The following is a 223545-nucleotide window of genomic DNA, read 5'->3' as shown; positions in this document are numbered from 1 at the left end:
CTCCGCCGAATTGAGCTACGAGGGAATGCACCAGAAACGAAAAACCGCCCGTATCCCCTGCTGGGACGGGCGGCCGGAGGCTCGAAAACGCCTACCCAGGCCACCGGCGCGCATGATTCACCGGCGCGTGCCGGTGATTGCTTGCCGGGTGGGTCGTCATTTCGGGCTCCTCAAGAATTCGCCGCCGTTCACGAATGACGATACGAGCCGCACCGCGCGGCCGGCAACGCATTTACGCCGAGCGGCCGGAATGCATCCCGGACAGCAGCAGGTTCGTCACGCGGGTGATGGCCGCGGGGGCCGAGGCCGGCGGCAGGGAGCGCAGGGAGGCGATCGCGAGCAGGCCGGCGCGAACGTCGAGGACCGTGAGGTCGGGGCGCACCGCGCCGGCCGAGCGGGCCCGGTCCACCAGCGCGGCCAGGGCGGCGGGGCAAACTGGCCATCGCGGTGTCGCCGCCGGCCGGCGGATGACGTGGGTACATTGTCGGAATGATCGTCGTCGACGCGGCGTCGGGGGTGCCGCCCTACGAGCAGCTGCGCGCGCACTTCGCGAGCCGGATCGCGGACCGCAGCATGGCCGTCGGCGAGCGGCTGCCGACCATCCGCAGCCTCGCCGCCGAGCTGGGGCTGGCGGTCAACACGGTCGCGCGGGCGTACCGCGAGCTGGAGGACGCCGGCCTCATCGAGACCCGGGGCCGGGCCGGCTCGTTCGTCTCCGCCGCCGGTGAGCAGGCGCGGGAGCGGGTGCGGCGGGCCGCCGAGGGCTACGCCGCGGTGGCGCTGGCGGCCGGGATCGACGCGGCCGAGGCGCTGCGCATCGTCGAGGCGGCGCTGCGGCCGGGGACCTCGTCGATCCCCGGCCGCTGAGCGGGTCGCGTCAGGCGGCGACCGCGATCGCCGGCAGCATGACCTTCACCTGCGTGGCGGCCGCGTCCGCCTCCATCGAGCTGAACATGAACGCCACGAGGGCCTCGTTGCCGACCCACGCGCAGACGGCGAACGAGACGCCGCTGCCGCCGTCGGTCTTCTGGCATTGGGCCTTGCCGCCGAGCTTGCCCGCGTCGACGTTCACCGGGCTGCCGCTGGCGCTGCCGAGGCCCGCGAGCGCGCTCTTGAAGAACGCGTCGAGCTGGGCCTGCTGGGTGCCGGCGCTGAAGATCGCGCCGGTGCCGCCCCAGACGGTCGCGGTGCGGTTGGTCTTGGCGCTGTCCTGATACTGCGCGGCGAACGGGTTCTTGATCCCGGAGTTCGCCATCTGGTCGCTCATCGTCTTGGCCTGGTCCTGGTTGGCCGCCTTCTTCCAGGTGCTGATCGTCGCCGGGGCGGTCAGCGTGACCTTCGGGCCGGCGTTGGAGCCCCCGCCCTTCGTCGACGTCGGGCCGGTCGTCTTCGTGGAGCCGCCGGTCGGGGAAGCCGCGGGCGTGTCGTCGGAGCTGTTGACGTACGCCGCGACGCCGATGCCGCCGCACAGCAGCAGCGCGAGCCCGCCGAGGACGAGGGTCACCACCAGGCCGGTGCGCTTCTTCGGCGGCGGCACGGGGACCGGTGCGCCCCAGCCGGCCTGGCCGGGGTAGTCCGGCTGCGGGGCGCCATAGGCCGGTTGCCCGTAGGCCGGGCCCGAGGTCGGCGGCCCGTAGCCGGGGCCGGACGTCGGCTGGCCGTACGCAGGGCCGGAAGTGGGCGCGCCGTACGCAGGGCCGGAGGTGGGCGGGCCGTAGCCCGGCTGCTGCCCGTAGCCGGGGTCCTGCCCGTACGAGGGCTGGCCGTAGCCCGGGTCCTGGCCGTAGGAGGGCTGGCCGTAACCCTGGTCCTGGCCGTACCCGTACCCGGGGTCGTTGCCGTAGGCCGGCTGCCCGTACTGCGGGGGTTGCTGCCCGTACTGCGGCTGCTGGCCATATTGCGGCTGCTGGCCGTATGGCGAGGGCTGCTGACCGTACTGCGGCGGCTGCTGGCCGTACGGGTCGTATGGAGGCTGTGCGTACGGGTCAGACATGAGAGCTCCTCGGCACGCGGAAGACCGGGGGAGCATAGTCCGTTTTCGACCGGAGTGGTGTCCGGTTCTGGGCGATCCGCGTCACTCGGGATTGCTCAACTTCGCTCCCTGCCCGCCGATCGGCGTTGGGTGTGGCGCCCGCCGATCCGGCCCCTGATCCACGCGCGCGACCGCGTGGCCGCGACGCGTGCGGTGGCCTACTTCCTGATGGCCGGCGGCACCGTGGTCGGCGCCTGCGGCCTGCTCGTCCCCGGCTTCGCGGGCGGCACGACGGCCGGGGTGCTGGCCACGACCGCGGCCGCCGGCGTGATGGTGCTCGCCGGCGCGCTGTGCCGGGTCGCGCCGGACCGCGTGCCCGAGCCGTTCTGGGTGATCGTGCCCTTCCTCGCCATCGTGCTGATCGGCGGCCTGAACCTGGTCACGCACGACGTCAGCGTGAGCGCGCACCTGTACTTCCTGTGGCCCCTCCTCTACGCCGCCACCTTCGTGCGCCGCGACCTCATGTACGCGCTGCTGGTCGCGGCGAGCGGCACCGACGCCGGCGTGACCCTGTCGCTGCAGCCCGACCGCGTGGCCGCCACCGACATCGCCGCGCTCGTCACCGTCTACACGGTGTCCACGATCGTCGTGTCCAAGCTGCGCGACCGCGCCGAGGCGCTGGTGGCCCGCCTGGAGGAGCAGGCCCTGACCGACCCGCTGACGTCGCTGCCGAACCGCCGCGCCTTCGACCTGGACCTGGCCCGGGCGCTGGCCACGGGCACCGAGCGCTGCCTGCTCATCGTCGACGTCGACCACTTCAAGACCATCAACGACACGTGGGGCCACGGTACCGGCGACGCGGTCCTGACCAGGGTCGGCGCGGCCCTGCGCGCGGCCGCCGGCCCCTCCGACACCCCAGCGCGCCTGGGCGGCGACGAGTTCGCGGTGCTGCTCGACGGCGGTGAGGGGCGGGCGCGGCGGGTGGCCGCCGAGATCCGCGCGCGGGTGGCCCGGACCTCGGACCTGCCGGACGGCCTGCCGACGCTGAGCATCGGCCTGGCCTCGACGCGCTCCGTCACGTCGGGTCCGCCGTCACCGGCGGTCTCCGAGGCGCTGCAGGCGGCGGCCGACCGGGCCCTCTACGACGCGAAGCTGCGCGGCCGGGACCGCGTCTCCGCCCGCGGCGCCGCGCCGCCGTCCAAGGCGACGGATTCCGCCTCCACCGCCTGAACCGGCCTAGACGGCAAACCCGATGTTTCACCGCGAAAATCGTAGTTTTCGGGCGAATGGGGTGAAGCGCGGGTGACCATGAGGGTGACTGCTGTCGAGAACAACGGGGGTTTCACCCAATGCCTGCCAGCAACAGCAAGCGGCTCCTGCCGATCGTCGTCGGGGCCGCTAGCTTCCTCGCCGTGCTGACCGCCGGCGTGCTGCAACAGACCGTCGCCGGGGCGCACTCCAGCGGGGGCGACCGGGTACGCACCGCCGCCGAGACGCCCGATCCGTTCGGGACCGCGCCCACCGCCGCGCCGAGCGACTCGCTCAGCGCGTCGGCGAGCGAGTCGCCGAGCGCCGCGCCGAGCGGCGGACCGTTCGACGTTCCGTGCGAGACGCCCGTCGCGCCCAGCGCCGGCGGGACGATCATCCTGCCGCCCACGCTGCCGTCGGTCGGCGGTTCGGTGATCATGCCGCCGCCGCTGAACGGCGAGCCGACCCAGGCGCCGATGCCCAGCGCCACGTCGTCGGCGGCGCCGCCGGCCGGGTCGCCGACGTCCACGCCGACGTTCGGCGGCGCGCCCATGCCGAGCGGCTCCTCGTCGGCCACGCCCGGGGCGCCGGCCCCGACCTGCAGCGCAACGCCGACCCCGTCGTCGGGCGGGCCGTTCGGCAACCCGCTGCCGACCGACACCAACCCGGTGCCGATGCCGACGGACACGTCCGGCAACCCGGTGCCCATGCCGACGGGCACGTCCGGCAACCCGGTGCCGATGCCGACCGACACCATGGGCAACCCGGTGCCGACCGACACGCTCGGTAACCCGATTCCCGCGCCGAGCGACACGGTCGTCGGGCCGATCGGGGGCCAGCCGGGCTGGCCGACGGGGCCCGCCCAGCACGTTCGGTGAGCACACGGGCGCGGACCGGGACTCCGGTCCGCGCCCTTCCGTGCCCGACACCGGGCACGAACGGCGGGCTCAAGGCGAGTACCGCTCGCTGATATGGTCACGCGATGTTGACGGGTACGGCCGACTCCGGCGATACGACTGCGCCCGCCACCCAGGGACGAATCGTCGCGCAGCGCCGCGGCGAGGACGACCCGGCGCAGACCGGTAAGGACAAGGGCAGCATCGCCGCGGACAGCGACAGCGCCACCGGCGGTCGCGCCGGGCGCCGGGCGGACCGGCTCGCGCTCGGCAGCTACCTGCTGGGCGGGCTGTGGATCATCGCACCGCTGCTGATCCACTACGGGCGCACGATGCCGAGCAAGCCCGGCGACCGCGCCCAGGCGGAGTGGTTCCTGGCCTGGGCCGCCCGGTTCGTCACGCACGGCGGCAACCCGTTCCACATCACGCAGCTCAACGCGCCGTCCGGCGTCAACGCGATGGCCAACACGTCCATCCTCGCGCTGGGCATCCCGATGTCGCCGATCACGCTGCTGTTCGGCGCGAACGTCAGCTTCGACATCCTGATCGTCCTCGGCGTCGCCGGCTCCGCCGCCGCCTGGTACTGGGTGCTCTCCCGCCACGTGGTCACCAACCGCACCGCCGCGTGGGTCGGCGGCCTGGTGGGCGGGTTCGCGCCGGCGGTCACCTCCCACGCGCAGTACCACCCGAACCTGGTCGCGCAGTATGTCGTACCGCTGCTGGTCTGGCGCTCGTTCAAGCTCCTGGAGCCGGGCCGTTCGGTGCGAAACGGCCTCATCCTGGCCGCCCTCGTCGTGTTCCAGGTGTTCATCAACGAGGAGACGCTGTTCCTGGCGGCCCTGGCGACCGCGCTGTTCCTGCTGCTCTACGCGCTGCAGCGCCGCGACCTGGTGCGCGCCGCGCTCAAGCCGCTCGCCGCCGGCCTCGGTGTCGCCGCCGGCGCCTCGCTCGTCGTGCTGGCCTACCCGCTGTACTACCAGTTCCTCGGCCCGGGCAGCTACCACGGCGGCGAGCCGTACATGACCACGTTCCGCATGGACGTCCTCGGCCTCACGACGTACGGCAGCAACAGCGTGGCCGAGCGCTTCCGGCAGTACGGCTCGATCCCGCTGCCCTTCGGCGCGGAGGAGCACGGCTACTTCGGCTGGTCCCTGATCCTGCTGCTGCTCGCCCTGATCGTCTGGCAGTGGCACGACATCTGGGTGCGCTGCCTCACCATCACGGGCGTGGTGTTCTCGGTGCTGGCGTGGGGCAACCCGCTGCTGGTCAAGGGCCACAGCACGCACATTCCCGGTCCGTTCGCGCTGCTGGAGCACCTGCCGCTGTTCGACACGCTGCTGCCGACCCGGCTCGGCGAGGTCACCAACTGGGCGGTGACGCCGCTCATCGCGATCTGCGCGCAGCGGCTCTTCGAGCTGCAGGGGCTGGCCGGGCGGACCCGCAAGATCCTGCTGGTCGGCGTGCTCGGCGCCGCGCTGGTTCCGGCCGCGCCCATGCCGATCAAGACGGTGGCCCGCCCGCCGGTACCGTCGTTCGTCTCCTCCGGCCAGTGGCGCGACTACGTCGGGCCGGGCCGGACCGTGCTCGTCGTGCCGCTGCCCCAGTGGGACTTCGAGGCCGGCATCTACTGGGCGGCCTCGACCGACGCCGCGCTGCCGCTCTCGCACGGGTACTTCCTCGGCCCCGCCGACGGCATCAAGGGCCACCACGCCTTCGTCGGCCCGGTCCCGCGCCCGACCGACAAGCTGTTCTCGACGGCGATGTGGCAGCGCGTGGTCCCGACGGTCACCGACGCCGACCGTGAGCAGGCGAAGGCTGACCTGCAGTACTGGCGGGTGTCCCTGATCCTGGTGCCCGACGGCGCGAAGTGGACCGCCTCGCGCCTCACGGTCGAGCAGCTCTTCGGCCCAGGCCGGGCCACCGGCGGCCTGACCATGTGGGACGTGCGCGACCTCTGAGCCGGGGAAGTGCTTTCATCGATGGATGAGGCGGCTGCTGGCGCTTCCGGCGGCGCGCATCTACCTGATCGGGCAGGTCGTGTCGCTGCTGGGCGACCTGACGCTGTGGCTGGCCACCGGGATCTGGGTCAAGTCGCTGACCGGCAGCAACGCCGCGGCCGGCCTGGTCTTCTTCTGCTTCACCGCGCCGGCGCTGCTCGGGCCGCTCGCCGGCGCGCTGGTCGACCGGTTCCGGCGGCGCCCGCTGCTCATCGCGGCCAACGCCGCGGCCGCCCTGGCCGTCCTGCCGCTGCTCGCCGTGGACGGCCCCGGACGCATCTGGCTGGTGTACGTCTCGATGCTGCTCAGCGGCGCGGTGTACACCCTGCTCGCCCCGGCCCAGTCGGCCCTGCTGGCCGCGATCGTCCCGGACGAGCTGCTGGCCGACGCCAACGGGCTGCTGCGCACCGCGCAGGAGACGCTGCGCCTCGTCGGGCCGCTGCTGGGCGCCGGGCTGTTCGTGCTCGCCGGCCCGCGGGCCGCCGTGGCGCTTGATGCCGCCACGTTTGCCGTACCAATTGCGTGCCTGATGCTGATGCGGCTGACCGAGGCGCGCCCGCGGCCCGTCCCCGGCGACGGCGGCGGGCTGCGGTTCATCGCGCGCACCCCGCGACTGCGCGCGGTCGTCGTCGGGGCCGCGGTGGCGCTGTGCGTGTTCGGGTTGAGCGAGACCACGATCTTCGCGGTCGCGTCGCTGGGCCTGCACCACTCCCCCGCGTTCGTCGGCGTGCTGGCCGCCGTCCAGGGCGCCGGCGCGCTGCTGGGCGGCCCGGTCGCGGCCACGCTGGCCCGCCGCGTCGGCGAGGCCCGGCTGATGGCCGCGGGCATGGTGGCCGGCGCCGCCGGGGCCCTGCTGCAGATGACGCCGTCCGCCGCGGGTGTACTGCCCGGGTCCGCCCTGTTCGGCGTGGCCCTGCCGTGGATCGCGGTCGGCTTCACCACGCGGCTGCAGCGCGCGACGCCCGACCGGCTGCGGGGCCGTGTGTTCGCCGTCGCCACCACCATCGTGACCGTGCCGCAGACCGCCTCGATCGCGCTCGGCGCCGCGCTGATCACGGTCGCCGGCTACCGGCTCCTGCTCGCCGCGATCGCGGCCGTGCTCGTGGCCGTCGCCGCCGCCCTGGCGCGTCAGCCCGACGACGAGGCCCGCTCGACCCTCGAGCGGATGCCGTCGATCACGACCTGAAGGCCGCGCTCGCGACCCGCACCAACTCGGACATGACGCAGGGCATCATCGACCGCTGACCGCTACCCCATGACCCGGGCGCCGTACATCGTGGCGACCGACAGCAGCGCCCGGGCCGTCCGCGCCCGCTTCAGGTCGGCCACGCTCAGCGCCCGCCAGTCCGTCGGCAGCCCGTGCAACTGGGCGACCGTCATCGGCAGCGCGGCCAGGCTCAGCCGGGTCAGGTCGGCGGCGTGCGCGGCCGCGACCCGCTGCGTCAGGCTGCGCACGAACCACATCCACCGCCAGACCCACTCGTCGCGCGACCACACGGCGGCGTCGGCGGCCCGGTCCAGCAGCCAGATCTCCAGCGCCGCCCACTCCGCCGCCCGCTGCGGCTCCCGGAACCGCAGCGCCGGCAGCGGATGCAGCAGCGACACCCACCACTCCGCGGCCTCCGCGCTGTCCGGCACCCGGTCGACCAGCCAGTCGGCCCGCTCGGTTCGCGTCAGCGGCAGCAGGTCCTCCAGGCTCGCGCACACGGCCCGCCACCGCGCCTCCGGCAGGGCCCGCAGCTCGGGCACGGGCCACACGGGCGCCGCGATCGCCACCGCGACCCCGCCCTCGGCGGTGAGCGTCGCCCCGCTGACGGGGGCCCGCAGCGTGACGTCCGGCGCCCCGGGCCGCCCGCCCGGCAGGGGTACCAGGCTCTGGCCCACCCGCCGCAGCTCCTCGTGCAGCTCCTCGAGGCGCACCTTCTCCACGAACCGGTCCGCGCGCACCACGAGGAACCGGCCCACCCACGGCTCGTCGGGCCCCAGCCGCTCGTAGTGCACCTCGACGGTGCCGAAGTCGCGGTACATCCCGTCGCCGCCCGCATGCTCGCCGTACTCCGCGCCGAGCGTCGCCATGAGCGCATGGATCGGCGCATCGGCGCTCAGCCCGCGCACCCGCCCGGTGGCCAGCGCCTCCACGCACATCTCGAGCGGCGACTCCCCGTTCATGGCGTCGCCACCCCGGCCGCTTCAGCGTCGATCCCGGCGCCGGCCAGCGTGTCGAACGCGGCGGCGATGTGGTCGGCGACCGCGTCCGGGCCCGGATCACCGTGTTCCCAGGCCCGCCCCCGGTGCAGCCAGACCGTGCGCAGCCCCGCGGCGCGCGCCCCGCCGACGTCGCGCGTCGGGCAGTCGCCGATCATCCAGGCCGAGGCGGTGAGCCGCTCCCCGCACCGCTGGGCCGCCGCCGCGAACATCCGCCGGTCGGGCTTGGCCGCCCCGACCTCCTCGGAGACGGCGACCGCGTCGACGTGGGCGTCCAGGCCGGTGCGGCGCAGCTTGGCCCACTGCTGCGCGGTCGCCCCGTTGGTGGCCACGGCGACCTTCCAGCCGGCGGTGCGCAGGGCTTCGAGCTTCCGTGGTACCGCCGGATCGACCTCGACCCGCTCCACCAGCTCGGCCCGCAGCCGCGCGACCGGCACCCGCACGCCGTAGCGCTCGAGGATGGCGGCCACCAGGCGCTCGCGCGGGGTGTACCCGTCGCCGTCGGCCCGTTCGAGCCAGTCGACCGCGTCCGGCCCCAGCTCGCGCGCGGCGGCGAAGCCCTCCGCCCACCGCCGGAAGGCCGCCGCCCGGTCGATGAGCGTGTTGTCGAGATCGAAGATCGCCAGCGCCACGCCGCCGATCGTACGCACCCGCGCAAAACCCCGCCCGGCGATCACGAACGCCGGTTCGCCGGGTGCGATCAGTCGATGTGGAAGCTCTCTACTACAGAATGTCGCGCAGGGCCGGGACGAGGTCCGGGTGCTCGAACTCGAAGCCCGCGTCCAGCAGCCGGCCCGGGATGCAGCGGCGGCCCGTCAGCGCCAGCGCCGGATCCGTACGCAGCAGCCAGGCGCCCATGCGAACCAGTGGCGCCGGCGGGGACACCAGCGCCGGCCGGTGCAGCACCTCGCGCAGCGCGGACATGAACTCGGCGTTGCGGACGGGATTGGGTCCGGTCAGGTGGACGACGCCGGCCAGCGAGGAGTCGTCCAGGGTCCGGCGCACCGCGGCCAGCACGTCATGGATGTGAATCCAGCTCACCCACTGGCGGCCCGTCCCGATCCGGCCGCCCAGGCCCCACCGCGCCAGTCCGGCCAGGCGCCGCAGCGCCGGCGAGCCGCGGTCCAGGACGATGCCCAGGCGCAGCACGACCTGGCGGGTGTCCTCGACGATCGCGCGCTGGAACGTGGCCGCATCGGCCAGCGACGCCGCCGCCTCCCAGGCGCGCGCCACCCCGGCCATCTGCGGCGGCCCGTCGGCGACCGGCGCCGACTCGTCGATCTCCGTCTCGCCGCCGTCGCCGTAGATGGCCAGGGTGCTGGCCTGCAGCCACACCCGCGGCGGCTCGCTCAGCACCGCGGCCGCCTCGACCAGCGCGTACGTCGGGCGGACCCGCGACAGGCGCAGCAGCTCGACGTTGGCGCGGGTCGGGCGGCGGTCGACGAGCTCGCCGGCCAGGTTGATGACGGCGGCGCCGGCGAGCTCGTCCGCCCAGTCCTCGACGGTGGCCCCGTCCCATTCGATCTGGCGGTACGGCAGATCGGCCCGGGCACGGCGGGTCAGGAGCACGATCTCGTGGTCGCGGCCGGCCAGATCGGCCGCGATCCGGCGCCCAAGTGAGCCACCACCCCCGGCCAGCACGATCTTCACGCCGATTTTCTACCAGTTCGCGAATCTCGTAAGACACGACCCGGCCGAAGGAGCAACCAAGCCGAAACACATTGGCCCGGCCCCGCACCGCCACGCCACGGCGCGCGGCTTGTGCTCTGATCAGTCGCCCGGCGGGGCATAAATCCGACAAGTCGTGGCGCGCAGCGCCCGACTTGTCGCAAAAGCCCAGCGACGCCACGAAGGTGTACGGACGGTGGCCGAGGCGCACGGCGTCAGCGCGGCCCAGGTCCGGATCGCGTGGACGCTGCACCAGGGCGGGCACGTGCTCGCGATCCCGGGCACCGGCGACCCGGCGCACCGCTGTACGCGTACGAGCCCGCAAAAGTCGCCAAGTAGCCTTGGCGCGGTGAACAGCGAGCGCCGGCGGCAGATCGACGCGATCGTCCGGGGCGCGGTGGCGTACGAGGACGGTCTCGACATGCTCGCCGTGGCCCCCGCCGCCGAGGTCGACCCGGCGATGTTCGCCGCCGTGACCGAGGCCGCCGCCCGGCTGTTCAAGGGCGGCTGGCAGCCGGCCGAGCTGCACCGGACCGTGGTCCGCCGCGGCGGCACCGACCGGCCCGTGCTGGGCCACGCTGTCGTCGACGCCGTCGCCGCCCACCTGCGGGACTTCAAGCGCCGGGAGGTCGACGAGCGCTGGCTGGCGCAGGCCGACGAGCTCGGCGCGGCGGCGTGGTGGAAGAGCGACGCGGCGTACGTGACGGAGCTCACCGCCCGCCGCCGCCTCGACCGGGTCTCCGCCCTCGACGACCTGCTCGGCCTGCTGGTCGTGCTCGCCGAGCTGCCGGCGATCGAGGTGATCGTCCCGCCGCCGGGCACGGCGCCGCGGCGGGTCACGGCGGCGGCCCGGGTGGACGAGCGGCTCCTGGACCGGGTGCGGGCGCTGCTGGCCAAGGCGGAGTCGACGGGGTACCCGGCCGAGGCCGAGACCTACACCGCCAAGGCGCAGGAGCTCATCGCCCGCCACTCGATCGACGAGGCGCTGCTCGCTGAGCTTTCCGACCGCGACGGGCCGCACGCGAAGGTTGTGCCGTTCGCCCGGCGGATCGGCGTGGACCACCCGTACGAGGGCGAGAAGGCGTCGCTGCTCAGCGCCGTCGCCGAGGCGAACCGGTGCCACACCGTGTGGTCGCCGGACTACGGGTTCACCACGGTGTTCGGGTTCGATGCGGACATCGACGCGGTCGACCTGCTGTACACCTCGCTGCTCGTGCAGGCGAACCGCGCGATGGCGCGGGACGAGCCGCCCGGGGGCAAGGCCGGGCGGGCGCGGCTGCGGGCGTTCCGCCAGTCGTTCCTCGTCGCCTACGCGGTGCGCATCGGCGAGCGGCTGGCCCGCGCCGCCGAGGCCGCCGTCGAGGCCGCCCCGCAGGCCGCGGACCTGCTGCCCGTGCTGCGCTCCCGCGACGAGCAGGTGCGCGAGACGATGCTGCGGGTGTTCCCGCGCACCGTGCGCGGGCGCGGGAGCCGGGTCGACAGCCGCGAGGGCTGGGAGTCCGGCCGCGAGGCGGCGGACCGCGCCACGCTGGCCTAGCGCCTGTTTCATTACTGAGGCGGGGCTGCGGCCGGCCCAGATTCCGCCTGGCGGCGTCCCGCGAAAGCCGGGTTACAACACCGGTAGCCAGGCTTCCGCGGGCCACCGCCAGACGAAATCTGGACTCGGCCTCGCTCCCACCCCAGTAATGAAACAGGCGCTAGACCCGCACGGCGATCGATGTCTGCCCGAATGACGGACGCTGTCCGGCCCCGTGGCGTTTTAGTGTGCTCCGTCATGCTTTTGTCGCACTACGGGGAGTAACCTCATGCGCCTCACTGTCCCGGCCGGTCAGGTCGCGGCCGGTCAGCTGCCGCAAATCTGCCCGCGCCACGGCGAGCAGCCGATCGAGATGAAGCGGGTGCGGCTGGTGTCGAAGCCGCCGCCGTGGTCCTACGCACTGATCCTCGGGGGCGGCATCCTGTTCGCCATCGTGGTGTCCGCCGTGCGCAAGCGGGTGGATGCGCCGGCCTGGCCGTGGTGCGCGCAGTGCAAGGCGGCCCGCCAGCGCAACGCCCTCATCGGCCTGGGCGTGCTCGCCCTCGGCATCCTGCTGTTCATCATCGGCGTCGGGATGGGCGACGACGGCGGGTTCCTGGCCCTGATCGGCTTCTTCGCGTTCATCGCCGGCCTGATCGTGGCGCTGCGCAGCAACCCGCAGGTCGTCACGACCGCGTCCGTGTCGCAGGACGGCAACTTCGTCGAGATCGTCAAGGGCGACGAGCGCTTCGCCCAGGCCCTGCAGCAGTTCGGCCAGCCGGCCGCGCCGGCGCAGCAGCCCGGCATGTGGGGCTACGGCACGGCGCCGCAGCAGCCGCTGCCGTACCAGCCGCAGCCGCAGGGCTACCCGCAGCAGGGCTACGCGCAGCCGCAGCCCCAGGGCTACCCGCAGCAGGGCTACGCCCAGCCGCAGCCGCAGGGCTACCCGCAGCAGCAACAGCAGCAGTACCCGCCGCGCTACTGAGCGATAGAGCGGGCCGCGCACTCCGCCATTTGGTGTGCGCGGCCCGCCTCCCCCGCCCTCAGGGGGTCTACGGGGTCGTCGTCCACACGAAGGTGGCGCTCGACCCGGTGCTGGCGGTGACGGTCACGGTGCTGGTGCCGGCCGCGGTGGCCGCGCCCGAGATGACGCCCGCCGAGCTGATGGACAGGCCGGCCGGGAGGCCGGTCGCCGTGTACGTCGCCCCGGCCGCGCCGAAGGCCCACGAGACCGCCTTGCCGACCGGGCTGCTCATCCCGTACGGGTTGGGCAGCAGGTTCGACGGGACGGTCGCCGCGGTCACGGCCAGGTTGCCGGACAGCGGCAGGTTGCGGGACGAATTCCCAACCATGATCTGGTACGTCCCGGCGGCGGTCGTCCACGCATTGCTGGACGTGTTCCAGTACGCGAGATCCTTCTGCGTCACCGTGAACGTGACCGTCGTCGACGCGCCCGGGTTCAGCGTGACGCGCTGGAAGCCCTTGAGCGAGCGCGGGGGCTCGCCCACGGCCGCCGGCGCCCCGACGTACAGCTGCACGACCTCGGTGCCGGCCCGGCTGCCGGTGTTGGTGACGGTCGCGGTGACCGTCGCCTTGCCGTTGTTCAGCGCCCCGACCTGCAGGTTGGAGAAGCCGAACGAGGTGTACGACAGACCGTAGCCGAACGGGTACAGCGGCGCGATGTTCTGGCTGTCGTACCAGCGGTAGCCGACCTTGAGCGCCTCGGAGTACTGCACCTGGTTGTTCGCGCCGGGCCACTGCGCCGCGGTGTGCGCCGGGACGTCGGCGAGGCTCTTCGGGAAGCTGACCGGCAGCTTGCCCGACGGGTTGGCGTCGCCGAAGAGCAGCGCCGCGGTCGCCGTGCCGACCTGCTGGCCGGCGTAGAAGCCCTCGAACACGCCCGCCACCTGGTCCAGCCACGGCATGGTGGTCGCGGAGTTGGTGTGCAGCACCACGATCGTGCGGGGGTTGGCCGCGGCGACCTGGCTGATCAGCGAGTTGTACGTGCCCGGCAGGTCGATCGTGGTCTGGTCGGAGCCCTCGTTGCCGTAGTTGTTGCTGGCGAACACGATCGCGACGTCGGACGAGCGGGCGAGGCTGACCGCGTTGGCGATGTTCGTCCCGTCGTTGTACGTCACCGTCGTCCCTGTCCCCTGCACACGGTTCTGGATCCCGGTCAGCGGCCAGACGGTGCCCGAGCTGGTGGCGGTCGCGCTGCCGCCGCCGACGCTCTGAACCCCGGCTCCCCCGTCGACGCCCAGCACGGCGATGGAGTGCGTCGTGGAGGTGGACAGCGGCAGGATGCCGTTGTTCTTCAGCAGGACGGTGCCCTCCTCGGCGCCGCGGCGGGCGACGTCGATGTGCGCGGCGGTGCTGACGTTCGCGCTCGGCGAGCCGGACCTGGGCTTGTCGAACAGGCCGAAGGCGAACATCGGGGTCAGCACGCGGGTCACCATGAGGTCCAGCTGCGCCGCGCTGACCTGGCCGTTGGCGACGGCCTGGCGCAGGAAGTCGGCGTAGAAGTACCCGCCGGGCATCTCCATCGTCATGCCGTTGTTCGCGGCCGGGACGGTGGAGTGCGCCGCGCCCCAGTCGGACGTGACGAACCCGCCGAAGCCGGCCTGCTGGTACAGCGCCGTGTTGAGCAGGTACGCGTGGTCGCAGTCGTAGACGCCGTTCACGGTCGAGTAGCCGCACATGATGCTGGCGGTCGCCCCCTGCGTGACCGCCGCCTGGAACCCGGGCAGATAGATCTCCTGCAGCGTGCGCGTGTCCACGATGGCGTTGTCGGCCGGCCCGTTGCGGTTGGTCTCCTGGTTGTACACCGCCGCGTGCTTGGCCTGGGCCATCACGCCCTGGCTCTGGATGCCGCGGATGTCCGCCGCCGTCATCTGGCTCGTCAGGTACGGGTCCTCGCTGAACGTCTCGAACGCCCGCCCCCAGCGCGGGTCGCGCACGATGTTGAGCGTCGGCCCGAGCGCGACGTTGGCCCCCTTGCCGGCGAACTCGGCGCCGATGGCCGCGCCGTACTCCTGCTCCAGCCCCGGGTCGAACGTCGCCGCCGACGTCACGGCCGAGGGCATCTGCGTGACGCCGCCCATGCCGTCGCCGACGCCGCCGGGCCCGTCCTGGAAGCCCATGTCGGGGATGCACAGCGACGGGATGCCGGTCAGGTTCCCGATGTACGGCGAGGAGGCGCCGTTGCCGTGCAGGATCGAGATCTTCTGGTCGGTCGTCATCCGGCTCAGCAGCTGGCTGACCCGCGTCGCGACGGGCGCCGTCGAGCCGACCCACGGGCAGCCCGCCGGTTGCGAGGTCGGCGGCGTGCTGGTCGTCGGCGGCGCGCCGATGACGTGCACCTCCATCTCCCACAGCGAGTACCCGTACTGCGTCGCCCGCGCCGTGCCGTTCATCCGCACGTACCGCGCGCTGCCGCTGACGTTGATCGTCTGCGTACCGCCGGTGCCGGTCGTCGTCGAGTACGCGTTCGTCCAGCTGGTGCCGTTCGTCGACAGCTGGATCTGGAACGCGGTGGCGTACGCCGCCTCCCACTGCAGCACCACCTGGCACACCTGGGCCGTCCCGCCCAGGTCGACCTGCAGCCACTGCGGGTCGGCGAACGCGCTCGACCAGCGCGTGCCGGCGTTGCCGTCCACCGCGCTCGCCGCCGGCGTGCCCGCGTTCTCCGACGAGGACGCCGTGGCCGTGCGGTTCAGAGCCGCGTTCGTGCTACCGCAGGTGCCGGCCCCCGTCTCGCCGTACACCTGGAACTCCCAGAGCGAGTAGCCGTATGCCGTGGCCCGGGCGGTCCCGTACATGCGCACGTAGCGCCCGGACCCGCTGACGTTGAGCGTCTGCGTGCCCCCGGTCCCGGTCGTCGTGCTGTAGATGTTGGTCCAGGCGGCGCCGTCGCCGGAGACCTGGATCTGGAACGCGGTCGCGTACGCCGCCTCCCACTGCAGCACGACCTGGCTGATCGTGGCCGTCGCACCGAGATCGACCTGGATCCACTGGGGGTCGGAGAACGCGCTCGACCAGCGCGTGCCGGCGTTGCCGTCGACCGCGCTCGCGGCGGGCGTCCCGGCGTTCTCGGTCGAGGAGGCGGTGGCGGTCTTGCCTTGCGAAAGCAGCTGCGTGGCGGCGGACGCGGTCAGGGCGGTGACCACGAGATAGCCCGCCACCAGCGCGGCAACGGTGAGCGGCACCAACGTCCGAACGCGGCGCCGCAGTTTCTGGGCAGCGAACATGAAGACCTCTTGGCGGAGAGGACAAGCGCCCTTCGGGTGAGAGAGCGCTCTCTGCAGAGTTCTCCTTTGCTAGGCCCACTGTCAAGGGAGCGAACAGAATCTATTCGGAGAGCGCTCTCCGAGCCGTTTCACCTCCGGTCAGGCCTGGGGACGGATATGTCGGGCGCTGGCGCGCCCGACATATCCGACATTTCGTATTTTTCTGGCTCGCGCGGCGATTGCGGTCTTCACTGCTTTCGTCAGTCTTGTCCCGGTGCTCATCAGCGGAGGGCCGGGACGCCCTCGGCGGTCAGCGCGCGCACACCACCGCATCGCCCGCTCAACCGCCGCCGGTGGATCGCGGCCGGGTTCAGCGGCGGCGGGCGATGGCGACGCCGGCGGCGAGTGCGGCCAGGCCGGCACCGGCCGCCGCGGCGATCAAGCCGTGGTGATGCGAGGCCCACAGCTGCGGCGCCCGGCGGGCCGATCGGTCGTCGAACACCCCGTGCGCACCGAAGTCAGCATCCTCGTCGGCCGGCTCCCACAGATTGCGCGGCTGCCGCGGGTCGCGCCGCTGCGGCGTCTGCTGCGAGTCGTACCCGGTCCGCGCGAGGTACCGGTCCAGCAGCCCCGGCATGAACTTGTCCGCGATCAGGGTCCCGACCGTCGAGGCGCCGACCCAGTACTCGCGGCGCCCCGGATGATCGGCCGCGTACACGACGGACCGCGCCGCGACCTCCGGCTGGTAGATCGGCGGCACCGGCTGCGCCCGCCGCCCGAGCCGCGACAGCACCCAGCTGAACTGCGGCGTGTTGACGGCCGGCATCTGCACCATCGTGACGTGCACGTTGCGCTTGTCGTGCAGCAGCTCGGTGCGCAACGACTCGTTGAAGCCCTGGATCGCGTGCTTGGCCCCGCAGTACGCGCTCTGCAGCGGAATCCCGCGGTACGCCAGCGCCGACCCGACCTGCACGACCACCCCACGGTCGCGCGGCAACATCCGCGTGAGCGCGGCGCGCGTGCCGTAGACGTAGCCGAGGTACGACACCTCGGTCACGCGCCGGAACTCGTCCGGCTCGATCTCCATGAACGGCGCGAACACCGACGTGAACGCGTTGTTGACCCACACGTCGATCGCCCCGAGCTCGTGCTCGACCCGGTCCGCCGCCGCGTCGACCGCCCGCTGGTCGGCCACGTCGACCTCGATCGGCAGCGCCGTACCGCCGAGCCGCTCCACCTCGTCGGCGGCCGCTTTCAGCCCGGCCTCCCCGCGCGCCAGCAGCCCGACGGCGGCCCCGCGCCGCGCGAACTCCCGCGCGACGGCCCGCCCGATCCCGCCGCTGGCCCCGGTGACGACAACGACCTGGCGCACGCCCTGATGCCTCATGCCGAAGGCATACCCGCCCCCGGACCACACCAACCACGCGCCGCAAAGGGACCGCTCATCGGACGATGCGAACGGGCTCGCAGAGCCGTCACTGACCGGACCCTATCGGTCGTTGCTCGGCGGCGGGCGGTCGGAGCGCGTCGCGGCCGGCAGGGCGGCGACCGGCCCGAAGAAGCGCGCGCGGGCCGCCCGCTGCGGGCTGGGGCCGGCCGCCGGCGTGGACGGTGACAGGTCGGAGAGAGACGATCCCGCCGGGAGCGGGGTGCGCGGCGCGATCGGGGTGTGGCCCGACCGCCGGCGGCGGCGCAGCGACAGCAGGGCGGCGAGCGCGATCAGGGCGACGCCGAACAGGGCCGCGGCCGTGGGCAGGTACGTCGGGATGCCCAGGTACACGGTGATGCCCAGGATCCGCGACAGCCCCCACGGCAGCAGCGCCATCTGGTCGTTCCACATCGTCAGGGCGCGCTCCAGGCCGATCGCGGCGACCAGGCCGCCGAGCAGCGCGAGCGGAACGCCCATCGCGGTGAGCAGCACGGCCGCGGTGCGGCGGCGGGGCAGGGAGTAGCGGTCGCGCAGGACGAGGCCCACGGCGACGAAGAGCCAGGCGAAGGCGGCGAAGGCCACGCAGATGTACGCCGAGCGCCGCACCGGGTCGGTCCAGAACGCGAACCAGTAGCCGCCGGGGCCGCGGGTGACCAGGGCGGCCAGCAGGATCACGGTGCGCAGCAGGGCCACGCCCCCGATCGCCGCCCACAGGTGGAACGCGTCACGGCGGCCGGCCAGCGCGCGGGCGGTGAGCGCGAACAGCAGCCAGCCACCGAGCGACACCACGAGGTGCGCGGGCGCTGCGAACCACGTGTAGACCAGCCGGGACAAGACGAGCGCGGCGGCGGGCACGGCGACGACGAGGATGCGGTCGAGGATGCCCGGCACCGGGGCGAGGTCGGCCAGGCGCCAGGGGCGGGTGGCGCCGACCCACAGCGCGCGCAGGCCGGTGGAGCGGCCGACCGCGCCGAGCAGCAGCAGGAACATGACCAGGCCGAGCAGGATGCGGGCGAACAGCGCCATCCGCGGGTCGCTGTCCGCGCGGACGGCGCCGATGTCGGCCGCCGTGAAGTTGTACGCCGGCAGGTCCACGTCGCCGCCGTAGCGCGAGAGGTGCGCGTCGCGGGCGGCACGGTACTGCGTCTCGGCATCCTTCCACGCCGTGCGCGCGGTCGCCGAGCCGGCGTCGAGCCACTGGGCGTGCCGCAGCACCATGGTCCGATAGGCGCCGAGGGTGCGGAACAGGTCGGTCTCGTAGGCCAGGGTGTCGACCAGCCGGGCCCGCAGCGTCGCGTCGCGCCACGTCGCCGGGTCGGTGGCGGCGATCGTCTCCTGCATCGAGGCGGCCAGGGCCACGGCCCGGTCGCCCTCGGCGATGGTCTCCTCGAGGCGGTCGCGGCTGACGGCGTAGATGCTGTCGAGCGCGGCGGAGTCGCCGGTGACGATGTCCCACTCGAAGATCCACATCATCGGCGGCGGCTCGAGGCCGAGCGCCTTGACCCTGTTGTCGGCGTACGGACCCAGGTAGAGGCCCTTCGTCACCGCCTCGCGGGACATCGCCATCATGCGGCAGATCGCGACGACGGTGGCGGGGTCGTCGGAGAAGGTCTGGCGCGCCCAGTCGGCGGTGATGCGCGCCGCCGGCGTCGACGGGTCCCAGGCGAGGCGGCCCAGGGCGTAGGAGTTGAGGTCGTACAGCTGCCAGAACCCGGAGCGCAGCAGCAGCGTCATCGGCCCGGCGCGCAGCGGCCCGCCGTCCTGGGTCCACGTCCACACGCCCTCGACGTGCGGGTTGGCGGCGAGGAAGCGCTGCAGGGCCTGCTGGTGCAGGCCGGTGAGGTCGTTGGGCAGCGAGCCGAACGCCTCGAACTCGCGCCGCGACTGGAACTCCACGATCCGCCGCTGGTCGCCGACCTCGAGCGTGCTGTTGAACGGCAGGTGGCTGTAGAAGTCGCCGAGCGAGTACTTCGTCGAGACGATCAGGTGCGGGTCGTCGAGGCCGCCGAGGACCTGCCGGTAGGCGTCCGGGTCGGTGTGCAGGTCGCCGACCGCGCCGACGCCGACGGTCCACGTGCGGAAGATGACGTCGCGGCCGGTGTCGCCGGCCGTCTTCAGCAGCGCCGTCAGCATCGCCCGCACGGCCGCCGGCGTGGTGACCGCGATCCGCGAGGAGTAGTCCCAGCCGGCCTGCTTGTAGATGTCGCCGCCCTCGCCGACGCGCACCATGAGGCCGCTGACGAACGGCAGGCTCTGGAACAGCTCGGCCAGGCCGGTGGAGTACACCTGCCAGAATTGCGGATCCTCGACCTTCAGGCCGCCGAAGGTCTGCTCGACGTACCGCTGCAGAGGCGGCGACACCGTGAGCATGTCGGTCAGCATGTAGACGCGCATGCCCATGTCGGCGGCGTAGCGGAACACGGGCCCAAAGGCCGCGGTGAGCGCCTCGGCGCGGGCGATGTGCGAGTCGCCGGCGGGGTAGATCGTGTGGCCGTCGCCGACGCCGGAGAACGTCACGTATTCGAGGAAGCCGGGCACGACCACGCCGTTGTACCCCTGGGCGAGCGCGTGGTCGACGAACTGGTGGAACTCGCGCGAGATGCGCTCGACGGCGATGGGATCGACCCAGGGCACCTGGGGCAGCAGCGCGCTGCCGACGACGTCGGTGTTGAGCGAGTAGTCGGTGCCGGCGGCGAACGCGGCCACGTCGGGCTCGCGGCCGACCGAGCCGGCATCGGTCAGGCGCAGGCCGAGGCGGGACGTGATGACCTCGCCGTTCAGCTCGCCGGGCAGCGGCGGCTCGCCGGAGCGGATCCGGTCGGCGAGCGCGTAGAGCCCGGCCGCGGCGCCGGCGTCGTCGCCGCCGGTGAGCGTGAGCGGGGCGTCCAGCCGGTACGACCCGGCGGGCACGGACGCGTCGATGCGCACCTGCAGGTCGGCCGGGGCCTCGGTGCCGATGAGCGGGCGCGGGGCGCCGCGGCCGACCGCCGCGTCGGAGAGGGCCGTCGCGGCCAGGTTGAGCCGGGGCGACGACGGCACCGCGATCGAGCCGAGCGTGAACGGCGCCGGCGGGCCGACGTCGGCGACCGTCGAGCGCTCGACGGGGATGGACGCGCGGTCGAAATGCAGGCCCAGCGCCCCGCCGACACCCACCGCCACGAGCGCGCCCAGCACCAGCAGCGCCACGAGGGTGGCGAGCGGGAGGCGTGCACGGCGTCGGGTCACGGGCGTCATCGTAGGACCGGGCACCGACAAATTCCGAGAGTGATCGCGGACCGTTCACTGTCTGCGGTCGATCGATCACCCTGCGCCGAAGCACACGAAACTGTCGGTGCTCGCCCGGTCGCGCAAATCGGCCTCGGCCTGCGCGTTCGCCAGTGCCGCGGCCGGAGCGAGACCCTTCGCGAGGTGCGCGTAGAAGGCGCGCATGAGGTGCCGCGTCGCGCCGTCGTCGACCGGCCCGGTGGAGGCGATCACGGTCGCGGTGCCCATGTTGAGCAGCGCCGCGACCAGCCCCATCAGCTCGTCGCCGGGGTGAACGGCGGACAGGCCGGTGTCGCAGCCGGAGAGCACGAGCAGGTGCGGCGGGCGGCGCAGCGCGGTGAGGTCGTACACCGTGAGCTGCCCGTCGGCGAGCATCAGGAACGAGAAGAGCGGGTTGTCGACGCGGAACTCCCCGTGCGAGGCGATGTGCCCGATCGCCGCGCCGTCGAGGGCCGCGAGCACGGGCGCGACGCGCGCCTGCTCGCCGGAGAGGACCACGGCACCGGGGCGGCTCTCGGCGATCTCGCGCACCTCGTCGGCGGCCTGCTCCGCCGACGGGGCCCCGACCAGCACGAGGTCGCCCTCCGTAGTCGCCTCATTGGCGCAGCGCAACCAAATCGTCGCGGACGGCGCAACGGTCAGCGAGCGACCGCGGAGTCGGGGTAGCATCCCCCACGGCAGCGCGTGCAGGGCACCGGTGGGCACAAGGACCAGCGGCCCGTCGCCGAGCAGGTCGGCGATCGGGCTGAGCAGAAGCCGGTCGAGCACCTCAGCGCGCCGCCCGAGTCGCTCGCCACCTGCGGCGTGGCCCAGCACCTGGTTGTGCAGGGCAAACCTCAGCGACTCCAGCTCTGCTCGCACCGCATTGATCTCGCCGATGATGCGATGCGTGACCCTGCGTCCGCGCACCACGAGGGCATGCAGGCGCCCGTCGATATCCAGCAGCTCGACGAGCACCCGCTCCCCCAGCGCCGACGCCAACACAGGGACCGAAAACTCCACAGCGTGAGGGGATGAGCCCGGCGCCCGCCAAGACCGGCGGCGAATCTCGGCCTCCAGCACGCGCTGCCGGCGCAGCAGCCGGCTGGTGCGCTGAGGACCGGTGGGCGCCGCGGCCAGTTCCCCGTTGATCCGCCGAAGCTCGGTCAGGTGCCGGGCCACGACCGGGTCGGTCGACGGATGCGTGGGCGGTAGCGTCAGGGCGGCGGCGCGGCACCGCTGGGCCGACACGAGCGCCGTCGCCGGGCCGCCGTGCTGGAGGGCGAGCCGCAACCGCAGACCGGCCAGGGCCACGGTCTCCGCGCTCCCCCGCACCCGCAGCTCGGTCGCGCCGAGGCTCGCGCGGTAGGCGTCGGCCTGGCGCAGCCCGGAGGTGGCGGCGCGGATCGACTCGGTGACCGCGCCTGAGGCCAGCTCCAGCCGGGCGCGGATGTGCCACCAGCGGACCCGCAGCGGCGCCGGGCCCAGCTTGGCCGCGGCGCCGGCCTCGGTGAGCAGTTCGCGGGCGGTGTAGAGCTCGCCGAGGTCGACGGCGAGCTGGGCGGCGTCGAGCAGGGCGTCCCAGCCCGGCTGCAACCAGCCCGCCTCCAGCAGATGGGCGGCGACGGTGCGCAGGTCGCGCAGGGTGCCGCGGTTGGCCTTGCCGAGCGCGACGACGGCGGCGAGCTCGGCCACCCGGGCACGGGCGCTCCACACGCTGCGCCCCTGCCGCTGGAAGACCCGGCGGGCGGCCGCCGCCGCCGTCTTCGACTCGGCCGGCGTCCCGGCCGCGAGACAGTGCCGGGCGAGCGTGAGGTGAGCCTGGCCGAGCACCGAATCGAGGTGGCCGTCGGTGCAGGCATCGATGGCGGCCCGGATGGCGGCGTCGGCCTCCGGCAGCAGCCGCACCGACAGCAGCAGGTCGGCCCGGTCCAGCAGGCTCACCGCGTCGACCCCGGTGCTCCACAGCCGGTCGTGGGCCCGGTCGTAGCGGGCCAGTGCGGTGGGCACGTCGCCGGCCTGGGCCGCCACGAAGCCGAGGTTGTGCTCCACCTGCGCCGCGGCGGTGGCCATGCCGAGCCGGTTGTAGAGCGTCTGCGCGGCGCGCAGGTCGATCTCGGCCTGCTTGAGGTTGCCGCGGAAGCCGTGCAGGACGCCCCGATTCGTCAGGGTTCGCGCCTCCCACACCTGGTCGCCGGACTCACGGAACGCGCGGAGCGCCCAGCGGTACAGCTCCATCGCCTGCCGGTCGAAACCGAGCCGCCACAGAATCAGCGCCCGCTGCATGATCGCCCGCGCCCGCCGGTGCCCGTGCAGCTCAGCGATCGCGCGGTCGATCTCCTTGAGTGCGGCTCTCGTCCGGCCGAGGTCCTCAAGGATCAGCGCGTGACTCATCCGCGCCTCGGCCTCGTGGACCTTGAGCCCGTGCCGGCGGGCGACGGTCATCGAGGCGCGCAGGTGCTGCGCGGCCCCGCCGGCGTCGTGACGGGCGCGGGCCACCAGACCGAGGGCGCGCAACGCCACCGCCTCCCGGCCGGGGTCGCCGTCGCGGCGGGCATCGCGCAAAGCCGACTCAGCCAGGTGTTTGGCCTTAACGGGGTCGGCCATGACAATCGGGAGCAGCCGCTGTGCCAAGTCCTCGTCGGCGGTGGGGAGCACGGATGCTGCCGTCATAGTTGCATCCTGTCAAAGGCTCGGATGTGTATCACGGAGTCCGGATCGCGACTCATGTCACCGGCCTCATAGTTGATCCTTCTTGGGGGAGCACTGATGTCCGTACCGATTGATCGTTACCGGCGGTGGGAGCAGGCCCGCAACGCCAGCCTGTCCAATCTGCCGTGGTTGCGCAGCGAAGTACAGTCCGGCCGCCCGGTGCGCTACGTCGCCGACGAGATCCTCGTCTCCGACGACGGCGCCGGGATCGCGCACCGCACCCTCAACGGCCTGGGGCACCGGGCCGCCGACATCACCGAGGACGAGCCGCACCGCGGGCTGCGGCGGATCAAGGCCCGCGGGCTCGATGTCGCGGCCGCCGTCCGCCAGCTGCGGGGGCAGCTGCCGAACGCCGTCGTGGGCCCGAACCACGTGTTCCTGTCGACCCCGCACACGCACGGCGGCCCCTACGGCCCGCCCGTGTCGGCGGCCGCGCCGCCGTCCAAGCTCGCCCCTTCGGCGGAGGGCCCGTCGTCCGTGCGGGTCGTTGTGATGGACACCGGGGTGTACGTCAACAGCCCGCTCCCGGCCGGCTGCTACTCGGCCACGGCCGAGAACATCGAGACCGTCCTCGACGGCGACAACAACGGCGAGCTCGACTCGGACGTCGGGCACGCGAATTTCATCGCCGGCGTCGTGGTGCAGGCGACCGACGCCGCGCAGATCCGCATCGTGAAGGTGCTCGACAGCTTCGGCGTGTGCACCGAGGCCGACCTGGCCGCCGCGATCAGCGGGCTCACCGACGTCGACGTGCTGAACCTGTCGCTGGGCGGGTTCTCGGTGGGCGACCAGCCGCCGGCGGTCCTGGCCGCGGCGCTGTCGACCTTCCTGTCCGGCACCGGGCGCGTCGTCGTCGCGGCGGCCGGCAACGACGGCATCCAGGACCGGCCGTTCTGGCCGGCGGCGTTCACGGCGAGCGGCTCGCCGTGGGCTGCGCAGGTCCTCGCGGTGGCCGCGCACGACGGCAACGCGGTCTGCGACTGGAGCAACCGCGGGCCGTGGGTGAGCCTGGTGGCACCGGGCGCGGACGTCGTCAGCACGTTCATCAACCACCCCAGCTTCGCGTCGGGCTGGGCGGCGTGGAGCGGCACCTCGTTCGCGACGCCCAGGGTCGTCGCGGCGCTGGTCGAGCGGGTCGCCGCGGCCGGTTCGGTGCAGGCGGCGGCCGAGCAGGTCCGCTCGGAGGCCGCGCAGCAGCCCATCGGCGGCTTCCCGTCGCTGCGCTGACCGGCGAGGCAGCGCATCGGGCGCTGCGGCGGCGGATCGCCGTCGCGGCGCCCGGCGCGACACAATAGAGCGGCTCATTGCACACGGGAGGCTGCTCTAAGCGCGCAGGAAGTCGTCGTGGCACTCGGTGCCGCGCTGTTGTTGTGCGGAATTCTCGCGAAGCGTCTCTGGGCTGGCGCCGCCGGTGCTGCTGCTGGCCGGGGGCACCCTGCTCGGGCTCGCGCCGGCGCTGTCCGGGGTGCGGTACTCCGGCAGCTGCAGAGCAAGCTCGACATCGACGAGGTTCGACTCGCGGGCACCTATACGGCAGAGTGAATCGTCCGTTTTACCGACCGCCGAACCCACCGCGGGCATGCTGGGATGTCCTTTTAACGGCAGTGGGCGGGGTCGGATCTTGAAGACGCTGGTGGACCGGTACCGGCTGGACTACGCGATCGGTGCGGGCGGCCTTGGCATCGTGTGGCGGGCCCGTGACCTGCAGCGACAGTGCACGGTCGCGATCAAGGAGGTGCGGCTGGCGGAGGCGCTCGCGCCGGCGGAGCGCGCCGCGCTGGCCGGCCGGGCGACCCGCGAGGCCGAGGCCGCCGCCAGGTTGCGGCACCCGGCGATCGTCACGGTCCATGAGGTGGTACTCCACGACGAGCTTCCCTGGATCGTCATGGACCTCGTCGAGGGTCGTTCGCTCGACGAGCGCGTGCGCGCCGACGGTCCGCTCCCGCCGGCGGAGGCCGCCGAGCTCGGCCTGACCCTGCTCGAGGCGCTCGGCGCCGCCCACGCCGCGGGGGTCGTGCACGGCGATGTGAAGCCCGCCAACGTGCTGATCGGGCCGGACGGGGCCGCGCTGCTCACGGATTTCACGCTGGCCGCCACGATCGGTGACGGCGTGCCGCTCGGCGATCCCGCGTACATCGCGCCCGAACGGCGGCGCAACGGCGAAGGCGGGCCCGGCTCGGACCTGTTCTCGCTCGGAGCGACGCTCGCGTTCGCCGCCACGGGGCGCGATCCCATGATGGGGGCGGAGGGCGACGGGCCGCTGGACGCCGCGGTCAGGGCGCTCATGAACGGCGACCCGAAAGCGCGGCCATCGGCCCGGGCCGCCCGCAACGCGCTGCTCGTGGCGGCAGGTCGCGAGCCGGAGGAGGACGACGCCCCGCCGCCGCCGGAGAAGGAAAGGGCGGCCGCCGCGGACCAATCCGACGCCGCGGACGAGACCAGCTCCGCCGCGGAAACGCGAGCCCCGGATGCGGACGGCGGGCCGGTTGTGGAAGCCGCGCTGCGCCCCGAGATACCGAGCGCGGACGCTCAGGTGGATGCGTACCCGCCGGCGAGCGAGGACGGCGAGCGGACCGGAGCGCTGCTCGCGGTGGCGATGCGGGAGATGCCGGTCAAGCGCAGGCGGCGACCGGGGATCAAGACCGCGGTCCTCGTGGGCGTGGTCATTCTCGCGCTGCTGATCGGGATCGGCACCCTCGGCCGCAACGGCGGCACCCCGTCCGAGGCCGCCCAGGGCGCGCCGGCCACCTCGCCGAGCACGGGCTCGGACTCGCCCCCGCCGACCCCGGCGGCCGCCGACGTCGCGCCGCCGAGCGCGTCCACCTCGGTTTCCACGAGCGCCTCGGCGACGAAGCCGGCGAGGACGAAGACCACGACCGCGGCGCCCAAGGCGGCCGTGCTGTCGGCGAAGATCGAGACGGATCCGGCGCGGTACACGGGGGCGTGCACGATCGCCGACCTCGAGATCCAGGTGACGATCACGATCACGGTGAACCAGCCGGGGACGAAGGTGACGTACACGGCGACGGGGCGCGGGACCCGGACGGTGACGACCACCGGCAGCACGTACACCACTACGTACAGTGTCCCGATCGACAACTCGCGGCGGCGGGAGGTCCCGTTCGGCCTGAGCGTGACCAGCCCGTCCACGGCGAGCGACGCGACGGTGGTCACCAACGACTGCGCCAGGTCCTAGAAAACCCTTCGTGTTCGTCTAGGATTCCTGCGTGCCGATCGACGGGCGAGCCCGACAGGACCGCGCCCGCCGCACGGTCGGCGCCATCACCCTGTGCACATCCTCCATCACGTACTTAGCCGTCGGCAAAGACACCACCCGAGCCGCGGCGGCACCGGCGAACGCGAACCACGGCGACAGGGGCGGCAACGGCGAGGTGCTGATGCTGGACATCGCCAAGCGCACGGTGGACATCCGGGTCGAGACGACCGAGCCGAGCCGGACCACGTCCCGCACAACGCGTTCACGATCGACTGCATGAGCGTCAAGGGGTGAGCATGGACGAGAACGACATCACGCGCGACGGTCTGCCCCGGTTCATCTACGGGGAGTACACCGGCGAGATGCCGCTGCCGCCGCGACCCGAGCCCGACGGGGACGACGACGCGCCGCCGGCCAAGATGGACCGGCAGACGATGATCCTGCTCGGCAGCGGCGGCCTCGCGCTGGTGCTCATCATCGGGCTCGTGGTGGCGGCGCTGGTCATCGGCGGCGGCGCGAACGAGAGCCCGGCGGCGGCCAACCAGGAGTCGGCGACGCCGTCCGCGACCGCGGCGCCGGTCGCGCCGGTGGAGGACTCGCCGGAGCCGACGAAGTCGTGGGCGCTGCAGACCGACATCGGGCACCAGGCCGAGCCGACGGCCACGAAGGCGACGCCCACCAACAAGCCGGGGGAAAACATCACGACGCGCCCGGGGCCGCCGAAGCCGACGCTGACCGTCAAGCCGCGGCCGAGCAGGCACGGGTGACGCTGGAGCCGTCCGGGTCACCCGGCGCGCCCGGACCCGACGAGCCGCCCTCGACTCCCGAACCGCCCCGCCGGCGTGGGCGGCACGCCCACCGAGAGCCGGACGAACCGTCGAGCCCGCCGGCCACCGACCCGATCGGCGAGCCGACGGTGCCGCCACCGCCGCCCACCGTGCCGCCACCGCCGGCCGTCCCGCTCGGCGGGGCCGCGTTCGGGGCGGCAGGCGCACCGGTGGGGGCCGGCGCATCGCCGGAGCGGGCGACCGACCTGCCCGGCGGGCTGAGGTTCGCGGACCCGAGCGACATCGCCGGCACCGGGCCCGGTACAGATGAGGAGCGCGGCGGTGGCGGGCTCGGGTTCGGCGGGGCGCCCGCGTTTCCGGAGCCGCCGTCCGAGGGCATCTCCCGCCGGTCGATCGCGCTGCTGGCCGCGGGCGGTCTTGCCATCATCGCGATCGCGGCGCTGCTGGTCGCCGCGCTCAGCACCGGCGACGCCGCGCCGCGGCGCAATGCGGCCGGGCCCGAGACGCCCGCGCCGGTCATCCCGGTGAGTACCGACTCGCCGACGATGGGGGCGCCGAGCGCGTCGCCGTCGAGCGCATCGCCGCGGCCCAGCGTGTCGAAGACGTCGGCGCGGCCGTCCCCGTCGCCGTCGGCCGATGGCGGGGCGCGGGTGCTGTCGGTCAGCGTGACCGCCGACCCGGCGCAGTTCGACTCCTGCCGCGGAACCCTGACGACGCGGCTCACGGTTCGGATGACGTTGAGCCAGCCGGGGCTGCCCGTGCGGTACACCATCAACGAGTCGATGACCGTCCGCAGAACGGCGAGCGGCACCTCGTTCAGCGAGACCACGAAGGTGTACGTCGCCGCGAGCCGAGGGGAGCACCAGGTCCGCATCGCCGTGTCGGCGCCGAGTGCGGCGACCGCGACGACCACCGTGGCCGTCGACTGCGGGAGATGAATGTTCGTGAATCGCGCACGATTGGTTACCATCGATGTACCAACCGTGACGGGATCGATCGGCCATGCTCACCGGACGTCGCCTGCTCGTGCACTGCTCGGCCAACCAGGCCCTGCGCTGCGCCCCGATCGCGCGGCGGGCGCACGGCGGGCTGGTGATCTCGCCGTACCGCCACGATGAGGCCGGGCTGCTCGCCACCGCCGCGTTCCTGGTGCGCCAGCAGGGGTTCGACGCGCCGCTGCTGCTCGACGCCGCGCGGTACGCCGGCGTCAACCGCCTGCCGGCCAGCGCCCCGTTCAACCCGAGGTGGCTGCGCCGCCAGCGGGAGCTCGGGCTGCCGGTGCTCACCGACTCCGGATACGTCGACAGCGGGGACGAGTCCGGGCTGGTCAGCATCCTGCACCGCGCGATGGCCGTGCCCGGCGCGATCGCCGTGCTGCCCCTGCACACCGCGTGGCTGCGCGACCGCCTGCACCTGACCACGCTGACCGGGCACGTCCGCGACGCCGGGGTGCCGATCGCGCTGGTGATCGAGGCGCACCGCGACCCGTTCGGCCTGCCCGGATGCGTTGCGGGGCTGCTGGAGGTGCTCGGCTGCGGCGTGCCGACGCTGCTGCTGCGCTCCGACCTGTCTGCGCTCGGCGCGCTCTGCCACGGCGCGGTCGCGGCCGCCGTCGGCACGGTGGGCGCGCTGCGGCACCTCGCGCCCCGCGAGGCCGTGGGTGGCCGGCCGCCGCCGGGGCCCCGCCCGCCGTCGACGATCTTCAAGCCCACGATGTCGTACCGCAGAATCAGCGCGATCCAGCGCGGAAGACGCGGACATCCGGATGCCCGGCTGTGGGCGTGCGACTGCCCGGTCTGCGACGGCCGGGAGCTCGACTGGATGGCCGGGCTGGGCGAGCGCGATCGCGAGGTACCGGCCTTCGAGCACGCCGCCGCGGTCCTGTTCGCGCTGCGGGACGAGCTGCTCGGCGACGACGTGCCCCTGCACCGCGCGGCCCGCAGCTGGACGGCCCGCTGCACCGACGCCGCGTACCGCGAACGCGAGCTGCGCTGGCCGGCCACCCCGATGCTGCGTCACTGGCGCGAGACCGCCCCGGCCCCGGCCGACCTGCCGCTGGCGGGATGACGTACCCCGATCGGGAAATTCGGTGCCGGGTGGGCCGGGCGAACGGATATGGTGACCGGTCCGAACCCGGCGCCGACTCGACGGAGCAGACCCGTGTACGCGACCCTGTTCGTCCTGGGCTTCCGCCGGTTCTCGGCGTACCGGACGGCGGCGATCGCGGGCGCCTTCACCAACTGCGTCTTCGGGCTCATCCGCTCGGCCATCCTCATGGCCGTCATCGGCACCGCCGGCGGGGCGCTCGCCGGGTACGACCGGGTCACCGCCGCCACCTACGTATGGCTGGGCCAGGCGCTCGTCGGGTCGGTCAACCTCTTCTACTGGAACGAGATCGCGCAGCGCATCCGCACCGGCGACATCGCCGTCGACCTGGCCCGCCCCGCCGACCCGATGCTGTCCTACCTCGCCGCCGACCTCGGGCGGGCCGCGTTCACGCTGCTGCTGCGCGGGCTGCCGCAGCTCGCCGTCGGGGCGGTGATCACCGGGCTGGCGCTGCCGCACACGCCGGTGCCGTACGCGCTGGGGCTGGCCAGCGTGGCGCTGGCGACCGCGCTGTCGTTCGCCTGCCGGTGGCTGGTGAACCTCTCCGCGTTCTGGCTGCTGGACCTGCGGGGGCCGATGACGCTGTACCTCGTGGTGTCCAGCGTCCTGTGCGGGCTGGTCGTGCCCGTGCACTGGTTCCCGCCCTGGCTGGCCACGGTGGCGGCCGCGACGCCGTTTCCGTCGATGCTGCAGGCCCCGATCGACGTGATCATGGGCCGGTCGGGCTGGGAGACCCTGGCGGTGCAGGCGCTCTGGTTCATCGGGCTGCTGGTCGCGGGCCGGGCCGTGTTCGCGCTCGGCGCGCGGAGGCTGGTGATCCAGGGTGGCTGAGCGACAAGCGGACCGGCTCAGCCCCGCCGGCCATGAGCAGGCGAACGCCGCCGGTCAGGGCGGACCGCGGGCCGGCGGGCCTGAGCGGCCGGGCCGCGGGCGGGTGGGCGGGCTGCGGCCGTACGCGGTCGTCGCGCGCATGCACGTCCGGGCGCAGACGGCGTACCGGGGGTCGTTCGCGATCGAGCTCGTCGCGAGCGTCGGGGTGACGATCAGCGGGATCTGCGAGCTGTACGTCGTGTTCGCCAACGTGTCGGCGCTGGGCGGGCTGACGCTTCGGGCGGCGCTGCTGGTGTTCGCGCTCGGGCACGTGTCGTTCAGCCTCGCCGACCTGTTCTTCGGGCATCTGGACACGCTGCCGACGTACCTGCGCTCGGGCGCCTTCGACGCGTTCCTGCTGCGCCCGCTGCCGGTGCTGCCCCAGCTCGTGAGCGCGGAGCTGTCGTTGCGGCGGTTAGGCCGTACCGCTGCCGGTTCGCTCGTCGCCGCGGCGGTCCTGGCCAGGATCGGGATCCGCTGGACCCCGGCGGGCGTGGGGCTGGTGGCGCTGACCGTCCTGTGTGGAGCGGCGATCTTCGCCGCGCTGTTCACGACCGCCGCCGCGGTGCAGTTCTGGCTGGTCGACGGGGCCGAGGTGACGGCGTCGTTCGTCTACGGTGGACAGTACGCGGCCCAGTTCCCGGCCAGCATCTACCCCGGGCCGCTGCGGGTGCTGTTCACGTTCGTCGTGCCGTCGGCGTTCGTGGCCTACCTGCCCGCGATGACGCTGCTGGGCCGGACGGCGCCCGGCGTTCCACAGTGGATCGGCTGGTGCACGCCGCTGGCCGCCGCCGGCGCGTGGGCGATCGCGCTGCTCGGCTGGCGCGCCGGCCTGCGCCACTACACAGGGACGGGCTCATGATCATCGAGGTGTCGGGGCTGCGGCGGCTCTTCAAGAAGGTCGTCGCCGTCGACGGGCTGACGTTCGCGGTCGAGCGGGGCACCGCCGTCGGGTACATCGGGGCGAACGGCGCCGGCAAGTCCACGACGATCAAGATGCTGACCGGGATCCTGCGCCCGAGCGCCGGCACGGTGCGCACGTGCGGCCTGGACCCGCTGCGCCAGCGCCGCCGGCTGGCCCGCCGCATCGGGGTGGTGTTCGGCCAGCGCAGCCAACTGTGGTGGGACCTGCCGCTGCGCGACTCGTACCGCGCGCTGGGCGCGATCCACGGCCTCGACCACCGCCCGCGCCTGGCGGAGCTCGGCGAGCGGCTCGACCTGACGTCCTTTCTGGACACTCCGGTACGTCAGCTGTCCCTCGGCCAGCGCATCCGAGGCGAGGTGGCGGCCGCCCTGCTGCACTCCCCCGAGCTGCTGGTCCTCGACGAGCCGACGATCGGCCTGGACGTGCTGAGCAAGGAGCGGCTGCGGGCGTTCCTGGTCGAGCAGCGGGCCGCCTTCGGTACGAGCCTCCTGCTGGCCACGCACGACATGGGCGACGTGCGCCGCCTCACCGAGCGCATCCTGCTCGTCGACCACGGCCGGCTGGCGTTCGACGGCACGCTCGGCGGCCTGGCCCGCCAGGTCGGCGCCGAGCGGATCCTGGTGCTGGACCTCGCCGAGCCCGCCCCGCCGCTGGACGCCGTCCCCGGCACGCGCCTCGTCGGCGTCGAGGCCGGCGGCCTGCGCCAGCGCCTGTCGTTCGCGCCGGGCACGACGACGGTCGCCGCGATCCTGGCCGCGGTCGCCGAGTCGGCGCAGTTGCACGACCTGACGATCGAGGAGCCGGACATCGAGGGCGTCATCCGGCAGCTGTACGCCGGGAGCCCGTCATCCTCGTAGCCCGGACCCTGTTAGCGTCAAGCCCGTGACGATGAACGGCACCGACGTCCGCGCGGCCGTGGCCCTGGCCCGCCGCGCCTTCGCCGACGTCCCCGACGACGGCTGGGACCGCCCGGCCGGCACGCTGTCGTGGTCCTGCTGGGAGACGATCGAGCACATGGCCGACGACCTGTTCGCGTACGCCGGCCAGATCGCCCCCGCCGATCCCCCGCAGGAGTCGTATCTCCCGTTCGCCTGGCACACGCAGCGGGAGGGCGGCCCGTCGAGCACGATCTTCGTCGAGCGCACGGCCGGCACCCTGGGCCTGCTGCGGACGCTGGAGGCCTGCGGCGCAATGCTGGCCGGCATCGTGGACGCGGCCCCGCCCACCCATCGCGGCTGGCACCCGTACGGCATCAGCGACCCCGACGGCTTCGCCGCGATGGGCGTGGTCGAGGTGCTGGTCCACGCCTGGGACATCGCCGACACCGTGGAGCGCCCGTGGGATCCGCCCCGCGACCTCTGCCAGGCCGTGCTGGATCGCCTGTTCACCGACCTGCCCGAGCACCCCGACCCGTGGGAGACCCTGCTGTGGGCCACGGGCCGCGCCGAGCTTCCCGGCCACCCGCCGCGCGCGTCGTGGAGCTGGGACGGCCGCCCGTTCGCGGAACGCGTCTGAAGCGGCGCCGTGCGCACCGCCGGCCCGGCGGTGCGCACGACCGCTCAACCGATGCGGCGCGGCCGATCCTCGATCTAGACACCGAAGCACTCGATCTTCCACCAGAGGCTCTGGGCCTGCCAGGTTTCGAAGTAGCCCTCTGCGCCCTATGGCTTTCTACCCAGAAGTAACAGGATTCGGTCGAGGGTCGAGGCGTCCGCGGGGACGGGCTGGGCGTGGGCGAATGCGGCGCCCTCGCGGTCGCGGTTCGGGCCGTCCGGGACGGACTCAGCGATCGGCAGGACGGCAGTGAGGACGTCTTCGGGGAGCGCGAACGGTACGCCGAGCGTGCGTGCCACGTCCCATCCGTGCACGACGTAGTCGATGGCGTGCGCGCCGATGCCGCGCCACGTCGGGATCGGGTCGGGGGCGATCTCGGGCAGGGGCATCGGGGCGTCCAGCGCGTCGACGGCGGCGAAGGCGTCGATGACCTCGTCGGAGGCGGCGGCGTACGCGGCGAAGGGGTCCGCCGGCAGCGGGCGCGGGGACCAGCGCTCCAGGGGCCACGCCTCGCCCCGGGCCGCGGCGGCGAAACCGCGGTGCTGGATGGTCATGTGGGCGAGCAGGTCGGCCAGCGTCCAGCCGGCGCACGGGGTGGGCAGGGCCGGGTCGAGCGGGCCGTCGAGCAGCTGAACGCTGTTGCGGACGGCGATCGCGTCCGCCGCGCGGAAGTCGGGAAAGGCCATGGTCCCATCATGGCGGTCCCCGGTGCCCGCGGCCGCCGCGAGGCACGAACGGCCTCAACGTAAACGATCCGGCAACACGACCGAAGACACGACCGTGTCAACGCAAACGCCCCGGCAAGGCGGTCGAAGGCGGGCGCGTGTCAAGGCAGGAGGCGGGGCGGCAGGCCCTGCAGGGCGACCGGGCGCAGGAACCGGCTCACCGATCCCGTGCCGACCGACGTGTGCAGGGCGTTCGACGTCGCGGGCCACGGGCCGCCGTGGTGCATTGCGTCGCAGACCGCGACGCCGGTCGGGACGCCGTTGAGCACCACCCGGCCGGCCGTGGCCATCAGGGGCGGCAGCAGGGCGTCCAGCGCCGGGTCGTCGGGGGCCGCCAGGACGGTGGCCGTGAGCGAGCCGGGCAGGGCCGCCGCCAGCGCGCCGAATGACGACGCCGGGGCGGCGCACACGACGACCGCGGGCCCGAAATGCTCCTCGAGCAGCGCGCCGCCGAGCGACGAGGCCTCGATGAAGAGCGCAAAGACCGAAGAGCCCGATTTGGTACCGCACGAAGCCGCCCGTCGCGACCACTCCGCGTGGGCCGCCTCGATCGACGGGGTGAGCAGGCGGCCGACCGGGCCGGCCGCGGCCACCTCGGCGCCCAACCGCTCGGCGAACGCCCGGCCCGCGGGCGAGTCGGGCACGAAGACCAGGCCGGGCTTGGTGCACAGCTGGCCGGACGAGCCCGTGACCGACGCGGCCAGCGCGGACGGCCACGACGGGTCGGGCAGCGCCGACGGGAGCACGAAGACGGGGTTGAGGGAGCCCATCTCGGCGTACACCGGAATCGGCTCGGGGCGGGCGGCCGCGGCGTCCATGAGGGCACGGCCGCCGGACGGCGAGCCCGTGAACGCCACCGCGCGCACGAGCGGGTCGCGGACGATCTCGAGCGAGACGTCGGGGCCGCCGTGGCGCAGGGTGAGAAGCTCGGCGGGGGCGCAGGCGGCCAGCAGCTCGGCGGTGCGCGGCTGGGCGGGGTGCGCCTTCACGACGACGGGGCACCCGGCGGCGAGGGCCGCCGCCGTGTCGGCGCCCAGCACGCCGAACGCGAGCGGGAAGTTGGAGGCGGCGAACACCGCGACCGGGCCGATCGGCACGCGGACCAGGACGACGTCGGCGCCGCCGGGCGCCGCCGACGGGGAGGTGACGGTCGGGCGGTCGCGGCCGGACGCGACGAAGTCGCCCAGGAGGCGCAGCTGGCCGGTGGTGCGGTCGAACTCGCCCTCGAGCCGCGCCGGCGCGAGGCCGGTCTCCTCGCCGGCGGTGGCCACGATCTCGGCCCGCCGGCCCTCCATGGCGGCGGCGATGCCGTGGACCAGATCACGGCGGCGGGCTCCGTCCCAGGTGGACAGTCCGGTCAGGGAGTGCACGGCGACTCCAGCAGCTCGACGGTGCGGCGCAGGGCCTCCAGGCGCGGGCCGAAGGCGAGGCCGTGGACCAGGTCACGGCGTCCGGTCAGGGGGTGCACGGCGACTCCAGCAGTTCGACGGTACGGCGCAGGGCCTCCAGGCGCGGGGCGGAGGCGAGGCCCAGGTGGTACAGGTTGATGCCGCTCGCGCCGGCCGCGACCAGGGCCGCGGCGTGCGCGGGCACCTCCTCGGCGCGGCAGGGCGGCAGGGCGGTGATGTAGGCGTGCGTGCGGTACCCGGCGGCGACGGCGGCCGCGACCGCGCGCGCCGACTCCTCGCCTACCGGCCAGGCCGGCACCAGCACGGCGTGCGCGTCGACCCGGTCGTCCGGAGGGAGGCCCGGCGACGGGCCGGTCGCCCACGGGTCGGGGTTGGCGTGCAGGATCACCGGCACGCCGGCGACGGCGGCGAGGACCTGGTCGCGCAGCAGGCGGGCCGCGTGCTGGCGGGCGTCCAGGAGTACCGCCGAGGAGTCCACTGTGGAATCGGCCCGGACGGCGGCGGCGAGGGAGGCGATCACGCGCGCCGGGTCGGCGCCGCGCTCCGACCACAGGGCGCGGCAGGCGGCGCAGCAGCAGACGGACAGCCAGCGCTGGGCCGGGCCGGGCCAGGCGTCGGCCGTGCGGTCGTGAGCGCCGGTGTGGGTCAGGCCCATCTGGCCGCACGACTCGAGCGACACCGCGTCGACGGGGGCGTCGCGGATCGCCTCGGCGGCGAGGGTGGCCGCGTAGTCGCGGACCTCGGGGTTAGCGGGGCAGAGCGCATGCGAGTACCGCTCGCCGAAGCAGTTCACGACGGCGAGGTCGGGAAAGGCCGCGCCCAGGCGGGAGCTGTGGGCGAGCACGATCCACGCGGTGACGGACAGGCCGGCGGCGCGCAGGGTCGTGGCGGCCTCGGCGAACGGGTCGGCGGACGGCATCCAGTCGGCAGCGGCGGGGCGGAGGCGGGCGTCGCGCCAGGCCGAAGGGCGGACCGGGCGGTACAGGGCGCCGTGGCGGGCGTCGACGATCTGGTGGCGCGGGTGGTGCGGCGTCGCGGCGCGCACCGAGTGGTAGGCGGCGGCCAGCGTGACCGAGGACAGGCCCAGGGCGGCGACGCGGTCCGGGAAGGCGGGGTCGCCGAGGACGTCCCAGCAGTACGCGTGGCCGGTGAGGGTCACCATCTCGGCCGGCGCTTGACGAAGTCGGGGCGCACGGTGCGCATGTAGGCGGTGTCGTCGCGGGATCGGATGCCGCAGCGGCGGTACTGCTCGTGCAGACGGGCCAGCGCGTCGCGGTCGAGCTCGACGCCGAGGCCGGGGGCGTCGGGGACGGCGACCGTGCCGTCCACGATGGGCAGCGGGGCGGTGACCACGTCCACGCCGGCCTGCCACGGGGTGTGGGTGTCCGCGGCGTACGTCAGCTCCGGCGTCGCCGCGCCCAGCTGGACCATCGCGGCGAGACTGATGCCCAGGTGGCTGTTGGAGTGCATGGAGACGCCGACGCCCCACGCGGCGCAGGTTCGGGCGAGGTCGGCGCACGCGCGCAGGCCGCCCCAGTAGTGGTGGTCGGCCAGCACGACGCCGACGGCGCCACGCTCGAAGGCGGGGCGCAGGTCGGCGGGCGAGACGACGCACATGTTGGTGGCCAGCGGCATCGGGGCGGCGGCGGCCACGTCGGCCATGCCGCCGATGCCGGGCGTGGGGTCCTCGAGGTACTCCAGCAGCTCTGCCGTCTCCGCCGCGACCTGCCGCGCCGTCGGCACGGTCCAGGCGCAGTTCGGGTCGATGCGCAGCGGGTGGGCGGGGAAGGCGCGGCGCAGCTCGCGGAGCGCGTCGATCTCCTCGACCGGCGGGAACACGCCGCCCTTGAGCTTGATCGAGCCGAACCCGAACCGCTCGACGAGCCCGCGGGCCTGCTCGACGATCCCGGCCGGGTCGAGGGCGGCGCCCCACTCGTCGGCGGGAAGGCCGGGGTGCTGGGCCCACTTGTAGAAGAGGTACGCCGAGAACGCCACCCGGTCCCGCACCCGCCCGCCGAGCAGCTGGTGCACCGGCCGGCCGATCGAGCGGGCCTGCAGGTCCAGCGCGGCGACCTCGAACGGGGCGAACACCTTCGGCTCGTGGTCGCCGGCGCCCAGCGAGCGGCGCACCGCGACGCGCAGCCCGGCCAGGTCCCACGGGTCGAGGCCGGTCACCCGCTCGGCGGCGCGGCGCACGGCGGCCAGGTGCGGCGCGTCGCCGTAGGTCTCGCCGAGCCCGACCAGGCCGTCGCCGCCGTCGAGCTCGAGGATCGTGCGCAGCGCCCACGGCTCGTGCACGCCGGCCGAGTTGAGCAGCGGCGGGTCGGGAAAGGCGACGGGGGTCACCCGTGCCGCGACGACCTTCACAGTGCCCGCCGCCCGTCGGCGATGATCGCGGCGAGCCGCGCGACGTGCGCCTCGGTCGCGTCGACCAGCGGCGGGCGGACCGGGCCGACGTCGAGGCCCGCGAGGCGGGCGCCGGCCTTGACCAGTGAGACCGCGTAGCCGGGGACCTCGTCGCGCAGGGCCACGAACGGCAGGTAGAACGCGGCGAGGAGGCGCTGCACGGTGGCGCCGTCGCCGGCGTTGACGGCGCGGTAGAAGGCGGTGGCGATGTCGGGGACGAAGCACAGCACGGCCGAGGAGTAGCTCTCGACGCCGATCGCGCGGTACGCCTGCACGGACAGCTCGGCCGTGGGCAGGCCGTTGAGGAAGCCGAACTCGGCGGCCCGCGGGTGGCCGCTCGTCCGGATCGCGGTGACGAGGCGCAGCATCGCGCTCACGTCGCCCTTGCCGTCCTTGATGCCCACGACGGTCGGCACGTCGAGCAGGGCGACCGCGGCGTCGGGGTCGAGCACCGCGTTGGCCCGCTGGTAAACGGCGATCGGCAGCGGGGTGGCCTCGGCGACGTACCGGACGTGCTCGACGAGCCCGGCCGGCGTGGAGTGCACGAGGTACGGGGGCAGGAGCAGCAGCCCGTCGGCCCCCGCCTCGAGCGCGGCGGCGGCGAAGTCGCGGGCCATCGCGGGACCGCCGCCGGCGCCGGCGAACACGGGTGCCCGGCCGGCGGCGACCTGCACGGCGGTGCCGACGACGTCGCGGTACTCCGGCAGCGACAGGCTCGTGAACTCGCCGGTGCCGCAGGCGACGAACAGTCCGGAGGGTCCGGCGGCCAGCTGCTGCTCGACGTGGTCGGCCAGGACGGCGAGGTTCACCTTGCCGTCGGTCGTGAACGGGGTCAGCGGGAACGACAGCAGGCCGTGCAGACGCATCATGTGCTCCTAATTCCAAGGTGGTGAAGGGTCAGCCTTTGACGGCGCCGGACGTGAGGCCGCGCATGAACTGCCGTTGCATCGCGACGAACGCGATGACCGACGGCAGCAGGGCGAGCAGCGACGCGGCCAGCAGCACGCCGATGCCGACCTGTTCGTCGCTGCGCAGCGTGCGCAGGGCCAGCGGCAGCGTGAAGTGCGCGGAGTCCTGGGCGACGAGCAGCGGCAGCATGTACTGGTCCCAGATCATCGTGAACCCGAAGATCCCGATCACGCCGAGCGCCGGCCGGCACAGCGGCAGCACGACGGACCAGAAGATGCGCAGGTCGCCGGCGCCGTCAAGGCGGGCGGCCTCCTCGAGCTCGACCGGGATGTCGCGCATGAACTCGGTCATGACGAGGATCGAGAACGCCCAGGCGCCGACCGGCACGATCATGCCGGCGAGCGTGCCGATGAGGTTGACGTGCACCAGGGGGACATCCGCCAGTACCAGGGAAAGCGGTATGGCCAGGATCTCCTCCGGCAGCATCATCGTCGACAGGATGAGCAGGAACACCAGCCGGAGCCCGGGAAAGCGCTTGCGGGCGAGGGCGTAGGCGGCCGAGACGCTCACCGCGATCTGCAGCAGCAGGCCGAAGCCCACGACCACGAACGAGTTGAGCAGGTAGTGCAGCACGTCGCGGCGCAGCGCGGCGCGGAAGTTGGCCAGCGTGAACGACCGCGGGATGAGCGTGAGGCTGGTCGGGTCCTGGGCCGGCGCGAACGCGCTGACCAGCAGGGCCAGCAAGGGACCGGCGAAGATCAGGACCAGGATGGTGTACACCAGGAATCGCGCGACCTTCGCGGGCCGCCCCCGCAGCGCGTCGAGCCCCAGCGCGGTCTCGTGTCTCATCGCGCCCTCCTCGCCCGGGCGGACTGCACCGCGATCGTCAGCTCAGTGCTTCCGTATCTCATCGCGCCCTCCTCGCCCGGGCGGACTGCACGGCGATCGTCAGCACGATTGTGGCCAGCAACAGGATCACGGACCCGGCGGCGGCGACGCCGAGCTCGTTGCGCTCCAGGCCGAGCTTGTAGATCAGCGTCATGAGCACCTCGGTCGAGCCGTCGGGGCCGCCGTTGGTGAGCAGGTAGATCTCGGTGAACACGCGCAGGCCGCGGATCGCGGCGAGCGTGAACAGGATCGCGAACACCGGCCGCAGCTGCGGGAACGTGACGTGCCACAGCCGGCGCCAGCGGTTGGCCCCGTCGACCTCGACGGCCTCGTAGAGGGTGCGGTCGACGCCGGCCAGCCCGGCCAGGAAGATCATCATGTCGTACGGCGCGCCGCGCCAGATGCCAACGCCCATCACCGACCACAGCGCCGAGCCGGGCGAGTTGAGGAACTGCGACGGGCCCATCCCGAGCCAGCCGAGGATGGTGTTGATCGCGCCGTCGGGCGCCGGGTAGTACAGGATGCGCCAGACCTCGGCGACGACGGCCATCGCGGCGACGGTCGGCAGGAAGACCGCGGTGCGCACGAACCACAGGCTCTTGGCCTGACCCTCCAGCAGCAGGGCGAGCACCAGGCCGATGAGCAGCGAGCCGGCGGTCTGGCCGACGGCCAGGAGCACGGTCTGCCACACCGCGCGGGTGAAGGCGTCGTCGCCGCCGATGGTGACGAAGTTGTCCGCGCCGACCCAGCGGTCGCCGAGGTACGGGCGGACCTCGTAGAGGCTCATGCTGATCGCGCGGGCCATCGGCACGAACTTGAACAGCGCGAAGAGGATCAGGGCCGGCGCGAGGAACGCCCACGGCAGCAGATCCGGGCGCCGGCGCCGCCGCCGGGCCGGCGGGGCCGGGGCGCGCGTCGCCCCGGCCCGCACCTGCGTCATGGTCATGTCGCGGCCACTCCCTGCTTGGCCAGCTCCGCCTGGAAGGTCTGGCTGAGCTTGGTCAGCTCGGCCTTCGTGTCGGAGCCGCAGTTGGCGACGATCGCGTTGATGGTGTCGGCGGACGTCTGGCGGAACGGCGTCCAGTCGGGCACGGCCGGGGTGTAGCGGCCGGACTGCTTGTAGATCTCGTCGAAGACCTGCCAGCGGGCGTCCTTGCGGACCGAGGACAGGGTGACGGTCGAGTTCACCGGCAGCCGCACGATGTTGCCGTCGGTGTCGCCGGCCATGCCGATCGTCTGGCCCTCGACGGAGATGGCGAACTCGGCGAACCTGTTCTGCCCGGCCTGGTTCTTGGAGCCGGCCATGAGGTAGGTGTTCTCGCCCTCGGCCAGCGAGATGGACTTGCCGGACGGGCCGGGCGGCGCGGCCACGGTCTCGTACTTGTCCTTGCCGAGGTTGCCGTCGAAGCGCGCCATGTTGTACGGCCCGGTGAAGTAGATGCCGGCCTTGCCGCTCTCGAACACGGGGTGGGCCTGCGTGGTCTCCATCGTCACGGCGCCCGGCGCGACCGTCTTGTCCTTGCAGAACTGGGCCTTGAACCACTCCACCGAGGCGACGGAGGCGTCGCTGGCGATGGCCGGGGTGAACTTGCCGTTCTGCTCGGTGAAGTAGTCGCCGCCGCCCGACCACAGGAAGCTGGTGAAGTACCAGGACATGTAGCCGCGCTTGGTGGAGCCGGGCACGTCGTAGCCGTACGTGTCGGGTTTGCCGTCGCCGTCGGGGTCCCTGGTGGTGAAGGCGACGGCGAGCGCGTCGAGGTCGGCCCAGGTCTTCGGCACCGGCAGGCCCAGCTTCTCGCGCCAGTCCTTGCGGATGAACAGGGCGAAGGACTGGGCGCTGTTGGGCACGCCGTAGTACTTGCCGTCGGGGCCCTTGGCGGCGTCCCAGGAGACCGGCGTGAGCTTGTCCGACCCGGGGATGTCGGCCCGCTTGACCTCGCGCACGATGCCCTGCTTGAGCATGGTGCCGAGCTGGGCGGTGTCGTTGATGACGATGTCCGGCAGGTGTTTCTGGGCGGCGGCCTGCTGGAGCTTGGTCTCGAAGTCGTCGAAGAGCGCGGTGACGTCGGCCTTGATGCCCGTCTTGGCGGTGAAGGCGGTGGCCAGCTGCTTCGTGGTCTTCTCGGCGGTACCGCCCGGGGGCTTGCGCACCCAGATCTGCAGCGGCGCGGATGCGTCCTGCGGGGTGTTGGGCGCGGATCCGCTGCCGCAGGCGCCGAGCACCAGCGCGGCGGCGACGAGGAACGTGGCGTGCTTGGCGAGCGGTCTGATCGTGGGGCGCCGTCCAGACACTGCCTTGCCTCCTGTCTACATATGTGGACGCCATCCTTGGATGTGACGTTGCGCAGACACAAGTTAGCGTCCGGTATGATGACCGTCAACACGTTCAGGAACACGGCGCACCGGAGGTTGGCGGCATGCCGCGCAGGAAGTCCGACGACGAGTCCGGCGAGGTCGCCGCGGCCGCCGAGGTGAACCCGGTCAAGTCGGCGCAGCGCACCGTGCGCATCCTGGAGACCCTGGCGGAGTCCCCGACCCGGCTGACGCTGGCCGAGCTGCAGGAGAAGATGGGGTACCCGCGCTCGAGCCTGCACGCGCTGATCCGCACGCTGCGCGAGATGAAGTGGGTCGAGGCCGACCCGACCGGCTCGGCGTTCGGCGTCGGGCCGCACGCGCTGCTGTCCGGCACGGCCTACCTGGACCGCGATGCCGCGCTGCCCTTCGCCTACGAGGCGCTGGAGGACCTGCGGGCCGAGCTCGGATACACGACGCACTACGCCCGCCGGGTCGACGCCGACGTGCTGTACCTGGCCAGCCGCGAGTCCCGCAGCGGCGTCGTGCCCCGGGTCGGGCGCCGGCTGCCCGCCCACGTGACCGCGCTCGGCCAGGTCCTGCTGTCCTGCCTCACCGACGACGAGGTGCTGGCGGTGCTGCCGGCCAAGCTCGCGTCGCTGACGCCCAACACGATCACGGACCACAAGGAGCTGCTGTCCGAGCTCGAGGACGTGCGCGGCCGGGGCTGGGCGCACGAGGAGCAGCAGGGCACGGAGGGCGTCGCGTGCGTCGCCGTGGCCGTGGACTACCGGATCCCGGCCACGGACGCGATCAGCTGCTCGATGCCGGCGAAGCAGGCGGGCGTCGACGAGGTGCTGCGGGTGGCGCACGCGCTCAAGGAGCACTCCGCAACCCTGGCCGCCACCCTGCGCCGCGAGGGCATTCGCTGATTCAGGACCGGCCGGCGGGCGGGACGCCGAGCGGGATTTCGCACCAGGCGCCGCCCATGCGGTACAACTCCGGGGTCCCCGGGAAATCCGGCTCGCCGAATGCGGCTATGCGCCGCGCGGCGAACGCCTCGGCGTCGTCGCGCGGGAAGTAGCCGATCGCCTCGCCCTCGGCGAGCGAGCAGATGCCGCGGGTGTTGCGGCTGACGCCCCACACGATGCGGAAGCCGGGCGCCGGCGCCGTCAGCGCCGCCTCGACCAGCCGCGCGCCGTCGTCGGGCGACAGCCACATCGACAGCCCGCGCAGGCCGGGCGGCTCGGCGACCCACATGCCGATGCGCAGGCACACGACGTCCATGCCGAAGCGATCCGCATAGAGCCGGCCGGCCGCCTCGGCCGCGACCTTGCTCCAGCCGTACATGGTGTCGGGGCGCGGCGGCGTGTCCGCCGGCACGCCGCCGGGTGGGGCCTCGCGCGCGTCGGTGAACCCGGCGGCGTGCGTCGAGGAGGCCAGCACGACCCGGGCGCCGGCCCGGCGCGCGCCCTCCAGGACGCACCAGCTCCCGTACGCGTTGATCCGCAACGCGTCCTGCGGCGCCGCCTCCTTCGCCAGGCCGCCGAGGTGCACGACGGCGTCGACGCCCTCGCACGCCCCGGCCACGGCGTCCGGGTCGTCGACGGAGCCGATCACGGACTCCTCACGGCCGCCGGCGCCGGGCAGCGGGGCCGGCTCACGCAGGTCGAAGAGGCGCAGCGTGCGGCCGGGGCGGGCCAGCCGCGGGCGCAGCAGCGCGGCCACCTTGCCGGCGCCCCCCGTGATCAGGATGCGGTTCAACGAGACCTCCGAAACTGTCCACATACGTGGACGTCAAACATGTCCACGAACGCGTATTGACGGGCTGGACGGCGTTCACTTTACTAGCTGATTACCAAGCCCCTATCATCGGAGGCGCTCGATGTTCCTGCGAGTATCCGTGCCCCGCGCCACCGCCATCGGCGTGCCGGCCGTCGCCCTCGCCACCGCCGTCGGATTCGCCACGGTCGCCCACGCCGCCGCACCCCAGCTCACCGCCGCCTTCGCCCAGACCTCGGTGTGGAGCACCGGGTACGGCGCGCAGTACACCATCCGCAACAACGGCGACGCCCCCTCGACGGGCTGGAGGGTCGAGTTCGACCTGCCGGCCGGCTCCACCGTGTCCAACTCGTGGAGCTCCGTCCGCACCGCCAGCGGGCAGCACTACACGTTCGTGAACGCCGGCTACAACGGTGCCATCGCACCGGGGGCGGCCGAGACGTTCGGGTTCAACGTCGCCGGCCTCGGCACGCCGCTCAACTGCACCATCGACGGCCACGCCTGCCCGGGCGGCGGGACGCCCTCGCCGACCACGGCGTCCCCGTCACCGTCGCGGTCCACATCCCCGTCACCGTCCACGTCTCCGTCTCCGTCACGGTCGCCGTCCACAACGCCGTCGACGCCCGGCGGCCCGATCGTCGACGTGTCGAGCGCCGCCCAGTTGCAGTCCGCGCTGGCGGCGGCCCGGCCGGGGCAGACGATCCGCCTGGCCGCCGGCACGTACCACGGCTCGTTCGTCACCACCGCCGCCGGCACGGCGTCGCAGCCGATCACGCTCACCGGGCCGGCCGGCGCCGTGCTCGTGAACGACGGGCCGTCGGGCGACGCGCCGAGCTGCCCGGCGCCGACCGCCGGCTGGGACTCGGGCTACGGCCTGTGGCTGTACAACGCGCCGTACTGGAACCTCACCGGCTTCACCGTCGCCGAGTCGAAGAAGGGCATCGTCGCCGACAACTCCCAGCATCTGACGGTCGACGGCGTGTACATCCACGACGTCGAGGAGGAGGCCCTGCACTTCCGCCGCTCCTCGGCCGACGGCATCGTGCGCAACTCGCGGATCGAGCGGACCGGGCTCGTACAGCCCGGCTACGGCGAGGGCGTCTACATCGGCTCGGCCGGCTCAAACTGGGGCTGCCACGGCAACACCGGCGGCGTCGACAAGAGCGACCGCGTGCAGGTCGTCGGCAACCACCTCGGCCCGAACATCGCGGCCGAGGCGATCGACGTGAAGGAGGGCACCACCGGCGGGCTGATCAGCGGCAACACGTTCGACGGGCAGGGTGTCAGCGGGCAGAACTCGGCCGACTCCTGGGTCGACGTCAAGGGGATGGACTACCGCATCGAGGACAACACCGGGTCGTTCCGCAGCCCGGGGACGTTCGCCAACGGGTACGAGACCCACAACCCGTCCACGACGCCGTCGTTCGACAACGGCTGCGGCAACGTGTGGCGCAACAACCGGTCGGACCTCGGGGGCGTCGGGCAGTACGCCATCAACGTCACCTCGCAGTCCAAGTGCTCGGCGCGGCCGAACGTGGTCTACGCGTCGAACACGGTGACGAACGCGACCAAGGGCCTGACCAACATCCCTGTCACGCCGTAGCTCCCTGCACACACGACGGCCCGGCGCGGAACGCTCGCGCCGGGCCGTCGTGCCTGCTCCGCCCGCTCCGGTCACGCGGCGCCGTGGCGGGCCAGCACCTCGGCGCGCGACGCGTCGTCCGCGGCCAGCACGCCGCCGTTGGCCACGTCGTGGCCGCCGATCTCGGTGAAGACGATCCGCACGTCCTGGCGGCGCGCGCCGAGGTGCTCCACGGCGTCGTCGGTCAGCGCCTCGACGAACCGGCGGCGCTGCTCGAGGCTGCGCCCCCGCAGCAATTCCACGGTGATGTTCGGCATCGGTCCTCCCGGGTTTCTTGGACAGTGCGCTCATACTAAGACGCCGTCCACATACTTGATAAGCCGCCAAGTCCGCCGATACGATCCAGCATCATGAACATTGAGGTGCGGCACGCCACGGATCCCGAGTCCGTCGAGACCGCGACGACGGCGCAGCTGCGCTCCCGGTATCTGATCGAGGACCTGTTCGCGCCCGGCGAGGTACGCGCCGTCTACACCCACGAGGACCGCATGGTCGTGGCCGGCGCGGTGCCCGACGGCGCCCCGCTCGCGCTGCCCGCCTGGGACGCCCTCGGCACCGCACACCCGCTCGAGCGCCGCGAGCTGGGCGTCATCAACCTCGGCGAGCCCGGCGACGTGCTCGTCGACGGCACCGCGCACAAGCTCGGCCCGCTCGACGGGCTCTACGCCGGCCGCGGCTCGACGGTCACGCTCTCCGGCGCGGGCGCGTGCTTCTACCTGGTCTCCGCGCCGGCCGACGCGACCCACCCGGCGGCCACGTTCAGCCGGGACACGATCGAGGCGGTGCGCATCGGCGACCCGGCGACGGCCAGCGCCCGGTCGCTGTACCGCTATGTATGGGGCGGCGGCCACCCCAGCTGCCGGCTGCAGTTCGGGGTCACGGTCGTGGACGCCGGCTCGGTGTGGAACACGATGCCGGCGCACCTGCACGATCGGCGCACCGAGGTGTACCTCTACACCGGCCTCCCCGCCGACGCCCGCGTCGTGCACCTGCTCGGCCGCCCCGGCGCGACCCGGCACCTCATCGTCCGCGACCGCCAGGCGGTGATCGCACCCGCGTGGTCGGTCCACTCGGGCGCCGGCACCGCGCCGTACGCCTTCGTCTGGGCGATGTCCGGCGAGAACACCGACTACGGCGACCTGCAGGGCGTTCCGATGGAGGCGCTGTGAGCAGCCTGTTCGACCTGACCGGGCGGACCGCCGCGGTCACCGGGGCCGGGCGCGGCATCGGGCGCGGACTGGCCCTCGCGCTGGCCGCGGCGGGCGCCGACCTCATCCTGGTCGGCCGCGCCGCCTCTCAGGCCGGCACCCGCGACGACATCGCCGACCTCGGCCGCAAGGCCGACATCGTCGAGGTGGACCTCGCCGACCGCGGGGCCACCCACGCGGCCGGCGCCGAATTGGCCGCGGCCGGCGGCGTCGACATCCTGGTCAACAACGCCGGGGTGATCGACCGCGCGAGCGTGCTCGACGTCACCACCGAGGCGTGGGACCGGGTGCTGGACGTCAACCTCAATGCCGTCTTCGAGCTGAGCCGGCTGCTCGCCGCCCCGATGGCGGCCCGCGGCGCCGGGAAGATCGTCAACGTGGCGAGCCTGCTGTCGTTCCAGGGCGGGCTGCGGGTGGCGTCGTACACCGCGGCCAAGCACGCCGTGGCCGGGCTGACCCGCGCGATGGCCAACGAGCTGGCGCCGCGCAACGTCCAGGTCAACGCGATCGCGCCGGGGTACATCGAGACCGACAACACGCAGGCGCTGCGCGAGGACCCGCAGCGGTACCGCGCGATCAGCGACCGCATCCCGGCCGGCCGCTGGGGCACCCCGGACGATCTGGCCGGGGCCGTGGTGTTCCTGAGCTCCCGCGCCGCGGACTACGTCAACGGCCACATTCTCGTGGTCGACGGCGGCTGGCTAGCCCGCTAAATCGTGATAAGTCCGAAAAATCCTGATCGCGTCAGCGATCGGGATTTTTCGTTTCAGGAGGAGCGAGCGCGATACGCCGAGGGCGCGGTCCGCAGGGCGTTTCAGGAGGAGCGAGCGCGAAACGCCAGGCGATACGCCGACGGGGAGGTGCGCATGGCGTTGGTGAAGTGGTGGCGGTACGTCACCGGGCTGTCGAAACCGACCGCCGACGCGATCTGCTCGACCGAGAAGTCCGTCGTCTCCAGCAGGGCGAGGCTCGCCTGGACCCGCTGGCGCAGCAGCCAGCGGATCGGGCTGGTGCCCGTCGCGCGGGTGAAGTGGCGCAGGTACGTGCGCGGCGACATGTGCGCCTGGCGGGCCAGGGCCGGCAGCGTGAGCGGCTCGGCCAGCCGGGCCAGCGCCCACGTCAGGCTCGCCGCGATCCGGTCGTCCTCCGCCGCCGCGGGCATCGGCGCCTCGATGAACTGGGCCTGTCCCCCGTCGCGGTGGGGCTGCACGACGAGGCGGCGCGCGACGGCGTTGGCGATCGCGGCACCGTGGTCGGTGCGGATGACGTGCAGGCACAGGTCCAGGCCGGCGGCGCTGCCCGCGCTGGTCCAGACGTCGCCCTCGGCGAGGTACAGGACGTCGGGGTCGAGGGCGACCTGCGCAAAGCGGGCCCGGAAGGCGCCGGCGTAGCGCCAATGCGTGGTGGCCCGGCGGCCGTCGAGCAGGCCCGCCGCCGCGAGCGCGAACGCGCCCGAGCAGATGGAGACGATCCGCGCGCCGCGGGCGTGGGCGCGGCGCAGCGCGTCGAGCACCTCGGGCCCGGGGCCGGCGTGCACGTCCGCGACGCCGGGGACGATGACCGTGTCCGCGGCCGCGAGCTCGGCCAGACCACCGTCGGCGTGCAGCGTCGCGCCGCCGATCACCGGCACCGCGTCGGCGGTCGGGGTGCAGATGCGCAGCCTGTACCACGGGATGTCGAACTCCGGCCGCGGCAGCCCGAAGACCTCGGTGACGATCCCCGTCTCGAACAGCGACATGCCCGGGAACGCGAGGACCGACACGGTGGGGCCGCCGACGTGGACGCGCATGGCGAAATGTTAGCGGACAGCGTCGTTTTCGCCACTGTCCCGCGGTACCGCCGCGGCATCATGCTTGACCGCATGACGGACGCCATCCAGCACTTCACCGCCCGCCTCACCTACGAGACCGATGTCAGCGACGTGCACGCGGCCATGACCGCGGGCGCCGTCCAACTGGTGGTCGTCGACTCGCGCGGCGCGCAGGCCTGGGCGCAGGGACACATCCCGGGCGCCGTCCACCTGCCCACGGCCGACATCGCCGTCCGCGCCGCCGCGACGATCCCGGCCGGTGCCGAGGTCGTCACGTACTGCTGGGGCCCCGGCTGCAACGGCGCCACCCGCGCGGCGCTGGAGTTCGCGAAGCTCGGCTACCGGGTGCGCGAGATGCTCGGCGGCTTCGAGTACTGGGTGCGCGAGGGCCTCGAGTTCGAGACGCCGGCCGGCCGGGAGCGCCGCCCGGCCGACGAGCTCACGGCGCCGCGCTGGGCCGTGTCCTGCGACTGCTGAACAACACGTCACGCGACCGACAGGACCGTCTTGCCGACGGCGGCGCGCCCCTCGATCGCCCGGTGCGCCGAGGCCGCGTCGTCCAGCGCGAACACCTGCCCGATGAGCGGCGCAAACCGCTTGGCCGCGAGCGCCGCCAGCGCGCTGAAGAGGTAGCCGCGGTACGTGTCCGGGCGCATCTGCACCTGCTGGATCCCGGTCAAGGTGATGTCCCGCGCCCGCACCTCGTCCGGATCCACCGGCGTGAACCCGCCGGCGGGCGTGCCGTGCGCGCAGAAGCGCCCGCCGGGCTTGACGAGACCGAGCGCGGCCCGGCCGTAGTCACCGCCGGCCGATCCACTGTGGATCGACGCCGCTGCCCACAGTGGACACCCGGCCGGCCACGCCGACGCCGGGGCGGTAGGGCAGCTCGACCGGGAAGAACGGCGCGCCGTTGCCGGAGCGCACCCGCGTCTCCAGCCACAGCGTGTCGGCGACGGCGACGTCGATGACGACCTGCCCGGGGCCGGCCGGCGGGTCGGGGGCGTCGATCGGGACAAGGACCTCCGGCCCGCCGAAGCGGGCCACCTCGATTGCACGCATGCAAACCACCCTGCAACCTCAAGCGCGGTTAAAGTCAACCGTCGGGGGCAGCAGACCCGGCGTGCGTGACACACGAACCACGAGCGACGTGACGCTGCAGGTCAACGGGCACGAGCGCGAGCTGCGCCTGGACAACCGGGCAACGCTGCTGGACGTGCTGCGCGAGCAGCTCGAGCTGACGGGCGCCAAGAAGGGCTGCGACCACGGCCAGTGCGGCGCCTGCACCGTCCTGGTGGACGGCCGCCGGGTCGTCAGCTGCCTCATCCTCGCGGTCAGCGCGGACGGCGCCGCGGTGACGACCGTCGAGGGGCTCAGCGCCGGGCAGGGGCTGCACCCGATCCAGGAGGCGTTCATCGAGTTCGACGCCCTGCAGTGCGGCTACTGCACGCCCGGGCAGATCTGCTCCGCGGTCGGGCTCACCCCGGAGGAGACCGGCTCCCTGGCCGACATCCGGGAGGCGATGAGCGGCAACCTGTGCCGCTGCGGGGCGTACGTGAACATCGCCGCCGCCGTCTACGAGGCGGCGTCCGCGTCATGAGGCCCTTCGTGTACGAACGACCGGACGATCCGGCGGAGGCCGTGGCCACGATGGTCCGGCCGGGCGCGGAGTACCTGGCCGGCGGCACGAACCTCGTGGACCTCATGAAGCTGGGGGTGAGTTCGCCGGACGTCGTCGTGGACGTGAACGGGCTGCCGTACCACGACGTCGAGGACGTCCCCGGCGGACTGCGCATCGGCGCGCTGGTGCCCAACAGCGACCTGGCCAGGCATCCCGCGGTGCGCGCCATGTACCCGGCGGTGGCCCAGGCGCTGCTCGCCGGCGCGTCCGGGCAGCTGCGCAACCGCGCCACGGTGGCCGGCAACCTCATGCAGCGCACCCGGTGCCGGTACTTCCAGGACGTCACGAAGGGCTGCAACAAGCGGGCGCCCGGCTCCGGCTGCGACGCCCGCGAGGGCGACCACCGGGAGCTGGCGATCCTCGGCGCTTCGCCGCAGTGCATCGCCACCAACCCGTCGGACCTCGCCGTCGCACTGTCCATCATGGACGCCCAGGTGCACTACATCGGGCCGCACGGCGCCGCCACGATCAGCGTGCACGACTTCTTCCGGCGCCCGGGCGACCGGCCGGACAAGGACAACTGCCTGCCGCGCGGCGCGCTCATCACCGCGGTGGTGCTGCCGGAGCTGCCGATGGCGGCGGCGTCGGTGTACCGCAAGGTGCGCGACCGCGCGTCGTTCGCCTTCGCCTCCGGCTCGGTCGCGGCCGCGCTGGACGTGCGCGACGGCGTCGTGCACGACGTGCGGCTCGCCTGGGGCGCGGTCGCGCACCTGCCGTGGCGGGCCTGGGCCGCCGAGCGGGCGCTGCGCGGCGCGCCGGCGACCGCCGAGAGCTTCGAGCGCGCCGCCGACGCCGAGCTGGCCGGGGCGCGGCCGCTGCGCGACAACGCCTGGAAGGTGCCGCTGCTGCGCAACCTGACCGTCGACGTGCTGCGGGAGATGACGCCATGACGATGCTGTACTCCGGGACCGGCATCGGCACCGCCGCCCCACGCCTAGAGGCCCGGGACAAGGTGACCGGGCAGGCGATGTACGCGGTCGACCGGCCCATGCCGGGCGCCGTGCACGCGTGGCCGGTCCAGGCGGCGTTCGCGCGGGGGCACGTCGCCGACGTGCGGACGGAGGCGGCGCTCGCCGTCGACGGGGTGCTCGCTGTGCTGTGGCACGGCAACGCGCCGCGACTGGAGCCCGTCGACGACCCGGACCTGCTCGTGCTGCAGTCGCCCGAGGTGTCGTACTACGGCCAGGTGGTCGCCCTCGTGGTGGCCACGACGCCGGAGAGTGCGCGGGAGGGCGCGGCGGCGGTGGTGGTCCACGCCGACGTGCAGCCCGCCGACGTCGTCCTGCGGGGCGACCACCCCGGGCTGTACGAGCCGGAGACGGTCAACGCCGGCTACCCGGGCCGGCTGGCCACCGGCGACTTCGAGGCCGGCTTCGCCGTCTCCGACGTGCGCGTCGACGCCACGTACCGCACGCCGACCGAGCACCACAACGCGATGGAGCCCCACGCCGCGACCGCGTTCTGGGAGCGGGGCGAGCTCGTCGTGCACGACGCGACGCAGGCCTCGACGACGATGCGCGACACGCTGGCCGCCCTCTTCGAGCTGTCGCCGCAGCTGGTCCGGGTGCACAACGAGCACGTCGGGGGCGGGTTCGGCGGCAAGGGCTTTCCGAAGATCACCCCGGTCCTCGCCGCCATGGCCGCCCGCCTGGTGGGCCGGCCGGTGAAGCTGGCGCTCGGCCGGTCGGCGGTGTTCGCGCTGGCGGGGTACCGCAGCCCGACCATCCAGCGCGTCCGGCTCGGCGCCGACAGCCACGGCCGCCTGACCGCCGTCGCGCATGAGGCCATCAGCCAGTCGTCGCGGCGGGTGGAGTACGCCGAACAGAGCGCCGTCGTCAGTCGCGTCCTGTACGGCACGCCCAACCACCTCAGCCGCCACCGCGTCGTCCGGCTCGACGTGCCGACGCCGACGGTGATGCGGGCGCCCGGCGAGTGCCCGGGCGCGTTCGCCCTTGAGTCGGCGATGGACGAGCTCGCCACCGCGGGCAACTGGGACCCGGTGCAGCTGCGCATCGACAACGACACCGACCGCGACGCCGAGGGCCGGCCCTTCAGCAGCCGGCACCTCGTCGAGTGCCTCAAACGCGGCGCCGAGCGCTTCGGTTGGCCCGGGCGCGACCCGCGGCCCGCGGCCCGCCGTGACGGGCGCTGGCTCCTCGGTACGGGCGTGGCCTCCTCGACGTTCCCGGCGATCACGTGGCCGTCGACCGCGACCGCGCGCGCCACCGCCGACGACCACTTCGAGGTCGCCGTCAACGCGGCCGACATCGGCACGGGCGCGCGCACGGTCATGCGCCAGATCGCCGCCGACGCGCTCGGCGTGCCGGCGCCGTGCGTCGAGGTCATCGTCGGCGACAGCGCGATCGGCCCGGCCCCGGTCGCCGGCGGCTCGATGGGCACGGCCTCGTGGGGCTGGGCGGTCACCAAGGCCTGCCTCGCGCTGCGCGAGCGCATCGAGCGCGAGCACGGCGGCCGCGTGCCGCCGGAGGGCGTGGCGGCCGGCGCGGACACCACCGCCGACGTCGCCGCCCGCGAGGACTACGCGCGGCACGCGTTCGGCGCCGAGTTCTGCGCGCTGCGGGCCGACCCGCGCACCGGCGAGGTCCGCATCGACCGGCTGCTCGGCGTCTTCGCGGCCGGCCGCGTCATCAACCCGACGACGGCCCGCTCGCAGCTGCTCGGCGCGATGACGATGGGCGTCGGGATGGCCCTGACGGAGCAGACGATCCTGGACCCGCGCACGGGCGACTTCGTGACGTCGGACCTGGCGTCGTACCACGTCCCCGTGAACGCCGACGTCCCGCGCATCGACGTGGAGCTCATCCCCGAGGACGACCCGCACCTGAACCCGATGGGCTCGAAGGGCATCGGCGAGCTCGGCATCGTCGGCACGGCGGCGGCCGTGGCCAACGCCGTGCACCACGCCACCGGCATCCGGGTCCGCTCGCTGCCGATAACGCCGGCGGCGCTGCTCTAGGTGTACGCCTGGAGCGCCGCGACGGGCGGGATGACGTAGTAGGCGCCGGTGAGCGGGTGGGTGTACCGCGTGACGGTCAGCGCCTCCAGCAGCTGCCGGAAGCTGGTTTCGGGGCGGCGGTCGAACTCGAGGTACGCGTGCTCGGCCAGGGCCGCGGCGAAGATGCCCGGCTGCGGAGTCGGTGCCATCGGGCGATCGTATCCGGCAGTACATTTGTCACCGCCCGATCGCGACGGACGCATCTGCGAGCGGCGCCGCGCAGTCCATAGCGTTGCGTGCATGAACGCCATCGAGCTTCAAAAACTGTCGTACCTGTATGGCAGTGTCCGGGCCGTGGAGGACATCACCCTGAGCGTCGAGGCCGGCGAGGTCGTCGCGATCCTCGGCCCCAACGGCGCGGGCAAGTCGACGACGCTGCTCATGCTGCTCGGGCTGCTGCCGCCGCGCTCCGGCACCGTCCGGCTCTTCGGCGGGACCCCGCAGGCGGCCGCCGCGGCGGGCCGGGTCGGCGCGATGCCGCAGGCGGGCGGGCTGCTGCCACGCTCGACCGTGGGTGATCTGCTGGCGTTTCTCCATGAGGTGTACTCGCAACCGATGCCCGTCGCCGAGGCGCTGGACCTCGCCGATCTCACCGGCCTGGCCGGGCGGACGGTCGAGCGGCTCTCCGGCGGCCAGGCGCAGCGGCTGCGCTTCGCGATGGCCGTCATCGGCCGCCCCGACCTGCTCATCCTCGACGAGCCGACGGCCGCGCTCGACGTCGAGGCCCGCCGGGCGTTCTGGATGGCGATCCGCGCCTACGCCGGGCAGGGCCGCACCGTGCTGTTCTCCACGCACTACCTGGAGGAGGCCGACGCCAACGCCGACCGCATCGTGGTGCTCGACCGCGGCCGCGTCCTGGCCGACGGCACCGCCGCCGACGTCAAGCGGCGCGTCGCCGTCCATACCGTGAGCGTGCGGCACCAGGACTTCGACTATTCCGTGCTTCCCGGCGTCGCCGCGTTCGCCGTGCGCAGCGGGCGCGCCGTGCTGACCAGCACCGACCCCGACGCCACCGTGGTCGCCCTCGCGCAGGCGGGCCTGCTGCGTGACATCGAGGTCGCCGGCGCCGGCCTCGAGGACGCCTATCTCGCGCTGACCCGGGCGGAGGTCTGATCATGAGGGCATACGTCCGTCTCGAGCTGCGCCGCCTCATGCGCATGCCCGGCCTGCTCATCTTCACGGTGCTCATGCCGCTGCTGAGCTATGTGCTGTTCACCAACATCAACACGATCACCGGCGAGGACAAGGCCACGGCGGCGACCTACACCATGGTGTCGATGGCCGGCTACGGCGCGATCGGCGCGCTGCTCAACTACGCCTCGGGCCTCGTCATCGACCGCTCCATCGGCTGGCTGCGCCAGCTGCGCATCTCCCCGCTGCCGCCGCTGAAGGTCGTGTTCGGCAAGGGCGTGGCGGCGATGGGCGCCGCGCTGCTGCCGGTGCTCATCCTGTGCGGCGCCGCGGTGCTCATCAATGGCGTGCGCCTGGGCGCCGGGCAGTGGCTGGCGATCCTGCCGCTGCTGTGGCTCGGCGCGCTGCCCTTCGCGCTGCTCGGCATCGGGCTGGGCTACCTCGCGACCAGTCAGACCGCGCAGCCGCTCAACTTCCTGGTGTACCTCGGGCTGTCCATCGTCGGCGGCCTGTGGCTGCCGCTGGACATCATGCCCGGCTGGGTGGCGGCGATCGGCCGGCTGCTGCCCACGCACACCTACGCCGACATGTCCTGGCGGGTCGCGTTCGGCGGCGCCCCGAGCCTCGCCGACGTGGCGACGCTCGCGGTGTGGCTGGCGCTCTTCGCCGGGCTCGCGGTGTTCGGCTACCGCCGCTCGGTGCGCAGCCTCGCGGCGCTGTGACGGGTCGTGACAAGGTGGACGACGTGAAGATCCGGCGATGGCCGACGATCCCGGGCCTGGTGTGGGTCGCCGTGTGGACGTTCGCGCTGATCGACCCGCTGAGCAAGGCCCACACGGTGCCCGCCGTCGCCGGTCTGATCGCGTTCGAGCTCGTCTACGTGTACACCGCGGCGGCCGGCTTCGACTTCGCCGGCTCGCCGCGGTCGCGCACCATCCTCTTCGCCGCGGTCGCCGTCCTCGGCACGGCGCTGGCCTTCGCCTACGGCGAGCACTGGATCGTGCTGCTGTTGTTCGTCGCCGCCGCCGGCATGGCCGTCTACGCCGACGCCCCGCGCCCGGTCGCCGCGATGACCGTCCTCGTCGGCGCCCTGACCGCCCAGATCCTCGTCGGCATCACCCGCCACGCCGACGTCTGGACGGTCGGCGCCACGGTCGTCGGCACGATCCTGTCCTCGCTGCTGGTCGCCGCGGTGCGCCGGATGGGCAGCGTCCTGCGCGAGCTGCAGCGCACCCGCGAGGCTCTCGCCGAGGCCGCGGTCACCGAGGAGCGCCTGCGCTTCGCCCGCGACCTGCACGACCTGCTCGGCCACACGCTGTCGGTCATCGTCGTCAAGGCCGAGGTCGTCCGCCGCCTGGCCGAGCGCGACCCCGCCGCGGCCGCGGCCCAGGCCGCCGACATCGAGCAGATCGGCCGCCGCGCCCTCGTCGAGATCCGCGAGGCCGTCACCGGCTACCGCGAATCGGGCCTGACCGCCGAGCTCACCCGCGCGAAGGGCGCCCTGTCCACCGCCGGCATCGCCGCCGACGTCCTGCGCACCGCCGACCCCCTGCCGGACGACGCCGACCGCCTGCTGGCCTGGGTCGTGCGCGAGGCCACGACCAACGTGGTCCGCCACAGCAACGCCGCACACTGCGAGATCTCGGTGACCACCGACGAGGCCGCCGCCCTGCTCACCGTCACCGACGACGGCGACTTCCCCGCCACGGCAACGCCCCCGACGCCCGGCAACGGCCTGCGCGGCCTGACGGAGCGCCTGCAGGCCGCGGGCGGCACGCTGCACGCCGCCGCCCGCCCGGGCGGCGGGTTCGTCCTGACCGCAAGGCTCCCGCTATGACACTCCCCCACCGCGCCTCTCTCCCCCGCCGCGCCCCTCTCCCCGCGCGGCCCCCGCTCCCCTCGCGCGCCCCTCTGCCGCTCCGCGCCCCTCTCTTCCTCCGCGCCCCTCTTTCTCTCCGCGCCCCTCTCTTCCTCCGCGCCCCTCTTTCTCTCCGCGCCCTTTTCTCCCTTTGCATCCACCACCGCACCATCTCGCTCGACGGTGACGGGGACGGGGAGCTCACCGGGTCGCACGGTGGCGAGTCGCGGGCCGCGCTCGGCGAGCTGTCCCGATCGTGGGCCCGGCAGGCCTTCACGCCCACGGCGACGGCCAACCTCCGCCCCCGCGCGCCATACTTCGTCGCCTGCGAGATCCGCCACCGCGGCCTTGACGCTCAGCTCCGCCGCCTCGGTCCCCGCTCCGACCGCACGCCGCACGCCAACCGCGCACCGCTTTCCCATCGCGGCTTCGCCGCCCACGGTGACCGGTTTCGCCGACGCGGCCCGCGGCTGGCGGGAGCGGCTCTGCCTGGGCGCCGGCGCGGATCGGTCGTGGGGTTGGATCTTCTCGACGTGGGACAGGGGGCGGGCGCGTGACCATTCGAGTCCTCCTGGCCGAGGACCAGGGCATGATGCGGGGCGCGTTGGCGCTGCTGCTCGACCTCGAGCCCGACCTCGAGGTGGTCGCCCAGGTGTCGACCGGCGACGCGGTGGTACCGACGGCGCTCGAGGTCCGCCCGGACATCGCCCTGCTGGACATCGAGATGCCCGGCGGCGACGGCATCAGCGCCACGGCCGAGCTGCGCCGCCGCCTGCCCGGCTGCCGCGTACTGATCCTGACGACGTTCGGCCGCCCGGGCTACCTCCGCCGCGCGATGGAGGCCGGCGCGAGCGGCTTCCTGGTCAAGGACGGCCCGGTGGAGTCCCTCGCCGCCGCGGTACGCCGCGTCCTGGCCGGCGAGCGCGTGGTCGACCCCGCCCTGGCCGCCGCGGCCCTGGCCGCCGGCCCGGATCCCCTGACCGACCGCGAACGCGACGTCCTGCGCGAGGCGGCCGACGGCTCCACGGTTGCCGACATCGCCGCGCGCCTGCACCTGTCGGAGAGCACCGTGCGCAACTACCTGTCCGCCGCGATCACCAAGACGGGCACGAGAAACCGCATCGAGGCCGTCGGCGTGGCGCACGCCAAGGGCTGGCTCTAACCCTCAGGCCCTCGCATCCGGTCCGACGCCGGACCCGACCGCCGGACCCCGCCCTGCCCCGGCCCGGACCCGGCTCCACCGGGCGGCGGGCCGCACCCCGCCGCGCCGCGCCCTGCCCCGGCCCGGACCCGGCTCCACCGGGCGGCGGGCCGCGCCCCGCCGCACCGACGGAGGGCCCCGTCGCCGGGTCCGGAGCCTTCGAGTCGCCCGCTCCGCATCGGCCGCGGCCAGGGGCGACGGGCTCGGGCTGGCACTTCTCCGCAAAGTTGAGTGGAGGTGACTCATGTCACGTTCCGGCGCGGAAGAGGCGGGGCAGAGTCCCGGTTGTAGAGATTGAGCGACACGGGCTCAACTTTGGGAGGGACTCACCAACATGCTGCTTCGTACTGCGCCGTTCCGGGGCTTTGACGCGTTCGACCAGTTCTTCAACACCGCCGGGGTGCGGGCCGGGGGCACGGCGCCGCTGGATGCGTACCGTGACGGCGACACGTTCTTCGTCGAGATCGACCTGCCGGGGGTTGACCCGGCCTCCATCGACGCCACCGTCGACGGCAACGTGCTGACCGTGAAGGCGGAGCGTAAGCGCGCCGAGCGGGAGGGCGTTCGCCGCATCGTCACCGAGCGGGCGACCGGCGCCGTCACCCGGCGGCTGATCCTCGGCGACGCGCTGGACACCGACCGGCTCGCGGCCAGCTACGACGCCGGCGTGCTCACGCTGAGCATTCCGGTGGCCGAGAAGGCCCGGCCGCGAAAGATCGAGATCGGGACCACCCAGCGCGAGCTGGCCAACGCCTGATCTCCCGGCCCGACTTCTGCGAGCCCAGGCCCGGAATTCTGGCGAATGACGGGTGTGCGCCCCGGCCGAGTTGCCATCGGCCGGGGCGCTGCCGTTTGCCCGCAACGCCGCCACCGGACCCGGCATCCGTCTGCGGACGCCGCCGCACGAACGGACGCCCACCCACCGCCGCACCGCAGAGGCGGCCAGCCGCTCGCGGCCCTGGTGCACGAGCAGAATCCTCCGGCAGCGCGCGCACGGGCCGGCATCCAGCCGCGCGTACGCCACACAGACGGCGACCCACAGTCCGGCCCCCGGCCGACATGCACAGGCGGGCCACGCCGCACGAGCTGGCATCCGCGCGCGGCCCTGGTGCACGAGCAGAATCCTCCGGCAGCGCGCGCAGGGGCGGCATCCAGCCGCGCGTACGCCACACAGACGGCCACCCACACTCCGGCCCCCGGCCGACATGCACAGGCGGGCCACGCCGCATGAGCTGGCATCCGCGCGCGGCGTCGACGTGCGAGCCGCAACCGGAGGAGCCGGAGCGGTCCGGCGTGACACGGGAACCATGGCGGACGCGCCGTCGAGGCGCAGGTGGCGCTGGCGGCCCGAAGGGGCGGCGAGGCGAACTCGGCATGTCCCGGGGACATGGGAGATGGTCGTTGCGTTTCGCGCGGGTGCATTCGGGATCGATCAGCGTCGCCACGCGGTGTCATTTTCAGTGCGCCGCGTGTGACCTTACGACGTGATTGGGGGCGTGGCGAAATGCCGAACGGTGGCGTGGCGGAAGGCCGGACGGCCGCGTCGCTAAGCGCGATGACGACCCGACCGCGGTCATGCCCGCGGCGGCCGCGCGCAAAGTCGGGGGCGAGGACGCAAAGGCGATGGCGGGCGTCCGGCAAAGTCGCCGAGGCGGCAACGCCAATGGCGAGCGCCGCGGGACGGCAATGGCGAGCGCCGCGGGACGGCAATGGCGAGCGCCGCGGGACGGCAATGGCGAGCACCGCGGGACGGCAATGGGGAGCGCCGCGGGCCGCCAATGGCGAGCGCCGCGGGCCGCCAATGGCGAGCGCCGCGGGACGGCAATGGCGAGCGCCGCGGGACGGCAATGGCGAGCGCCGCGGGACGGCAATGGCGAGCGCCGCGGGACGGCAATGGGGAGCGCCGCGGGGCGGCAATGGCGATCCGGGAGCGACCGGCAAACGTGAGCGACCGACCGGCAAACGCGAGCGGCACGGGCCCGGCAATGTGACGGGGAGCGAACCGTAAAGCCTACCGGTTTGATCGCCAAAGCGAACGCCCGGCGCCCCAAGCGGTCGAAGGGCGGATATTTACCCGGCGGCAAACACCGGGCGGTGGGCAACGCGGGAATCCGGTGGACATCGCGGCAGCAAATCGGGCGTGTGGCCTCAACAAATGCGACGGCTGGACGGGGCACATTGGGCGGACGACCGCCGGGCGCATTGCGTGGCCGACCGCGCGCAGGAGCGTGCTCGGTGCAGAAAGCACGTGCGGCTCCGAAAGCGGAGAAGACAAACAGCGAGAAGGCCGGGACGAGCGGGACCCCGCAGCGGGAACAGCGAGCCGGCAGCCCGGGCCGAGCAGAACCCGCAGTTGGAACGACGAGCCGGCAGCCGGGCCGAACAGGGGAAACGAGGCGGGCGCAAGCAGAGCCGGGCCCGGGGTCAGGCGGGCGGAGCCGGCGCCGGACGGCGGAAACCGAGGCGGCAGAGGGCGGAAACCTTGTGCGGCGAAAGCCGGAACGGGCGCGGAAAAGAAGCGGGCCGGGAGCACGAAACGAGTTCGTGCGCCCGGCCCGGCGGCTTTGCTCACGCGGCCGCGGTGCGACCCCTGGTCAGCGGCCGGCCTCGGCGTGGTAGCGGTCGACGATGTCCTGCTTGATGCGGCCGCGGTCGGAGACGTCGATGCCCTTGGCCTGCGCCCACTCGCGAATCGCGCGGTTCTGGTCGCGGTCGCCGCGGGTCACGCTGCGGCCCCGGACCTCGCGGCCGCGGGAGGTTGCGACCACACCACCTCGGCCGATCTTCGTCGCGGCGGCGACGAAGGGGGCAACCGCGTCGCGCAGCTTTGCGGCGTTGGACGCGGACAGGTCGATCTCGTACTGCACGCCGTCGAGCGCGAACACGATGCTCTCGGCGGCGGGCTTGCCGTCGATGTCATCGATCAGCTCGTGGATGACGCGTTTTGCCATGAGTGGCCTTTCCTCGGTGGTACCCAGGTGTACAGAACCGATGTGTACGGCAACCGATCCGGACCTCGGCACTGAGCGCACCGGCCGTATCTTTCGGACACAAACAAGTTACTTGGCGACATGCTACGCGGGGACTCGGGCGAGATTACCTCCACCGTAGCCCTTTCGCGCGCCCGGTACCGAAATCGGCACGTCACGAAACGCATACAACACGAAACGCACACGATCGGTAAAGCCGAGGGGCCGTTATTGGACGCGGCGGGCGCAGATCACGGGCCGCGCGGCGGGCAGGAGAGCCACCCCGGCCGGATGGGGAGAACTCACCCTGGAGATCCAGAAGATCGCAGATGTGGAGTCAGGCGACCATCGCGAGCGACACAGCCAACGCCCCACCGACCACCAGAAGCAGGCCGCCGACGGAGACTATCCGTACCAGCCACGAACCTTCCTTCACCAGGCGGGTCCAGCGCAGCAACTGCGCTCTCGTGAAGCGCAGCAATCGCTTCGCCCAACGGAACTCCATCGCCAGCAACGCGAGGCCCGCCAGGATGATCAGCCAGCCGGGGCCCGGCAACGGCAGCAGCACCACGCCGATCGCGATGATCAGCGTGCCAAGCACGGCGACGACGATCCTCACCCCGAGCCGGCCGAGCGGGGTCGTGTAGGCACGGGCCCGAATCCTCAACAGCGCATCCCGGACGCGACGCATCCGATCGCGCCAGCCGGCCAAAACGGACGAATAGCCAACAACTGGAGAAGAGGGGGAAGAAACCGGCGAATCACCCAGTTCAGCGGGGCCAGGCGGGGTCGCGGAGCCAGCAGCGACACGCCGGAAGTCACCCTCGCGGGCGGCAGAGCGTCCGGAATCAGGCGTAACGCCCGACCCATCCACCTCACTGCCGCGCAATTCTCGTTCCACTCACTCGATAACCCGTCACTCCCATGGACCACTGGACGTTACCGGAATGAATTGACGTACGGCCCACACGTCACGTCAAGGACCCCGACCGCGCCCAGAAAACTGGACATCGCACGCAGGATGTTCGGTTGACGGCAAATCGGGCCCAGAAACACTACAGAGTGAGATCGTAGAATCACTACGCGTAACACTGGGAATCGCCTCAACATAGGAGAGGCGGGGCACGGCATGCTCCGCAGCGGTGCCGGGGGGAGTACGACATGAGCGCTATCCGACCATCGACCGTCGAGGTCGAGACATCCCTACGACTCGTCGCGCCCGACGCGACCGCGCTGCCGGTGCGAGCCAGCCTGCGCTACGACCCGAACGACCCGTACGCGGTCCACGTGCTCTTCCACGCCGAGTCGGCCGGCGGCGAGCCGGTGAGCTGGTCGTTCGCGCGTGAGCTGCTGTTCACCGGGCTGGACGAGCCGGCGGGCATCGGCGACGTGCGGGTCTGGCCGTGGAACGGGCCGCGCGGTGACTTCGTCGCCCTGGCACTGAGCTCACCGGACGGCAACGCGCTGTTCGAGGTGCCACGCAGCGTGTTGGTGCGCTTCCTGCGCCGCACGTACAGCGTCGTACCCCGCGGGCACGAGACCGACCACCTCGACGTGGACAACGCCGTGAACCGGCTGCTCGCGGGGCGCTGACGGATCCTGATGCTCGCCGGGCGCTGACGGACCCCGCACCGCGACCCGAACAGCGCAGAGACGAACGAACGCGAGGCCGGCCCTCACCCGGCCTCGAGCATTGCGACCCAAGCGCGGCGCGGCACCACCCGCCGAAGCGCGGCGGCACCGCAGACAAAGACGGCGAAACCGGGCGTCACGCCCGGCCTACTCCCCCGGCCGACCGCCAGCCGCCGGGAACGGGCCGGACGTGGCGCCCGACGCGTCCGACGAACGGACGCCACCGCGGATGCTGCTGCGTCACGTCACCGGGCAGGACCCGACATCCGGCCACGTGCCCGGCGGCATCCAGACCTTCGCCGCCGCGCTGATCGCCGGGGAGATCCTCGACGCGCTCCAGCGCGAGGCCATGGCCGATGACAGCCGGCAGCCGCTGGGCCGGCACGGCGACTGTGGCGCGCCGCCGCGCTCATCTGAGTGCTGTGATGTCGACCATGCCCGGATCACGGGACGATGCGTGGCCGGCGCGCTACTGTTCAGGGAGTCGGTGTGCTGTGTGTCCCCGGGCCTCACCACACTGCCTTCACGGAATACCGTTCGGCTGGAGCCGTGTCGCGCCTATCGCCGCGAGGCGACCTGGCACACCGACCCTAAACTTCTTCCTCTTAGCAGGACCGCCGCTATTGCAGGACCGCGTAGACGACCAGGTTGTCGCGGTACGAGTGCCGGGCCTGGTCGAAGGTCCCGCCGCAGGTGATCAGCCGCAGCTCCGGCACCGGCGTCGGGCCGTAGACCTTCGCGCTGGGGAACTGCGCCTTCGCGTAGTGCTCGCTCGCCGTCACCCGGAAGGTGAGCCAGCCGTCGCCGCGCTGCACGTCCACCTCGTCGCCCGGCTTGAGCTCATGCAGCCGGTAGAACACCGCCGGGCCGGTCTTGGAGTCGACGTGGCCGGCCAGCACCGCCGGGCCCGGGTCGCCCGGGAACGTGCCGCCGGCAAACCAGCCCGCCTCGCCGTACACCTTCGGGCTCTCCACAACGCCGGCCGCGTCCTGGCGCAGGTCCTCCAGCGGCGAGTCGACGCCGAGCGAGGCGATGCGCAGCCGGGTCGGCGGCGCGTCGGGCGGGGCGTCGGGCGGCTCCAGGTCGATCTGGTGCGGCACCGTCCACGTGGCGTGGCCGGCGTCGATCTCGGCCCGGCGCCCGACGAGGATCGCGGCGCCCACGATCATCGGCGCGGCCAGCGCGAGCACGCACCCGATCAGCATCAGCGTCCGCCGCCGGGTGGCGGTCAGGTCCGGGCGCCTACCCAGCGCCCGGTGCCTGACCACCCTTCCCGCCTTGCCCATCGTGCGGACCCGAACGGTCAGGCCGCCGAAGCCCGCGGCCGCGAACGCCGCCAGAAGAACAGCGCGCCGGCCACGGCCACCACGAGCGCCGCGCCGCCGCCGATCGGCAGCAGCGGGCTCATCCCGGACTGCTCACCGGCCGTGCCGCCGCCGCCCGTGTCGACGCCGCCCGCGGGCACGCCGTTGCTCTCGGCGTCCACGCGCAGCTGCGCGGTCAGGCCGCCGCTGCCGTCGAGGACGATCAGCGAGTACACCGCGCCGCCCTTGAGCGACGCGGTCACCGTCGTCGCCGACTTCGCCGAGCTGGGCTGGGTCAGCCGCAGCGTCCAGCGGCCCGGGTCGACGGTCTGGTACGAGGTGGTCGTCGCGAACTGCACGCCGTCCGCGATCTTGGAGCCGTTGGCGACCGCCACGTCGAGGACCGGCTCCTTGACCGAGGCCTGAATCACGCGCACCTTCGCCTTGCCGTCCTGGGGCAGACCCAGGTCGTCGACGATGACGCGCAGGCCCAGGTCGGCGAACTTGCCGGTGCCGGCGACGGTGTACGCCTTGCCCTCCTCGACCGTCGCCTGGGTGCTGAGCACCGGGGCGGCGGAGGACGGGTCGCCCTTCTTGCGCATCGCCACCGCGTAGGTCCCGGGCGGCAGCGGCAGGTACTTGGACACCGTGCCGTAGCCGACCGCGTCGAACTTCTGCTGCGGGATCGACCCGGTCACGGAGCTGAGATAGACGTCGACCGCGGGCGTGTCGGGCGAGAGGTGCGCGAGGCGGACGTAGCCGACCCCGGCCGCCGCCGCCGGCGACGCCTCCACCATCGTCAGGCCCAGGCCCACCAGGGCCGCGGCGGCCAGCGCCGCGAGCCGCCGGCGCTGGGGAGCAGCGAACACGTTGGTACCCCCTGCTGTTGGAACACAGCCAAGCATTCAAGAGCGGGTTGTACGCACCCGCGGGGGCCAGAACATGAGTAATCCGCGCGGGCACCGTAAGCACTGATCGCGGTGAGTCTGGCACGTCGATGAGCAACGCGCTACCCGCCGTGGCCAGGGAGCATTGCGCCATGTGTACGGTGCCCAACGCTGCGCTGCGGCACAACCGCCGGACGGACGAGGCAAATTACCGCTCGGTACCGATCAATGTCTGCGCGCGGGTCACCGCGGGGTGCCGAAGTCCTGCGTCCAGTACGGCGTCTTCTGCCCGTTGCCCTTGACCTGGTACGCCAGGCCGATGCCGAGGTCCACGTAGGAGCAGTTCAGGATGTTGGCCTTGTGCCCGGGGCTGTTCATCCAGGCCTGCATCACGGCCTCCGGGGTGGGCTGACCGGCGGCGATGTTCTCGGCGGCGCCCGACCAGCGGTATCCCTCGTCCGAGATCCGGGCCGAGAACGAGACTCCCTCGGGGGTGTCGTGCGAGAAGTAGTTGCGCTTGGCCATGTCGGCCGAGTGCTTGTACGCCGCGTTGTGCAGCTTGTCGTTGTTGCGCAGGTCCGGGCAGTTCCGCTTCTTGCGCCGCTCCACGTTCACGAGGCTGAGGACCTGCGCCTCGAAGGACGCGTTGCCGGCCGTCGTGGTCTTCGGCTTCGGCGTGGTGGCCTTCGTGGTCGGCGCGGCACCGGTGGTCGGCGCCGCCGAGGCGGTGGCGTTCTCGGTCGGGTCGCCGGAGCCGAGCGGGTCACCGGGGGCGGCCGAGGTGTTGGCGTCGGTGGCCGCGGCGGTCTGCGGCTTGGGCGGCGAGGTGCGCGACATGAGCAGCGAGCCGGCGAACGCGACGGCGCCGACGACGATCAGGGCCAATGTGCCGATGAGCGCGACGAGCAGCATCCGGGAGCCGCGGCGGTGCTGCGGGGTGTGCTCCTCCACGCCGCCGAACCCGCCGTCGAAGCCGTAGGCCGGCGGTCGGTCGAAGCCGCCGGCGTAGGGATCACGGGGGGACCCGGCGTAGGGGTCGTACCGGTCCGGGTCGCCGTCGCCGAACGCTGACACCAGGGCCTCCATGATCACGTCTGTTCCCAGCCGTGACCGACACTAGAAGGCCCGGGACGCGAATCAGGGTCACGGACGCCGATTTAACGGCGGTCTAATGGAAACTTATGTCGGCGTTCCAGCGGACAGCAGCGCGGTCACCGTGCGGCGCATCACCGCCGTGGCGCCGGCCACGTCCAGGTGCAGCTCATCGCGCCACATCGACCAGCCGGCGAACGTCGCGGCGACGGTGAGCGCGTCGAGGATCTCGCGGCGGCCCGGGCCGGCCGCGGCGAGCTCCGGGGCGAACAGCGTCTCGATCTCCTCGCGGGCGATCTCGAGGTACCAGGCCCGGTTCTTGCGAAGCTGCGCGGAGAACGGCTCGCGGATGCGGGCGGCGCGGGCGGCCGGGGCGATGAGCTCGAGCAGGCGGGCGCGCTGGGCGCAGTACAACTCGACGCGCTCCGGCAGCGCGAGCCCCGTCGGCACCGGGCGGAACTCCGCGCGCTGACGCTGCATGAGCCGCTCGCCGGCCGCCGCGAACAGGCCCTCCATGTCCTTGAAGTTGGTCCACAGCGCGCGCAGGGAGACCCCGGCCCGCTCCGCGATGCGCTCCGCGGTCGGGCGCAGGTCCCCCTCCTCGAGCAGCGCGAAGTGCGCGTCCGTGATGGCCTGCCGGGTCCGCTCGGCCCGTAGGGTCCGCCCGTCCACCCGCTGCCGCACCCCAGCATCGTTCATGGATCAACAGCCTACGTGCCACCTCCGTGTCACGCGGTCGCCCGACCCTCTACGGTGAGGTACGTGGCAGTGCGCAGCGTGCACGACATCGATATCGAGCTACCCGCGTTCGACCCGGGCGAGCTCGAGCCGGTCAGCGCGCCCTGGGGCGGCAACCTCAACGAGGCCCACGTGGAGACCGGCCGCGCGATCCGCACCAACCTCATCGACGCCCGCCTGCGCCGCTCCCACCTGGAGAACCTCGACCTCAACGGGGTGATCTGGGAGGACGTGGCGATCACCGGCTGCCGCTTCGAGAAGGTCGACTTCACCGCGGCCCGCCTCACCGGACTGACCCTCGAACGGGTGCATTTCGTCAACTGCAAGCTGACGTGGGCCAACATCGCCGAGTCGCGCCTGTCGGACGTGCTGTTCGAGGGCTGCCGGCTCGACGGCGCCTCCCTCGACGACGTCAGCACCGCCGGGCCGACCGGCTTCGTGGGCTGCGTGCTGGTCAACACCAACCTGCGCGACTGCGTGCTGCCCTACGCGGCGATGCAGGGCTGCCGGCTGCGGCAGATGTCGTTCGAGAGCTGCGACCTGCGCGGCGCCGACCTGCGCGGCAACCAGCTGTCCGAGGTCAGCGGCATGAGTAGTCTGCGCGGCGTGACGATCGAGCCGGCCCAGCTGCCCGGGCTCACCGACGCGGTGATGCGGGACCTCGGCGTGATCGTGCGCGGCCCGAAGGGTTGACCCGCCAGCGCGGGCGCCCGTGGGGGAAGGTCCGCGCCGGCGGCTCGTCGACGCACTCCGCCGGCCGCTCGCGCGGCGCGGGCTCCCCCAGCAGGTCGTGCGGGTCGGCCTCCAGGGCCCCCTCGACGGTGGCGAACGTGGCGATGCCGCTCATGCCGGGCGCGACGGTGAACCAGGAGCGGATCGCCGGCGACGGCGCGGCCAGGCGCAGCTCGCCGCCGCGCTCACGGGCCCGCCCGGCGACGCTGACCAGCAGCGCCGCGCCGGTGGTGTCGCAGACCGTGACCTGCGAGACATCGAGCACCAGGCGGGGCTCGTCGGCGACCAGGAGCCCCTCGAGCACCGGCTCGATCGTCGCCACGGTCCCTTCAACCAGCAGCCCGTGCAGGGCCAGCACGACCGCACTCATCGTTGCTGACGGTACCGACCGCGCCGCCGCTGCGTCAGGGGCCGGGTGGCCGACCCCCACGGTGGCCGATCATGCTCTCCGAGTGGCGACGATGACCCCCGATCCGTGGTCCAGCTCCACGCTGACCAGGGCCGGGTCGGCGAACAGCGCCCGGCGGACCGCGTCCTGGCGCACCTTGAAGTCCTCGGGCCAGTCGTCGACCGGGCGCATGTCGTCCACCACGAGGGTGCCGCGCGGGTTGAGCCGCGCCAGCGTGTGCTCGAGGCCCTTCGCCTTGCCGCCGGCCGCATCGGCGAAGATGAGATCGAAGCCGCCCTCCGCCGCGGCCTGCGACAGGAACTCCAGCGCGTCGCCGACGCGCAGCTGCACGAATGCCGGCCACGCCGCCGCGGCGGCCAGCGCCGCGGTGTCCGGGTCGATCTCGACGGACACCAGGGAGACGTCGGTGCGCGGCAGCAGGCCGCTGACCAGCCAGGCGGTGCCGACGCCGACGCCGGTGCCGAGCTCCAGCACCCGGGCGCCCGGCGGCAGCGCGGCCGCGAGCGTGGCGAGGAGCCGGCCGACGGGCTCCTCCACGGACAGTTCGAAGCCGCTCTCGGCGGCCCGCGCGTACGCGGCATCGACAACGTTCACGGCGGCGACCCTACCGAAGGTCGTCGCGCTCCGCGTGCAAAGCTGTGCCCCGTGAAGTCACTGCCTCTGCGGGTCCTCACGCCCGCCGCCGTCGCCCTGCTCGCACTTGGCGCATGCGGTACGCCCAAGCCTGGGCCGGCCACGCCGGCCAAGGACGCCCCGGAGCAGACCGCCGCCAACTCGTTCGAGATCAAGGACGACGTCAGCGTCGTCGAGGTCGACAGCGAAGGGGGCGAGATCACGATCAAGGCCGGCGGCACCACCATCAAGGTGACCGAGACGATGCGGTACAAGAGCGAGAAGCCCGGCCGCAAGCAGAGCCTCGACGGCGGCGAGCTCATCCTCGGCTCGACCGGCTGCAAGGCCAACGACTGCTCGATCTCGTACGAGATCGAGATGCCCTCGACGCTCACCGCCCGGCTGGACAGCTCCGGCGGCCGGGTCTCGCTGACCGGGCTCACCGGCCTCATCGACGTGCAGTCCGACGGCGGCGCGCTGTCCGGCGAGGGCCTCGCCCCGCCCGAGGTCACCGCGCGCACCGGCGGCGGCCCGGTCGACCTGAAGATCACCCAGGCGCCGAACCGCATCGACATCGACAGCGAGGGCGGCAACGTCAACCTGCGGCTGACCTCGGACGGCTACGCGCTGGAGGCCGACCTCGGCGGCGGCAAGCAGAGCGGCACCCTGAAGAGCGACAAGGCGTCGGTGCACAAGGTCCACATCAACACCGGCGGGGGAAACCTGTCGTTCGTCTAGTCGGTCATCGCGGTGTAGATGAGCTGGCGCAGCTGGGGCCGGATCGGGTACGTGCTCGACGGCACCAGCTGCGTGTAGAACGCGACGGTGAGCCGCTCGACGGGGTCCACCCAGAACGCGGTGCTCGCCGCGCCGCCCCAGTAGTAGCTGCCGGGCGAGCTGAAGACCCGGGCCGGCACCGGGTCACGGACCACGGCGAAGCCCAGGCCGAAGCCGACGCCCTCGAACGTGGTCTCGGCGAAGCCGCCGGTCTGCAGGGTGTCGAGGTCCGCGCCGCCGGGCAGGTGGTTGCGGGTCATGAACGCGACCGTGCGCGAGGCGAGCAGGCGCTCGCCGCCCTCGACCGCGCCCCGGTTGAGCAGCATCGTCATGAACTTCTGGTAGTCGGCGGCGCAGGAGATCAGCCCGCCGCCGCCGGCCGGCGCCGTGGGCTCCTCGAACGCCAGATCGCCGAGCGCGTCGTAGCGCAGGCGGCGGCCGTCGGGGCCCGGGACGTACAGTGCGGCCAATCGCTTTTCGTCCCGCGGCACCGACCAGCTCGTGTCCCGCATGCCGAGCGGCTCGAGGATCCGGGTGCGGATGAACTCGGGCAGCGGCATACCGGCGACCACCTCGACGAGCCGGCCGAGCACGTCGGTGCTCACCCCGTAGCCCCAGGCGGTGCCCGGCTGGAACAGCAGCGGCAGGGCGGCGAAGTCGCGGCTGGCCTCGGCGAGGTCGGCGCCGGGCTTCATCGTCAGCTCGTAGCCGGCCTTGCGGTAGAGCGCGTCCACGACGGACGTGTGCAGGAAGCCGTACGTCAGGCCGGAGGTGTGGGTGAGCAGGTGCCACACGCGGATCGGCTCGGCGGCGGGCACGGTGTAGGGCTGGCTCGCCGAGCCCTTGTCGTACACCCGCATGGTGCTGAACTCGGGCAAATATTCGGCGATGGGGTCGGTGAGCTCGAAGCGGCCCTCCTCCCACAGCATCATGGCCGCGACCGAGGTGACCGGCTTCGTCATGGAGTACAGCCGCCAGAGGGTGTCCGGCTCGACCGGCAGCGCGTGCTCGGCGTCGCGGTGGCCGTGCACGCTGCTGTGCACGACCCGGCCGTCGCGGGCGATCGCCAGCTGCCAGCCGGCGAGGCGGCCGTCGTCCACGTACCGCGCGAAGTGGGCGTCCAGGCGGGCCAGCCGCCGCGCGTCGAAACCGGCCTGCTCGGGCGCCACTTCACGTTCGATGCTCACAACCGGGGACTGTAGATCGTTTCTTACGAGACGGCGAGCTGGTGAGCCCCCTCCACCACCCGATCCACGAAGCCGTACTCGAGCGCGTCGGACGCGGTGAACCAGCGGTCGCGGTCGGAGTCGGCCTCGATCTGCTCGTACGTCTGCCCGGTGTGCTCGGCGATGAGCCGCTGGATCGTCTTCTTCGTGAACAGCATCTGCTCGGCCTGGATGGCGATGTCCGCCGCCGTGCCGCCGATGCCGCCCGACGGCTGGTGCATCATGACCCGCGAGTGCGGCAGGGCGTAGCGCTTGCCGGGCGTGCCGGCGCTGAGCAGGAACTGCCCCATGGAGGCGGCCATGCCCATGACGACGGTCGACACGTCGTTCTGGATGAACTTCATCGTGTCGTAGATCGCCAGCCCGGCGTGCACGGCCCCGCCGGGCGAGTTGATCCAGAAGCTGATGTCCTTCTCGGGGTCCTCGGCCGCGAGCAGGATGAGCTGCCCGCAGATGCGGTTGGCGCTCTCGTCGTTGACCTCGGTGCCGAGCACGATGATGCGCTTGCTGAGCAGGCGGTCGAACACGGCGCTGTCGAAGGGGATCTCTAGGTCGGCCATGACTCGACCGTAAGGTGGTCCGGCCTTCCTGTGACCCCCCGTTCGCCGTGAGCGTGTTCGCTGTCAGCGTTGTTCTGTGAGGATGGGCCTCAGCTGGTCCAGTACGGCGGGGTCCTCGATGGTCGACGGGACGGGCTCCTCGCGGCCGTCGGCGATCCCCCGCATGGTCCGGCGCAGGATCTTGCCCGAGCGCGTCTTGGGCAGCGCCGCCACGACCTGCACCTTGCGCAGGCTCGCCACCGCGCCGATCCGGTCGCGCACCAGCTGCACCAGCTCCGCGGTCACGTCCTCGTGCTTCGCCGTCACGCCGGTCTTGAGCACCACGAACCCGCGCGGCACCTGCCCCTTGAGCTCGTCGTCGACCCCGATCACCGCGCACTCCGCCACGGCCGGGTGCCCGGCCAGGACCTCCTCCATCGCGCCGGTGGACAGCCGGTGGCCGGCGACGTTGATGACGTCGTCGGTGCGGCCCATCACGTACAGGTACCCGTCCTCGTCGAACCTGCCGCCGTCGCCGGTCAGGTAGCAGCCCGGGAACGCGCTGAGGTACGACGCGACGTACCGCTCGTCGTCGTTCCACAGCGTCGGCAGGCATCCGGGCGGCATCGGCAGCCGGATGACGATCGCCCCGTCGGTGCCGGCCGGCGCGTCCTGCCCGTCCGGCCCGACCACGCGCACGTCGAAGCCCGGCACCGGCACCGACGGCGACCCCGGCTTGGTCGGCAGGGCCTCCAGCCCGCGCGGGCTCGCCGCGATCGGCCACCCGGTCTCGGTCTGCCACCAGTTGTCGATCACGGGCACGCCGAGCCGCTCCCCCGCCCACTCGTACGTCTGCGGGTCCAGCCGCTCGCCGGCCATGAACAACGCGCGCAGCGACTTCATCCGCTCCCGGTCGATGCGCCGCCCCTCGGGGTCCTCCTTGCGGATCGCCCGCACCGCCGTCGGCGCCGCGAAGAGCACGTTGACGCCGTGGTCCTCGACCACCCGCCAGAACGCGCCCGCGTCCGGCGTGCCGACGGGCTTGCCCTCGTACAGCACCGTCGTCGCGCCGGCGAGCAGTGGGGCGTACACGATGTACGAGTGCCCGACGACCCATCCGACGTCGGAGGCGGCCCAGAACACGTCGCCGGTGCCGCAGTCGAAGATGTTCGCCATCGACCAGGTCAGCGCCACGGCGTGCCCGCCGTTGTCGCGCACGATCCCCTTCGGCCGCCCGGTCGTGCCGGAGGTGTAGAGGATGTACAGCGGATCGGTCGCCGCCACCGGCACGCACCCGACGGGCGCGGCGTCGCGCATGACGTCCGCCCACGCCACCTCCCCGTCGCGCAGCTCGGCCGGCGCCTGCTCCCGCTGCAGGATCACGCACGCGTCGGGCCGATGCCCGGCCTCCTCGAGCGCCGCGTCCAGCAGCGGCTTGTACGCCACCACCCGGCTCGGCTCGATCCCGCACGACGTCGCCACGATCACCTTCGGCTTGGCGTCGTCGATGCGGGCGGCGAGCTCCTTCGGCCCGAACCCGCCGAACACCACCGAGTGCACGGCCCCGAGCCGCGCGCACGCGAGCATGGCCACGACGGCCTCGGGCACCATGGCCATGTAGATGACGACGCGGTCGCCCTTCCCGACGCCGAGCCCGCGCAGCGCCCCCGCAAAGCGGGCGACCTCGTCGAGCAGTTGCCGGAAGGTGTACCGCCGGACGCTCCCGGTCACCGGACTGTCATAGACGAGGGCGAGCGTGTCGCCTCTCCGGTTCACGACATGCCGGTCCAGGGCGTTGTAGCAGGTGTTGAGCTCGGCGTCGGGGAACCATCGGTAGAACGGGGGGCGGTCGGCGTCCAGCACACGCATCGGCATCCGGTCCCAGTCGACCCCGGAGGCCGCGTCCCGCCAGAACCACTCGGGATCCTCGAGACTCTGCCGGTACGTATCGCGATAGACGCCCATCCCCCGATCCTGCTCCGCCTCCCCCTCCGACGGAAGGTCCACTTCCCGCCGCCCGCCACCGACCCGGACATTTACTTTTGAACGGATTTATCCGGCCGCTTCGCTAGGCCGGATAAATCCGACATATCATCGTATTGTCCTCGTCGGGCGACGAAATGGCGCGACCCCGCGCTGCGCTGCTTTTCTCGGACCCGGCGCCGTTTCGCCGGATCGGCGCCACTTAGGCGAACCGGCACCGCCCGCTGGACCGGCGCTGGTTCGCTGGACCAGCGCCGGGGGGTCGAACCGGCTTCGTTCGCCGGACCGGGACCGCCGCTGGACTGGCGCCACTTCCCGAAACCGGACCGGCATCGCTCGCCGGACCGGGACCGCCGCTGGACTGGCGCCACTTCCCGAAACCGGACCGGCGGCCGGCAAGGTTCTCAGGCGGCGGCGTTCGCGCTCGCCAGCCCCGCCGGCGCGTTGGCCAGCGCCCGCTGGATCGCCGCGACGAGGGCCAGCGCCGCCTCCTCGGTCAGCTCGACGGCCACCCGCGCGGCCGGCCCCTGCCCCGGGTTGGCGAAGTCGATGTTCAGCGTGTGCCCGAACGGCGCCCGCTGCGGATGATCGACGTAGACCGCCGCCTGCGTGAGGTCGAACCACCCCGCGGCCCCTTTGCCGGCGCCTTCGATCTCGACGGTCTCGGTGTCGTACGTGCACATGCGTCAGGCCCCCAGATGCTTCTCGAAGAACGCAAAGACGCGCTGCCACCCGTCGACGGCGGCCAGCGGCCGGTACGAGGGCCGGTCGACGGCGAAGAACCCGTGCCCCGCCCCTTCGTAGCTGTGGTGCTCGAAGCTCTTCCCGTGCTCGGCCAGCAGCTCGGCCAGCCGCGCCACCTCGTCCGGCGCCGGGTACTTGTCGTCGTCCCCGAACAGCCCGAGCACCGGGCACCGCACGTCGCCGAGCCGGTCCTTGATCGACACAGCGTTGAGCCGCGACCCGACGGGCGGCGCCTCCAGCGCGAACGCCCCGTAGCAGTCCACGGCCGCGTCGAGGTCGACGGCGGTGGAGACGAGCAGCGCCTGCCGGCCACCGGAGCAGTGCCCGATCACCCCGACCTTGCCATTGGCGTTGTCCAGCCCCCGAAGCGCCGCGGCGGCGGTGGCGACATCGCGAATGATCTGCTCATCAGCGATCCCGCCCTGCCCGCGCACGAACGCCGAGGCGTCATCGGGCGCCGCGTTGGGCGCCTCCCGCCAGAACAGGTTCGGACAAATCGCCGAGTACCCGTTCGCGGCGAACTTGCGGACCATCTCCTTCGTCGCCTGGTCGTACCCCGGCAGATGATGGATGACCACAACCCCGCCCACGGGCGTCGAGTCCACCGGCCGCGCCTGGTACGCCTGGATCTGCTCCTCACCGATGAACACCGTCTCGGCCCGGATCGCGTCTGACATCTCTTCTCCGTTGCCCTCGCCAGATTTTCCTTAGCCGAGCAAACAATATCCCCGCCGCGCGCAAACGGTTCACGCGGCGCCCGCCACCCACATCCCCGCCCTCGGCGACGATCGAAGACTCCGGCATAACCGAAAAATCCGATATGTCCGTCACGAAGTGGCGGACATATCGGATAATCACCACCGCCAGTAGAGCCCAGGCGCCGCCGCGCGCGACATCATCGGCACGCACCCGCTGGACTCGCCCGGATCGCCTGCCCGGGGGCCGAAGGGCCACACGGGCCGACGCGCCGCCTGACGGAGCAAGCCGCCACTCGAACAGCGACCACCAGAGAACGGCCGCCGCCCAGACCCGGGTCACCATCCTGGAGCGGGCCGCCGCGCGGGAGCAGGCGACCGCACGGAGCGCGCCGCCGACTCGAAGCAGGCGCCGCACGGAGCAGGCCGCCGACTCGAAGCGGGCGCCCGCGCGACGCCAACCGCCGAGAGGCGCCGCGCAGGAACGGGACGCCAACCGGCGGAGCGGGCGCCCCGCGGGAGCAGGGCGACAACCGGCGGAGCCGAGCCGAGCCGCGCGAAGCGGAGCCGAGCCGCGCGAAACGGAGCCGGAGCCGAGCCGCGCGAAACGGAGCCGAGAGGAGAGGCGGCGCGCGGAGCGGGCGGGGCGGGGTGTCGGGGGTTAGTGGCGGCCGGGCTCCGAGCGGCGCAAGGCGAGGCGGGCCAAGGCGATGAGCAGGACGATCTGGAACAGCAGGATCAGGACCGAGCGCCACCACGCGCCCGTGGTGTGCTCCCACAGGGAGTCCTTGAACGGGATCATCGACTGCAGGTCGACCGTCGAAGCGCCGGCGGCCAGGCCCCAGCGGGTTGGGAAGAGCCAGGAGATTTGCTCCAGGACCTTCTGGCCGCCCAGCTCGAAGAGGCCGCCGGACAGGACCAGCTGGGCCATCACCGCGACGACCAGGACCGGGGTGGTCTGCTCGGTGGTCTTCACCAGGGCGCTCACCAGCAGGCCGAAGGCCATCGCGGCCAGGGCGACCAGCGTCACCGGGATCGTGATCTCGACGAGCCAGTGCTTCGGGAAGATCAGGGGGTCCTTCGGGGGGTTTTTGCCGAGCAGCGCGAGCCAGGTGAACAGGGTCGTCTGGATGACGATGATCAAGGAGAAGACGAAGATCTTCGACGCCAGGTAGGCGCCGGCGGACAGGCCCACGGCGCGCTCGCGCTTGTAGATCGTGGACTCGTTCACCAGCTCGCGGATGGCGGCGGCCGTGCCCAGGAAGGAGGCGCCGACCGCCAGGACGACGAGCAGGCGCTGGGCCTCCAGGCTGTACTTCAGCACGCCCGGCGCCAGGCCGTTGTCGCCCGGCACGGTGCGGGTGAGCAGGGCCAGCGCCAGCGGCAGGCCGACCATGAAGACGCTCAGGCCGCGGTCGGCGCCGATCACCCAGAACATGCGCAGGCACAGGGTGAGGAACTGGCGGATCGGCGCCGCGGGGTGCAGCGCGCGGCTGCGCAGCGACGCCCCGCCCAGGCGGACCCGGGCCCGGCCGACCGCCGATCCGGGCTTCGCGGGCGACGAAGTCGGGGCGGACCCGGCGGCCGGCAGGTCGACCGTGGCCGGCGCGGGCCGCGCGGGCATCTCCTGCTCCGCCGTCGCCTCGCCCGGAGCGACGGGCGCGGCAGCCTGGCGCGGGACGACCGGGACGGACGCCGAGACGCGCTCGACCGCCTCCGGCTTCGGGGGCGGCGCCTCCGCGATCTGGTCGGTGACGTAGCGCGTGTAGTGCTCCGACGAGCGGTAACGCCGGACCCAGTGCTCCGCGTTGTTGGTGACCTCGCGGAAGACCTCCGCGTAGTCCTCGGCGCCGAAGAACTCCAGGACCTCGCCGGGCGGGCCGAAGTAGCCCATGCGGCCGCCGACCGTGAGGACCAGGACGCGGTCGGTGAGGTCGAGGTGCATCACGTTGTGGGTGACGACGGCGACCGTGCGGCCCTTGTCGGCGAGCTCGCGCAGCTCCTCCATGACCTCCTTGTCCAGGGCCGGGTCAAGGCCGGACGTGGGCTCGTCGAGGAAGAGCAGTGAGGGCTCGGTGAGCAGCTCCAGGGCGACCGAGACCCGTTTGCGCTGGCCGCCGGAGAGGCTGTCGATGCGCTGCTTGGCGCGCTCGGTGAGGTTGAGCGTCTTGAGGACGTCGGTGACGCGGGCGCGGCGCTCCTTGCGCGGGACGTCGTCGGCGAAGCGCAGGGCGGCGGCGAAGCGCAGGGCGCGGCGGACGGTGAGCTGGCGGTGCAGCACGTCGTCCTGCGGGACCATGCCGATGCGGTAGCGCAGCTCGGCGTAGTCGTGGTAGAGGTCGCGGCCGTCATAGCGGACCGTGCCCTGGGTGGCGGGGCGCAGGCCGGCGACGGCCTTGACGAGCGTGGACTTGCCGCAGCCGGACGGGCCGATGACGGCGAGCAGGCTGCCCTCGGCCAGGGCGAAGCTGACGTCGTCGAGCAGGACCGCGTCCTTGATCCGCACGGTGAGGTCGTCGGCGATGAGCGAGGACGGGCCAGCGTCCTCGAACTCGTGCAGCTTGGCGCCGTCGAAGATGAACTCGTGGCGGCCGATGGAGATGAGGTCGCCGGCCGCCATGTCCTGGCGGGTGACCTGCTTGCCGTTGTGGAACGTGCCGTTGCGGCTGCCCAGGTCGACGACCTCGAAGCCGCCGGTCGGGGTGCGGCGCAGCTCGGCGTGGTTGCGGGAGGCGCGCAGGTCGCCCAGGACGATGTCGTTGTCGTCGCCGCGGCCGAGGCGGATGCGGTCGGCGCCGACCTCGTGCTGGGTGGCCTCCCGCTGCTGCGGCGGCGAGGGCTGGACCGGGATCTGCTCGGTGATCGTGACGACCTTGAAGTGCACGGCCGGGCCCTCGACGCCGCCGAGGTGGACCTCGCCGCCGTCGGTCGCGGCGACGAACGCCGCCTTCTCCCCCGCGACGAACGTGCCGTTGCGGCTGTCGAGGTCGCGCAGGAACCAGCCGTCGTCGTTCCAGATCACCTCGGCGTGCCGCCGGGAGATCAGGTTGCCCTCGACCACCAGGTCGTTGGCGGCGTCGCGACCGATCGTCACCGTGTCGTCGGGCCGGACGATCGCCTTCTTGTCGCCGCTGGTCACCTCGAGCACGGTGAGCTCTCGGGTCACCGTCTGCTGATCGATGCTCGCCACGGCGCTCATCATGCCGTGGGGGTACGACAGAAAACAGCGGGGGTCATGTATCAGGAACGCGACTCGCCCCCTCCAGTACTACAGAACGCGTGAAGAGGAGGAGCACCCATGGCCCCGGACGCCCGCTCGGACGAGTGGCGCTCCCGCCGTGCCCGGCGCCTGGCCGGGCTGGCGTGGGTACGCCGCGAGGACCGGACGGACGGCACGCCGGTACGGTTCGTCGCCGACGAGCTGGTGGTGCTCGACGAGCACTTCGCCACGGCGCGCCAGGCGTTCGCGGAGCAGGGCTTCTCCGACCGGGACATCGAGGAGGAGGGGGATGTCCCGGCCGGGTTCCGGCGGGTCCGGCTGCCGGGCCTCGACGTCGCCCGCGCCGCTCGGCGCGTGCGGGTACAGGCGGAGGCGGCCGGCGATCCGCGGGTGGCCGCCGGGCCCAACCACGTGTTCGTGTCGACGCCGTTCGAGCACGCCGGCGCGTACGGGCCGCCACGCCCGGCGCCGCCCGGCACCCTGCCGGCGGCGGACGGATCCGGCGGCGTGGGCGTGCTGGTGCTCGACACCGGCATCTGGCTCAACGGCCCGCTGCCGAAGGACCGGTACGCCACCGAGGACTTCGAGCCGGACGTCGACGACGACGGGGTACGAGACGGCGAAGCGGGCCACGGGAACTTCGTCGCCGGGGTGATGCTGGGCCGGTCGCGGCGCGTACAGCCGAGAGTGGTGCGGGTCGTCGACCCGTTCGGGGTCTGCCGGGAGAGCGACCTGGTCGCGGCGCTCCGGCAGGCGGGGGACGAGCCGATCATCAGCCTCTCGCTGGGGGGATACACGCTCGACGACCGGCCTCCGGTCCTGCTCACGGCGGCCCTTACGGGGCTGTTCGGCAGCAGCGACCGGGTGGTCGTGGCGGCGGCCGGCAACGACGGGCAGCACGACCGGCCGTTCTGGCCGGCCGCGTACGCCGGGACGAGCGCGCCGTGGCGGCGGCGCATCGTCGCGGTCGCCGCCCACGACGGCCGGCGCATCTGCGACTGGAGCAACACCGGACCGTGGATCACGCTCGCGGCGCCGGGCGCGGATGTGCTGGGGCCGTACGTGTACCACGAGCAGTTCCCGGACGGCTGGGCACGCTGGAGCGGCACGTCCTTCGCCGCCCCGTTCGTGGCCGCGGCGATCGCCGACGCGCTGCCGGCGGTGGGGTCCGCCCGGCTCGCGGCGGAGGCGGTCGTCGGCGGGGCGACGCTGAAGTACGGCCGCTACGCGGGGGTGGCGTAGGCCATGCAACCCACCAGGGGGAGGGGGGTGACGGGGTGCGGCGCGCTGGTCGCCGCACCCCGGTGCCCGGGTGGCGCGATGCTAGTCTTCGGAGCCATGGCCGACCCCGAAAGTCCCGATGAGCACGCAAACGCGGCACTTCTGCGGGCGGCCGCGGCCGGCGACCAGCAGGCGTGGGAGTCCATTGTGGACAGGTACGCCAACCTCGTGTGGTCGGTGGCGCGCAGCTTCTCCCTCGGCCAGTCCGACGCCGCCGACGTGAGCCAGGCGACCTGGCTGCGCCTGGTCGAGCACGTCGACGACGTGCGCGACGCCGACAAGCTCGGCTCGTGGCTCGCCACGACCGCCCGGCGCGAGGCGATCGCGCTGCTGCGCAAGGGCGGGCGCGACGTCCCCGCGGGCTCGGCCGGCGACTTCGTCGGCCACCTCGGGGTGCAGATCGGCCTCGCCCCGGTCGAGGACGAGCCCGACGCGGGCATGCTGCGCGACGAGCGCGACGCCATGCTCTGGCAGGAGTTCCGCGCGCTGTCCGGCCAGTGCCAGCAGCTGCTGCGGGTGCTCATCGCCGATCCGCCGCCGAGCTACGCCGAGGTGTCGGCCGCGCTCGACGTGCCGATCGGCAGCATTGGACCGACGCGCAAGCGCTGCCTGGGCACGCTGCGCCGACGATTGGCGGCTTCGATATGACCCGCTGCTGCTGGGCAGGGCCGACCCGATGATCGGGGAGGAAGAGGTGCTGAGCTCATTGCGTGAGATCGCCGGTCGTCACGACCCGGTGCCGCCCAACGTCCTGGCCGCCGCCCGGGCGAGCCTGGCGTGGCGCGACCCGGACGCGGCGCTGGCCGAGCTGGTCCGCGACTCGCTGGACCGGCTCATCGCCGTGCGCGGCGGCACGCCCCGGGTGCTCACGTTCCTCGGCGGTGCGCTGACGATCGACGTCCAGGTGACCCCGCGGGCCGGCGCCGTCGACGTCGTCGGCGAGCTCGCGCCGGTGGTGCCGGCCAAGGTCGTGGTCGAGTCGCCGGGCGGGTCGCACGAGACGGCCGCCGACGACGAGGGGCGCTTCCGGGTCGATGGCGTGGCCGCCGGGCCGGTCCGGCTGCGCTGCGAACCCCTGGTCGAGGGGGCATTCGTGCCGCTGCGCACAGAATGGGTGCAATTGTAGGGATCGCCGTAGAACTCCTGGTCAGCCGCGGTACCGTGCGGAAAAGGTGCCGCGACGTTGCGAGGAGCCGGCCATGCCCATCGACCACGTGCAGATCGTGTCCATCCCCGTGACCGACCAGGACCGCGCCCGCGACTTCTACGTCAACGCGCTGGACTGGGTGCTGGTCAGCGACAACGACGAGGGCGACCGCCGCTGGGTCGAGGTCGCGCCCAAGCACGGCCAGACGTCCTTCACGCTCGTCACGTGGTTCGAGTCGATGCCCGCCGGCTCGCTGCGCGGCATCGTGCTGGACACCGACGACATTGAGAAGACCTACGCGGAGCTCGCCGAGCGCGGCATCATCTTCGACTCGCCGATCGAGGAGGGCCCGTTCTCGAGGATCACGAGCTTCTCCGACCCCGACGGCAACACGTTTGTGCTGCACCAGCTCTATCAGCCCCGGGTCCGGCCGGTAAGCTTCGCGCCGGCGAGGTCGTAGCGCAGAGGTCGTCGCGCCGGCGCATCAGGCTGGAGGACGTCGGTTCGATTCCGACCGGCCTCGTCGCGGTAGGCTGCGCGACCGGCGGGCCGTAGCGCAGAGGTCGTCGCGCGCGGACCCATACTCCGCGAGGACGCCGGTTCGATTCCGGCCGGTCCGCCCCTCTCGAGGCTGGTTACCATACTGCGGTGCCGCTGGACCCCGCCGACGTCGAGGCGTGCCTGCGCGTCCTCGCCGCCGTCGGCGACGCGGAGCCCGGCGACGAGCGGGCGCGGACGGTGCGGGCCGCGGTCGACCGGGCGTACAAACGGCAGAAAAAACAGCAGCGAACGGCCCGTCGCCGGGCGTCGAGCGAGCACGACCGACGCCTGCTGAGCGCGCCCGCGGCCGATGATCCGGATCTGGTACGCCAACGTCGCTGCTACGTCTGCAAGTCGCCCTATCGCGCGGTACCGCTGGACTACCCGCAGATGTGCGCGGGGTGCGCGGCCGGCAACGGCGCCCGGCGCACCGCCCGCTGCGACCTCACCGGCCGGCGGGCGCTCGTCACCGGCGGCCGCATCAAGATCGGCTTGCCGTTCCTGCTGACCGGGCGCCTGCGGCCGCTGCTGCGCGCCTCGCCGTTCCCCGACCGGTACGTCGTCAACGTCTCGGCGATGGAGGGCAGCTTCAGCCGCGAGCGCAAGACGCCCAACCACCCGCACACCAACATGGCCAAGGCCGGCCTGAACATGCTGACCCGGACCATCGCCGAGCAGTACGCGGCCGAGGGCATCCACGTGACCAGCGTCGACACCGGGTGGGTCACCGACGAGCGGCCGCAGCCGGCGCGCGACGGGCTGCGCGCGCGGGGCTTCCGGGTGCCCCTCGACGTCGTCGACGGCGCCGCGCGCGTCTACGACCCGATCGTGCGCGGCGTGCACGGCGACCGGGTGCACGGCGTCTTCCTCAAGGACTATCGGGTGGTGCATTGGTAGAGATCGCTTGTCCGGTGGTGGCGGCGCCCGCGGTACCGCCGGCGGATCTGACGCTCCTCGAGCCGCTGCTGGCGCGGCTGGACGACCCCGCGGGCGTGGCCGGCACCGAACGGTTCCCGCTGGGCACGCTGCAGCCCGACGGGCAGACCGGCCGGGCGGCGCTGCGGCGCCTCACGCTCGGCCCCGACGTGCCGCGGCGCGTCAGGCGGGCCCTCGCCGAGCTGCTGCCCGGCGGCGAGCCGCCCTTGGCCAGCGAGATCGTGAGTGTGTACCGGTGAGTGCCCTCGTCCCGCCGGCCGCCCTCGGGGCGTGGCGGCGGGTCCGGCGCCACGCCGTGCCGCCGGCCATGATCGCGGCGGCCACCGAGGCCCGCTTGGCCGGCGGCTGGCGGGCCGCCTGCGCCGAGGCCGGCGTGCGGATCGAGGCGAGCCCGGCGCAGCTGGCGCGGTTCGCCGACGATCTGCAGTTCCTGGCGCCCGACCTCGTGCGCTGGCACCTGCCCCGCAACGTGGCCCGCGGTGACACGACGCTCTCGCCCCGGCGCCGCGTCGTGCTGGTGCAGCGCGGTGACGCCGCCCTGGTGATGCAGACGCCGCGGGTCGGGCCGGGCCCGCAGCTGCTGACGCTGGTCGTGCTCGACTCGCTCGACGACGGGCGCTTCGCCGTCGAGGACTGGACCCACCGGCGGTACCTCTGGGACGCCCGGCGCACCGGCGAGCTCGCCGGCGCCGTGAGCGGGCCGCGCGCGCTGGAGATGCTGCGGCTGCAGGACGCCGGCCGGGTCCTGGAGGCGTGGGCCGCGGCGGGCGTGGAGATCCCGCCGCCGAGCGAGGAGGCCGGCGACCGGCACGCGTTGTTCCGCAACCGGCAGCTCCTCTTCTCCTTCGTCCGGCTGGACGCCGACCCGTCGTGCCTGCTGGCCGCCGCGCGGGAGCGGGGCGGGCCGACGGCGTCGTTCGACGTCTCCCACTACGGCGAGCTGCGGGTGCACGACCTGCAGACCGACCGGCCGTTCGGCGAGTGGACGAAGGCGATGGGCTACAACGGGTCGCGGCCGCCGGACCGGGTGCCGGTCGCGGAGTACCTGCGCCCGATCGACCTGCACCTGCTGCGCTTCGGCGTCCTCTCCCCCGCGCAGCTGCATCCGCTGGTCGGGCCGGTGCTGGCGCCGTTCTGGAGCGGATCGTCGTACGCCGGCGCGGACCCGTGGGACGGCCCGGTGCGGGTGCGGTGCCGCGGCGAGTGGCACGAGCTCGGCTGGTCCGGCGGCCGCCTGACCGTGCCCCACTCCGACGACGAGCGGCGGCGCGAGGAGACGCTGCTGGCGCTCGGCGGGCAGCTGCAGGGCTGCTTCGCCGCCGCGCAGGCCTGGCGGGACCGCTCGGCGCGGCTGCCCCGGCGCCTGGAGGAGCAGCGCCGCGACCTGATGCTGCGGGCCCAGCACGGCGACCTGGCCGGCGTACTGCGGCTGCTCGACGCCGGGGTCGACCCCCTGGCCCGGGATCCGCACGGGCGTACCCTGCTGCATTTCCTGCCGGAGCTGCTTTCCCGGCTGCTCGCGGCCGGCCTGGACGTCGACGCCCGCGACCGGCGGGGCCGCACCGCGCTCCACACCGCCATACACGGCAACGCTTCCGTGGCCCTGGTGCGGTCGCTGATCGATGCGGGCGCGCGCACCGACGTCGCGGACGACATCGGCGACACCCTGGTCGACGACTACCGCCGTCACCGCCCCGATCTGGCCTTGCTCGATCCGCTCAGGCCCTGACGTTTTTTGTCAGACCCCGCGGCTACTCTCGGCGGCATGACGGAGGCATTGACCTTGCTGGCCGCGGCCGACGAGCTGCTCGCGGCGACCCGCGCGACCCGGGTCGAGCGGCGCGACAACGTGCAGCTCGAGGCCCTCGCCCTGGCCGTGTCGGCCAACCTGCCGGTGCTGCTGTGGGGCGAGCCCGGCATCGGCAAGTCGGCGGCGCTGCAGCAGCTGGCCGACCGCCTCGAAGTGCCGATGGAGACCGTCATCGCGAGCATCCACGAGCCCTCCGACTTCGCCGGCCTGCCCGTCGTCGGCGACGACCCCGCCACCCAGGGCGTGCCGATGGCCCCGCCGGACTGGGCGATCCGCCTGACCCGCCAGGGCGTCGGCCTCATCTTCTTCGACGAGCTGTCCTCGGCCCCGCCCGCCGTGCAGGCGGCCCTGCTGCGGGTCGTGCTCGAGCGCCGCGTCGGCAGCCTCGAGCTTCCGCCCGGCGTCCGCGTCGTGGCCGCCGCCAACCCCCCGGCGAGCGCCGCCGACGGCTGGCACCTGAGCCCGCCCCTGGCCAACCGCTTCGTGCACCTGCACTGGACCCACGACCCGGCGGTGGTCGCCCGCGGCCTCGCCGGCACCTGGCCGACGGCGGACATCCCGCGCATCGACCCGCGCCGCGCCGGCTCCGCGCTCGCCCGCGCCCGCGGCACCCTGTCCGGCTTCCTCACGGCCCGCCCCGGCCTCACCCACCACCTCCCGTCCGACGCCGAGTCCCGCGGCGGCGCCTGGCCCTCCCCCCGCACCTGGGAGATGGCCCTGCGCCTGCTCACGTTCGCCCTGGCCAGCGACGCGTCCCGCGAGGCCCTGTCGACGGCCGTCATCGGCGCCATCGGCGACGGCGCCGGCCTGGAGCTCATCAACTACCTCGACGAGCTCGACCTGCCCGACCCCAACCGCGTGCTGGCCAACCCGGAGGCGTTCGCGCTGCCGGAGCGCGGGGACCGCCAGCTCGCCTTCCTCACGGCGGTGGTCTCGGCCGTGCAGTCGGACACGACCCGCCCTCGCTGGGAGGCCGCCTGGACCGTGCTCGCCAAGGCGGTCGAGGCGGGCGTGCCGGACGTGGCGGCGCGGGCGGCGGCCGACCTGGCGGCCATGCGGGAGAAGACCTGGCCGGTGCCGCCCACGGTCGACGCGTTCGTCGACATTCTCCGGCTGTCGGGCGCGATGCGATGACCGCGACCGACCGCCCGCCCGGACCGGCCCTCGCGCGGGGCCCGGCGGCTCGCGAGCTCGATCGGACCCGGCTGCTGGCGGCGCGCTACCGGGCGGCGACGGCGCGGCCCTACCTGGCCTCGGCGCTCTATGCGCTGTCCGTCGTGCCGTCCTGGCACCTCGGCAGCATGGGCGTCGACCGGCACTGGCGCCTCTACGTCAACCCGGACTTCGTTTCGGCGCACCCCGTCGAGGAGCTCGCCGGGGTCTGGATCCACGAGGTCGCGCACCTGCTGCGCGACCACCACGGCCGGGCCGACCGGCTGACGCACGCCGACCGCTCGGATCACTACCGGGTCAATCTCGCCCAGGACTGCGAGATCAACGACGACCTGGTCGCGGATCGGCTCACGCTGCCGGCCAGCCGGGTCGAGCCGAAGACGTTCGGGCTGCCGGCGGGGCGGTTGTTCGAGGAGTATCTGCAGGGCATTCCCCCCACGGCCGCGATGCACGTCCAGTGCGGCTCCGGCGCCCACGGGGTGCCGGTGCCGGGCGAGCTCGCGGGCGGCGGCGCACCGGAGGTGAGCCCGATCGAGGCGGACGCCATCCGGCGGTCGACGGCGGACGCGATCCGGGCGCACGCGCGCTCGCGCGGCGACGTGCCGGCCGGCTGGCAGCGCTGGGCGGACCAGATCGCCGAGCCGGTCGTCGACTGGCGCCGCCTGCTCACCGGCGCGCTGCGACAGGCGGTCGTGTGGGCCAGCGGTGCGGTCGACTACACCTACGCCCGCCCGGGCCGCCGCGGCGCCGCCCTCCCCCGCGTGGTGCTTCCGAGCCTGCGCCGTCCACTGCCGCGCGTCGCGATCGTCGTCGACACCTCGGGCTCGATGGGCACCGAGGAGCTGGGCGCCGCGCTGGCCGAGGTGACCGGCGTGCTGCGCGCGGTCGGCATCCGCGGCAACCGGGTGACGGTGCTGGCCTGCGACGCCGACGTGCACGCCGTCACCCGCGTCACGACCGCCGACCAGGTCCAGCTGAGCGGGGGCGGCGGCACCGACATGCGCGTCGGCATCGCGCGCGCCCGCGCGGCCGCCGAGCCGCCGAACATCATCGTCGTCCTCACCGACGGCCTGACCCCGTGGCCGGAAGAGCCGACCGGCTGCCGGCTGATCGCGGGGCTGGTGGGCGAGCGGCCGCCGCTTCCGCCGGCTTGGATCGAGGCCGTCCACATCACCGACACGCCCAACCCCACCAGCCGCGGCCGGTAGCGCCTGCCCTTCCGTTGAAGCCCGCCCCCGCCCGGTGCCGGCCGACGCACCGGCACCGCACCGTTGGCGCCGCGCGACAGGCACCGCCACGCCCGGTGCCGGCCGACGGGCCGGCACCGGCACGACCACGCCGTTCGCGCCGCGCGACAAGCACCGACCCGCCGTGCCGCAAGCACCGCCACGGCCGATGCCAGCCGACGCACCGGCACCGGCACGACCACGCCGTTCGCGCCGTTCGACAAGCACCGACCCGCCGAGCTGCAAGCGCCGCACCGCCCGGTGCCGGACAACGGGTCGCACCGGGACGACCGCGCCGTTCGCGCCGCGAGACAGGCACCGCCATGCCGCGCCATGCGACAAGCGCACCTGCCGCGCGGAGGGGGGCCCGGGTGGAGGGGAGCTCGCCGGCAGCACAGACGACTTTTGGCGACTGTCCGGGGCGCGGTGGGGTGCCTAGCGTGAGAGGCATGGCGGATCACGTGCTTGGGCTTTCGCGCTCCGATCGGGTGGTTGTCCTCGGCGGGTTTCCGCTCCTGGGCGGGCTGATCGGATGGGCGCTGCCGGCGGTCGCGCGGTGGGTGCTGCAGCTGCGGTGGGCGCCGTTCGGGGGGCCGCTTCGGTTGGTCGAGCGGCTCGACGGCGGCTGGGGGCTGGCGGGTGCGGTCGCGTGTGGGGCGTTGCTGGGGGCCGCGATCGGGTTCATCGCGGTGCACGAGGCCCTGCGGGTGATCGTCGGCGACGAAGGGCTGGTGGTGGAGAAGGGGGACTCCCGGCGTACCGTGGCGAAGAGCGATGTCGATGCCGTCTTCGTGGAAGGGCGGCAGCTCGTGGTGCTTGACCGGGAGTCACGGCAGGTGGTGCGGGATCGGCTCGAGAACGCCGAGCGGCCGCGGGTTCGCAAAGCTTTCGCGGCGCACGGGTATCCGTGGGTGGATGAGGATCCGTACGACGGGCTGTTTCGGCGGTGGGTGCCCGACCTGCCGGACCTGCCGGGGTCCGTCAATGCGCTGCTCGCGGCGCGGGCGAAGGCGCTGGAAGGGGGCGGCGGCGCCGACGCGGCGGAGCTGCGGGACGAGGTGCAGAAGCTCGGGTACACGGTGCGCGACGGCGACAAGGTGCAGTACTGGCGGCCGTTGGTGAAGCCGTGAGGCGGGTGCGCAACCTCGCCGTCGATGTTGCGGGCACGGTCATCAGCGTGCTCGTGGCGCTGATGGCGGCGGCCGCGGCGCTCGACAGCGGGATCATCTCCGACGAGCGGCTGCTCGTGTCGGTCGCCGTCGCCGTGCCGGCGTTCGTGTTGCTGTGGTGGCGGCGGAGGTACCCCGTCGCGGTGGCGCTGCTGATGCTGGTTCCGGTGGCGATCACCGACCTGGCGGGCGGGGCGGCGGCCATCGCCGTGTTCACCGTGGCCGTGCACCGGCCGCTGCGCACGGCGCTGTGGGTGGCGGCGGCGCACGTCGTGGTGCAGATTCCGTTCAGCGTGCGGTACCCCGATCCCGACCTGCAGGTCGTCGGGGCGACCGGGCTGGGGCTCGCGCTGATGGCGATCGTGGTGGGGTGGGGCAGCGCGGTGCGCGCGCGGCGGGAGCTCATCGCCTCGCTGCGGGAGCGGGCCGTGCGGGCCGAGGAGGATGGACGGCAGCGGGCCGAGGTGCTGCGCGGGCTCGAGCGGCAGCGGATCGCGCGGGAGATGCACGACGTGCTCGCGCACCGGATCTCGCTGATCAGCCTGCACGCGGGGGCGCTGGAGATCCGGGGTGACCTCAGCCGGGCGCAGGTGGCGGCGGCGGGCGCGACGATCCGGGCCAGCGCGCACCAGGCGATGGAGGAACTGCGGGAGATTCTGGGTGTACTGCGAACCAGCGCGGACGACGACCTGCGACCGCGGCAGGATCTCGCGGACCTCGGCGAGCTGGTGGACGAGGCGCGCGGGGCGGGGACGGCGGTGCGGCTGGACAACGGGGTCGAGGAGCCCGCGACGCTCGCGCCGGCGGTGAACCGGACGGCGTTCCGGCTGGTGCAGGAGGGGCTGACCAACGCGCGCAAGCACGCGCCGGGGCTGGAGGTGTCGGTGGTGATGCGGCGGTGCGAGGAGGAGCCGGACCGGCTGTACGTGCGGCTGAGCAATCCGCTGCCGTCGGGGCCGGTGGCGGCGGGGCTGCCGGGGTCGCGCTCGGGGCTCGTCGGGCTGGCCGAGCGCGTGGCGCTGGCCGGCGGGCGGATGCGGCACGGACCCCGGCGTACCGCTGAAGGAACACGCTTCACGCTGGAGGCCTGGCTGCCGTGGGAGCGGTGATCCGGGTCGTCGTCGCCGACGACGACGCGCTGGTGCGGGCCGGGCTGAGCATGGTGCTCGGCGGGGATCCCGACATCGAGATCGTGGGCGAGGCGGCCGACGGGGCCCAGGCGGTGCGCATGGTGCGGGCCGAGCGGCCCGACGTGGTACTGCTGGACATCCGCATGCCGCGCCTGGACGGACTCGCCGCGCTCGAGCGGCTGCAGGCCGACAACGCGCGGGTCATCGTGCTCACGACGTTCGACAGCGACGAGCACGTGCTGCGCGCGCTGCGGCTGGGGGCACACGGGTTCCTGCTCAAGGACACGCCGCCGCTGGCGATCCTGGATGCGGTACGCCGGGTGGCCACCGGCGAGCAGACCCTCTCCCCCTCGGTGGTCCGGCAGCTCATCGCGCACGTCGCCGGCGAGGACCGCGGCGAGGCGGCCCGGCGCACGCTCGCCGTGCTGACGCCGCGGGAGCGCGACGTCGCCGACGCCGTGGCCGAGGGGCGCTCCAACGCGGAGATCAGCGCGGCCGTACACATGAGCGTGGCGACCGTGAAGACGTACGTGTCGCGGATCCTGGGCAAGCTCGGGTGCACCAACCGGGTGCAGGTCGCGATCCTCGTGCACGAGTCGCGGCAGGCCTGAGCTACATCCAGCCGGCGATCCCGTCGAGGACCGCCTGGAGGCCGCGCTCGAACTGGGCCGCGACGCCGGCCGGGTCGGTGGGCGGGCCGGCGACGTCGGCGTCGCGCGGGTCGCGGCCGCCGAGCAGGTCCGCCGCGTTCGGGAACCGGCCGGTGGCGAGCTGCTGCATGCCGTACGCGATGAGGGCCTCGACGTCCGCGCGCTCGGTCTCGGCGCCGCCGCGCGCATCGGCCGCGCGCAGGGCGCTGCCGAACACGTAGGCGTCGACGGTGGCGAGGACGTCGAAGCGGGCGGCGACGCTCAGGCCGGTGCCGGAGAGCGCGGCCAGGCTCTGTTCGAAGTGGTACATCGCGTTCGGGCCGAGCGCCGGGCCCTGCCGCAGCGAGATGGCCCACGGATGGCGGGTCAGGACCGCCCACGTCCGCCGGGCGATCACCGCCGTCGCCTCGCGCCAGCCGGCGGGCAGCTCGCCGTCGGGGACCACGGCCTCGGCCATGAGGGCGTCGTCCATGAGGGCGAACAGCTCGTCCTTCGTCTCCACGTAGTTGTACAGCGTCATCGTCCCGGCGCCGAGCCGCGCGGCCACGTTGCGCATCGAGACGGCCTCGATCCCGTCGGCGTCGGCGATCTCGAGCGCCGCGGCGGCGATGCGCTCACGGCTGAAGCGGGGCGCCCGGGCGCTCGGCTCCGGGCGCGCCCAGATCGGCGGTCGGGGCGCGTCCGTCGGCATCTCCGTAGTCTGCCGCACTCGGCCGGCTACCGGTGATAGCGGTCCGCGATGAACCCGGGCGAGGGCGCGGGCGCCGAGGCGGGCTTGGGCAGCGCCGCGGCGGTGTGCGCGCCGAAGCCGCGGCCGAGCGTGCGGACCTGCTCCTCCATGAGTGGCACGCTGCGGCGGGCCTGCGAGGCCACCGCGGCCTGGGCCGGGCGGCTGTTGAGGAAGGTCCTCAGCCAGTACACCATCATGACGCTGCGGGGCACGAACACCTTGCGGCGGCGGCGCTCCAGCGCGTCGACGAACGCCGCGGCGCAGCGGTCGACGGAGGTCGTCGAGCCCAGCGGCGGCGGCAGGCGGTGCAGCGTGTCCTTGAACGCCGGCAGGTCGTCCTTGGCGTCGCGGACGAGGTCGGTGTCGATCCACGACGGGTGCGCGATGCCGACGTCGACGCCGTGGTGGGCGACCTCGAGGCGCAGGGCGTTGCCGAAGTGCTCGACGCCGGCCTTCGACGCGCAGTACGGCGCCATGCCCGGCAGCGCCGCGAAGGACGCGGCCGAGGCGACGATGAGCAGGTACCCGCGGGCGGTGATGAGGTGCGGCAGGCACGCGGCGGCGGTGCGCATGACCCCGATGAGGTTCACCTCGACGGTGCGGACCAGCGCCTCGACGTCGCCGGTGGCGATCGTCCCGCGGCTGGCGACGCCCGCGTTGGCCACGACGGCATCGATGCGGCCATAGGCCTCGAGCACGCCTTCAACCGCGGCCGCCATACTGGCCTGGTCGGTCACGTCGGCCGCGAACCGGACGGCCCCGATCTCGTCGGCGAGATCGCGCAGCCGCTCGGGCTCGAGGCCGACGAGGGCGAGCCTGGCACCGCGGGCGGCGGCGTGGCGGGCCGTGTGCTCGCCGATGCCGCGTGCGGCCCCCGTGATAAGCACCACCTGACCGGACAAGCTTCGCCTCATCGGGGCCTCCCATCGGCGGTACCGTTCAGTACCAGGCAAACTAACACCCGTAGACATTCTCGCGAAAGGTCGAGGCAGCCGCATGACGAGCACCAGGACCGCCGAGGAGCTGCGGCAGGACCTCACGGGCGGTCTGGCCGAGGCGATCGCCGGGAAGGGCTACGCGGCGACGACGATCGCCGACATCGTCATGCACGCGCGGGTGTCGAAGCGCACGTTCTACGAGCACTTCGCCGACAAGGAAGCCTGCCTCATGGCCCTGTACGAGCAGGGCTGCGAGCAGCTGCTGGCCGTGGTGCGCACCGCGGCCGGCGCGGGCGGCCAGACCGGAGAAGGCCGAGAAGGGTGGAAGGAACTGATCAACGGCGGCGTGACGGCGTACCTCACCGCGCTGGAGAGCATGCCCGCGGTGACCCGCACGCTGCTGGTCGAGATCCAGGCGGCCGGCCCGAAGGCGTTCCGGCTGCGCCAGCAGATGCAGCGCCGCTTCGCCGACGCGCTGGTCGAGGTGGTGGAGGAGGCGCGCGCGGCCGACCCGGCCATCCCGGCGCTGTCGCCGCTGCTCGCGATCGCCCTCGTCGGCGGCGTGCACGAGATGATGCTGCAGGTCTCGGACCCGTACACCGGCGCCGGCCCGTCGTTCACCTCGCTGACGCCGGCCGTGGACGAGCTGGTCTACGCGATCCTCACCAATCCCTGGGCGGCGTCGGGCGGAATCGGCCGGATGGAATGATCGGGCGTACCGAAGGGTTGCAGGACTAAACAGAGGGAAGGACTCGTCGCGGTGCTGAACCCCAGCGAACTTTACGAGCTCACGGACGACCTGCCGGCGCCGGCCCGGCCGGTGCTCGTGCACGCGCTGACGGGCTTCGTCGACGCCGGCAACGCCAGTCGTCTCGCCCGCGAGCACCTGCTGGCCGTCGGGTCGCCGCGCACGGTCGCCACGTTCGACATCGACCAGGTCTACGACTACCGCGGCCGCCGCCCGGCGATGCTGTTCGTCGAGGACCACTGGGAGCACTACGAGCAGCCCCAGCTGCTGCTGCGCGTGCTGCGTGACGCCAACGGCACCGAGTTCCTGCTGCTCGACGGCCCGGAGCCGGACCTGCAGTGGGAGCGGTTCACGGCCGCGGTCCTCGAGCTGATCGAGCGCTTCGACGTGCGCGCCACGGTCGGCCTCACCGCCATTCCGATGGCCGTCCCGCACACCCGCCCGACCGGCGTGACCGCCCACGGCACCAGCCGCGACCTCATCGCCGGCTTCGAGCCCTGGCTGCAGCGCGTCCAGGTTCCCGGCAGCGTCGCCAACCTCCTCGAGTACCGCATCGGCCAGCAGGATCGGGACGCGTTCGGCTTTGCGGTACACGTGCCGCATTACGTGGCGCAGGCGGAGTTCCCGGCGGCGGCCGAGAAGCTGCTCACCTGCCTGGCCGACGCCACCGGGCTGCGGGTCCCGCTGGAGGAGCTGCACGCGGCGGCGGACACGGTGCGCGCGGAGATCGACGTGCAGATCGCGCAGGCCGACGAGGCGGCCTCGCTGGTGCGGGCGCTCGAGGAGCAGTACGACGCCTTCACCCGCGGCCGGGCCGGCAACACCAACCTGCTGGCCGACTCGCCGGCGCCGCTGCCGACGGCGGACGAGATCGGGGCCGAGCTGGAGCGGTTCCTGGCCGAGCACACCCGCGGCGACGAGCCCCCGCTCGGCTGACTCGGCCGCGCGGCTCGTTTTTGCGCACCCGAACGGAGCGGTCGCGTTCGGGCTGCGCGCAAGCGACGGTTTCGCCCCTGGATCATGGATTTGCGCGGCCGGGACAAATCGGGCATTGCCATGATCCGGGAGCGTTAACCGCGCAGCCGCAGCGCCGCACCGCCGGCGTTCTTCCGCGCTTCGCGCGAGTCCGGGCGGGCACGCCCGGCCGACCTGCGCGCGAGTCCGGGCGGGCACGCCCGGCCGACCTGCGCGCGAGTCCGGGCAGGCACGCCCGGGCGACCTTATCGCTCCCGGATCATGGGATGTCCGATTTGTCGCGCGCGGTCTCGCATGATCCCGGAGGGAACCGTCGCCGACGCCCCGGCGCCGACGGACCGCAGGGCGCGGGTACCGGATTTGTCGCCCGGCAGGGGATAAATCCGACATGTCGTGGCGCGCCAGCGCCCGACATGTCGGACAGCCGGCGAGCGCCGCGCGAGGGCTACCAGGACGTGCCGGTCAGGCGCTCGTACACCTCGATGTAGCGGGCCCGCGTCAGGGCCACCACCTCGTCCGGGATCTGCGGGCCGGGAGCGGTCTTGTTCCAGCCGCTCGACAGCGACCAGTCGCGCACCTGCTGCTTGTCGAACGAGAACTGCGTGCGGCCCGGCTCCCACCGGTCCAGCGGCCAGAAGCGGGACGAATCCGGGGTCAGCACCTCGTCCCCCAGGACCAGCGTGCCGTCCGGGGTGCGGCCGAACTCCAGCTTCGTGTCGGCCACCACGATGCCGCGCTCGGCGGCCAGCGCCGCGCCGCGGGAGTACACGCGCAGGGTCAGGTCGCGCAGCTCGTCGGCCAGGTCCTTGCCGATCTGGTCGCGCACCTCGTCCAGCGTCACGAACTCGTCGTGCTCGCCGACGGCCGCCTTCGTCGTCGGGGTGAAGACCGGCTCCGGCAGGCGCGAGCCCTCCACGAGGCCGGCCGGGAGCGGCACCCCGGAAACCTCACCCCGGGAGTTGTACTCCGACAGGCCCAGACCCGCGAGGTAGCCGCGCGCGATGCACTCGACCGGCAGCATCTCCAGGCGGCGGCAGCGGATCGCGCGGCCGGCGAACTCCTCCGGGACGTCCGTCGCCGAGATGACGTGGTTCGGGACGATGTCGGCCAGCTGCTCGAACCACCACAGCGACAGGCGGGTGAGCACGGCGCCCTTGTCCGGGATCGGCGTCGGCAGGACCACGTCGTACACCGAGATGCGGTCGGAGGCGACCAGCACCAGGTCGTCGCCGTCGGCGTACACGTCACGGACCTTGCCCGAGTGCAGGAGTTCCACGCCGCTCAGCCTAGCTGGCGGGCGTAGGGTGATCGGCGTCACGACTCCAACGCCGGAGGAGGTCCCCATGAGCTTCGATCCCGCCAAGACCGCCGTCGTCCTCATCGAGTACCAGAACGACTTCGTCTCCGAAGGTGGCGCGTTCCACGGCGCCGTGCAGGGCGTCATGGAGAAGACCGACATGATGGCCAACACCCGCAAGGCCGTGGCCGCGGCGCGGGCCGCGGGGGCGACCATCGTGCACGCGCCGATCACCTTCGCGCCCGGGTACAACGAAATCACCTCCCACCCGTACGGGATCCTCAAGGGGGTCGTCGACGGCAACGCGTTCGTGAAGGGCGGATGGGGCGCCGAGATCGTCGACGATCTCGCGCCCCAGGCCGGTGACATCGTGGTGGAGGGCAAGCGCGGGCTGGACACGTTCGCCAGCACCAACCTGGACTTCATCCTGCGCAGCAAGGGCATCACCACGATCGCCCTGGGCGGGTTCCTCACCAACTGCTGCGTCGAGTCGACGATGCGCACCGGCTACGAGCACGGCTACCGGGTGATCACCCTGCAGGACTGCGTCGCGGCCACGTCGCAGGAGGAGCACGAGAACGCGTTGAAGTACGACTTCCCCATGTTCTCGACCCCGATGACCGCGGAGGAGTTCGCGGCGCAGTTCTAGGCCGGGCGGTAGTAGCGGACCGCCAGGCCGCCGGCGATCAGGAAGCTCGCGCCCAGCACCGCCAGGTGCAGCGGGTGCGGGGCCTCGCCGGCCCAGGCCGCCTGGACGGCCTGGCGGAACGCGCCCAACGGGGTGAAGTCCCCGATCCGCCGCAGCACCCGCGGCATGTACTCCACCGGGACGTACAACCCGGCGAAGAACGCCGACGGGAACCACATCGCCAGCGAGTACCCGGTCGCCGCCTTCGCGCTGCCGGCCACCGACGCCACCAGCAGGCCGATCGGGAACAGGCCCAGCAGGCCGAGCAGGAGCGTCGGGACGACCAGCGGCAGGTCGGGCAGGTGCATGTCCAGCGCGGCGACGCCGATGACCAGAGTGAGCAGCGTCGAGAACAGCACCACGCCGGCGTTCATGACCAGCTGGGCGCCGAGCATGGCGACCGGGCGCACCGGAGTGGTCGCGAACCGGCGCAGCACGCCGCGCTCGCGGTAGTTCGCCAGGACGACCGGCAGCATGAAGAACGCCGCCATGGCCATGGACAGCATCACGGACATGGACGGGATGACGGTGTCGATGCCGCGGTGCCCGCCGAGAGCCGGGTCAGGCTTGTGGACGCTGTCCGTCAGGCCGACCACGACCAGCAGGACGACCGGCAACAGGACCGTGAACATGGGTCCGCCCACCTCCCGGAGCATGAGCCGGGTCTCGACCACCACGAGCGAGGCCAGTGCGCGCATCTCAGGACTCCCTGCGGTCAGCGCGATCGCCGGTCAGTGCGATGAAGGCCGTCTCGAGGTCGGCCTGGACGATGTTGAGCGAGAGCGGGACCACGCCCCGGGCGGCGAGCGCGGCGGACACCTCGTGGGCGAGGTTGCCGGTGCCGGTCACGGTCCACAGGTGGTCCGCGGCGCGCACGGCGGCGACGCCGGGCACCGCGGCCAGGTCCTCGGCCTCGATCGGGGCCGACGGGCGGAACGTGACAGTCACGCCGCCGCAGACCTGGCGGATGAGCCCGGACGGGGTGTCGATCGCGACCGTGCGGCCCGCGTCGATGACGGCGATCCGGTCGCACAGCCGCTCGGCCTCGTCCATGAAGTGGGTGACGAGCAGGACGGTGACGCCGCGGTCCCGCACGGCCGAGATGAGCTGCCACGTGTCCCGGCGGGCCTGCGGGTCCAGGCCGGTGGTCAGCTCGTCGAGCACCGCGACCTCGGGCGATCCGACCAGCGACAGCGCGATGGACAGGCGCTGCTTCTGGCCGCCGGAGAGCTTCTTGTACTGCTGCCGCACGTGCCCGGCCAGCCCCACCCGCTCGAGCAGCTCGCCGGTGTCGGCCGGGCGCTCGTAGAACGAGGCGAAGAGCGCCATCGCCTCGCCGACCCGCAGCCGGTCCGGCAGCTGGGACTCCTGCAGCTGCACGCCGAGGCGCTGGCGTACCGCCGGATCCGCGGGATCGCGGCCGAGGACCCGCACGGTGCCGCCGTCGGCCCTGCGCAGCCCCTCGACGACCTCGACGGTGGTGGTCTTGCCGGCGCCGTTGCGCCCGATGATGCCGAAGATCTCGCCGCGCTCGACGGTGAAGGACACGTCCCGCACCGCCGCGCGGTCGCCGTAGCGCTTCTCCAGCCGCTGTACCTCGATGACTGTCATAGCGAAAACCCTGCCGAACCGCGGGATTCGGCAGAATGGCGCTGGGCGCCGGACCGGGGTGGGGCTAGCTACACCCCCGCCCGGTAGCCAGGGCCGATGTACGAGCGGACGGGGGAAATGAGGCTTGACGGCATGACGTACCTCCGGGGGCTGGCCCGCAGCGCGCAGCTGCTCGGCCTGGCCGTGCTCGTCTTCCTCGCCTTCCTGGGCTCGATCCTGCTGCTGTGCGCGATCCTCGTCGTCGGCCTGGAGCTGGCGCGGCGGCTGACGGGCTACTGCCGCCGGCTGTTCGGCGGCTGGCTCGGCCGCGAGATCCCCGAGTGGTACCGCCCCGCGCCCGCCCCGCCGGAGCCGGACGAGGAGGGGCTCTACCGGCACGAGAGCACGCTGTACCGCTCGCCGCGCTGGCCGGCGTACTTCGGCCGGATGCAGTGGATCGCCGACGACCCGGCCACCCACCGCGACCTGACCTGGCAGCTGCTGTTCCCGTTCGTCGTGCTGCTGCTGGTGCCGATCGGGCTGCCGGTGGCGCCGCTGACCGTGCGCGCCGTCGCCGCGTGGAGCGGCCGCCGGCTGCGACCGGCCACCAAGGCGGCCCGCCGGCCCCGGCGCAGCGATGCGGTACTGCTGGCCTGGGCCCGCTGCGCCCTGCTGTTCCTGAGCGCGCTCACGCAGCTGGCCCTGTTCGCGGTGACGCTGGTGTGCTTCGCGCTCGGCTTCGGCCTGGGCATCGTCTTCCTGATCCCGACGGGGCTCACGCACTACCGGTGGCTGGTCAACCTGCGCCGGCAGCTCGCCGGATGGGCCGGCGTGCGGATCGAGCGCCCCTACAAGCCGCGGCCGCGTCCGCAGCTGCGGCCGGACGGGATGTACCGCGTCGGCAACAGCCTCTTCAAGAGCGAGAGCATGGCGGAGTTCGGCGCCCGCTGGCAGTGGGTCTGGAACGACGCGGCGGCGTGGCGCGATCTGCTGTGGCTGCCGGCCGACGCGCTGCTGACCGGCGTGCTGGCCGGGCTGCCGACGCTGGCCGCGGTGTACGGCGTGTTCGGCCTCGCCCTGCCGTGGGTCTGGACGCAGGCCTTCGGCGCCGAATGGAGCGACTGGTACGGCGCGGTCGCCGGCCACCGCCTCGCCGGGCTCGTCACCGGCGTGCTGCTCACGGGGCTCGCCCTGGCGGTGCCGCCGGTGGTGCTGCGGCTGGTGTCGCGCTGGACGGCGGTACTGCTGCGGCCGACGGCGAAGGAGGAGCTGCGCCGGCGGGTCGAGCGGCTCACCCAGACCCGCGCCGACGCCGTGGACGCCCAGGCCGCCGAGGTGCGCCGCATCGAGCGCGACCTGCACGACGGCGCGCAGGCCCGGCTCATCTCGGTCGGGCTGACCCTCGGCGCGATCGAGCGGCTCATGGACACCGACCCCGACGCCGCCCGGCGGCTCCTGGCGCAGGCCCGGGAGACGTCGCAGACGGCCCTGACCGAGCTGCGCGACCTGGTCCGCGGCATCCACCCGCCGGTGCTGTCCGAGCGCGGCCTGCCCGACGCGGTGCGGGCGCTCGCCCTGGACACCGCGGCCGACGTCACCGTCATCGGGCGGCTGCCGGGGCGGCTGGCCGCACCGGTCGAGTCGGCGGCGTACTTCGCGGTCAGCGAGCTGCTCGCCAACGCCGTGCGCCACGGCCGAGCCGAGCACGTCACCGTCGACATCCGCCACCGCGACAGCCTGCTGCGCGTCACGGTCACCGACGACGGCGACGGCGGCGCCGACCCGTCGCGCGGCACGGGCCTGCGCGGCATCGAGCGCCGGTTGGGTACCTTCGACGGGACCCTGGCCCTGCACAGCCCCAACGGGGGGCCGACCGTCGCGACGCTGGAGCTGCCGTGCGCGTTGTCCTCGCCGAAGACCTCTACCTCCTGAGGGACGGGCTGGTCCTGCTGCTGCAGAGCCACGGCTTCGAGATCGTCGCCGCCGTCGACACCGGCCCGGCGCTGCTCGCCGCGCTGCTCGAGCACCGCCCCGACGTGGCCGTGGTCGACGTGCGGCTGCCGCCGAGCTTCACCGACGAGGGCCTGCAGGCCGCGCTCGCCGCCCGCCGCGAGGTGCCGGGCCTGCCCGTGCTGGTGCTCTCCCAGCACGTGGAGCAGCTGTACGCGCGGGAGCTGCTGGCCGACGGCACCGGCGCGGTCGGCTACCTGCTCAAGGACCGCGTGTTCAACGCCGACCAGTTCATCGATGCGGTACGCCAGGTCGCCTCCGGCGGCACCGTCATGGACCCCACGGTGATCGCGAGGCTGGTCGCCCGCCCGACCCCGTCCTCGGCCACCCTGACGCCGCGCGAGCGCGAGGTGCTCACGCTGATGGCCGAGGGCCGCTCCAACGCCGCCATCGGCAAGCAGCTGTACCTCAGCGAAAGCGCCGTCGGCAAGCACATCGCCAGCATCTTCGGCAAGCTGAACCTGCCCGTGTCCGACGACGACAACCGCCGGGTGCTGGCCGTGCTCGCCTACCTGCAGAACGGCGCCTGACCGACCGGCCCGGGGCCCGGGAGCACACCACAAATTCCGAAGATCAGCGCTACCGCGATGTCCGTCGTGGTCGCTGTCCGTGACTCCCGGGCCCGCCAGGTCCGCGCGTAGTCACCGCGAGCCGGCGCCGATCAGGCGACGCTCAGCACGATCTTTCCCCGCCCGTGGCCGGTCTCGATCTCGCGGTGGGCCGCGGCCGCGTCCGCGAGGGGGTAGACGCGGCGGACCAGCCACGAGGTGCGGCCCTCGGCGTACAGGGCGATGAGCTCGGCCAGGGCGTCGGCGCTGCGCCGGCCCTGGATGCTGCCCAGCCCCAGCTCCTCGATGCGGTCGTGGGCGACGAGCGTGATGATCCGCTTGCGGTCCTCGACCAGCTCGAGCGAGGTCGCCAGGGCGTCGCCGCCGGCGCCGTCGATCGCCGCGGTGACGCCCTGCGGGGCGAGGGCGCGGACGCGGTCGGTCAGGCCCTCGCCGTACACCACGGGAACCGCGCCGAGCGAGCGCACATAGTCCTGGTTGGCCTCGCTCGCCGTGCCGATGACGGTGGCCCCGGCCAGGCGCGCGAGCTGGACGCCGGCCGTGCCGGTCGCGCCCGCGGCGGCGTTGATGAGCACGGTGTCGCCGGGGCCGACGCCGATCGCCGACAGCGCCAGGCGGGCGGTCTGCCAGCCGGCGGTGAACCCGCCGGCGATCTCCCACGAGACCCCGGCCGGCTTCGGAGTGACCTGGTCGGCCGGGACGACGACGTACTCCGCGTAGGCGTTGAACACGCTGAAGCCGAGCACCTCGGTGCCGGCCGGGATCTCGTCGGTGCCCTGGTCGACCACGCCGGCGAACTCGTTGCCGGGGATCTGCGGCAGGGTGACGGTCGCGTACGGCGGCACCCACCCGCGCCGCAGGCCGGCATCGAAGGGCTGGACCCCGGCCGTCACCACCCGGACCCGGACCTGGCCGGGCCCGGCCTGCGGTTCGGGCAGGTCATGCAGGGTCAGGACGTCGGGCGGACCGGGTTCGGCGAACGCAGCAGCTCTCATGGGTACCGACTGTGCAATTTGAAGCCCGGTTGAGGTCAACGGGAAATGCGGTAGCGTGCATGCGCGCGGCATGTAAACAGGGAGTCGGACGATGGTGAACGCGAAGGACTGGGTCGTTGTCGGGCTCGACAATGGCGGCACCGCGAACAACGCCACGGTGCTCGATCACGAAGGCACGTTCCTGGTGGACGGGCTCGTGGAGGTGCCGAGCCGGGTGCTCGAGGGGCCCGAGGTGGCCGTCGAGGCGCTCGCCGGCGCGTTCGACAACATCCTGGCCGTGACCAAGGTCGAGCGCTCCCGGGTCGTCGCCGTCGGGCTGGACACGCCCGGCCCGGCCAGCGCCGACGGGGTGATCTCCTCCAAGGGCGCGACGAACTTCTCGCAGCCGGCCTGGTGGGGCTACGACTTCCGCGGCGCGCTGGAGACCCGGCTGGGGCTGCCCGTCGTTTACAACAACGACGGCAACGCGGCCGCCCTCTACGCCCACCACGTGTACTTCGGCGCCGAGTCGCACGAGCGGTCCTCGGTCTCGGCGATCGTCGGCACCGGCCTCGGCGGCGGCGTCATCGAGCAGGGCAAGGTGATCAAGGGCGCGGCCGGCATGGCCGGCGAGCTCGGTCACGTGCACATCCCGCTGCACGGCCTGCTCGAGGAGGGCCAGCCGCTGCCCAGCTGCGGGTGCGGCTTCCTCGGCGACGTGGAGAGCGTGTCGTCGCTGACCGGGATCGTGCGCAACCTGCTGCCGTACTGGCTGACCCGCTACCCCGACCACCCGCTGCACGGCGCCGAGTCGATCAAGATCGCGGCCAAGCAGGTCCGCTCCTACGCCGAGCAGGGCGACGAGCTGGCGCTGCGGATCTTCGAGCAGCAGGCGATGGGCCTGGGCCGCCTGTTCACGATCTCGGCCAACTTCACCGACCCCGACTGCTACTTCGTCGGCGGCGGCGTGGTCGAGGCGGTCCCGCACTTCCGCGACTGGTTCCTCGAGCGGGTCCGCGAGCACACGCTGCTGCGCGAGGAGCAGTCGAAGGTCGCGAAGTTCGCCCTCGTGCCCGAGCGGGACATGGCCGGCGCCCGGGGCGCGGCGATCGCCGCCGCCGGCACGGTCATCGCCTGAAACTTACGCCATTTCCACGGGGGCGGGCGCTCTCGCCACGTTCTCGGCGAGCTGGTTCAGCACGCCCTTGTCGTCGCGCTGCCACCGGCGCCCCCGCGCGTCGGTGAAGCGCAGCTCGACGTGCATGTCGGCGGACGGGGCGAGCCGGATCGTGCCGTCCTCGTTGATGCGCTCCCGCTCGACCGGGCCGTTGGTCTCCTCCTGGTCGAACCCGGCGTACACCTCGGGGGCCTCCCCCGGCGGCACGATCCGCACGCGCCGGATCGCGGTCCACGCCGCGGGAGGATCCCGGAAGACGATTTCCATGTCGTACACCGGGGCCTGCGACGCATTGCGCACCGCCGCCCCGACCACGCCCCGCGTGATGATCTTCTCGAACGTCTCACGCTCGCTGACGGCCCACGCGCACACGCGCTCCGCGTCGGAGCGGTCCTCGGCCAAGCGGTGGGCGGCGACCAGCTCGGCGGCGGCCACCGCGCCGCGCCGGACGGCCTGCAGCGCCTGCCAGGCCAGAAACGTCCCCGCCCCGGCGACAAGGAGGGCGAGGATCGCGGCGACAAGTCCCACCACATCGGACAAATTACCTCGGTGTGGGCGATGCGCGGGCGGCGCTGGAAGAATCGGTCCGGTGAGCATCCTGGAGGAGGGCCGCGACGTCCCTCTGGGCCGATACACGGTGGTCCGCCGCAGCCTGCCCAACAAGACCCGCCGGACGGTCGGGGCGTGGTGCTTCCTCGACCACTTCGGGCCCGAGGACGTGACCGGGAAGCCCGGCATGCGGGTCCCGCCGCATCCGCACATCGGCCTGCAGACGGTTTCGTGGCTGCTGTCGGGCGAGGTGCGCCACCGGGACAGCCTGGGCTCCGACCAGGTCATCTACCCGGGCCAGCTCAACATCATGACGTCGGGCCGGGGCATCTCCCACTCGGAGAACTCCCCCACGTCCAAGCCTCCCCTGCTGCACGGCCTGCAGCTGTGGGTCGCGTTGCCCTCCATCGCGCGGGACATTGACCCGGCCTTTCAGCATTTGCCCGATTTGCCGGAAATCTCGGACAAGTCGGCGCGGATTGTCGTCGCGGTCGGCGCGCTCGAAGGCGTCGCCTCTCCGGCGGTCGTCCACAGCGAACTGCTCGGCGCCGACATCACGCTGGACGGGACGGTCGAGCTGGCGGTGCGCGCGGACTTCGAGCACGCGGTCGTCGTCACCGAGGGCGTCGCGCGGGTCGACGGCGACGAGATCGGCCCGGGGTCCCTGCTGTATCTCGATCCGGGCCGGGACCGGCTGCGGGTCGAGGGGCCGGCGCGGCTCTTCCTGCTCGGCGGCGTGCCGTTCGAGGAGGAGCTCGTCATGTGGTGGAACTTCGTCGCGCGCTCCCACGAGGAGATCGTCGCCGCGCGCGAGGACTGGATGGCTCGGCCAAAAGGGGATGGCACCGACCGCTTCGGTGTGGTGCCGGGTGGCGAGGAGCCGTTGCCGGCTCCCCCGTTGCCCACCACCCGGCTGTTGCCGCGCCCGCGGTACCGCCGGAGCTAGAGCAGCCGCCACAGGTGGTCGGCGGTGCCGTTGTCGGTGAACTGCACGACCTGCGCGCTGTTGGCCGTCGACATGCCCGACACCCCGAGCACCTTCATGCTGTGCTGGACCTGGATGCGGTACCACCCGTCGCCGTTGTCGATGAGCCGCCACAGGTGGTCGGCGCTGCCGTTGTCGTCGTACTGCTGCACGAGCGCGCTGTCGGCCTGCGACATGTTCTGCACGGCGAGGACCTTGCCGCTGTTCTGGTTCTGGATCTTGTACCACCCAGAGCCCGCGTCGACCAGGCGCCAGTTGTGGTCGGCCGTGCCGTTGTCGTCGTACTGCACGACGTTGGCGCTGTTCGCCGTCGACATGCCGGACACGCCCAGGACCTTCAGGCTGTTCTTGTTCTGGATGCGCCGCCAGGAGATCGGCGCCGTGGTGCCCTCGACCTTCCACTCCAGGATGCCGCCGGAGAAGCCGGACTTCAGCTGGACGACCACGCGCAGGGCGCTGGTGGTCACCGAGTTGAACGTGACCCGGTTGAAGGTGTTGAGCGCGGTGCCGTACGCCGAGGCGCCGCTGACCGCGGTCCACTGGCCGGAGGCGTTGAGGTACTGCAGCTGCCACGACTGCGGAACGCGGCACTGCCCGGCACCGGTGTCGTCGAACCAGTACAGCGAAACCGCACCGGTGTTGATCGGCGTGGCGTAGCTCAGCTGGGCCCACTCGCTCGTCCCGAGGTGGTCCCACCAGGTCATCCGCGGGATGCTCTGGTCGCCGGAGCTGCCGGGCACCTTGCCGTCGTTGATGGCCCCGACGCTGTCGCCGCCCCAGCACCACGAGGCCGTCGGGGTCGCCGGGATCGACCACTCGACCGCGTCGGCGCCGTCGCTGATGCGCGGGAACGTGGTGATCCGGACCCGCTGGGCGCCCATCGGCAGCAGCGTGACCTGCTCGTTCGGCTGGGTGGAGCGGGCCGGGCTCTGCTGCAGCGTGCGCACGATGCCCTCGGCGTCGGCCTGCCAGTTGGGGATTTTCCGGCCGGTGACGGTGAGCGAGATCGGCGCGCCGTCGCGGGTGAACGGGTTCGCGGCGAGCGGGCCGGACCTGCGGGTGACGGTGGCGCTCGGGCTGTTCGGGTCGAGCAGCAGGCCGTAGTTCCAGGGCGAGTTGGCGTACACCTCGTTGCTCGGCCACGCGTCGGTGCCCCCGATGCGCGACCACCGCTCGGCGATCGACAGCGAGAAGGTCAGCGGCCCGTTGTCGACGCTGATCGCGTTGCCGTTCTTGGCCCACGTCCGCACGGTGGTGCGCATCGGCAGCGTGACGGTGACCTTGTCGCCGTTGTTGAACGTCTGGTCGAGGATGACGAACGAGCCGGACTGCAGCGTGCCGGTGACCAGCGTGCCGTTGACCCGCACCTGGGCGCCGTTGCTCCAGGCGGGGATCCGGAGGTACAGCGGGAAGGAAACGGCGCCCGGGGTCGTCAGCGTGAACGTGATCGTGTCGCTGAACGGGTAGTCGGTGTCCTCGGCGATGGTGACGGTGGTGCCGCTCGCCCCGACCTTGGCGGTCACCTGCGAGGCGCCGTACATCCCCGCGCACAGCCCGTTGTCCCACGTGCCGAACCACAGCTCCTGGGCGTAGTACGGCCAGCCCATGCCGTAGTTGTGCGGGCAGCAGCGGTAGTTGTGGATGCCCAGCATGTAGGCGAGCATCGGGAACCCGTTCTGGAACTGCCCCTGCGTGAGCGTGGCGTTGGTCAGCCCGATGCTGTTGGCGCAGGTGATGTAGTGGATGCCCTGCTGGGCCGGGTCGAGCGCGGCCGGCAGGGAGTTGAACGCGAGGTCCTCGCAGCGGTCGAGCCACTCCGAGTCGCCGGTCATGCGGGCGAGCATCTGGTGCGAGTGCATGAACTCGACGATGCCGCAGGTCTCGAACCCCTGGCGGGGGTCGGTGTAGCCGGTGCGGCAGTTCTCGTCGCCGGCGAACCCGCCGCCGGGGAAGTTGCCGTACAGCCCCATGACGGTGTTGTAGTCGTTGTACGTGGCCTGCGGGAACTTCGGGTCGGGGTCGAGCAGCCCGTACTGCGCCGGCTCCCGGAACCCCTGCGCAAGGTTGACGTTGTGCCAGTTGGGGATGCCGTTGGTGTAGTCGGCCGACCCGGCGTGGATCTTGCGCACCAGGTCGAGCAGCCAGCTCTCGCCGGTCCGGTTGTACAGCCAGTAGATGCTGTCGATGTTGTCGCCCCAGCGCAGGGCCGCCCAGCTACGGTTGAACACCGCGGCCGGCTGCGCGTTCTGGAACTGGAAGTACTTGCGCATGAACGGCACGACCCGCGCGTCCCCGCTGTACTCGGCGAACGAGCGCAGCGCGTCGAGCAGCGGCATGTGCGGCCAGAAGTCCGGCCCGTTCTCGAGGCTGGTACGCAGACTGTTGGGCCCGAAGAAGCCGTCGGAGGCCTGGTTGGCGATGATCCCGTCGATCCACTGCCGGGCGAGCGCGAGGATGCGCGTGTTGCCGGTGACGTACCCCAGGTCGCCGAATCCGCGCAGCCAGTACGGGAGCTCCTCCCAGGCGCCCTTGGTCTTGTCGACCCAGCCGCAGTTGGCGTACACGAGGTAGTCGGAGACGTCGGTCATGCGCCCGCAGAGCCCGTCGGCCTCGATGTTGAGCTGGTTGCGGATCCACCCCCGCGGCTGCACCGCCCCCGGCGGAAGCTTCAGAAACGGCGTGGCCTTGAGCGGCGCAAGGTTGGGCGAATATTGCCCCGTCCGCGCCCCCGCGGTAACGGTCTTGGCAGTACGCACGGCCGCGTTGGCGGCCCCGGCGACGGCAGTACTGAGCACGGCGGCGCCGCCGGTGACGACGGCCCCTCGCGCGACGAACGTCCTACGGTCCACGTCCGGACTCCTTTGCTCCTGGCGGGGAACATCGAAGCCCGATTATGCAGAAAAACGGTCGTTCGTGAAAGAACTCGTTTGTTCTTGTTTACTTCCCACTCTGCCTTTGTGCGTTCACGGTCGCTCCGCTCTTGCCTTTGGCGCGTCCCCGGCTCGTTTTCGCTCCGGTCCTGGTGTGTTCCCCGGCTCGGTTTCGCTCCGGTCTTCGCGCGTCCCCGGCTCGGTTTCGCTCCGGTCTTCGTGCGTCCCCGGCTCGGTTTCGCTCCGGTCTTCGCGCGTCCCCGGCTCGGTTTCGCTCCGGTCTTCGCGCGTCCCCGGCTCGGTTTCGCTCCGGTCTTCGCGCGTCCCCGGCTCGGTTTCGCTCCGGTCTTGGTGGGTCCCGGGTTCGGTTTCGCTCTGGTCTGGTGCGGTGCCGGTTACCTGATACCACCGGGCCCCGCCGGCCACGGTGAGCCCGATCCCGGCCGCGAGCGCCACGACCACGGCCCATCTCCCCCACCCGGGCCCGGCCAGCGTCCCGTACCTGAACACGGAGGAGTCCCCGACCCCCACCATGACGCCAAGGCAGGCCCCAAGGATCCCGAGCACGATGTCGACCCGCCGGACCAGCATGAGCACCCCCGCGCCCGCAACCCCCACCGCGGTCAGCAACGGCCACAACCGCGCCAGAACCTGAACCCCGACCCCATCGGCCGGCGAGGCGGCAAGAGCCGCGGACTGCACCACCCAGACACCGACCACCACTCCGGCCACAACGGCAACGCCCCCGAGGATTCGCCGCCACCGCCACAACAGCGCGACCCCCACCGCCCCGAGCACCCCTCCGGCCCACCACCACCCGGTGTCCGGCACCGGAGCTTTCGCGACGGTACCGCGCACAATCCCCGCTTCCCGCCCATCGACGAGCAGCGGAACGCTCCAGGCCCGGGCCGGCAGTTCCCGCGCCCGCTCGTCGTGCCACCGCACCCGCGCCTCGGTGGAAATCCGATGCCACTCGGGCGCCGCCGCGGCATCCCCGCCGCTCCCACTCCCACTGATCGACCGACTGGCGAACCAGGTGGGCGCCTTGCGATTCTCCTCAACCCCTCGCCCGGTGATACGAAGGAACTCTTCCCCTTGCAGCCCCAGCACGACGACGTCGCGCCCGGACCGGTTGGTGAGTTCCAGCCGAGCCCCGCCTTCGACCGCCTGCACAACAACCCCAGGCACGGAGACTGATTCCACCCGCACCACGTACCCAACCGCCACCGGCGCATCGGCCCCATGCGCCGAGGCCGGCGCGACGTACGACAGCGCCAGCACAACCCCGACCACGCACGCCCCGACGGCCCGCGCTACGCCGTTCGCCCGACTTCCCAAGCCCGCCACCCCTGGCCACTCTCAACTCTTGATGCCTCGGCTGCAGCGCCTCGTGCGCTCTTCACAGGCAGCCCTCCCGCACGGCAGATCCCCCACCGTCTCACATCGGCCACCGTTGCTCACAGCGCCGGGAAGGCACAGCTCATCCACCCCTGCTCAGCTCCGCAACGCGGCCCAGCTGCGCAACGCGGCCCAGCTACGCAACGCGGCTCGAGTAGCCGCGTCATCCGCCCCCGCCAGCTGCGCAATGCTGCTCAGCTACGCGATGCGGCCCGAGTAGCCCGCGTCATCCGCCCCGTCAGCTGCGCGATGCGGCCCGAGCAAGCGCGTCATCCGCCGACCAGGCACGCAGTCCGACCACGGCACCCCACGTCACCCGTCCCCGTCAGCCGCACAACCCAGCCGGAGCAGGCCCGTCACCCGACCCGGCCAGCCGCGCAGTCCGACCACGGCACCCCACGTCACCCGTCCCCGTCAGCCGCACAACCCAGCCGGAGCAGGCCCGTCACCCGACCCGGCCAGCCGCGCAGTCCGACCACGGCACTCCGCGCCACCCGGCCCTGTCAGCTGCCCAACCCAGCCAGGCAGCCCCGTCATCCGGCCCGGGCAGCCGCGATCGCCGCGACGAGGTCGGCCCGAGCCCGCGCGACCCGCGACCGAATCGTCCCAACCGGAACATCCTCGATCTCGGCCGCTTCCACGTACGACACCCCGAGCACCTGCGTCAGCACGAACGCCACCCGCCGCTCGGCCGGCAGCGCCGCAACCAGCGAGTACGTGGCGTGCAGCCCAGCGTGGTCGCCCTCGGCCAGCGTCGCCGGCTCGGCCACGACCCGCTCCTCCAGCCGTCGCGCCCGCACCGCAGCCCGAACCTGATCGGCACAGGCCCGCCGCGCGATGGCCAGCACCCACGTCCGCGCCGACGACCGCCCCGCGAACTCCGGCAGGGACCGGAAGGCCCGCAGGTAGGTGTCCTGCGTCACGTCGTCCGCATGCGCCACGCCGACCAGCGCCGCCACGAACCGCCAGACCTCCGCCTGCGTACCCCGCACGAAGGCCGCCGCAGCCCGCTCGTCACCGGCCCGCGCGCGCAGCAGCGCCGCGGTAGCCGCATCCACCTCGCCGTCGGCCTCACCAGTCACGGCAGCGAGCCTAGCGCCCCATCCTGACAATCCCCCCTCCGCCTCACTTACTGCCTCGTACCTTCGGCCAGCGCCGCACCCCAGAGCCGTCTCGCCAGGCCCGGCGCACACATCGCACCCGTCCACGCGGCGGACCTCTCACCCCGGGCCCACGCCCCGCAGCACGGCCGGCGCGTCTACGGCGCACGCGAAACCGCGGCGGGCGCACGCAAGGCAGCCACAGAACCCGCTGACGTCCGCGCCACAGGCGCTACTGTTCGGCCCGACCGGCCAGCAGCGCCATCGCCTGAGGCCGACCGCGGAGTGTGCGAATCAGGCGAACGCGAACACGAAGGCGAAGGCGAAGGCGGCACGCCAGCCGGCGGCGGCAGTGCACCAGCCGAAGGCGGAGACAGTGCAGAGGAGGCGGCGCGCCGTCGAGCGGCGCGAGCGTCCTGCTCCGCCCAGCGCGCGGTCACCTCAGCCGTCCGAGCCTCCCGATCCAGCCGCGCCAACCGCTCCGCCCGCCGCCGCTCAAGCCCCCGCCGCCGAGCCGCAGCAAAGTCGGCCCGAACCGCGGCACGCCCGCTCCGGCGGCGGCCATGCACGGCCACCATCGAGTCCAGTCGGTTGCGCCACTCCGCCGAATCGATCGCTGCCAGCACCTCATTCATACTGACAACTTAGAACAGGGGTACGACAAAAATCGGCGCCGCACACAACGGCGGCAGACTGCCGCCCCGGCGCCGCGGCAATCAGGCAGTCCGGCCGCGGCGACGGGCCAGCCCGGCGCCGGCCACCGCACCCACAACGGCCAGAACGCCCAGCATCACCCACAACGGCGTCAAACCGCCGCCCCGGCGCCGGAAGCCGCGCTCGCGGCAATCAGGCAGGCCGGCCGCGGCGACGGGCCAGCCCGGCGCCGGCCACCGCACCCACAACGGCCAGAACGCCCAGCGTCACCCACAACGGCGTCAGACTGCCGCCCGACGAATCGGCCGGCGCGGCGGCGCCGGAAGGCGCGGTGGCGGGGATCAGGCAGGCGACCTCGGTCGGCTGCGGCGTCGCGGTGCTGGCCGCCACCTGGATCAGCGCCTGGCAATGCCCGTTGACCGGCGCGCCCAGATCGATCGAGACGCGCCACGAGCCCGGGTCGAGGGTGCCCCCGTACGTCTGCGTCCCCCGCTCATCGCCCGTCTGGCGCAGCACAGCCGGCGCCGCCGAGGCGCCGCCGTCGCCGGAGGCCGTCATGGTGACCTGCATCGGCTCGCTGATGGCGTGGCCGTCCTGCCACTGGGCGGTGGTCCACACGGAGCCGCGGCCGTCGGAGTGGATGGTCACCGACGCGCCGCCGTGCGCCTGCGCGGGGGTGGCCACGAGCAGCAGGAGCACGACGGCCGCGATCACACTGCCGATGCGCGCCGCCACGCGAGGAACCCTACGGCATGGCGGGAATGGACTCCGGACGGTCGTCGCGGACATAGACGATCATGTCGCCGGTCTGGATGCTGGTGCCTTCGGGGTCGGCCAGGGAGAGCACCTTGCCGCGCCGGAACAGCGCGATGACCAGTTCCTTCAGCTCGCGCGGCGAGGAGCCGACCTCGTCGCGGCGGGCGGAGCGCATCGCCAGCGCCATGCCCTGGCCGGGCGTGAGCAGGTCCTCGACGACCTCGATGAGCGGCGGCGCGGTCGTGGACAGGCCGAGCAGCCGGCCGGCCGTCGCGGACGAGACGATGACGTGATGGGCGCCGGACTGGCGCAGCAGCGGAGCGTTCTCGGCCTCGCGGGCCGCGGCGATGATCGACACCTTGCCGGCGGTCAGCTGGCGGACGGTGAGGGTGACCAGCACCGACGCGTCATCGCTGTCGGTGGCGATGATGATGGCCTTGGCCTCCTGGACCCGCGCCTCCATCAGCACGCCCGACCGCGTGGCCGAGCCTTCGATGGCGACCAGGCCGTCCGACGTGGCCTGGCGCAGCGCCGTGCGGTCGCTCTCCACCACCACGACGTTGGTCTTGTCGAACCCGTTCTCCAGCAGCGTGCTGACTGCCGCGCGGCCCTTCGTGCCGTAGCCGCAGACGATGACGTGGTTCTTCACGCGCTTCCTCCACCGCTGCAACCTGAGGCTGGTGCGGTACTGGTCGGTCAGGACTTCGAGGGTGGTGCCGACCAGGATGATCAGGAACAGCACCCGAGCCGGAGTGATGATCACGATGTTGACGAGCCGGGCCGAGTCCGACACCGGCGTGATGTCGCCGTAGCCGGTCGTCGACAGGGTCACGACCGCGTAGTAGAAGCAGTCGAGCAGCGACAGGCCGTCCTCGTTGACGTCTCGGTACCCACCGCGGTCGATGAAGATGACGATCACGATCACGACGACCAAGGCCACGGCCAGGCCGAGACGGGAGCTGATGGCTCGCAACGGCCCCCGCCGTACAGCCGGAAGGTGGATCACGAAATCCACCATAAGGGTCGGGTGTGACAACTTCTCCCGTGGGTAGTCGGACGCGTCCGGCGATCGGGGAGGCGCGCGATGTCCGAACACGGCCCGAGGGTGGGCGTCCTCGGTTCCTACGGGGGGTACAACCTGGGCGATGAAGCGATCCTGGCCAGCATCCTGTCCGATCTGCGCGCGCGCCGCCCCGACGCCGAACTGCTGGTCCTGTCCCGTGACCCGGAACACACGGCCCGCGAGCACCCGAGCGTCACGGTCGCACCGTGGGAGGGCGTGAGCCGCGACCGTACCGCAGATGTGTTGTCCCGCCTGGACCTGCTCGTCCTCGGCGGTGGCGGCATCCTGTACGACACCGAGGCCCGCCGCTACCTGCGCGTGGTCCGCACGGCGCAGGAACGGCGCGTGCCCGTGTTCACCTACGCGATCGGCGCCGGCCCGCTCACCGAGGACCTCGACTGCGCGATGGTGCGCGACGTGCTGGGCGCGGCGGCGGAGGTCACCGTCCGCGACGACGAGTCGAAGGTCGCGCTCGAGGAGGCGGGCCTGACGGCGCACGTCACCGTCACCGCGGACCCGGCTCTGTTGCTGCCGCCGGAGGAGTTCGACGCCGGCGCGTTGCGCGACTCGCTGCCGCCCGGGCGCAGGGTGGTCGGCATGAGCGTACGCGAGCCGGGCCGCGCCGCGCAGCACCTCGCCGCCGACGAGTACCACCAGCTGCTCGCCCAGGTCGCGGACTTCATCGTCCACCGGCTCGACGCATCCGTGCTGTTCGTGCCGATGGAGCGCTCCGACATCCGCCATTCCCACGCCGTGCTCTCGCGCATGACGGCCGCGGAGCACTGCCGGGTGCTGCACGGGCAGTACCGGCCGGGACAGATCCTCGATCTGATGCGCCACCTGGACCTCGCGGTCGGTATGCGGCTGCACTTCCTGATTTTTGCGGCCCTTTCCGGTGTACCTCTACTCGCTCTGCCTTACGCGGGAAAGGTTTTCGACTTCGCGCAGCGCATCGGGGCGCCCGTGCCACTGGGTGTGGTCCGGGAGGCCGCCGGGCCGCTCATCGCGCAGGTCGACCGGCTGTGGGACGAGCGGCCGCAGCGCCAGGAGGAGGTCGCCGCGCGGGTGGCCGGGCTGCGCCAGCGTGCCACGGAAACGGGCCGCCGCCTGAGCGCCCAGCTCGATCGCATCGCCCCCGTGCTTGAGCGGGAGCCGGTGGCCAGCGTATGACCGCGCTCGACCGCCCCGGTGGTCTTGCGCCGGTACAGCTGCCGCCCCGCTCGGCCACGCACGGCGGCCGCACGGAGGTCCTGGTCGTCGGCGGCGGCCCGGCGGGCTTCGGTGCGGCGATGGGCGCGGCGGCCGCGGGCGCCGAGGTCGTGCTGGTCGAGCGCTACGGGTTCCTCGGCGGGAACGCCACGGCCGCGCTGGTAATGCCGCTGATGAGCTTCCACAACGAAATCAAGCAGGCCGTGGGCGGCGACGACAACCGATTGTTACCAACAGATCACGGGGAGGGCGAGCCGGTTGTGGCGGGTGTACTGTGGACCCTGCTCGATCGACTTGTCCGCGCCGGGGGCGCCATCCCGCCGGATCCGAGCACCGGGTACACAGTGCCCTTCGATCCCGAGCTCTTCAAGCTCGTCACCTACGACCTACTCGACGGCTGCGGTGTACGTCTCCTGCTGCACGCCTTCGCCTCGGACCTCATGCCGCTGCCCGACGGCGGTTCCCGCTGTGTGTTCGAAACCAAATCCGGCCCGGTCGTCCTGGACGCCGACGTCGTCGTCGACTGCACCGGCGACGGCGATCTCGCCGCGGCGGCCGGCGCATCCTACGAAATCGGTCGCCTCGGCGACGGCCTGACCCAGCCGATGACGCTGATGTTCCGCGTCGGCAACGTCGACCGTCAGGCATTCCTGGACTACGCACACGAGCATCCCGACCAATGGAGAGGAGTACACGGGCTGTGGGACCTGATTCGTCAGGCGCGCGATGCGGGCGAGCTGGACCTGCCGCGCGAGGACATCCTGTTCTTCGCGACACCCCACCCCGACGAGGTGTCGGTCAACTCGACGCGCGTCGGCGGGCTGGGCATCAGCGTGTGGGACCTGACCCGGGCCGAGCTGACGACGCACCGGCAGCTGGCGCAGATCGCGCGCTTCCTGCACGACCGCGTGCCAGGCTTCGCCGAGTCCTACGTGATCCAGAGCGGCGTCCAGGTCGGCGTCCGCGAGACGCGCCGGGTCCTCGGCGACTACCAGCTGACGGGCGACGACGTGCTGAGTGCGCGCTCGTTCGACGACGTGATCGCCCGCGGCGCCTATCCGGTGGACATCCACAACCCCAACGGCCCCGGCACGATCCTGCGCCGGCTGCCGCAGGGCCAGTCCTACGACATCCCGCTGCGCACCCTGATCCCCCGCGATGTCGACGGCCTGCTCGTCGCGGGCCGGTGCATCTCGGGCGACCACGTGGCCCACAGCTCGTACCGCATCATGCCCATCTCCGTTGCGACGGGCCAGGCGGCGGGCGTCTGCGCTGCGCTGGCGGCCCGCATCGGCAAGCCGCCCCGCGATATTCCGGCGGCCCAGGTGCAACGCGTCCTGCGCGCCCAGGGCGCAAGCCTCCCGACCTAGATTGGGCCTTTCCATCGGTACTGCACGTGCCGCACCCTGGGCCACGTGCTGGTACACCCGTGGGACGCCCCCATCGACGAGTCGGAATGGCGAAACTGGCTGAGCGGCCACGACTTCGGCCAGCTCGTCGCCCCCGGCCGGGGCCGCGACCTGCCGGTGGTGGTCCCCACCCACTTCTCCTTCGACGGCGACGCCCGCGTGTGGCTGCACCTGGCCCGCCCCAACCCGGTGTGGCCGGCCTTGCAGGAGCACCCCCGCGCCCTGTTCACGGTGGTCGGCGACTACGTCTTCGTACCGTCGGACTGGAACGCCAAGCCCGGCACCGACCCCCGCGCCGGCGTGCCGACCTCGTACTACGCCTCGGTCCAGCTCTCGTGCGACGTCCGCATCGTCGACGACCCGTCGGAGAAGGCCGAGATCCTGCGCCGCCAGCTCGCCCAGTTCCAGCCGGCCACGGACCGCGCCCCGATCGAGCCCGACGACCGCCAGCTGCCCGGCATCCGCGGCATCGAGCTGACGATCACCGCGGTGGCCGGCAAGTTCAAGTACGGCGGGAACCGCACGCCCGAGCACCGCCACGAACTCGCCGCCCATCTGGCGACCCGCAACGGCCCGATGGACGCCGAGGCCCGCGCCCTCCTGCTGCGCCGCCTCAACACCTGACCGCGCGCCCGACAGCAACCACTCGGCCGCGCCCGACAGCAACCACTCGGCCGCGCCCGAGCTGATGCCGCCGCCGCGCTGGCAATCGTGATCCACGGACGAACGCGGCCGCCGTCGTTTGCGGATCGGTCGTGCACACGTGGAGCAACTCGCGATGAGCCCTTAGCTTAGAACCGAACCTTCGCGGCGCGGGTCGTTCGGGATGTGGGCCGGTTCGACGGGGAGGCCAACGCCTGCGACCAGTGCAAAGGCGCCGGCCGACACGCGGGCGGGGGCTGGCTCGGGGTTTCTCGCGGAAGTTGGATGTGTTCGGCGGCCCGATGCGCCAGGATCGATGGATGGCGACCACCGTTGCGCAGAAGGCCGGCGTCCGCCGGTCGGTTTCGTCCGGGCGGCGTGACCTGGTGGTGGCCCTGGCCACCGTCTGGCTGGCCGGCGGGCTGTTCATGGACGGGTGGGCGCACACGCACGTGCCGTCGCTGGAGACGTTCTTCACGCCTTGGCACGGGGTGTTGTACAGCGGGTACGCCGCCCTCGCCGTCAGTCTCGTGCCGGGACGGCTCTGGCGCGGGCGACCCGCGGGCCCGATGCGGGACTGGGTGCCGGCCGGGTACGGGCTGGGCTTGCTCGGGGCGATCCTGTTTGCCGCCGGTGGGGCGTTCGACATGACGTGGCACATCGTGTTCGGCATCGAGGTCGACCTCGAGGCGTTGCTCAGCCCGCCGCACCTCATCCTGCTGACCGCCGGCGCGCTGATGATCGCCACACCAATCCGCGCCGCGGCGGCGAAACGGCCCCTTCGCGCGGGCCGCGGAACAAGCCCGACACCGGCTAGCGACCGAACCAGCCCCGCCTCGACGACCGACCGAACCAGCCCGGCGCTGACGAGCGACCGAACGAGCCCGACACCGGCTAGCGACCGAACCAGCCCGGCGCTGACGAGCGACCGAACCAGCCCGGCGCCGACGAGCAGCCGCATGAACCCAATGCCCGCCAGCGGCGGAACGAGCCCGACGCCGGCGAGCGGCGGGGCGAGGCTGACCCTGGCCGACGACGCGACGGACCTGGCCCCGACCGGCAACGAGATGAGCGTGGCGTCAACCGGCGATGCGACGAGCGTGGCACCAACCGGCGATGCGATGAGTGCGGCGCGGGCCGGTGTCGGGGGAAGCTGGACGCCGGCGGCCGACGTGCCGGTGCTCATCAGCGCGGCGACGGCCACGGCGGTGGCGGCGTTCTTCCTCGACTATCTTTCGCCGTTCACCGATGCGCCGGCCGCAATGGACGGCTATGGGAACGGGCCGGCGTTCGGGGCGGCGCAGTACTTGACGTATTCGGTGCTGATCCTCGGCGCCGTGTTCTTCGTCTGGTCGCGGCTCGGACGGGTGCCCGTCGGGCTGATCACGGTCGTCGTCGCGGCGGCGTCGGTGCCCAACGGGGTGTTCGACGACTTCGAGAACCTTGCTTCGCAGCTCTGGCCGCTTGCGGGGGCCGTGATCGCGGACCTCGCGGTGCGGGCGGTCGCGGTGCGGCGGCCGGACCTGGTACCGCTCGGCGCCGGGGTGCTGATCCCGCTGCTCATCTGGCCGACGCACCTCATCGGGGTCGAGACCTCGGTGGGGGTCGCGTGGTCGCTGGAGCTCTGGAGCGGCGTCGTCGTGCTCACGATGCTCGCGGGAGCGGTGCTCGGCGGGCTGTTCCTCCCGCGCACCCGTGCCACCGCCGACTACTGACCGGGGAACGAGCGAATAGCCGGGGAACGCGCGAACCGAGCAAGCAACGCGTCGACGAGCAAACCAAAGCCGGCGCAAGCAAGCCGAGCGACGCGAAGACGAGCAAGCGAAGCCGGAGCGACCGAGCCGACGCAAGCACGCCGAGCGAGGCGACGCGAAGACACGCAAGCAGCGCCCGAGCAGCGGAGCCGAACCGGCCGATGCGAAGGCGGGCGAGCCTGTGTGAGACGAGGACCCAAGCCCGAGCGAAAGCAGCATCGAGCGCGGCGATGCGACGACTGGCGACCGAGGCGCCACGAGAGGGTCGGCCGAAGGCGGAGCGACGGGCGAGTCCGAGGGACCCGGGGGCGGATACAGTCACTGGTGTGGATGACCTGTTGCCGGAGTGGGTGGCGGTCGAGGTTGCGGGGCACGACGACTACACCGCGGCGCTGCTGCCCGAGGAGGCCGCCGGGCTGAGCGAACGCGCCGTGGACAGCCGGCGGCGGGAGTTCACGGCCGGGCGGGCCTGTGCGCGGCGGGCGCTGGAGCGGCTCGGGGTGCGCGGGCGGGCCGTGCCGACCGGCGGGAACCGGGCGCCCGTCTGGCCCGACGGGATGACCGGGAGCATCACGCACACGGCGGGGTACTGCGCCGCGGCCGTCGGGCGGCGAAGCGACGTGTGGGCGCTGGGGATCGATGCGGAGCGGCGCACCGTGCTGCCGGCCAACCTGCACCGCATGATCTGCCGGCCGGAGGAGATCGCCTGGTGCGAGGGGCGCGGCGACGAGGACTGGTGGCCGGCCGTGCACTTCTCGGCCAAGGAGGTGGTCTACAAGCTGTGGTCGCCGCTCGTCGGGACCTGGCTGGACTTTCTCGACGCGCGGCTGACGATCGACCCCGTGGCCGGCGAGTTTGAGGCGCGGATCGACGGCAAGAAGCTGGCGGAGTCGCCGGGGGCGCCGGCCGTGCTACGCGGACGATTCCACGTGACGCCCGACCTCGTTCGCAGCGCGGGCTATGTCACAGCGAAGGACCTGCCGGGCTAAGGGCTCGGTGCCGAGCTGCGGGCCGTGCACGACATCGCCGTAGAGCTCTTCGACGGGGCCGAGAAATATGTGATCGACGTGCACGACATCGCGAAAGTCCCCCACAGAGCCGACGCAGAGAACATGATCTAGAACATCAGTTCTAACCATGGGGGATACGGTACCCCACGGTTACGACAAAAAGGCGCGCGGCTCGTAGCGGGTCAGCGGCTGCGTGTCGCGCAGCAGGGCGCGCATCGATGTCAGGTCGGGGGCGACGACGCCCAGCGCTCGCGCCTGGACCAGCACATTGCCCAGCGCGCCGGCCTCGACCGGGCCGGCCAGGACCGGCAGGCCGCAGGCGTCCGCGGTGAGCTGGCACAACAGCTGGTTCTGCACGCCGCCGCCGACCATGTGCACGACGTCGACGTCGACCCCGGCGAGGCGGCGTGCGTCGTCGACGGCCCGGCGGTACGCCAGCGCCAGGGAATCCAGGATGCACCGCGTCATCTCGGCGGGCGTGGAGGGAACCGGCTGGCCGGCAGCCGCGCACGCCGCGGCGATCCGCTTGGGCATGTCGCCCGGCGGCAGGAACGCGGGGTCGGTCGCGTCGACGACGCTGCGGCCGGGCGGCGCCGCGGCGGCCCCGGCCAGGAGCGACTCGAGCGGCAGGCCCCACTCGCGCTGGCACTCCTGCAGCAGCCACAGACCCATGACGTTGCGCAGGTACCGCACCGTGCCGTCGACGCCGATCTCGTTGGTGAACCCGGCCTCGTACGACGCGGTCGACACCACCGGCGCGGAGAGCTCGACGCCGACCAGGGACCAGGTGCCGCACGAGATGTAGGCGAAGTTCCCCTCGCCGGGGACGCCGGCGACCGCGGAGGCGGTGTCGTGGGAGGCGACGACGGTGACCGGCGTGCCGGCGGCCACGCCCACCGACGGGGAGATCACGCCGACCGGGGAGCCGGGGGCGCGCAGGGGCGGGAAGAGCGACTCCGGCACGCCGGCCAGCGCCAGCATGTCCGGGGACCAGTGCGTGCCGCCGGCCGCGAGCAGGCCGGTGGTCGAGGCGTTCGTGACCTCCGTCCCGGCGATGCCCGTCAGCCAGTACGACATCAAATCGGGAATCAGCAGGAGCGTCCGGGCGGCGGCGAGCTGTGCCGTGCCCGCCGCCGCGATCAGCTGGAACACGGTGTTGAAGGGTTGCAGCGCGATGCCGGAGGCCTCGTACACGGAGTATCCGCAGAAGCGGGCGGCGACGCCGTCGGTGCGCGAGTCGCGGTAGTGCACCGGGTTGCCGAGCAGCGCCCCGTCCGCGTCGAGCAGGCCGTAGTCGACGGCCCACGAGTCGATGCCGACCGAGTCGACGGGGCCGGCCGCCGCGAGGCCGTCCAGCACCCCGCGGTACAGCGCCAAAATGTCCCAGTGCAGCGTGCCGCCGATGCGGACGGGCTCGTTGGCGAAGCGAGCCACCTCGGAGAAGGCGATCGCGCCGGACGAGACGTCGGCGACGATCACCCTTCCGCTGGAGGCGCCCAGGTCGACGGCCGCGATCCTCATCGCAGGAACGCCGCCGCGACGCCGGCGTCGACCGGGATGTGCAGGCCGGTGGTGTGCGACAGGTCGCCGCCGGTGATGGCGAACACCGCGTTGGCGACGTGCTCCGGCAGTACCTCCCGTTTGAGCAGGGTGCGCTGGGCGTAGAACGCGCCGAGCTCGGACTCCGGCACGCCGTAGACGGCGGCGCGCTGGGCGCCCCAGCCCGACGCGAAGATGCCGGAGCCGCGGACCACGCCGTCGGGGTTGACGCCGTTGACGCGGATGCCGTGCTCGCCCAGCTCGGCGGCGAGCAGCCGCACCTGGTGGGCCTGGTCGGCCTTCGTGGCACCGTACGCCACGTTGTTCGGGCCGGCGAACACCGAGTTCTTGCTCGCGATGTACACGATGTCGCCCCCCATCCCCTGACGGATCATGACCCGGGCCGCCTCGCGGGCGACCAGGAACGAACCGCGGGCCATGACGTCGTGCTGGAGGTCCCAGTCGGCGACCGTCGTGTCCAGCAGCGGCTTCGACACCGACAGGCCGGCGTTGTTCACGACGAGGTCGACCCCGCCGAACGCGAGCGCGGCGGCGTCGATCGCGGCCTTCACGGCGTCCTCGTCGGTGACGTCGACCGTCACCGGTACCGCCACGTCGGCCCCGCCGATCTCGCCGGCCACGCGCGCGGCGGCGTCCGGGTCGCGGTCGGCCACGACGACGCACGCGCCCTCGGCCGCCAGCCGGTGCGCGATGGCCCGCCCGATGCCCGACCCGCCGCCGGTGACCAGCGCGATCCGCGTCGCAAGGGGCTTGGGCCGGGGCATGCGCCGGAGCTTGGCCTCCTCCAGTGCCCAGTACTCGATGCGGAACTTCTCCGCCTCGTCGATCGGCGCGTAGGTCGACACCGACTCGGCGCCACGCATCACGTTGATCGCGTTGACGTAGAACTCCCCCGCGACCCGGGCGGTCTGCTTGTTGGCGCCGAACGAGAACATGCCGACGCCCGGCACGAGCACGATCGCCGGGTCGGCGCCGCGCATCGGGGGCGAGTCCGCGGTCGCGTGCCGCTCGTAGTAGGCCGCGTAATCAGCCCGATACTGTGCGTGCAACTCACGGATGCGTTCCTCCGTCCCGCCGCCCGGGTCCAGTACCATGGGACGCACCTTGGTCCGCAGGAAATGATCCGGGCACGACGTGCCGAGAGCGGCCAGCCGAGGCATCTGCGTCGATCCGACAAAGTCGAGTACCACATCATCATCGCGGAAATGTCCGACTTGTCCGCGATCAGTGGACGCCAGCCCACGCAACAACGGCATCAGTGCGGCCGCGCGCTCCCGGCGGTCCGCAAGCGGTTCATGCAGCGACGGCCCGAACGGGTCCGGACGGCCACGCCCCGCGAGAAAGGCGGTTGCAGTGTTGATGATCTCCAGCGAGTTCGCCTCGCACTCGTCGGACGTCGAGCCCCAGGCGGTGATGCCGTGGCCGCCCAGGATGACGCCGATGGCCTGGGGGTTCTCCCGCTGTACGGCGGCGATGTCCAGGCCGAGCTGGAAGCCGGGGCGGCGCCAGGGCACCCACAGCACCCGGTCGCCGAAGCACTCCTTGGTCAGGGCCGGGCCGTCGGCCGCGGTGGCGAGGGCGATCCCGGCGTCGGGGTGCAGGTGGTCGACGTGAGCGGCCTCGACGAGCCCGTGCATGGCGGTGTCGATCGAGGGCGCCGCCCCGCCGCGGCCGTGCAGGCAGTAGTCGAACGCGGCGACCATCTCGTCCTCGCGGTCGACCCCGGGGTACACCTTGGTGAGCGAGCGCAGCCGGTCCAGCCGCAGCACCGCGAGGCCCGCCGGCGTGAGCGTGCCGAGGTCGCCGCCCGAGCCCTTGACCCAGACGAGGTCGACCGGGTCGCCGGTCACCGGGTCGACGTCGGTGCCCTTGGCCGAGGTGTTGCCGCCGGCGTAGTTGGTGTTGCGCGGGTCCGAACCGAGCCGGTTCGAGCGCGCGACGAGCTCCGCGGTCACGCGCCCCACCCCGCCTGCGTGCCGCCGACGCGCTCGGCGACGATCTTCTCGAGGTACCCCGACCGCTTGTACGCCCCGATCGGGTCCGGGTCCAGGCCCATGTCCTCGCGCACCGAGCGCAGCAGCGGCCGCACGTCGGAGTTGTACGCGTCCATGAGGACCTCGTTGGCGCCGAGCACGTCGCCGGCGTCCTGCGCGGCCTTGAGCGCGGCGTGGTCGACGAGCAGCGCCTTCGCCGTCGCCTCCTGCACGTTGAGCACGGACCGGATCACCGCCTGGATCTTGGGCTCGATGTTGTGGCACTGGTCCAACATGAACGCGATGCCGCGCGTCGACAGTGCATCGGCGAGCACGATCTCGTGCATGATGCGGAAGAGCTGGAACGGATCGGCGGCGCCGACCATGAGGTCGTCGTCGGCGTAGAAGCGCGAGTTGAAGTCGAAGCCGCCGAGCCTGCCGGCCCGCAGCAGCACCGCGACGATGAACTCGATGTTGGTGCCGGGCGCGTGGTGGCCGGTGTCGATGACCACCTGCGCGCGCTCGCCGAGCGCGATGCAGTGCGCGTATGCGGTACCCCAGTCCGGCACGTCGGTCATGTAGAACGCCGGCTCGAAGAGTTTGTACTCCAGGAGCATCCGCTGCTCGCCGGCCAGCCGGTCGTACACCTCCGCGAGGGCCGCGGCCAGGCGGTCCTGGCGGGTGCGCACGTCGTCCTGGCCGGGGTAGTTGGTGCCGTCGGAGAACCACAGCTTGAGGTCGCGTGACCCGGTGCGGTCCATGACGTCGACGCACTCCAGCAGGTGCCCGATCGCCTTGCGCCGCACGCCGGCGTCGGGGTTGGTGACGCTGCCGAGCTTGTAGTCGTTGTCCTGGAACACGTTGGAGTTGATGGTGCCGACCTGCACGCCCAGCTCGGTGGCGTGGCGGGCCAGGTCGGTGTAGTCCTCGACGAGGTCCCACGGGATGTGCAGGGCCACGGTCGGTGCCACGCCGGTGTAGCGGTGGACGACGGCGGCGTCGGCGAGCTTCTCGTACGGATCGCGCGGCACGCCCTCCTGCGCGAACACCTTGAACCGCGTGCCCGAGTTGCCGTACGCCCAGGACGCCGTCTCGATCCGCTGGTCGCGCAGCCGCGCCGCGACACGCGCCCGCGTCTCCGGGGCGAGCTCAGTCATTGCAATGCTCCAAGCTGGTGCTCCAGGTTGAACACCTCGTCGAGGACGGCCAGATGCCGCCCGTGGGTGAAGAACTCCGCCATCTGCGCCTCCCAGCGCGCCGACACCTCGGTGGCGTCCATGGCGTCCTGCGCGGCGGCGAGGTCCTCGCAGAGGAGGGTGCCGACGAGCAGGCCGTCGTCGCGAAGGAAGAGTTGGTACTCGTGCCAGCCGGCGTCGCGCAGGGCGACGAGCATCTCCGGCCAGACCTGCGCATGACGGCGCCGATACTCGTCCAGCCGCTCCGGCTTGACCTGCAGCGTGAACACGACTCGGCGCACGTCATACCTCCTTATCGCGATATGTCCGAAAAGTCGTGGCGCGCCAGCGCCCGACTTTTCGGGGTTCGGGCCCGGCTTCCCGAGGCCCGTCCGCCCGACGTCTTCGCGGTCACCGCGCCACCCGGCGGCCGGAGCCACCCGGCAACCCGCGCCGCCCAGCGGCCAGAGCCACCCGGCAACCCGCGCCACCAGCAACCCGCGCCGCCCAGCGGCCAGAGCCACCCGGCAACCCGCGCCACCAGCAACCCGCGCCGCCCAGCGGCCAGAACCACCCGGCAACCCGCGCCACCCGGCGGCCAGAGCCACCCGGCAACCCGCGCTGCCCGGCGGCCGGAGCCGCCCAGCAACACCGCGCCGCCCGGCGCGCCGGAGCCGCCTGGCGGGTCCGGCGTGGAGCGCCGGACCCGCCGGAGAGCACCGCCGCAAGACGACGAGAAGACGTCGTCGTAGAAGACGGCTAGAAGTTGAACTGATCGATGTTGTCGGCCTTGAAGGTGTACGGGTCGCCGAGCAGGATCGTGCCGTCCTTGCCGACCGTGAACTCGCCCAGCTTGCCGGCCGTGAACTTGTCGCCCTCCTTGCCCTTGATCAGGCCCGAGGCGAGCGCGGCGCCCGCGTAGGCGGCCAGGTAGCCCAGGTCGGCCGGGTTCCAGAGGGCGAAGGCCTTGACGGTGCCGTCCTTGACGTACGCCTTCATCTGGTTCGGCGTGCCCAGGCCCGTGAGCTGGACCTTGCCCTTGTAGGACGAGCCGGACAGGTAGCGGCCGGCCGCCGCGATGCCGACCGTGGTCGGCGAGATGATGCCCTTCAGGTTGGGGTGCTTGGCCATCAGGCCCTGCGCCTCCTGGAACGACTTCTGGTCGTCGTCGTCGCCGTAGACGGTGTCGACGAGCTTCAGCTTGCTGTAGTCCGGCTTCGCCAGCTCCGTCTTCATCTGCTCGATCCAGGCGTTCTGGTTCGTCGCGTTCGCCGTGGCCGAGAGGATCGCGATCTCGCCGCCGTCGGGGCCGATCGCGTCCGAAATGAGCTTGACCTGGATTTTCGCGATGCCCTCCGAGGTGGCCTGGTTGATGAACAGGTCGCGGCACTCGGGCTTGGTGTCGGAGTCGTAGGTGACGACCTTGGCGCCGGCCTGGCGGGCCTCGTTGAGCGCGCCGCAGATGGCGTCCTTGTCGTTGGCGGACACGGCGATGACGTTCGCGCCCTGCTGCGACAGCGTGTTGATGTAGCTGACCTGCGCCGACGGGCTCGCCTCGGAGGGGCCGGTCTCGCTGTACGTGCCCTTGAACTCCTCGACGGCGAGCTTGCCGCCCTTGTTGTCGGAGGTGTCGAAGTACGGGTTGTTGACCTGCTTGGGCAGGAAGGCGACCTTCAGGCCGCTCTTGATGGTGCCGCTGCCGCCGCCGGCGGCACCGCCCGTGGCGTCGGTGGAGGTGGAACCGGAGTCGTCGGCGCAGGCCGCCATGCCGAACGCGAGCACGGTGGCGACCGCGGCCGCGAGAACCTTGGCTCTCATCTCGGTTGAATCCTTTCAGTGGGGTGCACAAGGAGCGAGGGTGTTGGGGATGAGCGGTTAAGCGGGCCGCCGGCGGCGCAGACGTTCGCGCGCCATGCCGACGACGTTCGGTCCGACGACCGAGGCGATGAGCAGCGTTCCGGTGACGATGGTGAGGGTGTTCGGCGGCACCGAGGCCAGCTGCAGCGCGTTGCGCAGCGTGCTGAGCAGCACGACCGCGCCGACGACGCCGAGCAGGCCGCCGCGGCCGCCGAAGATCGAGACGCCGCCGAGGAGCACGGCCGCGACGACCGCCAGCTCCAGGCCGTTGGCGTTGTCCGCGCGGGCGCTGGCGAAGCGGAACGTCCAGAACACGCCGGCGAGCGAGGACATCACGCCGGTGACGACGAACAGCCAGAACTTGGTGGCGCTCACGGCAACGCCGGCGAAGCGGGCGGCCTCGGCGTTGTTGCCCATGGCGTACAGGCCGCGGCCGATCGGGGTGGCGTGCAGGACCACGGCGAAGAGCACCGCGAGCACGGCGACGACGATGATGAACCACGGGATGGTCAGGCCGGAGATCGGCTTGATGGCGTTGCTGGTCCACGAGACCGGGTAGTCCGCCACCGCCTTGTCGCCGAGCACGACGTAGGCCAGGCCGCGGTACAGCGCCAGGGTCCCGATCGTGACGGCGAGCGACGGCAGGCCGAAGACGGTGACGAACAGGCCGTTCACCGCGCCCAGCACGGCGCCGAGGGCCAGGCACAGCACGATCAGCAGCGGCAGCGAGGTCACCCCGTGCATCCACAGGGAGCCCATGACCGAGCACGTCAGGCCCATGACGCTGGCGACGGACAGGTCGATCTCGCCGGTGATGACGACCAGGGTCAGCGGCAGCGCCACGATGGCGATCGGGATGACCTCGAGCGTCACGAAGCGCCAGAACCGGGGGCTGCCGACGCCGTCGATGCTCGCCGAGCCGACGATGACGACCAGGGCGAGGGCGACGAGGACGACGACGTCCCAGGAGCCCAGTTTGCGCAGGATGTTCACTGGTGTACCCCTCGTTGCAGGCTCTTGGTGAGTCGCACCGACAGCGCGCGGTCCAGCCCGATCGCCGCCAGGATGAGCGCGCCCACGGCGGCGCGCTGCCAGAACGGGGTGACGCCGAGCACCGGCAGCGCGCTGCCGATCGTGGTCAGCAGCATCGCGCCCAGCGCCGCGCCGTACACCGAGCCGCTGCCGCCGAAGATGGCCACCCCGCCGACCACGACCGAGGCGACGACGTTGAGCTCGGAGCCGAGCCCGGCGTTGGCGTCCAGCGTGCCGAAGCGGGCGACGTAGAGCACGCCGGCCAGCCCGGCCAGCGCGCCGCAGACGACGAAGGCGAAGAAGACCCGGCGGCCGACCGCGATGCCGGACAGCCGGGCGGCGGCCGGGTCGGAGCCGATGGCGTAGAGCTCGCGGCCGCTGCGGTACGAGCGCAGGTAGAAGCCCGCGCACAGCACCACGGCCAGGGCGAAGAGCGTCAGCAGCGGTACACCCAGAATCGTGCCGGTCCCCATGTGCAGGAACGACACCGGGATGTCGGCGGCGTTGATCTGCTTGCCGGTGGCCCACTGGTAGTCGATGCCCCGGAAGACGTACAGCGTGCCGAGCGTGACGACGAGCGCCGGCACCCGGGCGGCGGCGATGAGGGCGCCGTTGACCGCGCCGCACACCGCGCCGAGCGCCGCGCCCGCCACCAGCACCACCGGGATCGGGATGCCGGGGTGGTCCAGGAACAGCGTGCCGGTCGCGAACGCCGACAGGCCGAGCACCGAGCCGACCGACAGGTCGACGTTGCGCGTGATGACGACGATCGCCTGGCCGGTGGCCAGGATCGCGAGGATCGTCGCGCCGAGCAGCAGGTCCTTGACGCTCTGGGCCGACAGGAACCGCGGGTTGGAGATCGCCGTCGCCCCGATGAGCAGCACGAGCGCGGCGACGATGCCGAGCTCGCGGACGAGGAAGACGCGGTGGGTCAGCCGCGTGCCGGCGCTCTGCTTGGGCTCGGCCGGGGCCGGCGGCGCGGTGGTCGTCGTCATCGGGCAGGCCCCTGCCCGGTCGCGGCCAGCATCACGGACTCCTCGTCGGCTCGGGTGCGGGGGATGTCGGCGGCGAGCCGCCCTTCGTGCATGACGAGCACCCGGTCGGCCATGCCGAGCACCTCGGGCAGCTCGCTGGAGACCATGAGCACCGCGACGCCCTCGCCGGCCAGCGAGCTCAGCAGCCGGTGCACCTCGGCCTTGGTGCCGACGTCGATGCCGCGGGTCGGCTCGTCGACGATGAGCACCCGCGGCGCGGTGGCCAGCCACTTGGCCAGCACGACCTTCTGCTGGTTGCCGCCGGACAGCGTGGAGACGGAGTCGCCGAGGCGGGCCGCCTTGACCTGCAGCCGCTGGGCCCACTCGCGGGCGGAGCGGCGCTCGGCCGCGCCGAACAGCAGGCCCAGGCTCGCCAGCGACCAGCGCCGCGGCAGGGTCGCGTTGCGCTCGACCGACAGCTCCATCACCAGGCCCTGCTGGCGGCGGTCCTCGGGCACGAGCGCGAGGCCGGCGCCGATCGCCGCCGATGCGCTGGCGCGCCGCAGCGGCCGGCCGTCGACCAGGACCTCGCCCGAGTCGTACCGGTCGACGCCGAACACGGCCCGGATGACCTCCGAGCGCCCGGCGCCGACGAGCCCGGCCAGGGCCACAATCTCTCCACTGTGGACGGTGAAGCTGACGTCGTGGAAGAAGCCCTCGCGGGTCAGGCCGCGCACCTCCAGGCGCGCCTGGCCGATCGCCGCCTCCTCTTTGGGGAAGAGGGTCGAGACCTCGCGCCCGACCATGCGGCGCACGACGTCGGCGACGGTGACGTCGGCGGCGGCGTCGGTGGAGACCCACTGCCCGTCGCGCATCACGGTGATGCGCTCGCACAGCGCGAAGACCTCGTCGAAGCGGTGGGAGATGAACAGCACCGCGGCCCCGGCGTCGCGCAGCGAGCGGGCGACGGCGAACAGCCGCTCGACCTCGACGCCGGACAGCGCCGCGGTCGGCTCGTCCATGACGAGCACCCGGGCGTCGAACGACAGCGCCTTGGCGATCTCGACGAGCTGCTGGTCGGCGATGGACAGGCCGCGGGCCGGCCGGTCGGGGTCGAGCGGCACGCCGAGGCGGTCGAAGAGCTCCGCGGCGCGGCGGTGCATCTCGGTGGCGTCGATGCGGCGCATGCCCTTGAGCGGCTGGCGGCCCATGAAGATGTTCTCGGCCACCGACAGGTCCGGGAAGAGCGTCGGCTCCTGGTAGATGACCGCGATGCCGGCCGCGCGGGCGGCGGCGGGGTTGTGCAGCGCCAGCGGCTCGCCGTCCATCGTGATCGTGCCGGCGTCCGGCGTGTGCGCCCCGGCCAGGATCTTCACCAGCGTGGACTTGCCGGCGCCGTTCTCGCCCACGAGGGCGTGCGCCTCGCCGGCGCGCAGCTCCAGGCGCACGTCGCGCAGCGCGGCGACGGCACCGAACGACTTGCTGACGCCCTCCAGAACGAGCACGCGCGACCCTCCTTGTGAAACGTTTCATGGCGCGGTTAGAGTGACGGTAGAAGGAAAGGCGAGAGTGCGTCAAGGGTTTCAATCGCGTTACCGATTTGATACACCGGTTGCGGCGCGGCGCCGCGCCTTCAGGCTTGTCACGTTTCAGGAGATCGATGTCTACGACCACCGGCATCAAGGAAGTTGCACGACGGGCCGGCGTGTCCATCGGTACCGTGAGCAACGTCCTCAACCGCCCCGAGCTCGTCGCCACCAGCACCCGCCAGCGCGTTCTCGACGCGATCGCCGAGCTCGGCTACGTGCGCAACGACTCGGCGCGGCAGCTGCGGGCCGGGCAGAGCCGGCAGATCGCGCTGGTCGTCCTCGACGTCACCAACCCCTTCTTCACCGACGTGGTCCGGGGCGCAGAGGCCGCCGCCGAGGACCACGGCGTGATGGTCGTGGTGTGCAACAGCGGCGAGGACGCCGGCCGCGAGCACCGCCACCTCGAACTGCTCGAGGAGCAGCGGGTGCGCGGGGTGCTCATCACGCCGGTCGACGAGGGTCCCAACTCCCGGCTGGAGCAGCTCATCCAGCGCGGCACGCCGGTGGTGCTGGTCGACCGCGGCTCGGGCCGGCACAGCCGCTGCTCGGTCGCCGTCGACGACGTGCTCGGCGGGCGGCTCGCCGGGGAGCACCTCGTCGAGCAGGGGCACCGGCACATCGCGTTCGTCGGCGGGCCGATGTCGATCGCCCAGGTCCACGACCGGCACGCCGGGATCGCCGGCGCGGTCGAGGGGCGGGCCGAGCTGTCGGCGGTGCCGACGCCCAACCTGACCGTCGCCTCCGGGCGGGCCGCCGCCACGCAGATCGCCGCAGCACCGCCCGAGGAGCGGCCGACCGCCGTGTTCTGCGCCAACGACCTGCTGGCATTGGGTGTACTGCAGGAGATGACACTGCGTGGCGTGCGGGTACCACAGGATGTGGCGATCGTGGGATATGACGACATCGAGTTCGCGGCGGCGGCCGCCGTACCGTTATCCTCCGTTCGTCAACCCCGCGAACAGCTTGGCCGCACGGCGGCAGCCCTGCTGCTCGAAGAGATCGAGGACGACGGCCGGCACGAACATCGGCACGTCGTCTTCCAACCCGAGCTGATCGTCCGCGAGTCCAGCGGCCGCCCCCGCGGCCGGCGGGCCGCCGGGCGGAAAGGGCGGTGACCGATGCGCGTCGCGCTGTTCGTCACGTGCCTGGCCGACGCGATGTTCCCCGACGTCGGCAAGGCGACCGTGACCCTGTTGGAGCGGCTGGGGCACGAGGTGGTGTTCCCCGAGGCCCAGACCTGTTGCGGGCAGATGCACGTCAACACGGGGTACCAGAGACAGGCCCTGAAACTCGTCGAGCACCACATGCGCACGTTCGAGCCGTTCGAGGCCATCGTCGCGCCGTCGGGCTCCTGCGTCGGCTCGGTGCGCCACCAGCACGCTGCCGTCGCCGAGCGCGCCGGCAAGGCCCAGCTCGCGGCGCGGGCCGGCGAGGTCGCCGCGCGCACCTACGAGCTGTCGGAGTTCCTGGTCGGCGTGCTCGGCGTGACCGACGTCGGCGCGCACTACCCGCACCGCGTCACCTACCACCCCACCTGTCACTCGCTGCGCATGCTGCGCGTCGGCGAGCGACCGCTGCAGCTGCTGCGCGCGGTGCGCGGCATCGACCTGGTCGAGCTGCCCGACGCCGAGCAGTGCTGCGGCTTCGGCGGCACGTTCGCGCTCAAGAACGCCGACACGTCGGCCGCGATGCTCGCCGACAAGCTGCGCAACGTGCTGTCGACGTCGGCCGACGCGGTCTGCGCCGGCGACTCGTCGTGCCTGATGCACATCGGCGGCGGGCTGTCGCGGCTGTCGGTGGACACGAAGCCCGTACACCTGGCGCAGATTTTGGCGGCACAATGACCAGCACCTTCCTGGGAATGCCGGCGGTGGCCCCGCGCGGGGTCGGGCAGCTGCGCGGCGACGAGAGCTTCCCCAAGGCGGCCCGCACCGCCCTGGCCGACGAGCAGCTGCGGCGCAACCTGGGCCACGCCACCCGCACGATCCGGGCCAAGCGGGCCGCGGTCGTCGGCGAGGTCCCCGACTGGGAGCAGCTGCGCCGCGCCGGCGAGGCGCTCAAGGCCTCGACCATGGCCCGCCTGCCCGAGCTGCTCGTCCAGCTCGAGGAGCAGGTCACGGCCCGCGGCGGCACCGTGCACTGGGCGCGCGATGCCAACGAGGCCAACCGGATCGTCGCGGACCTCGTCCGCGCGGCCGGCGCCGACGAGGTGGTCAAGGTCAAGTCGATGGCCACCCAGGAGATCGGGCTCAACGAGGCGCTCGAGGCCGAGGGCATCGCCGCCTGGGAGACCGACCTCGCCGAGCTCATCGTCCAGCTCGGCCACGACAAGCCGTCGCACATCCTGGTGCCGGCGATCCACCGCAACCGCACCGAGATCCGCGACATCTTCCTGCGCTCCATGCCGGACGCGCCGCCGGACCTCACCGACGAACCCCGCCAGCTGGCCATGGCGGCCCGGGCCCACCTGCGGCGCAAGTTCCTGTCGACGAAGGTGGCCGTCTCCGGCGCCAACTTCGCGGTGGCCGAGACCGGCACCCTCGCGGTGGTCGAGTCCGAGGGCAACGGGCGGATGTGCCTGACCCTGCCGCGGACGCTCATCACGGTCATGGGCATCGAGAAGGTCGTGCCGGAGTGGACCGACCTGGAGGTGTTCCTGCAGCTGCTGCCGCGCTCCTCGACCGGCGAGCGGATGAACCCGTACACGTCGCTGTGGACCGGCGTCACGCCCGGCGACGGGCCGCAGGACTTGCACCTCGTCCTGCTCGACAACGGCCGCACCGCCGTCCTCGCCGACGAGGCCGGCCGCTCGGCGCTGCACTGCATCCGGTGCAGCGCGTGCCTCAACGTGTGCCCGGTGTACGAGCGCACGGGCGGGCACGCCTACGGGTCCGTGTACCCGGGCCCGATCGGCGCGGTGCTCAGCCCGCAGCTGACCGGCGTGGAGGACAACGCCTCGCTCCCCTACGCCTCCAGCCTGTGCGGCGCGTGCTTCGACGCGTGCCCGGTGCGCATCGACATCCCCACGCTTCTCGTACACCTGCGGGCCAAGCACGTCGAGGAGCACAAGGGCCCGTCGCCCGAGGCGATCTCGATGGCCGCCATGTCGTGGGTCATGTCGCGCCCCGGCCGGTTCCGCGGCGGCGAGCGGCTGCTGGGCCTCGGCCGGCTGGTGAGCCGCCGCACCCGGCTGCTGCGCGGCTGGACGGCCAGCCGCGACCTGCCCCGCCCGCCGGCCCAGACGTTCCGCGATTGGTGGCGAAACCGCACATGAGCGCCCGTGACGACGTCCTTGCCCGCATCCGCTCCGCCCTGGGCTCCGCACCCCGGGTGCCCGAGGTCCCACGGGACTACCGCCGCGCCGACCCGGCGGCCGCGGGCGACCTGGACCGGCTGACCGACCGGCTCGAGGACTACAAGGCGACCGTCGTGCACACCACCGCCGGCGGCCTGGAGGCGGACCTGGCGAAGGTGCTCGACGGGGTCGGGCCGCTCATCGTGCCGCCCGGGCTGCCGTTCGCCGTGCCCGGCGCGACCGTGGACGACGGCACGCTCGACGCCCACGCCCTGGACGCCTTCGCCGGCGTGGTGACGTGCTGCGCCGCCGCGGTGGCCGAGACCGGCACGATCGCCCTGGACGGCTCCCCCGGCCAGGGCCGCCGGGCGATCACGCTAGTGCCCGACCGGCACTACTGCGTGGTGCGCGCCGACCAGGTCGTGCCGGGCGTGCCCGAGCTGCTCGCCCGGCTCGAGCCGACCCGCCCGCTCACGCTCGTCAGCGGCCCCTCGGCCACCAGCGACATCGAGCTCGACCGGGTCGAGGGCGTGCACGGCCCCCGCACGCTCGTGGTGCTGCTGGTCCGGTAGGCGCCGGCCCAGGTCGTGCAGCAGCGCGTCCAGGGTCTCGTCGTCGGCCCAGCCGTTGACCGACAGCACACCGTCCGCGCCGACGGTGACCTCGAGCCGGTCCGGGGTGCGCGCGGCCGCGGCGAGCAGCCCGGGGAAGCGCTCGCCGCGCTGGACGAACTCCTGGTTGGTCGAGCCGACCCAGGGCCGGTCGCGGTCGACGAGCCCGGCCACGTACGGCCCGGCGATGAGCAGGTCGGTCGCGTCCAGCAGCGCGGCGACGTCGGCCCGCCCGTCGTGCACGGCCCGGTTGAGCTGCGCCGTGGTGTACCCGGAGAAGGTCATCACCGACATACCGGCCTCGCCCGCGGCCCGGGCGACCGCGGCCAGCGGCGCCGCGTGGTCGAACGGCTCGCCGCCGAGCAGCGTCAGCCCCTCGGTGCCGGCGGCGAGGACGCGCGCGATCACCTCGGCGGTCGGCACGACCCGGCCGCCGCGGAACGCCCACAGGTGCGGGTTGAAGCAGCCCGCGCAGCGGATCGAACACCCCTGCACCCAGATCGCGGTCCGCTCCCCCGGCCCCTCGGCGACGGTCCGCTCGACGAACCGCCCGAGCCGCAGGGTCTGCGGGTCAGAAGTCGAGAACACGGCCGCCCCCGCCGTCCTGGGGCGCTCGCGGCCGCGGCGTGCAGGTCAGCAGCGGCCGCAGCCGCGCGAACTCGTGCGGCATCAGCCCGGCCGCCGCGGCGAACTCCTCCACGCTCTGGAACCCGCCGCGGCTCTCACGGTCGGCGACGACCCGCTGGGCCCGCGCCGGATCGAGATGCACGGCCAGCTGCTCGGCACTGGCCAGGTTGACATCGATCGCCTGCGCAACGACCGGCGGCGGCCCAGCCTGCGCCTGGAAGACCGGCGGCTGCTGGAAGACCGGCGGCGGGGCGAGCGCGACGGGCGCCCGCCGGGGACGGCTGGCGGCCAGCCAGCGCAGCCAGGCCGGGTTGATGATCAGCGCGTGGACGATGCTGGCGAACCACACGCCGTAGTAGGCCATGCCGACCGTTTCCAGGCCGGTCGAGCCGTGGGGGTAGTGGGCGATGCCGTAGACGCCGGCCCAGGTCAGGACGAAGTAGACGATGCCCGGAATCCACCAGGCCGGACGCTTCGCGCGGAGGCCGACGTAGAGGAAACCGGCGCCGCTCAGGCAGCCCACGCCGAACACCGTGATGAGCACCCACCAGCTGTTGAGCAGCTTCCAGCCGAAGCTCGGCTCGTCAGGCGCCATCGTGCTGCTCCTGCCTGGTCGTGACGGTGCCGGCGACGGCGGTGTAGTCGGCGGTGTACTCGCTGTGGACGGTCTGGGCCGCGAGCAGGTCCTCGAGCACGGCCACGTAGTGGAGGCACTTCGAGCCGGTGATGCCCTCGGTCTGTGCGGAAACGGTGCCGTCGGCGGCGACGGTGACCACGAGACGCTTCATCACGAACGCTCCACGGCGAAGACGAGGCGGACGGCCTGGTCGGGGGTGACCGACCGGGACTCCAGGCGCAGGCCGGCGGCCGGCGCGCGCTCGGTCAGCCGGGCCAGGACGGCCCGCTGGACCTGGCGGCCGTAGGCGGCGTCGACGGCGCGGACGATGTCCACCGCCCGTGCCTCGTCCACGTCGCCGGTGAAGTGCGCGGTCCAGATCTGCTGCTCGTCGCGGCTGAAGCGGGCCTGCACGCCCGCCCAGTCCGCGACGAGATCGGCGCCCTCGCGCGTGACCACGGCGCGGGACTCGCTCAGGGCGGCGGTGAGCAGACCGGCGTCGCGCATCCGGGTCTGTACCTGGCACACCGTGGTGTCCTTGTCCTTGCTCAGGCCCGCGTGGGCCGCCGCGGCGGCGATGGCCAGGGGTATCAGCAGCAGCGAGACGCTCATCGTCAGACCTCGATCGTACGGCCGTGGGAGCCGATCACCGGCATCGGCGCCGTCGGGGGGTCCTCGCCGGCGTCCCAGTCCTCGGCGGCGGTCGCGGCGACCGCGCGGGTCCGGGCCCAGTCGCGGACGGCCTCGAGCTTCTCGGCCTGCGTGACGCTCAGCGGGACCATCGCGGCGACCGCGCGCAGCAGGTCCTCGCGGCGCAGCGGGCGGCGCTCGGAGAACGCGTCGAACAGCGCGGCCACGACCGCCTGCTCGATCTCGGCGCCGGAGTAGCCCTCGGACATGGTGCACAGCTCGCGCAGGAGGGGCTCGTCGACCTGGAGCTGGCCCTGTACGGCGGGCCGCTCGAGCCGCCGCCGCACGTGCACGCCCCAGATCGAGGCCCGCTCGGCGCGGCTGGGCAGGTCGACGAAGAAGATCTCATCGAAGCGGCCCTTGCGCAGCAGCTCGGGCGGCAGGCGCTCGATGTCGTTGGCGGTGGCGATGACGAACACCGCGCCGGTCTTCTCCTGCATCCAGGTCAGGAAGGTGCCGAAGACCCGGTTCGTGGTACCCCCGTCGAGGCTCCCCGAGCTGGAGAAGCCCTTCTCGATCTCGTCGACCCACAGCACGCACGGGGCGTTGGCCTCGGCGGTGCGCAGCGCGGCGCGCATGTTCTGCTCGCTGGAGCCGATCAGCCCGGAGAAGACGCGCCCGATGTCCAGGCGCAGCAGGGGCAGCCGCCACGCCGCGGCGACGGCCTTGGCGGTCAGCGACTTGCCGCAGCCGGGCACGCCGGTGATGAGCACGCCCTTGGGCGCCGGCAGCCCGTACTCGGCGGCCGCGGCCAGCCACGAGTTGTCCCGCTTGGCGAGCCACCGCTTGAGGTTCTCCAGGCCGCCGACCTGGTCGAGGCTCACGTTGGACTCGACGTACTCGAGCACGCCCGACTTGCGCACCGACTGCCGCTTCTCCTCGTGCACGAGGCTGAGGTCGTGCAGGTCGAGCACGCCGTCGTTGACCATCGCCCGGGCGAACGCGTTCTCCGCCTCGCTGAGCGTGAGCCCGGCCGCGGCCTTGGCGAACTTCTCGCGGCCGACCGGGTCGAGCTCGATGCGGATCCGCCCGCCGGCGGCGTTGCCGGCGATCATCGACTCCAGCACGTTGCGGATCTCCGCCTCGCCCGGCAGCGGGAAGTCGACGATCGTCACGTCCTTCTCGAGGTCCGGCGGGATGCGCAGCACGGGCGCGACGATGACGAGGGTGCGCGGCGCGGCGCCGGCCTTGAACGCGGCGGCGATGTCGCGCAGCCGGCGCACCACGGTGGGCAGCACGGGCACGTCCCCGCCGAGGGAGTTGTGCAGGTCCCGGAAGACGAACAGGCCCGGCTGCTGGATGCGCAGCACGGTGTCCAGGGCGTTGTCGGGCTCGGTGGTGTACTGCTGGGGGACCCCGTCCGGCTGCAGCAGCCCGGTCGTGGCCGACCACGTCCACACCGGCCGCGGCGTGCGCACCATCGCCGCGTCGGAGGCGACCGCGGCGAGCTCCGAGAGCACCCGGGCCTCCTCGTAGGATTCCACGTACAGGACCGGGAACCTGGCCTTCAACAGCTGCGCCAGGGCGTGGCGGAAACCGGTCACTGCGATGTCCTCTCCTTACCGGCGGCGGGCCTCGCCAAGACCCTAACGGCGGCCCGGAGATCAGATGAGTCCGCTGGTTGCCGCCAGCCCTGTCAGAAATGCGCCACCGACGAGCACGGTCATCGTCCACGCCCGCCGGCGCAGGCCCCGCCGAAGCGCGGGCCGCTCGGCCGGCAGCGCGAAGACGCGGGCCGGCCAGTGCCTCCACGACACCTCGGCGAAGACGGTCGCGGCGACGATGTAGGGCGGCAGGAGGTACCACATCCGGGCCAGCGCCCCGGTGAGCAGCAGCGCGCCGATCAGCGGCACGACCTTCCACCGGTTGCCGTGGGCCATGACGAGCAGGAAGTCCTCGTACTGCTCGTCGCCGCGGTCCTTGAAGAAGCGCTCCGCCTTGGGCTGGACCACCAGCAGGCTGTAGCCCATCGCGCCCGACCATGCGGCGGCCAGGGCGAGATGGACGGTCACGAAGAGCGCGGTCACCCCCTCATTGTGTCGGGCGGTACGCCCAGTGCCAGGGCTCGCGGGGCGTCGTCTCCCGGAAGCCGAAGCGGGCGGCGTTGGCGCGCATCCACGCCTGGGCCTTGTCGTCGAGGTCGAGGTCGACGGCGAGGCCCCAGCCGTGGTCGCTCGTGCCGGGCCTGGCCGCGAGGCCGCCCTGCGAGTAGAGGCCCTTGCGCTTGGCCAGGTCGACCTGCTCGGCGTAGGAGCGGTAGGAGTCGGTGATGCCGATCGTCACGCCCTGCTCGCGGGCGGCGCGCATCAGCGCCTCCAGCGACGTCGCGGCCGGCGCCGCCAGCCGGTGGCCGGTGTTGCCCACCCGTTGCAGCGCGCTCTCGGGAATCCGGCCGTTGCCGTACTGCTTCAGGTCGGGCGCGCCCTGGGCCGTCTGTGCGGTGCCGAGCGCCTGCGCGGTGCCGAGCGCCTGCGCGAACGCGGTGCCGGCCGTCGCGGAGGTCGCGGGCGGGCGGAAGGCCGCGAGCTGGCCGCGGATCTCGGTCATCCGGCTGGCGATGGCGGCGACGCCCATGGGGTCCACGCCGCAACCTTAGCTTTCGGACTTATCCGATATGTGCGGATCCGAGCACGTTGCCGGCGTAGTCGGCGACCTGGATCGAGTCGACGTTGGCCAGCTGGATCGAGCTCGCGCCGGTCACCCGGGCCTGGGCGGTGGTGGTGCGGCCCCAGCAGGCGGCCTGCTCGGCCTGGCCGCCGCGGCCCAGCACCCGCATCACGAACGGGCCCTCGCCGGGCAGGCCGGCCAGCTCCAGCGCCACCGAGACGCCCCACTGCCGCGGGGTCAGCGTGGCCCGGCCCGACAGCGGGCTGCCCTCCGCGGCCACGAACTGCACGACCGTCCCGGCCGGCGCGGTCGCCGACGCCGATGCCTGGGCCTGCGGCTGGGCCGGCCCGGCCGGGCGGCCCGGGCGCAGCGCGAGCGCGCCGGCCAGGATCACCAGCGCGACGCACACGGCGGCCAGCGCGACGACCGGCAGCCGGCGCGGGCGGGCCCGGCGCAGGAACGCGTCGAGGCCGGCGCGCGAGGGCGGCTCGAGCGGCAGCGCGGCGGCGGGCCCGGACGGCAGGCGCTGCAGCAGCTCCGGTACGGCGGCGAGGCGCCCGGCCTCGGCGCGGCACTCGGCGCACCGGCTCAGGTGCGCGTCGACGGTGGACTGGTCGGCGTCGTCGAGCCCGCCCAGAACGTATGCCCCGAGCAGCCGGCGAACCGCGTCGTGCCCGGCGGTCACCGTAAGACTCCCATCTCCTCGAACACCGAACGCAGTGCGCGCACCGCGTAGTAGGCGCGCGACTTGACGGTACCCTCCGGTACCGAAAGCCGGCGCGCGGTGTCGGCGACCGTTCGCCCGTCGTAGTAGACGGCCCGGATGACCTCCCGGTGCTCGGCCGACAGCCGGTCGAGCGCGGCCCGGATGAGCCAGCCCTCGACGAGCTCGTCGACGTTGTCCGGGTCGGCGACGGCCGCCACCGCGTCGGGGTCGGAGACCAGCTTGGGCCGGCGCTGCTCGGCCCGCCAGGCGTTGCTGACGACGTTGCGGGCGATGGTGAGCAGGTACGCCCGGGTCGTGTCCCGGGTCACGTCGATGCGCTCGATGTGCCGCCACGCGCGCAGGAGCGTGTCCTGCACGAGGTCCTCGGCGCGGTGGCGGTCCCGCTCGTACCGCGAGACGAACGCGAGCAGCACACCGTAATGCTCGGTGTACAGCGCGGTCATGAGCTCCTCGTCGCGCGTCACGCACTGCCCCTCTCGACGGCCTCCCACCCCGGGTTTACACCATGAGACCGTTCAGGGTTCAACCACTCTGCCCGTTTCACAGCGACCCTCTAGGCCCTGTCCTGTCGATCATGTCGTGCCGAGACGAGGTCCAGATTTCGCCTGCGTGTGCCCCGCGGAAGTCAGGCTACCGGTGTTGTAACCGGACTTTCGCGGGGTGCGCGCAGGCGGAATCTGGGCCCGGCGCAGGCCGGCATGATCGGCAGGACAGGGCCTAAGCTGCGGTGCGTGAACCCGTACTTCGTCTGGGAACCGTACGAGGCCGGGGCCGGCTGGCGGCCGTTCGCGCAGCTGCTCGAGCCGGAGGTGGCGGCGGAGCGGGTCGCGGTGTCGCGGCAGGGGCTCGTGGCGATGTTCGGGCTCGACGAGGCCGCGGTGCCGGAGCGGGTCGTGGCGTCCGTACTGTTTCTCGGCTACGCGTCGCGGCTGCTCTCGCCGCCGCTGGCCGAGTCGCTGGCCGGTTCGGTGCGGGCGGCCGGGCCGGGCGACCTGTGGTGGAAGCCGGTGCCGGGCGGCCCGCTGCCGATGGCCGTGTCGCCGGTGGACCGGCGCCCGGCCGCGGACCTGTTCGACGTGGCCGTGCTCGGGCTGGTGGCGCCGCTGCTGGAGGTGTTCCGGGCCCGCTTCCGGCTCTCGCCGCAGGTGCTCTGGGGCAACGTCGCTTCGGCGCTCGGCGGCGCGGCCGGCCAGCTGCCGGAGGGCGCCTGGTCAGCGGTGGCCGAACTGGTGCGGCGCCCGCCGCTGGCCGGAATGGCCGTGGTCGGGCGCCGGTCGCTGCGCCGCCGCAACTGCTGCCTCTACTACCGGATTCCCGGCGGCGGCACCTGCGGCGACTGCGTGCTCGGTCAGTGACAGGGGAATCCCAGGAAGTGCCGGCCGTCGTGGACGAACTCGTGCACGTGGGCGTCGCTGCCGAAGATCGAGACGGCGCCCTGGTCGATGCCGATGAAGTAGTAGAGCAACACGGCCAGCAGGGCCGTGCCGCCGAGCCAGAACAGCGATCGGGAGATCGGCAGGACCAGCGGGGTGGTGGTCGTCTGGGGCGTCTCGGCGCCGGAAATGGTGCTCATGCGTCATGACAGTAGGAGCCCCCCACTCCTTACGTCAATCGGGCCGGCGCCCCGCGGGCACCGGCCCGGACTCATTCACGCATGTACACCCGGCGGGATCACGCCGTAAATCAGGGCCGTCGATCCCGACCCCTTGGCGTTGATGAAGCCGCCGCACAGCACCGAGGCGCCGGTCGTGGGCATCTGGGCCAGCCCGGCGAGGATCTCGAGGCTGATCCGGTGCCGCTGGTACACCAGCAGCGACGCCAGGAACTCGGGGTCCGTGCCGAGGTCGGGCCCGAACGTGTCGATGCCGGTACCGCCGTTGCGGCCGATCCGGCCGGTGTCGATGAACCACTGCACCGTCTCGGGCGCGAAGCCCGGCTGGTGCAGCACCCCGTCGGCGTCGAAGTTCGGGAAGGCCGGGGTCCCCCACTTGTACTCCCAGCCGGTCCACATGATGATCATGGACTCGTCGGGGATGCGGCCGTGCCGGCGCTCCCACTGCTTCACGTCGTCGACCGTGAGGGCGTAGTCGGCGTTGCGCGCGCACTTGTCCCGCACGTCGATCTTCACCGCGGGCAGGAAGAGGTCGTTCGGGTCGAGCTCGTCGGCCAGCGGCTCGCCGGCGTTGAAGTGCCCCGGCGCGCCCCAGTGCGTGCCGGTCGCCTCGCCCTCCCGGACGTACTGCAGGTAGTACCCCTCGTTCTCGATGGTGGCGATGGTCTCGAGCGTGAACTCGGGGTCGCCGGGATAGATGTTGGTCTTGGCCGGGTCGTTGACGTGGGAAAGGCTGATCAGGCGGGTCTTGCCGGGCCGCAGCGCGTCGCCGCCGCTGGGGGCGGCCACGGCCGGCCCGGCGAGCCCGGCGGCGCCGGCGACCGCTCCGCCGGCGGCCGCGAGCAGGTGTCGTCTCTGCATGTTCTCCGAATCGCCCCTTTGCATCCGTGCACGACGATGTTCCCGCCGACTCTAGGCCCAACGCCCGCACAGGTCCGGGACCTTCGCCCCGACTCCGGCGCGCCGCGCATCACCTACCATCTGACATCGGCGGGTGATCTTTTCTGAGATCCGGGAACCTCGTGTGCGTCCAGCGCGACAAATGGGGTACCGGCGAAAACCGTCCGACCCGAAGGGTGGCCGCGTGTCCAAACGGCAGCGCGATTCGCGTGAATACGCGCGAAGGATGAAACTGATCCGGGAGCGGGCGACGGCCCGGCGCGGGCGCATGCGCGTCGCGTACTCCGCCATCGGCGCGGTGCTCCTGGTCTTCGCCGTGATGATCGTGGTCAAGCTCGGCAGCGGCGGCGGTGAGGCGCCCAGCGCGCTGCCCACCGGTGCGGCCGCGGCGGAGATCATCCAGGGCGTCACGACGGTGCCGGCGGCCACGCTGGACACCGTGGGCAAGGGCGGCGCGCAGGTGCTGCCGACGGCGATCACCGGCCAGCCCCCGCTCACCGACGCCGGCAAGCCGCTGATCCTGTACGTCGGCGCCGAGTACTGCCCGTTCTGCGCCGCCCAGCGCTGGCCCGTGGTCATCGCGCTCTCGCGGTTCGGCACCTTCACCAACCTCGGGCTGACGACGTCCGCGGCCGACGACGCGTATCCGAACACGCCGACGCTGTCGTTCCACGGCACGACGTACAGCAGCCAGTACATCGCCTTCCAGGGCGTCGAGACGACCACGAACGTCCGCAAGAACGGCCAGTACGAGCCGCTGGACAAGCTCACCGACGCGCAGGCGCAGGTGGTGCAGAAGTACAACGCCCCGCCGTACGTCTCCAAGGACTCGGCCGGCTCGATCCCGTTCATGGACTTCGCCAACAAGGCGGTGCTCGCCGGCGCCACCTACAGCCCCGAGCTGCTCGCGGCGCACACCCACGCCGAGGTCGTCGCCGCGATCAAGGACCCCAACAGCCAGCTCGGCCGCGCCATCAACGGCAACGCCAACGCGCTCACGGCGCTGATCTGCAAGATCACCGGCGCGCAGCCGGCCGAAGTGTGTTCCAGCGCCGCCGTGAAGGCCTTCCAGGGGGAGTACGCCAATGTCAGCCAGTGAAGTCGAGCTCGACCGGAGCCTGGTCCAGCCCTGGGTGCCGCTGGCGTCGCTGGTGCTGGCGGTCGCCGGCCTGGCGGTTTCGGTGTACCTCACGATCGAGCACTTCACGTCCTCCTCCACGCTCGCCTGCCCCGAGACCGGCGCCCTGAACTGCCTGAAGGTGACCACCTCGGAGCAGTCGGCGGTGCTGGGCATCCCGGTGGTGGTGCTCGGCCTGGTGTACTTCGTGGTGATGCTCGTCGCCGCGCTGCCCCCGCTGTGGCGCAGCAAGAGCCCGCTCATCCGGTACGGCCGGCTCGCCTTCGCCGCGATCGGCGTGATCTTCGTCTTCTACCTGGTCTTCTCGGAACTGTTCACGCTGGGCGCCATCTGCCTGTGGTGCACGGCGGTCCACGTCCTGGCCGTCGCCCTCTTCGCCGTGACGGCCCTCGGCACCGCGTACGCCGACCCGAGCGACCTGTAGGAATTCGGGAACTTTGCGGGGATGTGTGGCGACTAACCGCGCGACACTTCCCCGGAAAGGAATCCCGAACTCATGCGCCTGACCCACGTGGTCCGCGCCGGTGTAGCCGCCGCCGCGGCCGTCACCGCGGCGCTGGTCTTCCCCGCCATGGCCTCCGCCCACGTCACCGTGAACCCGAACACGGCCGTGCAGGGCGGCTACACGAAGGTGACGTTCCGCGTCCCGACGGAGCGCGACGACGCCAGCACCACGAAGCTGGAGGTGGCGATCCCGACGGACAAGCCCATCGTGTCGGTCGGCTTGAAACCGGTCCAGGGCTGGACCGCGGCCACGGAAACCACGAAGCTGGCCACCCCCATCAAGTCCGGCGAGGGCGACGAGATCACGGAGGCCGTCTCCAAGATCACGTGGACCGCCACGGACCCGAACGCCGCGATCAAGCCCCACCAGTTCCAGGAGTTCGACGTCTCGCTCGGCCCGCTGCCCCAGACGGACCAGATCGTCTTCAAGGCCCTGCAGACGTACTCCAGCGGCGAAGTCGTCCGCTGGATCGACGAGCCGTCGGCCGGCGGGGAGGCCGAGCACCCGGCCCCGGTCCTGAAGCTGACGAAGAAGTCCGACACCGCGGCGAGCGCCCCGGCCACCGCCCCGACGGTCGCGGCCGGCTCGTCGAGCTCCTCCTCCTCCGGCAACGGCACCGCGATCGGCCTGTCCATCGCCGGCCTGGTCCTGGGCCTGGCGGGCCTGGTCGTCGGCTTCCTGGCCTACCGCCGGGCCGGAACCCCCGCCGCCTGACCGCCGCTGTTCGTCCCTCCCCGAGCTTCACCGCTTCGGCCGGGCGTCCCTCCCAGGGCCGCCCGGCCTTTCGCTTCCTCGCCGCGGCCCGCGCACTTCTCCGCCGTCCGCACGGCCATCGCCTGCACGTCGGCGTTCGCTCTCAGTGCGGCAAGTGACAAATCCGCCTTATCCGAAATTTCGGGGCCTGCGCGATGAGTATTCGCATCCGGTGGGTGCGATGGGGCGTGGGGAGTGCGGGCGTGTGGGCGGAAAGGGCGCCGAACTGGAATGATCCGGGCGTAGCTCGAACGGGGCTAGCGTCCGTGTGGCCACTTGGCTACATTGATGGAATGGCGCGGTACCACGAAGTGGCTGACGCGGTGCGGCAGCAGATCGTCTCCGGCGAGCTCGCCGCCAACGACCCGCTGCCCAGCGCCGACACGATCGCCCACCAGCATGGCGTCGGGCGGGACACCGCGCTCAAGGCACTCAAGGTCCTGCGCCGCGAAGGGCTGCTCGTGCTGGGGCGGGACAACACCATGCGGGTGGCGCCGGGGCCGCCGCGGCCGAGTGACGCGGAGGCGATGACCCTCGTCGACGTGCCGGCCCACGCGGTGGTGCGGGCGCGCATGCCGACGCCGTGGGAGCGGGACGAGCTCGGGCTGGCCGACGGGGTGCCCGTCCTCGTCGTGCGCATCGGGGAGGACGAAGAGGTGCATCCCGCCGCCGGTACCGCCATGCGCTGGCCCCTCGGCGGCGGCTGAACCTACGGCTGGTAGTCGACCACGACCACGGTCACGTTGTCGCGGCCGCCGGCCAGGACCGCGCGGCGGACCAGCTCCTCGGCCGCCTGCGACGGGTCCTCGCAGGTCGCGAGCACCGACGCGATCTCCGCGTCGGGGACCTCCAGCGGGAGGCCGTCGGAGCAGACCAGGTATCGCTCGCCCGCCTCGGCGGTGCGCACCCACAGGTCCGGGCGGGGGCCGGGGTCGGTGCCGAGGGCCCGGGTGATGACGCCCCGGCGCAGGGTGACGGCCTCGGGGGCCACGTGGTCGACCGTGAGCTGTTCGAGGGTGTCGGCGGCGTAGCGGTACACCCGGGAGTCCCCGACATTGAAGACCACGAAGCACTCGTCGCCGTCGACGATGCCCAGGCACAGGCCGGCGGCCGTGGTGCCCATGCCGCCCTGGGCGGCCGGGTCGGCGGCGGCCGCGGCGAGGATGTCGGCGTTGGCCTGCACGATCGCGTCGCGGACGTCGAGCGGGGCGACGCCGGACGGGCCCGAGGACTCGTCGAGGCGCTGCAGGGCCTCCACTGCGATGCGGCTGGCCACGTCGCCGGCGGCGTGGCCGCCCATGCCGTCGGCGACCGCGAAGACACCCGCGCCGGCCAGGACGCTGTCCTCGTTGCGCCGCCTGATCTTGCCGACGTCGGTCGCCGCCCCCGAGCGGATGTTTGCCATCAGTCCTCCACCGCCGTCAACCAGAAAACCATCGCCGTGAAGCCGTCCAAACCGGCGTCGGGCTCAACACGATCACGAAAGCACCCTGCACCGCCACCCGCAATCGCACGAACCGCCGCAGCGGCCGGGGCGACATCAGACGCCGACCGGCTGGGCGAGCAGCCGCAACAGCCGAGCGACGACGGCGTCCCGGGCGAGCGGGCGGCCCGGGTCCGGTCGTTCCAACGAGTCGGACATGAACCAGGCACCGGCCGCGCTGCGGGCCACGGCCACGCCGGCCTCCTCGCTCACCCCCGGCTGCGTGCGGACCAGCACCGTCGCCGCGCCCGGGCCGGAGGTGCACAGCTCGAGAAAGCGCAGCACGGGCGCGGACAGCGGCTCGGCCGCGTCGATGAGCTCGGCGGCGAACAGCCCGTAGGAGCCCGGGTAGACCGCGAGCCGGCCGCTCAGCCCGCTGAACAGGTGCACGACCACCGGGCGCTCCTCCATCCAGCCGGCCGCCTCGGTGCTCGTGTGCCGGGTGGCGAGCGCGTCGATCGCCGCCGCGACGAACCCGCCGGGCACGATCTCGCTGCCCTCGAGCCGGCACAGGTCGCGGGCCAGGAGCGAGGCCACGCCGGAGGCGACGACGATGCCGGTGGAGACGCCGGGCTGGAAGTTGAGCCGCCGGCGCACCCCGCCGACGTCGGCGCCCCGCTCGGCCGCGGAGCGCAGCACGAACTCCAGCTCCGCGAACGTCAGCGTCACGGGGCCGGCGGACACCCCGCCGGTCGACCGGTCCGCTCGATGGTCGGCCATCGCCGCAGCATGCTCCCTCAAACCGCTGAGATTACCGGTGGCGGCGCACCCCGCGCGACCCGAACGGGCCCGCCCCGACTCTCACATCGGGCAGATCGTCCGGGCGAGGGACAACTTGAGAGGAACCGCCCAAGCGGGACAGGGCTGTGTCACACCGGGCGGTACGAGCACTGCCGGCCGGTGTGCACGCTCTCCCGCAGGTGGCGCCCGAGCGCGGCGTCGGCCTCCTCGACCCGGGCGATCGCGCGCCGGATCGCCTTGCCGACCGCGACACGGGCCCGCTCGGCGTTGTCGACGAACCGCCGGCTGCGCCCGCCGATGCCGACGCTGCCGGCGAGCTCGGCCAGCAGCGCCTCCGACTCGCGCCGGGCCGCGGCGGCGCGCCGGGCGTCCGAGGTGGACTCCATCTCGCGTTGCAGGTCGGCGACGCGGGTGCGGTACCGCCGCATCGCCTCCTGGTCGAGGACGGCCTGCGGCGACGTGCGCTGCCCGGCCGCCTGCGCCAGTGCCGTGACGCCCATCGCCAGCTCGACGGCGGGGATCTCGGTGCCGGCGTTGGCCAGCAGTACCGCCAGATGGAGCATCCCGACGCTGTTCTCGACCAGCGCCCCGCGCTCGCCCCAGCCGAGGCGCCAGTGCTGGCGCTCCCGCACGCAGGTGGCGCGGCCGGGCTGCGCCGGCTCCAGGCGCTCCAGCGCGCGGCGCGACTCCTCGGCGGCCGGCCAGTGCCCGAGCGCCCGGTTGTGCTCGACGGCCCGGGCGAGGTGCTCGGCGGCGGCGTCACAACGGCCGGCCGTGGCCGCGGCGACGCCGAGCGCGTGGTGCACCGAGCCGAAGCACGCGACGCCGAGGCTGACCATGGACGGGCGCTCGGCGTGCGGGAGCAGCAGCTCGTAGGCCTCGTCGGCCAGGTCGGCGTCGCCGAGCAGCCGGGCCGCCTCGACGATGCCGTGCATGGTCACCAGCCAGCTGGCCGAGTGCGGCAGCTCCTTGAGCGACGGGCCACGCAGCCGGGCCAGGGCGCCGGCGGCGGTGCGCCGGTCGCCGGCCTCGGCCGCGGCGACGGCGTGGACGGCGAAGTACGCGTTGTCGACCGCCGACAGCGTCGGGGCGTGCACGAGCCGCTCGAGCATCGGGCGCAGGTCGCGCAGCCGCCCCTGGTACCAGCGGATGGCCACGAGGTGCGCGCCGTACCACCCCTCGGCGTCGGCGTCGCCCGCCCGCCGCCCCCGCTCGAAGCAGTCGCGGGCCCGCCGCTCGGCCTCGGCGAAGCGCCCGGCCCGGATCTCGCGCATGACGTCGATCGCGTCGGCGATGAAGCCGATCGCCAGATGGTCGCGCTCGGCGAGCAGTCCCCGCAGCTCGGCCAGGCGACGCTCGGCGTGCCGGTCTCCGTCGAGGAACAGGTCGACGGTCCACCACAGCAGGCCCATGAGCAGGTCGCCGCGGCGGCCGGTGCGCGCGCTCACGGCGAGCAGCTCGACGGCGATGTCCCGGCGCAGGAGCCGCTGCTCGGGGCCGAGCAGGCAGTGGTGCGCCAGGCTCAGCGCCTCGGCGTGCGCGACCGGGTCGCCGTTCGCGCGGGCCTCCTCGAGCGCCGCCAGCACGGCATCGGAGCGCCCCTCGCGATAGTCGCGCTCGGCGGCCAGCCGCGTCCGCACGCGCACGGCGAGCGCGCCGTCCGGGTCGGTCCGGCTCAGCAGGCCGAGCAGCCGGTTCAGCCGGCGCTCCAGCACGGCCGCGTCGGCACCCGTGCGGTGCTCGTGCACCCAGATGCCGCCGAAGCCCAGGGCGGCCTCGGCCATCGCGGGCACGTCCCCGCCGGCCTCGGCGCGCGCGTACGCGGCGTCGAAGCATCTTCGTGCGCTCGTCAGGTCGCCGTCGGCGTGCAGCGCGTGCACGCCCGCAGCGACCAGGTCGTTGTCACTTGTGTAGTCGGTCTCGGCGCACTTCGGAGCGCCGGAAACGGACGACATTGCCGTTCTCCAACCTCTGCCCGCGCCCATCATGGTTGATGGCCGCGGGTTCGGCCCGGTCGCCGACGGGTAGTCGACACATCCCCGCACATGGCGAACCAACCGGCGGCGCCCGGTGTACGGGCCGGGTACGCTGCGGCGGTGGAGCAACCGACGCCGGTCCTGCGGCCGGTCACCGCCGCGGATCTGTGGGTGCTCGAGCGGCAGGCCGACGAGCCCGACGCCGGCGGGGTGTTCAACTGGTCCGGCTTCCGCGACATCGCCGGGACGCGCCGCCGCTTCGAGGAGCACCGGCTCATCACCCCGGACGCGGGCTGCCTCGTCGTGCAGGTGCCCGAGGGCGTCGCCGGCGTCGTCACCTGGTGCCGGGTGAGCTACGGCGTGCCCGCCTGGAGCTGCTGGAACATCGGCATCCAGCTGCTGCCGGAGTTCCGCGGGCGGGGCCTGGGCGGGCCGGCCCAGCAGCGCCTGGTCGCGTACCTGTTCGACACCACGCCGGTGGAGCGCGTCGAGGCGTACACCGACGTGGAGAACGTCGCCGAGCAGCGTGCCCTGGAGCGGGCCGGGTTCACCCTCGAGGGCACCGTCCGCTCGGCCCAGTTCCGCGAGGGCCGATGGCGGACGGTCCACCTCTACTCGGTGCTGCGCGACGAGTTCAAGGCCGCCGACCCGCGCACGTAGACCGCCCGCACCCTCCCCAGCGCGCCGGCGTCGGCCAGCGGGTCGCCGTCGACGGCGAGCACGTCCGCGTCGTACCCGGCGGCCAGGCGCCCCTTGCGCCCGCCCAGCCCGATCGCCGCCGCGGCCCGCGACGTGATCGCGCGCAGCGCCTCGCCCGGGGTGAGCCCGATCTGGCGCAGGTGCGCGGGCGCATCGCGCACCACGTCGTGCGGCTTGATCGGGGCGATGCCGGCGTCGGAGCCGACCACGATCGTGGCCCCCGAGGCGGCCATCCGGGCCGCGTTGGCCATCAGCAGCGGCAGCCGCGCGAGCATCCCGGGCGGCATCGCGGCGCCCGGGACGGGCCGCGCGCCCAGGGTGAGGCTCAGGACGATCCCGCGCGCGGCGATCTCGTCGAGGAGCCCGTCCGGGATGTCGTCGACGGAGTCCTCGGTCATGAACGACGCGTGCTCGAGGCTGTCGACCCCGGCCTCCACCGCGTCGAGGACCGCCCGCGTGCCGTGGGCGTGCGCGGCGACCGGCAGGCCCAGCCCGTGAGCCTCCTCGACGAGGGTGCGAAGTTCCGCCAAGGTGTACTGCGAAAGCTCCGGCCGGCTGCCCGGCGTCATGTTGCCGCCGCTGGCCATCACCTTGATCACGTCGACGCCGCGCTCGTGGCGGGCGCGGACGGCGGCGCGCACGTCGGCGCCGCGGACGCCCTCGCCGAGGAAGTGGCAGTGCCCGCCCGGCGTGGTCACCGGCACGCCGGCCGCCACGATGTGCGGCAGCGTCGGGTCGGTGCGGGCCGCGTCGCGCACGCCGAGGGCCAGGTACCCGACGTCGCCGAGGTCCCGCACGGTGGTGACGCCGCCGAGCACCGCCCGCCGGCCCGCCGCGCACATGGCGGCGAACGTCTCGGCGGCGTCGCGGCCCGCGAGCGCCGCCACCGGGTCGTCGGAGGCGTCGAACGCCAGGTGTACGTGGGTGTCGACCAGGCCCGGCAGCAGCGTGGCGCCGGGCAGGTCGATCACCTCGGCGCCCGGCGGGACCGGGCCCCCGACGGCGGCGATCCGCTCGCCGTCGATGACGATCACGGGGTCGGCGATGACCTGCTCGCCGTCGAAGAGCCGAGCCGCTCTGAGTGCCTTCATGACCGCCAGCGTCGCGCCCGGCGCCCCGGCCGCGCTTCCGCGGAACTACGTATCCGCGGTACGTAAGCTCGTGTACCAGGTCGCCAGCTGGGTCCGGTTGGCCACGCCGAGCTTCGTCAGGATGTGCTGGACGTGGGTCTCCACGGTCCGCTCCGACAGGTGCAGCTCGCGGGCGATCGCGCGGCTGGTGAGGCCCCGGGCGACGAGCGCCGCGATCTGCTCCTCGCGGGCCGTCAGCGCGGTGCGGGGCCGGTCGCCGGCCAGCGCCGCGGCCGCGGCCCGCAGCGGGCCCATCCCGAGCGTCTCGGCGGCGCTCGCGGCCGCGCGGGCGAGACCGGCCGCCTCGGCGCCCCGGCCGCCGGCGGCGAGCAGCACCCGGGCGAGCTCGTGGCGGGCGATCGCGGCGGCACCGGGCATGCCGGCCCGCTCCGACTCGGCGATCGCGGCGCGCAGGTGGGCCTCGGCGTCGCCGTGGCGGCCGAGCGCGCCCGCGCCGATGCCGAGCGGCAGCTGCGTCGGGCCCTCGATGACGACGACGCCGGCGCCGCCGCAGACGAACCGGTCGGCGTGCGGGAGCATCGCGTCGTACAGCCGCTCGACCGTGACCAGTTCGCCGAACGCCGCCGCCATCTCGATCAGCCCGGCCGCGGCCGGGAGGCGCACGAAGGGCGGGACCTCGTGGATGTCGGGCAGGCCGGTGTACCAGTCGCGGGCCTCCTGCACCCGTCCGGCCGCGAGCATCCAGCGGGCCAGCATGCCGCGCAGGCCCCAGCTGGGGGCCTCGTGGAGGTACCGCAGCACGATCTTCTCCGGCTCCTGGGAGAAGTCGCCGATGGTGGCCCGCACGCCCATGAGGAACCCGACCGAGGGCAGCATCGACCCCTCGTGCCCGGAGCGACGGTTGAGCTCGACCGCCTCCTCCCCCAGCGCGACCGCCTCGGCGTAGCGGCCGCGGGCGTGCGCGATGGCGGCCCGGCAGCGCAGCACGTGCCACCGGGCGAGCAGGCTCGACGTCTGCTCGGCCAGCGCGGCGAGCGCGGCCGCCTCGCCGGCCACCGCGTGCAGGTCGCCGAGCTGCGCGAACGCGTCGAAGCGCCACAGCCGCCCCCACATCGCGGCGTCGTCCTCGCCGGGTTCGAGGGCGAGCAGCCGGCCGCCGAGGGCCAGCCGCTCCTCGGCGCCGTCGGGCCCGCTGCACGCGAACTGCCGGGCCCGCAGCGCCTCGATGATCGCGCGCCGGTCGCCGACCCGCTCGGCCATCCCGAGCGCCTCGAGGCTGCGCCCGTCGGCGTCGCCCGGCACCCGCCACACGTCCATGACGACCAGCCCGGCCAGCAGCCGCGCCCGCAGCCCGCTGTCGCCCTCGGGCAGCGCGGCCAGGGCGTCCAGCGTCAGCGAGCGCCCGATCGGGTCCCACAGGAAGTCCGACACGCCCTCCATGACGAGCACCGCCTCGGCGAGGGTCTCCCCGTCGCCGGCCGCCTTCGCCAGTTCGGCCGCGGCCAGCAGCGACGTGCGCGCGCCGTCGATGTCGTAGGCCCGCATCTGCGCGCGGGCGCGGGCCAGCAGCACGTGGGCGCGCTCGGGGGCGCCGGCGGCGACGGCCCGGCCGTACCACTGCGCGGCCTCCTCCCAGGCCCGCCGCTCCGCCGCCAGGTCCCCGGCCCGCCGGGCCCAGCCCGCCGCGGCCGCCGCGTCGCCGAGCGGCAGCGCCTCGCCGAGGTGATGGGCGATGCGGGCCGCGTCGCCGCTCGCCGTGAGGGCCGCCGCCGCGGCCGCGTGCAGCGCCAGCCTTTCCGGCGTCGGTACCTCGGCCGCCGCGGCCTCCCGGATCAGGTCGTGCGTGAAGCCTCGCCCGTCGAGGATGCGCGCGGCCCGCGCCTCGTCCACGGCGGCGAGCACGCCGGGCAGCCCGATGCCGGTGACGGCGGCCAGCAGCCCCGGCTCCGCGCCCGCGCCGAGCACGGCGGCCGCGTGCGCGACGGCGCGGGCGTCGGGCCCGAGCCGGTTGAGCCGGGCGCGCACGGCGTCGCGCACCCCGTCCGGCAGCCCCTGCTCGCCGACGACCTCCCGCCGGGCCAGCTGTGTCCCGAGCTCGCCGACGAAGAACGGGTTGCCGCGGGTGCGCCGGTGCACGGCCGCGGCCACGGGCGCCGGCACGGCGAACCCGGCGACGGCCGCGAGCTGCACGCCGACCTCGGCCTCGCTGAGCCCCTCCAGGGTGATCCGGTCCACGATCGGCTCCCGGGCGAGCGCGGCGAGGGCGTCGCGCAGCGCCGGCGCGGGCTCGCTGTCGCGGTACGTGGCCACGACCGCCACCGCCTCCCGCGCGAGGTTGCGGGCCAGGTGCACCAGCAGCCGCAGCGTGCCCGGGTCGGCCCACTGCACGTCGTCGAGGAGCACGAACAGCCCGCCGCGGGCGGCGCCGGCCGCCGCGATCGCCTCGAGGACGGCGGCGTTGCGCCGGTACGGGTCCTCGGGCCCGCGGCGCTCGCCGTCGATCTCCGGCCCGGCCCCGATCGCCAGCAGCACCTGCCGCACCGCGTGCAGCGGCGGGCTGCCGTCGTCGTCGGCGACCCGCCCGGCGGCGCAGAACATCCCGAGCCCTTCGGCGATCCCGGCCGCCTCCCGCGCGAGCCGCGTCTTGCCGACGCCCGGCTCGCCGCCGACGAGCACGACCCGCCCGGCCCCGTCACGGGCGTCCTGCAGCCGCGCGGCCAGCAGCGCCCGCTCCCGCTCCCGCCCGACGAACCCGGTCACGCGCCCATCGTAGGTGTCCGCCGCCTCAGCCCAGGTGCTCCCGGAGCCTCAGGGCGAGGGCGTCGCGGCCCGCCTCGCTGAGGGCGCGCTCGGGCGGCACGCCCAGCCGGCCGAAGATCCGGTAGCTGCGCAGCTCGTCGGGCTGATCGGGCATCCGCGGTACCACATGGAAATGCACGTGCTCGAAGCCCTCCTGCTCGGCGAACTGCACGACGTAGGTCTTCGCGCACCCGGTCACCGCCCGCAGCGCGCGGGAGAGGCGGACCTGCCACGAGCCGAGCGCCGCCGCCTCCTCGTCGGTCAGGTCGTGGATCGCCGTGACGTGCCGGCGCGGCACGAGGATCATCCACCCCGGCAGGTCGGTGTCGAAGGCGTGCGACGTGCGCCAGAGCGCGTCGGCGCCGACCAGCTCGCGCGGCGGCAGCTCGTCGATGCGCTCGTTGTTGGCGCAGGACAGGCAGGTCACGAGAAGTCCCACCGCTCCAGGTCGCGCAGCCAGGCGTTGGCGTTGCCGTCCGACGGGGCGCGCCAGTCGCCGCGCGGCGAGAGCGAGCCGCCGGCCGACACCTTCGGGCCGTTGGGCAGGGCCGAGCGCTTGAACTGCGCGAAGCCGAAGAAGCGCCGGCAGAACACCTCCAGCCAGTGCCGGATCTCGGGCAGGTCGTAGGCGATCCGCTTGGCCTCCGGGAAGTTCGCCGGCCACCGGCCCGCTTCGGCGTCGCGCCACGCGTGCCAGGCCATGAACGCGATCTTCGAGGGCAGCATGCCGTAGCGCAGCACGTGGAACAGCGTGAAGTCCTGCAGCGCGTAGGGCCCGACCTTCGACTCCGACGACTGCAGCTCCTCGCCGGGCACCAGCTCGGGGCTGATCTCCTGGTCGAGGATCGCGTAGAGGATCTTGCCGACCTCGTCGGAGAACTGGCCGGTGCCGGCGACCCAGCGGATCAGGTGCTGGATCAGCGTCTTCGGCACGCCGCCGTTGACGTTGTAGTGGCTCATGTGGTCGCCGACGCCGTACGTCGACCAGCCCAGCGCCAGTTCCGAGAGGTCCCCGGTGCCCAGCACGATGCCGCCGCGGTGGTTGGCGATGCGGAACAGGTAGTCGTAGCGCAGCCCGGCCTGGACGTTCTCGAACGTCACGTCGTAGACGGGCTCGCCCTTGGCGAACGGGTGGTCGAGCTCGGCCAGCATCAGCCGCGCGGTCGGGGTGATGTCGAGCTCGTGCACGCTGACGCCGAGCGCCTTCATCAGGGCATGGGCGTTGTCCTTGGTACCGCTGGACGTGGCGAACCCCGGCATCGTGTAGGCCAGGATGTCGGTGCGCGGCCGCCCGGCCCGGTCCATCGCGCGCGCGGCCACGATGAGCGCGTGGGTCGAGTCGAGGCCGCCGGAGACGCCGATGACCACCTTCGGCTCGCCGATCGCGGCCAGCCGCTGGCGCAGGCCGGCGACCTGGATGTTGTACGCCTCGTAGCAGTCGAGCTCGAGCCGCTGCACGTCGGCCGGCACGAACGGGAACCGCTCGATCGTGCGCCTGAGCCCGAGGTCGCCGTCCGGCGGCCGCAGCTCGAACGCGATCCGCCGGAAGCCGCCGGTCCGCTCGCCGTGCGTGCGGCGGTTGTCCTCGAACGTCCCCATCCGCTGCCGCTCCTGGCGCAGCAGGTCGAGGTCGACGTCGGCGACCGAGTGCCGCTCGGCGTCCGGGAACCGCTCGGTCTCGGCGAGCAGCACCCCGTTCTCGTAGATCATCGTCTGCCCGTCCCACGACAGGTCGGTCGTGGACTCGCCGACCCCGGCGGCGGCGTACACGTACGCGGCCAGGCAGCGCGACGAGGCCGAGCGGCACAGCAGCCGGCGGTCCTCCGCCCGGCCGACGGTGATCGGGCTGCCGGACAGGTTGGCCAGCACCGTCGCCCCGGCGAGGGCCGCCTCCGCGCTCGGCGGGACGGGCACCCACATGTCCTCGCAGATCTCGACGTGCAGCACGAACCCCGGCAGGTCCGCGGCCGCGAACAGCAGGTCGGTGCCGAACGGGACCTCTTCGCGGTTGACGGTCATCGTCTGGTTGCGCACGTCGTCGCCCGCGGTGAGCTGCCGGGCCTCGTAGAACTCCCGATAGTTCGGCAGGTACGACTTCGGCGCCACGCCGAGGATGCGGCCGCGGTGGATCACGACCGCGCAGTTGTACACCCGCCCGCGATGCCGCAGCGGCGCCCCCACGACGAGCACGGGCAGCAGGTCGGCCGACCCGGCCACGACGGTGCCCAGCGCGTCCTCGACGCCGTCGAGGACCGCGTCCTGCAGCAGGAGATCCTCGATGCTGTACCCGGTGAGGCCCAGCTCCGGGAAGACCGCCAACGCCACCCCGTCCGCCGAGCACTCGCGCGCCTGCGCAAGGATCGCGGCGGCGTTGGCGGGCGGGTCGGCGATGGCGGTGCGCCCCGTGCAGGACGCCACCCGGGCGAAACCGTGTGCGTAGATCGACCGGAAGTTCACCGGCCCAATTCTGCCGTCCCCGGCTTTACCGTGACACGGGTCCCCGCTCGATCGCGCAGGTGAGATGCCCCGCATACGCCGGGAGCTCCTCGGTCGGGTCGACCACGGCCCCGTTGGCGTCGATCGCCTTGCGCTTGATCGACACCCCGCCGGTCTGGTCCGGCAGCGACAGCGAGACCCGCTGCCCCGACTTGATCGCGATCAGCCCGTTGGCATCGGTCCCCGGCACCGGCTGCCAGCCCTGGTCGCCCTTGGTGCACCAGATCCGCAGCCCGTACGTCGTGAAGCCCGTGTCGTTGCAGAGGTTCAGCCAGGCCGGCCGCGGGTCGGCGACGCCGCCGTTGACCGGCGGGATCGTGAGCGAGGTGAAGCCCTCGAGCTGAATGTCGATCGGACCGAACGAAGCGCCCATCTCGTCCTCCTCCAATTCGTCGGCGGTGCCCGCGCCGATCGTCCGCCAGGGTTGCGTCCCGTCCGCCCGGGCATCGCCGACGACGGACAGATGCCCGTGCGTGAAGTGCTTGTCGCCGTTCTTGGGGTTGTACGGCCGCCACGCCCACGCGTCGAAGCCGCGCACCGCGTAGCTGGAGAACATCTGCCCGTTGGAGATGCCGTACTTGACGCGGTTGTCGCGCGAGCGCCGGATGTCGTCGAGCACCCGGTGCGCGTCCAGCCCGAGGTCGGGCCGGTTGGGGAAGTCGGCCGCGGTCACGATGTTGCTGCCCCAGCCCGGGAAGTTGTGCGGCGTGTGGTCGGACGTCGGGTCGTGGGCCGCGTCGCCGATGAGCCCCCACTCGTCCTCCCCGGTCGCCGGCGGCCGCGCCCGCGGCGCCCCGGCCTTGAGCTGTTGATGGAGGACGAGCAGCGAGCGTGCGGCTCTCCAGGCCATCGCCACCTCCTGTCGTCGGTAGGTATCGACGCCGACGCTAACCCTTCCGGGTGCCCCTGCGCCCGCGACCGGCCTCGGCCGGTCAGCCAGTCCCGGCTGGGGCGGACGGCCATGAAACTTTCACGCAGGCCGATGATCAACGCGCGCACCGCGTAGGCTGCGAATCGCCATGAACAAGCTTCCCGCCGCATTGTTGGCCATTCTTGCGACCGCCGCGTGCAGCGCCGGCGGCCCCGCCGAGCGATCCACGTGGACCGGGCCGAGCGGCCCGCCACTCGTCGCCCACGCCGGCGAAAAGCACTGCGACTGGGAAAGCGTGACGATCCTGCGCCTCGACGACGACCGCCAGTTCGTCCGCGACCCGGAAGGCGTCATCGACAAACAGTGGCTGGAGAGCGCATACGATCCGCACGCGACGCTACCGGCCGATGCGAAAGACACCGGATATCGCCACGACGGCCAGAGACTGTGGCTCGACGCAAACGGGTCCGCCGCCTACGTGGTCGACGGAAAAACCGTCGAACAGTGGCCGCGGACCCGTCGCGGATGGGGCTGTGACTAGTTCTTCGCGAGCGTTCCGAGTTCGCCGCGCGAAAGGCTGATGTCGTTCTCCGGCCGGCTCACGAGATCACCGGAGGAGCCGACCTCGAACTTCGCCTGGCTCGAGTTCAGCAGCGAGGCCGGCGCGTCCGGATACGTTTCCAGGAACAGCACATACGTCGTGCCGGCCCGCAGCGGCGGGGGCCCTTCGACCTCCCGGTAGGAAACCCCGTCGAGCGCCCCGCCGAGCTCCTTCACCTCGATTTCCTGCCCGACACCGGCGTGCCCCTTGTACACCTTCACCACCTGCACGGAATGCACGGTCACGACGACGGGCTGCGCTTTCGGCCCCTTCCCCGCGTTGCCCGGCGCCCCCGCGAGCGGGTTCTGCTTCGGATCGCGCGGATCGGCGGGCGCCATGGTCCCGACCTCCGCCGTGCGCGACTTCTCGGTGACGCGCCCCTCCAGGACGAGCGTGGCCCGCCCGAACAGGTCTTTCGCCGTGTCGAAGTGCTGGTACTCGGGGTAGTACAGGACCTCCTTGGGCTCGGAGCGCGCACACGACGCCGTGAACAGCAGCGCGGCCACCGCGGCCGCGACCATGCAGTAGGAACGCTTCACCGCACCCGTCCTCTAGTAGTAGGCATTGACGTCGTCGATGTCGTGCGGCTGCGGGGTGTACACCGTGTTGCGGTCCCGGCTGTGGTTCATGATGCTGAAGACGCTGTTGTGCGCCAGGTTCAGCGCATGGCCGTACTCGTGCACCGTGGTGCTGGTGGCGAAGTTCTGGAAGTTGTAGGCGTCGCGGCTGATCGTGCGGGCATTGAGCTTGATGTAGTAGCAGTTGTCCCCGCACCGCTGGTAAAGGCCGTACCACGTGTCGCTGTAGGACGCCGCGGTGACGCTGGACCCGGAGTACTGGTATTTCGAGATGTACGCCGGCGTCGGTGTGGCATTCCAGTACGAAAGCCCCCGGTCGATGGCGCTCTGCCACGTGCTGTTGTAGGAATAGGGATACACTTCCATCTGGGCGTAGAGCTGCCCGGCGCCGTCATAATGCGCGTGCGCGGGCGAGGCGAAGAGCAATCCGCCCCCGATCGCCGCCGCCACGACCGCCGCGGCCACTTTCCCTACTTTCACACGGAAACTCCATCCTGCTCGGGCCGAATGCTTTTTCCGGCCGGGTGGATGCACGTTCCGAGACTTCGGGGCAATGCGCGAAACTTTCCGTAAACCCCCGTCACGGATTGCGCGTGGCCCCAGACAATACGTACGACTCAATATGCCGTCAACGCTGATAAATGCGGCCCACGACGCCGCGCATCAGACGCGGCGTGGTGGTGTGCGATCGCAGAGCCGGGTCGCTCCGGCTCGGATAACTACGCCCGGTCGTGTGCGACCGATGGCGTCTGACGCCGCTGGATCATGCGCTCACCGGCGTCGCGGATGTGCTGCTGCGTCAGGTGCTCGTGGCCTGCTGCCGCGGCCGGCAACGCCGGCTTACAGCCGGAGCGCCGCGGGGCGGCTTCTGCGTCCGGCTGTCGCGCCGCGGCCGGCGGGGCGGGCGTCGCGCGGTAGCGTCTGCCGGTGCTCATCCTGCTGCCTCCGTCCGAGGGCAAAGCCGACGCGCCGCGGCGCGGCAATCCCGTCGAGCTCGACCGGCTCACGCTGCCGGGGCTGCGCGACGCGCGGCTGGCCGTCATCCGGGATCTCGTGAAGCTCAGCGCCGAGCCCGGGACGGCGCTGGACACGCTCGGGCTCACGCCGGGGCTGGCCGGGGAGCTCGAGCGCAACGCGCGGCTCGAGAGTGCGCCCGCGCTGCCGGCGGGAAAGCTGTACACGGGGGTGCTCTACGACGCCCTCGGCCTCGCCACGCTCGACACCGCGGCCAAGCGGCGCGCCGGGCGGCAGCTGCTGATCTTCTCCGGGCTGTGGGGCGTGGTCGGGATCGGGGACCGCATTCCGCCGTACCGCTGCTCGATCGGGGTTCGCCTCGAGTCGACCGGGCCGCTGGCCGGGCACTGGCGCAAGGCGCTCGACGGAACGCTCGACGAGCTCGCCGGGGACGAGCTGGTGCTCGACCTGCGCTCGTCGGCCTATGCCGGGATGTGGGCGCCGCGCAACGGGGTCACCGTGCGGGTGCTGCACGGCGGGAAGGTCGTCAGCCACTTCAACAAGGCGACGAAGGGGCGGATCGTGCGGGCGCTGCTCGACGCCGGGGCGCGGCCGCGCACGGCGGTGAAGCTCGCGCAAACGCTTCGTGAACTCGGATATCGCGTCGAGGAGACCCGATCGGGGCAGCTCGACATCCATGTGGTGCAGCTTTAGCGATTTCCCTGCGCCGCGCGGCGGTCATCCGGGAACGTCAGGGAATGTGGACCACACGCTGACCCGACGTACCGTTCTGGCCGCCGCGGGGGCCGCCATCACCGCCGGCGGGATGCCGGGATCCAACCGTGCGACCGAGGACTGGGGCGAAGCGACCGACGCCGCCGGGAAATCGCGGGCGATCAGCATGGCGATGCACATTCACGGGCCGTTCAGCGAGGGGCTCGCGAGCTTCTCCGCGCACTTCGAGCAGGCCCGCAAGCACAAGGTCGACGTCATCTGGTGGACCGATCACGACTTCCGCATCGCCGCGTTCGAGCACCGGCAGGCGGTGCATTTCGACGGGCCGGTCGAGCCGGAGCACGGGCTGGACTGGAAATGGGAGAAGAGCACCGAGGGCACGCTCGACGCGCCGGTGCTCGAGTTCGTCGCCTCACCGCACTCGCCGCAGGACGGCAGCGGAAAGGCGCTGCGGATGACCGCCAAGGGCAAGGGCATCCTGTGGTACCGCGGGAATGCCTGGAACAACACCGCGAACGCCTGCATCGCCGACACCGAATTGACGCTCGACATCCTGCCGGAAACGCTGCCCGCCGACGGGGCCCTGCTGCTGGAGCTGCAGCTGTCCAACCATCCCGGCAAGGGTGTGCTGACCATGCGGTACCAGATCGGGCTCTTCGACAAGCCCGCCTACTCGGCCACCGGTGCCACCGGAACCGTCAGCCTGCCGATCAAGCCTGCCCAGTGGCAGGAATTCACATTTGTACTCCGTGACGACATCGCCAAGCTCTGGCCCGACATCGCCGCGGGCGACAATGCGCTCACCGGCCTGCGGATCGGCGCGCGCGGCGCGGGCTTCGTCGTCGACCGGCTCACGTTCCACCGCGCCCGGCGGGCGGGCCAGGCCGGCGAGCAGCTGCGGGCCGAGGTCATCGCGGAGGCGGAGCAGCGGCACGGTTCCGGCATCACGCATTTCCGGGGCCTGGAGGTGTCACTGGTGCGGCACCTGAACTGGTTCGGCGGCGACCAGCTGTTCCCGCCGTTTCCGAGCCCGCCGATCCGCGACAACGACCCGGCGCTGACGGCGTCGATGGTGCAGTACCTCAAATCGCACGGCGGCCTCGTCTGCTGGAACCACCCGATGGACGTGGCGAAGAAGGACGAGCTCGCCAGGCTCATGCTGGAGCGCGACTTCCTCGGCGTCGACCTGGTCGAGATCGGCCGGAAACCATTCGCCGACCTTCTCTGGGTGTACGACGTGGCGGCCCGCAACGCGCTGTTCTTCACCGCCGTCGGCTCGAGCGACGACCACGACGCGACGGACTGGGCGAAGAACAACGGCGAGCACGACATCACGTACGTCTGGGCCGCCTCCACCAATCGCGACGATCTGCTCGCCGCCCTGCGAAAGGGGGCCGCGTGGTTCACGGATCTCGCACGCTACCGCGGCGCACTCGATCTGCGCATCGGCGGCGTTTCACAGCTCGGCTCGGTGCTGATGACACAGCAGCCGGCGAAGGTCGACGTCATCGCCACCGCAGTGCCGGCCGGCGCCAAGGTCGAAGTGATCGTCGGCGCGTGCGACGAGGCGGCCGCCGTACCGTCAACAAAGGTTCTGCAATCAAAGAGCGTGACCGTGCCGCCGGGCCACTATGTCCGCGCGCAGGTCCGCCTGGCCGGCGGCGACGTGGTCGGCGCGTCGAATCCCCTGTGGGTGTTGGGCAAGGCGCCGAAGCGGCCCATTCCCGCCGTACGACTGCGGCATTAGGGCACAGAAAGAGCGGACGACGGGATTCGAACCCGCGACCCTCACCTTGGCAAGGTGATGCGCTACCAGCTGCGCTACGTCCGCACTGAGAAAGAACTGTAGCGCATTGCCGGGCGGGTCCGCGCCGCGGGGGCCGTCACCCTTTGGCATGGTGGCGGTCGGCCGCCCCTCGCCGCCCCCGCCTCGTCGCCCGCCGCCGTGCCCGCGATCATGTCCAACCGCTACCTGCCCCCGCCCTCGAAGCGGAAAACCGCAGGTGAGACCCCCTCGACGCGCCGAAGGCGGATACCGGTTTGGCATGGGGGATGGCGGTCGGCTAAAGTTTGCATCCGTCGCCAGGTACGAGATGGCGGTGCGGACGTAGCGCAGCTGGTAGCGCATCACCTTGCCAAGGTGAGGGTCGCGGGTTCGAATCCCGTCGTCCGCTCGGGATAGTCACCACGGTGGGGTGGCCGAGAGGCGAGGCAACGGCCTGCAAAGCCGTGTACACGGGTTCAAATCCCGTTCCCACCTCGGATCGCCACCTGTAGCGTGGATGGCGACCAGCACGGGCGATTGGCGCAGTGGGAGCGCGCTTCCTTGACACGGAAGAGGTCACTGGTTCAAACCCAGTATCGCCCACCACCGAGGGGTGGAGCCTGCTCAAGCGGCTCCGCCCCTTTTCGCCGTTCGGTGGTGGATGTTCCTGCTCGCTTCGCTCGCGGCGGGGGGCTGCGCCACCCCGCGCCCCCCGATGCCGTGACTTCGCTTCGCTCGTCTCGGCACTGGCTTCGCTTCGCTCGCCTTGGCGCTACTTCGCTTCGCTCGTCTTGGCGCTACTTCGCTTCGCTCGCCCAAACCCGCGCGTACGCGTCCGGACACATCGAAGGTGGGAATATTCGGTATCGACCGGTGTGCGCCTGAAGCTAGGGTCGAGCGGTGATCGAGGTGCGCGACCTGGCCAAGCACTTTCGGGTGCATCGGCGACAACCAGGGCTGCGCGCGGCGTTCCGCGCCCTCGTCCGGCGCGAGCACGTCACCGTCCACGCGGTTGATCGGGTCAGCTTCACGATTCCCGCGGGCGAGATCGTCGGCTTCCTGGGCCCCAATGGCGCCGGCAAGACGACCACACTGAAGTGCCTGACCGGTCTGCTTCATCCCACCGCCGGCAACGTACGGGTGCTCGGGCACACCCCGCACCGTCGGGAACCTGCGTTCCTGCACCGGATCTCGCTGGTCATGGGCCAGCGTAACTCTCTGTTCTGGGACCTGCCCGCCGCCGACGCCTTCGCGGTCAATCGGGCGATCTACGGCCTCACCGAGGGGGCCTACCGTTCGGCCCTCGATGAACTGGTGGCCTTGCTGGACCTGGGGTCGCTCCTCAACAAGCAGGTCCGGGTGCTCAGCCTCGGCGAGCGGATGCGCTGCGAGCTCGCCGGAGCGCTGCTACACCGACCGGACGTGCTCTTCCTCGACGAGCCGACGCTCGGCCTGGACGTCAACGGCCAGGCGGCGGTGCGCACCTTCCTGCGCGACTACAACGCCCGGTTCGGCGCCACCATTCTGCTCACCAGCCACTACATGGGCGACGTGACCGCGCTGGCCCGCCGGGTGCTGGTCATCGACGGCGGCACCCTGCGCTTCGACGGCGACCTTGCCGCACTGGTCGAGGCACACTCGCCGCACCGCCTGATCCGGGTCACCCTGCGTGAGGCTGTACCGGCGCAGACCTGGGTGGGCTTCGGCGAGGTGTCCGCCGTCGACGGCGCGGTGGTCACCTTGGCGGTGTCGCGCGCCGAGACGGCCGCGATCGCCGCCCGGCTGCTGACCACCTTGCCGGTCGAGGACGTTGCGATCGAGGACCCGCCGGTGGAGGACATCATCCGGGCGGTCTTCTCCCATGCGTGAGGTGCTCGCCGCATACCCCCCACTGGTGCGTAGCGCGACGCTGGTGGCCGCCGCTTACCGGGGCCGGGTCGTGCTGTCGGTGCTCACCGGCTTCTTTCCGCTGCTGACGATGGCGGTGTGGCTCACCGTGGTCGCTGAGGGCGGCCCACCGGCGGGCTGGACCACTGGAGACTTCCTGTCGTACTACGGGGCGGCGACACTGCTGTGGAACCTCTCCGGCGATGGCGTCGTGTGGCAGTGGGACGCGGACATGCGCAGCGGAGATCTGTCCGTTCGGCTATTGCGCCCCATGCACCCCTTCCACCAGTACGCCGCCAGCGACCTCGGCCACCGGATCGTGTTCCTGACGGTGCTGGTGCCGGTCCTGGCGATCGCCGCGTTGCTGGTGCCAGGCTTGGACTACAAGTTCAGTCCCGCCCGGCTGGCCGCTGTCGCCGCCGCGCTGGTCCTGGCGTACGCGGTCAGCCTCCTCATGGCGTCATCGTTCGCGTTGATCGGGTTCTGGAGTACCCAGACGTCCAGCGCGTGGCTGCTGTGGTGGGGCCTCGGCTCGTTCACCTCGGGCTGGGTCGCCCCGTTGGCGCTGATGCCGGACTGGCTGCGCACGGTGGCCGTGGTGCTGCCGTTCCGCACCGCGATGGGCTTTCCTGTCGAGTTACTGATGGGCCGCCTCGATACGCGCCAGACTGCGTACGGCTTCGCCGTCGGGCTCGGCTGGCTCGTCGCGTTCGCCCTGGTGTACCGGATCGGCTGGCGGCGCGGCGTACGCCGCTACCAGGCGGTGGCCGGATGAACGGGTGGACGCGTTACACACGCATCCTGGGGATCTGCTGGCGAGCGGCGGTGGCCGGCGATGTGGAGTACCGGCTGAATTTCTTCTCCAACGTCGCGCTGAGCACGTTCTGGATGCTGTGGGCAACGGCTGGCGCATCGGTGTACTTCCGGTTCACCGGTGCCGTGGCCGGCTGGACCCACGCCGAGGTTCTCGTCGTTATCGGCCTGTTCTTCGCTCTCAACGGCCTGCGCCAGGTGTTGTTGCAACCCAACCTGGAGCGGATGACCGACTATGTGCGCGTCGGGACGCTCGACTTCCTGCTTACCAAGCCGTTTGACGCGCAGTTGCTGGTGAGCCTGCGCTACCTCAGGGTCGACAACCTGCTCGACCCGGTACTGGGTCTGGGCCTGGCCACCGCTGGGGTCGTGCTGTCCGGCCGCGGCATGTCGGTGGCCGCACTTGCCTCGTTCCTCCTGCTGCTGGCTTGTGCCGTGCTGCTGATGTACGCCATGACCGTGATGATGATGGCGCTCTCGGTGGTGCTGGTGGGCGCCGAGGAGCTCGGCCGGGTCACCTTCGCCTTCCTCGAGCTGTCTCGCTTTCCGGTGGACCTGTATCGCAACCCGGTGCAGGCCGTCCTCACGGTCGTGCCGATCGCATTCCTCACCACGTACCCGGCCGCGGCACTACTGGGCCGGCTCGACGCGTACCTACTCCTGCTTGCCCCAGCGGTGGCGGCCTGCGCGGTCGTCGTAGCGACGCTGGCCTGGCGGCGTTCCCTGCGCTCGTACAGCGGCGCGAGCGCCTAAACCCGGACTCGCCTCACTTCGCATCGGCGGCGGAGGATCTGCGGGCGTCCAGGCCGGGAGTAGGAGTGCGACATCTGCTCGTGGCGACGTCCCTGCTGTACGTCTGGTGTGGTGCGTCGCGGCGCGCCCTCATCCTGGGCATCCTCGCGGCCCTCACCACCGCGGCCAGCTGCGCGTGGCTGGCCGACTTCACCTGATTCGCGGCACCGCAGTCAGGGTCCGGTCGGTACGGCCGCTCGGCAGATGGCTCGCAGGCGGTCGCCGACCGGGCGCAGTCGCGGGTCGTTTATCTCATTCAGGATAGTCAATGCCTCGGCGCACGTCGCGCGGGCGCGCGTGTGGTCGCCCGCCGCTGCGAGCGCGTCCGCGAGTGCTGTCAAGGCGTGGCAGCGGCGGCGGGAGTCGGCCAGGTCGGCGCTCAGGGAGGTCGCCCGGTCGGCGTCGTGGATGGCCCCGTCCATCGAGCCCAGCCTGCGTCTGATGTCCGCCACGGTGATGAGCGCATCGCACAGGCCCGGATCGTCTCTGGCCTGGCTGTGGAAGTCCAACGCCCGCTCGCCGTGCGCGAGCGCGCGGACGAGTTCGCCGGTTTCGAGGTGCAGTGCGGCGAGGGCGGCGTGGACCGTTCCTTGGCCCCGCAACGATCCCATCCGTTCTCGGATGTCGAGCGCTGCGGTGTAGTGGGTTGTCGCGTCGCTGTACTGGCCCATGTGGCGAAGGTCGTCACCGAGCTTGTGTCGCGCGGATGCCTCGCCCATGGCGTTTCCGGCGGCGCGGCAGGCGGCGAGAACCGAGCCGTGCAGCCGTGCAGCCAAAGCGGCGTCACCGCTGCTGAGGTGGACCGACGCCAGGTTGTGCAGGCACATCGTCTCCTTCTCGACGTCGCCGAACCGGCGGGCCAGCTGGAGTGCCTTGTCGAGCGTTGCCACGGCGTTGGGGTAGTCGTGCAGCGCCAGGTACATGACGCCGAGGTTGTTCAGGGTACCGACCTGGGCGATCTTGCTGCCGTCACGTTCGGCGGCGGCGTACGCCGTTTCCAGCAGCGGCAGGGCCTCCTCCAGGTGACCGCGTCGTTGCAGGGTCTCCAGCAGCACCTGGGGCAGCTGCCAGGCGTGCCGGTCGAACCCATGGCGAGCCGCCCACAGGCTCGCTGCGCTGAGGTTCTCCCGCTCCGATTCGCACCATGCCATCGCCTCGCCGTCGGTGGCGAACGTCCGGGGCGTTACGCCGACGGGTGCCGGGAGGTCCGGGACGGCCTCGCGATCGGGCACCAGCATGGTCAGCGCGTTGGCGCCGGACAGCACCGACCAGTCCAGCAGCCGCCGCAGCGCGGCGGTGCGCGTGTCCTCCGAGTCCTCTTCGGCGGCCCGATCGGCCGCGAACCGGCGCAGCAGGTCGTGCAGCCGGTAGCGGCGAGCGGTGTCGTGGTTGATCAGGTACATCCTGGCCAGGCTGTTGAGCTGCTGTTCCGCATGTACGGCATCAGTACCGAGCAGTGCGGCCGCGGATTCCGGGCCGAGGGTCGGACCTGGCTGCAGCCCGAGGAGGCGGAAGAGCCGCGCGATGTCGGGGGCGAGGGCACGGTACGACCACGCGAACACGGTCTGCAGGCTGGCGGCCTCGTCGTCCTCCCCGCCGGTGCTGAACAGCTGGCTGGTGAGCTCGCCGGCAAGGTCGACGAGCGCCGCCCGCGGTCGCTCGGCAATGTGCTCGCCGATGATCCGCAGCGCCAGCGGCAGGCCGGCGGACAGTCGGGCGAGGGCGCCGACGGCGTCGGGCTCCGCCCGGGCCCGCGCGTCGCCGATCGTCCGAAGGAGCAGGGTCAGGCCGTCTGTCTCGGGCAACGGTTGGACGGTGATGCTCGGAATGCCGTCGCGGACGCTGAGACCGCGCAGTCGCGTCCGGCTGGTGATCAGCGTGACGCACCCGGCGGCGGTCGGGATGAGCGGACGGGCCTGGTTGGCGTCCCGGACGTCGTCGAGCAGAATGAGCATTCGCCGGTCGGCGAGGAGTTGGTTGTACCGGCTGCGGCGCTGTTCCAAGCCGGTGGGCATCCGGTCGGGCGGCACGTCGAGGGCGCTCAGGAAGCGGCCGAGAGCGTCCTCCGGGTCCACCGCCGCCGTTGGCCCGTATGCGTGGGCATTGAGATACAGGTTGCCGTCCGGGAACCGGTGACGTTGGCGATAGGCCCAATGTACGGCCAGGGTCGTCTTGCCGACGCCCGGCATACCGCTGATCGCCACCACGTTGGTCGTCGCGCTTTCCGGTGCGGTAAGCGTGCCGATTTCGGCGAGCAACTGCTCGTGCCCCACGAAATCGCCGATGTCCTTGGGAAGCTCCTGCGGTGGGGCGGTACATCCTGATTCCTCGACCTGGGCAGCCGGCGCACCCACTCGGTCCTTCGCCCGAACAGAGCGCGGCAACTCGACGGCCGGTTCGGCCCGCAGGTGCTGACGGAAGTGGCGCCGGAAGTTTCGCAGGAACGAGCGCGCCTCCTGCTCCCGGCCGGCACCGGACAGCGCGGTCACCCACAGCTGGGCGAGCGTTTCGTCGAGATCGTTGGCCCGCATGAGCGGCTCGATCTCGGCGAGCGCCCGATGGTGCTGGCCGAGCCGCAATCGATTGACGGCGAGGAGTTTTTGAGCATCGAGCAACGCGGTGTTCATGTGCCGGCGAAGGTCGTCCGCGCGCACGGTGCGCAGGTCAGCCAGCGGCTCGTCCCGCCAGAGGCGCATCGCATTACCCAGCGCCTCTACCGCGGCGTCGTACCGGTGGCGTTGCGCGGCGTCCCGACCTTGTACGACGAGCAACTGAAACCGATGGAAATCGACGAGGCCCGGATCGATATCGAGCCGGTACGCACCGGTGCCCGGCGTGCGGAGCAAGGTCTCACCGAGGCCGGCCCGGCCGAGCGCAGCACGGGTCCGACTGATCATCGAGTACAGACTTGCCCGGCGGGCCGCTCGATCCTGGCGGTTCCAAAGGTGTTCGACTATCGTATCGACCCGAACGGGTTCGCCGGCGTGATAGAGCAGCAGGGCGAGCATGCCCCGCTGCTTTGCGGCGCCGAGCGGAATCGATTGCCCATCGACGCGCAGCGCGGTCGGACCGAGTATGACGAAGTTCATCCGGCTCCTCCGCTCGTCCTCGAGTCGCGTCCTCAGTGTGTTCCCGATACGGGCTCCCGACCAGCCGGCGTGCACATAAGCTGAGATCCGACACGACCCTGTCCAGCCGGTGCCAAGCGGATTGCAAGGCGGTTCGCAATATCGCGGACAAGCGGCTCGGCGCACGCTGCCCACATCGCGAAGGTTCTCGCCAAGGGGGTGGTGTCGGTGGCCGCGAACGACTGGCCTCGAATGCCGATCGGTATTGACGCATCAAGATGGTTGAGCCGGCCGGGGTGTAGGAATGTCCTGATCGTCGCGCACACGGTCGTGAGCTGCATGAGAATCCTCGACACCATCGATCAAATGGAATCTGATTCACGGATTCAATTCGCTTTCACGGTCGCACCGGACGTGTTCAACCACACGGTCCCGCAGTTTCTGGCCGAGCTCGGCGCGTGTGTTCTGCCCTGGGAGCAGGCGACCCGCCACCGCTTCGACCTGGCGTTGGCGGCGGCCTACGGCGGGCTCGACGAGCTGCATGCGCCGCTTGTCCTCATGGCACACGGTGCCGGGTGGGGCAAGCTGGCCCACCCGCAACGGATCGGCGGCGGCCCGGTCCTCGCCGGCCCGGTGGTCTACGGGCTGGACAGTCCGCGGCTGACCCGCAACGGCCGCGTGCTGGCATCGGCGCTGATCCTCGCCCACGAGCGCGACCGCGAAACCCTGCGCCGCCAATGCCCGGAGGCCCTCGAAGTCGCGGTGCTGGCGGGCGACCCGTGCCTCGACCGGCTGGTCGCGAGCCTGCCGTTGCGGCCGCGCTACCGCGACTCGCTCGCCGTACCGGCCGGGCACCGGCTCGTCGTGGTCGCCTCGACGTGGGGCACCGACGGACTCTTCGGCGGCGAACCGGATCTGCTGCCTCGGCTGCTCAACCAGTTGCCGGCCGGCGAGTTCCGGGTCGCCGCGCTGCTGCATCCGGCGGTGTGGAGCGCGCATGGGCGGCGCCAGGTCCTGGCCTGGCTGCGCGACTGCCGCGACGCCGGGCTGATCGTGCTGGACCCGACGGCCGACTGGCGAAGTCTCGTCGTGGCCGCGGACTGCATCGTCGGTGACCACGGCTCCGTCACCGCGTACGCCGCCGCCGTCGGGCGGCCGATCCTGCAGGTCGGCGGTCCACGCCCGGCGACCGCTCCCGGTTCGGCGCAGGAGTTCGTCGCCGCCCGCGCGGAGCGGCTCGACCCGAACCGCCCGCTGCTGCCGCAACTGCGGCATGCGCGGCCGGTCGACCCGCCGGCCGTCACCGCCGCGCTGACCTCGCGCCCGGGGCAGGCGGGGCGGCTGATCCGCCGGGCGATGTACGAGATGCTGCAGCTGAGCGAGCCGGGTCGGCACAGGATGCCGGCTCCGGTCCCGGTGCCCCGGATCCTTGATGCCAGGGTCGGGGCGTGGGCGTCATGAGCTAGTGGACCAGTCGGAGCTCGGCGCGCACGGCGGACGCGCGGGGCGAGCCGGCGGCGGCGAACAGCTCCACCGCCGCAAGGTAGCGCCGCCGGGCCGCTCGAGCGTCGCCGCGCCGCCGCGCGATCCGGCCGAGCAGCGCCAGCGCCTCGGCCTGCTCGTGTACCGCGCCGAGGTCGCGCATGCTGTGCGCGGCCTCGACTGCGGCCCGCTCTGCCGCAGAGAAGTCGCCGAGAGACAGCAAAGCGCTGGCAAGCCCGAGCGTTGCGCGCACCCCGTTGTACGGATCGGTCTCGGTCAGGCCACTGAACACCGCTCGCGCCTCGCGCAGCAGCGCGACCGCCTCCGCCGTCCGGCCGAGCCTGGGCAACAGCGTGCCCAGGCTGATGAGGGTCAGGCCGATGCTCCTTGGCTCGCCGATCCGGCGGTTTCCGGCGAGCACGGCGAACAGGACGGCGGCCGCCCGCTGCTCGCGGCCCGAGTCGCGGTACACGCAGGCGAGTGATTCCTGCGCGTCGAGCCGCCCGCGGGCGTCTCCGGCCTCGCTGTACTTCTGTACTGCCGCAAGCGTGGACGACTCCGCAGCGTTGTGGTCGCCGAGCTTCCCCTGCACTCGGCCGAGCCGCCGCAGCATCACCGCCTCGGCCCAGGCGTCGCCCCACAGCCGCGCCGCTGCCACGCCACGGCCGTCGACCTCCAGCCGTTCCCGCAGCGGCGGCTTGGCGAACAGCAGCACCGGCCAGAGCACATCGCACAGCTGCCAGGCCAGCGCCGGGTGCCCGGACTCCAACGCGACCCGGCCGGCCGCCACGAGATTGCCCCACTCCCGCTCCAGCCAGCGCAGCGCGTCGCTGCGGTTGCCAAACCGGGGAAGACCCCCCGACTCGGTCGCCGGCGTGTAGGGCGGTCGCCTGCGGTACGGCGTCAGCACAGCGTCGGCGCGGCCGGCCGCCGCGAGGTACCACTCGGTCATGGTCATCAGCGCGGTGTTCCGGTCCGCGTCGGTGTCGTCCATCCGCGCCTTCATCCTGGCGTGCAGGCGAATCAGGTCGTGAAACCCGAATCGATCCTCGTCGCGCTCCTCCAGGAGGCTCGCCCGCAGCAGCACTTCGACCGGCGCCGGTTCGCCGGAGTGTCCGATCGCGACCGTGAGCGCGTCGACGATTCCCATCCCGAACTCGACGCCGGGGTGCAGGCTCAACCGGCGATACAACGTCGCTGCGTCAGGGCTGAGGTAACGGTATGACAGGTCGAATGTCGCACGCACCGACAGTCCTTCGGGCGCGGCAAGACCGTCGAGCCGGGTCGTTTCGTCGGCGAGCTCCGCGGCCACCCGCGCAAGCGACAGTTTGGGTCGCGCCGCAAGCCGCGCCGCGGCCACGTTCAGCGCGAGCGGCAGCCCGCCGCAAATCTCGGCGAGTTCCACGGCCCGATCACCTTCGCGGTTGATTCTGGCCGCTCCCACGGCGCGCGAGAGCAGCGTGACCGAGTCGCGGGCGCACAGCGGTGTCACGTCCATGATCCGGGCGCCGTCGGCGACGAGCTCGGCGAGGCGGCTGCGGCTGGTCACCAGGACCGCGTTCGTCGCCGAGGCGGGCAGGAGCGGCCGCACCTGCCCGGCGGAGCGCGCATTGTCGAGCACCACCAGCAGGGATCGGTCGGCGGTGATGGAGCGATACAGTGTCGACTGTTCGGCAATCGTCGCGGGAATGTGCTCGGGCGCGACCCCCAGGCCGCGCAGGAACGTGGTCAGTGCCGCACCGGGATCGACCGGCTCGTTGTCGCTGAAGCCATCGAGGTTGATGTACATCTGCCCGTCCGGAAATCGGTGCTGAACGCTGTGCGCCCAGTGCAGCGCCAATGCGCTCTTGCCGATTCCACCCGGCCCGGTGAGCACCGCGAACGTCATGTTGTCGCGGTCGAACACCGCGTCCAGTTGCGCCAGCTCCATGATCCGGCTGGTGAAGTACGGCGCCGGTGCTGGTAACTGGCGCGGCGCCGGGGATCGGGGCAACGCCTGGTGAAAATGCACGGCTCGAATCGATCCGGCCTGCACCATGGGCCCGACGACCGTCCCGGAAAGGTCGTTCAGCGTGTCCGCCGAAGGGCGGTCCACGGGCTCAGAGGGAGATATCGCCATGAACGTCTCTGGCCTGAACAACCTTGTGCGCCGTGCCGCTGACGTGATTGACGACCAGCCCGCGCTCGGGGGCTTCGCGGTCAGCGGGATGAGTGATCACCCGGTCAAGGGCGGTTGCCCGCCCACCGCCCGCCGCCCGGCGACGCCGAATCATGCCGATCAGGGCGGCGATGGCATTCCTGCCACCCTCGGCGACGGCCTCGGCGCCCTTCGTGGCCAGCGTCGTCGCGATAGCCAGCACAATGTCGGGCATCGAACCTCCAGGCCGTCGATCCCGCTCACACACGCCTCACTCTAAGAGTGACTGTAGCGCTTCACAGCGCAACATTGACCTCGGCGAATCAGTGTGTTTCCTGGTGTTGACCTGGTCATGTCGCAGTACGCGCTCGGAATGTGCCCCTTGGCGCCATCTTCATAAACCGAAAGTCCGGGCAGCTGTCATATAGCCACATGGTTGGTGGCCGACCGACCGTGATCGCGTGGCATCGTCCCACGCTGAACCCCTCGCAAGATCTCAAGGGGGCCCGTGACGACACCACGAAAGGACAGCCTACGTGCGTGCAAGTCGGTCCGGTTTCTCACGGTTTGCGATGTATCTCGTCAGCCATCCGGCCGCCTATTTTCCCCTGCTCATCATCGGCGTGGCCGCATGCTGGATCTGGACCTGACGAACACTCCGACCACCGCGGGGTCGTCCCGCAGGCGTCTGCGCCTGCGGGACGACACCCTTGACGTGCCGATACTGACCGCGCTCGTGCCGCCGTTGTACAGCTCGACGGTGTCGGCGCCGTCCGAGGTCACCTCGTTGATCCGCACCTTGCTCGCGGCCGGGGTCGTCGCCGGGCACCCGGAGCGTTCGCGGCGCCAAACGTCGTCGCGGTCGTCGTAGGTCAGGCACGGGCACCTCACCGGAGAGACTCGTGCCGCCAACGGCGGTAGGCGCGCGCCGTGCGGGCCGGACCCGACTGTCCGTACGGTCCGGGCTGTCCCTTCACCCGCCCCGTTCCGGCTGTCGCGCGGCCATGCACGCCGAACGATGCACGCGTCAGGCTCAGCGGCACATACGGCCGGGGATCGCCCTCAGTGCAGTGGGCTTGACCGGCGCGGACCGTGACCGGCCGCGAGAGGTGCAACCGTCAGCCGGGCCCTCGAAAGCACCATGACGAGATGAGGCGGTGTGGAGTTCGCGATCCTCGGGCCGCTCGCGGTGACCGACGGCGGGCGGCCGGTGCCGGTCGGCGGGCCGCGCGCGCAGCGGGCGCTCGCCGGGCTCATTCTGCACGCCGGGCAGGTGGTGAGCATCGAGGCGCTCGTCGGCTTCGTCTTGGGACGACCCGCCGCCGACGGCCCGCCAGCAGATCCACACCGTGGCCTACCGGCTGCGCCGGCCGCTCGGCGAGGTGCTGCACACCGACGGGGCCGCCCACCGGCTGGACCTGGCGGCGGTCCGGCTCGACGCCGCCGATTTCTCCGCGGCGGTACAGCGGGGCGCATGAGGCACTGGGTGTACTGCTGCGGCGCCTCGGACTGCGCCCGCCCGACGACCCGGACGAGCGGTCCGAGCTGTGGCAGGAGCATCTGCGCGGGCGCCGCGGCGTCATCGTGCTCGACAACGCCGGCGGCGCGGCCCAGGTCGAACCGCTCCTGCCGCACGGCAGCCCCAGCGTCGTGCTCGTGACCAGCCGGACCCGCCTGGCCCCGATCGACGACGCCACCTCCCGGTCGCTGGAGCCGCTCGGCGCGGCGGCCGGCGTGGAGCTGCGGCGGGCGACGACCGACGAGCGCGTCGACGCCGACCCGCCGGCCGCGCGGGCCGCCCGGGCCCGCGCGGAGGCGGAGTTCGCCGCGCTCGGCCTGCCCCCCGATGTCGTCCGGGGCATGCCGGCCGGCTGAGGCTTGCTCAGAGGTGCCGCCCGGTCTGCACGAACGGCATGCCGTGGTGGTTGGTCTGGGCCAGCCGGCTGTTGAGGTTGCCGGCGCTGGCGATCTTGTCGTGGTACGCCTCGCGCCGGCGGGCGACGCACCCGGTCGGCTTGTCGCTGGCCGAGACCAGGTCCGGGTCGAGGTGGGTGTTGAGCCCGTCGCGCAGCAGCATGAGCGCCTCGGCCCGCAGCTGCGACACGCGCGACTCGGTGACGCCGAGCTCGTGCGCGATCTCCATCATCGGGCGCTCCTGGAAGAAGTACCCCTTGACGACCTTCCCGAGCCGCTCCGGCAGCGCCTCGACGGCGTTGTGCAGGTACCCGATCCGCTCCCGGTGCAGGATCAGGTCCTCCGGTCCGGCGGCCCGCTCCGGCACCATGTCCTCGGCGCTGCCCGCGGCGAAGCCCTGCAGCGACAGCACGGCGGCCCGCTGCACGTCGTCGTCGATCGCCTGCAGCTCGTCGACGCTCACCCCGAGCGCCTCGGCGAGCTCGGAGTTCGTCGGGGTGCGCCCGAGCGCCGCGGTCAGCTCCTGTTGCATCGCGTCGACCTGCCGCGCCCGGGCCCGCACCGAGCGGCTCGCCCAGTCCAGTCCCCGCAGCTCGTCCAGGATCGCGCCCCGGATGCGGGTCGTGGCAAAGCTGCCGAACGGGATGCCCCGGCTCGGGTCGAACGCCTTGGCGGCGCCGGCCAGGGCCGCCATGCCGGCGGAGACCAGGTCCTCGCGGCTGACGTGGGCAGGCAGGCGGCCGAGCGTCTGGCGCACCAGATGCCCGACGAGCGGCAGGTGCTCGCGGATCAGGTCCTCGAGCTCGCGGCCTTCCAACTGGACCTTGAGCGTGGCACCCTCAAGGGTCGTTGTCATCGGTTCCCCCTCGTGTCCGGGTGGACCCCGTGCAGGCGGTCCACCTGCTGACACGAAGAACTTTCGACTACTTAGGGTGCCGAGGCCGTCACTTTCGGGTGCATCTTGGTTGCGAGACGGTGAGACTCCTCAAGGCGCGGCGTGTCGCTCAACGCGCCGAAGCGTTCGTACACCGGTACAGTCGCGCCCGATGAACCTTGTGCCTCTCGCGCCCCGCCTGCGCCGCGCCGCCCGCCACGAGTTCGGCTGGGAAGAGCTCCGCCCCGGGCAGCTTCCGCCGATGCGCGCCCTGCTCAAGAAGCGTGACGCCCTGGTGGTGTTACCCACCGGCGGCGGAAAATCCGCCATCTACCAGGTCCCGGCCACGCTGCTGCCGGGACCGACCATTGTCATCTCACCACTGCTGGCCCTCCAGCAGGACCAGATCGCCGGGCTCAACCGCCGCCGCGAGGGCCAGGCCGTGCGGATCAGCTCCGCGGAGACGCCCAACCAGCAGCGCAAGGCGCTGGAGGCGATCGCCGCCGGGACCGCGCGCTTCCTGTTCATCACGCCCGAGCAGCTGGGCAACCCGGAGCGCCTGGCCGAGGTGAAGGCGCTGCGGCCGGCGCTCGTGGCCGTGGACGAGGCGCACTGCGTGTCGGCCTGGGGGTACGACTTCCGGCCCGATTATCTGCAGCTGGGGCACCTCATCCGCGAGCTCGGCCGGCCGCCCGTGGTGGCGCTGACCGCGACCGCCTCGCCGCCGGTGCGCGCCGACATCACCGCGTCGCTCGGGCTGCGCGACCCGTTCACGCTCGTCGCCGGCCTGGACCGGGCCAACCTCGAGCTGGCCGCCGTGCACTGCACCAGCGACGAGCAGCGCTGGCAGCGCCTGGTCAACCAGATCCAGAAAGAGCCGAAACCCGGGATCGTGTACGCCCCGACGCGCGCGATCGCCGAACAGTTCGCCGAGCGCCTCGCCGAGCGCGGCGTCGAGGCCGTCGCCTTCCACGCCGGCCTGGCCGCGGGCGAGCGCAAGCGCCGCTACGAGGACTTCATGGCCGACCGCATCCCGGTCATGGTCGCCACCAGCGCGTTCGGCATGGGCGTGGACAAGCCCAACATCCGCTGGGTGCACCACGTGGCCCTGCCGGACTCCCCCGACAGCTACCTGCAGGAGATCGGCCGCGCCGGCCGGGACGGCGAGCCGGCCCGCACGATCCTGTACTTCCGGGCCGAGGACGTGGCCCTGCAGCGCTTCTTCGCCGCCGGCGCCCCGGACGCCAAGGAGCTCACGCAGCTCGCGGCCGCGCTGCGCGAGGGTCCCACCACCCGCACCGGCCTGGCCACCCGCAGCGGGCTGCCGTCGCGGAAGATCGCCTCGCTGCTGAGCCTGCTCGAGCAGGTGGGCGCCGTCGAGGTGGGCGCGGGCAACAAGCTCAGCGCGGGCCGCTACGCGCCGCCGCCGGCCGAGGCCGCGCGCCTCGCCCTGGCCCAGTTCGAGCGGCAGCAGACGCTGCGCCGCTCGCGGATCGACATGATGCGCCAGTACGCCGAGAGCGCCAACTGCCGCGGCAACGCCCTGCTGGCGTACTTCGGCGAGCAGGCCGAGCGCGCCTGCGGCCACTGCGACAACTGCGCTAACGGCACCGTCGTGGTGGACCCGGTGGTGCCGAAGCTGAAGTGGTACCAGAAGCTGTTCCGCTCGCGGAAGCCCACGCCGGGCGCGGCGACGGCGACCGTGCCGGCCCAGGAGATCCGGGCCGACCCCGAGCGGCCGTTCCCCGTCTCCAGCGAGGTGCGGCACAACGCCTGGGGCACCGGGACCGTCATGGCGTACGAGCAGGATCGCGTCGTCATCCTCTTCGAGGAGGTCGGCTACAAGACGCTCTCGGTGCCGATCGTGCAGAAGTCGAAGCTGCTGGAGCCGGCGTAGCCCGGCGCGCACAGGGCACGCGGCATAGAGTCGGCCCATGACCCAGGTGCCCGCCGATCTCAAGGCCGCCAACCGCAAGCTCATCGACGAGTTCCGCGCCGCCGGCCGCCGCCTCGACGGCCGGCCGCTGCTCCTGCTCACCACTAAGGGGCGGCGCACCGGCGAGCCCTACACGACGCCGATGATGTACGTCCGGCTCGACGACCGGCTGCTCGTGATCGCCTCCGCCGCCGGGGCGCCGAAGCACCCCGACTGGTACCGCAACCTCGAGGCCGACCCGGCCGTCACCGTGGAGGTCGACGGCGAGGAGTACGCGGCGACGGCGCACGCCACCGAGGGCGCCGACCGTGACGCGCTGTTCGCCCGGATCGTCGAGCAGTACCCGTTCTTCGCCGACCACCAGTCCGGCATCGACCGAACGATCCCGGTGGTGCAACTCCAACCGGCGACCAAAAATGGCTGATCAGCTGTCATCTCGGGGATAGTTCGGGCCGACCGCGGCGGGCTACGCTCGCCGCCAACAGCTTGAACAACGCGTCGACAGGCCGGTGGCACGTTTCCGGGATTTCCCGCCAGGGAGCCCCGCGTACGGTGATCAGCGTCAGGCCGGGCACCACATAGCCAGATCCCAGGGCCAATCACCGAGCAGCATCCCCGAGAGGAACCAACATGAGCGACTACGACACCGGCGACGCGGGCGACACCGGCACCGACTACGGCCACTACGAGGCCGGCGAGCAGCACGACGCCCTCGACCAGCTGCACCAGGCCCACGGTTCCGAGGCCGACGCCCAGTCGCAGTTCGGCGTGTACGAGAACGACCACCACGCCGACACCTCGACCGACTTCTCGCAGGGTCACCACACCGAGTTCGACCAGGGCCCGGCCGTGCACTACGAGTCGGACGACTACACCAACTACAGCCACAACGCCAGCGAGGACGACCACGTCTTCGCCGCCGAGGGCTCGGAGAGCTCGCACCAGGCCGAGTTCGCGGAGCTCGACGCCCTCGAGCAGCGCTTCGACGCCGCGTTCGCGCAGGGCACCGAGCTGCACCAGGGCGAGGGCGGCCAGGCCTCGCTCGGCCCGGCCAGCAGCTGAGCAACCGCTGCAACCGGAGGCCCGGTCGGCATCGCGCCGGCCGGGCCTCTCCGTGTTCACGCCATGCGCGGGCTCACGACCTGCGCGGGCTTCACGACCTGCGCGGGCCGAGCTTGCTCAGGACATCAGCGAGTTGAGCTCGCCGAAGTCGTAGGCGTCGGCCAGCGAACCGTAGGTGCCGGTCGTGTACGCCTCGCGGGCGGCCCGGCGGGCCAGGGCGTAGGCGGCCTCGGCGACCCACGAGCCCAGGCTCACCCGGGCCACGCCCAGCGCCGCGAGCTCGGCCACCGCCGGCGTGCCCGCCTGCGCCAGGACGTTCAGCGGGGCCGGGATCGCCTTGGCCAGCGCCGCGATCGTGTCGGCGTCGGCGACGCCGGGCACGAAGATGCCGGTCGCGCCGGCGGTCAGGTACGCCTCCGCGCGCGCCACCGTCTGCTCGGGCGCGCCGCGGAAGTACGTGTCGACGCGCGCGTTGATGTAGAGCTCCATGCCGGCGTCGTCGGCCGCGCCGCGCGCCGCCGCGATGCGCTCCTGCTGCTCGGCGACCGCCCGCAGGCCCGGCGTCGCGCCGCGCTCGGTGTCCTCGAGGTTGATGCCGACCGCGCCGGCCTCGAGCACGCCCCGGATGGTGACGGCGACCTCGGCCGGCGTCTCGCCGAAGCCGGACTCGATGTCGGCGGTCACCGGCAGCTCGGCCGGCACGGCGCGCACGATGCGCGCGAGGTGCTCCAGCGCCGCGTCGCGGGTCAGCGCGTCGCCGTCCGGCGAGCCGAGCGTCCACGCGACCCCGGCCGAGGTGGTCGCGATCGCCGGCGCGCCCGACGCGGCGATGACGCGGGCCGACGCGGCGTCCCAGGCGTTGACGAGCACGAGCGGTGCGGATGCGGAGTGCAGGGCCCGGAAGCGGGCGGCGCGGTTGGTCATGCCGGCCATTGTTCCGCCCAGCCGGCGTCCACACCCACCGGGCGGCTTGCCAGGCAGCCCTACTCTCATGGCACTCGTCCAGGCTTGCGTACACGGGGAGATACGCCATGGAGTCTGACCAGCACGTGCCGGCACCGCCCGACGACGAGGAGTTTGCTGCACCGCCTACGGCTGCCGGTCCGCCGCCGTTGGCGATGGTCGGCGTGATCAGCGCCGTCCTGGCGCCGATCGCCGCCGCGCTGACGCTGCTGATCTTCTTCCGGTTCGGCCGGGTCACCGAGCCCGCCACCGCGGATGTGCAGAGCGCCAACCGCCTGTTCACCGCGGCTCGAATCGTCGTGCCGACGCTCGCGCTGTTCGGCGCCGTGTACGTGTTCGTGGCCTGGCGCCGGGTGCGGTGGTCCGTGCTGCGCGGGCTGGGCGCGGCCCTGCTGTCGCTCAACCTGGTGGCGGCCGCCGGCTTCGGCCTGTTCGTGCGCCTCCGCACGGACATCTTCGACCACTCCGAGCACCGGACGTGCGGGTTGAGCAAAACCACGTCCGGTGTCGTTCTGCAGCTGCAGTGCACCCTCACGGCGACCAATGCGCCGACGTCCACGCTCACCCTGCACTGGACGGGCATCAGCGATCCACCGGGCGCCGTGTTCGAGCCCGCCTCCGGAACGCTGGCGCCGGGCGAGACCTCGCCGAGCATCTCGATCGACGCCGGCACCCGGTGCCCCATCGTGTTCATCCTGCGCGACGAGCGGCAGGGCAAGGAGATCCGCAGCCCCTTCGTCGGCTGCCGCTGACGCGCGGGCCGGTTGTTTACGGGCCCGGGCGGCGGGTAGCCGCCCGGGCCATGAACCTGGTCCTCGTCGCCACGGCCGGCGACGTCGGCGCCGACGTGCTGCGGCGGCTGCGCGCCGACGGGGTGCCCGCGCGCGGGCTGGTCCACCACGACAGCGAGCGCGCCGGCGCGCTGCGCCGCATCGGCGTGGAGGTCGTCGTCGGCGACCTCACCCGGCCCGACAGCGTGGACGCCGCGCTCGAGGGCGTCGACCGGATGCTGTTCGCGATGCCGGTCTCCCCCGACCACCTGCTGGCCGCCACGGTGGTGGCGACGGTCGCGAAGGCCCGGGGCGAACTGCGCGCGCTCGTCGGCCTGTCGCAGATGACGGTGTCGCAGATGACCGCCACGAGCACCGCGGAGTCGAACCAGCAGCGGCTGCACTGGCTGGCCGAGCAGGTGTTCAACTGGTCCGGCCTGCCCGTGGTACACCTGCGGCCCACGGCTTTTCTCGACAACCCGCTGTTCACGTCCCTCGCGGCCGCGTCGATCCGCCGGGACGGCGTGATCGAGCTGCCGTTCGGCTCCGGGCGCACGTCGCCGATCGCCGTGGACGACGTGGCGCGGGTGGCCGCCACGGTGCTGCGCGACCCCGACCCGCACATCGGGCGCGTCTACGAGCTGACCGGCCCGCGCCCGATCGACATGGAGGAGCTCGCCGCCGAGTTCTCCCGCGCGCTGGGCCGGTCGATCGCCTACGTGGACGTCCCGATCGATCGCTGGCGCGCCGATTTCCTCGCCAGGGCGGGGCTGCCCCCGCACACGGAGCAGCACGTGTACACCATGGCGCGCCTGCATCGCGAGAACCGCTACGACCGGGCCTCCGGCGACGTCGAGCGCGTGACCGGCGAGCCGGCGGAGACCGTCGAGGCGTTCGTGGCCTCGCGCAAGGACCTGTACCTAGGCTGAGGTCAGGTCGGTCGAGCGGCTGAGCTTCACCCAGGCGTCCAGCTCGGCGCCGATCCACGCCTGGTGTGCCCGGATCGCCTCGACCGCGTCGGAGCCCAGGGCGAGGCGCAGCGGCGCGTTCGGCGTGTCCAGCAGGGTCAGGATCGCCCGGGCGGCCAGCGCCGGGTCGCCGGGCTGGGTGCCGTCCATGGACTCGACGGCGGCCCGGGTCGCGGCGGTCGTCTTGGCGTACGCGGGCAGGGCTGGCGAGCGGTGCAGCCGCGTGCCGCCGAACGCCGTGCGGAACGCGCCGAGACGGTGGCCGCCTGGCGCACGCCCCACCCGGCGGCCGAGCGCCTCGTGGCGATCCTGGCCCGACGGGGCGCCGGCGAGGATCTCACCGCCGCGGGCTGAACGCATTAGGGCCTTCCGGATGGTGTCCTTCCGCCCTGGTCCGCGTCACAATGCACACCGTGACCCTGCCAGTCCCCTACAGCGGCGCTCCGGCGTACAACGGCCCCGACGTCCTGATCGGCGACGTGCGCGTGGACGGCGTGGCGATCTACACCCCGGTCGGCGTGTGGCCGATCCAGGGCAGCCGGTGGATGGTGCTCTCGCAGCCGATCCCGCTCACGACCACGGCCGGCTGGGGCATCGGGCTCGCCGTCACGTGCACCGTCCTGGGCGTCATCATGGCCCCGTTCACCTGCGGCCTGAGCCTGTTCCTGCTGTTCGGCCTGTTCTTCCTGACCGCGAAGACGCACACGATGTCGGGCCCGCTCATCGTGTCGATCCAGTCCGGGCCGTACCACTACATGGCCCAGGAGCTCGTGTACTCCCCGCTGCACGCGGCCGAGGCCCTGCAGCGGGTGAACTTCGCGCAGGCCCTCGCCAACCGCTGACGGCCTCAGCCCTCGCCGAAGGCGTCGTACCCGGCCAGCAGGTGCGCCCGGGTGCCGCTCAGGTGCGACTCGATGTCGCCGGCCCGGGCCAGGGCGATCCCGTCCGGCTCCAGCCCCGACACGCGCAGCAGCAGCCCCGGCACCTCGTCGAGGATCGCCAGCCAGCCGCGCCCGAGGGAGTCGCCGAGCGGCTCGTCCGGCCAACGGGAGAACTCCCGCGGTACGCCGTCCACGGCGATGGTGACCCGCTCCGGCGCCGGGCTGGACGCGGCCCGCAGCGCCCGTTCGGCGGCCCGCCGGTCGGCCGGCGCGCCGCCGGCGGCGGCCGCCACGCGCAGGTCGATGAGCAGCGGCATGGGCGGGCCGGCGGTGGTGATCACCTCGACCCAGCCGCTCCCGCCTCCGGCCGGTCGCTCCGGCGCACCGAACAGCAGGCCGGCGTGCATGAGCCGATCGTCCTCCCAGCCCCACACGCCGAGGCGGCAGGGGCCGCTCCAGCCGATCGGGCCGTAGAGCGGCAGGGTCGTGGCGCTCGCGCGGATGCGGTTCGCCTGCTGGTCGATCAGCGCGGTGAACTCGATCCGGTTGAGTCTGCCCCCGTATCGCATGGGACCGATCGTGCCGCATCGGGCACCCCCGGAGGGCCTCCCGCATCCCTAACCGGGACCCCCTTCATTTGCAAGTTGCGGTAAGGGGCCGGCGGCCTTCCAGGGGTCTTCGCCACGCACCGCATCGCGTCCGGCTACGGGCAGTACTGCCGTCCACGTTGCGGACGGAGCCGTCCGATAGATGGGAGGGTCAGACGACCTCTTCGATCTTCGCGGTGGCCACGTCGAAGATGAAGCCGCGCACGTCCTCGCGGTGCGGCAGCCACGGGCACTCGCGCACCGTGCGGATCGACGAGCGCATGGTGTCGTGCAGGTCGGTGAAGCCGGGCACGTCCCAGGTCGGGGTCACGCCGGTCTCGGCGAGGGTCGCGCGGAACTCCTCGTCGTCGAAGTTCTCCATGCCGCACTCGGTGTGGTGGATGAGCACCACCTCGCGGGTGCCGAGCCTGCGCTGGCTGAGCGCGAGCGAGCGCAGCACCTCCTCCGTCGGCAGGCCGCCGGCGTTGCGGATGAGGTGGGCGTCGCCGATCTCCAGACCCAGCGCGCCGAAGAGATCCAGCCGCGAGTCCATGCAGGCGATGACGGTGAGGCGCAACTTCGGCCGCAGCGGCCGGGGGCCGGGGAAGGTCTCGGCGTAACGCGCGTTCGCGTGAATGAGATGGTCGATCGCGGACATAACCGAAGTGAAGCATGTCCTTCACCCGAACGGCTGATGTGTTGGTCACACGAGGCCAATCTCACCCTCCTATTAAGGTCTACCGCGTGACTGAGTGGGACGTGGCGATCATCGGCGGCGGCCCGGCCGGGCTCTCGGCCGCGTACGAGTCGGCGCGCCGGGGGGCGAGGACGCTGGTCCTGGAGAAGGCCGTGCACCCGCGGTACAAAACCTGCGGTGGTGGCTTGATCGGCTTCACGCTGGGCGCGGTTGCGGACCGGATCACGGTCCCGGCCGACGACCGCGTCGAGCGCGCCGAGTTCACCCTCGACGGGCGGTCCCGCTTCACCCGCACCGCGCGCCGCGCCCCGCTGATCACCATGGTCCGCCGCCCCGCCTTCGACGACGCCCTGCGCCTGGCGGCCGAGAAGGCGGGCGCCACGGTCCGCCAGTCGACCGCCGCGCGCGCCTTGGAGCAGACCCCGTCCGGCGTGCGCATCGGCGTGTCCGACGGCTCATCCGTCGCCGCCCGGTCGGTGATCGGCGCCGACGGCTCGTCCGGTATCACGTCCCGCCACGTGGGCGTCGAGTACGACCAGGTCGACCTGGGCCTGGAGGTCGAGCTCCCGATCGACGCCGCCCTGGCTTCACGGTGGCGCGGCCGCCTGCTGATCGACTGGGGCCCACTCCCGGGCTCGTACGCGTGGGTGTTCCCGAAGGGCGACGTGCTCACCGTCGGCGTCATCGCCGCACGGGGCGAGGGCGCACGCACGAAGGCCTATCTGCGCGCCTTCGTCGACCGCCTCGGCCTGACGGGCATCGAGCCGCTGCACGACTCGGGGCATCTCACGAGGTGCCGTACCGACACCTCGCCCCTGCGCCGCGACAGCGTCATCGTCGCCGGCGACGCCGCCGGCCTGCTGGAGCCGTGGACGCGCGAGGGCATCAGCTACGCCGTCCGCTCGGGCGCCCTGGCCGGCGCCGCGGCCGCGGACGGCGACCTGCCGCGATACGAGCGCGAGGTCGCCTCGTCGCTGGCCCCGTCGATGCGCGCCGGCCGCCGCCTGCTGGCCACGTTCAGCCGCCGCCCCGCCCTGTTCCACCACATGCTGCGCACCCCGCCCGGCTGGCGCATGTTCGAGCGCTTCTGCCGCGGCGAGACGTCGTTCGAGCACTCGGTCGAGCGGCTCCCGGTACGGGCGGCGCTGCGCCTGCTCGGCTGACCGCATGCGCTGCACTGTTCCTGGGCGGCAAGCGCCAGTCGTCGCGGCGCTGACGTCTACTTCACGATGATCCCGAGGGCCGCAGCCAGCGCCGGCCCGAGCTCGATGAGCTGCCGCTCGTCCACGATCGCCCCTCTGAGCGAGTCGGCCCCGTCAGCGACGTCGAGCTCGCGCGCCCCACGGAAGTCCACCTTCTTGCACTTGACCTGCGACATGCGCGCGTTGCGAACGGCGGTCCCGGGAAACGTGACGTTGGTCAGCGCGGCGCCGGCGCAGTCGAGCTCGTTGATCTCACAGTCCTCGAAGCTCACGTCGACGAGCGTGGCGCCCCGCAGGTTCAGCGTGTCAATCTTGCAGCGCTGAAAGGTCACCCGCCGCATCCGCGAGCCGTAGGCCTGCACGCCCGCCAGCGAACTGTCCAACATGGACACATCGAGCCACTCGGCCTCGATCAGCCTGACACCCACCCATCGGTTGCGACTGAGCCAGACGTCGCTGAACCGTGCCCGCTCCAGCCCCACCTCGGCCAGCGTCACCTGGGTGAGGGCGGACTCGATGAACTTGGCGCTGGTGGCTTCACCGCCGTCGAGCTCAACCTGATCGAGGTGCACTTCGGTGTAGTTGCCGTCGTGCTCGAGCCTGTCGTCCTCGAACTTCTGCAGGTAGGCGGCGTACGGAAGCTCCCCCAACGACTGCACCACACCCATGCCGCTCATCCTATGGTCGCGCACGGCGGACCCGGAGACTCCGTCGACCATCAGAGGCTGAAGCGGTCGTCCGAGAACGGCACGTCCGGTAGCTCGCGGTCGGCGGCGACGTCGGAACCAAGCCGATCACCGCGATCGACACCGCGACGCCGGAGAGCATCCGCAACGGCGTCAAGGCCGTCGTCGCCGCGGCCGCCGGCTGAGCGGCCGCAGCTGCCTGGTCCACCTCGCGCAGACTCCCGCACGCGCCGACGCGGGTGGACCGGCCGATCCGTTCCGATGCGATCCGCGGCCGGACACGGAGCGGTCCGTTCCGCGCCGGCACTGGAGCCGGCCGCTAAAGGGAACGGAACAGACCGTTCCGAGCGTCGGTCGGTAGGGGACGGAGACGTCCGTTCCCGTCGACCCGGCCGAGCCATCCTCGCTGGTCGAGCCGCAGCCCGCCGTCCGCGCCGATAGAGCCGCGTACCGCCGTCCTCGCTGGTAGAGCCACTTCCGAGCCGCCCTCCGGAGCGTTCGGTAGGCGCACGGGCTCACCGACAACTTTTTTTGTCTTGACAGTCGAAGTTGTCGGTGGGTAGCGTTTGGGCATGTTCGAAGTGGGAGTCATCGAGGAGGCGGGGGCGGCCGAGGTCGCGCTCGATCCGGTTCGGGCGCGGTTGCTCGCCCTGCTGGCTGAGCCGCACTCCGCCACGAGCCTCGCGGCGATCGTGGGACTGCCGCGGCAGAAGGTGAACTACCACCTCAAGACGCTTGAGTCGCACGGGCTCGTCGAGCTGGTCGAGGAGCGGCGCAAGGGGAACGTGACCGAGCGGGTGCTGCGGGCCGCCGCCGCATCGTTCGTGATCTCGCCCACGGCGCTGGCCGCCGTGCAGCCCGATCCGGCGCGCTCGCCGGACCGGCTCTCCGCGCGGTGGCTGCTCGCCCTGGCGGCGCGGCTGGTCAAGGAGACCGGGCAGCTGATCACGGGGGCGGCCAAGGCCGGCAAGCCCGTGGCCACGTTCGCGCTCGACGGGACGGTGCGGTTCGCCTCGGCGGCCGACCGCGCGGCGTTCGCGCAGGAGCTCACCGCCGCCGTGGGCGCGCTGGTCAGCCGGTACCACGACGAGCACGCGCCCGGCGGGCGTGACCACCGGGTCATCGTCGCCATTCATCCGAGCATCAGGAACGCCGAATCCGGCGGTACCGAATCGAAGGGATCTTGAAATGTCTGACACGCACGAGTTCCAGCTGGTCCACGACCTCGACATCGCCGCGACGCCCGAGCAGGTGTGGACGGCCATCGCCACCGGGCCGGGCATGGATGCGTGGTTCATGGGGCGCAACGAGATCGAAGGCCGGGTCGGCGGGGCGACCACCATGGAGATGCCGGGGTTCGTCGCCGGCGGCACCGTGACCGCGTACGAGCCGAACCAGCGGTTCGCCTACCGCAGCCCCGAGGCGGAGGACGGCTCGTTCATGGCGTTCGAGTACCTCATCGAGGGCCGCGACGGCGGGTCGACCGCGCTGCGGATGGTGCACAGCGGCATCCTGGCCGGCGACTGGGAGGCCGAGTACGACGCGCTGAAGAAGGGCAACCCGCTGTACCTGCGCACCCTGGCGCAGTACCTCGAGCACTTCGCCGGGCGCACCGCCGTGCCGGTCACCGCGTTCGGGCCGCAGCAGAGCGACCAGGACGCGGTCTGGGCGGCGGTCACCGGCGCGCTGGGCCTGTCCAAGGACGTGGCCGAGGGCGACACGGTGCGCCTGACGATCGGCGGCCGGGAGGTGGGCGGCGTGGTCGACACCGTGCTGGAGCCGAGCTTCCTCGGCGTGCGCACCGACGACGCGCTGCTGCGCTTCGTGGGCCGGGGCGGCGTGATCCTGACCGGCCACCACATCTTCGCCGACGTCGACAAGGCCGAGCAGGAGCGGGCGTGGGGCGCCTGGCTCGCCGAGGTCTTCGCGTGAGCCGGCCGAGACCCGAGACCCGAGAGGGATGATCGTCATGCGCCGCAACCCCTGGGTCGGCCTGGCCGTGCTCGCCCTGCCGACCCTGCTGCTCTCGCTCGACGTGAGCGTGCTGTACCTGGCCCTGCCCAAGCTCAGCGCCGACCTGCACGCCGGCGCGACCGAGCAGCTGTGGATCCTCGACATCTACTCGTTCATGCTCGCCGGGTTCCTCGTCACGATGGGGGCGCTCGGCGACCGGATCGGCCGGCGGCGGCTGCTGCTGGTGGGCGCCGCGGCGTTCGGCGTCGCGTCCGTCGCCGCCGCGTACGCCACCAGCCCCGCCATGCTCATCGCGGCCCGCGCCGCGCTAGGCGTCGCGGGCGCCACCCTCATGCCGTCGACGATGGCCCTGATCCGCAACATGTTCCCCGACCCGAAGCAGATGGGGCTGGCCATCGGCGCCTGGTTCAGCTGCTTCATGGGCGGCATGACGCTCGGCCCGCTCGTCGGCGGCCTGCTGCTCGAGCACTTCTGGTGGGGCTCGGCGTTCCTGCTCGGCGTGCCGTTCATGGTCCTGCTGCTGCTCGCCGGCCCGAGGCTGCTGCCGGAGTACAAGCCGGAGCGCCCCGAGCACCGCATCGACCTGCCGAGCGTGGCGCTGTCGCTGGCCGCGATCCTGCCGGTCATCTACGGGCTGAAGGCGCTCGCCCGTGATGGGCTGCATGCGGTACCGCTGGCCGCCATCGCCGCCGGTGTCGTCTTCGGCGCCGTCTTCGTACGCCGCCAGCGCACCCTCCCCGACCCGCTGCTCGACCTGCGCCTGTTCGCCAGCCGGGTGTTCAGCACGGCGCTGGGCATCATGCTCCTCGGCGGCGTGGTCATGGCCGGCCTGTCGCTGCTGGCCAGCCTCTACCTGCAGAACGTCGCCGGCCTCGCGCCGCTGGCCACCGGCGTGCTGCTGATACCGCAGAACATCGCAATGGTCGCCGGCTCGATGGTCGCGCCGGCCCTGGCCCGGCGGCTGCCGGCGAGCACGGTGACCGCGCTCGGTCTGGCCGTCTCCGGCCTCGGCCTGACCGTGGTCACGCAGGTCGACCCGCACGGCACCGCGCTGCTGGTCGTGGGGCTGGTGCTGGCGTCGGCCGGGATCTCGTTCCCGATGGCCCTGACGATGAACCTCATGATGGCCTCGGCCCCGCCGGAGAAGGCCGGCTCGGCCGCCTCGATCTCGGAGACGAGTGGCGAGTTCGGGATCGCGGTCGGCATCGCGACGCTCGGCAGCCTCGGCACGCTGGTGTACCGCACGGTGCTCGACCTCCCACCCGGCGCCCCGGCGGCGGCGCGCGGCAGCCTGACGGCGGCCGTGCAGCTCGCCTCGGGCGTCCCCGGCCTGCTGGACGCGGCCCGGGCGGCGTTCACCACGGGCCTCAACGCGGTGGGCGTGGTCGGCGCGCTGATCTTCTTCGGCCTGGCGGTGACGGCCGCCCTGACGCTGCGCACGAGGCCGGCAGCGCCCGACCCGGCGGAGGCCGCCCCGAACTCGACGGTTTCGGACTTAAACCCCGTCGGGCGATAAATCCGATAAGTCGCGGCGCGAAGCGCCCGACTTATCGCTGGCAAGCGCGTTATCGCTGGCAAGCGCGGCGCGAAGCGCCCAACTAGCCGGCAAGCGCAGCGCGAACCGCCCGACTTATCGCCGGCAAGCGCGTTATCGCCGGCAAGCGCGGCGCGAAGCACCCAACTAGCTGGCAAGCGCGGCGCGAAGCGCCCAACTAGCTGGCAAGCGCGTTATCGCCGGCAAGCGCGGCGCGAAGCGCCTAACTAGCCGGCAAGCGCAGCGCGAACCGCCCGACTTATCGCCGGCAAGCGCGGCGTGAACCGCCCGCCTTTACCAGGCAAGCGCGGCGCGAAGCGCCCGACTAGATGATTGATGCCTTGAAGGCTCAATGGTCGTAGGCGATGAGGGACCGCTTGCTGGGGGCGCCGATGGTCCAGTTGTGCCAGATCGCGGCGGTCAGGGCGAGGAGTCGCTGCGCGACGCGGACGAAGACGCCGGCCAGGGTGCGGCCGCCGTGGGATTCCAGGTCGAGTTGGCCTTTGAGGGTGTCGAAGACGGCCTCGACCCATTGGCGGACCCGGGCGAGTTTGCCGAAGCGGGCCGGTTCGCCGCGGCGGTCGGGGCGCACGAAGTGCGCCCCGAGCTGCCCGGTAATGAACCGTTCGAAGTCCGCGCCGGCGAAGCCTTTGTCGCCGAGCAGGACCTGCCCGGCGTGGACGAGGTGATGGTCGGCTTCCAGCAGGGCGGCCATGACCTCGCGTTCGCCGAGTTTGGGGTTGGCCAGGCCCCAGATGACCGGCATGCCCTCCGGGGTGCAGACCAGGTACAGGCGGAACCCCCAGAAGTAGCGGGAGTGGGAGGCGCAGTAGCCGTAGCCGGCGTCGCCGGCCAGGTCAGAACGTTTGACGGTCTCCCGGGAGGCGCCGCAGGGCAGCGGGGTGGAGTCGATCAGGCGGAGCTGGTCGAACCAGGACGGCGTGCGGGTGGCCAGATGCCGCATCACCGTGGCCAGCAGCGGTCCGGCTTTGCGCATCCGTTTGTTGTAGCCGTCCTGGTCGGGCAGGTAGGGGAACATGCCGCGCAGATGCTTGTTGGCGTAGCGCAGCCAGTGCCGCTCGGACGGGTACCGCAGCAGCACCTGCATCACCGCCAGGCACAGCAGCTCGGCGTGGGACAGCAACGGCCTGCGGCCTCGGCCCCGGGGCCGCTCGATGAGGTCGTCGATCTCCACGTACAGTGCGGTCACGAGGGTGTCCAGATCAGCGTCCAACGACGGGCTCCAAGAGTTCGGCGGCTGGGTCAGCAACGCCGATCTTGGACACCCTCCCCACATCTACCCAGCAGCGACACACGCCCGAATCTTCAAGGCATCACTCATCTAGCTGGCAAGCTCCACCTGAGGTCGGATAAGTCCGGCGCTGACGCGCCTGACTTATCCGACATTTCAGCATTTAGCGCCCCTTTTACCCGTGGTTGTATCGTGCGCGCTGTGGTCGATGCCGCGCAGCACAGGTCCGCCGTCCGGCGCAGCGGAATGCGTGACGTAGCAAGGGCCGCCGGCGTCTCCATCAGCACCGTCGCCAACGTGCTGAACAACCCGGCGGTGGTCGCCGACGCCACCCGCCGGCGGGTCGAGGAGGCCATGGCGGCCGTCGGGTTCGTGCGCAGCGGGCCCGCCCGCCAGCTGCGCGGCCTGCCGAGCCGGCTCGTCGGGTCCGTCACGCTCGACCAGGCCAACCCGTTCTACGCCGAGCTCAACCGCGGCATCGAGGACCGCCTGGACGAGGCCGGCTGCCTGGTGCTGGCCTGCAGTACCGACCTGGAGCCGGACAAGGAGCGCCGCGTCCTGCGCCTGCTGGAGGAGCAGTCGCCGCGGGGCATCATCGTGACGCCGACCGGCGAGAACCTCGACGAGCTGCAGGCCATCGCCCGCCGGGGCACTCCGGTGGTACTGCTCGACGCCCCCCGCGGCGCCCTCGACCTCTGCGCCGTCACGGTCGATCACGTCACCGGCGGCCGGCTGGCCGGCGAGCACCTGCTCGCCCTGGGCCACCTGCGCATCGCGTTCGTCTCCGGGACCTGGGACGTGCCGCCGGTCCGCGAGCGGCTCGAGGGTCTGCGCCGGGCGATGGCCGAGCACGGCGCCGCCCCGCCGATCGAGGTGCGGATGGCGCCGGGGGATCTGTTCCGCGGTACCGAGGAGGCGGTTGTCGCTCTGCTGGCTCTTGAGGCGAGCGCCGTGGTCTGCCTCAACGACATCACCGCCGTCGCGGTGGTCCGCGCCCTGGAGCGCCGCGGCGTGCGCGTGCCCGCGGACGTGTCGGTGGTCGGCTACGACGACGTGCCGTTCGCGGCGCACGTGCGGCCGGCCCTGACGACGGTCCGCCGCCCGATCCGCGACCTGGGCCGCGCCGCCGCCGACCTGCTGCTGGCCGAGCTCATCCCGACGCACCGCCACGAGGAGCTGACCTTCGCCCCCGAGCTCGTCGCGCGCGCCACCACGTCCCGGCGGCCGATGCCGGGCACGTGACCGGGGTGGCAGGGCGATCGCGTCCGGCTCCCCAACGCCGTCGCGCCCGGCAGCACCCTGCGCCGCACGCTGCTGCTCACCGGGACGACGATCAACCGATCGGGCGCACGCCGCCCTCGGTGAGCAGGCGGGCGATCGGCAGGGTCGCGGCGCCCAGGGCGACCGCGTCGTCGCCCAGGCGGCCGAGCTCGATGCGGGCCTGGCCGAAGGGCTGGCGCAGCGCATGGCGGCGGGCCGACTCGCGGACCCGGGGCAGCAGGGCGGCCAGCGCCACCGCGGTCCAGCCGCCGAGCACCACCAGCTCCGGGTTGAACAGGTTGATGAGGTTGGCCACGCCGGCGCCGAGGTAGTCGGCCGTCTCGTCGAGCACCGCGCGGGCCACCGGCTCGCGGGCGGCCGCCGCCAGCAGCGCGCCGATCTGCGACTCCTCGTCGTCGCCGGGCGCCGGGCCGCCGCACGCCTCGCGGTAGCGCTCCAGCACCGCCTCCGCGCCGACGTACGCCTCCAGGCAGCCCCGCGCGCCGCAGCGGCAGGAGCGGCCGCCGTACACCAGCGTGGTGTGGCCCCACTCCCCCGCGCTGCTGGACGCCCCGCGGTAGGTGGACCCGTTCGTCACGACGGCGGCGCCGACCCCGGACCCGACGAGCGCGAACACGGCGTGCCGGCTGCCCCGCCCGGCGCCGAACCACATCTCGGCCTGGCCGAGGGTCTTCGCGCCGTTGTCGATGTGCAGCGGCAGCTCGGTGCCCCGCCTCAGGAGCGTTTCCAGCGGTACTGCATCCCAGCCCAGCGTCTGCGCGTGCACCACGGCGCCGTCGGGGCCCTGCTGCACGATCCCGGAGACGCCGACGCCCACGCCCAGCACCGCGGCCGGCTCGAGCCCGGCGGTGACCGAGCGCAGGCCCGCGTGGATGTGCCGGACCACGGTCCCGGGCTGCGCGCCGGCCGGGTCGATCGAGTGGTCGACGCAGGCGAGCCGGCTCAGGCCGAGGTCGAACAGCTCCACCCGGACCCGGGTCTCGCCGACGTCGACGCCCGCGACCACGCCGTAGCCGGGCGCGACCCGCAGCAGGATGCTCGGCCGGCCGCCCTCGGACTCCATCGCGCCGGCCTCCGACACGAGGCCGTCGTCGATGAGGTCGCTCACGACGTTGCTCACCGCGGGCTGGCTCAGCCCCGTGCTGCGGGACAGGTCCTGGCGGGTCAGCGGGCCGTCGAGGAACAGCCGGGTGAGCAGCGCGGAGCGGTTGCGCAACCGGATCCCACGGTTCGTCGCCCGCTCCACCCGCATCGCGTCACTGTAGTGGCCCGACCCTTGACGCATGAGGTACGCGCCACTTTAATGACGACATTAATTAAGTCTCGATAGAAAAGGGAAGTCCGCCAACCCCCAGCCTGTCGAGCGCGCGTCAGCACGCCGGTCGACACCCCCGCCAGAAGGGCCGAACTGGTGTCGATTCGCCATGCCATCGCGACGATCGCGGCCGGCATCCTGCTGACCGGGTCGCTCGTGGCGTGCGGCGACTCGGCGCAGGACGCCAAGACGCTCACCTACTGGGCCAGCAACCAGGGCGAGAGCCTCGAGTTCGACCAGAAGACGCTGCAGCCCGAGCTCGACAAGTTCGAGCAGGTGACCGGCATCCACGTCAAGCTCGAGGTCGTGCCGTGGTCGGACCTGCTCGACCGGCTCATGGCGGCGGCCAAGGACGGCAAAGGCCCGGACGTGGTCAACATCGGCAACACGTGGTCGGCCTCGCTGCAGGCCACCGGCGCGTTCGTCGCGTTCGACGGGCACATGCTCGACAAGGTCGGCGGCCGGGACCGGTTCGTCACGTCGGCGCTGGACGCCGCCGGCGCGCCCGGGACGCCGCGCTCGGCCGTGCCGCTGTACTCGCTGTCGTACGCCCTGTACTACAACAAGCGCATGTTCGCCGACGCGGGCATCGCGAGCCCGCCGACGACGTGGGACGAGCTGGTGGCGGACGCCAAGCGCCTCACGAAGCCGGCCAAGGGCCAGTGGGGGCTCGCGGTCGAGGGCGCGAACCCGGCGGAGAACGCGCATCACGCATTCACCTTCAGCCAGCAGTACCGCGGCCAATGGTTCGACGCGAAGGGCGACCCGACCTTCGACACCGACGCCAACGTGGCCGCGATCAAGCGCTACATCGGGCTGATGTCCGACGACCACGTCGTCAACCCGGCCGACGCCGCCTACGCCAAGAACGAGTCGCGGGCCGACTTCGCCAAGGGCAAGGCGGCGATGCTGCTGTGGCAGGCGGCCGGCACGTCGCTGCAGCAGCTCGGCATGCGGCCCGACGACTACGGCGTCGCCCCGGTGCCGTTCCTGGCCGACCCCATCCGGGGCGGCGGCGTGCGGGTCGACAGCATGGTCGCCGGCATCAACATGGCCGTGTACAAGCACACCCGCAACCTTGACGGCGCCCTGGACTTCGTGGAGTTCATGACGAGCGACAAGGAGCAGATCATCCTCAACAAGGTGTACGGCTCGCTGCCGTCGGTGCGCTCCGCGTACAGCGACGCCGCGTTCCGCACGCCCGAGCAGGACGTGCTGTTCCACGTGCTCAACTCCACGGCCGCGCCGCTGCCCCAGGTGCCGGCGGAAAGCCGGTTCGAGACGCTCGTCGGCGCGGCGATGGCGGAGCTGTTCGCCGACGCGGCCGCCGGCCGGCCGGTCACCGCGGACAGCATCAAGGCCAAGCTCAGCTCGGCGGAGGGGAAGATGTGAGTCCTCTCCCGCCCAGGTACGCAGCTGCCGAATCCCTTCAAGAGGAGATCCTTCCCGTGCTGGATCTGTCCGCACTACCCCCGGGCTTCATCTGGGGCGCCGCCACCGCGGCGTACCAGATCGAGGGCGCCGCCGCCGAAGACGGCCGGAAACCGTCGATCTGGGACACGTTCTCGCACACGCCGGGCGCCGTCGACAACGGCGACACCGGCGACGTGGCCTGCGACCACTACCACCGCTGGCCCGAGGACGTGGCGCTGATGCGCCGCCTCAACCTGGACGCGTACCGCTTCTCGATCGCCTGGCCGCGGGTGCTGCCCGACGGCGTGGGCCAGGTCAACCGGGCCGGCCTCGACTTCTACGACCGGCTCGTCGACGCGCTGCTCGCCGAGGGGATCCGCCCGTTCGCCACGCTGTACCACTGGGACCTCCCACAGGCCCTGCAGGACGCGGGCGGCTGGCCGAGCCGGTCCACGGCCGAGGCGTTCGCCGACTACGCGACCGTGGTGGCCGACCGGCTGGGCGACCGCGTCGCGGACTGGAACACCGTCAACGAGCCGCTGTGCGTGTCCTGGATCGGCCACCTCGACGGCCGGATGGCCCCGGGCGAGCGCGACCTCACCCGCGCGGTGCACACCTCGCACCACGTGCTGCTCGGCCACGGCCTGGTCAACCAGGCGCTGCGCGCCTCGGCCCGCCTCACGCCCAACGTCGGCATCGTGTTCAACCTGAGCCCCATCGAGCCCGGCTCGCAGCGGCCCGAGGACGTCGCCGCCGCGGTGCGCGCCGACGGCCACACCAACCGCTGGTGGCTCGACCCGGTCTTCGGCCGCGGCTACCCCGCCGACATGATCGAGTGCTACGGCGTGGAGCCGCCGGTGCGCGAGGGCGACCTGGCGCTCATCGCCTCGCCAACGGAGTTCCTCGGCATCAACTACTACTTCCGCCAGATCGTCGTGGACGACCCCACCGGGCCGGCGCCGTTCGCCCGGCAGATCCCGGTCCCCGGCTCGGTCGAGACCGCCATGCCCTGGGAGGTGTACGCCCGCGGCCTGGAGGACGTCCTGGTCTCCGTCGCGCAGACCTACGCCCCGCGCAGCATCCTGGTCACCGAGAACGGCTCGGCCTGGTACGACACGGTCGAGCCCAACGGCGACATCCAGGACAAGGAGCGCACCGACTACCTCGAGCAGCACCTGGACGCCGTGCGCAACGCCGTCCTGCGCGGCGCGCCGGTGGACGGCTACTTCGCGTGGTCGCTGCTGGACAACTTCGAGTGGGCGTACGGCTACGACAAGCGCTTCGGACTCGTCCGGGTGGACTACGAGACGCAGCAGCGCACGATCAAGGCCTCCGGCCACCGCTACGCCGACCTCATCACGGCACACAAGCGGTCGCGCCAATCGGTGATCTAGGCTCGGAACGGGCGCTGCCGGGGTATAGAGGACGGCAGCGCCACGTTCTGAACGCCTGTGAGGGGATGCCGACATGACGCAGCAGACCGACAGCTGGGACCCGGACCCGAACGACGAGGGCCAGCTGTCCGCGCAGGACACCCTGTCCGACCGCGGGCTCGACGACCCTCTCGACGAGGGGTACTCGCCGCCGGAGAAGCCGCGTGGCCTCAACGCCTTCGGTGTCACCCAGGCGGAGGCCGAGCAGGGTGAGTCGCTCGACGACCGGCTGCGGCAGGAGGAGCCGGACCCGTCGAGCCGGCCCGACCTGGACGACTTCGGCTCGACGACCGAGTCCGGCGAGTTCTTCGACTCCGACGAGGTCGGCGACCGGCGGGCGGGGCGGCTCGTCGCGCCCGACGAGGGTTACGGCGAGGACGACGAGAAGGACGAGATCGGCTCCGACGTCGGCATCGACGGCGGCGCCGCCTCGGCCGAGGAGGCCGCCGTGCACATCGTGGACGACCGCAACCTGTAGCGCCGCTCGACCAGCAGGGCGGCCGCCGCGACCACCGCGCTCCACAGCACGTACCAGCCGGTGAGCGCGAGCAGGCCGACCACGCTCACCAGCGCGAACGCGGCGGTCCGGCGGGCCCGTGAGCGGGCCGGCAGCAGCCGGACCGCCGCCGCGGTGCCCAGCACGTACACCACGACGAACGAGCCCGACGTGGCCAGCATGAGCGGGCGCGCGCTGATGCCGGTCGCCGCGGCCAGCGCGAGCGTCGCCGACGACAGGCCGGCCACGACGAGCAGGCTGCGCCGGGGCACCTGACCGGCGTCCGCGCCGCGGGCGAACCACGGCGGCAGGGCACCGTCGCGGCCGAGCGCCGCGCCGAGGCGGGCCGCGCCGGCGAAGTACGCGTTCATCGCCCCGGCGGTGAGCAGCAGCGCCACGACCGCGGTCAGCGAGCGGGCGCCCGGGCCGAGGCCGATCGCGAGCAGGTCGGCCAGCGGCGCCTCCGACGGCACCGGGAGCACCAGCTGGCTGGTGGCGGCGACGGCGAGGTACAGCAGGCCGACCACGACGACCGCGATCCAGGTGGCGCGGGGCACGTCGCGGCGCGGGTCGCGGTAGTCCGCGGCCAGCGAGGTGAGCGCCTCCCAGCCGGCGAAGCCCCAGACCAGCACCGCGACGGCCGGGCCGATCGCGAGCCAGCCGTGCGGCGCGAACGGGCGCAGGTTGGCCGCGTGCGCGTGCGGCAGCGCGGTGACGATCGCGGCGAGCAGCAGCACCACCAGCGCGGCGGCCAGGCCCAGCTGGACCCGGCCGGACATCCGCACTCCCCCGAGGTTGGCCGCCGTCACGAGCGCCACCAGCGCCGCCGCGGTGAGCAGCGCGGTGCGGTGCCCACCGCCGAGCACCGCCGCGACGTAGGCGCCGCCGAACGTCGCCGCCGGCAGCGCGCCGACCGGCACCGCGCAGTAGAACGTCCAGCCGACCACCGCCGCGGCGCGCGGGCCGAACGCCCGCCCGACGTAGCTGGCGACGCCGCCCGCGTCGGGGTAGCGCGCGCCGAGCGCGGCGAAGGTGAGGGCCAGCGGCGCCGACAGCACGATGAGCGCGAGCCACGCGACGAGCGCGGCCGGCCCGGCGACCTGGGCGGCGAGCCCCGGCAGCGCGATCACGCCGGTGCCGAGCACGGCGCCGATCGAGAGCGCGGCGCCCTGCTTGACGGTGAGCATGATCCTTACGCTAAGGCCCGGCTTGGCCTGCAAGAAGAGCCAATTCATGCGTTAGGGTACTGGGCCAAATGGAACTGCACATCAGTCTCGACGGCCGGGGCGACCGCACCGACCGCATCTACCGGCAGCTGCGCGACGCCATCCTCGACGGCCGGCTGCGCCCCGGCGAGCGCGTGCCGCCCAGCCGGGAGCTCGCCCGCCGCCTCTCGGTCGCGCGCAACACGGTCGCCGCCGCCTACGACCGGCTCGTCGGCGACGGGTTCCTGCGCGGCCGGGCCGGCGCCGGCACCTTCGTCGCGTACTCCGGCGAGCCCGCCACCGCCCGCCGAGCCCCGGCCGGCCCCCTGCGCCCGGCCCGGCGCTGGGCGGCCCTGGGCGAGGAGCCCCCGCCGACCCCGCCGGCCCGCCTCGACCTGCGCATCGGCCACCCCGACGCGACCCTGTTCCCGATGGCGACCTGGCGGCGGCTCATCGCGCGGTCGCTGCACGCCTCGGCCGAGTACCGCGACCCGGCCGGCTACGAGCCGCTGCGCGCGGCCATCGCCCGCCACGTCGGGCTGTCGCGCTCGGTGCGCGCCGCCGCCGAGGACGTGCTCATCACCGCGGGCGCCCAGCAGGCCGTCGACCTCGTCGGGCGGGTGCTCGTCGAGCCGGGCGCGCTCGTCGCCGTCGAGGAGCCCGGCTACGCGCCGGTCCGGCGGCTGTTCGCCAGCCACGGCGCCCGCGTGGCCGGCGTGCCGGTCGACGCCGACGGGATCGTCGTGGACGCGATCCCGGCGGCGGCGCGGGTGGTGTACGTCACACCGTCGCACCAGCATCCGCTCGGCACCGCGATGTCGCTGGACCGGCGGGCGGCGCTGCTGGCCTGGGCGCAGGAGCACCGGGCGGCGATCGTCGAGGACGACTACGACAGCGAGTTCCGCTTCTCCGACCGCCCGCTCGAGCCGCTGCAGAGCCTCGACCGGGCCGGGCGGGTCATCTACGTCGGCTCCTTCTCCAAGACGCTGCTGCCGTCGCTGCGCCTGGGGTTCCTGATCGCGCCCGAGGCGCTGCGCCCGGCCCTGCGCGCGGCCCGCCGCATCGCCGACTGGCACGGCGAGCCGTCCGCGCAGATGGCGCTGGCCGAGTTCATCGACGAGGGGCGGCTGCAGTCGCACCTGCGCACGCTCACGCGCGTGTACGGGGCCCGGCACGAACTCGTCGTCCGGGCGGTGCGCGGCCCGCTCGCGCCCTGGTTCGCGCTGGTGCCCTCCAGCGCCGGCCTGCACGTGGCCATGCGCGCGACCGCGCCAATGGACCTGCCGGGCCCGGTCCGCCGCGCGCGGGCGGCCGACGTCGCGCTCGACCCGCTCGGCGGCTTCTACGCCGACCCGGCGCGCGGCGCCGCCGATCCCGGGCTCGCGGTCGGCTACGGCGCCATCGCCACGGCCGACCTGCCGGAGGCGCTCGACCGTCTGGCCGAGGCGGTTCGCCATTCCACATGACGGCGGAATTCACCCGGACCCGCTACCGTGTGGCGCATGTCCGTCCGCCGCGTCGCCGTCCTCCTCGCGCTCGCGGGGGCCCTCGCCGCACCGCTGAGCGCGTGCGGGTCGAAGCACCCGAAGCCGCCCGTGGCCGCCGCCAACACGCCGGCGCCCGCGTCCGGCGATGCGGCCATGGAGGCGTCACCGGCCGGTAGCGTGCCGCCCGCGTCCCCGCCGCCGTCGGGCATCCCCACGATCACCTACACGAAGGCCGCCACCGGCCTGCCCGCCGACCCCGACCAGTCGTCGATGACGCTGCTGAACGAGGGCCTGCAGGTCGACTCGAAGCTGCCCGTGTACGACGCGCCCGGCGGGCAGGCCCGGGCGTACCTCACCCGCCAGATCAGCGGCGTGGACCTCATCATGCCGGTGGTCGAGCGCCGCGACGGCTGGGTCGCGGTGCTGCTGCCGTCGGTCAACCGCAGCATCGGCTGGCTGCCGGCCGGCGGCTGGAAGACGCGCCCGCTGCACGACCAGATCGTGGTGCACCGGGGCGCCTTCAAGCTCACCTGGCTGCGTGACGGCGCGGCTCAGCAGACCTGGACGGTGACCGTCGGCGCGCCGGCCACCCAGACCCCGCTGGGCCGCACCTTCGTGCTGGGCCGTTCGTCGCTGCCCAGCAAGGTGTACGCCGGGCTGGACGTCATCGCCCTGGGCGCCGTGCCCGACGACAAGAACGCCGTCGCCGAGGGGCTCGCCGACGCGCACACCGGCATCCACGCCTGGTACCAGAACGACTTCGGCTACCGCAAGTCCAACGGCTGCGTCCGGATGCCCCCGGCGGCCCAGAAGGTGCTGCTGGACAACATCCCGTCCGGCACCAGCGTGATCGTCCTTCCCTAAGCCTCGGTCAGCGGCGCGCCGGTCTCGAGCAGGGTCTTGAGGCCGGAGATGACCTCGGGCCAGCCCTGGGACACGCCCGCGAGGATCTCGCTGCCCTCGTCGAAGCCGTCGTGCACGACGGTGAGCTTCACGTGGTCGCCCTTCGGCTCGATCGTGAAGGTCACCCGCGAGCGCGGCTCCCCGGCCCAGCGGGCGCGGCGGTCTTCATCCACGTCGTACGCCTTCGCCCACTCGTCGGTGAACGTGTGCCACGCGTACGACAGGCGGGTGTAGGGCTCGGCCTCCAGCACCACCTGCTCGGGATCGGCGATGCGGGTGTCGTCCCGCACGACCCAGGTCATCGCCGCGCCCGGGGTCCAGTCGGACTCGATGGCGGTCGCCCAGTACTGCCGGGTGAACGCCGGGTCCGTCAGCCCCTGCCACAGCCGCTCGGGCGTGGTGCGGATGTAGGCGGTGTACACGAACTCGGGCCTGCTCATCGGTGTCGCCTCCAGTGCCTTCCTGAGGTCGGCGAGCGCGTCGACGCGCCGCCGTTCGTAGCGGCTGATCCATCGCTCGGCGATGTCGCTGATCGGGGCGGCGTTGAGGTAGTGCAGCTTCTCCCGGCCGCGGCGCACGGTGGTCACGAGCCCGGCCTCCTCGAGGATCGCCAGGTGCTTGCTCACCGACTGCCGGGTCATGTCGAGCCCCGCGCAGAGCTCGCGCAGCGTCTGCCCGTTGTCCCGGTTGAGGCCGTCCAGCAGCGCCCGCCGGCTGGCATCGGCCAGCGCCCGGAACACGTCATCCATCCCCGCCCCCAATATGCAGCCTTCCGGTTGCCAATATTAGGCAGCCATTTGGTTGCCCGTCAAGGCGCTCGAATGACCGCGTCACACCTTTGTCCGGTTTATACTGATTGATACCCGGAGAGGGGATCTGCCTTGTTCACGACCGGTGACGACCCTGCGGCCCGCATGCGCCACGAGCTGCACACGCCGCTGACCTCGATCCTGGCGTACACCCGCCTGCTCCGCGACGACCTGCCGCCCGACGGCCCGGCCGACGGCCCCGCCTGCCTCGACGCGATCGACCGCAACGCCCTGCGCCTGGAGCGCTACGTCGACAGCGTGGTGCTCCCGCTGGCCGCGACCGGCGCGCCGAGCCCTCGCGACGGCTCCACCGACCTGGTGCCGGTCCTGCGCGACGCCGTGGACCTGGCCCGCCGCGTGGCGGTCGCGAGCGCGGTGAGCGTCCACGCCGACGTGCCGGACTCGGCCCCCGTGGCGGTCGACGAGATGATCTGCCGCCACCTGGTCGGCCAGCTCGTGCTGTGGCTGGCGATCGCGGCCCCGGCGCGGGCGCACGTGGAGATCACGCTGCGCCGCGACCCCCACCCGTCGATCGAGGCCCGCATCGTCCCGATGGGCGAGCTGACCGCGGCACCGCAGCGCCGCTCGATCGACGACCCCCCGAAGTCCGCGGACCTGCAGGTCGCCCGCGCGGTGGCCAGCCTGTGCGGCGGCGACGTCCGCCTGGACGAGACCTCGTTCCGCCTGACCCTCCCCGCCTCGGTGCTGGCCCCCTCCCAGCGCTGACTTCCGGCGCGCGGTTGACGCGGCTGTGTGATCAGCGGCTGTGCGAGCGGAACGCCACCGGGTCGAAGCGGCCGTACAGGCGGGAGTCCAGCCAGTGCGGGGCCTCGCGGCGGAACAGGGGGCCCGCCATCGCGCCGGCGCCGTCCGGGATCGCGCCGGCCAGGTCGCCCGCGAGGTCGTACAGGTTGGTGCGGTGGACCAGCTCCGGGTCGGCCGGCCAGGCGCCGAGGACGACCAGGGCCGGCAGCTCGCGGCGGGCCAGGGCCGCCAGCGTCAGCGCGGTGTGGTTCAGCGTGCCCAGGCCCGCGCGGGCCACCACGACGACCGTGGCGTCCAGCGCCGTCGCCAGGTCCAGCAGCGTCCAGCCGCCCTCGCCGAGCGGGACCAGCAGGCCGCCGGCGCCCTCGATCAGCGTGAGGTCGTGGTGCTCGGCGATCGAGCGGGCGGCCAGCTGGGCCATCACCGCGGTCAGCGCGTCCTCGCCGGCGACCCGCGCGGCGGCGAGCGGGGCCAGGGGGTCGGGGAAGCTGGCCAGGGTGCGGGTCAGGGCCGGCTCGGCCAGGCGGGCGACCGTGGCCGCGTCGGGCTCGTCGCCGTCGGCCGTGCCGGTCTGGGCCGGCTTGACGACCGCGACGCGCTGGCCGGCCGCCGTGGCCGCGGCGGCGATCGCGGCCGTGGCGATCGTCTTGCCCACCCCGGTGTCGGTGCCGGTCACCACGATGGTGCCGGTGATCGGGCCGGGGAGCTCCTCGGTGCCGAGGCCGGGCAGGAGTGTCACGCGTCCTCCTCGCTGACGCTCGCCGGTCGCGCGACCGCGAGACTGTGTCCACGGCGACCGGCCCCGTCGCTGCGCTCCGGACCGGTCACGGGCGTTCCTTCAGGATGATGTCGACGGCCCGGTCGAAGTCGGCGGCGGGGACGCCCACGCCGACGGTGAGGCGCAGGCGGGAGCGACCGTCCGGAGTGGACGGTGGGCGGAAGCAGCCTACCGCCACGCCGCGGCCGCGGCAGGCGGCCGCCCAGGCGTGCGCCTCGTCCGGGCTCGGGGCGGCGACCGAGATGACGCCGCCGGCGGGCTCGGAGACCTCGAGGCCCTCGGCGCGCAGGCGGTCGACCGCCCGGCGGGCGCGGTCGCGCAGTTCGGCGCGCCGGTCGTCGCCCGAGATCAGCAGGCGCAGCGCGGCCCGCGCGCCGGCCGCCACCGCCGGGGGCAGGGCGGTGTCGAAGATGAACGTGCGGCCGGTGTCGAGCAGCTCGCGGTACAGCTGGCGGGGGCCGGCGACCACGCCGCCGCCGGCGCCCAGGGACTTCGACAGGGTCGCTGTGACCACCACGCCGGGGGCGCCGGACAGGCCGGCGGCCGCCACGCCGCCGGCGCCCGACGGGCCGATCACGCCGAGGGCGTGTGCGTCGTCGACGAGCAGCAGGGCGCCGTGCGCGCGGGTGGCCTCGTAGAGCTCCGCCAGCGGGGCCAGGTCGCCGTCGACCGAGAAGATGCTCTCCGTGACGACGACGGCGGGGCGGCCGGGGTGGCGGGCGAGCTCATGCCGTACGAAATCCGGGTCCTGATGCGGGGCGACGACCGTCTCCTGGCGGGCCAGGCGGCAGCCGTCGATGAGGGAGGCGTGGTTGTGGGCGTCGGAGACGACCAGGGCGCCCGGTCGCACCAGGGCCCGCACGGCGCCGAGGTTGGCGAGGTAGCCCGAGGAGTACACCAGCGCCGACTCGAAGCCCAGCAGGGCGGCCAGGGCGTCCTCCAGGTCGCGGTGGGCGGCCGTGGAGCCGCGGACCAGGCGCGAGCCCGTGGCGCCCAGGCCGAAGTCCAGCAGGGCCTGGCCGGCGGCGGCGAGGACCTCCGGGTGGCGGGACAGGCCGAGGTAGTCGTTGCCCGCGAGGTCGACGACCGGATCGCCGGGGTCGCGGGGCAGCAGCTCCCGGCGCAGGCCCGCGGCCCGCCGCGCGGCGGCCTCCCCATCGAGTGTGGACAGCCACTCCACCGTGGGCCTCCTCTTGCCGTTGTAGAACATCTACGATGCCGGTTGTGTAATGTGCACAACCTAACCGAGCCCTCCCGGGTGCGGACAGGTGACCCTAACGATTTGTAAGGTACGAGCATGCTTGAAGCTGCAAAGGCCGTCCTGGACACCGGAGTCGGGCTCGACCACGAGGGCGTGCTCGCCGTGCTGCGCTGCCCGGACGAGGAGCTGCCGGAGTACCTCGCCATCGCCCACGACGTGCGGATGCGCTGGTGCGGGCCCGAGGTCGAGGTCGAGGGCATCGTGTCCCTCAAGACCGGCGGCTGCCCGGAGGACTGCCACTTCTGTTCGCAGTCCGGCCTGTTCGCCTCGCCCGTGCGCGCGGTGTGGCTGGACATCCCGTCGCTGGTCGAGGCGGCGAAGCAGACCGCCGCGACCGGGGCCACCGAGTTCTGCATCGTCGCCGCCGTGCGCGGGCCCGACGAGCGGCTGATGACGCAGCTCGCCGACGGTGTGGCCGCGATCCGGGCGGCGGTGGACATCAACATCGCCGCGTCGCTGGGCATGCTGACCCAGGCCCAGGTGGACCGCCTGGCCGAGCTGGGCATCCACCGGTACAACCACAACCTCGAGACCGCCCGCTCCCACTTCCCCAACGTCGTGGGCACCCACACCTGGGAGGAGCGCTGGGACACGCTGCGGATGGTCCGCACCGCCGGCATGGAGGTCTGCTGCGGCGGCATCCTCGGGCTGGGCGAGAGCGTCGAGCAGCGCGCCGAGTTCGCGATGCAGCTGCAGGAGCTCGACCCGCACGAGGTGCCGCTGAACTTCCTCAACCCGCGGCCGGGCACGCCGCTGGCCGACCAGCCGGTGCTCGACCCGAAGGACGCCCTGCGGGCGATCGCGGCGTTCCGGCTGGCGCTGCCGCGCACGCTGCTGCGCTACGCCGGCGGGCGGGAGATCACCCTCGGCGACCTCGGCACCCGCGACGGCCTGCTGGGCGGGGTCAACGCCGTGATCGTCGGCAACTACCTGACCACGCTCGGCCGTTCCCCGTCGGAGGACCTGGCGCTGCTCGACGAGCTGAGCATGCCGGTCAAGGCCCTCTCGGCGACGCTGTGAGCGGCCCGTACTGCGACCGCTGCGGGGAGCCGCGCGACGGCGGCTCCCACGAGGCGTGTGCGGCGGCTCGCCGGCTGGAGCCGCCGCGGTACTGCGCGCAGTGCCGCCGCCGCATGAAGGTCCAGGTGCTGCCGGGCGGCTGGTCCGCGTCCTGCGTCGAGCACGGGGTCCTTACCCCGTCGCGGACCGGCTCCGCCGGTGGATCGGTTTAGCCGTTGGGCCCCGCCCACTCGGTCGAGGCCGCCGCGGCGCGGTCCAGCGTGCGGGGGTTGACCCGGGCGATGGACGCGGCGAGGCGGCCTCGCTGCTGCAGTACCGCTGCGGCCTTCTTCGACTGCTGCAGCACCCGCACGATCCGGGCGCGGCGCAGCCGGCCGTACTCGGACAGCGCCGGCCCCAGGGACCCGCCCGTGACCCCGCCCACGAGCACCGACTGCAGCGTGGCCACGTCCTCCAGCGCCAGCGAGGCGCCCTGCGCCAGGTGGTGCGGCATCGCGTGGGCGGCGTCGCCGATGAGCGCGTAGCCGCCCGGCCCGCACGGCACCCCGAACGACTCCGGCAGCGGCGCGATCTCGCCGACCGGCTCCTGCACCAGGTCGTCGGCCTCGGTCGCGGCCAGCAGCTGGGTGATCGGCGCGTGCCAGTCGGCGAACCAGCGCCGCAGCAGCGCGAGCTGCCCGGACGGCGGCTCGGGCCGCAGCGCGCCGGGCACGGTGGCCACCCAGTAGATGCCGCCGCGGGTGGAGGTGCCGGCCGAGCCGCGCTCGCCGAGCGAGGCGTAGACGAACCGCTGCCCGCCGCCGATCGACTCGCCGTGCAGGGCGAGGTCGGCCGGCAGCTCCGGGGCGCGGTACCACGGGATGACCGCCCGCCACGCGGCGAACCCGGCGCTGGCGAACGTGCTGGCGGCGGCGAGCCGGCGGCGGACGGCGCTGGCCGGGCCGTCCGCGGCGACGACCAGGTCGGCCTCGAACATGACCCGCCCGTCGCCGACGGCCGGCCGGTCGCGGCGCACGCGCGCCGCCTGGACCTCGACCCCGCCGCGCACGTCGACCTGCTCGCCGAGGCCGGCGATGAACGCGTCGTGCAGGTCCTCGCGGTGCACGACCACGGGCGGCGACTCGATCTCGGACACGCCCGGCTGGACCAGCCAGGTGCCGTCGGGCCTGCGGATGCCGGCCGGGGGCACGGGCGTGGAGATGCCGTCGAGGCCGCCGGCCAGGCCGAGGGCCCGCAGGGCGCGGATCCCGTTGGGCCACAGGACCAGCGCGGCCCGCCCCGGCCGCAGCCGGTCGTCGCGCTCGAGCAGGGTGACCTTCCAGCCGGCTCGGGCCAGCGCGCCGGCGGCGGCGAGCCCGCCGACGCCGGCCCCGACCACGACCGCGGTCCGCATCAGCCCTTACCGGCCGCGTCGCTGTTCTCGCGTTCCGGTGCTTGCGCTGTCGCTTCTTCGGGTTGCTCTTCTTCCTGCGCCTCTTCCTTGGCCTCGGGCTCCTCGGCCTCCGACTCCTCGGCCGCCGGCTCCGGCGCGGCCTCGGCCGCCGGCAGCTCCGGCTGGGCCTCCGGCTCGGGCTCGGCGCTGACCAGGTGGATGCGACCGTCCTCGTCGACCGTCACCCGCTCCTGCGGGCCGCGCACGCGCAGGAAGTAGATGAGCGCGGCGGCGAAGACGATGATCGACGTCCAGTTGTTCAGCCGCATGCCGAGGATGTGCTGCGCGTCGTCGATGCGCAGCGACTCGACCCAGAAGCGGCCGACGGTGTAGAGCATCACGTAGAGCGCGAAGGCCCGGCCCCGGCCGAAGCGGTACTTGCGGTCGAGCAGCCACACGGCCACCGCGACGCCGATGCACCACAGCGACTCGTAGAGGAAGGTCGGATGGAAGACGCCCAGCACGATGGGCTGGCCGCCGGCCTCCAGTGCCCGGCCGTGTTCGGTGTCCCAGTTGTACACCTTGAGCCCCCACGGCAGGGTCGTCTCCTTGCCGTACAGCTCGTTGTTGAACCAGTTGCCCCAGCGCCCGATCGCCTGGGCCACCGGCAGCCCGACGGCGAGCGTGTCCGCCGCCATCGCGAACGGCAGGTTGAGCCGGCGGCAGGCGATGAACGCCCCGAGCGCGCCGGCCGCCACGCCGCCCCAGATGCCGAGACCGCCCTCCCAGATCTTGAACGCCTTGATCAGCGAGCCGTTCTCGCCGAAGTACGCGTCCGGGGAGGTGATCACGTGGTACAGCCGGGCGCCCACGATGCCGAACGGCACCGCCCAGATCGCCACGTCGAGGATCACCCACGGCGGCGCGCCCCGGGCCCGCAGGCGGCGGTCGGTGATGAAGCAGGCGGCGATGATGCCCAGCACGATGCAGAGTGCGTAGGCACGCAGAGGAATAGGTCCAAGGTCCCAGACGCCACGGGTCGGGCTCGGGATCTCGGCCAGCGGTGAGAGGGCAGCGTCCACGGGTGAACACGCTACCGCCGATCCGGCGAATTGCGATGCCCGCCCCGTTGCGTTGCGACGCGTCGCGTCCCTTCCCGGCGCCCCGCCCCGCCCGCAAAGATCACCATCAGCGAAGGTCTCGCGACGCTGAGCGGCGGCGCCTAAAGTGCGAACATGAGCTACTCAACGCTGAGTAACGGCAGCAAGGTGACCTCCGCGGTCGCCGCCGTCATCGAGGACGCGGCCGGCCGGGTGCTGCTGTGCCGCCAGGCCGGCGGGCACCAGCTGTGGGGCCTGCCCGGCGGGAAGATCCGCGCGGACGAGAGCCCCGTGCACGCCGTCATCCGGGACATCCGCGAGGAGACCGGCCTGGAGACGGAGGTCGTCGAGCTGATCGGCATGTATCAGCTGACCGGCGACGGCTGTGGCACCGCAACACCCGACCTGTTCGTCCACGTCTTCCGCGGCCGCCTCGACGGCGGCGGGCCCTCCCTCAACGCCCCCGGCCGGATCAGCGGCCTGTCGTGGCACGACCTCGACGCGCTGCCCGAGCCGCTCACCGCGACGACGCGCACCGCGATCGCCGACGCCGCGGCCGCGCGCACGGGCGTGATCCGCGAACTGCAGCGCGACGCCGAGCCCGAGGTCGTCGAGGCCTGAAATTTCCGCGAAACGGGTTGGATCGACGGGACCGTCTCCGCGATGATCAATGCATGGCCCCGCGGTACTACGCGCTCGGCGACTCGATGTCGATCGACGATTATGCGGGCGGCCCCGGCCTGGGCGCCGCCTCCCTGCTCGCCGACGACCTCGGCATAGAGCTGATGCTGCTCGCACGCGACGGCGCGACGAGCGACGACGTGCTGCGCAAGCAGGTCGGCCAGGTCGCCGGCCGCCCGGCCCTGGTCACCCTCACCATGGGCGGCAACGACCTGCTCACCGCGATCATCGAGTCGCCGGAGAAGGTCCCGGCGGCGATCGAGGCGATCGCCGCGAACTACGACGCCACGCTGGTCAGCCTGGCCGCCACCGGCGCCCGGATCGTGGTCAGCACGGTCTACGACCCGACGGACGGCAGCGGCGACCTGGCGTGGGCCGGCCTGCCCGACGTCGAGGGCGGCCTCGGCCTGCTCGAGTCGCTCAACGCGGAGATCCGCAAGGCCGCCGCGCGCCACGGCGCCGCGGTGGCCGACCTGCACGCGGCGTTCCTGGGCCACGGCGCGCAGGCCGGCGACATCACGACCGCCGAGCCCCGCCCGGCGAACCGCGAGCTGTGGCTGTGCGGCGCCATCGAGCCCAACGCCTGGGGCGCCGAGGCCATCCGCGACACCTGGCGCGCCGCCCTGCGCTCCTGACCAGCGCCAGCGCCCCTCAGGTGGCGAAGGCGTAGAGCTTGGCGAGGGATGCGAAGTACACGTGGTCGGCCGACAGCAGCAGCGGCTCGCCGCCGATCAGGGACGGCACGTCCAGGTCCAGGCGGCGCAGCAGCTCGCCGGTCGCGGCGTCCGCGGCGATCAGCTCGACGCGGTGCGTGCTCACGCCGCCGACGAAGCCGAAGTGGTACACCACCGCGTACACGACGCCGCCGCCGTTCACCGGGGACCAGTACGAGGCGTCGACCTCCGAGTGCAGGCCGTACGAGGTGCGCCACCGCACGTGGCCGCTGAGCGCCTCGAAAGCGGCCAGGCCGCCGTGGCCGTCGATGACGTACAGCGCGCCGGGGGCGGCGCTGGCGTACACCGGTGACTCGAGGGTCTCCGTGTCGCACCACCGCTGGGCGCCGTCGCGCACCGCGTAGGCGCACACGCCGTGCTCGCCGACCGCAAACACGGCGTCGCCCGAAGCGACGAGCTCGGCGCCGGGGGCATCGCGGGTCCAGGCGGGGGCGCCGGTGTCCCCCGCGTAGGCCTGGATGCGGCCCGGCTCGGTCGCCTGCAGCACCAGGCCGCCCGCCGCGACCGGCGCGTGGAAGCCGGGCTCGGCGCCGAGCGGGGCGGACCAGGCCAGGCCGCCGTCGGTGACGCGGTAGGCGCTCAGCGTGGCGCCGGCGCTGCGCAGGATGAGGCCGCCGTCGACGGTGAAGCCGCCGGAGACCTCGTCCGGCAGCACGGTCTCCCACTCCGGTTTTCCATTCATCCGGTACGCCCCGAGGTACCGCCGCAGGCTCGGCCGCTCGATCGACTCGACGAGCAGCGTGTCCCCGGCCGCGGCGAGCTGGCCGAAGGCGCGGCCGGGGGCGTCGACGAGCGGGCCGCGGTCGCCGCCGGTCACCGCGTCGTAGCGGCGGATCTGGCCGTCGCCGGCCTCGGCCGAGCGGTACACGGTGCCGTCGACCACGACGGCGCCGCCGATGCGCTCCTCGGGCCGGGTGGCCGGTGCGGTCCAGGCCGTGCGCAGGTGCCGGGCCGCGGGTGCGTCGAGGCGGCCCGTCAGCGCCTGGTGGCCGGAGCGGCCCGGATCGGCGCCGTTCTGCCGCCAGTCCGAGTCGGCGCTGGAGCCGTAACCGCCGCCGATCTGCGCGGCCGTCGCCGGCGCGCTCACGAGGGACGGCGGGATCAGCAGGGCCGCCAGGAGGAGCACATGACGTACCAAATCGGGAAATTGCCGCACGAAGCCTCAACGAGGCCGCCGGGCGGTTAGTGGCGGCGCACGCCCTCGGCAAGTTCCGCGCTGAGCCGGGCCACGGCGGCGACGCCGGCCGCGGGCGTCTCGGCGTCGAGCAGGCAGCGCACCAGCGCGCTGCCGACGATCACGCCGTCGGCGAACTCGCCGACCTCGGCGGCCTGCTCGCCGTTGGACACGCCCAGGCCGACGGCGACCGGGGTGCCGGGGCCGAGCCGGCGCACGCGCTCGACCAGGGCCGGCGCCGCGGAGCTCGTCGTGCTGCGGGCGCCGGTGACGCCCATGACGCTGGTGGCGTAGACGAAGCCGCGGCAGGCGGCGGCCGTGCTCGCGATGCGGGCCTCGGTCGAGGACGGCGAGACGAGGAAGACCCGGTCGAGGCCGTGCGCGTCGGAGGCGGCCAGCCACGGCCCGGCCTCGTCGGGGATGAGATCGGGTGTGATGAGGCCCGCGCCGCCGGCCGCGGCCAGGTCGGCCGAGAAGCGCTCGACGCCGTAGCGCTCGACGAGGTTCCAGTACGTCATGGTGAGGATCGGCGCGCCGGTCGCCGCGGCGGCCTCGACCGCCCGCAGGCCGTCACGCACGCGGAAGCCGGCCGCCAGGGCCGCCTCGGTGGCGCGCTGGATGACGGGGCCGTCCATGACCGGGTCGGAGTACGGCAGGCCGACCTCGACGATGTCCACGCCGTTGTCGATCATGGCGAGGATGGCGTCCACGGCGACCGCGTGGTCGGGGAACCCGGCCGGCAGGTAGCCGATGAGGGCGCTGCGGCCCTCGGCCCGCGCCTTCTCGAACGCCGTCTGGAGCCTTACTTCCTGGACCATTGGTTATACCTTGAACCAATCCCGCGCGGTGTCCATGTCCTTGTCCCCGCGGCCCGACAGGCAGACGATCACGGTCGGCTCGCGGCCCAGCTCGGCGGCCAGGCGCGGGATCACCCGCAGGGCGCCGGCGACGGCGTGCGCGCTCTCGATGGCCGGGATGATGCCCTCGGTGCGGCACAGCAGCTTGAAGGCGTCCATCGCCTCGGCGTCGGTGACCGGCTCGTAGGTGGCGCGGCCGGTGTCGTGCAGGTAGGCGTGCTCGGGGCCGACCGCCGGGTAGTCCAGGCCGGCCGAGATCGAGTGCGACTCGACGGTCTGGCCGTCCTCGTCCTGCAGCAGGTAGGTGCGGGCGCCGTGCAGCACGCCGGTCGCGCCGCCGGTGATGCTCGCGGCGTGCCGGCCGGTGTCGACGCCGTCGCCGCCGGCCTCGAAGCCGAAGAGCCGCACGCTCTCGTCGGGCACGAACGCGTGGAACGCGCCGATCGCGTTGGAGCCGCCGCCCACGCAGGCCGCGACGGCGTCGGGCAGCCGGCCGGTCTGCTCCTGGATCTGGCGGCGGGCCTCGACGCTGATCCCGCCGACGAAGTCGCGCACCATCGCCGGGAACGGGTGCGGGCCGGCGGCGGTGCCGAGCAGGTAGTGCGTGTTGTCGACGTTGGTCACCCAGTCGCGCAGGGCCTCGTTGATGGCGTCCTTGAGCGTCTTGGAGCCGGTGGTGACGGGGATGACGGTGGCGCCGAGCATGCGCATGCGGGCGACGTTGAGCGCCTGGCGGCGGGTGTCCTCCTCGCCCATGTACACCACGCACTCGAGGTCGAGCAGGGCGCAGGCGGTGGCGCTGGCCACGCCGTGCTGGCCCGCGCCCGTCTCGGCGATGACCCTGGTCTTGCCCATCCGCTGGGTGAGCAGCGCCTGGCCGAGGACGTTGCGGACCTTGTGGGCGCCCGTGTGGTTGAGATCTTCACGCTTCAGGAAGATCTGCGCTCCGGTACCGCGGGAGAGCCGCTCGGCCCGGTACAGCGGGCTCGGCGTGTTGGCGTAGTCGCGCAGCAACCGGCCGAACTCGGCCTGGAACGCCTCGTCGGCCTGCGCGTGGCGGTAGGCGGCGTCGAGCTGGTCGAGCGCGGCGACGAGGGCTTCCGGGACGAACCGGCCACCGTACGTGCCGAAGTGGCCGGCCGGGTCCGGCAGCAGGCCCGCCGCCGAGAGGAACGCGCTCATCGGGCCGCCCGCGGGGTGGCCGGGTGGCTGCCGGCGGTGACGAGCTCGGCGACGGCCTCGCGCGGGCTCTTCTGGGTGACCAGGCCCTCGCCGACCAGCACGGCGTCGGCGCCGGCCGACGCGTAGCGGATCAGGTCGTGGGGGCCGCGCACGCCCGACTCGGCGATCTTGACGACCTCGGCCGGCAGGCCGGGCGCGATGCGCTCGAACACGGTGCGGTCGACCTCGAGCGTGCGCAGGTTGCGGGCGTTGATGCCGATGACCCGGGCGCCGGCCTCCAGCGCGCGGTCGGTCTCCTCCTCGTCGTGCACCTCGACCAGCGCCGTCATGCCGAGGCTCTCGATGCGGTCGAGCAGCCCGGTCAGCGTGTTCTGCTCCAGCGCGGCGACGATGAGCAGCACCAGGTCGGCGCCGTAGGCCCGCGCCTCGTGCACCTGGTAGGAGGACACGACGAAGTCCTTGCGCAGCATCGGCACGTCGATCGCGGCGCGCACGGCGGCGAAGTCGTCGAGGCTGCCGCCGAACCAGCGGCCCTCGGTGAGCACGCTGACGCAGCGGGCGCCGCCGGCCGCGTACTCCTTCGCGAGCTCCGCCGGGTCCGGGATCTCGGCCAGTTGGCCCTTCGACGGCGACGAGCGCTTGACCTCCGCGATCACGCCGACGCCGGGTGCGCGCAACTTGGCGTAGGCGTCCCGGGGCGGCGGGGCCTGGGCGGCGCGCTGCTTGATGTCTGCCAGGGGCACCTGTGCCTCGCGGACCGCCAGGTCCTCACGCACTCCGGCGAGGATCTCGTCGAGCACCCGGCCGCTTTCCGCGTTGATCAAGGAGCTCCCCTCTCCGGTGGTCATGCGACCGATGCTAGGTCGCCCCCGGTCGGCCGAAGGCCGCGGGGGTATGGCCGACGTCACCTGATGGACTAGGGCATAATGCCTCGCCGCCGAGTTTTGTCGTACCCCCGTTCTAGGGTGTCGGCATGAGCGTTCAGCGGGCAAACACATTGACGGCCGGCTGGGCGTCCGTGTCCCCCGCCGGAGTGTTCTCAGGGGCGGCGATCTATCCCCTGCTGGCCCTGCTCGCCTCCGTGGCGGCCGGGCGGGCGGCGACGGAGCTGCGCGCGGTCGCGCCCACGCCGCTGGAGCTGCCGGTCCGCGGCGCGCTGGGCGTGTGGACCCGCGAGGGCGCCCCGCTGACGCTGGACTGGGCGGCCCGCTGCGACCCCCGCCTGACCGGCGACCCGGCCATCGACCGGCCCCTACTGGACGCGTGGGCGGCCGCGCAGACCGGCGCGCCCGTGCCGCCCCTGCCGCCCGCCACCGCCGGCCCGATCGACGCCGACGCGCTGGTCCTGGCCTCGGCGCTGGCCGTCACCACCGACTGGCGGGAGCCGTTCACCGACGGCGTGCTGCGCCCTTCGCAGGGCCCGTGGGCCGGGCGGCGCCTCGCCTCGCTGCACCGCCGCGGCGCCGACCCGTCCGTCCTGCGGGTCGCCGCCACCGCGGCCGGCCCGGTCACGCTGCTCACCGTCGCCGGCACCGCCGACGTCGACGTGGTCCTGTGCACGGCCGCCGGCGGCGCCCCGCCCGGCGCGGTCCTGGCCGCCGCGGTCACCGGCCTCACCGGCGCCGTCGCCGCGGACGAGGGCCCGTGCATCAGCCGGGCCATGGTCGACGCCGAGGACAGCGCGCCCGAGCTGGTGGTGAAAGTTCCGCGGTTCGCCGCGGCCGGCACCCACGACCTGCTCGCCTCGGCCGAGCTGTTCGGGCTCGCCGCCGCGGCGGCCGGCGGCTCGTTCCCCGGCATCGGCCCCGACGGGCTGCGGGTCGCCGCGGCGGCGCAGACGGCGTCGGCCGCGTTCACCGCGACCGGCTTCCGGGCCACGCCGGTGGCGCCGGCGCCGATGGTCCCGCTGCCGGCCACGCCCCGGGCGGCGCGGCGGCTGCGCGTCACCGCCCGCTTCGACCTGCCGTTCGGATATCTGACCGTCCACCGCCCGACCGGCCTCGTGCTCATGGCCGGCTGGGTCGACTCCCCGGAGGAAGCGCGATGAGCGCGGCCGATGCCGGCAGCCCGACCGTTTCAGCAGCCAGGGCCGTGCTAGGAGGTGGGGCGCTGCCAGCGGGCCGGGATCTGGCCGCGGGCCTGCATCTCCTTCCACCTCGCGAAGGGGTCGAACTCGTGCTCCAGGGGCTCCTGCGGCGGGCGGTCGGCCTCGGGGACGTGCACGAGGTTGACCCGGATGCGATACCAGACCGAGTTGATGCCGCGCATGGAGTCGACCAGGACGTCGGCCGGCTCCAGCAGCGGCCACACCGCCGGGTGGCGCTCCTTCCACTTGTCGAGGTCGGCCAGCGCCTCCTCGCGGGTGGCGGTGCGAGTGATCTCGATGAGCGGCATGCTGGGCTGGCGGCGGCCGGCGCCCTTCTTGGCGGGCGCCTTCTTCTTGTACGTGGCGGCGAGCTCCAGCAGCGGCTCCAGCGAACCGCGGGCCTCCTCGATGCCCGCCCACGGGTCGGGGCGGCCCGGGACCGTCTCCATCGTGAACTGCGCCGGGTCGCAGCCGGGCACCTCGTCCCAGCTCAGCGGGGCGGAGACCTTCGCCTCCTCCGACGGGCGCACCGAGTAGCCGGAGGCCGTCGTGTGGTCCTTGGCGTTCTGGTTGTAGTCGACGAAGACGCCGTGGCGCTCCTCCTTCCACCAGGCGCCGGTGGCGAGGTCGGGCGCGCGCTGAGCGACCTCCCGGGCGAAGCCCTCGGCGGCCCGGCGCACCTCGGCGAACGTCCAGCGGGGCTCGATGCGGGCGTAGATGTGGAAGCCGCGGGAGCCGGACGTCTTGGGCCAGCCCAGCAGGCCGTACTCCTCCAGGACCTCCCGCGCGATCATCGCCACGTCGACGACCTGGCCCCACGGCACGCCCGGCACCGGGTCGAGGTCGATGCGCAGCTCGTCGGGGTGGTCGACGTCCTCGGCCAGGACCGAGTGGGTGTGCAGCTCCAGGCAGCCGAGGTTGACGACCCAGGCGAGCTGGGCGGCGTCGCGCAGCACGATCTCCTCGGCGGTGCGCCCGGAGGGGTAGCGCAGCTCGGCCGTCTCGATCCACTCGGGCCGCTTGGCAGGTGCGCGCTTCTGGAAGAACGCCTCGCCCTCGATGCCGTTGACGTAGCGCTTGAGCGCCATCGGCCGGCCGCCGGCGCCCCGCAGCGCCCCGTCGGCGACGGCCAGGTAGTAGCGGACGACGTCGAGCTTGGTGCGGCCGGACTTCGGGAAGTACACCTTGCCGGGATTCGTGATGGTCACCTCGCGCCCGGCGACCTCGATCACTTCCTCGGAACTGCTCGCCATGCGGCCGACCCTACCGTTGTTGCGGCTACGGGCGGTCGTGAGTCGTGGGATCCTCGCCCCGGTCCAGGGCGTCCCAGAGCTCGGCCTGGGAGGCGGGGCGGTCCGGTTTGCGCTCCGCGGGCGCCGCCGGGCGTTCGTATCGTGCGCCCATCGCCGGCCACGCGCGGCCCGAGCGGACCGTGACCACGCCCGCGGCCAGCACCGCGAGGCCGCCGACTACGCACAGCAACGGCCAGGCGACCTTCACGTGGTCGTCGAGGGTGACCAGCGCGGCGACCGCCACGCCGGCCCCGGACAGGACCAGCAGCGCGCCCACGACCAGCCGCGCCGCGGCCCGCGTGGCGAACAGCGCCCCGGCCCCGGCGAGCGCGACCACGCCGAGCGCGGTCAGCCAGGGGGCGATGTCGGTCCCGCTGCGGTGCTTGGTGATCGGCGGCAGGGGCGCCGGCTGCACCGTGACCACGTCCTGCCAGTCCCGGGTCGCGGCCACCAGCACGAGCGCGGCCCCCACCGCGCACACCAGGGCGGTGAGGGCGAGGGCGCGCCGTGGGCTGGGCTCGCTCATCGGGCCGGCCGCAGCGTCTCGGCGGTGGCGATGGCCGCGAGCACGGCGGCAGCCTTGTTGCGGGTCTCGGTCTCCTCCGACACCGGGTCGGAGTCGGCCACGATGCCGGCGCCGGCCTGGACGTACGCCATCCGGTCGCGCATCAGCGCCGTGCGGATCGCGATCGCGGTGTCCATGTCGCCGCCGAAGCCGAAGTAGCCCACGACGCCGCCGTACAGGCCGCGGCGCGTCGGCTCGAGCTCCTCGATGATCTCCATCGCGCGCACCTTCGGGGCCCCCGACAGGGTGCCGGCCGGGAACGTCGCGGCGAGCGTGTCGAAGGCGCTGCGGTCGTCGTGCAGTTCGCCGACGACGGTCGAGACGATGTGCATGACGTGGGAGTACCGCTCGACGGTCATGAACTCGGGCACCTCCACCGTGCCGGGCTTGCACACCCGCCCGAGGTCGTTGCGCGCGAGGTCGACGAGCATCACGTGCTCCGCCCGCTCCTTCGGGTCGGCGAGCAGGTCGGCGGCGAGCGCCGCGTCCTCCTCCGGCGTCGCCCCGCGCCAGCGCGTGCCCGCGATGGGGTGCAGCAGTGCCCGCCGCCCGTCCACCTTCACGTGTACCTCGGGTGAGGACCCGACCACGTCGAAGCCGTCGAAGCGCAGGAGGTACATGTACGGGCTCGGGTTGGTCGTGCGCAGCACCCGGTAGACGTCGAGCGGGTCCGCGTCGGTGGCCCGCTCGAAGCGCTGCGCGACGACGATCTGGAAGCACTCCCCCGCGCGGATGGCCTCCTTGGCGACCTCGACCGCCTTCGGGTACTCCCCCACCGGCGTCCGGCTGACCACGTCCCCGACCGGCACCCGGTCCACAGTGGACACCATCGGCGGCGTCGGCCGCGACAGCGCCGTGGTCATCGCGTCGAGCCGGCCGATCGCCTGGTGGTACGCCGCCCGGACCACGGCGTCGTCGGCCCCCGCCTCCGGCAGCACCGCGTTGGCGATGAGCAGCGCCGCGCCCTCGAAGTGATCGAGCGCGACGAGGTCGGTCGCGAGCATCATGCCCAGCTCTGGGTGGTGCAGGTCGTCCAGCGCCAGCTCGGGCAGCCGCTCGAAGCGCCGCACGGCGTCGTAGGACAGGAACCCGACCAGCCCGCCCGACAGCGGCGGCAGGTTGAGCGCGCGCAGGTCGGAGTCGTCCGCGCTCAGCGCCGCGATCGTGGCCCGCAGCACCTCGGTCGGGTCGCCGTCGACCGGCACGTTGGCGGGCGGCGCGCCGAGCCAGTGCGCGCGCCCCTCCCGCTCGACGAGGGTGGCGACGCTGCGGACGCCGATGAAGCTGTACCGCGACCAGACCGCCCCGGCCGCCCCCGCGCCCTGCTCGGCGGACTCGAGCAGGAAGGTCCCCGGCCCGCCGGCCAGCTTGCGGTACACCCCGACCGGCGTCTCCCCGTCGGCCAGCAGCCGCCGGGTCACCGGCACCACCCGCCGGTTGCGGGCCAGCTCGCGGAAGGTCCCCTCGTCCGGGGCGACGGCGCCGGTGGTCATTCGGCCACCTCCAGTTCCGTGTAGAAGCACGTGTGGTTGCCGGTGTGGCAGGCGGCGCCGGTCTGCTCGACGGTGACCAGCAGCGTGTCCCCGTCGCAGTCGATCGCAACGCTCTTGACGTGCTGGACGTGCCCGGAGGTCGCCCCCTTGACCCAATACTCCCCGCGACTGCGCGACCAGTACGTCGCCCGCCCCGTCGTAAGGGTCCGGTGCAGCGCCTCGTCGTCCATCCACGCCAACATCAACACCTGCCCGGTGCCGTGCTCCTGCACGACGGCTGGCACCAGCCCAGCCTCGTTCCGGCGTAAACGCTGCGCGACTTCTGGATCAAGGTTCGACGACACAGCGGCAATTCTCCCGCACCGCGGATACTCGGCGGTTTGGGGTCTATGGCTGGTGGTGTTGGAGGAGTACTTTGGCGGTGCGCCGCACGGAAGTCTGCGCGGTCGCCCACCCCTTCCCCGCTCGCCGACGGACACCCCCAACCCGTCTCGCTGGGGGCACCCCACCGTCCGGTCCTGCGGTCGTCGGTCCAGGGCGCCGCTCGGCCTCCCGGCGTCCGCGACCCCAGCGCTGAGCTAAGCAGCAGTCCGACCGGGTGGCCGCCCCCGTTCGGACCGAGCGGACGGAGGACCCACTCGATGCATCCCAACTTCACCCCGCCGAACAACCAGTCGGGCCCGTCCCCTGAAGTGACCGCTTCAGAGGACAAGCCGGCCGAGGCCCTGGTACCGGAGCCTCGCCAGCCCCTCGACGACGCCCCGCCGGCCACGGTCGCCGCCACCACCGACGCGACCGACGCCGCCGAGGCCACCGAGGAGTCCTCCACCGAGTCCACTCCGGCTGCTCTTGCTGCTGAGCCGCTGGCCGACACCCCCGCGATCTCGGTCGCCGTCCCCGACGACATCTCGGCCATCACCGGCCCGGCCACCGAGGCCGACGAGTCCACGGACGCTTCGGACGACGCCGCGGTCGCGGACGCTTCCGACGTCGCCGAGACCGCCGAGGTCTCCGAAGATGCCGAAGCTCCCACGGACGCTTCGGAGGACGCCGCTGAGGTTGCGGACGCTTCCGACGTCGCCGAGACCGCCGAGGTCTCGGAAGACGCCGAGGCTTCCACGGACGCCGCGGAGGACGCTGAGGTTGCGGACGCGTCGGACGTCGCCGAGGCCACCGAGGTCTCGGAAGACGCCGAGGCTTCCACGGACGCCGCGGAGGACGCTGAGGTTGCGGACGCCTCCGACGTCGCCGAGACCGCCGAGGTCTCCGAAGACGCCGAGGCTTCCACGGACGCTGAGGTTGCGGATGCTTCGGACGTCGCCGAGGTTTCAGAGGACGCCGACGCTTCCGCGGACGCTGAAGTTGCGGACGCCGAGGCCTCGACGGAGCCGGAGTCCGCCGACGACGCCGAGGCTTCCACCGACGCCGAAGTTGCGGACGCTGAGGCCGCGGACGACACGGAGGCTTCTGCAGACGCAGAGGCCGAGGAACTCGAGGCGGACGGCGAGCCCGCTACGGAGGAGGCCGCGGCCGAGACGGCCGAGGCTGAGGCGATCACCGAGGACACCGAGGCTGGGGCCGAGGACGCGGAGGCTGTTGCGGAACCCGAGGAAGCCGAGGCCGCCGAGGAGGTCACCGACTCGACCGACGACGCCGAGGCCGTGACCACCACGGACGAGGACGCGGAGCCCGAGGCCGCCGCCGAGACGGAGGAGCCCGCCGAGGCGGACGCCGTCGCCGAGACCGAGGAAACCGACGCCGAAGCCGAGACCGCCGCCGAGACCGAGGAGCCCGCCGAAGCGGACGCCGTCGCCGAGACCGAGGAAACCGACGCCGAAGCCGAGACCGCCGCCGAGACCGAGGAGCCCGCCGAAGCGGACGCCGTCGCCGAGACCGAGGAGACCGACGCCGAAGCCGAGACCGCCGCCGAGACCGAGGAGCCCGCCGAAGCGGACGCCGTCGCCGAGACCGAGGAGACCGACGCCGAAGCCGAGACCGACGCTGTCGCCGAGGCCGACGAGGACGCAGAGCCCGAGGCCGTCGCCGAGACCGAGGAGTCCACCGACGCGGACGCCGTCGCCGAGGCCGAGGAGACCGCCGAAGCTGAGGCTGCCGCGGAGGCCGACGAGGATGCTCAGGCCGAGGACGCGGAGCCGGAGGCGGCCGCGGAGGCCGAGGTTGAGGAAGCCGTCGCCGAGACGACCGACGAAGCGGAAGCGGGCGACGAGGAGGCCGTCGCGGAGGCCGAGGAGGCCGGCGAAGAAGAAGCCGTCGCCGAGGCCGAGCCGAGCGACGAAGAGGCCGTTGCGGAGGCCACGGAGGAAGCCGGCGACGAGGAGCCGGCCGCGGAAAGCGACGTCGACGCCGCGGAGAGCGAGACGGATGAGCAGGCCGAACCGATCGCGGAGGGCGACGCAACGGAGGGCGACGAACCGGCTGCGGAGGCGGAGGACGACGCGGCTGAGGAGGAACCCGAGGCGGTAACCGAGGACGACGTCGACGCGACCGCCGACGAGGAGCCGGCCGAGCAGGAAGCCGTCGAAGAGGCCGTCGCTGAGGCTGAGGCCGACGAGGAGGCCGCCGAGGAAGCCGTCGCTGAGGCTGAGGCCGAGGAAGAAGCCGCCCAAGAAGCCGTCGCTGAGGCTGAGGCCGAGGAAGAAGCCGCCGAGGAAGCCGTCGCCGAAGCCGAGGCCGAGGAAGAGGCCGCCGAGGAAGCCGTCGCCGAAGCCGAGGCCGAGGAAGAGGCCGCCGAGGAAGCCGTCGCCGAAGCCGAGGCCGAAGAAGAGGCCGAAGAAGAGGCCGCCGAGGAAGCCGTCGCCGAAGAAGAGGCCGCCGAGGAAGCCGTCGCCGAGGCCGACGAAGAGGCCGCCGAGGAAGGCGTGGCTGAGGCCGACGAAGAGGCCGCCGAGGAAGGCGTGGCTGAGGCCGAGGGCGAAGAAGAGGACGACGCGCCTGCGGAGATTGTGGGCGAGGTCCTCGCGGATGAGGTCGTTGCTGACGCCGGTGAGGACGAGGGCAACGGTGACGTTGAAGTTGAGGCGCTCGCCGACGCGGCGGACGATGAAGACGACAGCGACGACGAAGACGACAGTGACGACGAAGACGACGAGGTCGATGCCGTCGCTGACGATGAGGACGACGAAGACGAGGACGAGGACGTGCTCGTTCTGGTTGGTGAGGTCGAGGACGTCGAGGACGAGGAAGACGACGAAGCGATCGCGATCGTTGTGCTTGAAGAGGATGACGACGAGGTCGAGTACGCGGCCGCGCCGCTGCGGCCGGGGGACCTTGTCGAGCAGCGGATCGTGCTGTGGAAGCAGAAGCGGGCCGATCGGTTCCGGCAGCGGCTGGTCAAGGCGGAGTCGAAGTTCGTCGACGACCCCGTGAAGGCGGTCGCCCGGGCCTCCGCGATCGTCAGTGACGCGATCGAGACGCTGGCCGAGAAGCTGCAGGAGCAGCAGCACGCGCTCAACCCCAGCAAGTCGTCCAAGCACCCCGACACCGAGACGCTGCGCATCGCGCTGCGGCAGTACAAGGAGTTCCTCGAGCGGGTCCTCTCCCTGTAGTACCGAAGCAAGCAACCCCCGCGGGGGCGGACCGGAACGTTCCGGTCCGCCCCCGTGTCGCATTTACAGGGTTTGACATGTCGCAGATTTCATCTACCGTTGAGTTCATCAAGCGTTGAGTTTCCAGAAGCCCTGGGAGGAAGGAACCCCACGATGAGCAACGCGATCGAGGTCGAACACCTCGTCATCGCGCGCGGCAAGCGGCGGGTGCTGCACGACTTCACCTGCACCGTGCCCGCCGGCAGCGTGACCGGCCTGCTCGGCCCGAGCGGCAGCGGCAAGACGACGCTCATGCGGGCCGTCGTCGGCGTACAGAAGATCGTCAGCGGCAGGGTCACCGTCCTCGGCCACGAGGCCGGTGCGAAGGAGCTGCGCAACAAGGTCGGTTACCTCACGCAGGCGCCCAGCGTGTACGCCGACCTCACCGTCCGCGAGAACACCCGCTACTTCGCCTCCCTCTACGGGCTGAGCGCGAAGGAGGCCGACGAGGCGGTCGGCGACGTCGGCCTGAGCCAGGCCAAGGACCAGCTCGTCGGGCAGCTCTCCGGCGGCCAGCGCGCCCGCGCCTCGCTGGCCTGCGCGATCGTGAGCAAGCCGAAGCTGCTCGTGCTCGACGAGCCGACCGTCGGGCAGGACCCCGTGCTGCGCAACGAGCTGTGGCAGCGATTCCACGCCCTCGCCAAGGCGGGCTCCACGCTGCTCGTGTCGAGCCACGTGATGGACGAGGCCGGCCGCTGCGACCGGCTGCTGCTCATCCGCGACGGGTACCTCATCGCCGACCAGACCCCCGCCGCCGTACGCGAAAGCGCCGGCACCGACGACCTGGACGAGGCGTTCCTGCGGCTCGTGCAGGCCCACGACACCGAGAAGGTGGGCTGAGCCGTGTCTCCCCGACTGACCTTCGGCACCGCCGCGCGCATCCTGCGCCAGCTCCGGCACGACCGGCGCACGATCGCGCTGATCCTCGTCGTCCCGACGGTGTTGCTGACCCTGCTGCGGTACCTCTACGACGACAACCCCATGCTCTTCAACCGCGTCGGCCTCATCATGCTCGGCGTGTTCCCGCTGGTGATCATGTTCCTGCTCACGAGCGTGGCGATGCTGCGCGAGCGCACCAGCGGCACCCTGGAGCGGCTCCTCACCACCCCGATCGGCAAGGTCGACATCCTGCTGGGCTACGGCATCGCCTTCGCCGTCGCCGCCGCGGTGCAGGCGGCCATCGTCTCGACGCTTGCGTACGCGCTGCTCGGCCTGGACACGCTCGGCCCCGCGTGGCTCGTCGGCGTGATCGCGGTCGGCAACTCCGTGCTCGGCATGGCGCTGGGCCTGCTCGTCAGCGCGTTCGCCGACAGCGAGTTCCAGGCCGTGCAGTTCATGCCCGCCGTGGTACTCCCCCAGGTCCTGCTGTGCGGCCTGCTCCAGCCCCGCGACCGCATGCCCGGCTGGATGGAGGCGATCAGTGACGTGCTGCCCATGTCGTACGCCGTGCAGGCCCTCACCGAGCTCGGCTCCCACACCGACCCGACCTCGATCATGTGGCGAGACCTCGCGATCATCGTCGGCTGCGTCGTCGTGGCACTCTTGCTCGGTGCGGCCACGCTGCGCCGCCGCACGCCGTAGGCACGTTGCGGTACCGCTGAAAAGGAGGCTCATGGCTCGCACCGGCCGACGCCCCGGCAACCAGGACACTCGCGAGGCCATCCTGACCGCCGCCCGCGAGGCGTTCGCGGAACGCGGCTACGACGGTGCCTCCATCCGCCAGATCGCCACCAGCGCCGGAGTCGACCCGGCGCTGGTGCACCACTATTTCGGCGCGAAGGACCAGCTGTTCCTGGCCACGATGGAAGCCCCCATCAACCCCGCCGAGTTCCTGCCGAAGATCTTCGAGCCGGGCCTGGACGGCGTGGGCGAGCGCCTGGTCCGCACCTTCGTCGGCGTCTGGGACTCCCCCGCCGGCACCACGGTGGCCGCACTGGTCCGCAGCGCGATGCAGCACGAGTGGTCGGCCCGCATGCTGCGCGAGTTCCTGGTCACCCAGATCCTGCGCCGCGCCACCCGCACCCTGAACCTCGACCCCGCCGAGGCCCCGAAACGCGCATCCCTGGTCGCGTCGCAGATGATCGGCCTGGCGATGCTGCGGTACATCCTGAAAGTGGAGCCATTGGCGTCCATGAGCCAGGAAGAGATCGTGCGCACCGTGGCCCCCACGATTCAGCGCTACCTGGCCGACCCGCTCCCTTAGGCCTCGTCGGGCTCGGCGCAGTGCCCGCGCGCCTGCGGCGTCAGCAGCAGCGCGAGCAGCGCCACCGCGCACAGCACGGGCACGAGCCGGAACGGCAGCGGCGCCCCGAGCACCCAGGCCAGCAGCGGCATCATCGTCCCGACGAACACCCAGAACACGAGGCTGGCCAGCCACGCCCAGTGCTCCCCCCGCCGGACGCGCACGCCGAGAAACACGAGCACGACGGCCAGCGGCGACAGGAACAGCACCGCATTGAAGAACAGGACAAAATCCAGATATCCGGTACCGCCCTGCGCCACCGGATCGACCTGCATCCCCGACAGCAACACCCCGAACGCCGTGAGCGCGAGCGTGAACACGACCGCGCCAACGGCGTTGAAGCCTGTCACCGCGATCCGCACCGACATCGGCACGTACCGCCGCCCCCCGGCCGCCATGCCGCCAATCTATCCGTGAATCCGAGGCCGGGGGGAGCACCCAGTTTTCTTCAGCACGCGACCCGTCACAACGCCACTCACCACGCCGAGCGCCGACACGGTTCGAGACGCCCGGCGCGCCGCAACGCCAGGCGGGGCCGGAGCGCGGCGCGGGACGAGACGCGAGACGCAACGGCGGCCCAGAGCGAGACGCGCGGCGCACGGCGAGACGCGAGACGCACGGCGAGACGCGAGGCGCAATGGCAGCGCAGGGGCGGGGCTCGACGCCAGCGCAGGCGGGATTCAACGCAACGCCGGAGCGTCGAGCCGACGCGGGCGCGGCGCAGAGCCCCGACGCCGGCGGGATCAACGCGGGGCGGGACGGCGTGGGGGCGGAGGGCGCGGAGGTGCGGCTGGTGGTGGGGCGCCGGGGCGCGGCGTGGCGGGGGCGAAGCGGCGTCAGCGGGTTTGTTCGAGCCAGGACGCGTACAGGCGGGCGTAGATCGAGTCGGGCTCGGCGACCAGGCGGGAGTGCGGGCCGCGCTGGACGATGTGGCCGCGGTCCACGACGATGACCTCGTCGGCCGACTGGGCGGTGGACAGGCGGTGGGCGATGGCGATGGTCGTGCGGCCGCGGGTCACGGCGTCCAGGGTGTGCTGGAGGCGGACCTCCGTGGCCGGGTCGACGGCGCTCGTGGCCTCGTCCAGGACGAGCAGGTCGGGGTCGGCGACGTAGGCGCGGGCCAGGGCGACCAGCTGGCGCTCGCCGACGGACAGAGACTCGCCGCGCTCGCCGACCTCGGTCTGCAGGCCGTGCGGGAGGGAGTCGAGCCAGTCGCTCAGGCCGAGCTCGGTGAAGGCGCGCTCCAGGTCGGCGTCCGTGAGGGTGGGGCGGGCGAAGCGGACGTTGTCGGCGATGCTCGCGTCGAAGAGGAAGCCGTCCTGCGGGACCATGACGACGCGGCTGCGCAGGGAGTCGAAGCGGACGTCGGACAGCGGCACGCCGGAGAGCAGCACGCGGCCCGTGGTCGGGTCCATCAGGCGGGTCAGGAGCTTGGCGAACGTGGTCTTGCCGCTGCCCGTCTCGCCGACGACGGCGACGCGCGTGCGGGCGGGGACCGTCAGGTCGACGTCCGTGAGGACCTCGGGGCCGCCGGGGTAGGCGAAGTGGACGTGCTCGAAGTGCACGTCGATCGGGCCGTCGGGCAGGGCGCGGCCGGCGGGGCCGGGGTCGGCGACGTCGGGCTCGGTCTCGACGATGTCGAGGACGCGGCGCCAGCCGGCGATCGCGTTCTGGGCCTCGTTGAGGACCTCGGTCGCGACCTGGACGGGCTGGACGAACAGCGTGGCCAGGAACAGGAACGCGGTGAGCTGGCCGACGCTCAGGTGGCCGCCGACGCCGAGCAGGGTGCCGACGACCACGACGCCGCCCAGCGCGAGGCCGGCGGCGAGCTCGCCGAAGCTCATGCTGATGACGTTGTTGGTCTGGGCGCGGAACTGGTTGCGCCGGGCGCGGTCGATGGACGCGTCGAGGCGCTCGCCGGTGCGGCGCTGGATGCCGTAGGCGCGCACGACGGGGGCGCCGACGACGCTCTCGGCGATGACGCCGAGCATGGCGCCGACGCTCTCGCGGACCTCCAGATACAGCACGCTGAGCCGGCGCTGGAAGAAGCGCACGACGAAGACCAGCGGCGCGAAGGCGACGAAGACGACCAGGGTGAGCTGCCAGGAGTACACCAGCATGACGATCGTCGTGACCGTGAGCTGGCCCAGGTTGATGATGAACAGCAGGCCGCCGAACTGCAGGAACTGGCTGATCTGGTCGACGTCGCCGGTGACCCGCGAGACGAGCGCGCCGCGCCGCTCGGACTGCTGGTGCAGCATCGACAGATCGTGGATGTGCCGGAACGTGCGGGCGCGGATGGCGGCCAGGGCCGTCTCGCTGACGGTGAACAGGCGCACGTTCATGAGGTAGGCGCTGACCATCGTCACCAGCAGCACCCCGACGGTGATCGCCACGATCATGCCCACGACGCCGAGGTCGGGGCCGCCGGGCGCGCGGATGCCCTTGTCGATGCCCTGCTGGATGGCGACGGGCACCGCCACCCGCCCGACCGTGGCGAACACCGCGAGCCCGAGCGTGCCGGCCAGCCCGGTGAACAGCTCCGGCGACAGCGCCAGCCCACGCCGCAGGATCGACGCCTTGGGGGCCGTCTCGACAGACGCGGTCATGCGGTCACGGTCTCCTCGTCCAGATGGTCGTTCAGGCGCTCGTCGTCGAAGGCGTGCTCGCGCTCGCGCTCCTCCTCCGCCTTCTCGTAGGCGGTGACGAGGTCGGCGTAGCCGGGCGCGCTCTCCAGCAGCTCGGCGTGCGTGCCGCGGGCCACGACCCGGCCGCGCTCGACGTAGACCACCTCGTCGGCCAGTGCGATCGTCGCCCGCCGGTAGGCCACGACGAGGATGGAGGCGGCCTGCGAGTCGCCGTCGGCGCGGCGCAGCGCGGCCAGGATCGACGCCTCGACCCGCGGGTCGACGGCGCTGGTCGCGTCGTCGAGCACGAGCAGCCGCGGCGCGCCGGCCAGGGCGCGGGCGATGGTGAGCCGCTGCCGCTGGCCGCCGGACAGCGACGTGCCGCGCTCGCCGACGGTGGTGTCGAGCCCGTCGGCGAGGTGCCCCACGAACCCGTCGGCCTGGGCGAGCCGCAGCGCCCGCCAGGCCTCGCCGTCGTCGACGCCGGGCCGGTCGAGGCCGATGTTGCCGCGGATCGTGTCGTCGAAGACGAACGGCACCTGGGCGACCAGGGCGGTGTTGCGGGCCAGCGCGTCCTGGGTGAGCTTGCGCAGGTCGACGCCGTCGAGCTCGACGGTGCCGGCGCCCGGGTCGACGAGCCGGGCGGCGAGCGCGGCGATCGTCGACTTGCCGGAGCCGGTCGGGCCGACCAGCGCCACGGTGCGCCCGGCCGGCACGTCGAACGTGATGCCGGTGAGCACGTTGGGGCCGTTGCCGTGCTCGTCGGTGTAGGCGAAGTCGACGTCGCGGAAGCTCAGCGCGGCCGGGCCGGCGCCGGTCAGGTCGGATTCGCCATACACCGTGTCGCCCTCGGCATCGAGCACGTGCCGGATGCGCTCCCATCCCACGACGCTGCGCGGCAGCTCGGCCAGCACCCAGCCGATGGCCCGGACCGGGAAGGCGAGGACGGTGAACAGGAACGCGACGCTGACGACCTCGTCGACCCGGGCCGCGCCCTGCTGGTAGCGCCAGCCGCCGACGATGAGCACCGCCAGCGTGCCGAGGCTCGGCAGCGCGTCGAGGACAGGGTCGAACAGGGCCCGCACCCGCCCGACGCGGATGGTGGCGTCGCGCAGCTCGACCGCCTTGGCCGCGAACCGCTCGGTCTCCGACGCCTCGCGGCCCATGGTCTTGACGACCAGGGCGCCGTCGAAGCTCTCGTGGGCCACCGCGCTGACCTCGGCCCGCAGCTGCTGGGCCCGGGCGATGCGCGGCGACATGCGCCGCGAATAGGCCACGTTGACCCCGAGCAGGGCCGGGAAGATCGCGACGCCGACGAGGGCCATCGCCCAGTCGGTGACGAACAGCGACACGACGGCGGCGACGAGCATGACGACGGTGCCTACGGCGAACGGGAACGGCGCGATGGGATACCACGCCGCCTCGACGTCGGCATTGGCGTTGGACAGCAGGGTGCCGGTGGCGTGGCGCTGGTGCCAGGCCAGCGGCAGGCGCAGGTAGCGGCGGGTCACCGCGCGTCGGTACTTCGCCTGGAGGTTGAACTGCATGGCGCCGGCGCCCAGCCGGCGGCCGAAGATGCCGACGATCTTGCCGAGGCTGACGGCGAGGATGGCCAGGCCGCCGAGCAGCAGGGTGCCGGTGGCGACGTGACCGCGGTCGATGGCGGGCAGGACGATGCGGCCGACCACCCGGCCCGAGACGAACGCCGTGGCGATGGTCAGGATGCTGAACAGCACGCTGCCGACGACCGACCAGACGAACATGTGAGGCTCGTCACGGACGGCGTGTCCCAGCACGCGAAAGCCCTTGGCGAGCACCTTGCCGCTGGTCACATCTGCCCCCTCGTAAGCGCCGTCGGTAAGCGACCCCGACCGCACGCCTACCTTACCGACGACCTACGACAATTTCGGGTCTAGCGTTACGCACATGACTTCCTTCGCCCGCGCCGAGCGCGCGGCGCTCGCCGACGCGCTGCTCGCCGCCGGCCCCGACGCGCCCACCCTCTGCGAGGGCTGGGCCACCCGCGACCTGGCCGCGCACATCGTGCTGCGCGAGCGGCGCCCCGACGCCGCGGCCGGCATCATGCTCAAGCCCGTGGCCGGGCACACGAAGAAGGTGCAGGACCGGCTGGCCGCCGGCGACTACGCGAGCCTTGTCGACAAGGTGCGGACCCCGGGCGCGATCGCGAAGCCGGTGTTCATGGAGGAGGCCATGAACCTTGTCGAGTTCTTCGTGCACCTCGAGGACGTGCGCCGGGCGGCGCCGGGCTGGGCGCCGCGGGAGCTGCCGGAGGAGTACGCCAAGGCCCTGGGCGCGCGGGCGAAGGGCTCGGCCCGGCTCTCGGCCCGCCGCTTCCCGGCCCGCATCCTGGTCAAGGGCGCGGAGCCGTTCACCGCCGGCCGCGGCGGGGCGCAGGAGGTGACCGTCGAGGGCGCGCCGGGCGAGCTCCTGCTGTTCTTCACCGGCCGGCAGCGGCACGCCGACGTCGAGGTGACCGGGCCGCAGGATCTGGTCGAACGCCTCAAGGGAGCCCGCCTCGGGCTGTGAGCCCCGGGTGTTCCTCACGTTTCGGTTTCGGGTCTAGCCGGTAACGGGATCGACGGTTTACCGTCTGGTAACCGTTGGACGTGACGCCAGTCACGGCGCCCCGGAAGGCCGGCCCATGACCCAGACCAAGCGGCTCGAACTGCCGTACCGCTCGATCCCGGACATGTTCCTGCACCGGGTCGCCGAGACCCCCGACCAGCGCGCCTTCGGCAGCCCCGCCCCCGGCGACGCCGGCGATCCGGTCTGGATCACCTGGCGCGAGGTGGGCGAGCGGGCCCGCGCGATCGGGGCCGGCCTCACCACGCTCGGCGTCGAGCCCGAGGACCGCGTCGCCGTGCTGTCCAGCACCCGCCTCGACTGGATCCTCGCCGACCTCGGCATCATGCTGGCCGGCGCCGCCACCACCACGGTCTACCCGACGACCGAGCCCGAGGAAGCGGTGTACATCGTCGCCGACTCCGGCTCCAAGGTGCTCTTCGCCGAAAACGCGGACCAGGCGGCCAAGCTCGACGGCGCGGACCTGCCCAACCTGACGACGGTCGTGCTGATCGACGGCTCTCCCAGCGGTACCGAATCCGTGAAGACAATCAGTGTCGCGGACCTGGAGGCGGCCGGACGGACCGCGAACGCCGCGGACCCGGGCCTGATCGACCGGATCGTCGAGGGCATCGACGGCGACCGGCTCGCCACCCTGATCTACACGTCGGGCACCACGGGCCGTCCCAAGGGCGTCGAGCTGCTGCACGCCGGCTGGGTGTGGCAGGGCAGGACGCAGCAGGACACCGGCGTGCTCAGCCCCGACGACCTGCAGTACCTCTGGCTGCCGCTGTCGCACTCGTTCGGCAAGACGCTGCTGTGCGGGATCCTGTACGTCGGCCTGCCCACGTACGTCGACGGCCGCGTCGACAAGCTCATCGACAACCTCGGGAAGATCCAGCCGACGCTCATGTGCGCGGCCCCGCGGATCTTCGAGAAGGTGTACAACCGGGTGGTCACCGGCGCCCAGAGCGACGGCGGCGCCAAGTGGAAGATCTTCACCTGGGCGGTCGGCGTCGGCAAGCGCGCGTCGGCCGAGCGGCTGGCCGGCCGCGAGCCCGGCGGGACGCTGAAGCTGCAGGCGGCGGTCGCCGACCGGCTGGTGTTCAGCAAGCTGCGGGCCCGCCTCGGCGGCCGGATGCGCGCGATGGTGTCGGGCTCCGCGCCGCTCGCGCCGGAGATCGCGGAGTTCTTCTTCGCCGCCGGCCTGCCGATCCTGGAGGGCTACGGGCTCACCGAGACGTCCGCCGGCTCCTTCGTCAACCGCGAGGGGCGCCCCCGCATCGGCACGGTCGGCGAGGCCCTGGGCGACCTCGAGGTCAGGCTCGACACCGACGGCGAGGTGCTGCTCAAGGGCACGCCGGTCATGCGGGGGTACCACAACCTGCCCGACGAGACCGCCGCCGCGTTCACTGACGACGGCTGGTTCCGCACCGGTGACATCGGCGAGCTCGACGACGACGGCTTCCTGCGCATCACCGACCGCAAGAAGGACCTGATCAAGACCTCCGGCGGCAAGTACGTCGCGCCGAGCTACATCGAGGGCCTGTTCAAGTCCGTCTGCCCGTACACCTCGCAGGCCGTCGTCGTCGGCCAGGCCCGCAACTACGTGACGATGCTGGTCACGCTCGACCCGGACGCGATCAAGAGCTGGGCCGAGGGCACGGCGCTGGCCGGCAAGAGCTACGCCGAGATCGCCGCCTCGAAGGAGGCCGAGGCGCTCGTCGCCGGCTACGTCGAGGAGCTCAACGCCAAGCTCAACCGCTGGGAGACGGTGAAGAAGTTCGCGATCCTCGGCCGCGACCTGTCCATCGAGGACGGCGAGCTCACCCCCTCGCTCAAGGTCAAGCGCCGGGTCGTGGAGAAGTCGTTCGCGCCGGACATCGAGCGCATGTACACGGGCTCGCTAGCGGAAATCTGAAGACCTCGCTCACACCCCACAGTGTCGTGGCCCCCGGGAACCGCCATCCCCGGGGGCCACGACGCATTTCGGCATATGGGTAGAGTGCCCGGATGACTACCGATCCGTCCGTCAACATGGTGGCGTTCCGGCTTCGGCGCGAGGGCGGCGCGATCGTGACCGGCCACGGCCGCACCCGCGACGACGACGCCGTCCGCCAGGCGTGGGCCATGGTCCAGCGCGAGCACAGCGCGTCGCCGGGCGAGGTCGTCGAGCTCTACAGCGAGTGGGAGCCCTCCGCGGCCGACGCCGCGTTCGTCTCGAAGACCTTCCCCAAGGCGAAGCTGACGTACAGCTTCTCCCGCCCGGCGGACGGCGGCTGGGACGCCGCGTTCGCCGGGGCGCGCGCCACCATCGAGCGGGCGTCGGCGGCCGGCGAGGCCGAGGAGCGGATGCAGCAGGTCGACGAGCAGGGCGAGCTGGTGCCCGTGCTCTGGAGCCCGAAGACGGCCCCCGAGATGCTGCAGATGTTGCCGTACGCCGAAATCGTCCCCGGCACCCTGGTCGTCACCGTCGCCGTGGCCGCGCCGACCCCGCGCGGGACGATCGGCATGAACCACATCACCCGGGCCGGCCTGGCCGGCACGCCGTTCGAGGACCGCCTGGCCGCGGCGGCCGAGTCGCTGACGACCGGCCTGGAGATCAGCGCCTACAACGACGGCGAGCTGTTCGGCGTGAGCCGGCCGGGCGGGTTCGCCGCCTCGGCGATCGTGCTGCCCGGCTTCGCCGAGCGGATGTCCGACGTCATCGGCAGCGAGGACCTGATCGTCGCGATCACCGACGCCGACTGCGCATTCCTGGCCGCCGCGGGCTCGCCGGCCGCGCAGCGCCTGCGCCAGATGGTCGCCGAGGCCCCGCGCGGCGGCCAGCCCGAGCCGACGCTGCTGCGGATCAACGGCCGCGGCGTCGCCGTCGCGTAAGGAGCGCCAGGAGACGACGCGGCCGTCGCGTAAGGACCGCTAGGCGACCACGGCCGGCGACGACCACGAGTGCCGGCGCGGCCGGTCCAGGTCGCGGCGGGCCTCCGCGAGCCGGCGCACCGCCTCGACCAGGTCGGTCTCCGGCAAGGTGTAC

General features: G+C 72.7%; 214 protein-coding genes, 7 tRNA genes and 2 pseudogenes (2 of these 223 only partly in view). 112 read left to right on the top strand and 111 right to left on the bottom strand.

Going from position 1 to position 223545, the window contains the following annotated elements:
• Positions 1-25 (bottom strand) — tRNA-Asn (locus ACQEVU_RS05085) (it extends 49 nt beyond the left edge of the window).
• Between the two features lie 207 nt (positions 26-232).
• Positions 233-421: a hypothetical protein gene (locus tag ACQEVU_RS05080; RefSeq protein WP_433334800.1), complete on the bottom strand. Its 189-nt coding sequence runs from the start codon at positions 419-421 to the stop codon at positions 233-235.
• A gap of 68 nt (positions 422-489) precedes the next feature.
• On the opposite strand from ACQEVU_RS05080, the gene ACQEVU_RS05075 reads away from it, so the two are divergent.
• The gene (locus tag ACQEVU_RS05075) at positions 490-867 is read left to right on the top strand and encodes a GntR family transcriptional regulator (protein ID WP_433321238.1); all 378 of its coding nucleotides are present in this window, start codon (positions 490-492) and stop codon (positions 865-867) included.
• Between the two features lie 10 nt (positions 868-877).
• Here the strand turns inward: ACQEVU_RS05075 and ACQEVU_RS05070 are convergent, their stop codons facing one another.
• On the bottom strand, positions 878-1993 hold the full coding sequence (locus ACQEVU_RS05070) for a hypothetical protein (protein WP_433321235.1): 1116 nt from the start codon (positions 1991-1993) through the stop codon (positions 878-880).
• 174 nt (positions 1994-2167) lie between these two features.
• Here ACQEVU_RS05070 and ACQEVU_RS05065 point away from each other — a divergent pair, with 174 nt between their 5' ends.
• From ACQEVU_RS05065 to ACQEVU_RS05050, 4 genes are all read left to right on the top strand, one after another.
• The gene (locus ACQEVU_RS05065; RefSeq protein ID WP_433321232.1) at positions 2168-3202 is read left to right on the top strand and encodes a GGDEF domain-containing protein; all 1035 of its coding nucleotides are present in this window, start codon (positions 2168-2170) and stop codon (positions 3200-3202) included.
• Positions 3203-3321: 119 nt separating this feature from the next.
• The gene (locus ACQEVU_RS05060) at positions 3322-4098 is read left to right on the top strand and encodes a hypothetical protein (protein ID WP_433321229.1); all 777 of its coding nucleotides are present in this window, start codon (positions 3322-3324) and stop codon (positions 4096-4098) included.
• A 104-nt stretch (positions 4099-4202) separates the two neighbouring features.
• Positions 4203-6074, top strand: coding sequence for a hypothetical protein (locus tag ACQEVU_RS05055; protein WP_433321226.1), 1872 nt, complete (start codon positions 4203-4205; stop codon positions 6072-6074).
• Positions 6075-6099: 25 nt separating this feature from the next.
• Positions 6100-7299: an MFS transporter gene (locus ACQEVU_RS05050; RefSeq protein ID WP_433321223.1), complete on the top strand. Its 1200-nt coding sequence runs from the start codon at positions 6100-6102 to the stop codon at positions 7297-7299.
• Between the two features lie 62 nt (positions 7300-7361).
• Here ACQEVU_RS05050 and ACQEVU_RS05045 read toward each other — a convergent pair whose 3' ends face one another.
• From ACQEVU_RS05045 to ACQEVU_RS05035, 3 genes are all read right to left on the bottom strand, one after another.
• Entirely contained in the window at positions 7362-8282 is a 921-nt protein-coding gene (locus ACQEVU_RS05045; RefSeq protein WP_433321222.1) for a hypothetical protein, read from the bottom strand.
• Positions 8279-8950, bottom strand: coding sequence for an HAD family hydrolase (locus tag ACQEVU_RS05040; protein ID WP_433321219.1), 672 nt, complete (start codon positions 8948-8950; stop codon positions 8279-8281). The genes ACQEVU_RS05045 and ACQEVU_RS05040 overlap by 4 nt, the downstream gene beginning before the upstream one ends.
• Before the next feature lie 91 nt (positions 8951-9041).
• Positions 9042-9968 carry a TIGR01777 family oxidoreductase gene (locus ACQEVU_RS05035; protein ID WP_433321216.1) on the bottom strand — a complete coding sequence of 309 codons (927 nt, stop codon included), beginning with the start codon at positions 9966-9968 and terminating at the stop codon, positions 9042-9044.
• Positions 9969-10182: 214 nt separating this feature from the next.
• Between ACQEVU_RS05035 and ACQEVU_RS05030 the strand changes: the two genes are divergently transcribed.
• Together ACQEVU_RS05030 and ACQEVU_RS05025 are read left to right on the top strand one after the other, a co-directional pair.
• The gene (locus ACQEVU_RS05030) at positions 10183-11523 is read left to right on the top strand and encodes a DUF2786 domain-containing protein (RefSeq protein WP_433321213.1); all 1341 of its coding nucleotides are present in this window, start codon (positions 10183-10185) and stop codon (positions 11521-11523) included.
• Positions 11524-11791: 268 nt separating this feature from the next.
• Complete coding sequence (locus tag ACQEVU_RS05025) at positions 11792-12487, top strand: hypothetical protein (RefSeq protein ID WP_433321210.1); 696 nt, start codon at positions 11792-11794, stop codon at positions 12485-12487.
• 67 nt (positions 12488-12554) lie between these two features.
• On the opposite strand, the gene ACQEVU_RS05020 is transcribed toward ACQEVU_RS05025, so the two are convergent.
• The 4 genes from ACQEVU_RS05020 to ACQEVU_RS05005 all read right to left on the bottom strand — a co-directional run bounded on the left by ACQEVU_RS05020 (position 12555) and on the right by ACQEVU_RS05005 (position 23073).
• Positions 12555-15749: a discoidin domain-containing protein gene (locus tag ACQEVU_RS05020; protein WP_433321207.1), complete on the bottom strand. Its 3195-nt coding sequence runs from the start codon at positions 15747-15749 to the stop codon at positions 12555-12557.
• A gap of 349 nt (positions 15750-16098) precedes the next feature.
• The gene (locus ACQEVU_RS05015; protein WP_433321205.1) at positions 16099-17115 is read right to left on the bottom strand and encodes an SDR family oxidoreductase; all 1017 of its coding nucleotides are present in this window, start codon (positions 17113-17115) and stop codon (positions 16099-16101) included.
• Between the two features lie 102 nt (positions 17116-17217).
• On the bottom strand, positions 17218-20382 hold the full coding sequence (locus ACQEVU_RS05010; protein ID WP_433321202.1) for a hypothetical protein: 3165 nt from the start codon (positions 20380-20382) through the stop codon (positions 17218-17220).
• Positions 20383-20457: 75 nt separating this feature from the next.
• Positions 20458-23073: a CHAT domain-containing protein gene (locus tag ACQEVU_RS05005; RefSeq protein WP_433321200.1), complete on the bottom strand. Its 2616-nt coding sequence runs from the start codon at positions 23071-23073 to the stop codon at positions 20458-20460.
• A gap of 96 nt (positions 23074-23169) precedes the next feature.
• Between ACQEVU_RS05005 and ACQEVU_RS05000 the strand changes: the two genes are divergently transcribed.
• A complete protein-coding gene (locus tag ACQEVU_RS05000) occupies positions 23170-24339 on the top strand; it encodes a S8 family peptidase (protein WP_433321197.1) in 1170 nt (389 codons plus the stop codon).
• A gap of 96 nt (positions 24340-24435) precedes the next feature.
• Here ACQEVU_RS05000 and ACQEVU_RS04995 read toward each other — a convergent pair whose 3' ends face one another.
• Positions 24436-24684, bottom strand: coding sequence for a hypothetical protein (locus ACQEVU_RS04995; protein ID WP_433321194.1), 249 nt, complete (start codon positions 24682-24684; stop codon positions 24436-24438).
• A 49-nt stretch (positions 24685-24733) separates the two neighbouring features.
• Here ACQEVU_RS04995 and ACQEVU_RS04990 point away from each other — a divergent pair, with 49 nt between their 5' ends.
• From ACQEVU_RS04990 to ACQEVU_RS04950, 9 genes are all read left to right on the top strand, one after another.
• Positions 24734-26308, top strand: a complete 1575-nt coding sequence (locus ACQEVU_RS04990) for a protein kinase domain-containing protein (RefSeq protein ID WP_433321192.1) — start codon at positions 24734-24736, stop codon at positions 26306-26308.
• Positions 26309-26339: 31 nt separating this feature from the next.
• Positions 26340-26609: a hypothetical protein gene (locus ACQEVU_RS04985; protein ID WP_433321189.1), complete on the top strand. Its 270-nt coding sequence runs from the start codon at positions 26340-26342 to the stop codon at positions 26607-26609.
• A gap of 16 nt (positions 26610-26625) precedes the next feature.
• Entirely contained in the window at positions 26626-27096 is a 471-nt protein-coding gene (locus tag ACQEVU_RS04980; protein WP_433321186.1) for a hypothetical protein, read from the top strand.
• Positions 27093-28055, top strand: coding sequence for a hypothetical protein (locus ACQEVU_RS04975; RefSeq protein WP_433321183.1), 963 nt, complete (start codon positions 27093-27095; stop codon positions 28053-28055). The genes ACQEVU_RS04980 and ACQEVU_RS04975 overlap by 4 nt, the downstream gene beginning before the upstream one ends.
• Positions 28056-28119: 64 nt before the next feature.
• Complete coding sequence (locus ACQEVU_RS04970; RefSeq protein ID WP_433321180.1) at positions 28120-29184, top strand: hypothetical protein; 1065 nt, start codon at positions 28120-28122, stop codon at positions 29182-29184.
• A gap of 93 nt (positions 29185-29277) precedes the next feature.
• Positions 29278-30054 carry an ABC transporter permease gene (locus tag ACQEVU_RS04965; protein ID WP_433321177.1) on the top strand — a complete coding sequence of 259 codons (777 nt, stop codon included), beginning with the start codon at positions 29278-29280 and terminating at the stop codon, positions 30052-30054.
• Positions 30047-30955, top strand: a complete 909-nt coding sequence (locus ACQEVU_RS04960) for an ABC transporter permease (protein WP_433321174.1) — start codon at positions 30047-30049, stop codon at positions 30953-30955. The genes ACQEVU_RS04965 and ACQEVU_RS04960 overlap by 8 nt, the downstream gene beginning before the upstream one ends.
• On the top strand, positions 30952-31875 hold the full coding sequence (locus tag ACQEVU_RS04955; RefSeq protein ID WP_433321171.1) for an ABC transporter ATP-binding protein: 924 nt from the start codon (positions 30952-30954) through the stop codon (positions 31873-31875). The genes ACQEVU_RS04960 and ACQEVU_RS04955 overlap by 4 nt, the downstream gene beginning before the upstream one ends.
• 31 nt (positions 31876-31906) lie before the next feature.
• Positions 31907-32533 carry a maleylpyruvate isomerase N-terminal domain-containing protein gene (locus ACQEVU_RS04950; RefSeq protein ID WP_433334798.1) on the top strand — a complete coding sequence of 209 codons (627 nt, stop codon included), beginning with the start codon at positions 31907-31909 and terminating at the stop codon, positions 32531-32533.
• 146 nt (positions 32534-32679) lie between these two features.
• On the opposite strand, the gene ACQEVU_RS04945 is transcribed toward ACQEVU_RS04950, so the two are convergent.
• The 8 genes from ACQEVU_RS04945 to ACQEVU_RS04910 all read right to left on the bottom strand — a co-directional run bounded on the left by ACQEVU_RS04945 (position 32680) and on the right by ACQEVU_RS04910 (position 41201).
• Positions 32680-33258 carry a TIGR03086 family metal-binding protein gene (locus ACQEVU_RS04945; RefSeq protein WP_433321168.1) on the bottom strand — a complete coding sequence of 193 codons (579 nt, stop codon included), beginning with the start codon at positions 33256-33258 and terminating at the stop codon, positions 32680-32682.
• A gap of 140 nt (positions 33259-33398) precedes the next feature.
• Positions 33399-34667: an aldehyde dehydrogenase family protein gene (locus tag ACQEVU_RS04940; protein ID WP_433321165.1), complete on the bottom strand. Its 1269-nt coding sequence runs from the start codon at positions 34665-34667 to the stop codon at positions 33399-33401.
• A gap of 85 nt (positions 34668-34752) precedes the next feature.
• Positions 34753-35868, bottom strand: a complete 1116-nt coding sequence (locus ACQEVU_RS04935; RefSeq protein ID WP_433321163.1) for a hypothetical protein — start codon at positions 35866-35868, stop codon at positions 34753-34755.
• Positions 35862-37052, bottom strand: a complete 1191-nt coding sequence (locus ACQEVU_RS04930) for an enolase C-terminal domain-like protein (RefSeq protein WP_433321160.1) — start codon at positions 37050-37052, stop codon at positions 35862-35864. The genes ACQEVU_RS04935 and ACQEVU_RS04930 overlap by 7 nt, the downstream gene beginning before the upstream one ends.
• Positions 37053-37069: 17 nt before the next feature.
• On the bottom strand, positions 37070-37981 hold the full coding sequence (locus ACQEVU_RS04925; RefSeq protein ID WP_433321157.1) for a 5-dehydro-4-deoxyglucarate dehydratase: 912 nt from the start codon (positions 37979-37981) through the stop codon (positions 37070-37072).
• Positions 37982-38009: 28 nt separating this feature from the next.
• Positions 38010-38870: a carbohydrate ABC transporter permease gene (locus tag ACQEVU_RS04920; RefSeq protein ID WP_433321154.1), complete on the bottom strand. Its 861-nt coding sequence runs from the start codon at positions 38868-38870 to the stop codon at positions 38010-38012.
• Positions 38871-38928: 58 nt separating this feature from the next.
• Positions 38929-39855, bottom strand: a complete 927-nt coding sequence (locus ACQEVU_RS04915) for a carbohydrate ABC transporter permease (RefSeq protein ID WP_433321151.1) — start codon at positions 39853-39855, stop codon at positions 38929-38931.
• The gene (locus ACQEVU_RS04910; RefSeq protein WP_433321148.1) at positions 39852-41201 is read right to left on the bottom strand and encodes an ABC transporter substrate-binding protein; all 1350 of its coding nucleotides are present in this window, start codon (positions 41199-41201) and stop codon (positions 39852-39854) included. Before ACQEVU_RS04910 ends, ACQEVU_RS04915 begins: the two co-directional genes overlap by 4 nt.
• Before the next feature lie 125 nt (positions 41202-41326).
• On the opposite strand from ACQEVU_RS04910, the gene ACQEVU_RS04905 reads away from it, so the two are divergent.
• On the top strand, positions 41327-42133 hold the full coding sequence (locus ACQEVU_RS04905) for an IclR family transcriptional regulator (protein WP_433321145.1): 807 nt from the start codon (positions 41327-41329) through the stop codon (positions 42131-42133).
• Between the two features lies 1 nt (position 42134).
• On the opposite strand, the gene ACQEVU_RS04900 is transcribed toward ACQEVU_RS04905, so the two are convergent.
• Positions 42135-42965 (bottom strand): NAD-dependent epimerase/dehydratase family protein, encoded by an 831-nt coding sequence (locus ACQEVU_RS04900; protein WP_433321142.1) that lies wholly within the window; start codon positions 42963-42965, stop codon positions 42135-42137.
• A gap of 121 nt (positions 42966-43086) precedes the next feature.
• On the opposite strand from ACQEVU_RS04900, the gene ACQEVU_RS04895 reads away from it, so the two are divergent.
• Positions 43087-44586: a cellulose binding domain-containing protein gene (locus tag ACQEVU_RS04895; protein WP_433321139.1), complete on the top strand. Its 1500-nt coding sequence runs from the start codon at positions 43087-43089 to the stop codon at positions 44584-44586.
• A 71-nt stretch (positions 44587-44657) separates the two neighbouring features.
• On the opposite strand, the gene ACQEVU_RS04890 is transcribed toward ACQEVU_RS04895, so the two are convergent.
• A complete protein-coding gene (locus tag ACQEVU_RS04890) occupies positions 44658-44882 on the bottom strand; it encodes a tautomerase family protein (RefSeq protein ID WP_433321136.1) in 225 nt (74 codons plus the stop codon).
• Between the two features lie 93 nt (positions 44883-44975).
• On the opposite strand from ACQEVU_RS04890, the gene kduI reads away from it, so the two are divergent.
• On the top strand, positions 44976-45794 hold the full coding sequence (gene kduI, locus ACQEVU_RS04885) for a 5-dehydro-4-deoxy-D-glucuronate isomerase (RefSeq protein WP_433321133.1): 819 nt from the start codon (positions 44976-44978) through the stop codon (positions 45792-45794).
• Positions 45791-46546 (top strand): SDR family oxidoreductase, encoded by a 756-nt coding sequence (locus ACQEVU_RS04880; protein ID WP_433321130.1) that lies wholly within the window; start codon positions 45791-45793, stop codon positions 46544-46546. Before kduI ends, ACQEVU_RS04880 begins: the two co-directional genes overlap by 4 nt.
• Before the next feature lie 101 nt (positions 46547-46647).
• On the opposite strand, the gene ACQEVU_RS04875 is transcribed toward ACQEVU_RS04880, so the two are convergent.
• Complete coding sequence (locus ACQEVU_RS04875; protein ID WP_433321127.1) at positions 46648-47622, bottom strand: helix-turn-helix domain-containing protein; 975 nt, start codon at positions 47620-47622, stop codon at positions 46648-46650.
• A 72-nt stretch (positions 47623-47694) separates the two neighbouring features.
• Here ACQEVU_RS04875 and ACQEVU_RS04870 point away from each other — a divergent pair, with 72 nt between their 5' ends.
• Entirely contained in the window at positions 47695-48120 is a 426-nt protein-coding gene (locus ACQEVU_RS04870) for a rhodanese-like domain-containing protein (RefSeq protein WP_433321124.1), read from the top strand.
• Positions 48121-48128: 8 nt separating this feature from the next.
• Here ACQEVU_RS04870 and ACQEVU_RS04865 read toward each other — a convergent pair whose 3' ends face one another.
• Complete coding sequence (locus ACQEVU_RS04865) at positions 48129-48467, bottom strand: zinc-binding dehydrogenase (RefSeq protein WP_433334796.1); 339 nt, start codon at positions 48465-48467, stop codon at positions 48129-48131.
• Complete coding sequence (locus ACQEVU_RS04860; protein WP_433335356.1) at positions 48442-48702, bottom strand: hypothetical protein; 261 nt, start codon at positions 48700-48702, stop codon at positions 48442-48444. The genes ACQEVU_RS04865 and ACQEVU_RS04860 overlap by 26 nt, the downstream gene beginning before the upstream one ends.
• 61 nt (positions 48703-48763) lie before the next feature.
• Between ACQEVU_RS04860 and ACQEVU_RS04855 the strand changes: the two genes are divergently transcribed.
• Genes ACQEVU_RS04855 through ACQEVU_RS04845 form a run of 3 tightly spaced genes read left to right on the top strand, consistent with a single transcriptional unit; the run spans position 48764 to position 52298 of the window.
• The gene (locus ACQEVU_RS04855; RefSeq protein ID WP_433321121.1) at positions 48764-49240 is read left to right on the top strand and encodes a (2Fe-2S)-binding protein; all 477 of its coding nucleotides are present in this window, start codon (positions 48764-48766) and stop codon (positions 49238-49240) included.
• Complete coding sequence (locus ACQEVU_RS04850; protein WP_433321118.1) at positions 49237-50211, top strand: FAD binding domain-containing protein; 975 nt, start codon at positions 49237-49239, stop codon at positions 50209-50211. Before ACQEVU_RS04855 ends, ACQEVU_RS04850 begins: the two co-directional genes overlap by 4 nt.
• The gene (locus ACQEVU_RS04845) at positions 50208-52298 is read left to right on the top strand and encodes a xanthine dehydrogenase family protein molybdopterin-binding subunit (RefSeq protein WP_433321116.1); all 2091 of its coding nucleotides are present in this window, start codon (positions 50208-50210) and stop codon (positions 52296-52298) included. The genes ACQEVU_RS04850 and ACQEVU_RS04845 overlap by 4 nt, the downstream gene beginning before the upstream one ends.
• On the opposite strand, the gene ACQEVU_RS04840 is transcribed toward ACQEVU_RS04845, so the two are convergent.
• The gene (locus ACQEVU_RS04840; protein WP_433321113.1) at positions 52295-52486 is read right to left on the bottom strand and encodes a hypothetical protein; all 192 of its coding nucleotides are present in this window, start codon (positions 52484-52486) and stop codon (positions 52295-52297) included. The genes ACQEVU_RS04845 and ACQEVU_RS04840 overlap by 4 nt on opposite strands.
• 91 nt (positions 52487-52577) lie before the next feature.
• Between ACQEVU_RS04840 and ACQEVU_RS04835 the strand changes: the two genes are divergently transcribed.
• The 5 genes from ACQEVU_RS04835 (at position 52578) to ACQEVU_RS04815 (ending at position 57284) form a co-directional block, all read left to right on the top strand.
• A complete protein-coding gene (locus ACQEVU_RS04835) occupies positions 52578-53450 on the top strand; it encodes an ABC transporter ATP-binding protein (protein ID WP_433321110.1) in 873 nt (290 codons plus the stop codon).
• A gap of 2 nt (positions 53451-53452) precedes the next feature.
• Positions 53453-54190 carry an ABC transporter permease gene (locus tag ACQEVU_RS04830; protein ID WP_433321107.1) on the top strand — a complete coding sequence of 246 codons (738 nt, stop codon included), beginning with the start codon at positions 53453-53455 and terminating at the stop codon, positions 54188-54190.
• A 23-nt stretch (positions 54191-54213) separates the two neighbouring features.
• The gene (locus ACQEVU_RS04825) at positions 54214-55305 is read left to right on the top strand and encodes a sensor histidine kinase (protein ID WP_433321104.1); all 1092 of its coding nucleotides are present in this window, start codon (positions 54214-54216) and stop codon (positions 55303-55305) included.
• A 574-nt stretch (positions 55306-55879) separates the two neighbouring features.
• Complete coding sequence (locus ACQEVU_RS04820; protein ID WP_433321101.1) at positions 55880-56488, top strand: response regulator transcription factor; 609 nt, start codon at positions 55880-55882, stop codon at positions 56486-56488.
• A gap of 373 nt (positions 56489-56861) precedes the next feature.
• Positions 56862-57284, top strand: coding sequence for an Hsp20/alpha crystallin family protein (locus ACQEVU_RS04815; RefSeq protein WP_433321098.1), 423 nt, complete (start codon positions 56862-56864; stop codon positions 57282-57284).
• A gap of 1837 nt (positions 57285-59121) precedes the next feature.
• Here ACQEVU_RS04815 and ACQEVU_RS04810 read toward each other — a convergent pair.
• Both ACQEVU_RS04810 and ACQEVU_RS04805 read right to left on the bottom strand, forming a co-directional pair.
• The gene (locus tag ACQEVU_RS04810) at positions 59122-59478 is read right to left on the bottom strand and encodes a histone-like nucleoid-structuring protein Lsr2 (protein ID WP_345129114.1); all 357 of its coding nucleotides are present in this window, start codon (positions 59476-59478) and stop codon (positions 59122-59124) included.
• Positions 59479-59833: 355 nt separating this feature from the next.
• Positions 59834-60187, bottom strand: coding sequence for a TIGR02611 family protein (locus tag ACQEVU_RS04805; RefSeq protein WP_433334794.1), 354 nt, complete (start codon positions 60185-60187; stop codon positions 59834-59836).
• Between the two features lie 470 nt (positions 60188-60657).
• Here ACQEVU_RS04805 and ACQEVU_RS04800 point away from each other — a divergent pair, with 470 nt between their 5' ends.
• The gene (locus tag ACQEVU_RS04800; protein WP_033356715.1) at positions 60658-61089 is read left to right on the top strand and encodes an SsgA family sporulation/cell division regulator; all 432 of its coding nucleotides are present in this window, start codon (positions 60658-60660) and stop codon (positions 61087-61089) included.
• Positions 61090-61748: 659 nt separating this feature from the next.
• Here ACQEVU_RS04800 and ACQEVU_RS04795 read toward each other — a convergent pair.
• The 4 genes from ACQEVU_RS04795 to ACQEVU_RS04780 form a co-directional block, all read right to left on the bottom strand.
• Complete coding sequence (locus ACQEVU_RS04795) at positions 61749-62396, bottom strand: class F sortase (RefSeq protein ID WP_433321093.1); 648 nt, start codon at positions 62394-62396, stop codon at positions 61749-61751.
• Between the two features lie 35 nt (positions 62397-62431).
• The gene (locus ACQEVU_RS04790; RefSeq protein WP_433321090.1) at positions 62432-63301 is read right to left on the bottom strand and encodes a DUF4397 domain-containing protein; all 870 of its coding nucleotides are present in this window, start codon (positions 63299-63301) and stop codon (positions 62432-62434) included.
• A 261-nt stretch (positions 63302-63562) separates the two neighbouring features.
• Positions 63563-64405, bottom strand: coding sequence for a CAP domain-containing protein (locus ACQEVU_RS04785; protein WP_433334792.1), 843 nt, complete (start codon positions 64403-64405; stop codon positions 63563-63565).
• Between the two features lie 93 nt (positions 64406-64498).
• The gene (locus ACQEVU_RS04780; RefSeq protein ID WP_433321087.1) at positions 64499-65110 is read right to left on the bottom strand and encodes a TetR/AcrR family transcriptional regulator; all 612 of its coding nucleotides are present in this window, start codon (positions 65108-65110) and stop codon (positions 64499-64501) included.
• 63 nt (positions 65111-65173) lie between these two features.
• On the opposite strand from ACQEVU_RS04780, the gene ACQEVU_RS04775 reads away from it, so the two are divergent.
• Complete coding sequence (locus tag ACQEVU_RS04775; protein WP_433321084.1) at positions 65174-65842, top strand: pentapeptide repeat-containing protein; 669 nt, start codon at positions 65174-65176, stop codon at positions 65840-65842.
• Here the strand turns inward: ACQEVU_RS04775 and ACQEVU_RS04770 are convergent.
• Entirely contained in the window at positions 65787-66251 is a 465-nt protein-coding gene (locus ACQEVU_RS04770; RefSeq protein ID WP_433321081.1) for an STAS domain-containing protein, read from the bottom strand. The two genes, ACQEVU_RS04775 and ACQEVU_RS04770, sit on opposite strands and share 56 nt — an antisense overlap.
• Before the next feature lie 69 nt (positions 66252-66320).
• Positions 66321-66884 (bottom strand): O-methyltransferase, encoded by a 564-nt coding sequence (locus ACQEVU_RS04765; RefSeq protein WP_433321078.1) that lies wholly within the window; start codon positions 66882-66884, stop codon positions 66321-66323.
• Positions 66885-66935: 51 nt separating this feature from the next.
• Here ACQEVU_RS04765 and ACQEVU_RS04760 point away from each other — a divergent pair, with 51 nt between their 5' ends.
• The gene (locus tag ACQEVU_RS04760; protein ID WP_433321075.1) at positions 66936-67640 is read left to right on the top strand and encodes a hypothetical protein; all 705 of its coding nucleotides are present in this window, start codon (positions 66936-66938) and stop codon (positions 67638-67640) included.
• Here the strand turns inward: ACQEVU_RS04760 and ACQEVU_RS04755 are convergent.
• The 6 genes from ACQEVU_RS04755 to ACQEVU_RS04730 form a co-directional block, all read right to left on the bottom strand.
• On the bottom strand, positions 67637-68866 hold the full coding sequence (locus ACQEVU_RS04755) for a serine hydrolase domain-containing protein (protein WP_433321072.1): 1230 nt from the start codon (positions 68864-68866) through the stop codon (positions 67637-67639). The genes ACQEVU_RS04760 and ACQEVU_RS04755 overlap by 4 nt on opposite strands.
• 23 nt (positions 68867-68889) lie before the next feature.
• Positions 68890-69465 (bottom strand): ATP-dependent Clp protease proteolytic subunit, encoded by a 576-nt coding sequence (locus ACQEVU_RS04750; RefSeq protein ID WP_433321069.1) that lies wholly within the window; start codon positions 69463-69465, stop codon positions 68890-68892.
• 63 nt (positions 69466-69528) lie between these two features.
• Positions 69529-71451 carry a propionyl-CoA synthetase gene (locus ACQEVU_RS04745; RefSeq protein WP_433321066.1) on the bottom strand — a complete coding sequence of 641 codons (1923 nt, stop codon included), beginning with the start codon at positions 71449-71451 and terminating at the stop codon, positions 69529-69531.
• A 380-nt stretch (positions 71452-71831) separates the two neighbouring features.
• Positions 71832-72110: a DUF6295 family protein gene (locus tag ACQEVU_RS04740; protein WP_433321063.1), complete on the bottom strand. Its 279-nt coding sequence runs from the start codon at positions 72108-72110 to the stop codon at positions 71832-71834.
• Between the two features lie 3 nt (positions 72111-72113).
• Entirely contained in the window at positions 72114-72848 is a 735-nt protein-coding gene (locus tag ACQEVU_RS04735) for a dienelactone hydrolase family protein (RefSeq protein ID WP_433321060.1), read from the bottom strand.
• Positions 72849-73527: 679 nt separating this feature from the next.
• Positions 73528-76056, bottom strand: coding sequence for an ATP-binding cassette domain-containing protein (locus tag ACQEVU_RS04730; RefSeq protein WP_433321057.1), 2529 nt, complete (start codon positions 76054-76056; stop codon positions 73528-73530).
• Between the two features lie 108 nt (positions 76057-76164).
• On the opposite strand from ACQEVU_RS04730, the gene ACQEVU_RS04725 reads away from it, so the two are divergent.
• The 14 genes from ACQEVU_RS04725 (at position 76165) to ACQEVU_RS04660 (ending at position 87109) form a co-directional block, all read left to right on the top strand.
• Positions 76165-77328, top strand: coding sequence for a S8 family peptidase (locus tag ACQEVU_RS04725; protein ID WP_433321054.1), 1164 nt, complete (start codon positions 76165-76167; stop codon positions 77326-77328).
• 96 nt (positions 77329-77424) lie between these two features.
• Positions 77425-78015, top strand: coding sequence for an RNA polymerase sigma factor (locus tag ACQEVU_RS04720; protein ID WP_433321051.1), 591 nt, complete (start codon positions 77425-77427; stop codon positions 78013-78015).
• A gap of 28 nt (positions 78016-78043) precedes the next feature.
• Positions 78044-78493, top strand: a complete 450-nt coding sequence (locus tag ACQEVU_RS04715; RefSeq protein WP_433321048.1) for a hypothetical protein — start codon at positions 78044-78046, stop codon at positions 78491-78493.
• Between the two features lie 73 nt (positions 78494-78566).
• Entirely contained in the window at positions 78567-78974 is a 408-nt protein-coding gene (locus tag ACQEVU_RS04710) for a VOC family protein (RefSeq protein WP_433321045.1), read from the top strand.
• Positions 78965-79037, top strand: a tRNA-Asp gene (locus ACQEVU_RS04705). Before ACQEVU_RS04710 ends, ACQEVU_RS04705 begins: the two co-directional genes overlap by 10 nt.
• A 22-nt stretch (positions 79038-79059) precedes the next feature.
• Positions 79060-79134: transfer RNA gene (locus ACQEVU_RS04700), tRNA-Met, on the top strand.
• 28 nt (positions 79135-79162) lie between these two features.
• Positions 79163-79951, top strand: a complete 789-nt coding sequence (locus tag ACQEVU_RS04695) for an SDR family oxidoreductase (protein WP_433321042.1) — start codon at positions 79163-79165, stop codon at positions 79949-79951.
• Positions 79952-79965: 14 nt separating this feature from the next.
• Positions 79966-80229 (top strand): hypothetical protein, encoded by a 264-nt coding sequence (locus ACQEVU_RS04690; RefSeq protein ID WP_433321040.1) that lies wholly within the window; start codon positions 79966-79968, stop codon positions 80227-80229.
• Positions 80226-81719: an ankyrin repeat domain-containing protein gene (locus tag ACQEVU_RS04685; protein ID WP_433321037.1), complete on the top strand. Its 1494-nt coding sequence runs from the start codon at positions 80226-80228 to the stop codon at positions 81717-81719. Before ACQEVU_RS04690 ends, ACQEVU_RS04685 begins: the two co-directional genes overlap by 4 nt.
• A 36-nt stretch (positions 81720-81755) precedes the next feature.
• Positions 81756-82934: an AAA family ATPase gene (locus ACQEVU_RS04680; RefSeq protein ID WP_433321034.1), complete on the top strand. Its 1179-nt coding sequence runs from the start codon at positions 81756-81758 to the stop codon at positions 82932-82934.
• On the top strand, positions 82931-84181 hold the full coding sequence (locus tag ACQEVU_RS04675; protein ID WP_433321031.1) for a vWA domain-containing protein: 1251 nt from the start codon (positions 82931-82933) through the stop codon (positions 84179-84181). Before ACQEVU_RS04680 ends, ACQEVU_RS04675 begins: the two co-directional genes overlap by 4 nt.
• A gap of 467 nt (positions 84182-84648) precedes the next feature.
• A complete protein-coding gene (locus ACQEVU_RS04670) occupies positions 84649-85329 on the top strand; it encodes a YqeB family protein (RefSeq protein WP_433321028.1) in 681 nt (226 codons plus the stop codon).
• On the top strand, positions 85326-86477 hold the full coding sequence (locus ACQEVU_RS04665) for a histidine kinase (RefSeq protein WP_433321026.1): 1152 nt from the start codon (positions 85326-85328) through the stop codon (positions 86475-86477). The genes ACQEVU_RS04670 and ACQEVU_RS04665 overlap by 4 nt, the downstream gene beginning before the upstream one ends.
• On the top strand, positions 86465-87109 hold the full coding sequence (locus tag ACQEVU_RS04660) for a response regulator (protein ID WP_433321023.1): 645 nt from the start codon (positions 86465-86467) through the stop codon (positions 87107-87109). Before ACQEVU_RS04665 ends, ACQEVU_RS04660 begins: the two co-directional genes overlap by 13 nt.
• 1 nt (position 87110) lies before the next feature.
• Here the strand turns inward: ACQEVU_RS04660 and ACQEVU_RS04655 are convergent, their stop codons facing one another.
• Both ACQEVU_RS04655 and ACQEVU_RS04650 read right to left on the bottom strand, forming a co-directional pair.
• A complete protein-coding gene (locus ACQEVU_RS04655) occupies positions 87111-87839 on the bottom strand; it encodes a TetR/AcrR family transcriptional regulator C-terminal domain-containing protein (protein WP_433321020.1) in 729 nt (242 codons plus the stop codon).
• A gap of 26 nt (positions 87840-87865) precedes the next feature.
• The gene (locus ACQEVU_RS04650) at positions 87866-88792 is read right to left on the bottom strand and encodes an SDR family oxidoreductase (protein ID WP_433321017.1); all 927 of its coding nucleotides are present in this window, start codon (positions 88790-88792) and stop codon (positions 87866-87868) included.
• Positions 88793-88874: 82 nt separating this feature from the next.
• On the opposite strand from ACQEVU_RS04650, the gene ACQEVU_RS04645 reads away from it, so the two are divergent.
• Both ACQEVU_RS04645 and ACQEVU_RS04640 read left to right on the top strand, forming a co-directional pair.
• The gene (locus tag ACQEVU_RS04645; RefSeq protein WP_433321014.1) at positions 88875-89525 is read left to right on the top strand and encodes a TetR/AcrR family transcriptional regulator; all 651 of its coding nucleotides are present in this window, start codon (positions 88875-88877) and stop codon (positions 89523-89525) included.
• Between the two features lie 51 nt (positions 89526-89576).
• A complete protein-coding gene (locus ACQEVU_RS04640) occupies positions 89577-90500 on the top strand; it encodes a proteasome assembly chaperone family protein (protein WP_433321011.1) in 924 nt (307 codons plus the stop codon).
• 484 nt (positions 90501-90984) lie between these two features.
• Here the strand turns inward: ACQEVU_RS04640 and ACQEVU_RS04635 are convergent, their stop codons facing one another.
• Positions 90985-91815: a phosphoribosylaminoimidazolesuccinocarboxamide synthase gene (locus ACQEVU_RS04635; RefSeq protein ID WP_433321008.1), complete on the bottom strand. Its 831-nt coding sequence runs from the start codon at positions 91813-91815 to the stop codon at positions 90985-90987.
• Between the two features lie 67 nt (positions 91816-91882).
• Here ACQEVU_RS04635 and ACQEVU_RS04630 point away from each other — a divergent pair, with 67 nt between their 5' ends.
• Positions 91883-92485 (top strand): cysteine hydrolase, encoded by a 603-nt coding sequence (locus ACQEVU_RS04630; RefSeq protein ID WP_433321005.1) that lies wholly within the window; start codon positions 91883-91885, stop codon positions 92483-92485.
• Here the strand turns inward: ACQEVU_RS04630 and ACQEVU_RS04625 are convergent.
• Both ACQEVU_RS04625 and ACQEVU_RS04620 read right to left on the bottom strand, forming a co-directional pair.
• Positions 92482-93222: an ABC transporter permease gene (locus ACQEVU_RS04625; protein WP_433321002.1), complete on the bottom strand. Its 741-nt coding sequence runs from the start codon at positions 93220-93222 to the stop codon at positions 92482-92484. The genes ACQEVU_RS04630 and ACQEVU_RS04625 overlap by 4 nt on opposite strands.
• 1 nt (position 93223) lies before the next feature.
• Entirely contained in the window at positions 93224-94135 is a 912-nt protein-coding gene (locus tag ACQEVU_RS04620) for an ABC transporter ATP-binding protein (RefSeq protein WP_433320999.1), read from the bottom strand.
• Between the two features lie 132 nt (positions 94136-94267).
• Here ACQEVU_RS04620 and ACQEVU_RS04615 point away from each other — a divergent pair, with 132 nt between their 5' ends.
• Positions 94268-96046, top strand: a complete 1779-nt coding sequence (locus tag ACQEVU_RS04615; protein WP_433320996.1) for a histidine kinase — start codon at positions 94268-94270, stop codon at positions 96044-96046.
• Positions 96010-96654, top strand: coding sequence for a response regulator (locus ACQEVU_RS04610; protein WP_433320993.1), 645 nt, complete (start codon positions 96010-96012; stop codon positions 96652-96654). The genes ACQEVU_RS04615 and ACQEVU_RS04610 overlap by 37 nt, the downstream gene beginning before the upstream one ends.
• 131 nt (positions 96655-96785) lie before the next feature.
• Here ACQEVU_RS04610 and ACQEVU_RS04605 read toward each other — a convergent pair whose 3' ends face one another.
• Positions 96786-97688, bottom strand: coding sequence for an NADP-dependent oxidoreductase (locus ACQEVU_RS04605; protein ID WP_433320990.1), 903 nt, complete (start codon positions 97686-97688; stop codon positions 96786-96788).
• Between the two features lie 91 nt (positions 97689-97779).
• On the opposite strand from ACQEVU_RS04605, the gene ACQEVU_RS04600 reads away from it, so the two are divergent.
• Positions 97780-98805 carry an ROK family protein gene (locus tag ACQEVU_RS04600; protein WP_433320987.1) on the top strand — a complete coding sequence of 342 codons (1026 nt, stop codon included), beginning with the start codon at positions 97780-97782 and terminating at the stop codon, positions 98803-98805.
• Between the two features lie 3 nt (positions 98806-98808).
• Here ACQEVU_RS04600 and ACQEVU_RS04595 read toward each other — a convergent pair whose 3' ends face one another.
• Positions 98809-99375: a hypothetical protein gene (locus ACQEVU_RS04595; RefSeq protein WP_433320984.1), complete on the bottom strand. Its 567-nt coding sequence runs from the start codon at positions 99373-99375 to the stop codon at positions 98809-98811.
• 58 nt (positions 99376-99433) lie between these two features.
• On the opposite strand from ACQEVU_RS04595, the gene ACQEVU_RS04590 reads away from it, so the two are divergent.
• Positions 99434-100339: a pirin family protein gene (locus ACQEVU_RS04590; protein WP_433320981.1), complete on the top strand. Its 906-nt coding sequence runs from the start codon at positions 99434-99436 to the stop codon at positions 100337-100339.
• Here the strand turns inward: ACQEVU_RS04590 and ACQEVU_RS04585 are convergent.
• From ACQEVU_RS04585 to ACQEVU_RS04565, 5 genes are all read right to left on the bottom strand, one after another.
• Entirely contained in the window at positions 100336-103227 is a 2892-nt protein-coding gene (locus ACQEVU_RS04585) for an RICIN domain-containing protein (protein WP_433320978.1), read from the bottom strand. The genes ACQEVU_RS04590 and ACQEVU_RS04585 overlap by 4 nt on opposite strands.
• A gap of 114 nt (positions 103228-103341) precedes the next feature.
• Complete coding sequence (locus ACQEVU_RS04580) at positions 103342-104529, bottom strand: hypothetical protein (RefSeq protein ID WP_433320975.1); 1188 nt, start codon at positions 104527-104529, stop codon at positions 103342-103344.
• 650 nt (positions 104530-105179) lie between these two features.
• Entirely contained in the window at positions 105180-105728 is a 549-nt protein-coding gene (locus ACQEVU_RS04575; protein ID WP_433320972.1) for a sigma-70 family RNA polymerase sigma factor, read from the bottom strand.
• 864 nt (positions 105729-106592) lie between these two features.
• Positions 106593-107135 (bottom strand): hypothetical protein, encoded by a 543-nt coding sequence (locus ACQEVU_RS04570; protein ID WP_433320969.1) that lies wholly within the window; start codon positions 107133-107135, stop codon positions 106593-106595.
• Positions 107136-107145: 10 nt separating this feature from the next.
• On the bottom strand, positions 107146-108162 hold the full coding sequence (locus ACQEVU_RS04565) for a potassium channel family protein (RefSeq protein WP_433320966.1): 1017 nt from the start codon (positions 108160-108162) through the stop codon (positions 107146-107148).
• A 78-nt stretch (positions 108163-108240) separates the two neighbouring features.
• Between ACQEVU_RS04565 and ACQEVU_RS04560 the strand changes: the two genes are divergently transcribed.
• The 5 genes from ACQEVU_RS04560 to ACQEVU_RS04540 all read left to right on the top strand — a co-directional run bounded on the left by ACQEVU_RS04560 (position 108241) and on the right by ACQEVU_RS04540 (position 114222).
• Positions 108241-109389: a polysaccharide pyruvyl transferase family protein gene (locus ACQEVU_RS04560; RefSeq protein WP_433320963.1), complete on the top strand. Its 1149-nt coding sequence runs from the start codon at positions 108241-108243 to the stop codon at positions 109387-109389.
• A complete protein-coding gene (locus tag ACQEVU_RS04555; RefSeq protein ID WP_433320960.1) occupies positions 109386-110798 on the top strand; it encodes an FAD-dependent oxidoreductase in 1413 nt (470 codons plus the stop codon). The genes ACQEVU_RS04560 and ACQEVU_RS04555 overlap by 4 nt, the downstream gene beginning before the upstream one ends.
• 45 nt (positions 110799-110843) lie before the next feature.
• Positions 110844-111461 (top strand): FMN-binding negative transcriptional regulator, encoded by a 618-nt coding sequence (locus ACQEVU_RS04550; protein WP_433320958.1) that lies wholly within the window; start codon positions 110844-110846, stop codon positions 111459-111461.
• A 338-nt stretch (positions 111462-111799) separates the two neighbouring features.
• A complete protein-coding gene (locus tag ACQEVU_RS04545) occupies positions 111800-113194 on the top strand; it encodes a hypothetical protein (protein WP_433320955.1) in 1395 nt (464 codons plus the stop codon).
• A gap of 365 nt (positions 113195-113559) precedes the next feature.
• Positions 113560-114222, top strand: coding sequence for a 4'-phosphopantetheinyl transferase family protein (locus tag ACQEVU_RS04540; protein ID WP_433320952.1), 663 nt, complete (start codon positions 113560-113562; stop codon positions 114220-114222).
• Positions 114223-114393: 171 nt separating this feature from the next.
• Here the strand turns inward: ACQEVU_RS04540 and ACQEVU_RS04535 are convergent, their stop codons facing one another.
• The 8 genes from ACQEVU_RS04535 to ACQEVU_RS04500 all read right to left on the bottom strand — a co-directional run bounded on the left by ACQEVU_RS04535 (position 114394) and on the right by ACQEVU_RS04500 (position 124319).
• Complete coding sequence (locus tag ACQEVU_RS04535; protein WP_433320950.1) at positions 114394-115764, bottom strand: rhamnulokinase; 1371 nt, start codon at positions 115762-115764, stop codon at positions 114394-114396.
• Positions 115761-117758, bottom strand: coding sequence for a bifunctional aldolase/short-chain dehydrogenase (locus tag ACQEVU_RS04530; RefSeq protein WP_433320947.1), 1998 nt, complete (start codon positions 117756-117758; stop codon positions 115761-115763). The genes ACQEVU_RS04535 and ACQEVU_RS04530 overlap by 4 nt, the downstream gene beginning before the upstream one ends.
• The gene (rhaI, locus tag ACQEVU_RS04525; protein WP_433320944.1) at positions 117755-118933 is read right to left on the bottom strand and encodes an L-rhamnose isomerase; all 1179 of its coding nucleotides are present in this window, start codon (positions 118931-118933) and stop codon (positions 117755-117757) included. The genes ACQEVU_RS04530 and rhaI overlap by 4 nt, the downstream gene beginning before the upstream one ends.
• On the bottom strand, positions 118930-119253 hold the full coding sequence (locus tag ACQEVU_RS04520; RefSeq protein ID WP_433320942.1) for an L-rhamnose mutarotase: 324 nt from the start codon (positions 119251-119253) through the stop codon (positions 118930-118932). The genes rhaI and ACQEVU_RS04520 overlap by 4 nt, the downstream gene beginning before the upstream one ends.
• Before the next feature lie 457 nt (positions 119254-119710).
• Positions 119711-120769 carry a rhamnose ABC transporter substrate-binding protein gene (gene rhaS, locus ACQEVU_RS04515; RefSeq protein WP_433320939.1) on the bottom strand — a complete coding sequence of 353 codons (1059 nt, stop codon included), beginning with the start codon at positions 120767-120769 and terminating at the stop codon, positions 119711-119713.
• Between the two features lie 57 nt (positions 120770-120826).
• Positions 120827-121801: an ABC transporter permease gene (locus ACQEVU_RS04510; protein ID WP_433320936.1), complete on the bottom strand. Its 975-nt coding sequence runs from the start codon at positions 121799-121801 to the stop codon at positions 120827-120829.
• Positions 121798-122835 (bottom strand): ABC transporter permease, encoded by a 1038-nt coding sequence (locus ACQEVU_RS04505; RefSeq protein ID WP_433320933.1) that lies wholly within the window; start codon positions 122833-122835, stop codon positions 121798-121800. The genes ACQEVU_RS04510 and ACQEVU_RS04505 overlap by 4 nt, the downstream gene beginning before the upstream one ends.
• Positions 122832-124319 carry a sugar ABC transporter ATP-binding protein gene (locus ACQEVU_RS04500; protein WP_433320930.1) on the bottom strand — a complete coding sequence of 496 codons (1488 nt, stop codon included), beginning with the start codon at positions 124317-124319 and terminating at the stop codon, positions 122832-122834. Before ACQEVU_RS04500 ends, ACQEVU_RS04505 begins: the two co-directional genes overlap by 4 nt.
• A gap of 155 nt (positions 124320-124474) precedes the next feature.
• Here ACQEVU_RS04500 and ACQEVU_RS04495 point away from each other — a divergent pair, with 155 nt between their 5' ends.
• From ACQEVU_RS04495 to ACQEVU_RS04480, 4 genes are read left to right on the top strand one after another with little or no spacing between them, the layout of a single operon-like run.
• Positions 124475-125518, top strand: a complete 1044-nt coding sequence (locus ACQEVU_RS04495; protein ID WP_433320927.1) for a LacI family DNA-binding transcriptional regulator — start codon at positions 124475-124477, stop codon at positions 125516-125518.
• A gap of 3 nt (positions 125519-125521) precedes the next feature.
• Positions 125522-126247, top strand: coding sequence for a (Fe-S)-binding protein (locus ACQEVU_RS04490; protein ID WP_433320925.1), 726 nt, complete (start codon positions 125522-125524; stop codon positions 126245-126247).
• Positions 126244-127677 (top strand): LutB/LldF family L-lactate oxidation iron-sulfur protein, encoded by a 1434-nt coding sequence (locus ACQEVU_RS04485; RefSeq protein WP_433320922.1) that lies wholly within the window; start codon positions 126244-126246, stop codon positions 127675-127677. The genes ACQEVU_RS04490 and ACQEVU_RS04485 overlap by 4 nt, the downstream gene beginning before the upstream one ends.
• On the top strand, positions 127674-128270 hold the full coding sequence (locus ACQEVU_RS04480) for a LutC/YkgG family protein (protein ID WP_433320919.1): 597 nt from the start codon (positions 127674-127676) through the stop codon (positions 128268-128270). The genes ACQEVU_RS04485 and ACQEVU_RS04480 overlap by 4 nt, the downstream gene beginning before the upstream one ends.
• Before the next feature lie 171 nt (positions 128271-128441).
• On the opposite strand, the pseudogene ACQEVU_RS04475 reads toward ACQEVU_RS04480, so the two are convergent.
• From ACQEVU_RS04475 to ACQEVU_RS04435, 9 genes and pseudogenes are all read right to left on the bottom strand, one after another.
• Positions 128442-128897 (bottom strand): annotated as a pseudogene (locus tag ACQEVU_RS04475) (4Fe-4S single cluster domain-containing protein); the annotation flags it as partial.
• Complete coding sequence (locus ACQEVU_RS04470; protein ID WP_433320916.1) at positions 128881-129531, bottom strand: ComEA family DNA-binding protein; 651 nt, start codon at positions 129529-129531, stop codon at positions 128881-128883. The gene ACQEVU_RS04470 and the pseudogene ACQEVU_RS04475, both read right to left, overlap by 17 nt.
• Positions 129521-129724, bottom strand: a complete 204-nt coding sequence (locus ACQEVU_RS04465) for a DUF2997 domain-containing protein (protein ID WP_433334790.1) — start codon at positions 129722-129724, stop codon at positions 129521-129523. Before ACQEVU_RS04465 ends, ACQEVU_RS04470 begins: the two co-directional genes overlap by 11 nt.
• A complete protein-coding gene (locus ACQEVU_RS04460) occupies positions 129724-130164 on the bottom strand; it encodes a hypothetical protein (RefSeq protein WP_433320913.1) in 441 nt (146 codons plus the stop codon). Before ACQEVU_RS04460 ends, ACQEVU_RS04465 begins: the two co-directional genes overlap by 1 nt.
• A gap of 2 nt (positions 130165-130166) precedes the next feature.
• Entirely contained in the window at positions 130167-131786 is a 1620-nt protein-coding gene (locus tag ACQEVU_RS04455) for an AAA family ATPase (RefSeq protein ID WP_433320910.1), read from the bottom strand.
• A 60-nt stretch (positions 131787-131846) separates the two neighbouring features.
• Positions 131847-132269, bottom strand: a complete 423-nt coding sequence (locus ACQEVU_RS04450) for a hypothetical protein (RefSeq protein ID WP_433320907.1) — start codon at positions 132267-132269, stop codon at positions 131847-131849.
• Positions 132270-132273: 4 nt separating this feature from the next.
• Positions 132274-132816, bottom strand: a complete 543-nt coding sequence (locus tag ACQEVU_RS04445) for a M15 family metallopeptidase (RefSeq protein ID WP_433334788.1) — start codon at positions 132814-132816, stop codon at positions 132274-132276.
• 31 nt (positions 132817-132847) lie between these two features.
• Positions 132848-133534, bottom strand: coding sequence for an anti-sigma factor family protein (locus ACQEVU_RS04440; RefSeq protein ID WP_433320905.1), 687 nt, complete (start codon positions 133532-133534; stop codon positions 132848-132850).
• Complete coding sequence (locus ACQEVU_RS04435) at positions 133531-134040, bottom strand: sigma-70 family RNA polymerase sigma factor (RefSeq protein WP_433320902.1); 510 nt, start codon at positions 134038-134040, stop codon at positions 133531-133533. Before ACQEVU_RS04435 ends, ACQEVU_RS04440 begins: the two co-directional genes overlap by 4 nt.
• A gap of 267 nt (positions 134041-134307) precedes the next feature.
• On the opposite strand from ACQEVU_RS04435, the gene ACQEVU_RS04430 reads away from it, so the two are divergent.
• On the top strand, positions 134308-134931 hold the full coding sequence (locus ACQEVU_RS04430; protein ID WP_433320899.1) for a (2Fe-2S)-binding protein: 624 nt from the start codon (positions 134308-134310) through the stop codon (positions 134929-134931).
• Here ACQEVU_RS04430 and ACQEVU_RS04425 read toward each other — a convergent pair.
• Both ACQEVU_RS04425 and ACQEVU_RS04420 read right to left on the bottom strand, forming a co-directional pair.
• A complete protein-coding gene (locus tag ACQEVU_RS04425; RefSeq protein WP_433320896.1) occupies positions 134925-135149 on the bottom strand; it encodes a CbtB domain-containing protein in 225 nt (74 codons plus the stop codon). The genes ACQEVU_RS04430 and ACQEVU_RS04425 overlap by 7 nt on opposite strands.
• Positions 135150-135224: 75 nt before the next feature.
• Complete coding sequence (locus ACQEVU_RS04420; protein ID WP_433320893.1) at positions 135225-136049, bottom strand: cyclase family protein; 825 nt, start codon at positions 136047-136049, stop codon at positions 135225-135227.
• Between the two features lie 265 nt (positions 136050-136314).
• Here ACQEVU_RS04420 and ACQEVU_RS04415 point away from each other — a divergent pair, with 265 nt between their 5' ends.
• From ACQEVU_RS04415 to ACQEVU_RS04400, 4 genes are all read left to right on the top strand, one after another.
• Positions 136315-137187, top strand: coding sequence for a DUF929 family protein (locus tag ACQEVU_RS04415; protein WP_433320890.1), 873 nt, complete (start codon positions 136315-136317; stop codon positions 137185-137187).
• Positions 137174-137650 carry a vitamin K epoxide reductase family protein gene (locus tag ACQEVU_RS04410; protein ID WP_433320888.1) on the top strand — a complete coding sequence of 159 codons (477 nt, stop codon included), beginning with the start codon at positions 137174-137176 and terminating at the stop codon, positions 137648-137650. Before ACQEVU_RS04415 ends, ACQEVU_RS04410 begins: the two co-directional genes overlap by 14 nt.
• Positions 137651-137722: 72 nt before the next feature.
• On the top strand, positions 137723-138445 hold the full coding sequence (locus ACQEVU_RS04405) for a YcnI family protein (protein WP_433320885.1): 723 nt from the start codon (positions 137723-137725) through the stop codon (positions 138443-138445).
• Between the two features lie 332 nt (positions 138446-138777).
• Positions 138778-139191, top strand: coding sequence for a GntR family transcriptional regulator (locus ACQEVU_RS04400; protein ID WP_433320882.1), 414 nt, complete (start codon positions 138778-138780; stop codon positions 139189-139191).
• 2 nt (positions 139192-139193) lie between these two features.
• Here ACQEVU_RS04400 and ACQEVU_RS04395 read toward each other — a convergent pair whose 3' ends face one another.
• From ACQEVU_RS04395 to ACQEVU_RS04385, 3 genes are all read right to left on the bottom strand, one after another.
• Complete coding sequence (locus ACQEVU_RS04395) at positions 139194-139889, bottom strand: PP2C family protein-serine/threonine phosphatase (protein ID WP_433320879.1); 696 nt, start codon at positions 139887-139889, stop codon at positions 139194-139196.
• Positions 139890-140024: 135 nt separating this feature from the next.
• Positions 140025-140687, bottom strand: a complete 663-nt coding sequence (locus ACQEVU_RS04390; protein WP_433320876.1) for a hypothetical protein — start codon at positions 140685-140687, stop codon at positions 140025-140027.
• Positions 140688-140836: 149 nt separating this feature from the next.
• Complete coding sequence (locus ACQEVU_RS04385) at positions 140837-142663, bottom strand: hypothetical protein (RefSeq protein WP_433320873.1); 1827 nt, start codon at positions 142661-142663, stop codon at positions 140837-140839.
• 141 nt (positions 142664-142804) lie between these two features.
• Here ACQEVU_RS04385 and ACQEVU_RS04380 point away from each other — a divergent pair, with 141 nt between their 5' ends.
• On the top strand, positions 142805-143344 hold the full coding sequence (locus tag ACQEVU_RS04380; RefSeq protein WP_433320870.1) for a GNAT family N-acetyltransferase: 540 nt from the start codon (positions 142805-142807) through the stop codon (positions 143342-143344).
• On the opposite strand, the gene ACQEVU_RS04375 is transcribed toward ACQEVU_RS04380, so the two are convergent.
• Genes ACQEVU_RS04375 through ACQEVU_RS04355 form a run of 5 tightly spaced genes read right to left on the bottom strand, consistent with a single transcriptional unit; the run spans position 143296 to position 150619 of the window.
• The gene (locus tag ACQEVU_RS04375; RefSeq protein WP_433320867.1) at positions 143296-144474 is read right to left on the bottom strand and encodes an amidohydrolase family protein; all 1179 of its coding nucleotides are present in this window, start codon (positions 144472-144474) and stop codon (positions 143296-143298) included. The two genes, ACQEVU_RS04380 and ACQEVU_RS04375, sit on opposite strands and share 49 nt — an antisense overlap.
• 45 nt (positions 144475-144519) lie before the next feature.
• Positions 144520-147234 carry an ATP-binding protein gene (locus ACQEVU_RS04370; RefSeq protein ID WP_433320865.1) on the bottom strand — a complete coding sequence of 905 codons (2715 nt, stop codon included), beginning with the start codon at positions 147232-147234 and terminating at the stop codon, positions 144520-144522.
• 25 nt (positions 147235-147259) lie between these two features.
• Positions 147260-147712, bottom strand: a complete 453-nt coding sequence (locus ACQEVU_RS04365) for an HIT family protein (protein ID WP_433320862.1) — start codon at positions 147710-147712, stop codon at positions 147260-147262.
• Entirely contained in the window at positions 147697-149730 is a 2034-nt protein-coding gene (locus ACQEVU_RS04360) for an NAD(+) synthase (protein ID WP_433320859.1), read from the bottom strand. The genes ACQEVU_RS04365 and ACQEVU_RS04360 overlap by 16 nt, the downstream gene beginning before the upstream one ends.
• Positions 149731-149755: 25 nt before the next feature.
• Entirely contained in the window at positions 149756-150619 is an 864-nt protein-coding gene (locus ACQEVU_RS04355) for a hypothetical protein (protein ID WP_433320857.1), read from the bottom strand.
• Positions 150620-150788: 169 nt separating this feature from the next.
• On the opposite strand from ACQEVU_RS04355, the gene ACQEVU_RS04350 reads away from it, so the two are divergent.
• Positions 150789-151181 (top strand): hypothetical protein, encoded by a 393-nt coding sequence (locus ACQEVU_RS04350; protein WP_433320854.1) that lies wholly within the window; start codon positions 150789-150791, stop codon positions 151179-151181.
• Here the strand turns inward: ACQEVU_RS04350 and ACQEVU_RS04345 are convergent.
• The 3 genes from ACQEVU_RS04345 to ACQEVU_RS04335 form a co-directional block, all read right to left on the bottom strand.
• Positions 151178-151747, bottom strand: a complete 570-nt coding sequence (locus tag ACQEVU_RS04345; RefSeq protein WP_433320851.1) for a hypothetical protein — start codon at positions 151745-151747, stop codon at positions 151178-151180. The genes ACQEVU_RS04350 and ACQEVU_RS04345 overlap by 4 nt on opposite strands.
• Before the next feature lie 45 nt (positions 151748-151792).
• Positions 151793-152299, bottom strand: a complete 507-nt coding sequence (locus tag ACQEVU_RS04340) for a hypothetical protein (RefSeq protein WP_433320849.1) — start codon at positions 152297-152299, stop codon at positions 151793-151795.
• Between the two features lie 239 nt (positions 152300-152538).
• Positions 152539-152754 (bottom strand): hypothetical protein, encoded by a 216-nt coding sequence (locus ACQEVU_RS04335; RefSeq protein ID WP_433320846.1) that lies wholly within the window; start codon positions 152752-152754, stop codon positions 152539-152541.
• Between ACQEVU_RS04335 and ACQEVU_RS04330 the strand changes: the two genes are divergently transcribed.
• Both ACQEVU_RS04330 and ACQEVU_RS04325 read left to right on the top strand, forming a co-directional pair.
• Positions 152747-153487 (top strand): YaaA family protein, encoded by a 741-nt coding sequence (locus ACQEVU_RS04330; protein ID WP_433320844.1) that lies wholly within the window; start codon positions 152747-152749, stop codon positions 153485-153487. The two genes, ACQEVU_RS04335 and ACQEVU_RS04330, sit on opposite strands and share 8 nt — an antisense overlap.
• 46 nt (positions 153488-153533) lie before the next feature.
• Positions 153534-155255 carry a hypothetical protein gene (locus tag ACQEVU_RS04325; protein WP_433320841.1) on the top strand — a complete coding sequence of 574 codons (1722 nt, stop codon included), beginning with the start codon at positions 153534-153536 and terminating at the stop codon, positions 155253-155255.
• A gap of 11 nt (positions 155256-155266) precedes the next feature.
• On the opposite strand, the gene ACQEVU_RS04320 is transcribed toward ACQEVU_RS04325, so the two are convergent.
• Positions 155267-155339 (bottom strand) — tRNA-Gly (locus tag ACQEVU_RS04320).
• 270 nt (positions 155340-155609) lie between these two features.
• Here ACQEVU_RS04320 and ACQEVU_RS04315 point away from each other — a divergent pair.
• The 7 genes from ACQEVU_RS04315 to ACQEVU_RS04285 all read left to right on the top strand — a co-directional run bounded on the left by ACQEVU_RS04315 (position 155610) and on the right by ACQEVU_RS04285 (position 158923).
• A tRNA-Gly gene (locus ACQEVU_RS04315) sits at positions 155610-155682 on the top strand.
• A 15-nt stretch (positions 155683-155697) separates the two neighbouring features.
• Positions 155698-155768: transfer RNA gene (locus ACQEVU_RS04310), tRNA-Cys, on the top strand.
• Between the two features lie 36 nt (positions 155769-155804).
• Positions 155805-155879: transfer RNA gene (locus tag ACQEVU_RS04305), tRNA-Val, on the top strand.
• Between the two features lie 303 nt (positions 155880-156182).
• Positions 156183-157142, top strand: coding sequence for an ABC transporter ATP-binding protein (locus tag ACQEVU_RS04300; protein WP_433320838.1), 960 nt, complete (start codon positions 156183-156185; stop codon positions 157140-157142).
• Positions 157143-157167: 25 nt separating this feature from the next.
• Positions 157168-157935: an ABC transporter permease gene (locus tag ACQEVU_RS04295; protein ID WP_433320835.1), complete on the top strand. Its 768-nt coding sequence runs from the start codon at positions 157168-157170 to the stop codon at positions 157933-157935.
• Complete coding sequence (locus ACQEVU_RS04290) at positions 157932-158726, top strand: ABC transporter permease (RefSeq protein WP_433320832.1); 795 nt, start codon at positions 157932-157934, stop codon at positions 158724-158726. The genes ACQEVU_RS04295 and ACQEVU_RS04290 overlap by 4 nt, the downstream gene beginning before the upstream one ends.
• 65 nt (positions 158727-158791) lie before the next feature.
• Entirely contained in the window at positions 158792-158923 is a 132-nt protein-coding gene (locus ACQEVU_RS04285) for a hypothetical protein (protein WP_433320829.1), read from the top strand.
• Between the two features lie 15 nt (positions 158924-158938).
• Here ACQEVU_RS04285 and ACQEVU_RS04280 read toward each other — a convergent pair whose 3' ends face one another.
• Positions 158939-161854, bottom strand: a complete 2916-nt coding sequence (locus ACQEVU_RS04280) for an AfsR/SARP family transcriptional regulator (protein ID WP_433320826.1) — start codon at positions 161852-161854, stop codon at positions 158939-158941.
• Between the two features lie 393 nt (positions 161855-162247).
• Between ACQEVU_RS04280 and ACQEVU_RS04275 the strand changes: the two genes are divergently transcribed.
• A complete protein-coding gene (locus ACQEVU_RS04275) occupies positions 162248-163294 on the top strand; it encodes a hypothetical protein (protein ID WP_433320824.1) in 1047 nt (348 codons plus the stop codon).
• A gap of 1 nt (position 163295) precedes the next feature.
• On the opposite strand, the gene ACQEVU_RS04270 is transcribed toward ACQEVU_RS04275, so the two are convergent.
• Together ACQEVU_RS04270 and ACQEVU_RS04265 are read right to left on the bottom strand one after the other, a co-directional pair.
• Positions 163296-165410: an ATP-binding protein gene (locus ACQEVU_RS04270; RefSeq protein ID WP_433320821.1), complete on the bottom strand. Its 2115-nt coding sequence runs from the start codon at positions 165408-165410 to the stop codon at positions 163296-163298.
• Between the two features lie 4 nt (positions 165411-165414).
• Positions 165415-165687: a hypothetical protein gene (locus tag ACQEVU_RS04265; protein WP_433320818.1), complete on the bottom strand. Its 273-nt coding sequence runs from the start codon at positions 165685-165687 to the stop codon at positions 165415-165417.
• 396 nt (positions 165688-166083) lie between these two features.
• Here ACQEVU_RS04265 and ACQEVU_RS04260 point away from each other — a divergent pair, with 396 nt between their 5' ends.
• The 3 genes from ACQEVU_RS04260 to ACQEVU_RS04250 all read left to right on the top strand — a co-directional run bounded on the left by ACQEVU_RS04260 (position 166084) and on the right by ACQEVU_RS04250 (position 167327).
• Entirely contained in the window at positions 166084-166323 is a 240-nt protein-coding gene (locus ACQEVU_RS04260; RefSeq protein WP_433320815.1) for a hypothetical protein, read from the top strand.
• 478 nt (positions 166324-166801) lie between these two features.
• Positions 166802-166930: a hypothetical protein gene (locus ACQEVU_RS04255; protein WP_433320812.1), complete on the top strand. Its 129-nt coding sequence runs from the start codon at positions 166802-166804 to the stop codon at positions 166928-166930.
• Between the two features lie 106 nt (positions 166931-167036).
• A complete protein-coding gene (locus ACQEVU_RS04250; protein WP_433320809.1) occupies positions 167037-167327 on the top strand; it encodes a hypothetical protein in 291 nt (96 codons plus the stop codon).
• A gap of 7 nt (positions 167328-167334) precedes the next feature.
• On the opposite strand, the gene ACQEVU_RS04245 is transcribed toward ACQEVU_RS04250, so the two are convergent.
• The gene (locus ACQEVU_RS04245; RefSeq protein ID WP_433320806.1) at positions 167335-168222 is read right to left on the bottom strand and encodes a sigma-70 family RNA polymerase sigma factor; all 888 of its coding nucleotides are present in this window, start codon (positions 168220-168222) and stop codon (positions 167335-167337) included.
• A 190-nt stretch (positions 168223-168412) separates the two neighbouring features.
• On the opposite strand from ACQEVU_RS04245, the gene ACQEVU_RS04240 reads away from it, so the two are divergent.
• From ACQEVU_RS04240 to ACQEVU_RS04230, 3 genes are all read left to right on the top strand, one after another.
• Positions 168413-170137 carry a RecQ family ATP-dependent DNA helicase gene (locus tag ACQEVU_RS04240; RefSeq protein ID WP_433320803.1) on the top strand — a complete coding sequence of 575 codons (1725 nt, stop codon included), beginning with the start codon at positions 168413-168415 and terminating at the stop codon, positions 170135-170137.
• Positions 170138-170174: 37 nt separating this feature from the next.
• Positions 170175-170600 (top strand): nitroreductase family deazaflavin-dependent oxidoreductase, encoded by a 426-nt coding sequence (locus ACQEVU_RS04235; protein ID WP_433320800.1) that lies wholly within the window; start codon positions 170175-170177, stop codon positions 170598-170600.
• A gap of 206 nt (positions 170601-170806) precedes the next feature.
• Positions 170807-171238 carry a hypothetical protein gene (locus tag ACQEVU_RS04230; protein WP_433320797.1) on the top strand — a complete coding sequence of 144 codons (432 nt, stop codon included), beginning with the start codon at positions 170807-170809 and terminating at the stop codon, positions 171236-171238.
• Between the two features lie 117 nt (positions 171239-171355).
• On the opposite strand, the gene ACQEVU_RS04225 is transcribed toward ACQEVU_RS04230, so the two are convergent.
• On the bottom strand, positions 171356-172162 hold the full coding sequence (locus ACQEVU_RS04225; RefSeq protein WP_433320795.1) for an isocitrate lyase/PEP mutase family protein: 807 nt from the start codon (positions 172160-172162) through the stop codon (positions 171356-171358).
• Between the two features lie 107 nt (positions 172163-172269).
• Between ACQEVU_RS04225 and ACQEVU_RS04220 the strand changes: the two genes are divergently transcribed.
• Together ACQEVU_RS04220 and ACQEVU_RS04215 are read left to right on the top strand one after the other, a co-directional pair.
• Positions 172270-172953 (top strand): hypothetical protein, encoded by a 684-nt coding sequence (locus ACQEVU_RS04220; protein ID WP_433320792.1) that lies wholly within the window; start codon positions 172270-172272, stop codon positions 172951-172953.
• A 50-nt stretch (positions 172954-173003) separates the two neighbouring features.
• Positions 173004-173900 (top strand): NAD(P)H-binding protein, encoded by an 897-nt coding sequence (locus ACQEVU_RS04215; protein ID WP_433320789.1) that lies wholly within the window; start codon positions 173004-173006, stop codon positions 173898-173900.
• Here the strand turns inward: ACQEVU_RS04215 and ACQEVU_RS04210 are convergent.
• Positions 173892-174299 (bottom strand): hypothetical protein, encoded by a 408-nt coding sequence (locus ACQEVU_RS04210; RefSeq protein ID WP_433320786.1) that lies wholly within the window; start codon positions 174297-174299, stop codon positions 173892-173894. The two genes, ACQEVU_RS04215 and ACQEVU_RS04210, sit on opposite strands and share 9 nt — an antisense overlap.
• Positions 174300-174352: 53 nt before the next feature.
• On the opposite strand from ACQEVU_RS04210, the gene ACQEVU_RS04205 reads away from it, so the two are divergent.
• Positions 174353-174781, top strand: a complete 429-nt coding sequence (locus ACQEVU_RS04205; protein ID WP_433320784.1) for a hypothetical protein — start codon at positions 174353-174355, stop codon at positions 174779-174781.
• 5 nt (positions 174782-174786) lie between these two features.
• On the opposite strand, the gene ACQEVU_RS04200 is transcribed toward ACQEVU_RS04205, so the two are convergent.
• Together ACQEVU_RS04200 and ACQEVU_RS04195 are read right to left on the bottom strand one after the other, a co-directional pair.
• On the bottom strand, positions 174787-175389 hold the full coding sequence (locus ACQEVU_RS04200; RefSeq protein WP_433320781.1) for a hypothetical protein: 603 nt from the start codon (positions 175387-175389) through the stop codon (positions 174787-174789).
• 190 nt (positions 175390-175579) lie between these two features.
• Positions 175580-176065 (bottom strand): beta-class carbonic anhydrase, encoded by a 486-nt coding sequence (locus ACQEVU_RS04195; protein WP_433320778.1) that lies wholly within the window; start codon positions 176063-176065, stop codon positions 175580-175582.
• An 86-nt stretch (positions 176066-176151) separates the two neighbouring features.
• On the opposite strand from ACQEVU_RS04195, the gene ACQEVU_RS04190 reads away from it, so the two are divergent.
• Positions 176152-177267, top strand: a complete 1116-nt coding sequence (locus ACQEVU_RS04190) for a geranylgeranyl reductase family protein (protein ID WP_433320775.1) — start codon at positions 176152-176154, stop codon at positions 177265-177267.
• A gap of 56 nt (positions 177268-177323) precedes the next feature.
• Here ACQEVU_RS04190 and ACQEVU_RS04185 read toward each other — a convergent pair whose 3' ends face one another.
• Positions 177324-177974: a pentapeptide repeat-containing protein gene (locus tag ACQEVU_RS04185; RefSeq protein WP_433320772.1), complete on the bottom strand. Its 651-nt coding sequence runs from the start codon at positions 177972-177974 to the stop codon at positions 177324-177326.
• Positions 177975-178564: 590 nt separating this feature from the next.
• On the opposite strand from ACQEVU_RS04185, the gene ACQEVU_RS04180 reads away from it, so the two are divergent.
• The 3 genes from ACQEVU_RS04180 to ACQEVU_RS04170 are packed head-to-tail and all read left to right on the top strand — an operon-like array spanning position 178565 to position 181482.
• The gene (locus tag ACQEVU_RS04180) at positions 178565-179179 is read left to right on the top strand and encodes an ArsR/SmtB family transcription factor (protein ID WP_433320769.1); all 615 of its coding nucleotides are present in this window, start codon (positions 178565-178567) and stop codon (positions 179177-179179) included.
• Position 179180: 1 nt separating this feature from the next.
• Positions 179181-179924: an SRPBCC family protein gene (locus tag ACQEVU_RS04175; protein ID WP_433320766.1), complete on the top strand. Its 744-nt coding sequence runs from the start codon at positions 179181-179183 to the stop codon at positions 179922-179924.
• A gap of 37 nt (positions 179925-179961) precedes the next feature.
• Positions 179962-181482 carry an MFS transporter gene (locus ACQEVU_RS04170; protein ID WP_433320763.1) on the top strand — a complete coding sequence of 507 codons (1521 nt, stop codon included), beginning with the start codon at positions 179962-179964 and terminating at the stop codon, positions 181480-181482.
• 367 nt (positions 181483-181849) lie between these two features.
• Here the strand turns inward: ACQEVU_RS04170 and ACQEVU_RS04165 are convergent, their stop codons facing one another.
• Positions 181850-182734, bottom strand: a complete 885-nt coding sequence (locus ACQEVU_RS04165; RefSeq protein WP_433320760.1) for an IS982 family transposase — start codon at positions 182732-182734, stop codon at positions 181850-181852.
• Between the two features lie 219 nt (positions 182735-182953).
• Here ACQEVU_RS04165 and ACQEVU_RS04160 point away from each other — a divergent pair, with 219 nt between their 5' ends.
• Complete coding sequence (locus ACQEVU_RS04160) at positions 182954-183994, top strand: LacI family DNA-binding transcriptional regulator (protein ID WP_433320757.1); 1041 nt, start codon at positions 182954-182956, stop codon at positions 183992-183994.
• 91 nt (positions 183995-184085) lie between these two features.
• Here ACQEVU_RS04160 and ACQEVU_RS04155 read toward each other — a convergent pair whose 3' ends face one another.
• Positions 184086-185285: an ROK family transcriptional regulator gene (locus ACQEVU_RS04155; RefSeq protein WP_433320754.1), complete on the bottom strand. Its 1200-nt coding sequence runs from the start codon at positions 185283-185285 to the stop codon at positions 184086-184088.
• 159 nt (positions 185286-185444) lie between these two features.
• On the opposite strand from ACQEVU_RS04155, the gene ACQEVU_RS04150 reads away from it, so the two are divergent.
• From ACQEVU_RS04150 to ACQEVU_RS04140, 3 genes are all read left to right on the top strand, one after another.
• The gene (locus ACQEVU_RS04150) at positions 185445-186740 is read left to right on the top strand and encodes an ABC transporter substrate-binding protein (protein ID WP_433320751.1); all 1296 of its coding nucleotides are present in this window, start codon (positions 185445-185447) and stop codon (positions 186738-186740) included.
• Positions 186741-186796: 56 nt separating this feature from the next.
• Positions 186797-188155 carry a GH1 family beta-glucosidase gene (locus ACQEVU_RS04145; protein WP_433320748.1) on the top strand — a complete coding sequence of 453 codons (1359 nt, stop codon included), beginning with the start codon at positions 186797-186799 and terminating at the stop codon, positions 188153-188155.
• Between the two features lie 73 nt (positions 188156-188228).
• Positions 188229-188672, top strand: a complete 444-nt coding sequence (locus ACQEVU_RS04140; protein ID WP_433320745.1) for a DUF5709 domain-containing protein — start codon at positions 188229-188231, stop codon at positions 188670-188672.
• Here ACQEVU_RS04140 and ACQEVU_RS04135 read toward each other — a convergent pair.
• A complete protein-coding gene (locus ACQEVU_RS04135; RefSeq protein WP_433320742.1) occupies positions 188561-189877 on the bottom strand; it encodes an APC family permease in 1317 nt (438 codons plus the stop codon). The two genes, ACQEVU_RS04140 and ACQEVU_RS04135, sit on opposite strands and share 112 nt — an antisense overlap.
• Positions 189878-189945: 68 nt before the next feature.
• Between ACQEVU_RS04135 and ACQEVU_RS04130 the strand changes: the two genes are divergently transcribed.
• Both ACQEVU_RS04130 and ACQEVU_RS04125 read left to right on the top strand, forming a co-directional pair.
• Positions 189946-191361, top strand: a complete 1416-nt coding sequence (locus ACQEVU_RS04130) for a PLP-dependent aminotransferase family protein (RefSeq protein ID WP_433320739.1) — start codon at positions 189946-189948, stop codon at positions 191359-191361.
• A gap of 36 nt (positions 191362-191397) precedes the next feature.
• Positions 191398-192246 carry a L,D-transpeptidase gene (locus ACQEVU_RS04125; RefSeq protein WP_433320736.1) on the top strand — a complete coding sequence of 283 codons (849 nt, stop codon included), beginning with the start codon at positions 191398-191400 and terminating at the stop codon, positions 192244-192246.
• Here ACQEVU_RS04125 and ACQEVU_RS04120 read toward each other — a convergent pair.
• Positions 192243-193034 carry an ArsR/SmtB family transcription factor gene (locus ACQEVU_RS04120; RefSeq protein ID WP_433320733.1) on the bottom strand — a complete coding sequence of 264 codons (792 nt, stop codon included), beginning with the start codon at positions 193032-193034 and terminating at the stop codon, positions 192243-192245. The two genes, ACQEVU_RS04125 and ACQEVU_RS04120, sit on opposite strands and share 4 nt — an antisense overlap.
• A 132-nt stretch (positions 193035-193166) precedes the next feature.
• Here ACQEVU_RS04120 and ACQEVU_RS04115 point away from each other — a divergent pair, with 132 nt between their 5' ends.
• A complete protein-coding gene (locus ACQEVU_RS04115; RefSeq protein ID WP_433320730.1) occupies positions 193167-193820 on the top strand; it encodes a sensor histidine kinase in 654 nt (217 codons plus the stop codon).
• Positions 193821-193851: 31 nt separating this feature from the next.
• Here the strand turns inward: ACQEVU_RS04115 and bioD are convergent, their stop codons facing one another.
• Together bioD and ACQEVU_RS04105 are read right to left on the bottom strand one after the other, a co-directional pair.
• Positions 193852-194541 (bottom strand): dethiobiotin synthase, encoded by a 690-nt coding sequence (gene bioD / locus ACQEVU_RS04110; protein ID WP_433334786.1) that lies wholly within the window; start codon positions 194539-194541, stop codon positions 193852-193854.
• 142 nt (positions 194542-194683) lie between these two features.
• Positions 194684-195847 carry an 8-amino-7-oxononanoate synthase gene (locus ACQEVU_RS04105; RefSeq protein ID WP_433320727.1) on the bottom strand — a complete coding sequence of 388 codons (1164 nt, stop codon included), beginning with the start codon at positions 195845-195847 and terminating at the stop codon, positions 194684-194686.
• Between the two features lie 87 nt (positions 195848-195934).
• Here ACQEVU_RS04105 and bioB point away from each other — a divergent pair, with 87 nt between their 5' ends.
• Both bioB and ACQEVU_RS04095 read left to right on the top strand, forming a co-directional pair.
• A complete protein-coding gene (gene bioB / locus ACQEVU_RS04100) occupies positions 195935-196918 on the top strand; it encodes a biotin synthase BioB (RefSeq protein WP_433320725.1) in 984 nt (327 codons plus the stop codon).
• A pseudogene (locus tag ACQEVU_RS04095) lies at positions 196897-197130 on the top strand (hypothetical protein); the annotation flags it as partial. The gene bioB and the pseudogene ACQEVU_RS04095, both read left to right, overlap by 22 nt.
• Here the strand turns inward: ACQEVU_RS04095 and ACQEVU_RS04090 are convergent.
• Positions 197127-198311, bottom strand: coding sequence for an FAD-dependent oxidoreductase (locus tag ACQEVU_RS04090; RefSeq protein WP_433320722.1), 1185 nt, complete (start codon positions 198309-198311; stop codon positions 197127-197129). The pseudogene ACQEVU_RS04095 and the gene ACQEVU_RS04090 sit on opposite strands and share 4 nt — an antisense overlap.
• Positions 198311-199372 (bottom strand): prolipoprotein diacylglyceryl transferase, encoded by a 1062-nt coding sequence (lgt, locus tag ACQEVU_RS04085; protein ID WP_433320719.1) that lies wholly within the window; start codon positions 199370-199372, stop codon positions 198311-198313. Before lgt ends, ACQEVU_RS04090 begins: the two co-directional genes overlap by 1 nt.
• A gap of 153 nt (positions 199373-199525) precedes the next feature.
• Here lgt and ACQEVU_RS04080 point away from each other — a divergent pair, with 153 nt between their 5' ends.
• Positions 199526-200011 (top strand): NUDIX hydrolase, encoded by a 486-nt coding sequence (locus ACQEVU_RS04080; RefSeq protein WP_433320716.1) that lies wholly within the window; start codon positions 199526-199528, stop codon positions 200009-200011.
• Positions 200012-200064: 53 nt separating this feature from the next.
• Complete coding sequence (locus ACQEVU_RS04075) at positions 200065-200706, top strand: SGNH/GDSL hydrolase family protein (protein WP_433320713.1); 642 nt, start codon at positions 200065-200067, stop codon at positions 200704-200706.
• A gap of 16 nt (positions 200707-200722) precedes the next feature.
• Here ACQEVU_RS04075 and ACQEVU_RS04070 read toward each other — a convergent pair whose 3' ends face one another.
• Genes ACQEVU_RS04070 through trpC form a run of 4 tightly spaced genes read right to left on the bottom strand, consistent with a single transcriptional unit; the run spans position 200723 to position 204818 of the window.
• On the bottom strand, positions 200723-201931 hold the full coding sequence (locus ACQEVU_RS04070) for a PQQ-binding-like beta-propeller repeat protein (RefSeq protein WP_433320710.1): 1209 nt from the start codon (positions 201929-201931) through the stop codon (positions 200723-200725).
• A 56-nt stretch (positions 201932-201987) separates the two neighbouring features.
• Positions 201988-202797 carry a tryptophan synthase subunit alpha gene (gene trpA / locus ACQEVU_RS04065; RefSeq protein ID WP_433320707.1) on the bottom strand — a complete coding sequence of 270 codons (810 nt, stop codon included), beginning with the start codon at positions 202795-202797 and terminating at the stop codon, positions 201988-201990.
• A 3-nt stretch (positions 202798-202800) separates the two neighbouring features.
• Positions 202801-204018: a tryptophan synthase subunit beta gene (gene trpB / locus ACQEVU_RS04060; RefSeq protein WP_433320704.1), complete on the bottom strand. Its 1218-nt coding sequence runs from the start codon at positions 204016-204018 to the stop codon at positions 202801-202803.
• Positions 204015-204818, bottom strand: a complete 804-nt coding sequence (gene trpC, locus ACQEVU_RS04055) for an indole-3-glycerol phosphate synthase TrpC (protein ID WP_433334784.1) — start codon at positions 204816-204818, stop codon at positions 204015-204017. The genes trpB and trpC overlap by 4 nt, the downstream gene beginning before the upstream one ends.
• Positions 204819-204991: 173 nt before the next feature.
• Here trpC and ACQEVU_RS04050 point away from each other — a divergent pair, with 173 nt between their 5' ends.
• The gene (locus tag ACQEVU_RS04050; protein WP_433320701.1) at positions 204992-206065 is read left to right on the top strand and encodes a hypothetical protein; all 1074 of its coding nucleotides are present in this window, start codon (positions 204992-204994) and stop codon (positions 206063-206065) included.
• Positions 206066-206112: 47 nt separating this feature from the next.
• Here ACQEVU_RS04050 and ligD read toward each other — a convergent pair whose 3' ends face one another.
• From ligD to hisI, 4 genes are read right to left on the bottom strand one after another with little or no spacing between them, the layout of a single operon-like run.
• Positions 206113-207357 carry a non-homologous end-joining DNA ligase gene (gene ligD / locus ACQEVU_RS04045; protein ID WP_433320698.1) on the bottom strand — a complete coding sequence of 415 codons (1245 nt, stop codon included), beginning with the start codon at positions 207355-207357 and terminating at the stop codon, positions 206113-206115.
• 25 nt (positions 207358-207382) lie between these two features.
• Positions 207383-207922: a Trp biosynthesis-associated membrane protein gene (locus ACQEVU_RS04040; protein ID WP_433320695.1), complete on the bottom strand. Its 540-nt coding sequence runs from the start codon at positions 207920-207922 to the stop codon at positions 207383-207385.
• Entirely contained in the window at positions 207919-209454 is a 1536-nt protein-coding gene (locus tag ACQEVU_RS04035) for an anthranilate synthase component I (protein WP_433320692.1), read from the bottom strand. Before ACQEVU_RS04035 ends, ACQEVU_RS04040 begins: the two co-directional genes overlap by 4 nt.
• Complete coding sequence (gene hisI / locus ACQEVU_RS04030) at positions 209451-209738, bottom strand: phosphoribosyl-AMP cyclohydrolase (RefSeq protein ID WP_433320689.1); 288 nt, start codon at positions 209736-209738, stop codon at positions 209451-209453. Before hisI ends, ACQEVU_RS04035 begins: the two co-directional genes overlap by 4 nt.
• A gap of 357 nt (positions 209739-210095) precedes the next feature.
• Between hisI and ACQEVU_RS04025 the strand changes: the two genes are divergently transcribed.
• The 4 genes from ACQEVU_RS04025 to ACQEVU_RS04010 all read left to right on the top strand — a co-directional run bounded on the left by ACQEVU_RS04025 (position 210096) and on the right by ACQEVU_RS04010 (position 215262).
• Complete coding sequence (locus ACQEVU_RS04025) at positions 210096-213020, top strand: hypothetical protein (protein ID WP_433320686.1); 2925 nt, start codon at positions 210096-210098, stop codon at positions 213018-213020.
• A 153-nt stretch (positions 213021-213173) separates the two neighbouring features.
• Entirely contained in the window at positions 213174-213899 is a 726-nt protein-coding gene (locus tag ACQEVU_RS04020) for an ABC transporter ATP-binding protein (protein WP_433320683.1), read from the top strand.
• Between the two features lie 3 nt (positions 213900-213902).
• Complete coding sequence (locus tag ACQEVU_RS04015; RefSeq protein WP_433320680.1) at positions 213903-214640, top strand: ABC transporter permease; 738 nt, start codon at positions 213903-213905, stop codon at positions 214638-214640.
• A 31-nt stretch (positions 214641-214671) separates the two neighbouring features.
• Complete coding sequence (locus tag ACQEVU_RS04010; protein WP_433320678.1) at positions 214672-215262, top strand: TetR family transcriptional regulator; 591 nt, start codon at positions 214672-214674, stop codon at positions 215260-215262.
• On the opposite strand, the gene ACQEVU_RS04005 is transcribed toward ACQEVU_RS04010, so the two are convergent.
• The 3 genes from ACQEVU_RS04005 to ACQEVU_RS03995 all read right to left on the bottom strand — a co-directional run bounded on the left by ACQEVU_RS04005 (position 215259) and on the right by ACQEVU_RS03995 (position 219745).
• A complete protein-coding gene (locus ACQEVU_RS04005) occupies positions 215259-215669 on the bottom strand; it encodes a hypothetical protein (RefSeq protein WP_433320675.1) in 411 nt (136 codons plus the stop codon). The two genes, ACQEVU_RS04010 and ACQEVU_RS04005, sit on opposite strands and share 4 nt — an antisense overlap.
• 468 nt (positions 215670-216137) lie before the next feature.
• Positions 216138-217910, bottom strand: a complete 1773-nt coding sequence (locus ACQEVU_RS04000; protein ID WP_433320673.1) for an ABC transporter ATP-binding protein — start codon at positions 217908-217910, stop codon at positions 216138-216140.
• Positions 217907-219745, bottom strand: a complete 1839-nt coding sequence (locus tag ACQEVU_RS03995) for an ABC transporter ATP-binding protein (protein WP_433334782.1) — start codon at positions 219743-219745, stop codon at positions 217907-217909. The genes ACQEVU_RS04000 and ACQEVU_RS03995 overlap by 4 nt, the downstream gene beginning before the upstream one ends.
• 109 nt (positions 219746-219854) lie before the next feature.
• Here ACQEVU_RS03995 and ACQEVU_RS03990 point away from each other — a divergent pair, with 109 nt between their 5' ends.
• The 3 genes from ACQEVU_RS03990 (at position 219855) to ACQEVU_RS03980 (ending at position 223391) form a co-directional block, all read left to right on the top strand.
• Positions 219855-220475, top strand: coding sequence for a TIGR03085 family metal-binding protein (locus ACQEVU_RS03990; RefSeq protein WP_433320670.1), 621 nt, complete (start codon positions 219855-219857; stop codon positions 220473-220475).
• A 115-nt stretch (positions 220476-220590) separates the two neighbouring features.
• Positions 220591-222432 carry an AMP-dependent synthetase/ligase gene (locus tag ACQEVU_RS03985; RefSeq protein WP_433320667.1) on the top strand — a complete coding sequence of 614 codons (1842 nt, stop codon included), beginning with the start codon at positions 220591-220593 and terminating at the stop codon, positions 222430-222432.
• A 92-nt stretch (positions 222433-222524) separates the two neighbouring features.
• A complete protein-coding gene (locus ACQEVU_RS03980; protein WP_433320665.1) occupies positions 222525-223391 on the top strand; it encodes a hypothetical protein in 867 nt (288 codons plus the stop codon).
• 39 nt (positions 223392-223430) lie between these two features.
• Here the strand turns inward: ACQEVU_RS03980 and ACQEVU_RS03975 are convergent, their stop codons facing one another.
• Positions 223431-223545 carry the end of a PLP-dependent aminotransferase family protein gene (locus ACQEVU_RS03975; protein ID WP_433320662.1) on the bottom strand. It continues 1361 nt past the right edge of the window, so 115 of the gene's 1476 nt are visible here — the last part of the coding sequence; its start codon lies off the right edge, out of view — the gene reads right to left on this strand; its stop codon occupies positions 223431-223433.

Source organism: Dactylosporangium sp. CA-139066 (genome assembly GCF_050936175.1).
Lineage (GTDB): Bacteria > Actinomycetota > Actinomycetes > Mycobacteriales > Micromonosporaceae > Dactylosporangium.
This window is presented reverse-complemented; position numbering and strand designations above follow the sequence as displayed.

What these genes read in the sequence shown, in the direction of transcription:
- ACQEVU_RS03980 (WP_433320665.1), top strand. Translation starts at nt 222,525, where the DNA reads ATGACTACCGATCCGTCCGTCAACATGGTGGCGTTCCGGCTTCGGCGC.
- ACQEVU_RS04485 (WP_433320922.1), top strand. Translation starts at nt 126,244, where the DNA reads ATGACCAGCACCTTCCTGGGAATGCCGGCGGTGGCCCCGCGCGGGGTC.
- ACQEVU_RS04105 (WP_433320727.1), bottom strand. Translation starts at nt 195,847, where the DNA reads ATGTTCTACAACGGCAAGAGGAGGCCCACGGTGGAGTGGCTGTCCACA.
- ACQEVU_RS04560 (WP_433320963.1), top strand. Translation starts at nt 108,241, where the DNA reads ATGTCCGAACACGGCCCGAGGGTGGGCGTCCTCGGTTCCTACGGGGGG.
- ACQEVU_RS04625 (WP_433321002.1), bottom strand. Translation starts at nt 93,222, where the DNA reads ATGCGCGCACTGGCCTCGCTCGTGGTGGTCGAGACCCGGCTCATGCTC.
- ACQEVU_RS04655 (WP_433321020.1), bottom strand. Translation starts at nt 87,839, where the DNA reads ATGCCGACGGACGCGCCCCGACCGCCGATCTGGGCGCGCCCGGAGCCG.
- ACQEVU_RS05015 (WP_433321205.1), bottom strand. Translation starts at nt 17,115, where the DNA reads ATGAGGCATCAGGGCGTGCGCCAGGTCGTTGTCGTCACCGGGGCCAGC.
- ACQEVU_RS04395 (WP_433320879.1), bottom strand. Translation starts at nt 139,889, where the DNA reads ATGGCAAACATCCGCTCGGGGGCGGCGACCGACGTCGGCAAGATCAGG.
- ACQEVU_RS04355 (WP_433320857.1), bottom strand. Translation starts at nt 150,619, where the DNA reads ATGGCCTGGAGAGCCGCACGCTCGCTGCTCGTCCTCCATCAACAGCTC.
- ACQEVU_RS04950 (WP_433334798.1), top strand. Translation starts at nt 31,907, where the DNA reads ATGAACGGCACCGACGTCCGCGCGGCCGTGGCCCTGGCCCGCCGCGCC.
- ACQEVU_RS04185 (WP_433320772.1), bottom strand. Translation starts at nt 177,974, where the DNA reads ATGGGTGTGGTGCAGTCGTTGGGGGAGCTTCCGTACGCCGCCTACCTG.
- ACQEVU_RS04830 (WP_433321107.1), top strand. Translation starts at nt 53,453, where the DNA reads ATGAGGGCATACGTCCGTCTCGAGCTGCGCCGCCTCATGCGCATGCCC.
- ACQEVU_RS04850 (WP_433321118.1), top strand. Translation starts at nt 49,237, where the DNA reads ATGAGGCCCTTCGTGTACGAACGACCGGACGATCCGGCGGAGGCCGTG.
- ACQEVU_RS04390 (WP_433320876.1), bottom strand. Translation starts at nt 140,687, where the DNA reads ATGGCCGACCATCGAGCGGACCGGTCGACCGGCGGGGTGTCCGCCGGC.
- rhaI (WP_433320944.1), bottom strand. Translation starts at nt 118,933, where the DNA reads ATGACTGAGCTCGCCCCGGAGACGCGGGCGCGTGTCGCGGCGCGGCTG.
- ACQEVU_RS04945 (WP_433321168.1), bottom strand. Translation starts at nt 33,258, where the DNA reads ATGGCCTTTCCCGACTTCCGCGCGGCGGACGCGATCGCCGTCCGCAAC.
- ACQEVU_RS04035 (WP_433320692.1), bottom strand. Translation starts at nt 209,454, where the DNA reads ATGACCACCGGCGCCGTCGCCCCGGACGAGGGGACCTTCCGCGAGCTG.
- ACQEVU_RS04505 (WP_433320933.1), bottom strand. Translation starts at nt 122,835, where the DNA reads ATGACGACGACCACCGCGCCGCCGGCCCCGGCCGAGCCCAAGCAGAGC.
- ACQEVU_RS04740 (WP_433321063.1), bottom strand. Translation starts at nt 72,110, where the DNA reads ATGTGCACGTACGACACCGAGACCGTCGAGATCGAAGGCGCCGGCAAA.
- ACQEVU_RS04675 (WP_433321031.1), top strand. Translation starts at nt 82,931, where the DNA reads ATGACCGCGACCGACCGCCCGCCCGGACCGGCCCTCGCGCGGGGCCCG.
- ACQEVU_RS04725 (WP_433321054.1), top strand. Translation starts at nt 76,165, where the DNA reads ATGGCCCCGGACGCCCGCTCGGACGAGTGGCGCTCCCGCCGTGCCCGG.
- ACQEVU_RS05060 (WP_433321229.1), top strand. Translation starts at nt 3,322, where the DNA reads ATGCCTGCCAGCAACAGCAAGCGGCTCCTGCCGATCGTCGTCGGGGCC.
- ACQEVU_RS05050 (WP_433321223.1), top strand. Translation starts at nt 6,100, where the DNA reads ATGAGGCGGCTGCTGGCGCTTCCGGCGGCGCGCATCTACCTGATCGGG.
- ACQEVU_RS04280 (WP_433320826.1), bottom strand. Translation starts at nt 161,854, where the DNA reads ATGAACTTCGTCATACTCGGTCCGACCGCGCTGCGCGTCGATGGGCAA.
- ACQEVU_RS05005 (WP_433321200.1), bottom strand. Translation starts at nt 23,073, where the DNA reads ATGACGGCAGCATCCGTGCTCCCCACCGCCGACGAGGACTTGGCACAG.
- ACQEVU_RS04980 (WP_433321186.1), top strand. Translation starts at nt 26,626, where the DNA reads ATGGACGAGAACGACATCACGCGCGACGGTCTGCCCCGGTTCATCTAC.
- ACQEVU_RS04720 (WP_433321051.1), top strand. Translation starts at nt 77,425, where the DNA reads ATGGCCGACCCCGAAAGTCCCGATGAGCACGCAAACGCGGCACTTCTG.
- ACQEVU_RS04905 (WP_433321145.1), top strand. Translation starts at nt 41,327, where the DNA reads ATGCCGCGCAGGAAGTCCGACGACGAGTCCGGCGAGGTCGCCGCGGCC.
- ACQEVU_RS04240 (WP_433320803.1), top strand. Translation starts at nt 168,413, where the DNA reads ATGAACCTTGTGCCTCTCGCGCCCCGCCTGCGCCGCGCCGCCCGCCAC.
- ACQEVU_RS04460 (WP_433320913.1), bottom strand. Translation starts at nt 130,164, where the DNA reads ATGAGCGTCTCGCTGCTGCTGATACCCCTGGCCATCGCCGCCGCGGCG.
- ACQEVU_RS04650 (WP_433321017.1), bottom strand. Translation starts at nt 88,792, where the DNA reads ATGAGGCGAAGCTTGTCCGGTCAGGTGGTGCTTATCACGGGGGCCGCA.
- ACQEVU_RS04845 (WP_433321116.1), top strand. Translation starts at nt 50,208, where the DNA reads ATGACGATGCTGTACTCCGGGACCGGCATCGGCACCGCCGCCCCACGC.
- ACQEVU_RS04000 (WP_433320673.1), bottom strand. Translation starts at nt 217,910, where the DNA reads ATGACCGCGTCTGTCGAGACGGCCCCCAAGGCGTCGATCCTGCGGCGT.
- ACQEVU_RS04400 (WP_433320882.1), top strand. Translation starts at nt 138,778, where the DNA reads ATGGCGCGGTACCACGAAGTGGCTGACGCGGTGCGGCAGCAGATCGTC.
- ACQEVU_RS04130 (WP_433320739.1), top strand. Translation starts at nt 189,946, where the DNA reads ATGGAACTGCACATCAGTCTCGACGGCCGGGGCGACCGCACCGACCGC.
- ACQEVU_RS04835 (WP_433321110.1), top strand. Translation starts at nt 52,578, where the DNA reads ATGAACGCCATCGAGCTTCAAAAACTGTCGTACCTGTATGGCAGTGTC.
- ACQEVU_RS04420 (WP_433320893.1), bottom strand. Translation starts at nt 136,049, where the DNA reads ATGCAGAGACGACACCTGCTCGCGGCCGCCGGCGGAGCGGTCGCCGGC.
- ACQEVU_RS04935 (WP_433321163.1), bottom strand. Translation starts at nt 35,868, where the DNA reads ATGGTGACCCTCACCGGCCACGCGTACTGCTGGGACGTCCTCGGCGAC.
- ACQEVU_RS04120 (WP_433320733.1), bottom strand. Translation starts at nt 193,034, where the DNA reads ATGGATGACGTGTTCCGGGCGCTGGCCGATGCCAGCCGGCGGGCGCTG.
- ACQEVU_RS04215 (WP_433320789.1), top strand. Translation starts at nt 173,004, where the DNA reads ATGAACCTGGTCCTCGTCGCCACGGCCGGCGACGTCGGCGCCGACGTG.
- ACQEVU_RS04895 (WP_433321139.1), top strand. Translation starts at nt 43,087, where the DNA reads ATGTTCCTGCGAGTATCCGTGCCCCGCGCCACCGCCATCGGCGTGCCG.
- bioB (WP_433320725.1), top strand. Translation starts at nt 195,935, where the DNA reads ATGCTTGAAGCTGCAAAGGCCGTCCTGGACACCGGAGTCGGGCTCGAC.
- ACQEVU_RS05020 (WP_433321207.1), bottom strand. Translation starts at nt 15,749, where the DNA reads ATGTTCGCTGCCCAGAAACTGCGGCGCCGCGTTCGGACGTTGGTGCCG.
- ACQEVU_RS04545 (WP_433320955.1), top strand. Translation starts at nt 111,800, where the DNA reads ATGGCGACCACCGTTGCGCAGAAGGCCGGCGTCCGCCGGTCGGTTTCG.
- ACQEVU_RS04175 (WP_433320766.1), top strand. Translation starts at nt 179,181, where the DNA reads ATGTCTGACACGCACGAGTTCCAGCTGGTCCACGACCTCGACATCGCC.
- ACQEVU_RS04445 (WP_433334788.1), bottom strand. Translation starts at nt 132,816, where the DNA reads ATGGGCGTCGCCGCCATCGCCAGCCGGATGACCGAGATCCGCGGCCAG.
- ACQEVU_RS04490 (WP_433320925.1), top strand. Translation starts at nt 125,522, where the DNA reads ATGCGCGTCGCGCTGTTCGTCACGTGCCTGGCCGACGCGATGTTCCCC.
- ACQEVU_RS04140 (WP_433320745.1), top strand. Translation starts at nt 188,229, where the DNA reads ATGACGCAGCAGACCGACAGCTGGGACCCGGACCCGAACGACGAGGGC.
- ACQEVU_RS05045 (WP_433321222.1), bottom strand. Translation starts at nt 8,282, where the DNA reads ATGAACGGGGAGTCGCCGCTCGAGATGTGCGTGGAGGCGCTGGCCACC.
- ACQEVU_RS04870 (WP_433321124.1), top strand. Translation starts at nt 47,695, where the DNA reads ATGACGGACGCCATCCAGCACTTCACCGCCCGCCTCACCTACGAGACC.
- ACQEVU_RS04670 (WP_433321028.1), top strand. Translation starts at nt 84,649, where the DNA reads ATGGCGGATCACGTGCTTGGGCTTTCGCGCTCCGATCGGGTGGTTGTC.
- ACQEVU_RS04605 (WP_433320990.1), bottom strand. Translation starts at nt 97,688, where the DNA reads ATGAGAGCTGCTGCGTTCGCCGAACCCGGTCCGCCCGACGTCCTGACC.
- ACQEVU_RS04200 (WP_433320781.1), bottom strand. Translation starts at nt 175,389, where the DNA reads ATGCGATACGGGGGCAGACTCAACCGGATCGAGTTCACCGCGCTGATC.
- ACQEVU_RS04020 (WP_433320683.1), top strand. Translation starts at nt 213,174, where the DNA reads ATGAGCAACGCGATCGAGGTCGAACACCTCGTCATCGCGCGCGGCAAG.
- ACQEVU_RS04230 (WP_433320797.1), top strand. Translation starts at nt 170,807, where the DNA reads ATGAGCGACTACGACACCGGCGACGCGGGCGACACCGGCACCGACTAC.
- kduI (WP_433321133.1), top strand. Translation starts at nt 44,976, where the DNA reads ATGAACATTGAGGTGCGGCACGCCACGGATCCCGAGTCCGTCGAGACC.
- ACQEVU_RS04770 (WP_433321081.1), bottom strand. Translation starts at nt 66,251, where the DNA reads ATGAGTGCGGTCGTGCTGGCCCTGCACGGGCTGCTGGTTGAAGGGACC.
- ACQEVU_RS04090 (WP_433320722.1), bottom strand. Translation starts at nt 198,311, where the DNA reads ATGCGGACCGCGGTCGTGGTCGGGGCCGGCGTCGGCGGGCTCGCCGCC.
- ACQEVU_RS04615 (WP_433320996.1), top strand. Translation starts at nt 94,268, where the DNA reads ATGACGTACCTCCGGGGGCTGGCCCGCAGCGCGCAGCTGCTCGGCCTG.
- ACQEVU_RS04535 (WP_433320950.1), bottom strand. Translation starts at nt 115,764, where the DNA reads ATGAGGATCGCGGCCGTCGACCTGGGCGCCTCCAGCGGAAGGGTGATC.
- ACQEVU_RS04005 (WP_433320675.1), bottom strand. Translation starts at nt 215,669, where the DNA reads ATGTCGGTGCGGATCGCGGTGACAGGCTTCAACGCCGTTGGCGCGGTC.
- trpA (WP_433320707.1), bottom strand. Translation starts at nt 202,797, where the DNA reads ATGGTCCAGGAAGTAAGGCTCCAGACGGCGTTCGAGAAGGCGCGGGCC.
- ACQEVU_RS04735 (WP_433321060.1), bottom strand. Translation starts at nt 72,848, where the DNA reads ATGTCAGACGCGATCCGGGCCGAGACGGTGTTCATCGGTGAGGAGCAG.
- ACQEVU_RS04125 (WP_433320736.1), top strand. Translation starts at nt 191,398, where the DNA reads ATGTCCGTCCGCCGCGTCGCCGTCCTCCTCGCGCTCGCGGGGGCCCTC.
- ligD (WP_433320698.1), bottom strand. Translation starts at nt 207,357, where the DNA reads ATGGCGAGCAGTTCCGAGGAAGTGATCGAGGTCGCCGGGCGCGAGGTG.
- ACQEVU_RS04630 (WP_433321005.1), top strand. Translation starts at nt 91,883, where the DNA reads ATGAGCTTCGATCCCGCCAAGACCGCCGTCGTCCTCATCGAGTACCAG.
- ACQEVU_RS04025 (WP_433320686.1), top strand. Translation starts at nt 210,096, where the DNA reads ATGCATCCCAACTTCACCCCGCCGAACAACCAGTCGGGCCCGTCCCCT.
- ACQEVU_RS04645 (WP_433321014.1), top strand. Translation starts at nt 88,875, where the DNA reads ATGACGAGCACCAGGACCGCCGAGGAGCTGCGGCAGGACCTCACGGGC.
- ACQEVU_RS04875 (WP_433321127.1), bottom strand. Translation starts at nt 47,622, where the DNA reads ATGCGCGTCCACGTCGGCGGCCCCACCGTGTCGGTCCTCGCGTTCCCG.
- ACQEVU_RS04235 (WP_433320800.1), top strand. Translation starts at nt 170,175, where the DNA reads ATGACCCAGGTGCCCGCCGATCTCAAGGCCGCCAACCGCAAGCTCATC.
- ACQEVU_RS04925 (WP_433321157.1), bottom strand. Translation starts at nt 37,981, where the DNA reads ATGATGCGTCTGCACGGCCTGCTGTCGTTCCCGCTGACCCCGTTCACG.
- ACQEVU_RS04075 (WP_433320713.1), top strand. Translation starts at nt 200,065, where the DNA reads ATGGCCCCGCGGTACTACGCGCTCGGCGACTCGATGTCGATCGACGAT.
- ACQEVU_RS04265 (WP_433320818.1), bottom strand. Translation starts at nt 165,687, where the DNA reads ATGCCCGACATTGTGCTGGCTATCGCGACGACGCTGGCCACGAAGGGC.
- ACQEVU_RS04555 (WP_433320960.1), top strand. Translation starts at nt 109,386, where the DNA reads ATGACCGCGCTCGACCGCCCCGGTGGTCTTGCGCCGGTACAGCTGCCG.
- ACQEVU_RS04385 (WP_433320873.1), bottom strand. Translation starts at nt 142,663, where the DNA reads ATGTCGTCCGTTTCCGGCGCTCCGAAGTGCGCCGAGACCGACTACACA.
- ACQEVU_RS04955 (WP_433321171.1), top strand. Translation starts at nt 30,952, where the DNA reads ATGATCATCGAGGTGTCGGGGCTGCGGCGGCTCTTCAAGAAGGTCGTC.
- ACQEVU_RS04920 (WP_433321154.1), bottom strand. Translation starts at nt 38,870, where the DNA reads ATGAGACACGAGACCGCGCTGGGGCTCGACGCGCTGCGGGGGCGGCCC.
- ACQEVU_RS04815 (WP_433321098.1), top strand. Translation starts at nt 56,862, where the DNA reads ATGCTGCTTCGTACTGCGCCGTTCCGGGGCTTTGACGCGTTCGACCAG.
- ACQEVU_RS04600 (WP_433320987.1), top strand. Translation starts at nt 97,780, where the DNA reads ATGGTGAACGCGAAGGACTGGGTCGTTGTCGGGCTCGACAATGGCGGC.
- ACQEVU_RS04860 (WP_433335356.1), bottom strand. Translation starts at nt 48,702, where the DNA reads ATGCGTGCAATCGAGGTGGCCCGCTTCGGCGGGCCGGAGGTCCTTGTC.
- ACQEVU_RS04220 (WP_433320792.1), top strand. Translation starts at nt 172,270, where the DNA reads ATGGAGTCTGACCAGCACGTGCCGGCACCGCCCGACGACGAGGAGTTT.
- ACQEVU_RS04290 (WP_433320832.1), top strand. Translation starts at nt 157,932, where the DNA reads ATGAACGGGTGGACGCGTTACACACGCATCCTGGGGATCTGCTGGCGA.
- rhaS (WP_433320939.1), bottom strand. Translation starts at nt 120,769, where the DNA reads ATGAGAGCCAAGGTTCTCGCGGCCGCGGTCGCCACCGTGCTCGCGTTC.
- ACQEVU_RS04050 (WP_433320701.1), top strand. Translation starts at nt 204,992, where the DNA reads ATGAGCGTTCAGCGGGCAAACACATTGACGGCCGGCTGGGCGTCCGTG.
- ACQEVU_RS04245 (WP_433320806.1), bottom strand. Translation starts at nt 168,222, where the DNA reads ATGACAACGACCCTTGAGGGTGCCACGCTCAAGGTCCAGTTGGAAGGC.
- ACQEVU_RS04180 (WP_433320769.1), top strand. Translation starts at nt 178,565, where the DNA reads ATGTTCGAAGTGGGAGTCATCGAGGAGGCGGGGGCGGCCGAGGTCGCG.
- ACQEVU_RS04805 (WP_433334794.1), bottom strand. Translation starts at nt 60,187, where the DNA reads ATGCGTCGCGTCCGGGATGCGCTGTTGAGGATTCGGGCCCGTGCCTAC.
- ACQEVU_RS05070 (WP_433321235.1), bottom strand. Translation starts at nt 1,993, where the DNA reads ATGTCTGACCCGTACGCACAGCCTCCATACGACCCGTACGGCCAGCAG.
- ACQEVU_RS04715 (WP_433321048.1), top strand. Translation starts at nt 78,044, where the DNA reads ATGATCGGGGAGGAAGAGGTGCTGAGCTCATTGCGTGAGATCGCCGGT.
- ACQEVU_RS04170 (WP_433320763.1), top strand. Translation starts at nt 179,962, where the DNA reads ATGCGCCGCAACCCCTGGGTCGGCCTGGCCGTGCTCGCCCTGCCGACC.
- ACQEVU_RS05000 (WP_433321197.1), top strand. Translation starts at nt 23,170, where the DNA reads ATGTCCGTACCGATTGATCGTTACCGGCGGTGGGAGCAGGCCCGCAAC.
- ACQEVU_RS04780 (WP_433321087.1), bottom strand. Translation starts at nt 65,110, where the DNA reads ATGAACGATGCTGGGGTGCGGCAGCGGGTGGACGGGCGGACCCTACGG.
- ACQEVU_RS05075 (WP_433321238.1), top strand. Translation starts at nt 490, where the DNA reads ATGATCGTCGTCGACGCGGCGTCGGGGGTGCCGCCCTACGAGCAGCTG.
- ACQEVU_RS04195 (WP_433320778.1), bottom strand. Translation starts at nt 176,065, where the DNA reads ATGTCCGCGATCGACCATCTCATTCACGCGAACGCGCGTTACGCCGAG.
- ACQEVU_RS04750 (WP_433321069.1), bottom strand. Translation starts at nt 69,465, where the DNA reads ATGGCCGACCTAGAGATCCCCTTCGACAGCGCCGTGTTCGACCGCCTG.
- ACQEVU_RS04785 (WP_433334792.1), bottom strand. Translation starts at nt 64,405, where the DNA reads ATGGAGGCCCTGGTGTCAGCGTTCGGCGACGGCGACCCGGACCGGTAC.
- ACQEVU_RS04970 (WP_433321180.1), top strand. Translation starts at nt 28,120, where the DNA reads ATGCTCACCGGACGTCGCCTGCTCGTGCACTGCTCGGCCAACCAGGCC.
- ACQEVU_RS04010 (WP_433320678.1), top strand. Translation starts at nt 214,672, where the DNA reads ATGGCTCGCACCGGCCGACGCCCCGGCAACCAGGACACTCGCGAGGCC.
- ACQEVU_RS03985 (WP_433320667.1), top strand. Translation starts at nt 220,591, where the DNA reads ATGACCCAGACCAAGCGGCTCGAACTGCCGTACCGCTCGATCCCGGAC.
- trpB (WP_433320704.1), bottom strand. Translation starts at nt 204,018, where the DNA reads ATGAGCGCGTTCCTCTCGGCGGCGGGCCTGCTGCCGGACCCGGCCGGC.
- ACQEVU_RS04350 (WP_433320854.1), top strand. Translation starts at nt 150,789, where the DNA reads ATGAACAAGCTTCCCGCCGCATTGTTGGCCATTCTTGCGACCGCCGCG.
- ACQEVU_RS04680 (WP_433321034.1), top strand. Translation starts at nt 81,756, where the DNA reads ATGACGGAGGCATTGACCTTGCTGGCCGCGGCCGACGAGCTGCTCGCG.
- ACQEVU_RS04155 (WP_433320754.1), bottom strand. Translation starts at nt 185,285, where the DNA reads ATGCGGGTGGAGCGGGCGACGAACCGTGGGATCCGGTTGCGCAACCGC.
- ACQEVU_RS04480 (WP_433320919.1), top strand. Translation starts at nt 127,674, where the DNA reads ATGAGCGCCCGTGACGACGTCCTTGCCCGCATCCGCTCCGCCCTGGGC.
- ACQEVU_RS03990 (WP_433320670.1), top strand. Translation starts at nt 219,855, where the DNA reads ATGACTTCCTTCGCCCGCGCCGAGCGCGCGGCGCTCGCCGACGCGCTG.
- ACQEVU_RS04810 (WP_345129114.1), bottom strand. Translation starts at nt 59,478, where the DNA reads ATGGCAAAACGCGTCATCCACGAGCTGATCGATGACATCGACGGCAAG.
- ACQEVU_RS04620 (WP_433320999.1), bottom strand. Translation starts at nt 94,135, where the DNA reads ATGACAGTCATCGAGGTACAGCGGCTGGAGAAGCGCTACGGCGACCGC.
- ACQEVU_RS04040 (WP_433320695.1), bottom strand. Translation starts at nt 207,922, where the DNA reads ATGAGCGAGCCCAGCCCACGGCGCGCCCTCGCCCTCACCGCCCTGGTG.
- ACQEVU_RS04210 (WP_433320786.1), bottom strand. Translation starts at nt 174,299, where the DNA reads ATGCGTTCAGCCCGCGGCGGTGAGATCCTCGCCGGCGCCCCGTCGGGC.
- ACQEVU_RS04710 (WP_433321045.1), top strand. Translation starts at nt 78,567, where the DNA reads ATGCCCATCGACCACGTGCAGATCGTGTCCATCCCCGTGACCGACCAG.
- ACQEVU_RS04375 (WP_433320867.1), bottom strand. Translation starts at nt 144,474, where the DNA reads ATGAAGGCACTCAGAGCGGCTCGGCTCTTCGACGGCGAGCAGGTCATC.
- ACQEVU_RS04465 (WP_433334790.1), bottom strand. Translation starts at nt 129,724, where the DNA reads ATGAAGCGTCTCGTGGTCACCGTCGCCGCCGACGGCACCGTTTCCGCA.
- ACQEVU_RS04425 (WP_433320896.1), bottom strand. Translation starts at nt 135,149, where the DNA reads ATGAGCACCATTTCCGGCGCCGAGACGCCCCAGACGACCACCACCCCG.
- ACQEVU_RS04840 (WP_433321113.1), bottom strand. Translation starts at nt 52,486, where the DNA reads ATGGCACCGACTCCGCAGCCGGGCATCTTCGCCGCGGCCCTGGCCGAG.
- ACQEVU_RS04335 (WP_433320846.1), bottom strand. Translation starts at nt 152,754, where the DNA reads ATGAGCACCGGCAGACGCTACCGCGCGACGCCCGCCCCGCCGGCCGCG.
- ACQEVU_RS05055 (WP_433321226.1), top strand. Translation starts at nt 4,203, where the DNA reads ATGTTGACGGGTACGGCCGACTCCGGCGATACGACTGCGCCCGCCACC.
- ACQEVU_RS04495 (WP_433320927.1), top strand. Translation starts at nt 124,475, where the DNA reads ATGTCTACGACCACCGGCATCAAGGAAGTTGCACGACGGGCCGGCGTG.
- ACQEVU_RS04225 (WP_433320795.1), bottom strand. Translation starts at nt 172,162, where the DNA reads ATGACCAACCGCGCCGCCCGCTTCCGGGCCCTGCACTCCGCATCCGCA.
- ACQEVU_RS04915 (WP_433321151.1), bottom strand. Translation starts at nt 39,855, where the DNA reads ATGACCATGACGCAGGTGCGGGCCGGGGCGACGCGCGCCCCGGCCCCG.
- ACQEVU_RS04800 (WP_033356715.1), top strand. Translation starts at nt 60,658, where the DNA reads ATGAGCGCTATCCGACCATCGACCGTCGAGGTCGAGACATCCCTACGA.
- ACQEVU_RS04470 (WP_433320916.1), bottom strand. Translation starts at nt 129,531, where the DNA reads ATGGCGCCTGACGAGCCGAGCTTCGGCTGGAAGCTGCTCAACAGCTGG.
- ACQEVU_RS04080 (WP_433320716.1), top strand. Translation starts at nt 199,526, where the DNA reads ATGAGCTACTCAACGCTGAGTAACGGCAGCAAGGTGACCTCCGCGGTC.
- ACQEVU_RS04135 (WP_433320742.1), bottom strand. Translation starts at nt 189,877, where the DNA reads ATGCTCACCGTCAAGCAGGGCGCCGCGCTCTCGATCGGCGCCGTGCTC.
- ACQEVU_RS04410 (WP_433320888.1), top strand. Translation starts at nt 137,174, where the DNA reads ATGTCAGCCAGTGAAGTCGAGCTCGACCGGAGCCTGGTCCAGCCCTGG.
- ACQEVU_RS04260 (WP_433320815.1), top strand. Translation starts at nt 166,084, where the DNA reads ATGCTGGATCTGGACCTGACGAACACTCCGACCACCGCGGGGTCGTCC.
- ACQEVU_RS05025 (WP_433321210.1), top strand. Translation starts at nt 11,792, where the DNA reads ATGCGCCTCACTGTCCCGGCCGGTCAGGTCGCGGCCGGTCAGCTGCCG.
- ACQEVU_RS04890 (WP_433321136.1), bottom strand. Translation starts at nt 44,882, where the DNA reads ATGCCGAACATCACCGTGGAATTGCTGCGGGGGCGCAGCCTCGAGCAG.
- ACQEVU_RS04405 (WP_433320885.1), top strand. Translation starts at nt 137,723, where the DNA reads ATGCGCCTGACCCACGTGGTCCGCGCCGGTGTAGCCGCCGCCGCGGCC.
- ACQEVU_RS04415 (WP_433320890.1), top strand. Translation starts at nt 136,315, where the DNA reads ATGAAACTGATCCGGGAGCGGGCGACGGCCCGGCGCGGGCGCATGCGC.